This window comes from Geopseudomonas aromaticivorans (assembly GCF_019097855.1).
GTDB classification, from domain to species: domain Bacteria; phylum Pseudomonadota; class Gammaproteobacteria; order Pseudomonadales; family Pseudomonadaceae; genus Geopseudomonas; species Geopseudomonas aromaticivorans.
On record NZ_JAHRGL010000019.1, the window covers coordinates 110,858 to 340,078 of the forward strand.

A 229,221-nucleotide genomic window follows, 5' to 3' on the forward strand; every position below is an offset into this window, starting at 1 on the left:
GGAGCGTTTGCCGGTCGTCTTGTCCCGCGAGGAAACCCAGCGGCTGCTGGCCTGTTTCGACGGGGAGATCGCTCTGGTGGCCGGATTGCTGTATGGCTCCGGCATGCGCCTGATGGAGGCGATGCGTTTGCGGGTCAAGGATGTGGATTTCGGACGCAACGAGATCATCGTCCGTGATGGCAAGGGCATGAAGGATCGGGTCACCTTGTTGCCGGCTCGCCTGGTAGAGCCATTGCGGCAGCACCTCGGTTGGGTCAAGGCGCTGCATCAGCGTGATCTGGCCGAGGGATTCGGCGAGGTCTATCTACCGTTTGCCCTGGCACGCAAGTATCCGAACGCGCCGAAGGAGTGGGGGTGGCAGTATGTGTTTCCTGCGCCGAACCACTCAGTCGATCCACGCTCCGGTGTGAAGCGTCGCCACCACCTGGATGAAAAGCGGGTGCAGCGGGCTTTCCGGGCGGCCGTGCGAGCAACCGGGATCGACAAGCCGGCTACGCCGCATACCCTGCGGCACTGCTTCGCCACTCACCTGCTGGAAAGCGGGCAGGACATCCGCACGGTGCAGGAGCTGCTCGGCCATGCGGATGTGAAGACCACCATGATCTACACCCATGTGCTCAATCGCGGCGGGCTGGCCGTGCTGAGTCCTTTGGACCGGCCTTGAGCCTGCTCACTCGCACTGGCTATGCCCGCAACTCAGGCAGGTGGCGCAGCCTTCCAGGCGGACTACTGCCGGGGTATGGCATTGCTCGCAGCGGCTAGCCCTGGGCTGGAAGCCTTGGAGCGCGGCCCGAAGCACGTTCGCTTACTCTGCCAATCATGAACCGCCGTGTTGCTGTCGGGCCTGCGCTTATTCTTGCCTGACTATATCGACGGAGACTTCCACCGCCGGGAGCGTTCCCCGGTTCTCCAGCCAGTGTGTGGTGTTCCTGTCCTCGGGCCAGCCCACGCCCGGCCCATAGTCGGTGGCGACGCCATTGCGATGGTCGGTGATCGTGCCCTGCAGGATGTAGACGGTGCCTGGCCGGTCCTTGTGGTCGTGAAGCGGCCCGAAGACGCCCCCAGGCGCGATGGTCACCAGGCGCATCCTGAGTTGGCGCCCGGCCATGCCTTCGATCTCCGGGCCAAGGTCGACCGTCGCCAGTAGTTCTACCGTGACACCTTGCGTCTCAGGGGCTACCTGTTCGTTGCTCATGGTGCTCTCCTCGCTGGATTGTCGGGCCCATTGTTGCAGTCAGAGGGCGCGCCTTGGCGCGTTCCGTTTGGGTACCCATGTGCTCGATCGTGGTGGGCTGGCTGCGCTGAGTCCGCGTGACCGACCGTGAACCCGCTCACCCGCACTTGCTATGCCCGCAGTTCAGGCAGGTCGCGCAGCCTTCCAGTTGCACCACCGCCTGGGTGTGGCAGTGGCCGCACAGTTGTGCGCCCGGCGGGAAGCCTTCGCCGGGTTCCAGCGCCGCGGCGCCCTGGCTGGCCTCCCAGGCGGCGCGGCGTTCGTCCAGGTAGCGCTGCTGCGCTTCGTCCGTTTGCCGGCCTTGCAGCATGCCGATGGCGATCAGGTGGCGCTCCAGCACGGCGCCGATCTCGGCGACGATGGACGGCATGTAGACGCCGCCCTTCTTCAGATAGCCGCCGCGCGGGTCGAACACCGCCTTGAGTTCCTCGACCAGGAAGGTGCAGTCGCCGCCCTTGCGCAGCACCGCGGACATGATGCGGGTGAGGGCGACGATCCACTGGAAGTGGTCCATGTTCTTCGAGTTGATGAAGATCTCGAACGGACGCCGCTGCTCGAAGGGCGTGCCGGCGTTGAGCAGGATGTCGTTGATGGTCACGTAGAGTGCGTGCTCGAACAGCGGCGACTTGATCTTGTAGGTGGCGCCGACCAGCACCTCCGGGCGCTGCAGGGTTTCGTCCAGCTGCACCGGCGGCTGCCCGGCCGCCTCGGCGGGGCGCAGGCTTTGGTCGACCACCTTGAAGCTCTTGATGCGCTGGCTGATCTTGACGGTCATGGGCGTTCTCACGATGCGCACGTGGTGCTGGTAGGGTGGGTTAGGCCAGCGGCCGTAACCCACCAACCGGCCGCGAGGCCGGTCTCTGGCGATGCCTGACGGCATCGATGGCGGGTTACTCCGCGTTGCGGCTAACCCTCCCTACACATGATCCGGCATGCGTTTTCAATACTTGCCGTAATAGCCTTCCTTCAGCGCGTCGAACAGGTTGGCGGCGCTGTTCACCTCGCCGTCGTACTCGACCAGTTCGTTGCCACGCAGCTCGACCACGCTGCCGTCGTCCAGCTCGAAGCGGTACAGGGTGTTTTCCAGGTCGGCCTCGCGCACCAGCACGCCCTGGAAGGCCACCGGGTTGAAGCGGAAGGTGGTGCACCCCTTGAGGCCCTGGCGCCAGGCGTAGCGGTAGATGTCCTTGAACGCCTCGAACGGGTAGTCGTTGGGCACGTTGGCGGTCTTGGAGATCGACGAGTCGACCCACTTCTGCGCCGCCGCCTGGATGTCGACGTGCTGGGTCGGGCCGATGTCGTCGGCGCTGACGAACCACTCCGGCAGCCGGTGCGCTGGGTCGTCGCTGTCCGGCTCTGCCTGCGGATCGACCAGCGCGCGGTAGGCCAGCAGCTCGTAGCTGAACACCTCGACCTGCTCCTTGGCCTTGCGTCCGGGGCGGACCAGGTTGCGCACGTAGCGGTGGGCGAAGCTCGGCTCGATGCCGTTGGAGGCGTTGTTGGCCAGGCTCAGGCTGATGGTGCCGGTGGGCGCGATGGAGCTGTGGTGGGTGAAGCGCGCGCCGGTTTCGGCCAGCGCGGCGACCAGCTCTGGGGCGACTTCGGCGAGGCGCTGCAGGTAGCGCGAGTAGCGCGCGTGCAGCACGCGGCCGGGCACCTTGTCGCCGACCTGGTAGCCGTCGACGGCCAGCTCCGGGCGCTGCCTGAGCATTCGTGGCGTCACTTCGAACTCCTCGGCCAGCAGCGGCGCCGGGCCCTTTTCCCTGGCCAGTTCCAGCGCCACCTGCCAGCCGACCAGCGCCAGCTCGCGGGCCACCTCCTCGGTGAAGCGGCAGGCCTCGGCGCTGTCGTAGCGCAGGCGCAGCATGGCCAGCGCCGAGCCGAGGCCGAGAAAGCCCATGCCGTGGCGGCGCTTGGCGAGGATCTCCTGGCGCTGCGCCTGCAGCGGCAGGTTGTTCAGTTCCACCACGTTGTCCAGCAGGCGGGTGAACACGCGCACCACCTGGCGGAAACGTTCCCAGTCGAAGCGCGCCTTGACGCTGAACGGCTCATCGACGAACACGGTCAGGTTGACCGAGCCGAGCAGGCAGGCGCCGTAGGGGGGCAGTGGCTGTTCGCCGCACGGATTGGTCGCCCTGATCTCCTCGCACCACCAGTTGTTGTTCAGCTGGTTGACCCGGTCGATGAGGATGAAGCCCGGCTCGGCGAAGTCGTAGGTGGCGGCCATCAGCATGTCCCACAGGTGGCGGGCGCGCACCTTGCCGTAGACCTTGCAGGCCACCGTGCCGTCGTCGCGCACCGGGTAGCCCTCGTGTAGCGGCCAGTCGCGCCAGAGCACCTGCTGCGGATCGTCGAGATCCAGCTCGGCCGCCTCGCGCGGGTGCACCGGGAAGACCAGCGGCCAGTCGGCGTCGTTCTCCACCGCCTGCATGAAGTCGTCGCCGATCAGCAGGCTCAGGTTGAACTGGCGCAGGCGGCCGTCTTCGCGCTTGGCGCGGATGAACTCGCGCACGTCCGGGTGGGCGACGTCGAAGGTGGCCATCTGCGCGCCGCGCCGCCCTCCCGCCGAGCTGACGGTGAAGCACATGCGGTCGAAGATATCCATGAATGACAGCGGCCCGCTGGTGCGCGCGCCGGCGCCGGAAACCAGCGCGCCGCGCGGGCGCAGGGTGGAGAACTCGTAGCCGATACCGCAGCCGGCCTTGAGGGTCAGCCCGGCCTCGTGGAGCTTGGTGAGGATGTCGTCCATCGAGTCGCCGATGGTCGCGGAAACGGTGCAGTTGATGGTCGAGGTGGCCGGCCGGCGCTGCTGGGCGCCGGCATTGGCGACGATCCGCCCGGCGGGGATGGCGCCGTTGCGCAGCGCCCAGAGGAACTGCGCGTACCAGTGCTCGCGCAACTCGGGCGCCTCCACGTCGGCGAGGGCGCGGGCGACCCGCCGCCAGGTGGCGTCGAGGTCGGCGTCGACCGGAGTGCCGTCGGGCTCGACCAGCCGGTACTTCTGCGCCCAGATGTCCGCGGAGGCGTCCTGCAGCGGAATGCTACCGCCCCCCGGCGGGGCAGGGGTGCCGTGCTTGGCCATGGCCAGGACCTCGCTGCGGCCGAAGGATGCTTTCACCTTAGCTGCAGGTCGGCGGGCACGCGCGGCTGTCGGTCGTGCGCGGTGGGTTGATGTCCGCCGAGTGGTTTCAAGGAGCGCGGCGGCTGGCTCGCGAGGCATTGCGTCGATATCCGGGGGGCGCGGGCGGAGGTGGTTGTGAGGTGGCGATCCGTCGCAACCATTAACCTTGGAGTAACGATCAGCCGCCGGGCTTGATTGAACGCCCCCCGCCCAAACCCTAACGTGACTCCACGACAGCGGAACCTCGTGGAGTAGCCATGACAACAACAATTTCCCCCCCGCCACAGTGGTCGCGCCGGCGCAGCGAGAAGCAGCGCCGCCTCGCCCAGGTGCGCCAGCTGGCCGACGGCGTGGTCCTGCCGACCGACAAGATCGTCGCCGCCCTGGAAGCGCTGATCGCCCCCGGCGATCGCGTGGTGCTGGAAGGCAACAACCAGAAGCAGGCCGACTTCCTCTCCCGCTCGCTGGCCAAGGCCGATCCGGGCCGGCTGCACGACCTGCACATGATCATGCCCAGCGTCAGCCGCAGCGAGCATCTGGACCTGTTCGAGCGCGGCATCGCCCGCAAGCTGGACTTCTCCTTCGCCGGTCCGCAGAGCCTGCGCATCGGCCAGCTGATGGAGGACGGCCTGCTCGAAGTCGGCGCCATCCACACCTACATCGAGCTGTACTCGCGCCTCTTGGTCGACCTGATCCCCAGCGTCGCTCTGGTCGCCGGCTTCGCCGCCGACCGCGCGGGCAACATCTACACCGGGCCGAGCACCGAGGACACCCCGGCGCTGGTCGAGGCGGCGGCGTTCAGCGACGGCATCGTCATCGTCCAGGTCAACGAGATCGTCGACGACGTGCGCGACCTGCCGCGCGTGGACATCCCGGCCAGCTGGGTCGACTTCGTGGTGCAGGCCGACAGGCCGTTCTATATCGAGCCGCTGTTCACCCGCGATCCGCGCCACATCAAGCCGGTGCACGTGCTGATGGCGATGATGGCGATCCGCGGCATCTACGAGAAGCACAACGTCCAGTCGCTCAACCACGGCATCGGCTTCAACACCGCGGCCATCGAGTTGATCCTGCCGACCTACGGCGAGCGCCTCGGCCTCAAGGGCAAGATCTGCCGCAACTGGACGCTCAATCCGCACCCGACGCTGATCCCGGCCATCGAGACCGGCTGGGTGCAGAGCGTGCACTGCTTCGGCACCGAGCTGGGCATGGAGAACTACGTGGCGGCGCGCCCGGACGTGTTCTTCACCGGCCGCGACGGCTCGCTGCGCTCCAACCGCATGATGTGCCAGCTGGCCGGCCAGTACGCGGTCGACCTGTTCATCGGCGCCACCCTGCAGGTGGATGGCGACGGCCATTCCTCCACCGTCACCCGCGGCCGCCTGGCCGGCTTCGGCGGCGCGCCGAACATGGGCCACGACCCGCGCGGCCGTCGCCATGCCACGCCCGCCTGGCTGGATATGACCGAGCCGGTGACCCTGCTCGAGCGCGGCAAGAAGCTCGTCGTGCAGATGGTCGAGACCTACCAGGAGGGCGGCAAACCCACCTTCGTCGAGCAGCTCGACGCGGTGGAGGTGGCGCGCAAGGTCGGCATGCCGCTGGCGCCGGTGATGATCTACGGCGACGACGTCACCCACCTGCTCACCGAGGAAGGCATCGCCTACCTGTACAAGGCCCGTTCGCTGGAGGAGCGCCAGGCGATGATCGCCGCGGTGGCCGGGGTCACCAGCATCGGCCTGCGCCATGACCCGAAGGACACCGAGCGCATGCGTCGCGAAGGGCTGATCGCCCTGCCGGAGGATCTCGGCATCCGCCGCACCGACGCCAGCCGCGAGCTGCTCGCCGCCAAGAGCATCGCCGAGCTGGTCGACTGGTCCGGCGGCCTCTACAACCCGCCCGCCAAGTTCAGGAGCTGGTGATGAGCGCCCGGATTGCGGCACGCCCGCAACTGAGCCTGGCCGAGGCGCTCGCCGATCTCGCCGTCGAGGCGCTGATCGACGAGGTCGAACTGTCGCCCAAGCCGGCGCTGGTCGACCGCCGCGGCAGCGGCGCCCATGACGACCTGAGCCTGGGGCTGATGCACGCCTCGGCCTGGTCGCTGTGGGCCACCTTCCACGACATGGCCGCCGCCGGCGAGAAAGCCGGGCAGGTCGACCTGGCCCTGCGCGAGACCCTCGGCCGCCTCGGCCGCGACGGCGAGGCGCAGATGCTCGAGGTCACCGGCGGGGTCAACACCCACCGCGGGGCGATCTGGGCGCTGGGCCTGCTGGTCACCGCTGCCGCCCAGGAAAGTCGGCCGGCGCCGGCCGGCGTGACCCTGCGCGCCGCCCGCCTGGCGCGGCTGGAGGATAGCCATATCCCACAGCGTGCGCCGAGCAACGGCGAGCGGGTGCGCCAGCGCTACGGCGTCGGCGGCGCGCGCGCCGAGGCGCAGGCCGGCTTTCCCGGTGCGCTGCACCACGGCCTGCCGCAGCTCGCACGCAGCCGCGCCGCCGGCGCCGGCGAGAGCCACGCCCGGCTGGATGCGCTGCTGGCGATCATGGCCCAGCTCGACGACACCTGCGTGCTGCACCGCGCCGGCAGCGCAGGCCTGGCCTGCATGCAGGACGGCGCCCGCGCAGTACTGGAATCTGGCGGCAGCGCCAGCCTGGCCGGTCGCCGCCGGCTCAGGGAGTTGGACGTCTGTCTTTTGAGGTTGAATGCCTCGCCCGGCGGTGCAGCCGATCTGCTCGCCGCGACTTTATTCCTCGACCGCCTGGAGCCGACGCTCCGGGCGCAGATTGGGAGCCTGTGAACATGGAAACCCTGTCCTTTGCCTTTCCCGCCGGCCTGCCGGCAAGCCGGCGCGCCCAGGTGGGCTGCGTCGGTTCCGGCGACCTGGAGGTGCTGCTCGAGCCCGGCCAGGCCGGCAGCCTGAGCATCCAGGTGGTCACCTCGGTGAACGGCAGCGCCGAGCGCTGGCGCCACCTGTTCGAGCGCATGTTCGCCGGTGGCAACCCGCCGGCCCTGAACGTCGATATCCACGATTTCGGCGCCACCCCCGGTGTGGTGCGGCTGCGTCTGGAGCAGGCGCTGGAGGAGGTGAGCGATGTCTGACCTGAATGCACTGCTGCACAGCCGCAGCTTCGTCGAACTCGGCGCCCGCCAGCGCGCCGCCGCGCTGCTCGACCAGGGCAGCCTGCGCGAGCTGCTCGACCCCTTCGCCCGGGTCAAGTCGCCGTGGCTGGAGGCCCAGGGCATCGTCGCCCAGGCCGACGACGGCGTGGTGGTGGCCAAGGGCACCATCGGCGGCCGCCCGCTGGTGATCGCCGCCATCGAGGGCAACTTCCAGGGCGGCAGCCTCGGCGAGGTCGGCGGCGCCAAGCTGGCCGGCGCGCTGGAGCTGGCCGCCGAGGACAACCGCAACGGCATCCCCACTGCCGCCGTGCTACTGCTGGAAACCGGCGGCGTGCGCCTGCAGGAGGCCAACCTGGGCCTGGCCGCCATCGCCGAGGTGCAGGCCGCCATCGTCGAGCTGCGCCAGTACCAGCCGGTGATCGGCGTGGTCGCCGGCCCGGTGGGCTGCTTCGGCGGCATGTCGATCGCCGCCGGCTTGTGCAGCCACCTGCTGGTGACCCGCGAGGCGCGTCTGGGCCTCAACGGCCCGCAGGTGATCGAGCAGGAAGCCGGCCTCGACGAGTACGACTCGCGCGACCGCCCGTTCATCTGGAGCCTCACCGGCGGCGAGCAGCGGGCCGCCTGCGGCCTGGTCGACGCCTATGTCGCCGACGAGGTGAGCGTGATCCGCGAGTGCCTGCTGCACACCCTCGAGCAGCCCGGCGACACCCTGCCGCGCAGCCGCCAGTACGCCCGCTTCCTAGACCTGCTGGAAGGCTACGACGCCGCCCCGCAGGCCGACGCCGCCTCCGTGCGCGCCCTCTACCAAGGAGACCAGGCATGAGCACCGTCCTTTCGCAACGCGGCCTGAACTGGCTGCGCGCCCTGACCGGCGATGCCGCCGAGCAGCCGGGCTACCCGGCCTCGGTCCGCGTGGTCGACGCCACTCTCGGCGGCCAGCCGGCCCGCTACATCGCCGTGGTGCCGGATGCCGAAAACCGCTTCCCGCGCGCCCGCAGCGGCGAGGTCGGCCTGCTCGAAGGCTGGAGCCTCGGCCGCGCGCTGGACGAGGTGATCGAGGCCGACCGCGACGCTGCGGTGAAGCGCGCCGTGGTCGCCGTGGTCGACGTGCCCAGCCAGGCCTACGGCCGCCGCGAGGAAGCCCTCGGCATCCACCAGGCGCTGGCCGGTGCAGTGGACGGCTACGCCCGCGCCCGCCTGGCCGGCCATCCGGTGATCGCCCTGCTGGTCGGTAAGGCGATGTCCGGCGCCTTCCTCGCCCACGGCTACCAGGCCAACCGCATCGTCGCCCTGCGCGATCCGGGGGTGATGGTCCACGCCATGGGCAAGGAGTCCGCCGCGCGGGTCACCCTGCGCACGGTCGACGAACTGGAAGCCTTCGCCGCCAAGGTGCCGCCGATGGCCTACGACCTCGACAGCTACGCCAGTCTCGGCCTGCTCTGGGAAACCCTGAGCGTGGCGGCCATCGAGACGCCGCAGGGCGACGACCTGGCGCGAGTGCAGGCCTGCCTGGAACAGGCGCAGGCCGACATCCGCAGCAAGGGCACGGATCTGCGCGGCCGCCTCGGCGCCGCCAACCGCGCCGCCTCGCAACGCGTGCGCGAGCTGCTGCGCGCGCAGTGGTAACCGGGAGGACACGCCCATGCCAGCCATCGACTTCCAGCCGCACGTCCACGACCTGCTCTGGGGCATGAGCGCCGGAGAGCTCGACGCCGGCGCGCCGGACTGGGCGCGCGAGGTGCTCGCCGCCGGCCAGCCGGTGGTGGTGCGCCGCGGTCCGGCGCCGCAGGGCCAGGTCGCGGTGGGCGTGCGCGGTCGCGGTCGTGAGCAGCGCTACGCCAGCTGGATGCCGCGGGCGGCGCTCAGCCGCCGGGTGGCACCGGAGCAGCTGACCGAAGCCGGGGCAGGGCAGGACGCCTGGCCGGCCCTGCGCGCGCTGGCCTGGCTGGCGCCGCAGCTGGACGCCCTGGGACTCACCTGGGGCGTCACCGGCGGCGCCGGCTACCAGCTGGCCACCGGCCAGACGGTGCTGCACGGCAACAGCGACCTCGACCTGCTGCTGCGCGCGCCGCAGCCGCTGGAGCGCGGGGCTGCCGCCGAGCTGCTGGCGCTGCTCGACCGCGGCCTGTGCCGGGTCGACCTGCAACTGGAGACCCCGGCGGGCGCCATCGCCCTGCGCGAGTGGGCGGGGCCGGCGCCGCAGGTGCTGCTCAAGACCCACGCCGGCCCGCGCCTGGTGCGCGACCCGTGGCAGGAGGTGGCGGCATGAGCAGTCTGTTCGCCTTCCCCGGCCAGGGCGCCCAGCAGCCAGGCATGCTCCACCAGTTGCCGGATGCCGCCGAGGTGGCCGCCTGTCTGCAGGAGGCCAGTGCGGTACTGGACGAGGACGTGCTGGCGCTGGATAGTGAGAAAGCCTTGCGTTCCACCCGCGCCGTGCAGCTGTCCCTGCTGCTCGCCGGGGTGTCCTGCGCCCGCCTGCTGATGGCGCGCGGCGCGCGGCCGGACTACGTGGCCGGGCTGTCCATCGGTGCCTGGGCCGCGGCGGTGACCGCCGGGGCGCTGCAGTTCAGTGACGCGGTGCGCCTGGTCGCCCTGCGCGGCGAACTGATGGAGCGCGCCTGGCCCGAGGGCTACGGCATGACAGCCATCCTCGGCCTCGAGCGGGCGGTGGTGGAGGGCCTGCTGGCCGAGGTCAACGGCCTGGATACGCCGGTGTACCTGGCCAACGTCAATGCCGCCAACCAGCTGGTGATCGCCGGCAGCGAGGCGGCCATGGCGGCGGTCGGTGAGCGCGCCCGTGCCCTCGGCGCCGGTGCGGTCAAGCGCCTGGCGGTCAGCGTGCCCTCGCACTGCGCGCTGCTGGAAGCGCCCGCCGCGCAACTGGCCGAGGCCTTCGCGGCGGTGGAACTGCGCCGCCCGGCGCTGCGTTATCTCAGCAGCAGCTCGGCGCGCCTGGTCATGGAGCCGGCCGCCCTGCGCGACGACCTGGCCTTCAACATGTGCCGCCTGGTCGACTGGCAGGGCACCCTGCGCAATGCCTGGGAACGCGGCGTGCGCCTGCATATCGAACTGCCTCCGGGCACGGTCCTCAGCGGACTGGCGCGGCGGGTCATGAGACAGGGAACCGTGGCTGCCTTCCAGGGCGCCCGTCTCGACACCCTGGTCGCGCTGCTGCGCGAGGAGGGCTGCGCCGACCGCTGACAGCCCCTTCGCGAAGTACAAGAACAACAACTTCGATCCATACAGGACAATAACAATGATCATCTACGGTGTAGCCCTGCTGTCCATCTGCACGCTGGTCGGCCTGTTCGTCGGCGACCTGCTCGGCGTCCTCCTCGGTGTGCCCTCCAACGTCGGCGGTGTCGGTATCGCCATGATCCTGCTGATCTTCGGCGGCAGCTATCTCAGCAAGCGCGGCCTGCTGGCCGGCAAGACCGAGCAGGGCATCGAGTTCTGGAGCGCCATCTACATTCCCATCGTGGTCGCCATGGCTGCCCAGCAGAACGTGCTCGGCGCGCTGTCCAGCGGTCCGGTGGCGATCCTCGCCGGCCTGGCGGCGGTCACCCTCAGTTTCGCCCTGGTGCCGGTGCTCGACCGCCTCGGCCGCAAGGATGAGGTGGCTGCCGAGCCTGGCGCCAAGCCTGCCGCTCCTGTCGCAACCCCTGCCACCTCCAGCGCCCAACGGTGATTGCCATGATCCTCGAATCCCTGACCAAGGTACTCAACGGCTACGGCATGATCAGCGGCTTCGCCGTGATCGGCGCGACCATGTGGCTGTCCTACTGGATGTCCGCCAAGCTGACCAAGGGCCGCCTGCACGGCTCGGCCATCGCCATCCTCATCGGCCTGGTGCTGTCCTACGTCGGCGGCCTGTACACCGGCGGGCAGAAGGGCCTGGTCGACATCCCGCTGCTGTCCGGCATCGGCATCCTCGGCGGCGCCATGCTGCGCGACTTCGCCATCATCGCCACCGGCTTCGGCGTCAATCCCGCGGAGCTTAAGCGCGCCGGGGCCAGCGGGGTTCTGGCGCTGTTCGTCGGCATCTTCGCCTCCTTCGTCGCCGGCGCCGGGGTGGCCCTGGCCTTCGGCTACACCGATGCGGTCAGCCTGACCACCATTGGCACCGGCGCGGTGACCTACATCGTCGGCCCGGTGACCGGCGCGGCCATCGGCGCCAGCTCCGAGGTGATGGCGCTGTCGATCGCCGCCGGCCTGATCAAGGCCATCGTGGTGATGGTCGCCACTCCCTTCGTGGCGCCCTACATCGGCCTCAACAACCCGCGCGCCGCGGTGATCTTCGGCGGCCTGATGGGCACCTCCAGCGGCGTGGCCGGCGGCCTGGCGGCCACCGACCCGAAGCTGGTGCCCTACGGCTGCCTGACCGCGGCCTTCTACACCGCCCTCGGCTGCCTGCTCGGCCCGTCGCTGATCTACTTCGTGATGCGCGGCCTGATCGGCTGAGCCGGCAAGGCTAGCGCTAGCGGCCCGCCCTGTGCGGGCCGTTGGCGTTGGGGGGAGACAGGGAATCTGCTTGCCTGGGAGCATCCGAACGGGTGGAGCCATCAAGCGCATTGAGCCATGAACCAGTGGCGGAAGCGGCTCAGGGCATCTTCATCGGCCCGGTCTTCGCGATAGGCCAAGTAGTGGCGCGACTCCTCCAGCACCATCTCCTGTGCTACCGGCCTGCCTCACCAGGCGCCAGAAATGATCCTGAAAAACCAGCGAGCCAGCCAGGGATGTCTTGAGGCCAGAAACCAGTAGCGGTTCCTGAGCAGTCGAATGAGTCTGGAGCGAGTCGCCAGCATCCGGTAGTCGAAGTCGGTGAAGAACAGCACCCGTTTCGCCCGCCTGGCCAGTCGTCGCTCAACGTGCTGATCGCCTTCCAGCAAGCCTTGGCCCAGGGTGACTCCGTCCCAGATGGCGAGATTCAGTCCCTGGCCGCCGACCGGGGACTGGACATGGGCTGCGTCGCCAATGACCCACACCCTGCCGCAGCGGGGGGTGGGCACCCGTCGCAACGAGACCCTGAAGCCCCGCTCGTAGTGCAGCGTTGCATCGGGGAATCGCGCTTTCATCGTGGCGGCAACTCCAGTGCCGTTGAGAATGCCCTGAATGACGCCGGGCGAGGGTTGGGAGAGGAACAGTCCCAACCCGTCCGAGCGGAGAAACAGCTGAGCCTGGACGTCGTCCAGCCATTGCTGGGTCGATATTTCCGCAACGGACCAGTCCTCGGGGTAATCCTTGCCGACAAAGGGCATGCCGACGCAGGCGCGAACGCTGCTGTGGTTGCCATCGGCGCCTACCAGCCAGTCCACTTCGACCGCCTCCGGCTCGCCGCTGGCATGGGTGAGGGTGACTACTGCGCTCTCCTCGGCCTGCGCCACGGCGGCAAACGCGACCCCGTATTCGACCCGTACGCCGTATGCCGTCAGGGCCTGCTCCATGGCGAGCTCCAGGCTTGCCTGAGGATAGAGGTGGGCCGGGGGTTGTCCGCGAACCAGGGGAACCGGGACATTCGCCACCAGGCGCTCGTCATCGTGGAAGACGAAGAGGCGCATCGGCAGCGCGGCGTCGATGAGTCTTTGCGTGATTCCGAACCGGGCCAGCTGATGCCAGACCTCCTGGGCGACACCGGTGGCCTTCTGGATGTGAGACCGCGATGGCCGCTTTTCGATGATGCGGACGGCAATGCCGCGGTGAGCGCATGCCAGGGCAAGGGCAAGTCCGCTTGCCCCGCTACCGACCACCAGTATTCTTGGCTCCAGCCTGGATAGTGATTCCTTCACCGGTCTTGCTCCCTTCGCCTCCTGGCGTCTTGAGTCCTGATGCCCGGTCGGTGGGCATCGTTCGGGGCAGGGCGGCTAAGGTTGCCTGACCTGCCCATTGCCTTCGCCGAGTTCCTCGGCACGGCGGGCATACATCCTGCACTCGGCCAGCAGCGCCAGCAGGTTGGGGTCGCGTTCCTTGGCCTTGAGGAAGACCAGGCCGATCTCCTGCTGCATGCGGTAGCGCGCCTGCAGCGGGATCAGCCGCACGCGGTTCTCGTACACCGCGGCGATGCGTCCGGGCAGCAGGGCGTAGCCGACCCCGGAGCTGACCATGCTGAGCAGGGTGAAGATGTCGTTGACCTGCATCGCCACCTTGGGCGCGAAGCCGGCCTGCCGGAACACGCGCTGGGCGTCCTGGTGGGTGGCGAAGCCCTGGGACAGGGTGATGAAGGTGGCCTCGCGCAGCTCGGCCAGGTCCACCTCCGCCTGGCCGGCGAACGGCGAGTCGGTGGGTACGGCGAGGAAGATGTCGTCGCGAAACAGCGGCAGCGACTCGCAGTCCGGATCGCTCACGCTGTCGTTGAGCGACACCAGGATGGCGTCCACTTCGAGGTTCTTCAGCTTGTACAGCAGGTCGACGTTGGAGCCGAGGATCAGGTCGATGTTCAGCTCGCTGCGCCGCAGCTTGAGGCCCATGATCAGCTGCGGCACGGTCTTCACCGTCAGCGAGTAGAGCGCGCCGAGCTTGAAGCGCTCGGCGGAGAAACCGGCCGCCTCGCGGGTCAGGCGCACGGTGTCGAGCATGTCGGCGATCAGCTTCTGCGCGCAGTCCTCCAGCACGTGGGCGCTTTCCAGCGGGGTGAGCTTGCGCCCCTCGCGCTTGAACAGCGGACAGCGCAGGGCGTTCTCCAGCGAATGGATGGCGCGGTGCACGCTGACCGTGCTGGTGTCCAGCTCGGCGGCGGCGCGCGAGAGGTTGCCGCTGCGCATGAAGGCCAGGAAGATTTCCAGCTTCTTGAAGGTCAGTTCTTCGTCGATCTGCATGATGGCGTTCGGTGGCGACGGTGCCCCGATTGTGCCGCAAAGCCGGTGGGCGTGCCCTCACTCTTGGCACTGTTGTGCGCAGGCCGGACAGACCGGCTCGGCACAGTCCGCAATTGCGCGCCGCCGCCGCCCCTTGCATTCCGCACACGCTCTACCTAGAGTTCAGCCGGCATTCGAGACGCCTCCGTGGCTGTCTGGCACGGAGGCTCCAGCAGGTTATGGAGTGGCCATGATCGAAATAGAAAAACTCACCAAACGCTTTGCGCAGCACACCGTGGTGGACGACCTGTCCTTCCGCGTTCAACCCGGCGAGGTGCTGGGTTTTCTCGGCCCCAACGGCGCCGGCAAGTCGACCACCATGAAGATGCTCACCGGCTTCCTCGCGCCGACCTCGGGCACCGCGCGCCTGTTCGGCTTCGATATCCAGAAGGACACCCTCAAGGCCCAGCGGCTGATCGGCTATCTGCCGGAAGGTGCGCCCTGCTATGGCGACATGCATGTGCGCGGCTTCCTCGAGTTCATCGCCGAGGTGCGCGGCTTCCGTGGCGCCGAGAAGCGCTCGCGGGTGGCCAGGGCAGTCGAGCAGGTGGAGCTGCAGGCGGTGCTCGAGCAGTCGATCGAGACGCTGTCCAAGGGCTTCAAGCGTCGGGTCGGCCTGGCCCAGGCGATCCTCCACGATCCGCGCGCGCTGATCCTCGACGAGCCCACCGACGGCCTCGACCCGAACCAGAAGCACCAGGTGCGCCAGCTGATCCAGAACCTGGCCACCGACAAGATCATCATCATTTCCACGCATATCCTCGAGGAAGTCACCGCGGTGTGTTCGCGCGCGGTGGTGATCGCCGCCGGCAGGCTGGTGGCCGACGGCACGCCGTTGGAGCTGGAAAGCCGCTCGCGCTACCACCAAGCGGTGACCCTGGTCGGCGATGCGCCGCTGGACGAGGCGGCGCTGGCGGCGTTGCCCGGCGTGGCCGGGGTGGAGCGCAATGCCCGCGAGCACAGCCTGACCGTGCTAGCGCAGCCGGGGCAGGTGATCTTCCCGCACGTCAGTGCGCTGGTGGCGGCACGCGGTTGGAGTATCAAGGAAATGGACGTGGAGCGCGGCCGCCTCGACGAGGTGTTCCGCACCCTGACTCGAGGAGAGGCGGCATGAAGCAGTTGCCGGTAGTCTTCAAGCGCGAGCTGACGAGCTATTTCGCCACGCCGCTGGCGTACGTGTTCATCGTGATCTTCCTGGCGCTGTCCGGGGTGTTCACCTTTTATCTGGGCAGTTTCTTCGAGCGCGGCCAGGCCGATCTCGACTCGTTCTTCAACTTCCACCCCTGGCTGTACCTGTTCCTGGTGCCGGCGCTGGCCATGCGCCTGTGGGCCGAGGAGCGCAAGAGCGGCACCATCGAGCTGCTGATGACCCTGCCGATCACCCGCGCCGATGCGGTCGGCGGCAAGTTCCTCGCCGCCTGGGCGTTCGCCGGCATCGCCTTGCTGCTGACCTTCCCGATGGTGCTGACGGTCAACTACCTGGGCGAGCCGGACAACGGCGCGATCCTGACCGGCTACATCGGCAGCTGGCTGCTGGCCGGCGGCTACCTGGCCATCGGCTCGTGCCTGTCAGCGCTGGCCAAGAACCAGGTGATCGCCTTCATCCTCACCGTCTGCGTGTGCTTCCTGTTCGTCGCCAGCGGTTTTCCGCTGGTGCTGGATGCCTTCAGCGGCTGGGCGCCGCAGGCGCTGGTGGATGCGGTGGCTTCGTTGAGCTTCCTGACCCGCTTCGATGCGATCAGCAAGGGCGTGCTCGACCTGCGCGACCTGCTGTATTTCGCCAGCCTGATCCTGGCCTGGCTGACGGCCACCGCGGTGGTGCTCGACCTGAAGAAAGCCGACTGAGGACGCCCGATGAAACGCATCATTTATTCCGGCACCGGGCTGCTGTTGATCGCCCTGGTGTTCCTGGCCTTCAACATGGTCGCCGGCCTGGGCCTGCCTAACGCGCGTCTGGACCTGACCGAGCAGAAGCTCTACACCATCAGCGAAGGGACCGAGCGCATCCTTGGCCAGCTCGACGAGCCGATCAACCTGTACTTCTTCTACTCCGACAATGTCAGCCAGGACCTGGTGCCGCTGCGCAACTATGCCAAGCGCGTCGAGGAGATGCTGCACGCCTACGAGCGCGCGGCCGGCGGCAAGATCAAGCTGCATGTGGTCGACCCCGAGCCGTTCTCCGAAGACGAGGACCGCGCCGCCGAGTTCGGCCTGCAGGGGGTTCCGCTGCAGCAGGGCGGCGACAAGCTGTACTTCGGCCTGGCCGGCAGCAACGCGCTGGACAATGTGCAGAGCATCCCGTTCTTCCCGCTGGACCAGGAGGAATTCCTCGAATACGAGATCAGCCGCCTGATCCAGAGCCTGGCCAAGCCGGAGCGGCCGGTGGTCGGCGTGCTGTCCGGGCTGCAGATGGAGGGCGGTTTCAACCCGCTGACCGGCCAGGCCGGTACGCCCTGGATGGTGATGGAGGAGATCCGCCAGCAGTTCAGTATCAAGAGCCTGCGCAACGGCATCGACCGGATTCCCGATGAGGTGTCGGTCCTGTTGCTGGTGCATCCGAAGGATCTGCCGGTACCGACGCTGTACGCCATCGACCAGTTCGTCCTGCGCGGCGGCAAGCTGCTGGCGTTCGTCGATCCGTTCAGCGAAAGCGACAGCAGCGCCATGATGGGCAATGGCCAGGGCAACGCCTCGGACCTCGAGCCGCTGTTCAAGGCCTGGGGCTTGCGCCTGCGGGCGGGGCAGGTGATCGCCGATGGCACCTACGCAATGGCCGTCGGCGTGGGCGCGGGCGAAGAGCAGCGCCCGGTGCGCCATCCGGCCTGGCTCGGCCTGCCGAAGGCGGCGCTGGACCAGAGCGACGTGACCACCGCGGCGCTGGAGAACATCACCGTGGCCAGCGCCGGCATCCTCGAGCCGGTGGAGGGGGCGAAGACCCGCTTCACCCCGCTACTGCAGAGCTCCGAGTACGCCATGCCGTTCGACGCCCAGCGCCTGGCTGGGCTGCGTGATCCGCAGGAGCTGATGCGCGAGCTGGAGCCGACCGGCGAGCGCTATGCCGTGGCGGCGCGGGTCAGCGGGGCGGCAGCGTCGGCCTATCCCGAGGGCATCGAGGGGCAGAAGGACGGCCTGAAGAGCGCCGAGAGCATCAACGTCATCGTGGTCGCCGACACCGACCTGCTCGCCGACCGCATGTGGGTGCAGGTGCAGGAGTTCTTCGGCCAGCGCGTGCCGCAGCCGTTCGCCGACAACGCCGGCTTCGCCATCAACGCGCTGGACAACCTGGCCGGCAGCGATGCGCTGATCAGCGTGCGATCGCGCGGGCGCTTCAGCCGGCCGTTCGTGGTGGTGGAGCGGATGCAGCGCGAGGCCGAGGCGCGCTTCCGAGAGCAGGAGGAGGTGCTCAAGCAGCAGTTGGCGCAGACCGAGCAGCGCCTGGCCGAGCTGCAGCAGAGCGATAGTCCCGAGCAGGTGCTCCAGCTGACGCCCGAGCAGCAGGCCACCCTGCAGCAGTTCATGCAGGACAAGCTGAAGATCCGCAAGGAGCTGCGCGAAGTGCGTTACCAGCTGAATGCCGACATCGAGGGGCTGGGGCGGGTGCTGAAGTTCGTCAATATTGCCCTGGTGCCGCTGCTGTTGACCCTGGGCGTCATCGTGCTGTGGCTGTTCCGCCGCCGTCGGGCCTGAGGAGGTCGTCATGCGTCGTTCCGCATTGCTGGTTCTGCTGCTGATCGCGCTGGGGCTGGGTGGCCTGTTCGCCTGGCTGCAACGCTCTGCCGAGGTGCCGCAGCAGGCCGCTCGGCAACTGTTGCTGCCGGCGCTGGCCGGGCATCTGGAGCAGGTGCGCGCGCTGGAGATTCGTCATGGCGATCTGCCGGAGATCCGCATCGAGCGCACCGCTGGCGGCTGGATAGTCCCGGCCAAGGCCGGCTATCCGGCGGCGGCCGGTGAGGTCAACCGCCTGCTGCGCGCGCTGGCCGAGGCGCACAAGGTCGAGGCCAAGACGCGCAACCCGGACAACCATGCCCGCCTGGACCTGGCGGAGCGCGGCGAAGGCGCGGCGACGCGCCTGACCCTGGAAGGCGTGGGCACTGCGCCCGTGGTGGTGCTGATCGGCCAGGCTGCGCGCCAGGGCGGGCAGCTGGTGCGCCTGGGCGGAGACGATCAGGTCTGGTCGATCGACCAGTCGCTGCAGCTGGTGGACAACGAGCTGGCCTGGCTGGATCGGCGCATCAGTGCGATTCCCTTCGCCAGCGTGCGCGAGCTGGAAGTACGGCATGCCGACGGCGAGCAGCTGAACGTCTGGCGCGCAACCCCGGAGCAGGCCAACCTGGCGCTGCGCCAGTTACCCCAGGGCCGCACTCTGGCCTACGAGCCGGTAGCCAATGGCATGGCGGCGCTGTTCTCGGCGCTGGACTTCGCCGACGCCGCACCGCTGGCGCAGGTCGGCTTCAAGGACCGGCCGGAGCTGGCGTTCAGCCTGCAGACCTTCGATGGCGGCGAACTGCACGGCGCCTTCCACCAGCAGGGCGGCCAGCACTGGCTGGTGCTGGGCGACAGCAAGGGGCTGGACGGTCGCCTGATCGCCGGCAAGGACTGGGCCTACCGTGTGGAAGAGCAGCAGTACCGCACCCTGGCCAAGCGGGTGAAGGATCTGCTCGGCCCGCAGGGCTGACGGCTGGCGCTGGCCGGGACTAGCTGCCCGGCCTTTGCTCTAGGTCACCTCGAGGGGGCTTTTCAGGGTAGGCGCTTTGTTTATACTCGGGTCAGCGGTCGTCAAGAACGCGATTCGAAATACCCACTCCAGACGCCTCGCGGCGGCGGAGGCCGGATATAACAAGAAGAACGTTTTACAACGTACCGTCCCGAGCTGCTCCCGCAGGGAGCAATGAAACTGTGCAAGTCTGGAGAGATGTGGAATGGCTGGACGTGAAACTGGAACCGTCAAGTGGTTCAACGATGCCAAGGGCTATGGCTTCATTCAGCGCGAAAGCGGTCCGGATGTGTTCGTGCACTTCCGTGCGATCCGTGGCGAAGGCCACCGCTCGCTGATCGAGGGGCAGCGCGTCGAATTCGAAGTGGCCCATGGGCAAAAAGGCCTGCAGGCGGAAGACGTTTCCAAGCTCTGAGTGCTGATATCTGCAAAGCAAAAACCCGTCCTTGCGACGGGTTTTTCGTTTCGGATCGTCAACCGATAGGCGCGGAGCTTGTGCGCAGGGCCTGATTGGCTCCCCTGCCTCGCCAGCGCGTGGCGACCTCTGCGGACTGCGCTGCTCGGTATCTAGAGGTCCCGCGCGTTTCAGCCGTGTCGTGCAAGCACTTCGTCCGTCGCCATCATCTCCCCGGAGTCGACCATCTTCATCAATCCCCGCACCTTGCTCCAGCAGAACGACTGCAGCTCGCTGCCCTGCTGACAGTAGCCGTGGAAGCTGAGGCCGTTCAGTCCGACCACGCTGACCCGCCTGTGGCTTGGTAAGCCATTCGAGTTGTCGTAGCTGAACTCGGCGACGAAGATCACCTGACTCGTCTGGTCGGGGCGCTTCTGCTCCGCGGGTTGCAGGGCAGCCTTTCTGCCGTTCTCGTCACGGCCCTGCTCGGCCATCAGGTCCTTCAGGGTCTTCTCCTGCCCCGCCGGCGCGCCTCCCGTATTCCCCCTCCCGAGCTTGTCTTGCCACCAGCTCTTGGCAACTCCTGCCAGCGAAAGCATCCGATTCATTGGATTCGCGCCTCCATGGGTGAGTTTTGAGCATAGCAGGCAGTCCCCTGGCCTTCCTCGCGACCTGCCTGGGTTTTGGTGGCCATTCAGGTCGGTGCCAGTCGCTGAGGGTACGGGGGATGTCGAGGGCGATCACCTTGACGAGGGGCTTTGGCGGGGTGCGAGCTGGCGGCGGCGCTCAGCCGGGCTGGTCGAGCCAGTTGATCGCGCGCAGCGCCGGCAGATCCGGCTGGGCCGACTCGACCAGCAGGCACAGGGCCTGGCCGTGCTCGCTCCAGTGCTGACAGGCGTCGCTCATCAGTTCGAGAAAGACTTCCAGATCGCTCTCGACCACCGTGCAATCCGCCGGGATCGGCAGGTGGACGAGCAGCAACTGCTCGGCCGGCCAGCTCAGCTCGCTCAGGCAGTCCCAGGCGGCATCCCAGTTCTGGCCGTAATAGTCGGGGAACCCGAGGGTGCTGCCGAGGGCGGCCAGCAGGCTTTTCCGGTCGATGCGGGGCAGCGGCGCCAGGGTTGTCCAGCGTTGCGCCGGACCCTCGCCGGCAATACCCCAGCCCGGTGCTATCCGATACAGGCCGCAGCGGCTCTTGTCCGCGAGCAGGCGTTCGACGAGTTCGGCGGGAATCACGGCTGCTTCTCCAGGACACGGAACGAGCGGTAGTGGTCTTCGGTGTAATAGAAGATGACCGGCGGATTGCCACCGGTGACGATGCGCCGCGGGCCGCGATGGGACAGGCCAGGCGTGCGCACCGTGTATTCGCGGTAGTAGCCCCGCGGCTCGGCTGGCAGCTGGCGTTCGCGGTTCTGGAACACGATGCCGTCCTGGCTGTGCGGGAAGGGGCCGCCCTGCTTGATCAGGGCCAGGGTCTTGTCGATCTCGCGCTGGATCGGCGCCTCGGCCTGGACCTGAACCGCCCCGGAGCCGCCCCGGTTGGACGGTGACGGCAGGAGGCTGTGCAGCGGCCCCTGGGTCAGCAGCCAGCCGACGAACACCACCACCAGCAGGGCGGCGGCCTTGAACAGGGCCATGGGGGTGTGGCGCGGCTGGTTGCTGCGGACCTGCGGGCCACGGGCACGCCGCGCGGCTTGCGCCTGCGGGGCTACGCCCTCGAGCATCACCCAGGCTGCCTTGAGCCGGCCGCTCTTGTCGCGGGTGCTGTCGAACTCTACCGCATCGCCGTTCTGCGGCCGGCGCGCGGCGTTGCGCACGGCGGAGATGTGGAAGAACACTTCGCCCGAGTGGTCTTCGGGCTGGATGAAGCCAAAACCCCGGTCATCGTTCCAGGAAACGACCTTGCCGCGCATTGCTTGCCTCTTGCCAAGTGGAGTGAGGTGCAGGGGCGAACCCTGCGCCAGCGCTGACGCGCAGGCGTTGATGCTGGAATGAGCGTGCGCCGAGCTCAGTCGGTGTGCCAGGTGATCTCGCTGACGCCCTCGGCGGTGACCTTCAGCCAGCGATCGGCATCTTCCTCGCCCTGTTCCTCGCTCCAGCTGCCGGGCGCGCAGCGCACCTGCACGCCGAGCGCGGCACAGGCCGCCTTGGCGCAGGCCAGGTCGTCTTCCCAGGGCGTGCGGTCGCTCTCCAGCAGCAGGCTGCTCCACCGACCCACGGCCTTGGGCAGCCAGGTGACCGGGATGTCGTCGGCCCGGCACTGGCTGGTCTGGCCGCGGGTCTGCCACGGGCTGCACGGGCCGATGGCCTGCTCCAGCCAGGCGGTAATCGCCGGCAGTTCGGCGTCCTTGAGGTAGATCTCGATGTCCGGTTGGCGCATGTCGGGGCTTCCTGATGGGGCGATGGGCGGGCAGGCGTGGCAGTTTACTGGCGTTCGATCCAGTCGTAGCGCACCGAGACGGTGACCTCGAACGGTTCGGCAAGGATGCGCTCGCGGCGCTCGGCGTTGACCCGCCAGCCGTGCGGGGTCATGGCCAGCAGGTCGGCGCGGGCCTCGTAGCTGTCCAGCACCAAGCGGAACTCCAGGGTCTGGGTGTCGGCCAGTTTCAGCTCGTCCGGCAGATCGGCCAGGTGCTTGTCGTCGACGTAGTCGCGCACCTCGTCGTAGAGTTTCTGGCGCAGTTCGAGCAGGTGCATGCGGGCCGGGCCGAGGCGCAGGATGCCGCCGCCGGGGCGCAGCAGGCGGGCGGCCTCGTTCCAGTCGATCGGGCTGAAGATGCTGGCCAGCAGGCCGCAGGAGGCGCTGGCCAGCGGCACGCGGGCCATGCTGGCGACCATCCAGGTCAGCTGCGGCGCACGCTTGCAGGCGCGCTTGACCGCCTCGCGGGAGATGTCCAGGGCGTAGCCGTCGGCCTGCGGCAGGGCGTCGGCCAGCTGCGCGGTGTAGTAGCCCTCGCCGCAGCCGATGTCGATCCAGCGCGCGGGGGCGCGCGCGGCGGCCAGCTCGGCCAGGCGGGCGGCCAGCGGTGCGTAGTTCCCGCCATCGAGAAAGCGCCGGCGCGCCTCGACCATGGCGGCATTGTCGCCCGGGTCGAGGCTCTTCTTGTGCTGCACCGGCAGCAGGTTCAGGTAGCCCTGGCGGGCGCGGTCGAAACGATGGCCGTGGCTGCACTGCACGCCGTTGTCGAGGGTGTGCAGCGCGCCGCTGCAGATCGGGCAGATAAGCATGGGTCAGTTCGCCAGCAGACGAACCAGCGTCTGGTAATAGATTTCCGTGAGCAGATCGAGGTCGCTGGCCAGCACGCGCTCGTTGACCTGGTGGATGGTGGCGTTGACCGGGCCGAGTTCGACCACTTGGGTGCCCAGGGTGGCGATGAAGCGTCCGTCGGAGGTGCCGCCGCTGGTGGAGGCGACCGTCTCGCGGCCGGTGACGTTGCGGATGCTGGCGGATACGGCATCCAGCAGGGCGCCCGGCTCGGTGAGGAACGGCAGGCCGGACAGCGACCAGTCGACCTGCCACTTGAGGCCGTGGCGGTCGAGAATCGCGGCAACGCGTTGCTGCAGGCCTTCCACGGTGGATTCGGTGGAGAAGCGGAAGTTGAACAGCGCGACCAGCTCGCCGGGAATCACGTTGGTGGTGCCGGTGCCCGAGTGGATGTTGGAGATCTGGAAGGTGGTCGGCGGGAAGAAGGCGTTGCCCGCGTCCCACTGCTCGGCGGCCAGCTCGGCCAGGGCCGGGGCGACCAGGTGGATCGGGTTCTGCGCCAGGTGCGGATAGGCGACGTGGCCCTGCACGCCGTGGATGCGCAGGCGGCCGTTGAGCGAACCGCGGCGCCCGTTCTTGACCATGTCGCCGACCAGCGAGGTGCTCGACGGCTCACCGACGATGCACCAGTCCAGGCGCTCGTTGCGGGCAGCCAGACGCTCGACCACCGCCTGGGTGCCATGCAGGGCCGGGCCTTCCTCGTCGCTGGTGATCAGGAAGGCGATGGCGCCCTGGTGCTGCGGATGGTCGGCGACGAAGCGTTCCACGGCGACGATCATTGCCGCCAGACTGCCCTTCATGTCCGCCGCGCCGCGGCCGCAGAGCATGCCATCGGTATCGATGAAGGCCTCGAAGGGCGGATGCTGCCAGGCTTCCAGCGGCCCGGTCGGCACCACGTCGGTATGCCCGGCGAAGCACAGCACCGGCCCTTCGCCGCCGCGGCGGGCCCAGAAGTTTTCCACGTCCTCGATCTGCATCGGCTCGACGGCGAAGCCGGCCGCGGCCAGGCGCTGCATCATCAGGCTCTGACAGCCCTCGTCCAGCGGGGTGACGGAGGCGCGGCGGATCAGCTCGCAGGCCAGTTCGAGGGTGGGGGAGGGGGGGGTCATGCAGGCTCCGGAACGACGACAGATCAAAGTTGTCTATCTTAAAGCAAAATCGCAGCGGGTCAGAGCGAAGCGGTAGCCTCATGTCTTTGCGTGCGAGCGTGATGCCGCCGATGAGCGGGCGTATTGGCCGACCGGTTGCGCAGCGTTGTGAGCGTTGGTTCAAACTTCATTTTTGAAAGATGGGTAGTCTTGCACTTCTCAACCTTATTATTTCCAGCCCTGTGGAGGCATTCATGGCAAAGAAGCAAGTTAACAACAAGTCGAGCCAGTTGTTGGATTGGCTGGCTGCAAATGGTGGGTACAATCCGGTCGAGCTTGCCGAGGATGGCGTACCACTGGTTGGCACCAGTGAAGACGATCTCCTCACCGGAGGGGCTGGCGATGACGATATCGATGGTGGCGAAGGTGACTTCGATACCGTCGACTACGGCAATGCCAAGAAAGTGAAGGTGGACCTGGCTGCAGGCACTGCCACTGGCGAAGGCAACGATACGCTGGTCAATGTCGAGAACGTGATCGGTTCCGCGAAGGGCAGTGACTTCATCTCGGGTGACGACCTGGGCAACATGCTCGATGGCTGGGGTGGCAACGACAAGCTGTCGGGCGGTGCTGGCGACGACACTCTGTTCGGCGGTGACGGCAACGACCACCTGCGTGGTGGCGATGACTACGACGATCTTGACGGTGGCGCCGGCAACGATCAGCTGTTCGGCGATGCTGGCGATGACCTGCTGTACGGTGGCGCCGGCAATGACCAGCTGCGTGGCGGTGAGGGCAACGATGTCCTCTACGGCGATGCCGGCAACGACACGCTGCGTGGTGAGGCGGGTGACGACACCTTCTATGCCGGTGCTGGCAATGACAGCATGTTCGGCGGAGCCGGCAACGACACCTACTATGTCGAAGATGCCAAGGACAAGGTCAAGGAAAATGCTGACGAAGGCACCGATGAGATCGTGGCCAGCTACTCCTATAGCCTGGAGAAGGTAAAGAATGTCGAGAACCTGACCCTTTCCGAAGACGCCAAGCCGCTGAACATCAACGCAACCGGCAACTCCCTGGACAACGTGCTGACTGGCAACAGCGGCGACAACGTGCTGAAGGGCCTGGCTGGCAACGACATCCTGGTCGGCCGCGAAGGCGACGATACCCTGATCGGTGGTGATGGCGACGACATCTTCGTCTTCGACAACCTCGATGGCGTCGATATTGTCCAGGACTTCACCGGTGGTAGCGACCTGCTGCAGCTGGACGCTCTGGTGTTCACCTCCCTGGCCGCAGGCGTCCAGGATGCGAATCTGGTGATGGGCACCGAGGCCGTTGACGGCGACGACTTCCTGGTCTTCGACGCGGACACTGGCGCTCTGTACTACGACGCAGACGCTAGTGGTGTCGAGGCTGCGGTGCAGATTGCCACCGTGGGCGTTTCCAGTCTGGTTGCTGCGGACTTCGTGGTCGTCTGATCCTGCAGGACGCGGGTTGAAAAAAAGGGGGCTGCCATATGGCAGCCCCCTTTTTCGTTGTGCGTCCAGCCTGCGCGCAGGCTTGGAAATCAATGTTCACTCATGGGCTAAGCGATGCTAGTGCCTTAACTCTCAGTAAAGGCTGGGCCCCTCTCCCGGGCAATGGGAGGAGGGGCGAAGCTCAGGCTCAGGCCGGCACCTCCGCGGGATCCTCCTCCGGCTTGGGCAGCGAGGAGAGCAGCGCCATGACCAGGGCGGCCAGGTAGGGCAGCGACTGCACCAGCAGCACGATGACCCAGAAGGTCACGTCCAGACCGGCGTTCTTCTGGGTCAGGGAGATGCCGACAGCGGCGCCCCACAGCAGCAGCATGACGAAGACTTCCTCGCGCGCCTCTGCAATGGCCTTGAGCAGCCCGTGGTTGCTGCGCATCTTCGGCGTGCGGAAGAACGGGATGCTGCTGGTGACGAAGCCGTACAGCACCGCCTTGGCGATGGTGTGCGACAGCGCCAGGCCGGCTACCGCGGCGGAGATGGCGTCGCGCATGTTCACGCCGACCGCGCGGCGGTAGAGGAACAGGATCTTGCCCAGCTTGAACACGAACAGGGCCAGCGGCGGGATGGCGAAGATCATCAGCGGCGGGTCGACCCGGTGCGGCACGATGATCATCGCCGCCGACCAGAGCAGGGCGCCGATGGTGAAGAAGATGTTCATGCCATCGGCAATCCACGGCAGCCAGCCGGCGATGAAGTGGTAGCGCTGACCGCGGGACAGCTCGCTGCCCTTGCCCATGAACAGGCTGGCCAGGTGGCGCTTCATGATCTGGATGGCGCCATAGGCCCAGCGGAAGCGCTGCTTCTTGAAGTCGATGAAGGTGTCGGGCATCAGGCCCTTGCCGTAGCTCTGCTCGGAGTAGGCGGCGGACAGCCCCTTCTCGAACACGCGCAGGCCCAGCTCGGCGTCCTCGGTGATGCACCAGTCGGCCCAACCCAGTTCGTCGAGTACCGAGCGGCGGGTCATGGTCATGGTGCCGTGCTGGATGATCGCGTCACGGTCGTTGCGGGTCACCATGCCGATGTGGAAGAAGCCCTTGTATTCGGCGTAGCACAGCTTCTTGAACAGCGATTCGTTCTGGTCGCGGTAGTCCTGCGGCGACTGCACCACGGCGATGTTCGGGTCGGCGAAGTGCGGCACCATGTGCTTGAGCCAGTTGCGCTCGACGCAGTAGTCGGAGTCGATCACCGCGACCACTTCGGCGTCGGCGGCGGTGTGCTGCAGCACGTAGTTCAGTGCGCCGCCCTTGAAGCCGGCCAGCGGTGCGACGTGGAAGAACTTGAAGCGCGGGCCGAGGGTGGCGCAATGGGCCTCCACCGGCTCCCAGACCGCCGGGTCCTTGGTGTTGTTGTCGATCACCAGGACCTCGAAGTCCGGGTAGTCGAGATTGGCCAGGGCGTTGAGGGTCTGCTTGACCATCTCCGGCGGCTCGTTGTAGCAGGGCACGTGGATCGACACCTTGGGCCGGTAGGCGTCGTCGCCGGTCACCGCCGGGAAGGGACGCACGCGCTGGTGCTTCCACACGGTTTCGGCCAGCTCGTGGGCCTCGGTCAGCAGGACGATCATCACCCCGACGGCGCCGAGCGCCAACAATAGGCCGACCAGGGTGCTGAACCAGTTGCTGTATTGCTGGCTGTAGTCGTAGGCGATCCATACCAGCATGGTGGCAGCGAGGAACGAGACGATGGTGAGGAAGGTGCGGCCGCGCTGGCGCAGGGCGCTACCGTCGATCAGCAGCAGGGCCAGGGCGAGCAGGGCGAGCACGCCGGAGGCCACGGCCAGCAGGCGCCACTGCGGGATTTCCACCACGGCTCCGGTGAGGGGGAACTTGGGCTGGCGGTCGGCGTTGTAGACGCCCCAGTAGGCACCAACCGAGCCTTCTTCACTGGCCTTCCACGGCTGGTCGAAGGCCTCGATGACGAAGTAGTTGTAGCCCTTGGCGTTCAGCTTGTTGACCAGGGTGCGCAGGTAGATCGCCTGGTCGGCCTGGTTGGCATCGGCGCCACCACGGGTACGGCCGTTGCTCGGCCAGCCGACTTCCCCCAGCAGCAGCGGTTTTTTCGGGAACAGCTTCTTCATGTCGCGGGCGCGGTCGAGCACGAACTGGATCGAGTCTTCGCGCGGTACGAACTCCCAGTAGGGCAGTACGTGGGCGGCGATCAGGTCGACGTGCTTGGCCATTTCCGGATATTTCTCCCAGATGTGCCACTGCTCGGCGGTGGTCACCGGCACCTTGACCGCCGAACGCACGCGATCCAGATAGCCGATCATCTGTTCGATGGTGACTTCTTCACGGAACAGGGCTTCGTTGCCGACGATGACCCGGACGACGCTGCGCTCGCGTTTGGCGATCTCGATACCGCGTTCGATCTGCCTTTCGTTGGCGGCAAGGTCGTTGCTCAGCCAGATGCCCAGGGTCACGCGCAGGCCGGCTTCCTCGGCCAGGCGCGGGATGTCGGCGAGGGTACCCTCCACCGAGTAGGTACGGATGTTGTCGGTCTGGGTCGCGACCAGGTTGAGGTCGGCGCGGATCTCGTCTTCGCTCGGATAGGTATTGGCCTGCGGGCTTTGGTGGAGACGGAACGGCGAGAACGAGAAGCCGGAGATCTGGTCGGGCCAGTCCGGGGCTTTCAGCGGCTGGTTGTACCAGGCCCACAGGCCGGTGAACAGTGAAGCCACGGCCACGACCATGACCAGGTGGAGACCAAGTTTGCGTGCAGACATTGTATGTATGGGTTCCAGCAGAAGGAACGGGAGAAAGCCGACGGACGCCGGTTGGCGCGCATCCTACTCTGCGGCCAGAGGCCTTGTACAGAGGGCGCGCAAGCGCCTCCGGACGCCAGTTTGACCTGTTGCCGGGCGATCTGTTCCAAGCCGGCACTTGGGTGTGACAAACAGCTCAATTTATAATGTAGCCGACTTGTTTACGGGGGGGTGGCATGCACATCGATGAGCAGCGTTTCGGCGGTATTGCCCGCCTGTATGGCCGTCTCGGCCTCGAGCGTCTGGCCGCTGCGCATGTGGCAGTGGTCGGCATCGGCGGCGTCGGCTCTTGGGCGGCCGAGGCGCTGGCGCGCAGCGGGGTGGGCGAGATCTCGCTGTTCGATCTCGACGATGTCTGCGTGACCAACACCAACCGGCAGATCCATGCCCATGTCGGCAATATCGGCCGCGCCAAGGTCGAGGCCATGGCCGAGCGCATTCGGGCGATCAATCCGCAGTGCATCGTGCATGCGGTGGCCGACTATGTCACCCGCGAGAGCATGGCCGATTACATTACCGAGCAGCTCGATGGGGTGATCGACTGCATCGACAGCGTGGCGGCCAAGGCGGCGCTGATCAGCTGGTGCAAGCGGCGCAAGATCCAGATCGTCACCACCGGCGCTGCCGGTGGGCAGCTCGATCCGACCCAGGTGCAAGTCGCCGACCTGAACAAGACCGTCAACGACCCCCTGGTGGCCAAGGTGCGTTCGCTGCTGCGCCGCGACTACAACTTCTCGCGCACCCCCGGGCGCACCTACAGCGTGACCTGCGTATATTCCCGCGAGCAGCTGCGCTATCCCCAGCCGGACGGCAGCGTGTGCCAGGCCAAAGGCTTTGCCGGCGAGGGCGTGCGCCTGGACTGCGCTGGTGGCTTCGGCGCGGTGACGATGGTCACCGCGACCTTCGGCATGGTCGCGGCGGCGCGGCTGGTGGACAAGCTGGTGGCCGGCGCGCGGCGACCGGCGGAGCGCAAGGCGTCCCAGTAGGGTGCGCCATGCGCACCTTTGGCCTTGGCGGTGAAGGTCGGTGCGCGCGGCGCACCCTACGCCAGTTCTCGGATGCGCTGCAGCACTGCATTCAGCCCGTTGCTGCGCGAGGGCGACAGCTGGCGGGACAGGCCAAGCTGGGCGAACCACTCGGCGAGATCCACTTCGCTCAGCTCCGCTGCCGTCAGGCCGTTGACCCGCAGCAGCAGCAGGGCCAGCAGGCCGCGCAGCAGGCGGGCATCGCTGCTGGCGCGTAGGTTCAGGCGCCCGGCGTCCGAGTCGGCCACCAGCCAGACCCGGCTTTCGCAACCGTGCACGCGGTTGTCCTCGCATTGCTCCGCCTCGCTGAGCGGCGCCAGGCGCTCGCCCCACTGCATGAGCAGGCGCGCGCGCTGCTCCCAGCCGGAGCAGTGGCTGAAGTCGGCCAGTGCCGCGCTGGCAGCGACAGGCAGGCTCATCGCAGCAGCTCCAGGGCGTGATTGAGCGCGGCGAAGAAGCGCTCCAGGTCGTCGCCTTCGCTGTACAGGCCGAGCGACACGCGCAGTGCGCCAGGCAGACCGAGGCTGTGCAGCAGCGGCATGGCGCAGTGCTGGCCGGCGCGCACGGCGATGCCCTGCTCGCTGAGCAGATGGGACAGGTCGGCGTTGTGCACGCCGTCGACCACGAAGCTGGCCAGCGCGGTGTGCGGCTCGCCGAGCAAGTGCAGGCCATCGAACTGGCGCAAGCCGCTGAGCAGGCGCTGGTGCAGCGCGGCTTCGTGGGCGGCGACCGTGTACGCGTTCTGCTCGCCCAGGTAGTCGAGGGCGGCGCCGAGGCCGATGGCGGCGGCGATGGCCGGGGTGCCGGCCTCGAACCCCAGCGGCGCCGGACGAAAGCGTGCGCTGTGGTAGTCGGCGCGCTGCACCATCTCGCCGCCGAACTGCCAGTGGCGCAGTTGCGCCAAGCTGCGGCTGCGGCCGTAGAGCACACCGATGCCGTCCGGAGCGTAGAGCTTGTGCCCGGAAAATACGTAGAAGTCGCAGTCCAGCATCTGCAGGTCATGCCGGCCATGGACCGCGCCCTGGGCGCCGTCGACCACGGTGAATGCCCCCTGGACGCGAGCCAGGGTCAACAGGCGATCCAGCGGCTGCCAGCGGCCCAGCACGTTGGACAGCTGGCTGACCGCCAGCAGGCGCGTGCGCGGGCCGATCAGCGCAGCCGCCTGCTCCAGGTCGATGTCGCCGGCGGCATCCAGTGGCAGCACCACCAGCTTGAGCCCGCGGCGCTGCGCCAGTTGCTGCCAGGGCAGCAGGTTGGCGTGGTGCTCGAGGGCACTGATGACGATCTCGTCGCCGGCGGCCAGCAGGTGCTCGAGGCCGTAGGCCAGCAGATTCAGCCCCTCGGTGCTGCCGCGGGTGAAAACGATCTCCGCAGGGCTGTCCGCATTCAACCACTGCGCCACTTTCTCGCGGGCGCCCTCGAAGGCCAGGGTGGCCCGCTCGCCGGGAGCGTGCTGGGCACGATGCACATTGGCGGCGCCGCCGACGTAGTGGTCGAGCAGGGCGTCCAGTACCTTCTGCGGTTTCTGCGCGGTGGCGGCGCTGTCGAGATAGGTCTGGCCGCTGGCGGTGAAGGCGGCGAAGGCCGGGAAGTCGGCGCGCCAGGGGGAGGGCAGGGACATGGCGGCTCCTGTATGGGGCGGTCCCGGTAGGGTGCGCCATGCGCACCGCAACGGCGGAGGCTGGCTGGTGCGCATGGCGCACCCTACGTCGAGCGGATCGGTCACGGGAGTGAACTGGCCTCAGGCTGTTCCCGTCACCGACGCGAGCAGGGTGGAACACCGCGGTGCGTGTTCTCCACGAGCGGCCATCCACCCTGCACGGGCTTTAGCTTAGTTGTGTGCGTGCAGCACTTCGTTCAGCTCGACCGCGGTCTTGTTGGTCTTGCACTCGACTGCACCGGTTTGTGAGTTGCGGCGCAGCAGCAGGTCGTTCTGCCCGGCGATGTCGCGGGCCTTGACCACTTCGACCAGCGAGCCCTGGTCGTCGAGCACGGCGACCTTGGTGCCGGCGGTGATGTACAGGCCGGACTCGACGGTGCAGCGGTCGCCCAGCGGGATGCCGATGCCGGCATTGGCGCCGATCAGGCAGCCTTCGCCGACCGAGATGACGATGTTGCCGCCACCGGACAGGGTGCCCATGGTCGAGCAGCCGCCGCCCAGGTCCGAGCCCTTGCCGACGAACACGCCGGCGGAGACGCGGCCTTCGATCATGCCCGGGCCGGCGGTGCCGGCGTTGAAGTTGATGAAGCCTTCGTGCATCACGGTGGTGCCTTCGCCGACGTAGGCGCCCAGGCGCACGCGGGCGGTGTCGGCGATGCGCACGCCGTTCGGCACCACGTAGTCGGTCATCTTCGGGAACTTGTCGACCGAGAACACTTCCAGCAGCTCGCCCTTCAGGCGGGCTTCCAGCTGACGCTCGGCCAGTTCGGCCAGGTCGATGGCACCTTCATTGGTCCACGCCACGTTGGGCAGCAGGGCGAAGATGCCGGCCAGGCTGGTACCGTGCGGCTTGACCAGGCGATGCGACAGCAGGTGCAGTTTGAGGTAGGCCTCCGGCGTGCTGGTCGGCGCGCTGTCTTCGGCCAGCAGCACGGCGACCAGTGGCTTGCGGCTCTCGGCCAGGCGGGTGAGCAGGGCGGCCTGGGCGGCGTCGACCTGCTTGAGGGCGCCGGCCAGATCATGGGCCTGGTTGTTGCTCAGGGCGAGGGTCTGGTTGCCGCCGGTGTAGCCGAGGGCGTTGGCGGTGGTGGCCACCAGTTCGGCCGGCGGGTTGAGCAGCGGCAGGGCGTAGAAGACTTCCAGCCAGGTGCCCTGACGGTTCTGGGTGCCGACGCCGAAGGCGATGCTGTAGAGGTGCTGCGACATGGGGATTGATCCTTTCACTATTCAGTATTCGATCGGCGGGCTCAGGCGAGCGCCGCCGCATAGAGTTCGGGCTTGAAGCCGAGCAGGGTCCGCTCGCCGAGGTCGAGGACCGGGCGCTTGATCATCGACGGCTGCGCGAGCATCAGCTCGATGGCACGGGCCTGGTCGAGATCGGCTTTCTGTTCGTCGGCAAGCTTGCGGAAGGTGGTGCCGGCGCGGTTGAGGACCTTGTCCCAGCCATGCTCGTTGCACCATCTTTCCAGGCTGGCGCGGTCGATGCCGGCGGCCTTGTAGTCGTGAAAACGGTAGCTCAGCTGCCGTTCGTCGAGCCAGCTGCGCGCCTTCTTCATGGTATCGCAGGCCTTGATGCCGTACAGCTGCAGGTCTTTGATTTCACTGGGCATTTCGTGTTTCCGAGAATCGTGGCGGGGCGTCGGCGAGGTCAGCCGAAGGCCAGGTACAGACGGTAGAACAGCGACGACAGCATGACCAGCACGCCGATGGCCAGCACGGCCACGCCGGCATCGCTCGCGCGCTTGGTATAGCCGACGCCGAGCATCAGCATGCCGAGGCTGATCAGCGCGGTCATCACGTTGAGCGGATTGTCCATCATCCTTGTTGGGTCTCCAGATAGCTACGGATGCGCTTGGCGGCTTCGACGCACTCGGCCAGCGGCGCAACCAGGGCCAGACGTACGCGGCCGGCGCCGGGGTTGAGGCCGTCGACTTCGCGCGACAGGTAGGAGCCGGGCACCACGGTGACGTGTTCGCGCTCGAACAGTTCGCGGGTGAAGGTGGTGTCGTCGCCCGGAGTTTTCGCCCACAGGTAGAAGCCGCCGTCCGGGCGTTCGACCTCGAGCACGCCACCGAGCGCTTCCAGCACGGCGGCGAACTTCTCGCGGTACAGAGTGCGGTTGGCGCGTACATGCTCCTCGTCGTTCCACGCGGCGATACTGGCCAGCTGGGTCTGCACCGGCATGGCGCAGCCGTGGTAGGTGCGATAGAGCAGGAACGGCTTGAGGATTTCGGCGTCGCCGGCGACGAAGCCGGAGCGCAGGCCGGGCAGGTTGGAGCGCTTGGACAGGCTGTGAAACACCACGCAGCGCTTGAAGTCGCTGCGGCCGAGTTCGGCGCAGGCGCTCAGCAGGCCCGGCGGTGGGGTCTGTTCGTCGAAATACAGCTCGCTGTAGCACTCGTCGGCAGCGATGACGAAGTCATGCTCGTCGGCCAGGGCGATCAGCTTCTTCAGGGTATCCAGCGGCACCAGCGCGCCGGTGGGGTTGCCCGGCGAGCAGATGAACAGGATCTGGCAGCGCTGCCAGATCTCCGCCGGCACGGCGTCGAAGTCGGGGTTGAAGCCGTTCTCAGCCAGGCACGGCAGGTAGTGCGGCTGGGCGCCAGCGAGCAGGGTGGCGCCTTCGTAGATCTGATAGAAGGGATTGGGGCTGACTACCAGAGCGTCGGGGTTGCGGTCGACCATCGCCTGGGTGAAAGCGAACAGTGCCTCGCGGGTGCCGTTGACCGGCAGTACGTGCTGCGCCGGATCCAGCCAGCCGTCCGGCACGCCGAAGCGGCGCTCGCACCAGCCGGTGATGGCTTGGCGCAGCGCCGGCAGGCCGGCGGTGGTCGGGTACACGGCGAGCTGGTCGAGATTGCTGGCCAGCGCCTCGGCGACGAAATCCGGCGAGCGATGCTTGGGCTCGCCGATGGACAGGGCGATCGGCTTCTTGTCAGCCGGCGGCTGGGCGCCGGCCAGCAGCGCGCGCAGCTTTTCGAACGGATAGGGCTGCAGGAGGTCGAGGGCACGGTTCATCAAGAGTTCCTGTTCAGAAGCTGATGCGTGACAGCGGGACGGCGCTGTCCTGGATATCGGAAAGCTGGCGGACCAGGGACTCCTGCAGGCGGGCGCAGAGTTCCGGGTCGGACAGCGGCTGGTTGTGGGCGTCGGTGACGAAGAATACGTCTTCCACGCGCTCGCCGAGGGTGGCGATCTTGGCGTTCTGCACCGACAGGTCGAAGTCGAGGAAGATCTGTCCGACGCGGGCCAGCAGGCCGGGGCGGTCGGGGGCGATCACCTCGATGACGCTGAGCGGGCGCTGGGCGTCGGTATGGATGGTCACCTGCGGGGCGAAGCCGAAGCTCTTCAGCTGGCGCGGCACGCGGCGCTTGATGATGGTGCTGTAGTCGTGCGGGTTCCTCAGGGCGTCGACCAGGCCCTGGCGGATCTCGGCGATGCGCTCGGGGTCGTCGCCGATCGAGCCGCCATCGGCGTCCAGCACCACGTAGGTGTCGAGGGTGAACTGGCTGGTCGAGGTGAGGATGCGCGCGTCCTGAATGTTCAGGTTGAGCTGGTCCATGGCCGCCACGGTCACCGCGAAGAAGTCGTGCTGGTCCGGGGCGTAGATGAAGATCTGCGTGCCGCCCTCGAATTCACGCTGGGTGGTTTCCTTGATCAGTACCAGCGGTGCGCCGTCGTGGGGATGGCGCAGGATGGCTTCGGCATGCCAGGCGATGTCTTCGGCGCTGTGGCGCAGGAAGTAGTGGTCGCCCAGTTGTGCCCACAGCTGTTCGACGGCATCGGCGTCGATGTCTTCGCGTGCATGCAGCAGCTTGAGCGCCGCGTGCTGGTTCTCGCGGATGCGTTCCTCGCGGTCGATCGGGTTCTCCAGGCCGCGGCGCAGGGCGCGCTTGGTCTCGGCGTACAGCTGGCGCATCAGAGAGGCGCGCCAGGAGTTCCACAGCGTCGGGTTGGTGGCGTTGATGTCGGCCACGGTCAGCACGTAGAGGTAGTCGAGGTGGGTCTGGTCGCCGACCGTGCTGGCGAAGTCGTGGATCACCTGCGGGTCGGACAGGTCCTTGCGCTGCGCGGTGGTGGACATGACCAGGTGGTTCTTCACCAGCCAGGCGATCAGCCGGCTGTCCCACGGCGGCAGGTGGTGGCGCTCGCAGAAGGCCAGGGCATCCTTGGCGCCCAGCTCGGAGTGGTCGCCGCCACGGCCCTTGGCGATGTCGTGGAACAGCCCGGCGAAGTACACCAGCTCGGGCTTGGGCAGTTGGGCCATCAGCTCGCTGGCCAGCGGGTATTTTTCCGCCATCTCCGGACGGTCGAGCTTGCGCAGATTCTTGATCAGGTTGAGGGTGTGGGCGTCGACCGTATAGATGTGGAACAGGTCGTGCTGCATCTGGCCGATGATGTGGCCGAACTCCGGCAGGTAGCGGCCGAGGATGCCGTAGCGGTTCATCCGCCGCAGGTTGCGGTGGATGCCCTCATAGGACTTGAACAGCTCGACGAACAGGCTGGTGTTGCGGATGTCGTGGCGGAACTTGTCGTCGATCAGCTGGCGATGGTCGCGCAGCAGGCGGATGGTGCCGGAGCGCACGCCGCGGATCTCCGGGTGCTGGGCCATCAGCACGAAAATCTCCAGGATCGCGCTGGGCGTGCGCTTGAAGACGCCCGGGTCGCTGGCCTCGATGAAGCCGTCGCGGACCTGGAAGCGGGCATTCAGCGGGCGCAGTTCGCCGCAGCCCGGTTGCTCGAGCAGCTGCTCCTCGAGGGTCTGGTTGACCAGGTCGCTCAGCTCCGCGGCCGCCATCACCACCCGGTAGTACTTCTGCATGAAGCTCTCGACCGCCAGCTTGGCGTTGCTGGCGGTGAAACCGAGCAGGCCGGCCAGGCGCCGCTGGTGGTCGAACAGCAGGCGGTCTTCGGCGCGCCCGGCGACCATGTGCAGGGCGTAGCGCACTTTCCACAGGAACTCCTGGCTGGCGCTCAGCAGGCCGAATTCGCTCGGGGTCAGCAGGCCGCGGGTGACCAGGGTTTCCAGGGTCAGGGTGCCGTAATAGCGGCCGATGACCCAGAGAATGTTCTGCAGGTCGCGCAGGCCGCCGGGCGAGCCCTTGACGTTGGGTTCGAGGTTGTATTCGGTGTCGTTGTACTTGGCATGGCGGGCGTGCTGCTCGGCACGCTTGGCGAGGAAGAACTCGCGCGCCGGCCACATGTACTGGGTGCCGGTGGCGGCGAGCATGCGCCGGCGCAGGTCGTCCGCGCCGACCAGGGTGCGGCTTTCCATCAGGTTGGTGATCACCGTCAGGTCGGCGCGCGCCTGCTCGGCGCAGTCCTCTACCGAGCGCACGCTCTGGCCGATCTCCAGACCGATGTCCCACAGCAGGGTCAGGAAGCCCTCGATCGGTTCGCGCAGGCTGTCGTGCTGCGCGCCGTCGAGCAGGATCAGGATGTCGATGTCCGAGTGCGGATGCAGTTCGCCGCGCCCATAGCCGCCGACCGCGACCAGGGCGATGTCGTTGGCATCGCCCCAGTCGAAGCGGGCCCAGGCTTCGCGCAGGATCTGGTCGACGAACCAGGCGCGACCGGTGATCAGGCGACGGATGTCGCAGGTGGCGGAGAAGCGTCCGTCGAGTATCTCGCCGGCCTGGCGGATCGCCTTCTTGAAGGCGGCGATCGGGCTGCTCTTCAGCGCGAGCTCGGCCTGGAACTGGCCGCGGTCGAACAGCTCATGGTCCACATCCGGATGCGACATCGGGCGATCTCCATTCAGGGGCTGGGGGCGGCGCTGCTCAGGGCAGGCAGCGGGCGATGCTGTCGTCGTTGCGCAGGGTGAGGATTTCGCAGCCGTTTTCGGTCACCAACAGGGTGTGTTCATACTGGGCCGAGAGCTTGCGGTCCTTGGTGATCGCCGTCCAGCCGTCGCCGAGCAGGCGGGTCTCGTGGCGACCCTGGTTGATCATCGGCTCGATGGTGAAGGTCATCCCGGCCTTGAGTTCGAGGCCGGTGCCGGCGCGGCCATAGTGCAGCACCTGTGGCTCTTCGTGGAACACGTTGCCGATGCCGTGGCCGCAATACTCGCGAACCACCGAGTAACCGTTCGACTCGGCGTGCTTCTGGATGATCTCGCCGATGTCGCCGAGGTGGGCGCCGGGGCGCACCAGCGAGATGCCCTTGTACAGGCATTCCTGGGTGATCTGGCACAGCCGCTGGGCCCACTCGGGCGCGTTGCCGATCAGGAACATCTTGCTGGTGTCGCCGAAGTAGCCGTCCTTGATCACCGTGATGTCGATGTTGAGGATGTCGCCATCCTTGAGCGGCTTGTCGTTGGGGATGCCGTGGCAGACCACGTGGTTGATCGAGGTGCAGATCGACTTGGGGAAGCCGTGGTAGTTCAGCGGCGCGGGAATGGCCTGCTGCACGTCGACGATGTAGTCGTGGCAGAGGCGGTTCAGTTCCTCGGTGGTGACGCCCGCGCGGACGTGCGGCTCGATCATCTCCAGCACTTCGGCGGCCAGGCGGCCGGCCACACGCATTTTCTCGATTTCCTCGGGGGTCTTGATGGTGACGGTCATCAGCTCTCTCTGGCGCGGTGCGCCTGCCTACGGTAAACAGGAAAGGATGTCATTCTAACAGACCCGGCATTCGCTGCGGACGGCCGCGGCGGCGCGCAGGCGGGTTTCGCCGAGCGTGCATGTATGGTATAAAGCGCGGCGCTTTTCGGGGTGGTCCCGGAAAGGCAACGAAACCACACACGCATCGACACAATCTATCCTGGGTGCCCGCAAGGGTTGGATATTGGGATGCGTGGAGGCTCAACCCGACTTATCGAGGAATAGAAATGTCCCAAGTCAACATGCGCGATATGCTCAAGGCCGGCTGCCACTTCGGCCACCAGACCCGTTACTGGAACCCGAAGATGGGCAAGTTCATCTTCGGCGCGCGCAACAAGATTCACATCATCAACCTCGAAAAAACCCTGCCGATGTTCAACGAAGCCCTGGCTTTCGTTGAGAAGCTGGCTGCTGGCAAGAACAAGATCCTGTTCGTCGGCACCAAGCGCTCCGCCAGCAAGATCGTCCGTGAAGAAGCTGCCCGCGCCGGCATGCCGTTCGTCGATCACCGCTGGCTCGGCGGCATGCTGACCAACTTCAAGACCATCCGTGCCTCGATCAAGCGTCTGCGCGATCTGGAAGTGCAGTCCCAGGACGGCACCTTCGAGAAGCTGACCAAGAAAGAAGCGCTGATGCGTACCCGTGATCTGGAAAAGCTTGAGCGCAGCCTGGGTGGTATCAAGGACATGGGCGGCCTGCCGGATGCCCTGTTCGTGGTCGACGTTGATCACGAGCGCATTGCCATCACCGAAGCCAACAAGCTGGGCATCCCGGTCATCGGCATCGTCGATACCAACAGCAGCCCGGAAGGTGTGGACTACATCATCCCGGGTAACGACGACGCCATCCGCGCCGTTCAGCTGTACCTGGGCTCCATGGCTGACGCCGTGCTGAGCGGCAAGTCCAAGTCCGGTGCCGAGTTCGCCGAAGCTGCTTCGTCCGAAGCTGCCGAAGGCTAAGCGCCAGGCGCGCCAAGCGTTATCCGGTGCGCAAAAAAGGGGGCTAGGCCCCCTTTTTGCCACCTCCGAATTGCCGCCCGGCCTGCCGGGCGAACTGGTTTAGAGCAACTCTAGAGGACTCCGAACATGGCAGAGATTACTGCAGCCCTGGTTAAAGAACTGCGCGAGCGCACTGGCCAAGGCATGATGGATTGCAAGAAGGCCCTGACTGCCGCCGGTGGCGACATCGAGAAGGCCATCGACGACATGCGTGCCGCTGGCGCCATCAAGGCTGCCAAGAAGGCTGGCAACATCGCTGCCGAAGGCTCCATCGCCGTCAAAGTGGCTGACGACAACAAGTCGGCCGTGATCCTCGAAGTCAACTCGCAGACCGACTTCCTGGCTCTGCAGGACGACTTCAAGAACTTCGTTGCTGCCAGCATCGAGAAAGCCTTTGCCGACCAGCTGGCCGACGTGGCTCCGCTGATCGCTGCTCAGGAGCCGGCTCGCGAAGCCCTGGTCTCCAAGTGCGGCGAGAACGTCAACATCCGTCGCCTGACTCGTGTCGAAGGCGACGTGGTGGGTTCCTACCTGCACGGCCACCGCATCGGTGTCGTGGTCACCCTCAAGGGTGGCAATGCCGAGCTGGCCAAGGAAATCGCAATGCACGTGGCAGCCAGCAACCCGCAGTTCGTCAGCGCTGCCGAGGTTTCCGCCGAAGCCGTTGCCAAGGAAAAGGAAATCTTCCTGGCCCTGAACGCCGACAAGATCGCCGGCAAGCCGGAAAACATCGTCGAGAACATGGTCAAGGGTCGCATCGCCAAGTTCCTCGCCGAAGCCAGCCTGGTCGAGCAGCCGTTCGTCAAGAACCCCGATGTCAAGGTCGGCGAACTGGCCAAGCAGGCCGGCGCTGAAGTCGTCTCCTTCGTGCGTTACGAAGTGGGCGAGGGCATCGAGAAGGCTGAAGTCGACTTCGCTGCCGAAGTGGCTGCCCAGGTGGCTGCCAGCCAGCAGTAAGACGGTCTGACGCTGTCCGAGAAAAGGCTGCCCGCTTCCGCGCGCAGCCTTTTCTTTGAGGGCCGGCAGCGCCGCTCTGTCGAGCCTGCTACAAGCAAGAAATGGATGCTGTTTTTCGTGCCATGAGGGCACAGATTTCGTTCGGCGTGGTCAAATCCGCGCCGGCATGCGGAAGGCGCCGGCTTTTCGCAACCTTTCACTGCCGCAGGAGATTCGTATGGCCCAGCTGAGTGGACGCCAACCCCGCTACAAACGTATTTTGCTCAAGCTCAGCGGTGAAGCGCTGATGGGCAGCGAGGAGTTCGGTATCGATCCCAAGGTGCTCGACCGCATGGCGCTGGAGATCGGTCAGCTGGTGGGGATCGGCGTCCAGGTCGGGCTGGTCATCGGCGGCGGCAACCTGTTCCGTGGTGCGGCGCTGAGTGCGGCCGGCATGGACCGGGTCACCGGCGATCACATGGGCATGCTGGCCACGGTGATGAACTCGCTGGCCATGCGCGACGCTCTGGAGCGCTCGAACATCCCGGCGCTGGTGATGTCGGCGATCTCCATGGTCGGGGTCACCGACCACTACGACCGGCGCAAGGCCGTGCGCCACCTGGCTAGCGGGGAAGTGGTGATCTTCTCTGCCGGCACTGGCAATCCGTTCTTCACCACCGACTCGGCGGCCTGCCTGCGTGGCATCGAAGTCAATGCCGACCTGGTGCTGAAGGCGACCAAGGTCGATGGGGTGTACACTGCCGATCCGTTCAAGGATCCCAATGCCGAGAAGTTCGAGCACCTCACCTATGACGAGGTGCTCGACCGCAAGCTGGGCGTGATGGATCTGACTGCCATCTGCCTGTGCCGCGATCACAAGATGCCGCTGCGGGTGTTCAACATGAACAAGCCCGGAGCCTTGCTTAATATTGTTGTCGGGGGCGCCGAAGGCACCCTGGTCGAGGAGGGTTGAGAATGATCAACGAGATCAAGAAGGACGCGCAGGAGCGCATGAAGAAGTCGCTGGAGTCGCTGGATCATGCCTTTGCCAAGATCCGCACCGGTCGCGCCCACCCGAGCATTCTGGACAGCGTCATGGTGTCCTACTACGGCTCGGATACCCCGCTGCGTCAGGTGGCCAACGTGATCGCCGAGGATTCGCGCACGCTGGCGCTCACCGTGTTCGACAAAAGCATGATCCAGGCGGTCGAGAAGGCGATCATGACCTCCGATCTGGGCCTCAATCCGGCGACTGCCGGCACCACCATCCGCGTACCGATGCCGGCTCTGACCGAGGAAACCCGCAAGGGTTTCACCAAGCAGGCGCGTGCCGAGTCGGAGAACGCTCGTGTGGCGATCCGCAACATCCGCCGCGATGCCCTTGCTCAGCTCAAGGATCTGGTCAAGGAGAAGGAAATCAGCGAGGACGACGAGCGTCGCGCCGCCGACGAGGTGCAGAAGCTGACCGACAAGGCTGTGGCTGATGTCGAAAAGGCGCTCGAAGCCAAGGAAGCCGACCTGATGGCCGTCTGACGGCCGGATGACAGTCATGGACAAGACGAAACAAGCCGTGCAGGCCGCCATCCCCCGGCACGTTGCCATCATCATGGATGGCAACAATCGCTGGGCGAAGAAGCGCTTTCTGCCTGGCGTGGCCGGGCACAAGGCGGGCGTCGACGCCGTGCGTGCGGTGATCGAGGTGTGCGCCGAGGCGGGCGTCGAGGTATTGACCCTGTTCGCCTTCTCCAGTGAAAACTGGCAGCGACCGGCCGATGAGGTGGGTGCGCTGATGGAGTTGTTCCTCATGGCCCTGCGCCGCGAGGCCAAGAAGCTGGTGAGCAACGGTATCCGCCTGCGGGTGCTGGGTGATCGCACGCGCTTCCATCCGGAGTTGCAGGCCGCGATCGCCGAGGCCGAGGCGCAGGCCGCGGGCGGCACGGGGATGCTGCTGCAGGTGGCGGCCAACTACGGAGGTCAGTGGGATATCGCCCAGGCCGCCCAGCGTCTGGCCCGCGAAGTGGCGGCTGGTCATCTGGCCGCCGACGAAATCACCCCGGACCTGCTGCAGCGTTGCCTGGCCACTGGCGAGCAGCCGCCTGTCGATCTGTGTATCCGTACCGGCGGCGAGCAGCGCATCAGCAACTTCCTGCTCTGGCAGGTGGCCTACGCCGAGCTGTATTTCTCCGACGCGCTCTGGCCGGACTTCAAGCATGCAGCCATGCGTGCCGCACTGGACGATTTTGCCCGCCGGCAGCGCCGCTTCGGCAAGACCAGCGAGCAGGTGGCGGCGGAACAACGGAAACCTACATGCTGAAACAGCGCATCATCACTGCCCTGATAATGCTGCCCATCGCTCTGGGTGGCTTTTTTTTCCTTAAGGGTGGCTGGTTTGCCCTGTTCATTGCCGCGGTCGTCTGTGTCGGTGCGTGGGAATGGGCGCGCCTGGCCGGGTTCGAGGTGCAGTCGCAGCGGCTGACCTATGCTGCCGGCGTCGCGCTGCTGCTGCTCGGACTGTACCTGATGCCGCAGTTGGCGGGGCCGCTGCTGACAGCGGCTGTGCTCTGGTGGCTGGCGGCGATCGGCCTGGTGCTGGGTTATCCCGGCAGCAGTCGCGCCTGGCAGGCGCTGCCGGTGCGGCTGCTGATCGGCCTGCTGATCCTGCTGCCGGCCTGGCAGGGCCTGCTGCTGCTCAAGCAGTGGCCGCAGGGCAACAGCCTGATCCTGGCGGTGATGGTGCTGGTCTGGAGCGCAGACATCGGCGCCTACTTCAGCGGCAAACGCTTCGGTCGGCGCAAGCTGGCGGTGCAGGTCAGTCCCGGCAAGAGCTGGGAGGGTCTCTACGGTGGCCTGGCCAGCAGCCTGCTGATCACCCTGCTGGTTGGCCTGTATCGTGGCTGGGACTCCGCGGAGCTGCTGATCGCGCTGGTCGGCGCGGCGCTGGTGGTGCTGATCTCGGTGGTCGGCGATCTGACCGAAAGCATGTTCAAACGCCAGGCCGGGATCAAGGACAGCAGCAATCTGCTGCCGGGTCATGGAGGTGTGCTGGATCGCATCGACAGCCTGACGGCGGCGGTGCCGATGTTTGCCGTGCTGCTCTGGCTGCATGGCTGGGGTAGCCTGTGAAACAACAGATAACCGTACTGGGTGCGACCGGCTCCATCGGTCTGTCCACCCTCGATGTCATTGCCCGGCATCCGCACGACTACGCGGTATTTGCCTTGACGGGCTACGGCCGGTTGGTCGAACTGGAGCGCCTGTGCCTGCTGCATCGGCCGCGTTATGCCGTGGTGCCGAGTGCCGACGCCGCGCGGCAACTGCAGGGCAGTCTGCTGGCGGCCGGCCTGCACGTCGAAGTGCTGGTCGGCGAGCAGGGCCTGTGCGAGGTAGCGGCGCATCCCGAGGTGGATGCGGTGATGGCGGCCATCGTCGGTGCTGCCGGCCTCAAGCCGACCCTGGCGGCGGTGCAGGCCGGCAAGCGCGTGCTGCTGGCCAACAAGGAAGCCCTGGTGATGTCCGGGGCACTGTTCATGCAGGCCGTGCAGACCCATGGGGCGCAGTTGCTGCCGATCGACAGCGAGCACAACGCCATCTTCCAGTGCATGCCAGGCGACTATGCGCGTGGCCTGGGACAGGTCGGCGTGCGCCGCATCCTGCTCACCGCCTCTGGCGGGCCGTTCCGCAGCTGGCCGCTGGAGCGCCTGTGCGAGGCCACGCCGCAGCAGGCCTGTGCCCACCCCAACTGGGCGATGGGGCGCAAGATCTCGGTCGACTCGGCGAGCATGATGAACAAGGGGCTGGAGCTCATCGAGGCCTGCTGGCTGTTCGATGCGCGTCCGGCCCAGGTCGAGGTGGTCATCCATCCGCAGAGCGTGATTCACTCGCTGGTCGACTACGTCGATGGTTCGGTGCTGGCCCAGCTCGGCAATCCGGACATGCGCACGCCGATCGCCCATGCCCTGGCCTGGCCGCGGCGCATCGACTCGGGAGTCGCGCCGCTGGATCTGTTCGCCATTGCTCGCCTGGATTTCGAAGCGCCGGACGAGCGGCGCTTCCCCTGCCTGAAGCTGGCACGGCAGGCCGCCGAAACCGGCGGTACGGCGCCGGCGTTGCTCAATGCCGCCAACGAGATTGCGGTAGCGGCTTTTCTTGACGAGCACATCCGCTTCCACGAGATTGCACACATGATCGACGTGGTGTTGAACCGCATTCCTGCTGTCGAAGTCCGCGAGCTGGAGCAGGTGCTGGCTGCCGACGTGCAGGCGCGCGCGGTTGCTCGCGAATGGCTGGCACAATGCGGACGTTGAGTCCGGAGGTGTTCCGATGAGTGCGCTGTACATGATTGTGGGCACCCTGGTTGCATTGGGCGTGTTGGTCACCATCCACGAATTCGGCCACTTCTGGGTAGCGCGGCGCTGCGGCGTCAAGGTCCTGCGCTTCTCCGTGGGGTTCGGCACGCCACTGCTGCGCTGGCACGACCGCCAGGGCACCGAATACGTCATCGCGGCGGTGCCGCTGGGCGGCTACGTGAAGATGCTCGACGAGCGCGAGGGCGATGTACCGCCGGCCTTGCTCGAGCAGGCGTTCAACCGCAAGAGCGTGCAGCAGCGCTTCGCCATCGTGGCTGCCGGTCCGGTGGCCAACTTCCTCCTGGCCCTGCTGTTCTTCTGGATTCTGGCCATGCTCGGCAGTCAGCAGGTGCGCCCGGTGATCGGCAGCATCGAGCCTGACAGTGTGGCCGGGCAGGCTGGCGTGGTGGCCGGTGCGGAGGTGCTGGCGGTGGACGGCGAGCCGACGCGCGGCTGGAGCGAGGTCAATCTGCAGCTGATTCGACGGCTCGGCGAAACCGGTACCCTGCGCCTGCGCCTGCAGGAGCCGGGTTCGACGGTGGAAAGCGAGCGCAGCCTGGTGCTCGCCGGCTGGCTGAAGAATGTCGAGGATCCCGATCCGCTGGCCTCGCTGGGGATCCGTCCGTGGCGGCCGCAGATTGCGCCGGTGCTGGCTCAGCTCGATCCCGAGGGGCCGGCGAAGGCGGCTGGCTTGCAGGTGGGTGATCGACTGCTGAGTGTGGAAGGGCGCCTGCTGGACGAGTGGCAGCAAGTGGTCGACGCCGTGCGCGAGCAGCCTGGCCAGCGCGTCGAGTTCATGGTCGAGCGTGACGGCCGCCGTTTCGAGGTGAGCCTCACCCTGGCTGCGCGTGGCGAAGGCAAGCAGCGCAGCGGCTATCTTGGTGCCGGGGTCGAGGGCGGCGAATGGCCGGCGGACATGCTGCGCGAGGTCAGTTACGGTCCGCTGGAGGCCGTGGGGGAAAGCATCAAGCGTACCTGGACGATGAGCCGGATGACCCTCGACTCGATCGGCAAGATGCTGTTCGGCGAGCTCTCGGTAAAAAACTTGAGCGGCCCGATAACGATTGCTAAAGTGGCCGGCGCTTCGGCCCAGTCTGGGGTAGGGGATTTCCTGAATTTCCTTGCCTACCTGAGCATTAGCCTGGGAGTGCTCAACCTGTTGCCGATCCCGGTCCTCGATGGCGGGCATCTGCTGTTCTATCTGGTCGAGTGGGCCCGTGGCCGGCCACTCTCCGAGCGGGTACAGGCGATTGGCATGCAGATAGGCGTCAGTCTGGTAGTCGGTCTGATGCTCCTCGCGCTGTTTAATGACATCAGCCGACTGTAACCTGCCATGCATTGCGGAGCTGCCGCCTGTTGCGGCAGTTCCTTTTTAGTCAGTCTGAAAAGTATAGAAAGGACTTCATGAAACGCTTGCTGCTACCGGCGGTAATTGCCGCGCTGATGACCGCCGAGGTTCACGCCGAGTCCTTTACCATCACCGATATTCGCGTCAACGGCCTGCAGCGTGTGTCTGCCGGCAGCGTGTTCGGTGCCTTGCCGCTCAATGTGGGTGACGCGGTCGACGACCGCCGTCTGGTGGATGCGACCCGCTCCCTGTTCAAGACCGGTTTCTTCCAGGATATTCGCCTCGGCCGCGACGGCAACGTGCTGGTGGTCGATCTGGTCGAGCGTCCGTCGATCTCCACCATCGAGATCGAGGGCAACAAGGCCATCGCCACCGACGATCTGCTCAAGGGCCTGAAGCAGTCCGGCCTGGCCGAGGGCGAGATCTTCCAGCAGGCCACCCTCGAAGGCGTGCGCAACGAGCTGCAACGCCAGTACGTGGCCCAGGGCCGCTATTCGGCCAGCATCGAGACCAAGATGGTCAGCCAGCCGCGCAACCGCGTGGCGCTGAAGATCGAAATCAACGAAGGCTCGGTCGCGGCGATCCAGCACATCAACATCGTCGGCAACAAGGTGTTTTCCAGCGAAGAGCTCGCCGGTCTGTTCGAGCTGCGCACCACCAACTGGCTGTCGTTCATCCGCAGCGATGACAAGTATTCCCGCGAGAAACTGTCCGGCGACCTCGAGCGCCTGCGTTCGTATTACCTCGATCGCGGCTACATCAATATGGACATCTCCTCGACCCAGGTGTCCATCACGCCGGACAAGAAGCACGTCTACGTCACCGTCAACATCAACGAGGGCGAGAAGTACCGCATCCGCGAGGTGAAGCTGGCCGGTGACCTGCGCGTGCCCGAGGAAGAGGTGCGCCAGCTGCTGCTGGTCAAGGAAGGGCAGATCTTCTCGCGCAAGGTGATGACCAGCACTTCCGAGCTGATCACCCGGCGCCTGGGCAACGAGGGCTACACCTTTGCCAACGTCAACGGTATTCCCCAGGCGCATGATGAGGACCATACCGTCAGCCTGACCTTCGCCGTCGATCCGGGCAAGCGCGCCTACGTCAACCGCATCAACTTCCGCGGCAACACCAAGACCGAGGACGAGGTGCTGCGTCGCGAGATGCGCCAGATGGAGGGCGGCTGGGCCTCGACCTACCTGATCGACCAGTCCAAGACCCGACTCGAACGCCTCGGCTACTTCAAGGAAGTCAACGTCGAAACCCCGCAGGTGCCCGGCACCGACGACCAGGTCGACGTCAACTACAGCGTCGAGGAGCAGCCGTCTGGCTCCGTCACCGCCAGCGTCGGCTTCGCGCAGAGCGCCGGCCTGATCCTCGGCGGCTCGATCAGCCAGAGCAACTTCCTCGGCACCGGCAACAAGGTCAACCTTGGCCTGACCCGCAGCGAGTACCAGACCCGCTACAACTTCGCCTTCACCGATCCCTACTGGACCGAAGACGGCGTCAGCCTCGGCTACAACATGTTCTACCGCACCACCGACTACGACGAATACGACGTCGACTTCACCAGCTATTCGGTGGACAGTCTGGGCGCGGGGATCAACCTCGGCTACCCGGTCAGTGAAACCTCGCGCCTGAACTATGGCCTGTCGGTGCAGCAGGACGACATCAGTCCAGGTACCTACGCGGTCGACGAGATCCGTGACTTCGTCGACCAGGAAGGCGACAGCTACACCAACTTCAAGGGCTCGGTCGGCTGGTCGGAGTCGACCCTCAACCGCGGCATGTTCGCTACCCGCGGTCATTCGCAGAGCCTGAGCGGCGAGATCACCCTGCCGGGCAGCGACCTGTCCTTCTACCGCATGGAATACAACGGCCAGGTGTTCACGCCGTTGTGGAGCAAGGACTACGCCATGCGCTTCCACACTCGCCTCGGCTATGCCGACAGCTACGGCTCCACCAGCGAGCTACCGTTCTACGAGCACTACTACGCTGGTGGCTTCGGCTCGGTACGCGGCTTCGAGGACAACAGCCTCGGCCCGCGCAGCACACCGGCAGCGGCGGACCCGGATCCGCAGAACGACGCCTTCGGTGGTAACGTGTTGGTGCAGGGCGGCGCGGAGCTGCTGTTCCCCATGCCGTTCGTCAAGGATCAGCGCTCGCTGCGCACGGTGCTGTTCTGGGACGTGGGTAACGTGTTCGACACCAATTGCAGCAGTGCCCAGGAGGCGCGCGGCGAGTCCGGGTGCGACCTGAGCCTGAGTGACATGGCCAGCTCGGTGGGTGTCGGCCTGACCTGGCTGACTGCCATGGGCCCGTTGAGTTTTAGCCTCGGCATGCCGGTCAAGAAGCCCGACGAAGCCGATACCCAGGTGTTCCAGTTCTCCTTGGGACAGACTTTCTAAGCCCCTCGGGGCACTAACCAACCGATTTCTAGCAGGAGTTCATCGTGCGCAAGTTGACCCAAGCTGTCCTGTTCGCCGCTGCTCTGGTGAGCATGCCGGCCTTTGCTGAAATGAATATCGCGGTTCTCAATTACCAGATGGCCCTGCTCGAATCCGATGCCGCCAAGAAGTACGCAGTGGATGCCGAGAAGAAGTTTGGCCCGCAGCTCACCCGCCTGAAGACCCTGGAAAGCGATGCCAAGCGCATTCAGGACCGTCTGATGAAGGAAGGTGACAAGCTGCCGCAGAGCGAGCGCGAGCGCCTGGAGCTGGAATTCAAGCAGAAGGCCCGTGACTTCCAGTTCCAGTCCAAGGAGCTGAACGAATCCAAGGCCGTTGCCGATCGCGACATGCTCAAGCAACTCAAGCCGAAGCTGGACAAGGCAGTCGAGGAAGTGCTCAAGGGCGGCGGTTATGACCTGGTGCTGGAGCGCGGGGCTGTGGTCGACGTCAAGCCGCAGTACGACATCACCAAGAAGGTGATCGAGCGCATGAACCAGCAGCGCTGATCATGACTGCTCCCGTTTTCACTCTGGGCGAGCTGGCTCAGCGTGTCGGTGCTGAACTGCGGGGTCCGGCGGACCTGGCCATCCGTGGCCTGGCCGCTCTGCAGGATGCCGGTCCGCAGCAGCTGACCTTTCTCGCTAACGCGCAGTACCGCAAGCACCTGGCCAACTGCCAGGCCGGGGCGGTGCTACTGAACGCGGCCGATGCCGAAGGTTATGCCGGTGCTGCGCTGGTTTTGGCCAACCCCTATCTGGCCTTTGCCCAGTTGTCGCATCTGTTCGACCGCAAACCGGTTGCCGCGCCGGGCATTCACCCGAGTGCCGTAGTCGCCGAGGATGCCTGCATCGATCCGAGCGCTTCGATCGGTCCCGGTGTGGTGGTCGAGTCTGGCGCGCGCATCGGAGCGCGGGTGAGTCTCGGTGCCTACTGCGTGGTCGGCGCGCGCAGCGTGATCGGTGACGACGGCTGGCTGGCGCCGCGCGTGACCCTCTATCACGACGTACGCATTGGCCAGCGCGTGGTCATCCAGTCCGGGGCCGTGCTGGGTGGCGAAGGTTTCGGTTTTGCCAACGACAAGGGCGTGTGGATCAAGATTGCCCAGATCGGCGGCGTGACCATCGGCGACGATGTCGAGATCGGCGCGAATACCACCATCGACCGCGGCGCACTCGCCGATACGCTGATCGGCAACGGCGTCAAGCTGGATAACCAGATCATGATCGCGCACAACGTGCAGATCGGCGACCACACCGCCATGGCCGGCTGCTGCGGCATTTCCGGCAGCACCAAGATCGGCAGTCACTGCATGATCGCCGGCGGTGTCGGCATGGTTGGCCATATCGAAGTGTGCGACAACGTATTCGTCACCGGCATGACCATGGTCACCCGCTCGATCACCGAGCCGGGCGCCTATTCCTCGGGCACAGCCATGCAGCCGGCCGGTGAGTGGAAGAAGAGCGCAGCGCGCCTTCGTCATCTGGACGACATGGCCAAGCGCCTGCAGCAGCTGGAAAAACGTCTGGCTGCGGTGACCTCCAGCGGTGATGCGGCATCAGATGACTGATGCGTGCTTCCCCCGCGTTCCCTATTTTGATCAAGGCCCCCACGACATGATGGATATCAACGAGATTCGCGAACTCCTGCCGCACCGCTACCCGTTCCTGCTGGTGGATCGGGTGGTGGAGATGAATCTCGAGGAAAAGCGCATCCGCGCCTACAAGAACGTGACCATCAACGAACCGTTCTTCAACGGCCACTTTCCTGGCCACCCGATCATGCCGGGCGTGCTGATCATCGAGGCCATGGCCCAGGCGGCAGGCATTCTCGGGTTCAGCATGATGGGGGCCAAGGCGGCCGCCGATACCCTGTACCTGTTCGTCGGTTCGGACAACCTGCGCTTCCGCTCGCCGGTGACCCCGGGTGACCAACTGACCCTCGAGGCCCGCGTCCTCAGCGCCAAGCGCGGCCTGTGGAAGTTCGAGTGCCAGGCCAGCATCGACGGCAAGGCAGTCTGCTCGGGTGAAATCATCTGCGCGGAACAGAAAAAATGAGTTTGATCGACCCTCGCGCCATCATCGATCCGAGTGCCAAGCTGGCCGACACTGTCGAAGTCGGCCCCTGGTCGATCATCGGGCCGAACGTGGAAATTGGCGAGGGTACCGTGATCGGCCCGCACGTGATCGTGAAGGGCCCCACGGTGATCGGCCGGCACAACCGCATCTACCAGTTTTCCTCGGTAGGCGAGGACACCCCCGATCTGAAGTACAAGGGCGAGCCGACCCGGCTGGTGATTGGCGATCACAATGTGATCCGCGAGGGCGTCACCATCCATCGCGGTACCGTGCAGGATCGCTACGAGACCACCATCGGCAACCACAACCTGCTGATGGCCTATGTGCACATCGGCCATGACAGCGTGATTGGCGACCACTGCATCCTGGTCAACAACACCGCGCTGGCCGGGCATGTGCACGTTGGCGACTGGGCGATCCTCTCCGGTTTCACCCTGGTCCACCAGTTCTGCCATATCGGCGCGCACAGCTTCTCCGGCATGGGCACGGCGATCGGCAAGGATGTGCCGGCCTTCGTCACCGTGTTCGGCAGCCCGGCCGAGGCGCGCAGCATGAACTTCGAGGGCATGCGTCGGCGCGGCTTCAGCGACGAGGTCATGCACGCTCTGCGTCGCGCCTACAAGGTCGTGTACCGCAAGGGCATGACCGTGGAGGAAGCGCTGGCCGAGCTGGCCGCCGATGTCGCGCAGTACCCGGAAGTCGCGCTGTTCTGCGACTCGGTGCGCAGCTCGACTCGCGGCATCACCCGCTGATCCGATGACGCGGCCATTGAAGATCGCCCTGGTCGCTGGCGAGGCGTCCGGCGACATCCTCGGCTCTGGTCTGATGCGGGCCATCAAGGCTCGCCATCCCGAGGTGCAGTTCATCGGCGTCGGAGGGCCGCGCATGCAGGCCGAGGGGCTGGCCTCGTATTTTCCCATGGAGCGCCTGGCGGTCATGGGGCTGGTCGAGGTGCTCGGCCGCCTGCCCGAGCTGCTCAAGCGCCGCCGTCGCCTGATCCGTACCCTGATCGACGAACGCCCGGACGTGTTCATCGGCATCGACGCCCCCGACTTCACCCTCGGCGTCGAACTCAAGCTGCGCCAGGCCGGCATCCGCACCGTGCACTACGTCAGTCCCTCGGTCTGGGCCTGGCGGCAGAAGCGCGTGCTGAAGATTCGCCAGGCCTGCGACCTGATGCTGACCCTGTTCCCCTTCGAGGCGCAGTTCTACGAGGCGCAGCAGGTACCGGTGTGCTTCGTCGGCCATCCGCTGGCCGATACCATCGCCCTCGCTGCTGATCGCGTCGCCGCGCGCAGCTCGCTCGGCCTGCCGGAGCAGGGCGGCGTGGTGGCGCTGCTGCCCGGCAGTCGCGGTGGCGAGGTCGAGCGCCTGGGCAGCCTGTTCCTCGACACGGCGGCACGACTGTGTGCGTTGCGCCCCGGTCTGCGTTTCGTCCTGCCCTGCGCCAATGCCGAGCGGCGTGCCCAGGTCGAGGCCATGCTGGCCGGCCGCGAGCTGCCTGTGATGCTGCTCGATGGCCGCTCCCACGAGGCGCTGGCGGCCTGCGATGCGGTACTGATCGCCTCCGGCACGGCGACCCTCGAGGCGCTGCTGTTCAAGCGGCCGATGGTGGTTGCCTATCGCGTGGCGCCGCTGACCTACCGCATCCTCAAGCGCCTGGTGAAGAGCCCCTACATCTCGCTGCCCAACCTGCTGGCCGGGCGTCTGCTGGTGCCCGAATTGATCCAGGATGCGGCGACCCCTGAGGCCTTGGCCGCCACGCTGTTGCCGCTGCTGGACGACGGTCTGGTGCAGACCGCAGGCTTCGATGCCATCCATCGCGCCCTGCGGCGTGGTGCCTCCGAGCGTGCCGCCGAGGCCGTGCTGCAGCTGGTGGAGCGCGTCTGATGCAGCTCGGTCTGGATTTTGCCCTGGTCGAAGAGCTGGTCGCCGGCGTCGACGAAGTCGGTCGCGGTCCGCTGTGCGGGCCGGTGGTGACCGCAGCGGTGATTCTCGACCCGTTGCGGCCGATCCTCGGCCTCAACGATTCGAAGAAGCTCAGCGAGGCGCGCCGCGAGAAGTTGTTCGATGAAATCCGCGAAAAGGCGCTGGCCTGGTGCATCGGCCGTGCCGAGGTCGAGGAGATCGATCGCCTCAATATCCTCCAGGCGACCTTTCTGGCCATGCAGCGCGCCGTCGAAGGACTGCACATCCAGCCGCGCCTGGCGCTGATCGACGGCAATCGCTGCCCGAAGCTGGCGGTGCCCTGCGCGCCGGTGATCCAGGGCGACGGCAAGGTGCCGGCGATCGCCGCCGCCTCGATCCTCGCCAAGGTCAGCCGCGACCGCGAGATGGCCGAACTGGACCTGATCTATCCCGGCTACCGCATGGCCGGGCACAAGGGCTATCCCACCGCAGTGCACCTCGAGGCCCTGCGCCGCCTGGGGCCGACCCCCATTCATCGACGCTCCTTCGCCCCGGTGCGAGCTTTGCTGGAAGACGGCTGAGCGTGCGGTAGCCAACTGCTTGAGTAGCGAACTGAGCTTGCCAGAGTCGGAGATGGTCGCTACAAATCGCTGTATGCTGGCCCAATAAAATGGGGGCGGGTATGTCTATCGAGCAGGTCAAGACTGTTCTGGCGTTGCATCCGGAGATTCGCCTGGCCTATGTATTCGGCTCCGTTGCGACGGGGAAAGCTCGTCCTGACAGTGACGTGGATGTGGCCGTCAAGGCCGCTTCCCGCCTCGATGCTGAGCTGAAGATGCAGTTGATCGAAGAGCTTGCGGAGAGCACGGGACGTCCTGTCGATCTCATCGATCTCTACGCGGTTGGTGAGCCATTGCTCGGACAGATCCTCAAGTATGGGGTGCGTGTGGTCGGTGAAGACAGTGCGCATGCTGAGCTGATCAGTCGCCATATATTCTCCAGCGAGGACTTCATGCCCTATGTGGCGAGGATGCTCGCGGAGCGGAGGAAGAAATGGATCGGTTGATCGTCGAGCGTAAGCTCGACTCCCTGCAGCGTTGTCTGGCTCGGGTTCGCAGCAAGTGCCCGGCGGATGTGGCGAGTCTTGAGGCCGATCTGGATCTGCAGGATGTGCTGGTGCTCAACCTCAGCCGTGCGGTGCAGGTTTGTGTGGATGTGGCTGCACACCTGCTCAGCGATTTGAATCAGCCGCCGCCGGACACCATGGGGCAGGCTTTTCAGCTCCTGGCCGATTCGGGCTGTCTGGAGTCCGCCTTGGCCGTGCGCCTCAAGAAGGCGGTTGGCTTCCGTAACCTGGCCGTACACAACTACGATGCGATCGACTGGGATATCGTGCATGCCATCGCCAGCCGCCATCTTGAGGATTTTGAGGGGTTTGCCCGGGCGGCGTTGCGCATCCTGGCGATGCTCGAGGTCAAGTCCGCTCCGCCCGCTTGAGCTGATCGGCAATGCAGCCCGCGACAAGGCCCGGTACAATTCCGGGCCTTGTCGTTTCTGCCTCACGGATTGCCATGACTGCCTCCTTCGTCCATCTGCGCGTGCACACCGAATATTCCCTGGTCGATGGCCTGGTGCGGGTCAAACCGCTGGTCAAGGCGGCCGCGGCGGCGGGCATGCCGGCGGTGGCGGTCACCGACATGAGCAACATGTGCTCGCTGGTCAAGTTCTACAAGGCGGCCATGGGCGGCGGGATCAAGCCGATCTGCGGCGCGGACATCTGGCTGGCCAGCCGCGAGGAGGATGGTCCGCTCAGTCGCCTGACTCTGTTGGCGATGGACGGCAAGGGCTATCGCAACCTCACCGAGCTGATCTCGCGTGGCTGGACCGAAGGCCAGCACAACGACCTGGTGATCATCCAGCGCGACTGGGTCAAGGAAGCGGCCGAGGGCTTGATCGCCCTGTCGGGCGCCCGCGAGGGCGAGATCGGTCTGGCCCTGCTCAACGGCCATCCCGAGGAGGCCGAGGCATTGCTCGGCGAGTGGTCGGCGGTGTTTCCCGAGCGCTTCTACCTCGAGGTGCAGCGCACCAGCCGCGCCGGCGACGAGGAGTACCTGCACGCGGCCGTCGAGCTGGCCACGCGCTGTGCCGCACCGCTGGTGGCGACCAATGACGTGCGCTTCCTCAAGCAGGACGATTTCGAGGCCCACGAGACCCGCGTGTGCATCGGCGAGGGGCGCACCCTCGACGATCCGCGCCGGCCGCGCACCTACTCGGACCAGCAGTACCTGAAGACCCCGGCCGAGATGGCCGAGCTGTTCAGCGACCTGCCCGAGGCGCTGGCAAACAGCGTCGAGATCGCCCGGCGCTGCAACATTGAGGTGCGCCTGGGCACCCACTTCTTGCCCAACTTCCCGGTGCCCGAGGGCATGACCATCGACGACTACCTGCGCCAGGTGTCGTTCGAGGGCCTCGAGGAGCGCCTGGAAGTCCTGCTGCCCAAGGACACCCCGGACTACGCGGCGAAGAAGCAGGTCTACATCGACCGTCTCGAGTTCGAGCTGGGCACCATCATCCAGATGGGCTTCCCCGGCTACTTCCTGATCGTGATGGACTTCATCAAATGGGCGAAGAACAACGGCGTGCCGGTCGGTCCCGGCCGGGGCTCGGGTGCCGGCTCGCTGGTGGCCTACGTGCTGAAGATCACCGACCTCGACCCGCTGGCCTACGACCTGCTGTTCGAGCGCTTCCTCAACCCCGAACGGGTGTCCATGCCCGACTTCGACGTCGACTTCTGCATGGACGGTCGCGACCGGGTGATCGACTACGTGGCCGAGGCCTATGGGCGCAATGCGGTCAGCCAGATCATCACCTTTGGCACCATGGCGGCCAAGGCGGTGGTGCGCGACGTGGCGCGGGTGCAGGGCAAGTCCTACGGTCTGGCCGACCGCCTGTCGAAGATGATCCCCTTCGAAGTCGGCATGACCCTGGAAAAAGCCTACGAGATGGAGGAGCCGCTGCGCGACTTCCTGGCCGTCGACGAGGATGCCAGGGAAATCTGGGACATGGCCCTCAAGCTCGAGGGCATCACCCGCGGCACCGGCAAGCACGCCGGCGGGGTGGTCATCGCGCCGACCAAGCTCACCGACTTTGCGCCGATCGCCTGCGACGACGAGGGTGGCGGCCTGGTGACCCAGTTCGACAAGGACGACGTCGAGGCGGCCGGCCTGGTCAAGTTCGACTTCCTCGGCCTGCGTACCCTGACCATCATCAAGTGGGCGCTGGAGACGATCAACCGCGAACAGGCCAAGAAAGGCCTGGAGCCGCTGAACATCGACTTCATCCCGCTGGACGACAAGCCGACCTACCAGCTGCTGCAGAAGGCCGAGACCACCGCGGTTTTCCAGCTCGAATCGCGCGGCATGAAGGAGCTGATCAAGAAGCTCAAGCCGGACTGCCTGGAAGACCTCATCGCCCTGGTGGCGCTGTTCCGTCCCGGCCCGCTGCAGTCGGGCATGGTCGACGACTTCATCAACCGCAAGCACGGCCGTGCGGAGATTTCCTATCCGCACTCCGACTACCAGTACGAGGGCCTCAAGCCGGTACTGGCGCCGACCTACGGCATCATCCTGTACCAGGAACAGGTGATGCAGATCGCCCAGGTGATGGCTGGCTACACCCTCGGCGGCGCCGACATGCTGCGCCGGGCCATGGGCAAGAAGAAGCCCGAGGAAATGGCCAAGCAGCGCGGCGGCTTCATCGAGGGCTGTGCCAGCAACGGCATCGATGGCGATCTGGCGGGCAACATCTTCGACCTGGTGGAGAAGTTCGCCGGCTACGGCTTCAACAAGTCGCACTCGGCCGCCTACGGCCTGGTTTCCTACCAGACCGCCTGGCTGAAGGCCCACTATCCGTCGCCGTTCATGGCCGCGGTGCTGTCGGCGGACATGCACAACACCGACAAGGTGGTGATCCTCATCGAGGAGTGCCGCAGCATGAAGCTGCGCATCGACGCCCCCGACGTCAACACCTCCGAGTTCAAGTTCACCGTCAACGACGACGGGCGCATCGTCTATGGCCTGGGCGCGGTCAAGGGCGTCGGCGAGGGGCCGGTGGAGGCCATCGTCGAGGCGCGCGCCGCAGGACCGTTCAAGGACCTGTTCGACTTCTGCGCGCGCGTCGACCTCAAACGCATCAACAAGCGCACCCTGGAGGCGCTGATCCGCTGCGGCGCGCTGGATCGCCTCGGTCCGTACTACCACGATGAGCCCAAGGCCTACCAGGCCACCCTGGACCTCAATCGCGCCGTGCTGATGGCGGCGATGGAGGAGGCGGTGCGGGCGGCGGAGCAGGCGGTGCGCAGTGCCGACAGCGGGCACATGGACCTGTTCGGCGGCGTGTTCGCCGAGGCCGAGGCGGACGTCTACGCCAACTACCTCAAGGTCCGCGAGCTGACCCTCAAGGAGCGCCTGCGCGGCGAGAAGGAAACCCTCGGTCTATACCTCACCGGCCATCCCATCGACGAGTACGAGGGCGAGGTGCGCCGCTTTGCCCGCCAGCGCATCATCGACCTGCGTCCGGCGCGCGAGACCCAGACGGTGGCCGGCCTGATCGTCAATCTGCGGGTGATGAAGAACAAGCGCGGCGACAAGATGGGCTTCGTCACCCTCGACGACCGCTCCGGACGCATCGAGGCCTCGCTGTTCGCTGAGGCCTTCGCCGCCGCCCAGGCGCTGCTGCAGACCGACGCGCTGGTGGTGGTGGAGGGCGAAGTGAGCATGGACGACTTCTCCGGTGGCCTGCGCCTGCGCGCCAAGCGGGTGATGAGCCTGGAAGAGGCGCGCACCGGCTTGGCCGAGAGCCTGCGCATGAAGGTCGACGGCGAGCAGCTCAAGGGCGAGCGCCTGCGCTGGCTGGCCGAGTTGTGCGGCCAGCACCGCGGCGCCTGCCCGATCACCCTCGACTACAGCGGCAGCCAGGCGCGCGCCCTGCTGCAGTTCGGCGACCAATGGCGAATCGACCCGAACGACAGCCTGATTCAGACTTTGCGTGACCAGTTCGGGCGCGACAACGTCTTCCTGCAATACCGTTAAGGGCGGGTCTCGCAACCCGCCTGGCTCGACCCGCGACGCCCGATCCCGTAAAGTCGCGTGTTTGCTTTCCGAGCCGACCCGCAACCAGCTCTCCACGGATGCCTGCATGAACCCGAATTATCTGGATTTCGAACAGCCGATCGCCGACCTGCAAGCCAAGATCGAAGGCCTGCGCATGGTGGGTAACGACAACTCGTTGAACATCAGCGAGGAGATTGCCCGCCTGCAGGACAAGACGCAGTCGCTGACCCAGAGCATTTTCAGCAATCTGACCAGCTGGCAGATCGCGCGCCTGGCCCGTCATCCGCGTCGTCCCTACACCCTCGACTACATCGAGCACATCTTCGACGAGTTCGACGAACTGCACGGCGACCGCCACTTTGCCGACGATGCCGCCATCGTCGGTGGCGTCGCGCGTCTGGACGGCAAGCCGGTGATGATCATCGGTCACCAGAAGGGCCGCGAGGTGCGCGAGAAGGTGCGCCGCAACTTCGGCATGCCGCGTCCGGAAGGCTACCGCAAGGCCTGCCGCCTGATGGAAATGGCCGAGCGCTTCAAGCTGCCGATCCTGACCTTCATCGACACCCCCGGCGCCTACCCGGGCATCGACGCCGAAGAGCGTGGCCAGAGCGAGGCCATCGCCTGGAACCTGCGCGTGATGGCGCGCCTGAAGACGCCGATCATCGCCACCGTGATCGGTGAGGGCGGCTCCGGCGGCGCGCTGGCCATCGGCGTGTGCGACCAGCTGAACATGCTGCAGTACTCCACCTACGCGGTGATCTCGCCGGAAGGCTGCGCCTCGATTCTCTGGCGCACCGCCGACAAGGCTCCGGAAGCGGCCGAGGCCATGGGCGTCACTGCCGAGCGCCTGAAGAACCTGGGTATCGTCGACCAGATCATCGCCGAGCCGCTGGGTGGCGCCCACAGCGATCCGGCTGCCATGGCCGCGACCCTGCGCCAGTCGCTGAACCAGCAGCTGGAAGTGCTCGGCAAGTACGACACCAAGGAATTGCTGGCTCGTCGCTACAACCGCCTGATGAGCTACGGCGCGGCCTGATTGGCCGCAGCCGAGGTTTCCGCGCTGCGGCGTGGAGCCTCGGCAGCCTGCGGCGGTGGCAAGCTCGCGTAGCGACTTGCCACTGCCAGGCCCGCTCGATAGGTGGCGAAGGCCGGCGCCGCTTGCCACCCACGCCCGCTTTTGTTGGAGCTTCGCCTCCATGTCCCTCGAATCGCGCCTGCTGCACCTCCTCGAACCCTGGCTCAACGCCCCGGCATGGCGAATTGCCTTCTCCGGCGGGGTGGATTCCACCGTCCTCCTGCACCTGCTCGCGCGCCTGCGCGAACGGCAGGCCTTGCCGCCGATTTCCGCCATCCATGTCCATCACGGCCTGCAGGCTGTCGCCGATGCCTGGGTGACGCATTGCCGCGCCCAGTGTGCGGCACTGGGCATCCCGCTGGAGGTACGGCATGTCCGGGTGGCCGGCGGGGCCAGCGTCGAGCGCGCGGCGCGTGAGGCGCGCTATGCCGTGTTTGCCGAGTTGCTGGGGGAAGGCGAGCTGCTGCTGCTGGCCCAGCATCGCGACGATCAGGCGGAAACCCTGCTGCTGCGCCTGCTGCGCGGTGCCGGGGTGCGCGGGTTGGCCGCGATGCCGACCAGTCGACCGCTGGCGGCTGGCGTTCTGCTGCGTCCTTTGCTGGGGATCAGCCGTGCCGAGCTGGAAGCCTGGGCGCATGCGCAGCAGCTGCAGTGGGTCGAGGATCCGAGCAATACGGACATCACCCTGGCGCGCAACTTCCTGCGTCGGGAAATCCTGCCGCGGTTGAGCAACCACTGGCCGGCGGCGAGCGCGGTGCTGGCTCGCGATGCCGAGCAGCTGGCCGAGGCGGACGGGCTGCTCGGCGAGCTGGCTGCGCTGGACCTGCAGGCGGCCGACACGCCGGCGCAACCGGACTGGCTGGGCTTGCCGTCCCTGGAGCTGGCATCGCTACAGGTGCTGTCCGCGGCGCGTCAGCGCAATGCCCTGCGGCACTGGCTGCGGCCTCTGACCTTGCTGCCCGAACGCGAGCACTGGGCCGGCTGGGTCGATCTGCGTGATGCCGGCGCTGCGGCAACGCCGCGCTGGCGTCTGGCGGGCGGCGAGCTGCAGCGGCATGGCGGGCGGCTGTGGTGGTTGAGCGGCGACTGGCTGCATGCGCCTGAAGGGCGCGCTATCGACTGGCTCGATCCGGCGCAGCCGCTCGAACTGCCGGGGAATGGCCGGGTCTGGCTGGACGGGCAGCCGCCGGCCATGCCGCTGCAGGTCCGCTATCGCCAGGGCGGCGAAATGCTCGAGCTGCTCGGGCGCGGTCACCGCGACCTCAAGCGGCTGCTGCAGGAAAGCGGCCTGCCGCCCTTCGTGCGCGGGCGCTTGCCGCTGCTGTACGCGGGCAGCCAATTGATAGCCCTGGCCAATCTGCCACAGCTGAAGCTGGCGGCGCGTGCCGGGTTGCAGCTGCACTGGCAGCCACCGACCGGCGGTCCGGGTTTGAGCTGAAAAGGCCTTTCGCGTAAACTATCCTCCCGTCTTCAAGAGGCTTTCGGCCTCCCTTCGCATTCCCCCGGCGGCTAACCGCCTAAACGCAGACTTCTAGGGTTTTTCATGACGCGCTACATCTTCGTCACGGGTGGTGTTGTTTCTTCTTTGGGGAAAGGCATCGCCTCGGCATCCTTGGCGGCCATCCTGGAGGCGCGGGGCCTGAAGGTCACCATGCTGAAACTCGACCCCTACATCAACGTCGATCCGGGGACCATGAGTCCCTTCCAGCATGGTGAAGTATTCGTCACCCATGACGGCGCGGAAACCGACCTCGACCTGGGCCACTACGAGCGCTTCATCCGCACGCGCATGACCCAGGACAACAACTTCACCACCGGTCGCGTCTACGAGAACGTGCTGCGCAAGGAGCGCCGCGGCGACTACCTGGGCGCCACCGTGCAGGTCATCCCGCACATCACCGACGAGATCAAGCGCCGCATCATCAAGGGCGCCGGCAATGCCGACGTCGCCCTGGTGGAAGTTGGCGGGACCGTCGGCGACATCGAATCGCAGCCGTTCCTCGAGGCGATCCGCCAGCTGCGCGTGGAAATCGGCGCCAAGCGCGCCATGCTGATGCACCTGACCCTGGTGCCCTACATCGCCACCGCCGGCGAGACCAAGACCAAGCCGACCCAGCACTCGGTCAAGGAACTGCGCTCCATCGGCCTGCAGCCGGACGTGCTGGTATGCCGTTCGGAAGTGGCCATCGACGTGTCCTCGCGCCGCAAGATCGCCCTGTTCACCAACGTCGAAGAGCGTGCGGTGATCAGCCTGCCGGACGCCGACACCATCTACAAGATTCCGGGCATCCTGCATGCCCAGGGCCTCGACGACATCGTCGTCGAGCGCTTCGGCCTGGAGTGCGAGCAGGCTGACCTGTCCGAGTGGGACCGCGTGGTCGATGCCAAGCTCAACCCCGAGCACGAAGTCACCATCGCCATGGTCGGCAAGTACATGGAGCTGCTGGATGCCTACAAGTCGCTGATCGAAGCGATGAGCCATGCCGGCATCCAGAGCCGCACCAAGGTCAACCTGCGCTACATCGACTCGGAAGACATCGAGAACCAGGGCACCGGCCTGCTCGAAGGCGTCGACGCCATCCTGGTGCCGGGCGGCTTCGGTCTGCGCGGCGTGGAAGGCAAGATCACCGCCGTGCAGTACGCCCGCGAGAACAAGATCCCCTACCTCGGCATCTGCCTCGGCATGCAGGTGGCGGTGATCGAGTTCGCGCGCAACGTGCTGGGCTGGACGGATGCCAACTCCACCGAATTCGACCACACCAGCACCCATCCGGTGGTTGGCCTGATCACCGAGTGGCAGGACGCCACCGGCGCCGTCGAGCAGCGCAGCGAAGGCTCCGACCTGGGCGGCACCATGCGCCTCGGCGCCCAGGAGTGCCAGCTCGAGCGTGACTCCACCGTGCACGCCTGCTACGGCCAGGACGTGATCGTCGAGCGCCATCGTCATCGCTACGAGGTCAACAACAACCTGCTGCCGCAACTGCAGGAAGCCGGCCTGCGCATCAGCGGTCGCTCCGGCGACGGCGCGCTGGTGGAAGTGGTCGAAGCGCCGAACCATCCGTGGTTCGTCGCCTGCCAGTTCCACCCGGAATTCACTTCCACCCCGCGCGACGGTCATCCGCTGTTCAGCGGCTTCGTCAATGCTGCTCTCAAGCAGCATGCAGCGAAGAAGGCCTGATCATGGCGCAGAAGATCATCCAAGTAGGCAACATCCAGATCGGCAACGAGCTGCCGTTCGTGCTGTTCGGCGGCATGAACGTGCTGGAGTCGCGCGACCTGGCGCTGAAGGTGTGTGAGGAGTACGTGCGGGTCACCGACAAGCTCGGCATCCCCTACGTGTTCAAGGCCAGTTTCGACAAGGCCAACCGCTCCTCGATCACCTCCTACCGTGGTCCCGGCCTGGAAGAGGGCATGCGCATCTTCGAGGAAGTGAAGAAGACCTTCGGCGTGCCGGTCATCACCGACGTGCACGAGCCCTACCAGGCGGCGCCGGTGGCGGAAGTCTGCGACATCATCCAGTTGCCGGCCTTCCTCTCGCGGCAGACCGATCTGGTGGTGGCCATGGCCAAGACCGGCGCGGTGATCAACATCAAGAAGGCCCAGTTCCTCGCCCCGCAGGAGATGAAACACATCCTGCGCAAGTGCGAAGAGGCGGGCAACGACCAGCTGATCCTCTGCGAGCGTGGTTCCTCCTTCGGGTACAACAACCTGGTGGTGGACATGCTCGGCTTCGGCATCATGAAGTCGTTCGAGTACCCGGTGTTCTTCGACGTGACCCACGCCCTGCAGATGCCGGGCGGTCGCGCCGACTCCGCCGGCGGCCGCCGCGCGCAGGTCACCGACCTGGCCAAGGCCGGCATGAGCCAGGGACTGGCCGGGCTGTTCCTCGAGGCCCATCCGGATCCGGACAACGCCAAGTGCGACGGTCCCTGCGCCCTGCGCCTGGACAAGCTGGAGCCGTTCCTCGCCCAGCTCAAGGCGCTGGACGACCTGGTCAAGAGTTTCCCGCCGGTCGAGACTGCCTGAGGCAGCTGCGTTCCGGTAAAGTGGCGGGCGCCCGACGGGGGCCCGATCCGTTTCTCCCAGTGGCCGCAGAGAGGGGCAGTGAAGCCCCATCTTCGGTCATTTGTTCGTCAAAACCTTTGGAGTGCTACCAGCAATGGCAAAAATCGTCGACATCAAAGGCCGTGAGGTCCTGGACTCCCGCGGTAACCCGACCGTTGAAGCCGATGTGATCCTCGACAACGGCATCATCGGCAGCGCCTGTGCGCCGTCCGGTGCCTCCACCGGTTCGCGCGAAGCGCTGGAACTGCGTGATGGCGACAAGAGCCGTTACCTGGGCAAGGGCGTGCTGAAGGCCGTGGCCAACATCAACGGCCCGATCCGCGACCTGCTGCTGGGCAAGGATCCGGCCGAGCAGAAGGCGCTGGACCAGGCGATGATCGAGCTGGACGGCACCGAGAACAAGGCCACGCTGGGCGCCAACGCCATCCTCGCCGTGTCCCTGGCTGCCGCCAAGGCCGCTGCCCAGGCCAAGGGCGTGCCGCTGTACGCGCACATCGCCGACCTGAACGGCACCCCGGGCGTCTACTCCATGCCGGTGCCGATGATGAACATCATCAACGGCGGCGAACATGCCGACAACAACGTCGACATCCAGGAGTTCATGGTCCAGCCGGTCGGCGCCAAGACCTTCGCCGACGCCCTGCGCATGGGCGCCGAGATCTTCCATCACCTGAAGGCTGTGCTCAAGGCCCGTGGCCTGAGCACCTCCGTGGGTGACGAAGGCGGCTTCGCGCCGAACCTGGCCTCCAACGAAGACGCCCTGGCGGCCATCGCCGAAGCCGTGGCCAACGCCGGCTACAAGCTGGGCGACGATGTCACCCTGGCTCTGGACTGCGCTTCCTCCGAGTTCTTCGAGGGTGGCAAATACGACCTGGCTGGCGAAGGCAAGGTGTTCGACGCCGCCGGCTTCGCCGACTACCTGGCCGGCCTGAGCCAGCGCTACCCGATCATCTCCATCGAAGACGGCATGGACGAGTCCGACTGGGCCGGCTGGAAGGTGCTGACCGACAAGATCGGCGAGAAGGTGCAGCTGGTCGGCGACGACCTGTTCGTCACCAACACCAAGATCCTCAAGGAAGGCATCGACAAGGGCATCGGCAACTCGATCCTGATCAAGTTCAACCAGATCGGCTCGCTGACCGAGACCCTGGAAGCCATCCAGATGGCCAAGGCCGCCGGCTACACCGCGGTGATCTCGCACCGCTCCGGCGAAACTGAAGACAGCACCATCGCCGATCTGGCCGTGGGTACCGCTGCCGGCCAGATCAAGACCGGCTCGCTGTGCCGCTCCGACCGCGTGTCCAAGTACAACCAGCTGCTGCGCATCGAAGAGCAACTGGGTGCCAAGGCACCGTACAAGGGCCGTGCCGAGTTCCGCGGCTAAGCTGTCTGTAGTCCGCTCGGAGCTGAAGTCCTCTCCCGCGCTGGCGGGAGGGGCGGGGGAGAGGGGCGCCGGTCGCCCCTTTCCTGCACTCCGCGCCGACACACCCGTTCCCGCGTCATCGAGGGCTGATTCGGATGCAAAAAGCCCACTGGCTGTTCGTCGTGCTCCTGCTGGTCCTCGGCGGCCTGCAGTATCGCCTGTGGTATGGCGACGGCAGCATCACCCAGAACCGCCTGCTGCTGGCGCAGATCGCCAGGCAGAAGGGCGAGAACGAGCAACTGCTCGAGCGCAACCGCATCCTCGAAGCCGAGGTCGCGGAACTCAAGCGCGGCATGGAAACCGTCGAAGAGCGTGCACGGCATGAGCTGGGCATGGTCAAGGAAGGCGAAACCCTGTATCTGCTGAGCCAATGAGCCTGACCCCCCTCCCCGAATTCTGGGCAGTCATCCCGGCTGCCGGCGTGGGTGCGCGCATGCGTGCCGACCGCCCGAAACAGTATCTGCGCCTTGGCGAGCGTACGGTGCTGGAACACACCCTCAACTGCTTCCTCGGCCATCCGACCCTCAAGGGTCTGGTGGTCTGCCTGTCGGAAGACGATCCATATTGGCCCGGCCTCGCCTGTGCCGGCGATCCGCGCATCGCGCGTGCCGCCGGCGGCTGCGAGCGCGCCGACTCGGTACTCAATGGCCTGCTGCACCTGCTCAGCCTGGGCGCCCACGTCGACGACTGGGTGCTGGTGCACGACGCCGCCCGCCCCAACCTGTGCCGCGACGACCTCAACCTGCTGCTCGGCGAGCTGGCCGAAGACGCAGTGGGCGGCTTGCTGGCCGTGCCGGCGCGCGACACCCTCAAACGGGCCGGCAAGGATGGCCGCGTGCGCGAAACCATCGACCGCAGCGTGATCTGGCAGGCCTACACCCCGCAGATGTTCCGCCTCGGCCAGTTGCACCGCAGCCTGGCCGACGCCCTGGTGTCGCGCGCCACCATCACTGACGAAGCCTCCGCCCTCGAGTGGGCCGGCCACGCTCCGCGGCTGATCGAAGGTCGTGCCGACAACATCAAGATCACCCGCCCGGAAGATCTGGAGTGGTTGCGCGAGCGCTGGGCCAGTCGCGAATAGGCTGGCCGCCTCGCCCGGATGCAAGCGCTGCCCCGCGCGGGGAGACGCGATCCATCAGCGGAAGAACATGCCCAGCATGCGGGTGACGAAGCTGCCTTCGATGTTGCGCTTCACGTAGTTGACGTAGTGCTTGTCGTCGCGCTTGATGTGGTTGGTCAGCCACAGACCCATGTCGCCGCGCACCTCGCGGGCCAGCTTGATCGGGTCTTCGCCGCCGGAGAAGCGATCCAGGTACGAGTGGGCGCGCTCCTTGAAGCGCTCGTGCACCTGATGGTGAGCTTCCAGCATCGGGTAGCCGGCCTTTTCCATCAGGCTTTCCTCGAAGGTGTTGTGGGAAATCGCGTAGTCGATCAGCGACTTGATGACGTACTCGATTTGCCGGATCGACTTGATGGCGATCGCCTGATCGATCTCCTTCAGATAGTCGAAGATGCGCTTGTGCTGGTCATCGATGATGTCGATGCCGGTTTCAAAGTCTGCTGTCCAGCTGATAGCGAGCGCCATTTTTCGTCCCCTTTGGTCGCATGATGGCGAGGGTGTCACCCTCGCTTCTGTTCCGTACTGGTAGCAAGTCTAATGCCACATTGTTTCTGTGGTCTTACCGTGCCAGTACGCGGGGATGACGGTCGCAGGGCGTCGAGTTTGCGGCTCAGGAGGAGGGATGGACGGCGTTTTTTCGGTGCAGCGTGCACCACAGGCCGGCAGGTGGGACTTGCGGACCGGCGCAAACGCCGCCCGCACTCAGCGCAGGCTGACAGTGACCTTCGCCAGCGGCATGGCCAGCAGGTAGCCCACTGCCATGCCGACGACATCGGCGACCAGATCCTGATACTCACTGAAGCGGTAGCCGGTCAGCAGTTGCAGGTTCTCGATCAATACGCCGTAGGCGAACAGGCCGATCAAGAGCCTGAAGCGCTGATCGGGATAGGCCATGCGGCCCAGGAAGGTGAGCACGCTGAAGGCCAGCACATGGTTGCCCTTGTCCCAGCCCGTATCAATGAGCGTGGGGGAGTCCTTGACCAGCGCCAGGGTCATGACGCTGACGAGGCAGATGATGAAGGCCAGTGCCCAGACGGGGCGGGGAATGCGATTGAGCATTGGATCCCACTCGGTTAGTGGTGGCGGGGCGATTCCCCACATATACTGCCGGGCTTTTGAAACGACGGCCGTCCCACCATGAGAGCGGGGGCCGCGCACGGATGAATACGCATCATGTTCCAGACCTCCACACGGTTCGATCGCTTCCTGACTGCCGCGGTCCTCATCCTGCTGGTGTTGCTGCCGTTGCCGCTGGGCAGCAACCGCGACTGGTCGATGGGGCTGTTGGTGGCGCTGACCGGTCTGCTGGCCTTCTTGTTTAGTGTAGCGCTGTTCCTCAACGCCCTGCCGGCGAGCAAGGCCCTCAAGCCGGCCCTGCCGATGCTCGGCCTGTTGCTGGCTGCGCAAGCCTGGGTGGCGGTGCAGTGGCTCGGCGGGCTGACGGTCGACGTCGGTGCCACCGTCCAGTACCTGCTGCTCGGCATTGCCTACAGCCTGCTGTTCCTGATGGTCGTCAGCCTGTTCCGCACCCGCAAGCGCCTGACCTGGCTGCTGGGTGCTCTGGTGGTTAGCGGTACGTTCCAGGCCTTCTATGGCGCCTTCATGACGTTGTCCGGAGTCGAATGGCTGCTGGCCACCGCGAAGACCAGCTACACCGGCGATGCCACCGGCACCTTCGTCAACCGCAACCACCTGGCCGGCTATCTGGAAATTACCCTGGCCTGCGGCATCGGCCTGCTCATGGCGCTGCGTGATGGGCGGCCGTTCCGCTGGGTCAACCTCTTGGAAATGCTGATGGGCGCCAAGGCGCGCCTGCGTCTGGCACTGGTGGTCATGGTTATCGCCCTGGTGATGACCCATTCGCGCGGCGGCAATGCCGCCTTCTTCACGGCGCTGATGGTCATCGGCGGCATCTTCGTGCTGCGCGACAAGGACAACCGCCTGCGCAACAGCCTGATCCTGGCCAGCATCCTGCTCATCGACGTGCTGGTGATCAGCCAGTACTTCGGCCTGGAGCGGCTCAAGGACCGCATGCTCAACACCCGCTTGAACGACGTGGTGGTGTCCGGCGAAGTGGTGCAGCAGGCCAACGAGATACGCGACGACGTATTCCGTTACGCCATCCCGCTGGCGCAGGACAAGCCGCTGATCGGGCAGGGCGCCGGCAGCTTCGAGTCAGTGTTCCCGAAATACCCGGGCGAGGACATCCGTCTGCACTTCGACCATGCCCACAACGACTACCTGCAGTTCGCCATCGAGTACGGCCTGCTCGGCTGCCTGCCGCTGCTGGCCTTTGTGCTGCTGGCGCTGTGGCAGGCATTGCAGGCGCTGTGGCGGCGCGAATCGCTGTATCGCAGCGGCGTCGGTTTCGGCGCCGCCATGGGCATCATCGCCATCGCCATCCACTCGCTGACCGATTTCAACCTGCAGATACCGGCCAACGCTGCGACCCTGGTGGTGCTCTGCGCCATCGCGGTGCTGGCCAATCAGCACAGCAATCCACGGCGCAAGGCCAGCCTCGGCGAGTGAGTTCGGGAAGGATAGTGGGGAGGGGATAGGCAGCCGGACGGCTGCCTACTGGGAGGGAAGAAGATGTCGGCGTAATGCCTGCAGGCACTGCCAGCCCAGCCAGGCCAGTAGCACCCCGAGCAGGTTGGCGACGATATCCATTTCGCTGAACTGGCGGGCCGGCTGCACGTACTTCTGCAGCCACTCGAGGAACGGCGCCTGGGCCAGCAGCGTCCCCCACAGCAGCCAGCCCGGAATCCGCGGGAAGGCCAGTCGGCTAGTCAGGGCGAGGGCACCAAAGGCCAGCAGGTGCAGAGCTTTGTCCGACTGCTCGAACAGCTGCGGCGGCGATTCGGGACGGAACAGGCCGTAGAGAAACACCGCGCAGCAGGCGCCGAACAGCAACAGCCTCAAGCCGGGTCACCACCGATCTGCGCCAGCAACTCCGCGGTTTTGGCCTGCATCAACGCCGCATCACCGCGGCTTTCCACGTTCAGGCGGATCACCGGCTCGGTGTTCGACGCGCGCAGGTTGAAGCGCCAGTCAGCGAAGGCCACGCTCAGGCCGTCGGTGTAGTCCACCGCCAAGGCATCGCCGACATAGATCGACTCGAGGCGCTGGATCACCTCGCCGGCGGCGGCCACCTTGCGGTTGATCTCGCCGGAGGAGGGGAAGGCGGCAATCCGCTCGCCGACTAGCGCCGACAGCGACTGGTTGCGCACGCAGATCAGCTCGGCCACCAGCAGCCAGGGAATCATGCCGCTGTCGCAGTAGGCAAAGTCGCGGAAGTAGTGGTGCGCGCTCATCTCGCCGCCGTAGATGGCATTCTCTTCACGCATGCGCTGCTTGATGAAGGCATGCCCGGCCTTGCACTGCACCGGCTCGCCGCCGTTGCGCTCGACGATGTCCAGGGTGTTCCAGGTCAGGCGCGGGTCGTGGATGATGCGCGCACCGGCTTCCTTGTGCAGGAAGGCCTCGGCCAGCAGGCCGACGATATAGTAGCCCTCGATGAAGTTGCCCTGCTCGTCGAACAGGAAGCAGCGGTCGAAGTCGCCGTCCCAGGCAATGCCCATGTCGGCACCGTGAGCCAGCACCGCCTCGCGGGTAGCCGCGCGGTTGTCTTCCAGCATCGGATTGGGAATGCCGTTGGGGAAGCTGCCGTCCGGCTGGTGGTTGATCTTGATGAACTCGAAGGGCACGCCGCGGGTCTTGAGCGCGGCCTCGATGGCATCCAGCGCCGGACCGGCGGCGCCGTTGCCCGCGTTGACCACCAGCTTCAGTGGCTTGAGCTTGCTGCAGTCGATGTAGGACAGCAGATGCTCGACGAACGCCTCGCGGCAATCCACTTGGCGCAGTTCGCCCGGCACCACCGCCGGTGCAGCGAACTCGGCCTGCTCGGCGAGCAGGCGGATCTGTTCCAGGCCGGTATCGCGACTGATCGGCTGCGAGCCCTCGCGCACCAGCTTGAAGCCGTTGTAGTCGATCGGGTTGTGCGAGGCGGTGACCTCGATGCCGCCGTCGGCACCCAGGTGCCAGGTGGCGAAATACACTTCCTCGGTGCCGGTCATGCCCAGATCCAGCACATTCACGCCAGCTTCGCAGAGGCCGCGGCTCAGCGCCTTCTTGAGGGCCGGCGAGGTTTCGCGGATATCGCCGCCGAGCACCACAGTCGCGGGCTTGAGCCACTCGGCATAGGCGCGGGCGATGCGGTAGGCGATGTCTTCGTTGAGCTCGCGGCCGAGCTGGCCACGGATGTCATAGGCTTTGAAGCAGGTCAGAGTCGTCATGAGAGGTACTTCGGCGGCGTCCTGCCGCATGGGTTGATGATGGGGATCGGGTTGCCGGAGCTGTCGATCACGGCGATGCGGGCCGCAGGCCCGCCAAGACCATCACGCCAGTTCGCGCAGCACCAGCCCCAACTCCTCGCGCCAGTCTGCCTGGGCGATGTCGTGGACTTGATGCAGTTTGCGGCAGTCCAGCACCGACCACGCCGGGCGGGTGGCCGGAGTCGGGTAGTCAGCCGTGGCGATGGCGCGCACCACGGGCACGCGCTCCAGCAGCCCCAGTTCATGCGCCTGACGGAAAATCTCCAGGGCGAACTCGTGCCAGGTGCAGGCCGGCGTGCCAGCGTAGTGATACACCCCCCACTGCAGCGCGCCGCGGTCACGGTAGTGCATCGCCAAGGTCCACAGTGCGCGGGCGATGCTGGCCGCCGAGGTCGGGCAGCCGTGTTGATCGGCCACCACGCCCAGCTCCTCGCGCTCGCGGCCCAGGCGCAGCATGGTCTTGACGAAGTTGTTGCCGTGCGCGCCGAACACCCAGCTGGTGCGCAGGATGATGTGGCGGCTGCAGTCGGCCGCCAGCATCACCTCGCCGCCCAGCTTGCTGGCGCCGTATACCCCGGAGGGGCCGACAGGGTCGGTTTCCCGGTACGGCTCGCGGGCAGCGCCGGCAAACACGTAGTCCGTGGAGATATGCAGTACGGGAATGCCCAGCTGCTCGGCGGCAATCGCCAGGTGGGCCACGCCGTCGCGGTTCACCGCCCAGGCGCGCTCCGCATCGCTTTCGGCCTTGTCCACCGCGGTATAGGCCGCGGCGTTGATGATCAGCTGCGGCTGGAACTCCGCGACGACTTTCGCCACCTGGGCGGCATTGGCGATATCCAGCGCGGTCGAGTCGAGCCCATGGGCCAGGAACCCCTCCGGTGCCAAGCGCAGCAGCTCGTGACCGACCTGGCCGCGAGCACCGGTGATCAGTACGCGCATGCTCACGCCTCCCTGCCCAGCAACTGGCGCAGCGTCGGATTCAGCTGATCCTTGGCCGACAGCTGCGGCGCCTCTACCGGCCAGGGAATGTTCACGTCCGGGTCGTTCCACAGCAGCCCGCCCTCGTCCGCGGGGAAGTACAGGTCGGTGCACTTGTACTGGAAGTCCGCCACCTCGCTGAGCACGCAGAAACCATGGGCATAACCCGGCGGAATCCACAGCTGGCGATGATTGTCGTCGCTCAGCTCGACGCCGACGAACTGGCCGCAGGTCGGCGACTGCGGGTTGATGTCCACCGCCACGTCATACACCGCGCCGCGGCTGACGCTGACCAGCTTGCCCTGCGGCCGAGTACGCTGGAAATGCAGCCCGCGCAGTACGCCGCGTGGCGAGCGCGAGTGGTTGTCTTGCACGAAGGGCAGGGTGATGCCGGCCTCGCGGTAGCGCTCGGCCTGAAAGGTCTCGATGAAGAAACCGCGCTGATCGCCGAACACCTTGGGTTCGATGATCAATACCCCCGGCAGCGCCGTCTCGATGACCTTCACTGGGCTGCCTCCTGAGCGAGCAGGCGCTGCAGGTACTGACCGTAGCCGGTCTTGCTCAGCGCTTCAGCCTGGCGCGCCAGTTGCTCGGCCGACAGCCAGCCCTGGTGGTAGGCGATTTCTTCCAGACAGGCGACCTTGAGTCCCTGGCGCGCCTCGATGGTATGCACGAAGTGGCTGGCTTCCATCAGCGAGTCGTGGGTGCCGGTGTCCAGCCAGGCGAAGCCGCGGCCGAGCAGGCTCACGTGCAGTTCGCCGCGCTGCAGGTAGGCATTGTTCACGTCGGTGATTTCCAGCTCGCCACGGGGAGACGGCTTCACCTGCTTGGCGATCTCCACCACCGAGTTGTCGTAGAAATACAGGCCGGTGACCGCGTAGTGGGACTTCGGCGCCTTGGGCTTTTCCTCAATGGAAATCGCCTTGCCGGCGGCGTCGAACTCCACCACGCCGAAACGCTCGGGGTCAGTGACGTGGTAGCCGAACACGGTGGCGCCGTGTTCGCGGCTGGCCGCCTCGCGCAGCATGGCGCTGAAACCGTAACCGTAGAAGATGTTATCGCCGAGGATCAGGCACACGCTGCTGTCGCCGATGAACTCCTCTCCGATCAGGAATGCCTGGGCCAGGCCGTCCGGCGACGGCTGCTCGGCATAGCTCAGCTGGATGCCGAAGTCGGAGCCGTCACCCAGCAGCTTGCGGAAATTGGGCAGGTCTTCCGGCGTTGAAATGATCAGCACCTCGCGAATACCGGCCAGCATCAGCACCGACAGCGGGTAATAGATCATCGGCTTGTCGTAGATCGGCAGCAGCTGCTTGGACACGCCGCGGGTGATCGGATGCAAACGGGTGCCGGAGCCACCGGCGAGAATGATGCCTTTCACGTCAAAAACTTCCTTAAAAACAGAGATTAACCAAATAGCTGCAATTGAGGCTCGACGCGTTCCTACAGGAGCGCCCGACCTCGGGGCGATGCGCCGGGGCTGTGATGCCCCAACGCAAACCCGCGTATTAGGACTCGCCCAGCCGCCCGAGGCGATAATCGCCACTTAAAACTCGCTGCCACCACTCGCGGTTGTCCAGGTACCACTGCACAGTCTTGCGGATGCCCGATTCAAAGGTCTCTTGCGGTACCCAGCCTAGCTCGCGCGCGATCTTCGACGCATCGATGGCATAGCGCAGGTCATGGCCGGGACGATCTTTGACGAAGGTGATCAGGTCGCGATAGCGCTCGACACCGGCCGGCTTGTGCGGCGCCAGCTCCTCAAGCAGGTCGCAGAGGGTTTCTACCACTTCCAGATTACGCTTCTCGTTGTGGCCGCCGATGTTGTAAGTCTCGCCGACCTGGCCACGGGTGACCACTTCGACCAGTGCTCGGGCGTGATCCTCCACATACAGCCAGTCGCGGATCTGCGCGCCGTCGCCGTACACCGGCAGCGGCTTGCCGGCCAGGGCGTTGAGGATCATGTGCGGGATCAGCTTCTCGGGGAAGTGATAGGGACCGTAGTTGTTCGAGCAGTTGGTGACCAGCACCGGCAGGCCGTAGGTACGCTGCCAGGCCCGGACCAGATGGTCGGAGCTGGCCTTGGACGCAGAGTAGGGCGAACTGGGAGCGTAGGGCGTGGTTTCGGTGAACAGATCCTCGGTGCCTTCCAGGTCGCCGTACACCTCGTCGGTGGAGATATGGTGGAAGCGGAAGGCCTCTTTTGCCTCGGTCGCCAGGCCGTTCCAGTAGCGGCGTGCCGCTTCCAGCAGCGTGTAGGTGCCGACGATGTTGGTCTGAATGAAGTCAGCCGGGCCGTCGATGGAGCGGTCGACGTGGGACTCGGCAGCCAGATGCATAACTGCGGTAGGCCGAAACTCGGCGAAAGCTGCATTAAGCGCCTCACCATCACAGATATCAACCTGATAGAAACGGTAGCGTGGCGAGTCGGCGACCGAACCCAGCGATTCCAAGTTGCCAGCGTATGTCAGTTTATCGAGGTTGGCGACCTCGTGTGTGGTTTGTTGAATCAGGTGGCGAATAACGGCAGAGCCAATAAATCCGGCGCCGCCGGTGACCAAAATACACATCAGTTTTTCTCCGCGAAGGGGCTATTCCAATAACCCTTGTACATGCCCAATTTTTTCTTCAGTCCGATAGACAGCTGCTGTTCCTTCTGGCCGAGCTTGTAGGCGAGCAGTTTGCAGGCGTTTCGCACAATAGCTGAGGGCCAGAGGTAAAGACGGGAAACACCCAAGAATTTCAGTTCGGACTTCACATAGCGCAGCCCTTCCCCGCCGGCTCCACCAAAGTTTTGGCGAATCCATGCCTCACGAGCATGGAAAACACCCTGATCGAAGTAGCGACAGAATTCTTCCGCTAGTGTGTAGTTATGCGAGTGGCGGCAACAGGCACCGCCGGCGTAAGCAACCTTCCAATTGTTCAACAACATCCTCGCGGCAACGAACATGTCTTCGGAAAGAATCACATGATCAGGAAACCCACCGACTTCGAGTAGAGCTTTACCCCGGTAGGCGGAAAACGAATTTGACATAAAAGGAGTCTTGATACCTAACGCGGGGGCATCAGCCAGTGATTTAACCTTAGAACGCTCCGGATAGTTAAAAAATCGCGCGTGCTGGGCTAACGGCGTGGCGTCGTGATGCGGCAACTGTCGGCCACACACAGCCCCCACTCGCTCATTCGAAAAGGGCTCCACCAAACGCTCGATGGCCCTTGAATCTTCTAGGTAGGCATCCTGAGTTAGAAATACATAAACGTCATAATTTGGGTTCTGGCTGACCATGAGTTGACGGGTGCCGCCATGATTAAACTGGCTGCTTGGGATAGTCACCACATTACGGACACGAGCACTCACCAACTCTTGGGTACCATCCTTTGAACTGGAGTCAACCACAAAAAGATCGAACGATGCGGTCTGGTGCTCGAGCGAATCTAGTAAGCGAACGAGATCGTTGCGGCCGTTATAGGTGGGCACAATGCAGGCTATTCGCAACTTAAGGGGCTCTAATGAAACAGACATGTAGCCTCGCTGTTATTGCCACTCGACAGGATGGCTCTGGCGCCAATCCACAAAGGTTTTCCCATAAAATAAGTATAATGGCAATCGTATATGAAATATAGGTCGGTAAGTATTTTCGACTGCATCAGGTTGTGGATGCGCACCGGGCTGAATGGGCGCTTGATACCCGTCAGGCGCTCAACCAGGTCGACGGTGTAGGCAGCTTCCCCATGTAATAAATGGCAATATAGAGCTGCCTTGATGAGGCGTGAAACGTTGCGCTATCACCAGGGCTGAATACCACTCTGGGGCGCGCGGTTGAGTGGTTGGTTTTTTAAATAACGTTGTAGAATGCCCGGCGGAGCGTAATTTTTGACTTTAGATATATTGCCTTATTGATGGTGTATTGACTGTTTATTGCCCTAGCCTGCAGCCATGCAGCTTTGTAAGATTTAACAATTTTGCTTGGTGTGAATATTTTTTTCAGTAAAAATGTTATTGTAATTTTTTTTGAGCCAACAGCATTTTCCGAGTGTTGCCGGTATTTTATAAGGCTTAAGGGGATTAAGGATATTATCCCGCCTGCCTGCAGGGTCTTGCATCCTATCCACCAATCATGCATAACGGCCTCATCTGGAATGGGTAGCGATAGGTTTAAAGCGAGTCTATTAATTATCGAGGTACACCCTGTTATGTTGTTTGTCGTTAGCATCTCATCTAAAGTCTGAATGGATTTAGGGAGTCTTTGATATTCAAACATTGAGTTTGAAATTGTGTTGAGATTTTGATCGACTACCTCAAGGTCAGTATGTACGATAATTGCTTTTCCAGGGTGTCTATCCTCAAGGGCACAAATTTCGTCATGGCTTATTTGGATCTTGTTAGGAAGCCATACATCATCTTGATCACAAAACATTATGTAGGGGGAAGAGGATATTTTCATGAGGTGCGCGAAGTTTTTCTTGGCGCCGCCTAGCAACACACCGTCATCAATAAATAATATTTTATCCGGGTGTCTTGCTTGGTAACTTTTGATGATTTGAACGGTGTTGTCAGATGACCCGTCGTCGTGAATAATTAGTCGCCACTCCTTGTGTGTTTGATTTAGTATTGAGTTTATTTGCGCGTTAATATATTTTTCACCATTGTGCGTGGCGAGTAGTATGTCTATCATGATGTGGTTTCTTAAAGAATATAGGTTGTATTGAGTTGGTAGTTTTTGGCTCGGGAGTGCTGCAGTCGACGTTTTATAGGTGCTAAATAAAGGTTGCGGCAAAAAATCACTGTGTGCTTCGGGTTTTTCGGCAGGTAATTCCTCTTTGCGTTGCTTCAATAGCTAAATATTTTAGATGAGTGTATTGAAAATACCTGCTGTTGTGCAAGGGTGTATTTACGGACCAAACTATTGGCTGGGCGATAAAAGCAAAGGATAGCAGCTTTTTAATGAGAACATAAAGTACATAATTGTTAGTGTTGTTAGTACTTTGCTTTTATAGTAGTGGCGACTTAATAGCAGTATGAATATTACGCTGAGCATTTCCCATGCGCGCTGCGCAATAACGGGTATTGATATGAAGCTATAAAAGCATAGTGTACCTATTAATGCCATTTTGTATTCTGCGGTGGCGCAGGCTGTTGTAGTATTTTTGTTTATTGCTATATATGAAAGGGTTGCTAGTTGTATGGCGGGAAGCGCAGAGAATAGGTTTATATAGGAGTGTTCTCCTTCGGCTAAAAGTTCACGATAAACAAGGATTCTATTGATTGGCAGGAAAGGAAGTGAATAGGTGGATATTAATGCAACCGGCAGGCATATAAGAATTAATATATAAGGTAGGTTTTTTTTGTTGATTTGTATTTTATTGGCGGATAGGAAGGCGATTAAGGGAATTGCTATGGACATGTGTATGGAGATGGAAATTGCAAATAATATGGTTCTCGGCAGGGGGTGTTTAACAGCAAATATGGCGGTAAGGAATATTGACAGGGCCAAGGCTGCCCGGATTTGAATGTAAATGTGCAGCCATGCATACAGTGAAAAATACAACATTAAGAAGATTAAAAAATTATTTGTCCGCTGCTGTGTTGAAGTAAAGGTTAGTATTCCGGTGATTGTTGCAATTAGCATCCATATTTGGGGGGCTGATAGTCCGACGATATTTAAGGACTTTAGGATTAAATAAAAACCAAAGTCTGGCTGTGTTAGTATTTCTTCATAGCTAAGTATAATCGACTTAGTTAAGTACCCGTAATATACTTCGCTATCAAGCCAGTTCCAAGTGTCTTTTGTGCCGAGTATTGCTCCGGTGATAAGAGCGAGGAGTAGAATGTATAATGTTCTTGCCGATATCTTTGACATTGCTGTGGTCACAGTGTTATGGATATTATATGGAGGCCTTTCGGAGCTGAATTAGGCGGGCATGCCAGTGTGTAGGTAGGAGTAGTCTTATAACCGGCCTTTCTTTGCAGGCAGGACAGCCTGCTAGCCCTGATGAAATCTGCTGACGAGCCCCTCATCTGAAAGTCGAGCTGAGAGCAAATCTAATAGCTCGCAATCCTTACCAAATTTATCTCATCACAGGTCTGAGCTATTCCGCCTTCACTTGCTTACCGCCTGCGCTCCTTTTGAAGCCTATTGCCAACTACTTTTTCAAAGCCCACAGGGCATGCTGTAAGGATTTCGGCTCCATATCGCTTGCGCATCAGCCGTATCGGCGTTGTTTTGCTGCACGAACGTACGTTCAGAGCGAGAGGCCAGAAAACGCACTTCATGTCCAGCTGCTCAAGCTTAACTACCCAAGAATGAGCACCACCACATGCCTTTAACGCTACCAGGCTGGGTTGCCGTTCAGCGACGTGCGGCAAAACATTGTCACCGCGTAGCATATTGCACTCGATTTTATCGGCGTACGGATCAATGGTATGGTTTTGGAAACTTGTTGGTGATGTCCATGCCAATCCATGCCGATCACGTTAAGCTTCATGGTGGATCCTCCTGCTCAAATTTTACTTTCAACATACATGCTTCACTCTGGCACCCTAGATGCCGGGGAGGCGACACATACCATTTGTGAAAAATTTCTCTGAAAGACACAAGCCAGTAGCCATGCGGCGTTGATAGCTGCGATTTCGTATAAACGAGTCTTTTTCAGAGTTTCCATGGTTTAAAAATCGCGCAATAAATATTGCCACGTATAAAGATTTCGAATATCAGAAATCATATTTTTCTTGAGCATTACGTTTTTTGAAAAGTCTCTGTGGGTAATTAATTCCCTCCACGAGTCAAAGCTTTCAAAAAAAACATAGCTATCAGAAAAGTGAGACATTAGCTCTTGAAGCGGGGTTGATATGAAAGGTATTCCAGCTGTAATGTAAAAAGAGGCTTTTGTTGGATAGCACAGATTATAATACAATCTCGAATCATCATAGGGGATTAAACCGCAATCGCACCCGGCGGTAACAACATGTGCTTCATTCTCGGACAACTGCCCTTTGTAAACAATGTTATCACCTAAGTTCGGAAGGTGTGAAATCCACTCCCCCCCCTCCCCCATGAGAATCAAGTCATGGGGGAGTTCGCTAAAAATGGAAATTAGGTTTTCTATTTGTCGTCCATGATTCAATGTTCCAGTGTAAACAAGCTTTAATCTTTTCCTGGATGGAGAGTCCGGGAGATCTTTAAGCAAAGGCCCGCCATTTAAGATGAATTTGCAGCAGGGTTCATTTGTTTTATATTTTTGTATCACATACTGCATCATCTTTCTAGATGCAAATATGAAGTTAAGGTTTTTTATTCTAAAGACGGAATTATCCAAAATCCATAACTTATTGCTAGGAAGCTCAAGGTCTATAGATTGTTCGTAGGGTAGATCATTAACCTCAATGGTGATTTTATTTGTCTTTGCGGCGCTGGACAAAACAATCTGTAATAATTTCAGAAAAATGAAATTGGTTACTAGCTTTGAGCCAAAAAAATACAATAATAACGAGTAGTGAAAAAATATCGTTTCTCCTTTGCAGGAGTTAATCCTAATAAGAAAGCCTAGGCCATGTGCAAGCCTGAGAAGCTTGTTGTTGCTTTTATATCTATAAATTGAGCAGTTTCTCTCTAGTAAAGCTTTTGCAAACTGAGCGTTTCTCGCTCCCCCGCCTTCAGAAATTTTATCAGGGAATCTAATAAAAGCTTTGTCCCACATTTTAAGTTATGCCTTTAATGAAAATTCAGTGCTTGTCTAAACTAAGAGGAAGTTGCGGTGGTGATTTTTGCAGTAATAATCAATTGCCACTGAGGTTTCGTTTTAGAAAGTTTAGCGAATTTTCTTTTCGCTCTTTGATGACTTTGTTAACTTGGAGCCAATCAATGTCAGGGGTAAGGATTTCTCTGTTTATCTGGCTGCCGAGTCCGATAAGTCGATCTTCAAGATTGAATATCTTCAATAATGAATTGAAGCGCGCCAATCCTCGATCATCATTACCAATGGCCAAGAATGGCTTGTTAAAGATGATTGAAAAAACACAACCATGAAAAGAGTCGGTTAAAACAAAATCCGCATCGTAAAAAGATTCAATCCAGTCTTCCACGTTCGGGAAAGTATAGTCATTTAGTAGCTCGCCACCTGATTGATCAGGGTTGCATTTTGTCTTACTTGAAAATGGTGTGATATTTAGAATTTGAGCTGCGGTAGTTATTGCTTGCCTTTTGTGGCTATTGTTATCAAGAATATAAGTTAGAAGTCCACCTGCCGGCTTCTTGTTTTTATTTATATTGAGCCGATCCAGGTAGTCATCTGCATTCAGCAAAAGTGTCGGGTCAAGTACAGGTTCCGCGGACACCTTGAGATATTGCTCACACAAATTGACAGCTGAAAGCTCCCTTACGGAAATTGCATCAAATTTTTTTGCTAGATCACGACATTTTAAAGTTTGAGTTTTGCTGTATTCCCAAGTGTCTACACCAAATGATGTGGCATAGGTGATTCGCTTTATCTGAAGGTCTTGTAAAAAATCCAGGTAAAAGTTGAATATATTTGGTGAATATATAGGTCTCCAGGTCTGATCGCTACCAACGACTACCGCATCGTAAGTGTTTTCTGAGAAGTGTTTTTGCAAGTCCTCAGTGGATTTTATAGGCTCGGAAATTTTTATTCGCTGCCTCACAAATGAAATCATGTTTTTGAACGTTTGATCTTGCTGGCTTTTTTTGAATATAAAGGCTTTTTTCTTATCTATCAGTAGTAATATAAGGTACTTTGTAAGGTTTATGGCTTTACGGATTATTGGTTGAGCTTTATATTGACGATCAATGGTGGTTACGGTGTGTCCTAGATCTTTGAGTGCTTGTTGTAGTGCAAATGCTTGTATTATCCCGCCATAGTTGCTTTTTAATGGCTGTGTCAGAATGGCTATTTTCACTTGGCTAACCTATTTAATCTACTGATCAGGCTTTTTCTTTAGTGTATAAGCCTTGTGGCATGACGCAAAGTTTTTAATGTTGCTCGCATTGAGTGGCGAAAATTCATTCGCTATCGGATCTTTTTCCAGAGAGTCAAGCTCTTTTGGCGATTAATTTGCGTAGTATTTGTACGAGTAGAAAGTCAGGGGTAAGTCGTTGCTCGCCGTATCGTTTGGCGGGGTTGCGGGTGTTGTTGTTTTTGTTTTCCTTTATGCGTAAATGTAGACCATTATGCCTGTGATTAAAGCTTCCTTGCTGTGAAGCGAGCATCGCTTCGCGCGCTAGTATATCAATGTGCGAATCACCGGCAGTCATTTCGCTTTGTATAAGCTGGTCTGCAATCTTTCTCCGGGTGATGACTACGCTGTACCTCGTCCGTTTTGATTGAAGAGTTTCAGTCAGGTATCACCTAATTAGATATCGAAAAATTCAGTTATCACGTTATCAAAAATTCACAAGCGCTCGCCATTGAATATAGCTATTACCCACATATCATCAGCTATTCGCATTTTTATGAATGGTCTAGGCTGGTTTATAAATCAGTGAGATATGACGAATTCGCGAGTGGGTTTACGTGGTGATGCTGCAACGTTGAAGTTTTTTTTCAAATTGCCTATAGCTAGCATCATTATTAGGCGTTCGTTTTTTGGTATTTGCGCTGCATTCTTGGCTCTATTTTCTTGGAAATATGAATAGCTGGTATTCAATGCGCAGCTTCCTAATCCTGCTGAATGCAGTGCTAGAATTAGATTCATGGAAAACAAGCCACCATCTATAAAGATTTGATTGCTTTCATTTTGTGTGAATGCCCTCGTGTTACCTGTAATTATCAATAGTTTGTCTATTGTTTCGGTGAAGCCGGCGTTTCCGTTTTGATGCTGGAGGATTTTCTTAATTGTATTTTTGTCTGAGTAATAATGAGCGAGCCAGCTCTGCCTGTTACACACAGATGGCGCATAAATTGCTGCTTCGATTGCGCTAAATACTAGATCATCGCTTACGGGTTCAGGGGAGAAATCCCGAACGCTATACCGACAGCAAACGAAATTTCTAAAGGCTGCGAGATTTAAATTTTCCATCTCTGCCTTTGCTACTTGTCTAATGCCACCAACAACAGCATTGTTAAAGTTGGCGCTGAAATCACGCAGTCGGCGCTCAAACTCTTGAGGTAGTATTGCGTTATTTTTTTCGTGGAAGATTAGATATTCGGCCAACGTCTTTTTGATTGAATCTAGGATTGCGTCATGTCCATAATTCTGTGCGTATATTTCGGATTTTTCCATTAGGTTAAGTATTTTTGGCTGACCAAAACAAAAATTAGGTTTTGGGAGGGCTAGCCCTTTTTCTACGATGTGATGATGTTTGAAAAGATAGAATCTTAAGCGCTCTTTGTCTTTGTTTGGATTTCGTTCGCTGAATGAATAATGCAGATGATGAAAGAAGTCGCATATTTTAGATGCGGCCTCTCCTAGATGCATTCTTGAAATGGTGGATCGTATAGGTCTATTTAAGGGGGTTTTCATAAGTGCCTTGTGCGTAAAATATTTTTTTAAATGTTGTGTGGGAGGAATTTTGGATTTCCTCAAAATAATGCATTCAACTTCGTTTTTTTTTGGCGTATGGGTTGTGCAAGCGCCGTGCAAGATTCACCAATTGACTTCGTTCTTCTGCGTTTATTCCGATAAGGTAGATGCAGCCCGCTGTGGATATAAATGTGCAGGCAATCATAAATATGTCGCTGTCGTCACCCTGAGGCATGTATTTAATGAGCAGTGCCATTGCCATCGATGCAAGGCCCACGCCGACGACACGCAACAGTACGAGTGAGGTAAACCGTCCGATGGATAGACTTATCAGCGGTTTGAGAATAGCGAGCCTCGCGAAAAGGCTTGCGATAGAGAGAGCGATGCTCACCATGAATGCAATGCTCGGAGCAAATCCTGCATAAAGTAACAAGTAGGACAATGGCAGGTTAAATAGCAGTATTCCACCCACTACAGTTTGATACAACTTTATTTTGCCTGTCGCTTGGGCGGCGGTTATGAGTGGAGCTGAAATGCTGTCGATCAATATGCCGACGAGGGCGAGTTGGACAAACGTCCCGGTATGTTCAGGTACGACGGTTAACCACAGGTTTAAAATGGTGTCCACTTCAATGGCTACCGGCAAGGCGAGAAACAACAATAGGAAAAAATTGTACTTGGCGCCGTAGTACACCAGTTTATGCATGTAGTCCAAATCGCCGGAGGCATAGGATTTGATGATTTGCGGGTTCGCGGCAACCTGCAAATTTTGCACAAAGCTGTTCAGTGCGCCGCTAACTTGAAATGTGATTGCCCTTGCTGCGTTGACTGCTGGGCCGAAAAATATATTTAGGATGACGTTGACGCCTTGGTTGCCAAGAACCGAGGCGGCATTGCCCCACATATTCCAGCCGGTATAAGAGAGCATTGTTTTAAACAGTATGCTTTCCCAGTAAAGACGGAACTTTGAATCCGGGAATGTTTTGCTGCAGTACAGTTTGTATATGGCGGTTATCAGCACGACTACTGCGAGCGTTAGCGCGGCATAGGTGATCAGGTGATCAGTTTTGACCCAAGCCAAAATGAACACGATGAGCAATTTAAGTGACACGTCGATAATGCTGACCCAGGCAAATACGCTCATTCGCTCATGGGCGATTATGATCGCATTGTAGGGGACGCTAATGATAGTCACAAGGAATGAGAAAAGGGACAGATGATAGACCCACTGTGCCGCTGCTATGCGTTCTGTGGGGATTGTCAGTTGGGTGGTGACAAACCAGAGTCCTGCGGTTTCGCCTACCACTAAAATGCCTGCAGCGATCAGAAGGTGAATATTCATACTCATGATGAATATGTTGGAAATACCGGCTGTGCCGGGTTTGCCGATTTCAAATGACAGAAAGCGTTGTGTTGCAGAGGACATTGCACCATGTAGAAAGCCGAGCACGGTGATAAAGCCACCTACCAGATGGTAGATGCCGAAATCTTCCACACCCAGCGTAGCAAGTACCACTCGGGAGGTGTACAGCGTGACCGCCATTGTTAGTAGCATGCGGAAGTACAGTAATCCGGCGTTCTTCAGCATTCGCTTGTAGTTGTTAGCTTCCATCTGTCCGCTCAGAAGATTGCCGGCTTCGAGAGGCCGGGATGATCGATTCGATCTTGAGGCTTGAACGCACTGCGTGTCAGCTCTTTTAGGTACTTGAGTCGCTTTTGAGTGTGTTCAGTTCGTTGCTTAGCCGTAGGGCGGCCAAGCTCCACGCCTACGGCGCTGCGGTACTTATCAACACATTACTTAGCGGTGAAATCTGTGAATAGGGCTGGTTAACCATCCTATCTACAATCTCTATTTTTTCTGCTACCAACTTCGATTTAACACGGACCTCGATATGTAATCGAAGCAAGGGCTCGGTATTGAAGGCGCGTAGGCTTATTCGCCAGTCAGTAAATGCCGGGCTGATGCCGGCTGTCCGCGAAACTCAGACTACCCTTGGGCTCAGTAGATGTCCTTGGATAGCAAGCTAAGCGGCGTCTTGATCAGGATCTTGATATCCAGCCAGACCGACCAGTTGTTGATATAGGCCAGATCCAGCTCGACGCGCTTCTGCATCTTGTCCAGGGTTTCGGTTTCGCCGCGGCAGCCGCTGATCTGCGCCAGGCCAGTGATGCCGGGCTTGATGCGGTGGCGGGCCATGTAGGCGTCGATCTTGCCGGTGTAGTAGTCGTTGTGCGCCACCGCGTGCGGACGCGGGCCGACCAGGGACATGCGGCCCTGCAACACATTGATGAACTGCGGCAGTTCGTCGATGGAGGTGCGGCGGATGAAGCGGCCGATGGGGGTGATACGCGGGTCTTCGCGGGTGGCCTGCTTGACTTGGTGGTCGGCGTGCATGCGCATCGAGCGGAACTTGTAGACCTTGATCACCTGGCCATTCCAGCCGTGGCGTTGCTGCTTGAACAGGATCGGGCCGGGGGACGAGCGCTTGATCAGGATGGCGATCATTAGCATCAGCGGGCTGAAGGCGACGATGGCCAGCAGGGCGAGGACGCGATCGAGGGCGGCCTTGGTCAACGCCGCGGTGGGGTGGGAGGTGAGTGGGCTTTCGTTGAGGTGGATGGCCGGCAGGCCGCCGATGTCGCTGACCGAGTGGTTGAGCAGCATCATGCTGGCCAGGTCGGGAATCCACACCACGTCGACGCTGGCGTCGAGCAGGTCGATGTACAGACCTTCGATCTGTTCGGCCTCGGCCAGTGGCAGGGCGATGTACAGGCGGCGGATGTCGTACTCGTCGATCAGCGCGCGCAGGTGTTCGAGGCCGCCGAGGATGGGGTAGAGGCTGTTGCTCGGCAGCTCGGCGGTATCCGAGGCGACCAGGCCGACCACCGGTTCGTGCTGCTGTCGCACCAGTTTGTCGGCGAGCTCAAGTGCGAGGTCGCCGGTGCCGATAATCAGCGAGGTGCGCTTGCTCTGCAGCTGACGGTGGTAGCGACGCGAGACGTGCTGCAGCGGCAGATAGGTGGCGGCCTGCAGGGCGAAGCCGAGTCCCGCCCAGGTCAGGGTGACTTCGCGTGAGAACATCTCGCTGGTCTTGGTGACGAAGGCGAACACGGTCAGCCCGGCCAGCAGCAGCAGCCAGCCGCCGAGCAGGCGGGTGAGGCCGGTGAGGTAGCTGTGCTGCTTGTGGTAAACGCCAAGCAGGGCGTAGGCGGGCACCGAGGCGAGCAGGGCAAATACGGCGAGGACTCGGTATTGAGTGCCCAGCTCGCCGGTCTTGAGGGTGGCCAGGGCGCACAGCAGCAGGGTGACCAGACTGGATGCCACCAGCCATTGGCCCCAGAAGGTAAGGCCGCGGCCGCCGGGGAGAGTGTTGTCGGGGGTACGGGTCACGTGATGTGCCTTGCCCTGCAAGAGGGCGCTGGTGCCTCGAGATTGAGCGCCGCCGTCCAGAGGACGAGGGCGAGCGGTGTTCGTGCTGTACTGCAGGGAGGCGTGCGCGGCGGTGACTCTGCGCTGAGCAAGCCGGGACTTGGCCTGGGGGGCGGTGGAGGTCTTGGGCATCATCCTGAGCCTGTGTTGAGTCTGTGGAAACTGGTCGGTGCGTATGTCGCTGGCGTCAGCGGCAGATCTTGCGGGTGTCTTTCAGGGCGGCGTCGAGGCTCTCGCAGAGTTCGAAGTCCATCCCGGTGGATTCGGCGATGGCAAGCAAGTTCTGTGCCTCTCGTTGGCTGTAGGCCACAGTACGGCGTGCCGCCTCGAGGGTGTCCTGTTCCTGTTGGGCGTCCAACACTGGCCAGGTGATCAGGCCGATTTCCGCCAGGCTGCGGTTGACATCGATGCGATTGGGGCCGAAGGCCTGGGCCTGCTTGAGGGCATGGGCGAACTCGTCGTCCAGTTCGCGCAGGTAGAGCTTGGTGTAGGCCAGGGCTACCCAGTTGTTGGGCCAGGTGGGGCGTGCCGCGCTGGCGGCGCGGAAGGCCTCGAGGGCGGCGCGGCGTGACGGTTCCGCTTCGGCAGCGCCGTAGGGTTGGCGGAACTGCTGCCACTGCAGCACGCGGCCGAGACGCTCGAGGTATTCGCCGTTGCTGCCGGGGTAGAGGTCGACGGCGCGCTGGGCAGCCGCGTGGGCCACCTGCCAGGCCTGCGGGCTGGGCTCGTTGCCTTTGGACTTCCAGTCGTCGAGGAACGCCTGAGCCTGGTAGCTGGCGATGCCGGCGAGCAGCAGGCAGCCACTGCCATACAGCAGGGGTAGGCTGAGGGTCAGGGCCAGGAGGGTGGCGAGGCGCTGCGTGAACGTCTTCACGTTTTGCGAATCGCTGCGCGTGCGCGAGCGACGCCGGCTGGGGAGGGCAGTAGTAGTCGTCATGGGGTATTCAGGCAAAGTGGCTTTGGGCGATCAGCCAGGGGGTGTCCTTGACCAGGCGTACGGCCTGGGTGTCGCCGACGATGCGGGCGGCGTGTTCCATGCCTTCGGTCAGTGCGGGAGGGCGGTGCTGCGCGTTGTGGGCGTCGCTGGCGAGGATGGTGACCAGGCCCTGTTCGAGCAGACTGTGGGCAAGGTCCTGGGCAACCTCACCGAAGTGGCCGGCCACCGAGGAGGCGGTGACCTGCAGCAGGCAGCCCTGTTCGAGGAAGGGCTTGAGCTTGCTGGGGGTGCGCATGATGCCTTTGTTGCGTTCGGGGTGGGCGATCATGGGCACGATGTTGCGTTGCAGCAGCCAGCGGGTCAGGCGCTCGGCGCCGAAGGGGATCTCGCTATGCGGGAACTCCAGCAGCAGGACCTGTTTGTCCTGCCAGCGGCCGAGGAAGGGCAGGTTGCCTTCGGCCTGGCTGGCCATCAGCTCCATGCCGAAGCGGACTTCGGCGGCCCAGCTTACCCGCAGGTCGATACCGGCCTGGTCGAGGCCGCGTACGAGTTGCTGGTGGGCGGACTGGATGCTGGCCGGGGTGTTGTCGTAGCGGCCGGGGTGGATGTGCGGGGTGCAGACCAGATGGGTGATGCCGTCCTGCACGGCGATGCGGGCCAGTTGCAGGGCAGTTTCCAGGTCGGGTGCGCCGTCGTCGATGCCGGGGAGCAGGTGGTTGTGCAGGTCGATCATGGGTCTGGTTCGGTATCACAGTATGGCCGCGGAGCGGCCCGCGCTGATCGTTCCCACGCGGGAGCGTGGGAACGATCAGCGCGGGGGCGTAGGGGCGATCGGAGGTTTGTAGTGGAGCGGGTCGCAAATGAATTTGCTCCTACATGGGGAGCACATTCGTTTGTGAGCCGGGTTGTTCCCTCTTCCCTGTCCCCTCTCCCGCGGCGGGAGAGGGGACAGGGAGGGGATAGGAGGCTGCGCTTATCTGGCTTTACGCTTTTTGGGCGTCGTTGCTGTAGCCGTAGTAGTCGTAGTAGCCGCCGTAGCTGTAGCCCTGCTTCTGTGCCTTCTTGATGTCGACCTGGTTGAGGATGACACCGGTGACCGGGGCGTTGTTCTGCAGCAGTTGGCCGACGCCTTTTTGCGCCAGCGGGATCGGCGTGGCTTCGGACTTGATCACGTAGAGCAGCGCATTGGCGTGAGTGGCCAGAACGGTGGCGTCGCTGACCGCATGGGTCGGCGGGGAGTCGATGACGACGCGGTCGTACTGGCTGCGCAGAAGCTCGATGACCTTCTCGAAGCGTGCCGAGGACAGCAGTTCCAGCGGGTTGGGCGGTACGGCGCCGGCGCTGAGCATGTCGATGCCTTCGACGTGCTTGATGCAGTCTTCCAGCTTGGCGGTGCCGGCGATCAGGTTGGCCAGGCCCGGGGTGCCGACCGCGAAGTCGAAGTTCTTCGCCAGGGTCGGGCGACGCATGTCGGCGTCGATCAGCAGCACCTTTTCCATCTGGCCGAGGGCGATGGCCAGGTTCGCGGACACCGTACTCTTGCCCTCGCCGGGGACCGAGGAGGTGATCACCAGGATCTTGTGCGGCTCGTCCATGCCGGACAGCACCACGCCGGTGCGGATGGTACGCATCGACTCGCTGAAGCTCCTGTCGCCGTTGCTGCTGAACATGTGGGCGACTTCACCGCGCTGCTTGTCCTTGATCAGCGGCAGGATGCCCAGGACCGGCAGGTTGAGCTTGCTTTCGATCTGCTCGGTGCTCTTGAAGGTGTTGTTCAGTGCTTCGATCAGCAGGGTCAGGCCGGCGCCGACGAACAGGGCGAGCAGGCCGGCGATGGCGACGATCAGGCTCTTCTTCGGTTTGACCGGCGCGCTTGGCACGACGGCCTGGTCGACCACGCGGGCGTTGGCGCTTTCCAGGTCGGAGGTGGCGGCGGTTTCCTTCAGGCGAGTCATGAAGGTGTCGTACAGGGCGCGGTTGGCATCCACCTCGCGCTGCAGTTCACGCAGCTTGAACTCCTTGCGGGAAATATCCTGGATCTGCGACTTGTTGGCGTTGAACGAGGCTTGCAGCGAGCTTTCGTTGGCGACGGCGAGCTGATAGTTGCGCTCGATACCGGCGACGATCTGTTCGACCTGGCCGCGCAGGCTGCCGGAGGCGGCGCTGAGGTCGGAGCGCGCGGCTTCCATGGCTGGGTGACGGGCGCCGTAGCGCTTGGACAGTTCGTCGACCTTGGCGCGGGCCTTGGCTTCGTCGGCCTTGAACTGCTGGATCAGCGGGTGGCCGAGGACGGCGGGGATGGTGGCGAGCTTTTCCCAGCCGCCGTCACGCATTGCCTGCACCTGGCGGTACTGGCTTTCCGCTTCGGCGCGCTGGCGACGAGCGTCGATCATGCGGTTGCCGGTCTGCGACAGTTCGGCTGCGCTGATGGTGGACACGCCGTCGACGTCGACCAGGTTTTCCTTCTCGCGGAAGGCCTGCAGGCGGTCTTCTGCCTTCTTCAGTGTGTTGCGCAGCTCACCGAGGCGGCTGTTCATCCAGTTGGTGGCGGTCAGCGACATGTCCATGGTCGCTTCCATCTGGCTTTCGATGAAACCGTTGGCTAGGGCGTTGGCGGCCTTGGCGGCCATGCGGGCGTCGGCCATCTCGACCTCGACGCGGACCAGCTGGCTCTTGCCTTGCGGAACGATGCTGACTTGCTCCATGAAGGCTTTGGTGACATCGTCGAGAATCTGCGCTTCGGTCGGGTCGACGCCTTCTTCGAGGTCTTCCGGCAGGGTGGCGGGCACGACCTGGTTGACGTTGAAGTTGGCGAGCAGGCCCTTGATGTCGATCAGCGGTTCGGGTTGCTGGCGCGGGTCGAACTCGGGGTGAGTGGTCAGGTTGAGCTGCTTGACCACGCGCTCGGCGAGGGCGCGCGACTTGAGCAGTTCGAACTGGGTCTGCAGGTATTCGTTGCCGGTACCTTCGAGGCCGTAGACCTGTTCGATCGAGACCACCTTGGCGGCCTGCTGTTCGATCAGCAGGGTGGCGCCGGCGCGGTAGATGGGGGTAAGGCTGAGGACCGCGAGGATCGCGACCAGTACCACCACCACGAACAGCGAGAGGATGCTCCACTTGCGGCGCCAGAGAGTCTGCCACAGTTGCAGTAGGTCGATCTCGTCGTCGTCGTCATCCTGGCGCTGGGCGATCAGGTTGCGCTCGTTAATCTGGGCGTTGCTTTCCATTATTTAAAAGAAACCCTGGTCAATGGTAATGGTGTCGCCGGGCATCACGACGGTGTCGAGCGTGGCTTTTTCGGGAGTGCGGCTGGCGTCCTGGTCACGGATGATGGTGATGCGACCTTCGGAGGCACGCTCAGTCAGACCGCCGGCCAGGGCAGCGGCGCGGCGCAAGGTCAGGCCGGGCTGGAACGGGTAGCCGCCGGGCTTTTGCACTTCGCCGCTGATGAAGAATTCGCGGTAGGTGAGCACGCTGACCGAGACGCGCGGGTCGACCAGGTAGTCGCCCTTCAGGCTTTCGGTGAGCAGTTGCTCGATTTCGGCGGCGGTCTTGCCCTTGGCGCGGACGTCGCCGATGAAGGGATAGGAGAAGATGCCGGCATCGTTGAGGCGGATTTCCTCGATGCTGAGATCCTTTTCACCGAAGACGTTGATGCGGATGACGTCGCCCGAGGCCAGTTTGTAGGTAGAGGCGTTTTCTGCCTGGGCGGAAGCGTTACCCAGCAAGAAGCAAAGCATCAAGCTGAAAAAATAGCGGAATAGCATATATCTTAAGTTCTCGGTGGATTTTCAAGTGTCTGAAGGAGAGTAAGCCGATTTTTCAGTGCTGCAGGATCGCCAGAGCCCTTGCAGCCCGTGGGCTTGAGCTGCCCAGGGCTGCGGAAAGGTCGAAATACTTCTCTTCGAATACTTATTGGCAGTGGCGTGTGTCGCGAGAGCCTCACGCGTTGCTCGGTAGATTCCGACTCACAGGCTGGCGTTGATGGTCAGCGCATAAATGTTGCGTTCATAGCTCTCGCTATTCACGTCCGAATCGTTTTCGCTGTACTTGTAGCCCAGGCCAATATCCAGCCAGCGGCGCATCTCATAGGTCAGGCCGAGGCCGATATTGTTGAGTTTGTCTTCGCGATTGCTGTCCAGATACTCAAGATCCATGCGCGTGTAGCTCAGGTCCGAGTAAAGGTGCTCTATCCAGTAGTGCTTCCAGCCCAGGGTGGTGGTTTGCAGCTTTACGGCGCTGTCGTCGTTGGTGTTCCGAACGGTTGTGTCGGTACCGTCGCCAATGGTGCCTACGCTGTTGCTGCCTTCGTCAAATGCCCGGCGCGTGGTCAATCTGAAGGTGGAATAGGTGCGTGGCTTCCAGGTGGCGCCGACCTCCCACATGCCGGTAGAGGCAGTGTCGATGCCGGAGTTGTCGTAATCCTTCTGGCCACGGCCGACCTTGATGCTGCCGGAGGTCTTGGCGGTCGCGTCCCACGTTACGCCAGTCAGCAGGTCGATATTGGTGCTGCTGCTGTTGGTATCGCTGATGTAGTCATAGTCGGTATGACGAGCTTCGAGCAGCAGCCGGGTGTCCGGTGCTACACGATAGTAAAAGGTGCTGCGCAGGGCGGTGGTGTCACGCTCCTCGTCATCGTTCAGATGATTGCTGTTGCTATAGCGCAGTTCGTCATAGTTGGCGCCGAGGTCGATTTGCGCGCGAGCGGTGCGGGCGCCGTAAGTGTAAACGCCGCCGATGGTTTTACTGTTGTATTGGTCGTTTTCCTGGTTTTGGTTCAGCGTGGCTGTTTCTTCGATATCGCGATAGCCAGCGTTCAGCTTGAGGCGATTTCGTGCGTTGAACTCAAGGTTGGATTCGGCGGTAAAGATATGATCGGTATTGTTGTCTTTCTGGCTTGAGTGAAAGGTGTCGCTGGATGCCGTGTAGTTAATTAGGTAACCACTTTTGTTGCCTTTGCCGGCGAGCGTGAAGCTCGGCGCTAGGGTGGTTATCCAGGAGGATTGCTCGTTGTTGTCGTCGGCGTGGAAGTTGTCGTCGTAAACTTCTTTGAGTTGCAGCGTTGGAATGAAAAGGGTGCTTTCGGTTAGCTTGATATATTGCGGCTCTATGGCCCAAGAAGTGATGCTGGCAGCCATGGCCAAGGTGGTTGCCGTTGCTGTCAAGGCATTCTTGGTAAGTTTTTTGCTCATCAGCTTGGTCCTCTTTTTTTGCCGCGAGGTACTTGCTTGGGAAGAGGTAACTGCCACAGCGAATGCTGTGGCAGTTGTTTTATCAGCTCGGGCTTGCAATGACGTTCGAGACGTTCTGCTTCGCTGCTTCCACAGCAGCAAGTGCTGCGTCAAGCAGTGCTTGTTGCTGTTGAGCTACTTGGGCTGCTTTTGCTTGAGCCTCGGCGACCTTTTGCTGGGCCTCCAGAACTTTTGCTTTAGCGGCTTCTACTGCGGCGAGGTTTTCTGCGGTCGCTTCCTTAGCTGCCAGCTTTTCAGCCTTGATGACTGCTTTTTCGGCCAGCTTGGTTGCTTTTTGTTCAGCCTTCAGTTCTTTCGTGGCCGCAACGGTTGCTGCTTTGGCTTGCTTCTTGACGACTGCAGCTGCTTTTTTCTCGGCTGCGAGTGCCAGTTTAGCAGCCTTGACGGCAGCCGCCTTGAGCGCCTTCTCCTCCTTCGGAGTCAGGGCTTGCTGGGTGGTTTCCACAGCGCTGGTGGTGGTGACGGTGGATTCCGCAGCAACGACCTGGCCGGCAGTCAGGGCGACCGCGAGGGAGAGCATGGTCAAGGTTTTTTTCATTGGGTATATCCTCATGTGGTACATCATTGTGACTTGTCGCAGAGTGCTGGAGATATCCGAACACCTCGCAAGCAGTGCGACGTGGGTGCATGCAAATCCGGAAGATCGCATACGCTCTCTAGTTACAGGGGTATGGTGACCGCCAGGATGGCTGGCTATCGTTCGGCTGGGGAGCCGGCGCTCTGACGGTACGATACCGCTCAAAATCTCGACTTGCGCTCTGGGTGCGGCGCGTAATTTCTATCGTCGCATCCGAGCTCATTGGTTTGCTGTGTGAATTGCCACATTCCGAGCATTGTGCCGGTAACGCTCATGCAAAGCACGGGCCAGTTGCGTTTTGGCGCCATCCTCGCCATGCACCAGGCGAATTTCGCTTGGCCAGTGGCGCATGCGGGTGACGAAGTTGATCAGTCCCTGTTGGTCGGCGTGCGCCGAATAGCCGCCGAGGGTCTCGATACCGGCGCGGATGTCGATGCGCTCGCCGTCCAGATCGACATAGCCGCCCTTGGGACCGTATTGCTGGATGATCTGGCCGGGTGTGCCTTTGGCCTGGTAGCCCACGAACAGCACGTTGTGGCGCCGGTCGCCGAGCATGGCCTTGAGGTAGTCGACGATGCGCCCCCCGCTGCACATACCGCTGGCCGCGATGACGATGGCCGGGCGTGCGCTGTCGGCCAGGTGGCGAACCATGCTCAGGTGGTCGCTGTGGCTGTCGACGGTGAGCAGGTTGCTGAACTTCAGCGGATTGCGGCCCTGGTTGACGCGCTTGAGTGCTTCCTTGTCCCAGAAGGGCTGCAGTTGCTGGTAGACCTCGGTGAAGCGGCTGGCCAGCGGGGAGTCGAGAATGATCGGCAGGTCGGGCCAGGGGGTTGTGTCGGCGGATTTGAGCTTCATCCGGTGGATGATGTCTTCCAGTTCGTACAGCAGTTCCTGGGTGCGGCCGATGCTGAAGGCGGGGATCAGTACCGTGCCGTTGTCGGCCAGAGCCTTTTCGATCACGCCCTGCAGGCGCTTGCGCCGGGTTGCGCGCGGTTCGTGAGTGCGGTCGCCGTAGGTGCTTTCCAGGATCAGGGTGTCGGCTGACCACGGGGACTTGGGGGCCGGCAGCAGCGGAGTGTGTGTCGATCCCAGGTCGCCGGAGAAGACGATGCGTTTTTTCTCGCCGCTCGCGCGGTAGTGCAGGTCGCACTCGACGTAGGCCGAGCCGAGGATGTGGCCGGCACGCTGCAGGCGGATGCGCGCGTGCAGTTGCGGGTTGTCGACTATGTTGAACCAGGTCTTGTAGGGCAATGCGATGGTGCGGGTTTCGATGAGCTTGAGGTAACGCTCGAGCAGCTTGGTATCGCGACTGATGCCGAGGCGGAAGGCGTCTTCCAGGACCAGCGGCAGCAGCTTGGCGGAGGGCTCGCTGCACAGGATCGGGCCTTTGAAGCCGGCAGCCAGCAGCTGCGGCAGGCGACCGATGTGATCGACATGCACATGGGTGGCGATCAGGGCCCTGATGTTGGCGGTTTCGAAGTCGATCTGTAGCTGGTTGGCGTTGTTGAGACCGTCGGCCGAGGTTTCCGCGCCCTGGAACAACCCACAGTCGATCAGCAGGCTATGCTGGTCATCCATCAGCAGCTGGTGGCAGGAGCCGGTGACACCGTGGGCGGCTCCGTGATGCAGGATTTGCGGGTAGGGCATGTGTTAGTCCATTAACAGTATGCGGTGAGGTTGGCGGGTTTCAGGCACGCTACCGCCCCAGGATTTTCCGTCAAGTCCTGAGAACGCGTTTCTAAATGCACGCCACTGACCGGTGTATGGATGCCATGCACCGGTCAGTGGCTGCTTGAATAGTAGGGAGAGGCGACGCGTGGGCGTTTTCCAGTCCCTGGAGTTGTTATTGCAGCTGGTCGAGATAAAGCGTTTATTGTGACGCTTGCCCCCGCCTTTTGTCTGTAAGCATTTTGCTACTCTTCGGCCTTGCGAATACTTGACAGCGGAGCCCGGACTTTCTGCTCGCGATGAAGGATGTTCATCAACAGTACTACGCGTTCGTTACCGTCCATGGACAGGAAAATGGCATCCAGTTCGGCGAAGGGGCCCTGGTTGATCCGCACCCTGTCGCCGGACTCGAGAAGCTGCTCGGGGAGGACGGCGCTGCAGCGCTGCTGCAAGCGTTCGATCAGGTCAGGGCTGACGGCGAGTGGCTGATTGCCGAAACCGACCACGCGGCTGACGCCACGGGTGGAGCGCAACGGCCCCCAGTTGTCGAGCTGGCTGAGCTGGATGAACAGATAGCCGGGGAACAGCGATTCCTCGACCATTTGTCGCAGGCCGCGCAACAGGCGTTCGCGGGTGTGCTGCGGGCGATAGCAGGTGTAGCCCTGGCGGAGCAGGTTTTCTTCGGCACGCTCGTCTTGCCGTGGCTTGCACTGGATCAGGTACCAAGCGCTCTTTTGACTGCACTGCGGCTGTTCGGGTGTGAGGCTGCTGCTCATGCGGTCTTTCGTCCTTGCCTTGCTAGCTGTACGCGCCATTCTGACAGACGTCGACACTACAAGTTCTGCACGAATTCTGCGACTTTTCCACGCCGGACCCCGTTGAAATCGTGGCGGCCAGACTGGGCCTGTGACGATGTGGGCGCCTTTTTTTGCCATCACTCCTGTGGTTTGGCAACGCTGAAAGCGCTGAATAATCAGTCATTTTCGTTCATTTTCTCTCTTTCCCGTCAACTTGCTCGTGAATGGGCAGGGTGTCGTTCGTTCGCGCGCCTGCTGGTTCTGTGTCGGTATTATGGCGTTTTTTGTGTTTGTTGCTTTTGATGGTGCCATATTGACGTAACGACGGCGAAGTTCCGCTGAGTGGGCTACCTTGCAATGAAGGCTCCACGGCTCAATGGGCAAAGGTGGTCTTTCATGAGTGGGCATCAAACCTCTGTGCGTCATCGTCTGTTGAAACTGCCCCCTGGCAACAAGCGCTTGCTGCAACTCCTGGCTGACGTACCGCTGATCTGGCTGGCGTTGTGGCTGGCCTTCTATGCGCGTCTGGATGATGCGAGTCAGATTCAGCCCTTTGCCAGCCATGCCTGGCTGTTCATCGCTGCCCCGGTCGTGGCTTTGCCGCTGTTCATTCGCCTGGGCATGTACCGGGCGGTGATGCGCCGCTTCGGTAACGATGCGCTGTTGACGATCGCCAAGGCGGTGACGTTTTCTGCGCTGCTGCTGACCGTGGTCATCTTGCTGTATGGCGAGACCACGGCGCTGCTTCCGCGCTCGGTGATCGTCAACTATTGGTTGCTGAGCCTGTTGCTGATCGGTGGTTTGCGCCTCGCCATGCGCCAATACTTCACCGGTGACTGGTACAACCTGAGCGATCACTCCTTCAAGCTCCAGCCTGGCCCGCCCAAGGTGGCGATCTACGGGGCCGGTTTGGCCGGCAACCAGTTGGCACATGCGCTGGGCATGGGACGCGCGCGGCGCCCGGTGGCCTTCATCGACGATGACCTGCAGCTGGCGCACAGGGTGATTGCTGGCTTGCCGGTATACCCGCCAAGCCAGCTCGATCGCATGTTGAAGGAAACCGGCGCCGAGGAGATCCTGCTGGCGATTCCGTCAGCGTCGCGCGCACGCCGTCGCGAGATTCTGGAAATACTCGAGGCCTATCCGCTGGCGGTGCGCACGATGCCGGATATCGCGGATCTGGCCAGCGGCCGGGTCAAGGTCGAGGATCTGAAGACCGTGGACATCGCTGATTTGCTCGGTCGTGACCCGGTGGCCCCCAAACCCGAGCTGCTGGAGCGTTGCATTCGTGGGCAAGTGGTGATGGTGACCGGCGCCGGAGGCTCCATCGGCTCCGAGCTGTGCCGGCAGATCCTGGATGGTGCACCCTCTGCACTGATCCTCTTCGATCACTCGGAGTTCAGCCTCTACACCATCCAGATCGAGCTGGAGCAGCGTATCCGCGACAAGAGGCTGCCCGTGCAACTGGTGCCGACCCTCGGCTCGGTCCGCTATCCGGTGCGGATGCTTGAGATCATGCAAAGCTGGAAAGTGGATACGGTGTATCACGCCGCGGCCTACAAGCATGTGCCGATGGTCGAACACAACGTCTCCGAAGGCGTGCTCAACAATACGCTGGGCACTCTGTATACCGCGCAGTCGGCCTTGCGTGCCGGGGTGCGTAACTTCGTGCTGATTTCTACCGACAAGGCGGTCCGTCCCACCAACGTGATGGGCAGTACCAAGCGTATGGCCGAACTGGTGCTGCAGGCTCTGGCCGGCGAGGGTTCGGTGCTGTTGTACGGCGAACCAGACCTGCCACCGCAGCCTAACCGCACCCGTTTCATCATGGTGCGCTTTGGCAACGTGCTGGGCTCGTCCGGCTCGGTGATTCCATTGTTTCGCGAGCAGATCAAGTGCGGTGGGCCAATCACCGTGACCCATCCGGAAATGACCCGCTACTTCATGACCATTCCGGAAGCGGCGCAACTGGTGATCCAGGCGGGGTCGATGGGGGACAGTGGGGACGTGTTTGTGCTGGACATGGGCGAACCGGTGAAGATTGCCCAGATGGCAGAGAGGATGGTGCATCTCTCGGGTTTGACGGTGCGTTCTGAGGCGAACCCGGACGGCGACATCGACATCGAGTTCTGCGGCCTGCGCCCCGGGGAGAAGTTATACGAGGAGTTGCTGATCGGCGACAACGTGTTGCCGACCGAACACCCGATGATCATGCGCGCCAACGAAGCCCACATGCCGTGGGAGGAACTGCAGGCGCTGATGGTCGAGATGGTCCAGTCGATCAAGCTGGACGATTACCAGCACGTACGCGATCTGCTGTGCCGGATTGTCAGCGGCTATACCCCGGATGCCGACGTCGACTGGTTGCATTCTCAGTGCGAGCCGGCACCGGCTGAAAAAACTGGCCGGGAGGTGATGATTGCCGGCGGTAATCGCCAGTAGCCGAGGGTAAACCTTTGTGTATTTCCCGCCGGCTCATCGACGGGATGTGGGCGGTCATTTTCAATGAAAAAGAAGTTTCTGCATTTCCTTCATTTGTGCATGGCCCTCATGGGGCTGTATGCGCTGGAGTTGCCGGCCGCTTCTCTCGACCTGGACCTGCCAATGAACGAAGTGCAGGCCAGGAGCATGCTTTCTCGCTTTGGCTACGGCCCAACACCACGCTCACTTTCGATGACCATCGGGCAGACACCTCGCCAATACCTGACTCGGGCAGTCGGGGAGGTTTCGACGTTGCCTGATCCCGTGGATGCACTGGCGGACAGGGTCGCCGGTGAACCGCTCGAATCCATCTGGGCACGTTACGGTCCCGGAGGCAGCGCGGTACCCCGCATGGGGAACACCGCAGACCGTATGGCGATGCAGCAGACTGTCGTCAATTATGGCCTCGCGCAGATCGAGGCCCGCTTGCTGACCATGGCGAATAGCGACAATCCTGGGCATGAGGCACTGCTGTCATTCTGGCTCAATCATTTTTCGGTGTTTGTCAGCAAGGGGCGCAACAGGCTACTGGTGGGTGACTACATCGACAGTCTGGCGCAGGCGATGCGGGAAGATTCCTTCGAGGCGCTGCTGCGCGCCAGTTTCTTCCACCCGGCGATGCAGATCTACCTCGACAACGAGCAGTCGCTGGCCCCCGAGTCGCGGCTCGGTCGCCATGCGATCAGCCGCGGCAGGCGGGTGGGCATCAACGAGAATCTGGCCCGCGAACTGTTGGAGCTGCACACCCTGGGCGTCGAGGGGGGCTACGACCAGCAGGACGTGCAGGAGCTGGCGCGGATCATCACCGGGGCCGACGTGCCGCGTGCCGACGAGAGCGAGGCGCAACTGGCCCGCTCCGGGGTGGTGCGCCGGGGCTTCTTCGAGTTCGATCCCCGCCGGCATGATTTCGGCGCCAAGCACTTTCTCGGCGCGGAGTTTCCGCCCGGCGAGGGCCTGGCCGAGATCGAGCGCGCCCTGCATCTGATGGCCCGCCATCCGGCGACCGCGCGGCATATCAGCCGCAAGCTGGCCCAGCGTTTTCTCGCCGACGAGCCGGACCCCGAGGTACTGGCGAGCATGGCCGCTGCCTTCGTGAAAACTGACGGAAGCATTTCGGCGACCCTGTTTGCCCTGTTCGAGTCGCCGGCCTTCCAGGCGTCCCTGCAGGCGCCAAACAAGTTCAAGGAGCCGCTCGACTATCTGCTGTCGGTGGCTCGGGTCGTTTGCGAGGATCAGCCCATTACCAATTCCCGCGCGTTGTTCGCGGCGGCCAGCGAGATGGGTCAATTGCCGATGCGGCGGACCACTCCCGATGGCTACGGGATGCTGGAAACCGATTGGCTGTCTCCGGTGACCATGACGGAGCGCATCCGCTTTGCCAGGGACGTTGCCCGGGGACGGGTGCCGTTCACAAGCCCCGAGAAGCCTGCCGGCTCGGGCCGGCAGCAGACCGAGGGGCAGGCCGAATGCCAGGCCGATCCGGAGCGGATCCAGAAGATGCTCGGCAGCACGCGTGACGCGACTCGGCGCTCGCTGCGGGGGCTTTCAACGGTCGAGAAGAGCGCCTTGCTGCTGTCCTCTCCCGAATTCATGAGGCGCTGACATGGCCATTGATCGACGTCTGTTCATCAAGGCTGTGCTGGCCATGGGGGGCTTGTCACTGGGCGGCTCCTGGGCCTGGGAAACTCGAGCCGAGGATAGCGGTCGCCTGATCGTCATTTTCCTGCGGGGCGGTCTCGACGGGCTGTTCGCCTTTTCCCCGGTCGCCGACTCCCAGCTCGCCTCGCTGAGGCCGACACTGGCCCGGACCGTGATTGAGCGGGGGATTCCCCTGGGCAGCAGTGGTTTCGCTGCCCATCCAGCCTGCGCTCCCCTGGCGGAGCTGTTCCAGACCGGCGAGCTGGCCTTCGCCCCCTGTGCGGGTAGCATCGATACCAGCCGCAGTCATTTTCTGGCGCAGGATATCTTCGAGCTGGGTACCGGCCGCACTCGCGGCGCCTCCGGATTCATGTCCAGGGCCGCCAGCGAGCTGGGTGGAGCCCAAGACAGCATCAGCTTCACCAGCGCAGTACCCCTGGCATTCCGTGGGACGGTGATGCCGGAAGTGGCCCAGTTCGGCACCAGCCGCTTCAACCTGCCCTCCGGTCGCTTTCTCGAGGCCATTCGCCAGACGCATGCCGGCGAGCCGAGCGGCGCGGCCCTGGAGCAGGCGATCGCCACCGAGGCAGCCATCGCCGCGGCGCTGGCCGAGGGGGCCATGGAGCGCGGCGCAGATCAAGGCGCCGCAGCCACATCCGGCTTTGCACGGGTGGCGCGCAACATGGCCAAGGTGTTGCGCCGCAATCCTCGCTTTAGCCTGGCATTCGTCGATATCGGGGGAATCGATACCCATGCCAATCAGGAGACCATCCTCGAACGTGCTCTTTCCAGTCTGAGCGAGGGGATCGTTGCCCTGCGCAGCGAGCTGGGCAGTGCCGAGTGGCAGAGGACGCAGGTGCTGGTGTGCAGCGAGTTCGGGCGTACCGTGCGGGAGAACGGCACGGGGGGCACCGATCATGGCCACGGGGGCCTGATGCTGCTGGCTGGCGGTGCGGTCCGCGGTGGCCGCATGCTGGGCGGGTTCGACGGCCTGAACGACACCCGCCTCAATGAGGGGCGCGACCTGCCGGTGAGTCTCGATTGGCGGGATGTGCTGGGTGGCGCCCTGCAGGCCAGCTTCGCTCTGGACGAGGCGGCCCTCGACCGGGTGTTCCCCGGTCGCCCGGGGCGGCGTCTGGAAAGCTGAATGCCTTAGCCGGCCTTCAGCGCCGGAAGACTTCCGGCATGATCTGGCTCAGGCGCTCCCCCAGGCGCCCGCTCAGGGCCAGCACATAGCGCGGGTTGAGGTGGTGACCGTCGCGGTACATCAGGAAATCGTGGGTGACGGTCAGGCACTGCTCGGCCGTGCACAGGAACTCGCTCATGTCGATCAGATGCAGGTTGTCGAGTTCACTCAGGTGCTCAAGGGCCGGATCCCAATCGGCCAGCGACTGCCCGCGCGGTTTGCTGCAGGCCAGTAGGTTGTCGCGGTGGCGCGCCACGCAGGTGGCCGGATCGAAGCCGAGCGAGGGGTTGTCGCGGATGCCGATCACCGGGATGCCCAGCTGCTCCAGGCGCTGCCACTGCTCGAGGTAAGCCTGCGGCACGTATTCGCGGGTCTTCGGGTGGGTGGTGGTGGTCGAGTTGGTGATCACTACCTGCGGGCGCAGCTCGGCCAGGGTGTCGATCAACTGGCGGTTCCACTCGAAGCAGGACGGGTGGCTGCCCTCGGTGGCACCGAACGGGCATTCCTTCTTGGTGATGTTGAGCACCTTCAGGCCATGGGCCTTGCCAATGCGGTCGAGCGCCGGCAGCCACTGGGTGGCGTGCGATCCACCGACCAGCGCCACTGTGGTGGTGGCCGAGGTATCGCCGTAGCTGCAGTAGACCACCTCGGCGCGGGTGATCTGTTGATGGCAGTTGCCCTGGTAGGAGGCCGGCAGGATGATCTTGGCGGTGATCAGGTGTGCCTGCGAGAGCTGGCCGGCGCTGATCTGCACCTCGGCGGGCGCGAAGTCTGCGGAGCCGGCCAGCGCGGCGTTGCTGCCCCGCTCATCGGCCACCACGTTGCGAATGTAGTACTTCCAGGTCGCGGCGCTGGCCAGCACCGGGCTGAGCAGCAGCAGGCCGATGGCATAGGGTACCCACACCCGTCGGGCGGCATATTTGTGGTTGCGGATCGGCTCCTCGACGAACCGGTGGGTCGCCATTGCCAGGGCTATCGCCAGGGCGATGATCAGCAGGCCCTGCAGCGGATCGAGGTGACTGGTGCCCAGGTATTCCAGGGCGAACGCCAGCAGTGGCCAGTGCCACAGATAGACGCCGAAGGAAATCCTGCCGAGCCCTGCCAGGTGCCGATTGGCCAGCCAGCGGCTGGCAACCGATGGTTGCGTGCCGCTGCCGGTGACGATCAGCATCACGGCGGCGGTGACCGGGATCAGCGCGATGTAACCGGGGAACTGGCTGCCCTGCGGAGCCAGCAGGCCGAACAGCAGCAGCGTGGCCAGACCGAGCAGACCGAACAGGTTGCGCAGTCCCCGCCCCAGATGGATGCGTGGAAGCAGCAGGGCGAGCAGCGCCCCGGTGAAAAACTCCCAGACCCGTGCCGCAGGGTTGAAGTAGCTGGACACCGGTTCGCGAGCGGTTTCGACGATTGAGTAGAGCAGGGACGCCAGGGCCACCAGGCCGACGCCCACCAGCAGCGGCTTGCGCGAGGGGGCGCCCATCTTGCGGCCCAACCACAGGGCCAGCATCAGCACCGGTGGCAGCAGGAGATAGAACTGCACCTGAGTGGATAGTGCCCAGAACTGCTGGACCGGGCTGGGCGGCAGCTCGCGGGCCAGGTAGTCGACCGACCTGCGCATCAGCTCGAGATTTTCCAGGTTGAGCGCGCTGAACAGGGTTTCCTGGATCAGTTGGCTCCACAGCGGCTCGGGGACGATGAAGTAGCCGGCGATCAGGGTGAACAGCAGCACCGTGCAGGCGCTGGGGACGATGCGTTTGATCAGGTTGCCCCAGAAGACCAGCGGCCTGATCCGGTCGTGCTGTTGGATCTGGCGGATCAGCACACCGGTCATCAGGAAGCCGGAGATCACGAAGAACACATCCACGCCACCGGACACCTTGCTCATCCAGATGTGGTACACGGCGATCATGATCGCGCTGATGGCCCGGATGCCCTGGATATCGTCGCGATAGGCGTTCTGCGTGGACGCGCCGGCCAGCACGGCACTGTCCTCGGTCCATTTCATCGTTGCGCTGGGTCTGCTCTTGAACATGGCTAACCTCTGGGATGACTTCTGCACGAGCGGCAGGGGGGCGCCAGTCCTTTCTCTCGGCGCGCGATGCCGTCAGTAGGCGGCTTCGTCCATGACTGCGGCGAGCACCGCGCAGGTCTTGTCGATTTCCGCATCGGTCAGCGTCGGGTGGACGAGGAGCATCAGGCTGGTTTCGCCCAGTTCGCGGGCCACTGGCAGGCGTTCGGCCGGGCGCAAGCTGGTGTTGTCGAATGCTTTTTCCAGGTAGACCTCTGAGCAGGAGCCGTAGAAGCAGGGCACGCCGCGCGCGTTGATCTCGCTGAGGATACGATCGCGGTCCCAGCCGGCTGCCAGCTGTTGGGGCTCGGCGAACAGATAGCACTTGTAGGCGGCGTGGACGATGTTGGCGGGAATGCTGGGGGTGCGCAGGCCGCGCAGCTGGCGGGCGCAGTCCCAGATGCGCTCGGCGTTGGCCAGGCGTCGGGCATGCCAGGCGTTGAGGCGGCGCAGCTGGATCCGGCCGATCACCGCCTGCACTTCCATCATCCGCCAGTTGGTGCCGAAGCGCTCGTGCAGCCAGCGGAAGCCGGGGGTGGAATGCGGCTGGTGCACCGCCTCCCAGCTCTTGCCGTGGTCCTTGAGAGACCACATGGTCGACCACAGCTCATGGCTGTTGGTAGTGACCATGCCGCCCTCGCCGCCGGTGCTGATGATCTTGTCCTGGCAGAACGACCAAGCGCCGACATGGCCAATCGTACCGACCGAGCGGCCCTTGTACTGGGCGCCGTGGGCTTGGGCGCAATCCTCGATCACCTTGAGGTCGCGCTCGGCGGCCAGTGCCATGATCGGGTCCATGTCGCACGGCCAGCCGGCCAGGTGCACGCAGACCACCGCGCGCGTGCGCGGCGTCAGGACGGCGCGGATGGTCTCGGCAGTGATGTTCTGCGACTCGCGGTCCACCTCGGCGAACACCGGCACCGCACCGGCGTTGACGATGCTGGACACCGAGGCGAGGAAGGTGCGCGGGGTCACCACCACTTCATCGCCCGCGCCGATGCCGAGCGCCTTGAGCGCCACGTCGAGGGCCACGGTGCCGTTCTCCAGGGCGATGGCGTATTCGACGCCGGCCCATTCGGCAAACTCCTTCTCGAACTGGTGGCATTCCTCGCCGGTCCAGTAGTTGACCTTGTTGGACAGAATGACATCGCGTACCGCATTTGCCTCTTCTTCCGTGAAGCATGGCCAAGGTGAAAAACTGGTATTCAACATGATGACCTGCTCCGCAATATTGTATTGAACGGTGTGCCGGATTCGTGTTCGTGGTTTGTGTCGGATAAAGATGCTGAAACCCTGAAGGTGCTCCTCTCGGTTGGTTGCTTTGCCTATGGATGAGAGTGCTTGCGAAGCGAAAACTTGCTTCTTCGGGCAAGGCGAGGGTAGGGCTGCTAAGGGGCGAATGGCTATTTCGCCCCGCTCCTCACCCAGTTGCCGAGGTATTCGAACAGCGTCGGATGCGACCACAGCATGGAGGGCATGACTCCGGGCTTGACCTGAATCTGGTGGTGTCGAATATCGTCGAGGGCGGCCTCGATCAGGGGGATGGCCCTGGCCATCTGGTGGATGGGGTAGGTGTTGAAGTTGTCGCGGCTTTCCGGGTGAATGATGTCCTGGTAGAGCACGCCGCCGGTATCTATGCCCGGGTCGATCAGGTGCACGGTAACCCCGCAGTTTTCCCGGTCGCCCCGGGCCAGTGCCCAGTAGCCACCGTGCACGCCGCGATAGCGGGGGGTGATACCCATGTGGGTGTTGATCACCGGACAGGCGATGGCGGACAGGATGCTGGCAGCAATGATTCGGGTGCCGTTGACGAGCACTACGTCGGGCCTGGCCGCCGCCAGCAGGTCGATGGTTTCAGGGTTGTTGATGCTGTCGACCCGGCTGGGGACCTCTGCGGGAAACGGGGCATCGCTGATGTCGTAGTCCGTCATCAGTTGGCGGATGCGTTCGGCGGAGGCCCGGCTGTGCAGCCGGTTGTAGACCATGAACAGCAGTTGCCCGGCGACCCTGGCCGCGCCCAGCTTTCTGACCCTGCCGCGCAGCAGTGCGAGTGCCGGGGGGCTGTTCTCGAGAATGACGCACGCGATCTGCACACCGGGGAGTGTTGCCAGGCTGTTGTAGAGGATGCGCGAGGAGCGTCCGTTGCCGCACAGCATGGCGACCCGGATCTGGGGGCTTTCCATCAGCTGTTCCCAAGCCGGCAGATCTCGCCCATGTTCAGCGAGCGCATGCCGTAGCGTCTGTTCAGGTCGCGGTAGTGTTCGGCGATCCTGGTCAGGAAATGGATGTTCTGGAAGGTGTTGGTGCCGAAATTGTGGGGGTGCCACCAGAGATGGAACAGCTTGCCGTGGATGGCGGCGTCGCTCATGGCAGCCTTGATGCGGCGCAGGCGCAGCCACTCGAAGCGTGCCAGCGATTTCGAATAGGGACGCAGGAAGCGGCTGGCCGGGAAGTTGAACGGCTGCTCCCGCAGGCACTCGGCGATTCGATAGGTATTGTGCCCGGATAGGTTCAGGTAGGCATCGAGCAGGCGCAGGGCGCGTTGCAGACGGGTTTCCTGGGCGTCCGCGCGGGCCTGGTAGATCCAGCTGCGTTCGTTGCCGCGAAAGCAGCGGATGCCAAGCTGGCTCAGGGTGGCCAGATAATCCCGGCTCCACTGGTTGCGCGGGAAAACAATGCTGTCCATGCGCAGCCCCCTGGCCCGGGCCGTGGCGACGGCGGCGCTGATGTCCGCGGCGAACTGCTCTAGGGTCTGGCCCTGCTCCAGGCAGTAATAGTGGGAGAAGGTGTGGGTACCGATCTCCTGCCCGGCACAGGCTTCGATCATGTCCAGCAGGTCGGGAGCGAAATGGTAGGTTGCTTCCAGGCAGTCGCTCGACTGGATGTAGGGATAGGGTGAGAGCACGGTCTGCGCGTAGCTGGGCAGGAGACGGGGCAGGTTCTGCATCAGGCTTTCCCGGCTGTCGAAGAACAGGAAGCCCACCGTTGCCCAGGTCGCGTGTACGTCGTGATCGCGGAACACCTGCAGCATCGCGGGCACGGCCTGCCTGACGCCGAGCAGGTTGTGCCGATATTGCTCGATGCTCCGCTTGTCCCTGACGCCCCAGTACAGCTCGAAGTCGAGCGATACGGTGAAGATTCCATGTGGCATGGCAGTCTCCCAGTCTTGCAGATGCCGCTGTCAATCGCCTGTAGGTCTGGCCAGGCGGGCTCAGTGGAGTGGCGCCCGGTATCTGGGGAAGTAGCTGGTTTCCACGGCGACGCTGTCGGAGAGCCGCTGGTATTCGTCGGGGTTGATCACCTTGCGGATCAGGCGAAAGTCGCTGGTCTTGCTGGAAAAACCGGCCTTGAAGCGGAACAGGGAGTCTTCTTGGCTGCCATGGCCGCCACCGAGGCAGAAATGCTTGTAACCCATGCGGCAGGCATCCTTTCGCACCGTATCGAACATCAGCTTGGTCGGCGCCAGATGGGCGAAGCCCGGAGCCGTGCCGCCGAGGTGGTATTGCACGAACTGTCCGCAGAACACGAAGATGCCGCTGCAGATCACCCTGTCCCCGAGGGTGCAGGAATAGATGCGGGTATCGAAGGACCTGGCCGCCAGCAGCCCCTGGTAGTAGCTCTTCGGGAAGAAGTAATAGGGCGCGGCTTCGACCGCGTGCATGGTCGCCTCGTAGTTGGCCACGAAGTCGGCCAGGCTGTGCGCCGAACTGCTCGACTGGCAGATCACTCCGAGCTGTTCCAGCCTGCCGATGTCTCGCCTGTGGTTGGTACGGTACTCGTTGCGCTGCTCCTGCTCGGAGCGGTCGAGGGGGATGATGACGACACGGCCGCAGGGGGAGTAGGCGTCCTCGCCGAGGATCTCTGGGGTAAGGAGGGGGTGGCAGCGGGAGAACAGGCTGACATAGCCCCGTTGGAACAGGTGCGAGAGCAGGGCATCCCAGAGGCCAGGCACCTCATCGCGATTGAGCAGCCCATAGGCCAGCGGCGAGGGGTAGCCGTAGACCGAGCCCAGGTCGCGCAGCGACGAACCCGCGATAGGGCGCGACAGCAGGGGGAAGAGCACGCCGCCCTGTTGTGCGCGCACCTCGAACAGCAGCGGCTCGCCTTCGCCGTTCTGACGCGAGATCTGGTGGAAATCCCAGGTGTGATAGAAGTCGTGGCGGGATGCCTTTAACAGCGCTTCCTCCCAGTCGTTCTTGCTGGTGAGCTCGTTGATCTTCATGGCGTGCTGGTTCCAGGCTGAGAGGTCGGAGCGTTCGCGTCCTGCAGGCCTTGTGCGTCATTTGGAGCCGGTGAACTTCGGCATGGTCGCTTCGCCCTGGGCGCTGATGCCCTCGCGCGCCAAGACCTTGTGCAGGGTCAGGCCGAGGATCTTCAGGTCCAGCCAGAAGCTCTGGTGGTCGACGTACCAGACGTCCAGGCGGAATTTCTCGTCCCAGCTCAGGGCATTGCGGCCGCTGACCTGGGCCAGGCCGGTGATGCCGGGACGTACCGCATGACGACGGAACTGCTCGGGGCTGTACAGCGGCAGGTACTCCATGAGCAGCGGACGTGGACCGACCAAGCTCATGTCACCCTTCAGCACGTTCCACAGCTCCGGCAGTTCGTCCAGGCTGCTGGCGCGCAGCAAGCGGCCGAAGGGTGTCAGGCGTTCGCCGTCCGGTAGCGGCTCACCATGGGCGTCCACGGCATCGCGCATGGTGCGGAACTTGATTATCTCGAAGGGAATGCCGTTGCGCCCCGGGCGCCGCTGGCGGAACAGTACCGGCGAACCCAGGCGGCGGCGCACCTGCCAGCCGATCAGCACCAGCAGGGGCGCGAGCAGCAGCAGCCCGCAGGCGGCGGCGACAATGTCGAGCAGGCGCTTGCTCATCTGAGGCCCATCTCCTGCATCAGCATCGTATTCACGCGGCGCACGTCGTATTTCTCCTCGGCGATCAGTCGCGAGCGCTGGCCCATGCTCACGGCCAGGCCCGGATCTTCGACGAAGCGCAGCATCGCCGCAGTCAACTCATCCACGGCCTTCACCGGCACCAGGAAACCGTTGTCTCCGTCGACCACCGTCTCGCGGCAGCCGGGGGCGTCGGTGGTGATGACCGCGCGTCCCATGGCCATGGCCTCCAGCACCGTGCGCGGAGTGCCTTCGCGGTACGAGGGAAGGACGTAGACGTTGCAGTCGGCGATGGAGGGGCGCACATCGTCGAGCTTGCCCAGGTAGCGGATGACGCCCTCGGCCTGCCAGGCGTCGAGCTCCGCCTGTGCGATGGCGCTCGGGTTCTCGTCGATCCAGCCAACCAGGCTGAACAGGGCCTCGGGATGCCGGGCGCGCACCTGACGTGCCGCGGCAACGTACTCACGCACGCCCTTGTCGGCCAGCAGCCTGGCAATCATGAGAAAACGCGGGGATGGCGGCAGGGGGGCAGGGGTGTACTCGTCGACATCCACGCCGGAGCCGTTGACCACGAACGACGGGACCGCTGGGGAGAGAATCTGTTGAGTGCGGAACAGGGCCTGATCGTCCGGGTTCTGGAAGAACACCTTGTGCGCATGATTCAGCGCCAACCCGTACAGCCACTGCACCAGCGAGCGCAGCAGTGCCCGTTCATCAGTACCGTTGTCCTGTCCCTGGAAGCTGTAACCCAGCCCGGTTATCAGCGCAAAACGATTGGGAACGCTGGCCAGCCAGGCGGCCAGCGAGCCGTAGATCACGGGCTTGATGGTGTAGCCCAGCACACAATCCGGGTGGATTCGCCGCATCAACCTGTGCAGGTGGATGAGGGTGACCAGGTCGGTGAGCGGGTTGGTGCCGGTGCGCTGCATCGGGATGCTGTGAATCTGCAGGCCCCGGGCCTCCAACTTCTGGACGATCGGGCTTCCCAGCCTCAGTTCCGGAGCCCCTACATGCACGTTGTGGCCTTGGGCGAGCAAGGCATCCAGTAGCGGGCCGCGGAAGGTGAGCAGCGACTCGGGGTAGCTTGCGAGCAGGAGGAATTTCATGCGCGTTCAGACCGTTTGGGAGCCGAGGCATAGCCAAGCCGGTCCCAATGACTGAATTTCACGTCACCAGGGCATGTCTGGCAGGCTCGAGTGTCATTAAGGGGGAAAAGGTGCGATGAAACTGCCGGGGACGGTGGCGATCTTGTCCGGCTCAGACGGCCAGGGAGTTCTTCAGTATCCTGAACTTCCCGCTGCGCTCCCTGGGGATTTCCGGCACCCGGACGATGGCAATCTTCATGCCCGAGCCTAGGCGTTGACGAAGCGCGTTGGTGAATTTCATCTCCTGAAGCGTATCGAAGCGGTCTGAGCAGACCAACTTGACGGTTACTTCGTCTTGCCTGTCCTGCAAGAGCTGAAAGCACTGAATGCCTTCGACGCCTTTTGTGCAGTTGCTGATGTTTCCGGAGGCGATGCGCGTGCCATCCACGGAGAGAACGAAATCGGTTGCGCGGCCGTCGATGTGTTCGACCACCGGGAAGCACGACCCGCAGGGACAGACGAAATCATCCGGGGCAAGCTTAAGCCTGTCGTTGATGCGGTAACGGATCAGTGGTGTGCCATGGGTCGTGAACGAGGTCACCAGTATTTCGCCCTCGCGGGCGGGGCGCATTCTCTCGTCGACGACCTCGAAGATTCCCGAAAGCGGGTGGATATGCATGGATCCGTGAAGGCACTGGAATATGAAAGGTGCTCCCTCGGATGAGGCGTACTGGTCGACCAGCGGGCAGCCAAAAGCCTTCTCCACGATTTCTTTTTGCACGTCCAATACTGTTTCCGCGGTGGAGAAATAGGCTTTCAGATGGCCCTTGAGCTCGAGATTGCGCTCCAGTGCCATTCGGCACAGGTCGTAGACGCAGGTGGTGATGCCGACGATGTATTCCGGATCGAACTCCGTGAGAGCTCGCCAGTAGGCATCGAAGTTGTTTTCGCAGATGTGGAAGGTGGAGAAGAAGCGGATCCTGTTGATATGGTCGTCACGGAAGAAGGTGCCGCGAGTCAGGTCCCGTGTCTGGATCAGATTCTTTCCGCTGAACCATGCCACCTTTTTTCCAAGCGTATATCCGTAGGTTGCCCGAAAGGTGTCGATGAGGGCAAAGCGCTCCTGCATGTCGGCGTGGGTGTATAGCACCTTCATCGAAGACCCAGTGGTTCCGCCGGTCAGGTTGACGATGGCTTGGTTTTCCTTGATGGTCGCTATCTTGTCGAGATTTTCAACGATATTCCGTTTTTCCAGTATCGGGAAATCCTCCAGCTCCAGCCCCTTGCAGGGAGCGTACCATGAGGAGTTTTCCGTGGCGTACTTCAGGAAGGCCGCAAGCTTTCTCTGCTGTTCTGCATGAATCTCGCCCGCACTGAGCCTTGAGCAGTTTGCATAGTATTCGCGCATGCTCGCGTATATGCCGGTGTGGCGCTTGTGATACAGGTTGGTGTTGTAGAGGCTGATGGCGATATTCTGGATCGACATCGGAAGGAGTTGCTGGATAAATTCTTGCGCTGTCATGATTCACCTATGAGATCAGTGACTCTTTCCAGAAGTTGTGCCTTATCTCGTCAAGGTTTTTTCTTTCGTAGGTTGCTGCGGTTGCATAGGCGTTGCGTCCTGCCTTCAGGTACTCGTCCGGATGGAGTTCGAGCATTCTTTCCATGATGGCGCTCAGTCCGGTGTGCTCCAGATTCGCGAAGATGAATGACTGGGGAAGAAGCTCTGGAATCCCGCCCCTGTCACTGCCGGCTGCTGGCAGGCCCCGCGACATGGCTTCGATCAGCGAGCGGGGCAATCCTTCCGAGCGGCTTGGCTGGAGGTAGAAGGTTTGCTGATCGAGCCATTCGAGAACCTCGGCCGACGAGTTTCTGGTGCCATCGAAGTGAACCTTTTCCGCCACGCCCAGGCTGCCTGCCAGATCCTCGAGGTGGGCGTGATCGCCTGATCCGAGTATGTGCAGCTCACAGTCATGGCCCTTGCCGATCAGCAGGCTCAGGGCTCTTATGGCAATGTCGACGCCCTTGTAGTCGGTCACCATCGAGCCGATCAGGCCGAAGCTCTTCCTCAGCTTGTCGAGATTGTTTCGCCGGACTTCCTGAACGTCCGGCCAGGGGGCAAGGGTTATGTTCACGTTCGATGCCGAAGCGGACAGGCCGGCGCAAGGGTAGAGTGCCTGGAGTGCTCTTCGGGTGACGTATATGCAGGCTTGCGATCGGGCTATGGCCCGCCTGACTCTTAGGGATAGCAGTGGCGCATACAGTCTTGCGTAGAGCTTTTTGTGATGGGCCAGGGCGGTCAGTGGGTCGCCAACCAGCTCGGTGGAAAACCTCTTGCCAAGCCTTGTGGCGATGCTGATGGCCAGCAGGCCAATTTCGCTCGGTAGTCTGACGATCAGATGGTCCGCCAGGCCTATTTCGTGCTCGAGTATTTCCCGAGCCTGGGGCCTGTTGGTCAGGACGTGGGTCGGCGAGGAGATGCTGGGCACCCTGACGAAGGCAACCCGGTCACGTGAGGAAAGCACACCGGCAGCCGACTCGACGTCATGCATGCGCGCGGTGACGATGAGTTCCTCGGCAAAGTCGAGGTAGCGGCCCCAGTTCTCGGCCGGGAAACCGCCCTGGGAGTAGACCTTGCCGTCGGCGGTCCTGGCGAATCCACCGTCATAGGCAAAGACAACGCGCGATAGCTTTTTCATGGCTGGCTCATGCTTGTTATGGGCTTCGGTCGCATGGAAATCAGGAAGATCATCAGGAAGGCCATGAAACCGTTCTTCATGATGAAAAAGACCAGGTTGTCGGAGTCGGAAAGGATCAGCACCAGGCAGCCGTTGGCGATGAAGGGGATCAGCAGGGTTCGCGGATCCTCGGCCTGCAGCCGGAGGCAGAAGTTGTTGATCTTGCCGATCAGTACTCCGGCGCCGATGAACAGCAGGATAGGCAGGGCTGGGCCGAAGTTGAGTAGCCCTTCGCCGTAGAGGCCGAATACGCGGCTGTTGCGTATGCGCCCGTATGACAGTACCGGGTCGATGGTTCTTCCGTAGAAAAGCTCAGCCCCTGCTGTGTTCTTCGAGTCTGGGAACGGGTTGTCCATCCACGGCAGCATCTTGAACAGCGAGTTCAGGTACGTGGCGCCCAGCTTGACGTTGTAGCTGTCCGAGTCGAAGTATTCGTGAAGTGTGTAGGCATGTACCGTTGATCTTGAGAAATCCTCGAGGAGGATGCCGGCGACGGGGTTGCCATCGAATCTGCCCGAGTCCTCGACCGTGTATTCTCCGCTGAAGGCTTCGACGCCGAAGCTCTTGTACACGGCATAGCTGACCATGAAGGACAGCAGAAATGCCAATCCGATCAGATAGTGTCTCAGCTTGAGCTTGAAATATACCAAATGGATGATGCCGGCCGCCCAGAATATGCCCCATATGGTGTTGCTCCTGCTGCCTCTGAACCCGCCAAAGAGGAGCTTGAGCAGGAAGAAAATGATGAGCAGGGCGTATATCAGTCCAATCTTTTCCCTGACCTTTTCCCGGTCGGTGAAAAGGACGAACGAGATGAGCAGCAGGATGGGGAAGGCTTCGGCCAGCATGAATGTCGAGCCGAGTCCCTTGAAAGATTCCTTCTGCTCGGTCCATTGGACAAGGTAGCCGTATATTCCACCGAAACTCATGAATATGTAGGCCTGGATCAGCAGGGTGATTGCCAGGAATGTCAAGGATATGATGGGGAGCGTGCTTCTGTTGACTTCCCAGGCGGGCAGCGGGTCGCTTTTTTCGTTCCAGGTCAGACTGATTCCGGTCAGCAGTGCAATGGTGCAGGCTGTATAGACCCATGATGTGTAAATCAGCCATGGCTCCCATTCGATGTTCTTCGGGACGTAGAGAATGTATTTTCCCCACACGATGCTTGCCAGTGGCGAGATGGCCAGGCTCCAGATCATGATCAGTGCAACCAAGGGGGCAGGATGGAAGATCGATCCACCTTGGGCAAGGTTCTTGAAGATGATGAAGTAGAGAATCGTGCTGCTGATGGCGATCTGCGGAAAGAAATTGATGGCCTGTAGCCCGCCAATCAGCAGACTGGCTGTTGTTGTCAGCAGTCCGGCAATGATTGCCTGGTGGGAGTAGTGGATTTTCAATTTTCGCACGCCTGTGCTGGTTTTGTTCAGGGCATTTCTAGGCCGGCGAGTCCAGGGACGTGGCCAGTTTCCGGTGCCGTTGGGTGGCGTACAGTGCATTGAAGCCGAACAGGGTCAAGGACGATATCAGGTAGGCTGCAGCTGCACCGGTTTGCGCGAATCGCATGATCAGCAGCGGACTTGCTATAACCGCAACCACGGTCGAGAAAAGGGCTGCCACGAGTATCTTGTTGAACTGTCTGTTGGCCACCAGGACTGCATTCGACAGGGTGGACAGGAAGTGCAGTCCACCGGCAACGCCGATCATCGCCAGGATGTGATAGGGATAGTCGATTTTCGTCTTGTATATGATTTCTATCGCCGGGTTGGCCAGCAGCATCATGAACGCCAGATAGCCACTCGAGTAGATAATGAAAAACAGCCAGGCCCTCCTGGGAATCCCATGCTGCGTGATTCTGGGGATGATCGCCTGGCAGATCGAGTTGATCGGCAGGGTCGCGAAGGCGATGAAGTAGGTCAGCATCACGAATTCCGCGAGTGCCTGCTCGTCCAGGATATGGTTTATCGAGATTCTGGGAATACTTGAATTCAGGCTGACGATGAACGAGCCAAGCGCGAGTGGTGTACCGGTCTTGATGATGTTCAGGAGGCCTGTATCGCGGGGGGCTTCCTTTTCTTCTTGGCGGCGGTCGTAAATGAAGTAGACGATCAGCGTTGCTGCCGGGTAGACAAGGAGCATCTCCTTTACCCTGATGCCCAGGGCGAAGAGCGCCAGGAACAGCGCGGCGAACAGTGTCAGCTTGGCGATCTTGGAGACGCCGTACCTATACAATCCACCAGACCGCACCCAGGTTCCGTAGCTCAGCTCCGACAGGTTGTCCGACAGTTTGATCAGGAAGACGAGGGTGGCTATCGTTGCGTCGCCATCCGTTACCGCGAGGATGGCCAAGTAGTAGAGGGTCAGTACCAGCAGGCCAGTCTGCTGGGCGCGCCGGTATGTGCTGAGGCCGTGCTCCCGGTTGTTGTCGGACGCAATCGAGTTCCTGACGCCAAAGGTGGTGAGTATGGCCGCCGGCGTGAACAGCGCCAGATAGTAGGCATACTCGCCAGCGGCCGCGATGGATATCAGGCGCGACAGCACTACCAGCACCGACCACTGCGCCAGGGCATAGGCGACCGATCCGCAGATGTGGAAGAGCGCCTCCCGCTTCAGGCTCATGCCGTATGCCTTTTCAGAGGCTGGGCGGAGCGGAGGAAGTCCACGTACCAGGGCATTGCCCTTTCGATGCCGGCCCGAATGTCGAACTGGGGCGCGTAGGCGAGCAGCTTGCGGGCCTTGCCTATGTCCGCCAGCGAGTGCCTGACGTCGCCAGGGCGGAAATCCCGGTAGACGGGGGGCCTGGAATAGCTGATGCCGCTGTTGCTCAGGCTGTCCTTCAGGGCGGCAAACAGCTGGTTGAGTGTCGTCCTCTCGCCAACGGCGATGTTGTAGACCTGATTGCGGGCGGATTCGTCCGCGGTCGTGGCGGCCAGCAGGTTGGCTTGCACCGTGTTCTCGATGAAGCAGAAGTCGCGACTGCTTTCGCCATCTCCATTGATGAAGACATCCTCGCCATTGATCATTGCCGCGATCCACCTCGGGATCACGGCGGCATAGGCGCCGTTCGGATCCTGGCGTTTTCCGAACACATTGAAATAGCGCAGTCCGATGCTGGCGAAACCGTAGGTCCGAGCGAATACCTCGGCGTACAGCTCGTTGACGTACTTGGTGACGGCGTAGGGCGACAAGGGTTTGCCGATCACATCCTCCACCTTGGGCAGTCCGGGGTGGTCGCCATAGGTGGAGCTGCTGGCGGCGTAGACGAAGCTTTTCACCCGGCAGTCGCGTGCGGCAATCAGCATGTTGAGAAAGCCGTCGATATTGGTGGCATTGGTCGCTACCGGATCATCGATCGAGCGCGGCACCGAGCCGAGAGCCGCCTGGTGCAGCACATGATCAACCCCTGCGCAGGACATCCGGCAGTCGGACGGGTTGCGGATATCTCCTGCGATAAAACGAAAGCGCGCCCATTGCTCGGCTGTTACCTCGCGCTGTACTTCGTCGAGGTTGCGCTGATGGCCGGTCGCGAAGTTGTCGAGACCCACCACATGCTGGTCTAGCCGGAGCAGAGCCTCCAGCAGATTGGAGCCGATAAAGCCGGCTACCCCGGTGATCAGCCAGGTTCGCGGGGCTGTGGTGAGCTTGCGCTGCAGGGTTGGATAGCTGGTCATCTTGGCTGCTCCGTGATGTCCCGACGCATGGCGGTTGTCAAAGACGCAGGTCCGACTCTTCCTGTGTCAGCAGGTACTTGAGGTCGTAGAGCACGTGTTCGGCCTTGCCGTACTTGCGGATGTTGGCGGCACCCAGGCTACGGAACTCGTCATGCGCCACGGCGAGGATGATGGCGTCGTAGGCGGCGATGGCCGGTTCGCCGACCGGGGTTATGCCGTACTCATGGCGCGCTTCCGCGCAGTTCACCCAGGGGTCGTAGACGTCGGCGTTGATGTGGTACTCGGTCAGCTCGCGGAGGATGTCGACTACCTTGGTGTTGCGCAGGTCCGGGCAGTTTTCCTTGAAGGTCAGGCCCAGGACCAGAACGTTGGCGCCCTCGACGCAGATGCGCTGCCTGAGCATCGCCTTGACCAGCTGGGAGACCACGTAGGCGCCCATGCCGTCATTGAGGCGGCGCCCGGCGAGGATGATTTCCGGGTGGTAGCCGATGCTCTGTGCCTTGTGGGTCAGGTAGTAGGGGTCGACGCCGATGCAGTGGCCACCGACCAGGCCGGGGCGGAAGGGCAGGAAATTCCACTTGGTGCCAGCGGCCTTGAGCACCTCTTCGGTGTCGATACCCATCCTGTTGAAGATGATCGCCAGCTCGTTGATCAGGGCGATGTTGAGGTCGCGCTGGGTGTTCTCGATCACCTTGGCGGCCTCGGCGACCTTGATGCTGCTGGCCTTGTGGGTGCCGGCGGCGATGATCTGGCTGTACAGCGCGTCGACCAGTTCGGCGGCTTGTGGGGTGGAGCCGGAGGTGACCTTCTTGATGGTGGTGACGCGGTGCTCCTTGTCCCCGGGGTTGATGCGCTCGGGGCTGTAGCCGGCGAAGAAGTCGACGTTGAACTTGAGCCCGGATACCTGCTCCAGGACCGGCACGCATTCTTCCTCGGTGGCGCCGGGGTAGACGGTCGACTCGTAGATGACGATGTCACCTTTCTTCAGCACTTGGCCGATGGTTTGCGAGGCCTTGATCAGCGGGGTCAGGTCGGGCTGCTTGTGCTCGTTGATCGGCGTCGGCACTGTGACGATGAAGGTGTTACAGGCGGCCAGGTCACTGATGTCTGCGCTGTAGTGCAGCTTGTAGGCTTTACGCAACTCCACGTCGCTGACTTCCAGGGTCGCGTCATGGCCCTCCTGTAGTGCACTGATACGGCCCTGGCTGATATCGAAGCCCACTACCGGGCGATGTTTGCTGAATTCGACGGCCAGCGGCAAGCCGACGTAGCCAAGGCCGATGATGGCGAGTTTGATGTCGTCTGGCGTATGCATGGTGTTCATCCTGATGGGGCCAGTGGTGGGCTTGGCCATCCATGGTCAGGGCTAGGCGGCGTGTCTTCCCGGCGCGCACGGTACTTTGCAGTTGCCCGGTCGGGCTTCAGGCGAAATGCCCGTGGGCGATCTGCCATGGGGTGTCGATGACCAGCCGTTCGGCTTGAAAGGCGCCGACGATGCGTGCGGCGTGCTCCATGCCTTCGCTCAGTACAGGGGGGCGGTGCTGTACGTTGTGCGCGTCGCTGGCGAGGATGGTGACCAAGCCCAGCTCGAGGAGGGCGTTGGCGATCATCTGTGCCGGTTCGCCAAAGCGGCCGGCGACAGCGCCGGCAGTGACCTGCAGCAGGCAGCCCTGTTCGATGAATGGCTTGAGCTTGCGTGGACAGTGCATCACACCCTTGTTGCGCTCGGGGTGGGCGATCATCGGCATGACGTCGTGTTGCAGCAGCCATTCGGTGAGCCGTTCGGCGCCGAAAGGTACTTCGCTGTGCGGCAGCTCAAGTAGCAGGACCCGCTTGCCGTGCCAGGTGCCCAGGAAGGGCAGGGTGCCCTGTTCTATGCCATTCATCAGCTCCGTGCCGTAGCGCACCTCGGCAGCGGCAGCGACCTGCAGCGCAATCCCCTCCTCGCGCAGGCCATCGACCAGCTGCTTGTGGGCTGCGGCGATGCTGGCGACGGTGTTGTCATACCGGCCGGGATGGATATGGGGCGTGCAGACCACATGGGTAATGCCTGCCTGGACGGCCATGCGCGCCAGATGCAGGGCCGTTGCGAGGTCTGGGGCGCCGTCATCGATGCCCGGCAACAGGTGATTGTGCAGGTCGATCATGAGCGAGTCCTGATTGTCCATGGGCACATACACCGGCGAGGCGCAGCCCCCTTGGCGCTTTAGCGAACATCTTCGGTCTCAGACCTTTTCCGGCAAGGCGGCCGCCTGAGGGGGCGGATTCTTGCTGTATCCGTAGTAGTCGTAGTAACCGCCGTAGTGATAGCCGTGCTTCTGAGCCTTCTTGACGTCTACCTGGTTGAGCACCACGCCCGTCACCGGTGAATTGCTCTGCAGCAATTGACCTACTCCCCTCTTGACCAGCGGGATCGGCGTTGCTTCGGACTTGATCACGTAGATTTGCGCATCGGCATGGATGGCCAGCAGTGATGCGTCGCTGACGGCCTGGGTCGGGGGCGAGTCGATGATCACCCGGTCGTAGTGGCTTTTGAGGTGTTCGATGATCTTGGCGAAGCGCTCCGAGGACAGCAGTTCGAGCGGGTTCGGTGGTACCAGGCCGGCGCACAGCATGTCGATGCCTGCCACGGTCTTGATGCAATCCTCGATTCTGGCGGTACCAACAATCAGGTTGGCCAGGCCGGGTGCTCCCACCGGGAACTTGAAGTTCTTCGCCAAGGTCGGGCGGCGCAAGTCCGCGTCAACCAGCAACACCTTTTCCATCTGGCCGAAGGCGAAGGCCAGGTTGGCCGCCACGGTGCTCTTGCCTTCGCCGGGCTGGGAGGAGGTAACCACCAGGGTGCGGTGCCGCTTGTGCAGGTCTGACAGTATCAGGCTGGTGCGTATGGTGCGGATTGACTCGCTGAAAGCCTTGTCCTTGTCGCTGGTGAAAAGCTGGGCGAGCTCGGCGCGCTGCCTGTTCTTTATCAGCGGCAGGATGCCCAGCACCGGCAGGTTGAGCTTGGACTCGACGTCCTGGGTGCTCTTGAAGGTGTTGTTGAGCACCTCCAGCAGCAGGCTGAGGCCGATGCCTGCCATCAGGGCGAGGGCTCCGGCGAATGCGACGATCATGCTCCGCTGGGGTGAGAAGGCCTCGGTCGGCAGTGCAGCCCGGTCGACCACCCGGGCGTTGGCCGAGTCCATGTCGGATGTGGCTGCAGTTTCCTTCAGGCGGGTCATGAAGGTGTCGTGCAGGGCGCGGTTGGCTTCCACCTCGCGCATCAGCTCGCGTACCTGGAATTCCTTGCGGGATATCTTCTGGATCTGCGCCTTGTTGGCATCGACCGAAGCGCGCAGCGAGCTTTCGTTGGCAACCGCCAATTGGTAGTTACGCTCTATGCCGGCGACGATCTGTTCGACCTGGCCGCGCAGGCTGGCGGAGGCGGCGCTGAGATCGGAGCGAGCGGCCTCCATGGCAGGGTGTTGGGCACCATAGCGCTTGGACAGCTCGTCGACCTTGGCGCGGGCCCTGGCTTCGTCGGCCTTGAACTGCTGGATCAGCGGGTGACCGAGAACGGCCGGAATGGTGGCGAGTTTTTCCCAGCCGCCGCTGCGCATGGATTGCACCTGGCGGTACTGACTCTGCACTTCGGCGCGCTGGCGGCGGGCGTCGATCATGCGGTCGCTGGTGGCAGACAGCTCTGCGGCGTTGATGGTCGACACGCCGTCAATGTCCACCAAGTTCTCCTGCTCGCGGAATGCCTGCAGCTTGTCTTCAGCCTCCTTGAGTTTGATGCGCAGCTCCTTCAAGCGGCCATTCATCCACTGGCTGGCGCTCATGGACATCTCCATGGAGGCCTCGATCTGGCTTTCAATGAAGCCGTCGGCCAGGGTGTTGGCCGCCTTGGCGGCAAGGTGTGGGTCAGTCATTTCGACCTGTACCTTGACCAGCTGGCTCTTGCCCATCGGTGCGATGCTGACCCGCTTCATGAAGGCCTTGGTGACCTCGTCGAAGATTTTCGCTTCGGTCGGGTCTGCAATTTCTTCCAGATCTTCCGGGAGGGTTGCGGGAATGGCCTGCTCAATGTTGAAGCTGGCCAGCATGCCCTTGATGTCGATCAGTGGCTCGGGCCGCTGGCGCGGATCGAATTCGGGGTTGGTGGTTAGCTCCAGCTGCTTGACCACGCGCTCAGCAAGGGCACGGGACTTGAGGAGCTCGAACTGGGTCTGGAGATATTCATTGCCGGCACCTTCGACGCCGTAGACCTGCTCGATGGAGACGACGTTGGCCTTTTTCTGCTCGATCAGCAGAGTGCTGGCTGCCCGGTAGGTCGGGGTTATGGCAAAGGAGCCCAGTCCCGCCACCATCATGACGATCAACACCAGGCCGAGGATGCTCCACTTGCGACGCCAGATGGTGCGCCACGCGTGCAGCAGTTCGGGCGCATCATTTTCCAGTCTCCTGGCGATCCAGGTCTGCTCTTGGGTATGAGCTGTCGCGTCCATCTGGAGCCCCCTAGGGTCAATTGCTTAGAAGAAGCCCTGATCAATGTTGATGGTGTCGCCAGGCAGGATCTGCGTATCCAGCGTGGCCTGTTCGGGCCGCCGCTGCGGATCTTGGTCGCGGATGATGGTGATGCGGCTGGTGGATGCCCGTTCGGTGAGCCCACCGGCCAACGCAATGGCACGGCGCAGGGTCAGCCCGGGCTGGAAGGCATAGCCTCCTGGGGTCTTCACTTCGCCGCTGATGAAGAACTCGCGGTACTTGAGGATGCTGACCGACACCCGCGGGTCGACCAGGTAGTTACCCTTGAGGCGCTCGGTAAGGGTGCGCTCGATCTCGGCAGCCGTCTTGCCGCCCGCGCGCACGTCGCCGAGGAAGGGGTACGAGAAGGTGCCCGCGTCGTTGAGGCGGATCTCGTCGAAGCTGAGGTCGGGCTCGCCGAAGACGCTGATGCGGATGATGTCGCCGGAAGCCAGCTTGTAGGTGGAGTCGCCTTCGGCCATCACGCTGCCTACGCCGGGCAGGAGCAGGCTGAGGCTCAGGGCCAGGATGAAACGACGGAGAGTCATGGCGCGGTCTCCCTAATCCTAATGAAGCCGGGTCATCAACGGGGCTGCAGGCCGCGTCTGCAGCGGTGCCACAGATGACTGTTCGAGTCACCGACCGTTGGTGCTGCCTTTCCGGACGGTTATCTGGTCGTGTGGTGCGCGTCGCAGGTGCATCTGCCGGTGACGGCCTCACGTGTAGGGCGGGCGTCAGAGCAGCCCCGTTGCCCGGTTATGCGCTGGTACAGGTGTGGTCAGCTGCGGCTGGCTTTGCCATGGCTCCCGTTGCCGGGGTTGCTGCCAGGCCCGCCGCCATTGGGTATGGCCGGTGTGGCAGGGGTTGCCGGTTTGGCTGGAGTGCCTGCCGTGCCCGGGACCGCCGGAGTGGCCGGCGTAGCCGGTGTGGCTTTGCTCGTTTGGGGCTTGGCCTTCTCGTCGGCTGCGACGAGGATGCTGCCCGTCGTCGTCAGTCCGTGCGGTGCTGCGGGGGCCGCAAGCGCCTGGGTGGTGATCAGGGCCACTGCCAGGGCCAGAGTGGTCAGAGTCTTGCGCATTGTCGAAGCTCCTCGCGTGTAAACCAGACGGTCTTCTGAAGGCTAGATCATCAACTCTCATGCACCGCTGACGTGCCGGTAACTCGCGACAAGTGGTACAGGCAGGTGTGCTGTTGGCGGGCCCTGAGGGATGCCGGTAACGGCTGAAGTCCTGTTCCGGAGAGGGGCGCTATGCCTTGTGCATCTGGTCGGTTGCCTGGTTTTTGTTGTTTGACAGAGTCATTCAGGCACGCTACCGCCCCAAGATTTTCCGTTGTTTCTTGAATACGAGAGTTCTTGTGAGTTAACGGCTTTCCCATCTGGGAATAGCGGATGGTGTGCCTATGGTCGTCAGTGTAGTGCGGCTTTTTGAGTCGTAAAGTCGACGGAATGGCGTCACCTGTTCGTGTGATTGTTGTGGTTTGGTCTTTTTTTGACGCGCCATGGGCTATCCTGCTTGGGAAGCATGGATATGTAAGGGGGAGGGGGATGGCTGCATCGTAAAATGGGTAATGAAGTCTGTCAGGACTTCCGGTCAGGCATGAAGGCTATGCTCTGAGCGGCGGGATAGTTGCGTCTGGCTACCTGTTCTTGCTTTGAAAACAGGGACTTGGCTGCTTTCTCGCGGGGATGGTTTGGAATTCGATGCACGCGGAGTCTGTGTGCGTGATTTTTCCATAAGCGATTTTTCGAAGTTCGTAATCCGGCTGATGTCTGGTTGTGTTTTTTGAAGTGTGACTTTCTGGGTATTCTGTCGTTATGGGGGTTGGTTGTTTACTTATTGGAGTTGGGGTCTATTGGTATCGGCGATTTGTTGTGGGTGGGTTCGATGTATTAATTGGTTTTTCTTGATTCGTCATGGTTGACTTTGTTTTGGTGGGGCAGTTTTTCGCGATTCCGGTAGAATTGGGGGATGCTCAACCTGTTGATTGGCTTGAGAAAAACGAACTCTCAGCGCATGGCATGAATATATTCAGCCTCTGTGTGCTGGCATCGCGCATGTCGATACGCTCCCGCCAATCTTCAGAAATGGAATTTTGTAGGTCTTGGCATATAGCATTAACTCATCCGTCAATGCCTGTCTGCCGCTCGGAGCTTGCGTCGATAAACTGCGCCGGGTTGACGGCTCTGCCCTGAATGGCGGAGGTTCCCAACTCAGCGAGATCAGGACAAGGGTACTCGCAGAGGCAGGCTGGTCCCCTCGTTGAGAAATGCTCGGCCGGGCTCCTGGCCGTATATGCGTACAGCAGGAACACCAGTCCAAGATCGCCTCACCCAATGAGAGGCGAGAGCAGGGGCGCACGGCGGGCGCTGCGCTATCCTTCCCCGCCGCCGAAGTACGGGGTATCTCGCGCAAAATCCGGATTACTGCCCTGCTTGGGGCGCAGGTAACGTAGATTGCTGATCTGCATCACCGCCTCGCGCAGGGCCTCGATCTTCAGCGGCTTGGTCAGGTAGCGGGCGACGTCAAGGTCGCTGACCAAGGCAAAGTCTTCCGGCAGCGCGCCGGCGCTGATGACGATCACCGGCAGGTCGCGGGTACGGGTGTTCCTGCGCAGCGAGCGCAGCAGGCTGTCACCCTGCAGCCCCGGTAGGTCGATGTCCAGCAGCAGCAGTTCGGGCGGGTTTTCGGTGATCCAGTGCAGGGCTTCCAGTCCATTGTCGAGAATGTCGACGTCGGCGAGATCCGATAGCGCTTTCTGGACCAGCAGTTGGCTCGAGCGGTTGTCCTCGACATACAGCGTGCGCAGCAGGTTGCCGGTGCTGCTGGCCGGCGCATGCCGGCGTGAGCTCTTCTGCAATTCTGGGCTGAACGGCAGTTCTACCCAGAAGGTGCTGCCGATGCCGGGCTCGCTGTTGAAGTCGAGCCGTCCGTTCATCATCTCCGCCAGTTCTCGGCTGAGCACCAGGCCGATGCCCGTGCCCTTGATGTTGCTGTTCTCATGGCCGAGGCGCTGGAACGGTTTGAATAGCTGGACCTGTTTTTCCTCGCTGATGCCGTAGCCGGTGTCTTCGACGATCAGGCGCAGGCTTTCGGCGGTGATCTTGTAGCTGAGCGACAGGTGTCCGTGGGGCCGGTTGTACTTGATGGCGTTGCTCAGTAAGTTGAGCAGGATCTGCCGCAGTCTGCGGGGTTCGGCCTGCACCAGCAGGGCTCCTTCCGGCAGGTGGCTTTCCAGGTGCAGGTTGTGCTCGCTGGCCTGGGGGCGGATCAGCTCAATGCACTCGCTCATGATCCGCCGGGCATCCACGGTTTCCAGGCGCAGCTCGGTGTTCTCCGCTTCGATGCGGGCGAGGTCGAGGATGTCGTCCACCAGCAGGCACAGGTGGTCGCTGGCGGAGAGGATCTCGTCGGTGTACTGCTTGAAATTGCTTTCGTTCGGGTTATCAGGCAGTTCGAGCTGGATCATCTGGGCAAAGCCCTGCACGGCGTTGAGCGGGGTGCGCAGCTCGTGACTCATGCTGGAGAGGAAGCGGGTCTTGGCGACGTTGGCGGCCTGCGCCTGCTGGCTGGCAAGGACCAGGGCTTCTTCGGTGGCCTTGAGCGCATCGATGTCGACATGGGTGCCGGCAATCCGCAGGATGCGCCCGCTGCTGGTGTCCTGCGCCACGATCCGGGCGCGACTGAGCAGCCAGTGATGGATGCTGCAGGCATCGCTGAAGCGGTATTCGATCGTGAAGTCGGTGTCGGGGTGTTGCTCCGCATGTTCGTGGCAGGCGACCACGGCGTCGAGGTCGTCGGGATGGATTCGGGTGTAGAAGTCGTCCAGCCCCAAGTCGCTGCTCTTGAGGCCGAAACGCTCGATGAAGCGCCCCTGGATACGGATGCGCCGCTGCTCCAGATCGATTTCCCAGATGCTTTCGGTGGTCGAGTCGAGCACCAGTTCCAGCTGATTCTGCGCCTGCTGGCGGATCGCCTCGCTGTCGGCCAGTTGGGCGCCCATGGCGCTGGTGGTTCTGGCCATTTGTTCGAGTTCGGTGATGTGGGAGCTGGCGCGTGGTGGGAACCAGTTGCCCTGACCGATCTGCTGCATCATTTCGCCGATTTTCTGGATGGGTTGCTGCAGGCGGTCGCTGAGCTGCCGCGAGCGAGCCCACATGACGGCGAAGAACAGCAGGTAGAACAGGACCATGCCGGCGATCAGCAGGTAGCCGATCTGCTGGTAGCGGCTGGCGAGGGCGTTGGTCTGGCTGAAGACCGCGGCTTCGTCGACCACCGTGATCAGCTTCCAGCCGGTCTCCGGGATGGTGGCCCACGCGGCCAGTTGCGCCTTGCCGGCCAGGTTGATCGCCTCGATACCCGATGGGCTCTGGCTGATGGCGTGGGCCAGGGCTTGAGTGTCGGGGCGCTTGCCGAGGTTGAAGTCGCTGGGCTTGAAGATTTCCTTGCGGATGGCTTCGTCGTAGGAGTGTTTGGTCAACTCGCTGAGGGCGAAGTCCTGCTCGCCGGAAGGGGGCAGGGCCATGATGTTGAGGTCGCCGCTGACCAGCATGGCGTAGCCGTTCCACGGCACCTGCAGTCCGACGATTTCCTTGAGGATGTTGTCGACGGTGATATCGAGTCCGACGACCCCTTCGAGAAAGTCGCCGCGATAGACCGGGGCCAGTGCCGACATCATCCAACCCTGGCCGGCCGGGTCGACGTAGATGTCGGTCCAGTTCACCTTGCGCTGCGGATTGTGGGTGGCGTCGGCCAGGTAATAGAAGTTGTAGCTGGGGATGACCATGTCGTGCGGATACTGGTCGGGGGTGTAGAACCACGGGTAGAGGCGGTTGTAGCTGTCCCAGCTGTTGAAGTAGATGGCGCTGACCAGCTTGTTGCTGGCGTGGATGCTCTTCATCAGCGGATCCAGCTGGGCCAGGCGCATGACCTTGTCGATGTCCTGCTTATCCTGCGGTGTGCTGTTGGCGTAGAAGGAAGCCGCGCGACCATCGTCAGTGCGGGTGAACAGCACGCCGTCCTCGGTGCGGGCGTGGCGCTGGCGCTCGATGTTGTCCACCAGATAGGCGTCGCGCAGGAGTACGGCCTGCACCTGCTCGCCATAGGTCCGGGTCAGCTGGGTGATGGTCTTGAGGCGCTCGCTGACGAACTTGGCTTCCTGCTGGGCTGCGCTCTTGAGGTCGGTGAGTGCTGCCTGGCGCAGGTGTTCGATCTGGGTGTCGCGGATCGCGCCGTTGGTCAACAGATAGGCTGCGATCAGTACCGTCTCGACCAGGATCAGCGGGATCAGGGCGCTTTGCACGAAGGCGCGCCACATCCAGTGGCGCAAGGTGATTTTCTTGTCTTGCTGCATGCCAGGGGTCTCGAACGCTCTGCTTTTGGCTCGCGCGGGCAAAATGGCCGTTTTGTCTGGCCGTGATTGTGCGCGGGATAACCGGTGGCGGATAGTGGTGCGGAATCATAATGCAAGAGCCTGTTTTTGTGATGAAATTCACACGCGAATACTGAGAACAATGCGTGCCCCGTCTTTTTTTCCGACCTAATCAGGATGTCCGCTGCGTGGACAGAATTTTCCGTGCTTGAGGTTGTAACTTTCGCTCGAGCCGCTACAATGGCGCGGCTCACCGAATGGCGGGCTCGTTATGGTGGCCCCATTGGTCCCCCCGCAACGATTAGCCGTTAACCTGGTCAGGCCCGGAAGGGAGCAGCCACAGCGGTGACATCGTGTGCCGGGGTGTGGCTGGTGGGGCCGCCTCCATTTCTGCCCCCGCAAAATCCCCCGCGAGTGCAATTTGCACCGTCCTTCGCTAGCATTGCCCCCCACGCTCAACTGCTCCCAGCGAAACGATTCGATGAGTTATCAGGTTCTTGCCCGTAAGTGGCGTCCGCGCTCGTTCCGCGAAATGGTCGGTCAGGCCCATGTGCTCAAGGCCCTGATCAATGCGCTGGACAACCAGCGGCTACACCATGCCTATCTGTTCACGGGCACCCGTGGCGTAGGCAAGACCACCATCGCGCGCATCCTGGCCAAGTGCCTGAACTGCGAGCAGGGCGTCAGCTCGACGCCGTGCGGCGAGTGCTCGATATGCCGGGAGATCGACGAGGGGCGTTTCGTCGATTTGATCGAAGTGGACGCCGCCAGCCGGACCAAGGTCGAGGACACCCGCGAGCTGCTGGACAATGTGCAGTACGCACCCAGCCGCGGCCGCTACAAGGTCTACCTGATCGACGAAGTGCACATGCTGTCCACGCACTCGTTCAACGCCCTGCTCAAGACCCTCGAAGAGCCGCCGCCCCACGTCAAGTTCCTGCTCGCCACCACCGACCCGCAAAAGCTGCCGGTCACCATCCTTTCGCGCTGCCTGCAGTTCTCGCTGAAGAACATGCCGCCGGAGCGGGTGGTCGAGCACCTGACCCATGTGCTGACCGTCGAGCAGATTCCGTTCGAGGCCGACGCGCTGTGGTTGCTGGGTCGCGCCGCCGATGGTTCGATGCGCGACGCCATGAGCCTGACCGATCAGGCGATTGCCTTCGGCGAAGGCAAGGTGTTGGCGGCCGATGTGCGCTCGATGCTTGGGACTCTCGATCACGGCCAGGTCTACGGCGTGTTGCAGTCGCTGCTGGAGGGGGATGCGCGTGCGCTGCTCGAGGCGGTGCGCCATCTGGCCGAGCAGGGGCCAGACTGGGCCGGCGTCCTGGCCGAGATGCTCAACGTGCTGCACCGCGTGGCAATTGCTCAAGTGCTGCCGGATGCGGTCGACAACGGCCAGGGCGACCGTGAGCGGGTGCTGGCCCTGGCCGCTTCGCTGCCGGCCGAGGATGTGCAGTTTTATTACCAGATGGGGTTGATCGGTCGCCGCGACCTGCCGTTGGCGCCCGATCCGCGTAGCGGTTTCGAAATGGTGCTGCTGCGCATGCTGGCCTTTCGTCCGGCCGGTGTGCCATCGGCGCCGGACACGCCGCTAAAGACCGCGGGGATCAGTCAGGCCGCGACTGATTCCGCGCTGGCTCCGGTGGCCGGGACTGCGGCGCGGGTCGTGCAGGTTCCGGCTTCTGTGCGGCCGGCGGCGGTGGTCGCGGAGCCTGCCGCGCCCGTCGCTCCAGAGCGCCCGGAGGTGACGGTCGTTGCCCCTGTTGCCGCAGCGCCCAGGAATGCGAGCGCGCCGGTCGTGCCGGTGGACGTGCCCTGGGATACCGCTCCGGTGAATCGTGCGCCTGCGGCGCCGGAGGAGCGACGGAATCCTCCTCCCGCGTACGTGGAGCCCCCCGCCGCCCGACAGGACGCGCCAGTCGCGGCAGCCGCCACGCTAAGCGCAGTTCCTGCTGCGCCTACGTTGGCTGAGCCGCCGGAGGCTGACGTGGCGGAGGCGGCTGATGACGATGGCGGCAACGAGGATTACGACGAGGTAGACGTGGATGCCTACGCCTATCTCGAAAGCATGCAGCCGGTGGACGAGCATGATCTGCCGAGCGAGACGATCGTCGAGCCATCGCTGCCGTCAGCCGCGCCCGCCACGGGACTGTCAGCCGAATGGCTGGAGCTGTTTCCCAGGCTCGGCCTGGCGGGCATGACGGCGAGCATCGCGGCAAACTGTACGCTGGTGGCGGTAGACGGCGACCGCTGGCATCTGCATCTGGATCCAGGGCAAAGCGCGCTGTTCAACGCCAGTCAGCAGCGTCGCCTGACCGATGCGCTGAGCAGCTATCATGGACGGCCATTGACCTTGCAGATCGATATCGTCCGCCCCGAGCAGGAGACCCCGGCTCAGGCTGCTGCCCGCCAGCGTGCGGAGCGACAGCGCGAGGCCGAGGCATCGATTCATGCCGATCCATTGGTTCGGCAGATGATGGACCAATTCGCCGCGGTGATCCGCGGCGGCACGATTGAACCCCTGAACGATTGAGGTGATTCCCATGATGAAAGGTGGCATGGCCGGGCTGATGAAGCAGGCCCAGCAGATGCAGGAAAAGATGCAGAAGATGCAGGAAGAGCTGGCCAATGCCGAGGTGACCGGTCAGTCCGGCGCCGGCCTGGTGAGCGTGGTGATGACCGGTCGCCACGACGTCAAGCGCGTCTCCCTGGATGACAGCCTGATGCAGGAAGACAAGGAAATCCTCGAGGATCTGATCGCTGCCGCGGTGAATGATGCCGTGCGCAAGATCGAGCAGAACAACCAGGACAAGATGGCCGGCATGACTGCGGGCATGCAGTTGCCGCCGGGCTTCAAGATGCCGTTCTGATCCTGCCCCATCTCCCGCTCGCGGGAGATGGTTGGGGCGTGGATGCATCCTCTCCCTCGCCCCCTTTCCCATGCTTGGGAGCGGGGGTTGCTCCGTATTTCTGTGAGTCATTCGTCATGAGCTTCAGCCCCCTGATTCGCCAACTGATCGACGCCCTGCGTATCCTGCCCGGCGTGGGACAGAAGACTGCCCAGCGCATGGCGCTGCAGATGCTCGAGCGTGATCGTAGCGGCGCGCTGCGTCTGGCGCAGGCGCTGACGCGGGCGATGGAAGGGGTCGGTTATTGCCGGTGCTGCCGCACGCTCAGCGAGGACGAGCTGTGCCCGCAGTGCAGCGATCCGCGCCGCGACGACGCATTGCTGTGCGTGGTGGAGGGGCCGATGGACGTGTTCGCGGTAGAGCAGACCGGCTATCGCGGTCGCTATTTCGTGCTCAAGGGCCATCTGTCGCCGCTGGACGGTCTGGGGCCGGAAGCCATCGGCATTCCGGAGCTGGAGGCGCGGATCGGGCAGGGCGCCTTTGCCGAGGTGATCCTCGCCACCAATCCGACGGTGGAGGGCGAGGCCACGGCCCATTACATCGCCCAGATGCTGGCGCCGCGTGGCCTGACGGTGTCGCGCATTGCCCATGGCGTGCCGCTGGGCGGCGAGCTGGAGCTGGTGGACGGCGGAACCCTGGCTCACGCCATGGCCGGCCGCCGGCCGATGGGCTGCTAGGTTCGCGTCAGCCCGCTCGGGCCGGTGTAAAAACGCCCGCGTCAGGATACCTGAGGCGGGCGTTGCATTTGCGCGGGCCGTGGGTGTCGCGAGGTCACTCCTCGAGGCGACCGCCAGCCAGGGCGCACAGTTCGACGGCGTCGAGAATCTGCACTTCCTTGCCTTCGGCGCTGAGCAGGCCATTCTGCTGGAAGCGGGTGAATACCCGCGATACGGTTTCCACGGCAAGGCCGAGGTAGTTGCCGATCTCGCTGCGCGACATGGCCAGGCGGAACTGGTTGGCCGAGTAGCCGCGGGCACGGAAGCGCGCGGAGAGGTTGACCAGGAAGGTGGCGATGCGCTCGTCGGCGGTTTTCTTCGACAGCAGCAGCATCATCTGCTGATCGTCGCGGATTTCGCGGCTCATCAGCCGCATCAGCTGACGCCGCAGCTGTGGCAGCTGGATGGCCAGCTCATCGAGCTTCTCGAATGGGATCTCGCACAGCGAAGTGGTTTCCAGTGCCTGGGCCGAGACCGGATAGGCCTCGGCATCCATCCCGGACATGCCGACCAGTTCGCTGGGCAGGTGGAAGCCGGTGATCTGCTCCTCGCCGCCATCGGTGACGCTGAAAGTCTTCAGTGCGCCGGAGCGCACGGCGAACACTGAACCGAAGCTGTCGCCCTGGCGGAACAGGAATTCGCCTTTCTTCAGTGGCCGGCCACGCTTGACGATGTCGTCCAGCGCATTGATGTCTTCCATGTTCAGGGACAGCGGCAGGCACAGCGGGGCGAGGCTGCACTCCTTGCAGTGCGCTTGCGGCAGGTTGCGCGCCTTGATGGTGTCTTGGCCGGCGGTCATGGCGAATCCTTACGTACACAGCTGGTATGCGCGCAAGGTTACCCCAAGCGTGCTACCGGCTGCCAGCGTGCCACGGCACCAATCATGCGGTCAGATGACTCGGGAGAAGCGCTGCGTGCTCTGCAGCGGCAGATAGTGGTCGAACAGCATGCATACCGAACGGACCAACAGACGCCCGGCGGGAGTGATGGCGATGCCCTGGTCGTCCAGGCGGATCAGGCCGTCGGCCGCACAGGACTGTAAGCGTGGCCACACCTCGTGGAAGTAGCCGCGGAAATCGATGTTGAACGGCCCTTCGATGTCGGAGAAGTCGAGCTTGAAGTGGCAGATCAACTGCTGGATCACGGCGCGGCGGATGCGGTCATCCTGATTGCAGTGCAGACCGCGGCGGGTGGCCAGCTCGTTGTTGTCCAGGCTGTTCTGGTAGGCGGTCAGGTCGCTGGAGTTCTGGCTGTAGAGGTCGCCGATCTGGCTGATCGAGGACACGCCCAGGCCGATCAGATCGCAGTGGCCGTGGGTCGTGTAGCCCTGGAAGTTGCGCTGCAGCGTGCCTTCTTCCTGGGCGACGGCCAGTTCGTCGTCGGGCAGGGCGAAGTGGTCCATGCCGATATAGCGGTAGCCCGCGGCGGACAGCTGCTCGATGGTGCGCTGGAGCATTTCCAGCTTGACGCCCGGGTTGGGCAGGTCTTCGGCGTTGATCCGCCGCTGCGGCGGAAAACGCTCGGGCAGGTGGGCGTAGTTGAACACCGAGAGGCGGTCGGGCTGCAGGGCGATGACTTCGTCGACCGTGCGGGCGAAGGAGTCGGCGTTCTGCAGCGGCAGGCCATAGATCAGGTCGATGTTGATCGAGCGGAACTGCAGGGTGCGCGCGGCCTCGACGATGGAGCGGGTTTCCTCGAGGCTTTGCAGGCGGTTGACCGCGCGCTGCACGGCGGGATCGAAATCCTGCACGCCGAGGCTGACGCGGTTGAAACCGATCTCGCGCAGCAGGCCCATGGTCGCCCAGTCAGCTTCGCGCGGGTCGATCTCGATGCTGTAGTCGCCGGTATCGTCGTCCAGCAGGTGGAAGTACTGGCGCAGCCCGGTCATCAGCTGGCGCAGTTCATCGTGGCTGAGGAAGGTTGGAGTGCCGCCGCCGAAGTGCAGCTGCTCGACCACCTGGCCGGGATCGAGGTGACGGCTGACCAGCTCCGCTTCCCGCAGCAGGCGCTGCAGGTAGGGGGCGCTGCGGCCGCGGTCCTTGGTGATGACCTTGTTGCAGCCGCAGTAGTAGCAGATGTGCGCGCAGAACGGCAGGTGCACGTAGAGCGACAGCGCGCGCTTGGCTTGGGCACTGCTGCGCAGGGCGTGTTGGAGGTCGAACGGCCCGACCCCGTCGTGGAATTGCACGGCGGTGGGATAGGAGGTGTAACGCGGCCCGGCCAGATCGTAGCGACGGATCAGGTCGGTATCCCAGCGGATGGCGTCGAGCATGCGGGTATCCCGGATTATCAGACTGGTGTTTCAGTTTTTTGAGTCTAAAGCCAGGGCGCCGGGGGGGTGTTGACTTGCATCAACCGCTTCAGTTGGTCGCAGGCGTGCTGAGGTGGCCGCTGCCGTGGCCCATCAGCCAGCCCTGATGCGGGCCGGGCAGCGTCCAGATGCCGAACAGGATCACCAGCAGGCCGCCGGCAATACGCACGCCACGACGGCGCAGCAGGGCGGTCAGGCGTTCGGCGGCGAGGCCGGTTGCCAGCAGTACCGGCAGGGTGCCGAGGCCGAAGGCCAGCATCAGCAGGGCGCTGTCCAGGGCGCTGCCCTGGCTGGCGGCCCACAGCAGGGTGCTGTACACCAAGCCGCAGGGCAGCCAGCCCCACAGGCTGCCGAGCAGCAGGGCGCGACGGGCGTTGCGTACCGGCAGCAGGCTGCGGGCCAGCGGTTCGATGCGGCGCCAGAGGAGGCGGCCGAGGCCTTCGATGCGGGTCAGGCCGCTCCACCAGCCGGCCAGATACAAGCCCATGGTGATCAGCAGCAGGCCGGCGACGCTGCGCAGCACGGTGGCGGCCGGCCCGCTGGCCAGGGCCCAGCCGGCGGCGCCGAGGAGCAGGCCGGCCAGGGTATAGGAAGCGATGCGGCCGAGGTTGTAGGCGAGCAGCAGTTGCAGGCGCCGCTGGCGCTGTTCGGCGGGAATGGCCAGGGTCAGGGCGCCCATCAGGCCGCCGCACATGCCGATGCAGTGGCCGCCACCGAGCAGGCCGAGGATCAGCGCCGACACCAGCAGGGGGAGCAGATCAGCCACGCGGCGGTTCCTGGTCGGGACCGTCGCCATCCTTGGTCGCGGCGTCGATACCGGCTTTGTGTTTGGGGTCTTCGTCGTCGAACAGGATGCTGTGCGCCGGGCCGTCGAGGTCGTCGTACTGGCCGCTGTCGACGGCCCAGAAGAACACCCAGATGGCCAGGCCGACCAGCACCACGGCGACCGGGATCAACAGGTAGAGTGCGGACATGTAGGCGTCTCCGGGTCAGGTGGGGCTGGGGGTGGCCGGCAGGTGTGCGCTGGCGGCCGCGACTGGGTGGCGGCTGCCGGATACCCGACTCAGGCGCAGGGCGTTGACTACCACCACCAGGGAGCTCAGCGACATGCCGATGGCGGCCCAGCCTGGGGTGATCCAGCCGAGGGCGGCGAACGGCAGCACCAGGCCATTGTACAGGCAGGCCCAGACCAGGTTCTCGATGATGTTGCGGCGGGTGCGCCGCGCCACGGCGAAGGCCTGGACCAGGCTGTCGAGGTGGTTGGACAGCAACACGGCGTCGGCGCTGGTCTTGGCCAGGTCGGTGGCGCTGCCCATGGCCACGCTGATATCGGCGCCGGCCAGCACCGGCACGTCGTTGACGCCGTCACCGAGCATCAGCACGCGGTGGCCAGCCTCATGTAACTGGCGCAGTACGGCGAGTTTGTCGTCCGGGGTGAGTCCGCCGCGGGCGTCGGCGATGCCCAGCTCGGCGGCGACGCTGGCGACCATCGGCGAGCTGTCGCCGGAGAGCAGCAGCACCTGCCAGCCGCGCGCGTGGGCGGCCTCGATCAGCTGCGGGGCGTCTTCGCGCAGGCGATCGTCCAGACGGAACCAGGCCAGCGGGCCCCGCTCATCGCCGAGCAGCAGCCACTGGCCGGCTTCCCGAGGCATGGCGGGGGCCGGTTGCCCGGCGAGCTGGCTGACGAACGTTGGCTCGCCGATGCGCAGCACGCGGCCGTCGACTTCGCCCTGCAGGCCCTTGCCGGGCTCGCTGCAGACGTTGTCGGCGAGCAGGGGCGTGCGTCCGAAGGCGCGGGCAATCGGATGTTCCGAGTGGCTTTCCAGGGCGGCGGCGAGGCTCAGGCAGGCGTTGCTGTCCCGATCGCCCAGCGCCCGTACTTCGCGCAGGGTCAGGCGTCCCTCGGTGAGCGTGCCGGTCTTGTCGACGATCAGGGTATCGATCTGGTTCAGCCCCTCCAGCACGTGGCCGCGGGTGACCAGCAAACCGAGCTTGTGCAGGCTCCCGGTGGCGGTGGTCAGGGCGGTCGGCGTAGCCAGCGACAGTGCGCAAGGGCAGGTGGCGACCAGCAGGGCGAGGACGATCCAGAAGGCCCTTTCGCTGTCGATCTGCCACCAGATCGCGCCGACCACGGCGGCGACCAGCAGGACCACGACCAGGAACCACTGCGCTACCCGGTCGGCTAGTTCGGCCAGGCGCGGCTTGTCGACCTGGGCGCGCTCGAGCAGGCGGACGATGGCGGAGAGGCGGGTATCGTCACCCAGTGCCTCGACCTGCAGGGTCAGCGGTCCCTCGATGTTCAGCGTGCCGCCGGTGACGCGCTGGCCGGCGGTGCGCGGTTGCGGCAGGTATTCGCCGGTCAGCAGCGATTCGTCGATGCTCGATTGGCCGCTGAGGATCAGTGCATCGGCGGGAATGACCGCGCCGGGAGGGACCTGCACGCGGTCGCCGACCTGCAGCTCGCTGAGCAGGATGCGCTGGCTGCGTTCCTGGGCGTCCAGGCGCAGGCAGGAGGCCGGCAGCAGGTTGACCAGCTGGGCGGTGACCTGGGCCGTCCGCTCGCGGGCGCGGCGCTCCAGGTAGCGACCGGCGAGCAGGAACAGGGCGAACATGCCAACGGCGTCGAAGTACAGCTCACCCTGCCCGCTGATGGTCGACCACAGGCCAGCGACATAGGCGCCGCCGATGGCCAGCGATACCGAAACGTCCATGGTCAGATGGCGGGTGCGCAGGTCGCGCAGGGCGCCGCGGAAGAACTGGCCGCAGCAGTAGAAGACGATGGGGGTGGTTAGGAACAGGCTGGTCCAGCGCAGGATGGCGTCGAAGTCGGCGCTGAGGTCGATGTTGAACTCGGGCCAGGTGGCCATGGCGGCCATCATCACCTGCATCCACAGCAGGCCGGCCACGCCGAGCTGGCGCAGTGCCTTGCGGTTTTCCCGCTGCATCTGTTCGGCCGCCGCGTCTGCGTGGTAGGGATGGGCGGCATAGCCGATCCGGCGCAGCTCGGCCAGCAACTGGCTGAGCGGCAGGCGGGCGTCATCCCAGGCCACCTGCAGGCGATGGTTGGACAGGTTGAGGCTGGCCTCGTTGACGCCGGGCAGTTTCTTCAGATGGTGTTCGATCAGCCAGGCGCAGGCCGCACAGCTGATGCCCTCGATCAGCAGGCAGGTCTGGGCCTGCTGCCCTTGGTGTTCCACCAGGCCTTGCTGAACGTCCGGGCGATCGTACAGGGCCAGCTCGTCGGCGAGGGCCTTGGGCAGTGCTTCGGGGTTGGCTGCGGTTTCGCTGCGGTGGCGATAGTAGCTATCCAGCCCACCGGCGACGATGGCCTCGGCCACCGCCTGGCAGCCTGGACAGCACATGGCACGGTCTTCGCCGAGGACACGGGTCTGATAGGGGCTGCCGGCAGGTACCGGCAGCCCGCAGTGAAAGCAGGGCAGGGGAGCGGCCATGTCGGGAACCGTCAGGGCGCGAGTTCGATGGCGTGGCCGCCTTCCAGGGTGAACTCATCGAACAGGCGCCAGTCCTTGCCGCCCTCCTGGCCAATCAGCTCGACGAAGCGGCGACCGCTGACGGCATCCTGCATCTGGCCTTTATACAGCCCGGCTTCACCGGCGACCGGTTGCAGGATGATGCGGCGATCACGCTCCGCCTGCGTCGGCGAGAGCAGGTTGAGCACCAGCTGGGGCGGCTGGCTGATGCCGGCCAGGCGCAGCTCTGCGACGCCGGCGGTGTCGTCGAGGGTGAGGGTGGCGTGCATGCCCAGGCGCGCGGCCAACTGCTCACGCTTGAGCGACTGGTTGATGCCCTTGCCGACGTCGTAATAGTCGTCGGAAATCAGGGTGTCGGGCTTGATCGTGGAGATGTAGGCCAGCCCCAACCCGAGCACCACCGAGAAGGCCAGGATGCCAATGATGAACCAGGCCCAGAACTGCTTGTACCAGCGGGTGGTGATCTCGGGGTGTGGCATGCTCACTCTCTATCTCAGCGGACGCTTGGGCCGATGAAGCGGCTTTCGGCGTCGAAGGTTTTGCCAGGAATGTCGGCGGCCTGAATTGTAAAGAGAATCTCGTTGGCGCTGGAAGGCAGTTTTTCCGGGTCGATGTAAAGCTCGATCGGCACGGAGAGTATTTCGCCAGCCAGTGCCTTGACCTCGCGCTTGCCTTCGAGCATCAGGCCGTCGAGGCCGGAGACGTCGATGGTGTAGACGTGGTTGCGCTGATCCTTGTTCATGATCTTCAGCGTGTAGACGTTCTCGATCAGGCCGCCCTGGCTTTCGCGATAGAGCACGCGGTCCTTGATGACATCGAGTTCGGCCAGCGGACGCATGTACAGCGCGGTAGCGAAGGCGCCCATCATGATGATCAGGGCGGCGGCATAGCCGATCAGGCGCGGCCGCACGAGGTGGGTCTTCTGGCCAGAGAGGTTGTGTTCGGTTGTATAGCCGACCAGTCCCCGCGGGTAGCCCATCTTGTCCATGATGCTGTCGCAGGCGTCGACGCAGGCGGCGCAGCCGATGCAGGCGATCTGCAGGCCGTTGCGGATGTCGATGCCGGTCGGGCAGACGTTCACGCACATCTTGCAGTCGATGCAGTCACCGAGGCCCATGGCCTTGTAGTCGGCTTCCTTCTTGCGCGGACCGCGCAGCTCGCCACGCTTCTCGTTGTAGGAAACGATCAGGGTGTCCTTGTCGAACATCACGCTCTGGAAGCGCGAGTAGGGGCACATGTGGATGCACACCTGCTCGCGCAGCCAGCCGGCGTTGCCGTAGGTGGCCAAGGTGAAGAAGCCGACCCAGAACAGCGCCCAACCTTCGATATTGAGGGTGAAGAGGTCGACGGTCAGCTGGCGAATCGGGGTGAAGTAGCCGACGAAGGTCAGTGCCGTGAGCAGGGCCACGCCCAGCCAGATCGCGTGCTTGGCGCTTTTGCGCAGGAATTTCTCGGCACTCATCGGCTGCTTGTCGAGCTTCATGCGCTGGTTGCGGTCACCCTCGGTGACCTTTTCCGCCCACATGAACACCCAGGTCCATACGCTCTGCGGGCAGGTATAGCCACACCAGACACGACCGGCGAATACGGTGATGAAGAACAGGCCGAAGGCACAGATGATCAGCAGCCAGGACAGCAGCATGAAGTCCTGTGGCCAGAAGGTGGTGCCGAAGATGTAGAACTTGCGCTCCGGCAGGTTCCACCAGACGGCTTGGCGGTCGCCCCAGTTGAGCCAGGCGGTTCCGAAGAACATCAGGAACAGGAAGGCACCGCTGACCATGCGGATGTTGCGGAACAGGCCGGTGAAGGCCTTGGTGTAGATCATCTCGCGCTTGGCGTAGAGATCGACGCTTTCGCCTTTCTTGGCGGGGGAGGGGGGGGTTACATCCTGGACGGGGATCTTCTCGCTCATCGGTCTCTACCACAGCTTGGGAATGGGCGCCCCTGTCGGTACATGGCCGGCTGGGATCATTTCACCTTCCTGATAATGTTACGCCTAATGCCGTTCATCTGCATGCGACGCTAGGTCGCGTAAGCGCCATGGCGGCCTGGCCGTCTTTGTGCTGTGTAGAGATTGGTGCCGGGCTAGAAAGCAAAACGCCGCTTTCCGGCAAGCGGAAAGCGGCGTTTTGGACTTCAGCAGAGAGCGTTACTGCTGCGGAGCCTTCTGCGACAGGCTGTACACGTAGGCAGCCAGCAGGTGCACCTTGTCGTTGCCGAGCATGTCCTTCTGCGCAGGCATCTTGCCGTTACGGCCAAAGCGCAGGGTCTGCTGAACCTGGGCAAAGCTGGAGCCGTACAGCCAGGTGCCGTCGGTGAGGTTCGGGGCGCCCATGGCCTGGGTACCCTTGCCTTCAGCGCCGTGGCAGACCGCGCAGTTGGTGGCGAAGGTCTTCTGACCGGCCGCGATGTCCACGCCTTCGGGGTTCTTCAGGCCGGACAGGCTGCGCACATAGCCGGCGACGTTCTTGATGCCTTCTTCGCCGAGGATGTCCTTCCAAGCCGGCATGGCGGCCTGACGGCCGCCCATGATGGTGGTCTTGATGGTGTCGGCTTCGCCGCCATACAGCCAGTCATGGTCGGTCAGGTTCGGGAAGCCGTAGGCACCCTTGGCGTCGGATCCGTGGCACACGGAGCAGTTGGAGGCGAACAGGCGTGCACCCATTTTCAGGGCCTGTTCGTCCTTGGCTACCTCGGCCACCGGCATGGCGGCGAACTTGGCATACAGCGGACCGTATTGCTCGTCAGCGCGGGCCATCTCCTTCTTCCACTGGTTGACGCCGGTCCAGCCTTCCGCATAACCCGGCAGGACGCCTTTCCAGTTGCCCAGGCCCGGGTAGAGGATCAGGTAGCCGACGGCAAAGATCAGGGTGCCGATGAACAGCATGAACCACCAGCGCGGCAGCGGATTGTCATACTCCTCGATGCCGTCGAAGGTGTGACCCATGGTCTGGTCGGTGGTGTCAGGGCGCTGTCCCTTGCGGGTCGCGAAGATCAGCCAAGTCAGCGCCACTATGGTGCCGAGGCTGAGTATGGTGATGTACCAATTCCAGAAACTGGTCATTCGTGCTTACTCCCAGAAGCTTTTTCTTCACGCTTTTCGGATTTGGGCTCGTCAGCGAAGGGCAGGTTGGCCGCCTCGTCAAAGCCTTTCTTGCGTCTGCCGCTGAAGGCCCAGACCAGCAGGCCTACGAATGCGACCAGTACCAGGGCGGTGCCCAGGCCACGCAGAGTCCCGATATCCATAGCGAGTTACCGTTTGTTCTTGAGGCTGGTGCCGAGGACCTGCAGGTACGCGACCAGCGCGTCCATTTCGGTCTTGCCCTTGACTGCGTCACGGGCCCCGGCCATGTCTTCCTGGGTGTAAGGCACGCCCACGGATTTCAGTGCCTTCATCTTGGTCGCGGTGTCCTTGCCCTCGAGCTTGTTCTCCACGAGCCACGGGTAGGCCGGCATCTTCGATTCAGGCACTACGTTGCGCGGGTTGTACAGGTGGGCGCGATGCCAGTCGTCCGAGTAGCGGCCGCCGACGCGAGCCAGGTCAGGACCGGTACGCTTGGAGCCCCACAGGAACGGGTGGTCGTAGACGCTTTCGCCGGCGACCGAGTAGTGGCCATAGCGCTCGGTTTCGGCGCGGAACGGACGCACCATCTGCGAGTGGCAGCCGACACAGCCTTCACGGATGTAGATGTCGCGGCCTTCCAGCTGCAGTGCGGTGTAGGGCTTGAGACCCTCGACCGGCTGGGTGGTTTCCTTCTGGAAGAACAGCGGAACGATCTGGGTCAGGCCGCCGATGCTGACGGCGATGACCATCAGCAGCGTCATCAGGCCGATGTTCTTCTCGATGATTTCGTGCTTGTTCATCAGTGAGCTCCTTCAACCACGAACTTCTCAGCGGCTTCGATTTCCGCCTGCTTGGCAACACGCACGGTGCGCCAGGTGTTGTAGGCCATCAGCAGCATGCCGATGAGGAAGAAAGCGCCGCCGATAGCGCGGACGATGAAGCCCGGATGGCTGGCTTCGAGAGCTTCAACGAAGGAGTAGGTCAGGGTGCCGTCTTCGTTGACTGCACGCCACATCAGGCCCTGGGCGATACCGTTGACCCACATGGAGGCGATGTACAGCACGGTGCCGATGGTGGCCAGCCAGAAGTGGGCGTTGATCAGGCCGATGCTGTGCATCTGCTCGCGAGCGAACACTTTCGGGATCAGGTGGTACAGCGAGCCGATGGACACCATGGCTACCCAGCCGAGGGCGCCGGCATGTACGTGGCCGATGGTCCAGTCGGTGTAGTGGGACAGGGCGTTGACGGTCTTGATGGCCATCATCGGGCCTTCGAAGGTGGACATGCCGTAGAAGGCCAGGGACACCACCAGGAAGCGCAGGATCGGGTCGTGGCGCAGTTTGTGCCAGGCTCCGGAGAGGGTCATCATGCCGTTGATCATGCCGCCCCAGGACGGAGCGAGGAGAATCAGCGACATCACCATGCCGAGGGACTGGGCCCAGTCAGGCAGGGCGGTGTAGTGCAGGTGGTGCGGACCGGCCCAGATGTACAGGGTGATCAGCGCCCAGAAGTGCACGATGGACAGACGGTAGGAATACACCGGACGGCCAGCCTGCTTGGGCACGAAGTAGTACATCATGCCGAGGAAGCCGGTGGTCAGGAAGAAGCCCACGGCGTTGTGGCCGTACCACCACTGGATCATGGCGTCGGTGGCACCCGAATACATGGAGTACGACTTGGTCAGGGTGACCGGGACTTCCATGTTGTTGACCAGGTGCAGCATCGCCGTCACCAGGATGAAGGCGCCGAAGAACCAGTTGCCGACATAGATATGCTTGGTCTGGCGCTTCATCACGGTACCGAAGAACACCACCGCGTAGCTGACCCAGACGATGGTCAGCAGGATGTCGATCGGCCACTCCAGCTCGGCGTACTCCTTGGAGGAGGTGAAGCCCAGCGGCAGAGTGATGGCGGCCAGCACGATCACTGCCTGCCAGCCCCAGAACACGAAGCTCGCCAGCGGACCGCCGAACAGGCGGGCCTGGCAGGTGCGTTGTACTACATAGAAGGAGGTGGCCATCAGTGCACAGCCACCGAAGGCGAAGATCACCGCGTTGGTGTGCAGGGGGCGCAGACGGCCGAAGCTGGTCCACGGCAGACCCAGATTCAACTCCGGCCATACCAGCTGAGATGCGATAAGCACACCCAAGCTCATTCCTACGACCCCCCAGATCACCGTCATTATGGCGAACTGGCGGACCACCTTATAGTTATACGCAGTCGGACTGATTGCTGTACTCATTTCAAGGGGTTCCACGGTTATGGACTTTCGGGACAAAAAACGGCCGCAAGTATGGAGAAAGCAGGTAACCATTGCAACGCAACCTCTTGGCTGACAAGGGGTTGCGGGTACACGGCGTGCTGCCGATCCAGGCGTGCTGACCTGATCGTTATGACGCGCAACGGAGTCTCGAAAGACGCCGCAAGGGTGATGTCGCGTTGTTTTTGTAACGGCGTGCGACTAGGTAGGAGAGCTTAGTCCTCGGGGCGTGGACTGTGAAGAAAGCTTTGGGATGGGTGCGACACTTGGTCGCGTGCGGAAGGGGTTTCGGCGGGGAGGGGTTAGGGCGCGCCGCCTTGCACGGCGCGCCCGTCCGACTTACTTGGCGGGTTGTTGCGACAGGCTGTACACGTAGGCAGCCAGCAGGTGGACCTTGTCGTTGCCGAGCATGTCCTTCTGCGCCGGCATCATGCCGTTACGACCAAAGCGCAGGGTCTGCTGAACCTGAGCGAAGCTGGAGCCGTACAGCCAGGTGCCGTCGGTGAGGTTCGGGGCGCCCATGGCCTGGGTACCCTTGCCTTCGGCGCCGTGGCAGACCGCACAGTTGGTGGCGAAAGTCTTCTGGCCAGCCGCGATGTCCACGCCTTCGGGGTTCTTCAGGCCGGACAGGCTGCGCACATAGCCAGCGACGTTCTTGATGCCTTCCTCGCCGAGGATGTCCTTCCAGGCCGGCATCGCGGCCTGACGGCCGCCCATGATGGTGGTCTTGATGGTGTCGGCTTGGCCGCCATACAGCCAATCATGGTCGGTCAGGTTCGGAAAACCAAAGGCGCCCTTGGCGTCGGAGCCATGGCATACGGAGCAGTTGGAGGCGAACAGACGAGAGCCCATCTTCAGGGCCTGTTCGTCCTTGGCTACCTCGGCCACCGGCATGGCGGCGAACTTGGCATACAGCGGGCCGTACTGCTCGTTGGCGCGATCCATTTCGCGTTGCCACTGGCTGACCTGGGTCCAGCCGCCCTCGTAGCCCGGCAGGACGCCTTTCCAGGTGCCCAGGCCCGGGTAGAGGACCAGATACAGCGCACCGAAGATCAGGGTGCCGAGGAACAGCATGAACCACCAACGCGGCAGCGGGTTGTCGTACTCCTCGATGCCGTCGAAGGTGTGCCCCATGGTCTGGTCCGTGGTGTCCGGACGCTGGCCCTTGCGGGTTGCGAAAATCAGCCACGTCAACGCCAGCAGGGTGCCGACGGTGAGGATGGTGATGTAGATACTCCAAAAGCCTGTCATGGATTATTACTCCTGGCTAAGGCCGCGCTTCAGCGCTTGCTCTTGAGGCTGGTACCGAGGACCTGCAGGTACGCGACCAGTGCGTCCATTTCGGTCTTGCCCTTGACTGCGTCACGGGCCCCGGCCATGTCTTCCTGGGTGTAGGGCACGCCCACGGCATGCAGCGCTTTCATCTTGGTCGCGGTGTCCTGGCCGTCGAGCTTGTTCTCCACCAGCCACGGGTAGGCCGGCATCTTCGACTCGGGCACTACGTTGCGTGGGTTGTACAGGTGGGCGCGGTGCCAGTCGTCCGAGTAGCGGCCGCCGACGCGAGCCAAGTCCGGACCGGTACGCTTGGAGCCCCACAGGAACGGATGGTCGTAGACGCTTTCGCCGGCGACCGAGTAGTGACCATAGCGCTCGGTCTCGGCGCGGAACGGACGCACCATCTGCGAGTGGCAGCTGACGCAGCCTTCCTTGATGTAGATGTCACGGCCTTCCAGTTGCAGCGCGGTATAGGGCTTGAGGCCCTCGACCGGCTGGGTGGTTTCCTTCTGGAAGAACAGCGGGACGATCTGGGTCAGGCCGCCGATGCTGACAGCGAAGACCATCAGCAGCGCCATCAGGCCGATGTTCTTCTCGATGATTTCGTGCTTGTTCATCAGTGAGCTCCTTCAACCACGAACTGCGCCGCGGCTTCGATTTCCGCCGGCTTGGCAGCACGCACGGTGCGCCAGGTGTTGTAGGCCATCAGCAGCATGCCGGTGAGGAAGAAGGCGCCGCCGATCATGCGTACCAGGAAGCCCGGATGGCTGGCTTCGAGGGCTTCAACGAAGGAGTAGGTCAGGGTACCGTCTTCGTTTACTGCACGCCACATCAGGCCCTGGGCGATGCCGTTGACCCACATGGAGGCGATGTACAGCACGGTGCCGATGGTGGCCAGCCAGAAGTGGGTGTTGATCAGGCCGATGCTGTGCATCTGCTCGCGGCCGAACACTTTCGGGATCAGGTGGTACAGCGAACCGATGGACACCATGGCAACCCAGCCGAGGGCGCCGGCGTGTACGTGGCCGATGGTCCAGTCGGTGTAGTGGGACAGGGCGTTGACGGTCTTGATGGCCATCATCGGGCCTTCGAAGGTGGACATGCCGTAGAAGGCCAGGGACACCACCAGGAAGCGCAGGATCGGGTCGTGGCGCAGTTTGTGCCAGGCTCCGGAGAGGGTCATCATGCCGTTGATCATGCCGCCCCAGGACGGAGCGAGGAGAACCAGCGACATCACCATGCCGAGGGACTGGGCCCAGTCAGGCAGGGCAGTGTAGTGCAGGTGGTGCGGACCGGCCCAGATGTACAGGGTGATCAGCGCCCAGAAGTGCACGATGGACAGGCGGTAGGAATAGACCGGACGGCCAGCCTGCTTGGGCACGAAGTAGTACATCATGCCGAGGAAGCCGGTGGTCAGGAAGAAGCCCACGGCGTTGTGACCGTACCACCACTGGATCATGGCGTCGGTGGCGCCCGCGTACAGCGAGTACGACTTGGTCAGGCTGACTGGGATCTCCATGTTGTTGACCAGGTGCAGCATCGCTGTCACCAAGATGAAGGCGCCGAAGAACCAGTTGCCGACATAGATGTGCTTGGCCTTGCGCTGCATGATGGTGCCGAAGAACACCACGGCATAGGCGACCCAGACAATGGTGATAAGAATGTCGACCGGCCACTCCAGCTCGGCGTACTCCTTGGAGGAGGTGAAGCCGAGCGGCAGGGTGACGGCGGCGAGCAGGATCACCAGTTGCCAGCCCCAGAACACGAAGCTGGCCAGCGGTCCGCCGAACAGGCGGGTCTGGCAGGTGCGCTGAACCGAGTAGAAGGAGGTGGCGAACAGGGCGCAACCACCGAAGGCGAAGATCACCGCGTTGGTATGCAGGGGGCGTAGACGGCCGAAACTGGTCCAGGGCAGGTCGAAGTTCAACTGCGGCCAGACCAGTTGGGCGGCGATGAATACGCCAATCCCCATCCCGACGATTCCCCAGATCACCGTCATTATGGCGAACTGGCGAACCACCTTATAGTTATAAGCAGTCCTGAGGTTTGCTGTGCTCATTTTCGAGGTTCCACGACTAATGGGCTTGATCGGAAAAAGATCAGCGTCAGCATGGATAAACTGCTTTGGACAGATGTTGATACAAATCAAAGCCATAGGCCACATGGGGTCTTTAGTGTGAGTTTTGCCGAACTTTTATGGTCCGGGCCGGTCGTCGGCGTGCGCGGACGATTGATTCTTGCCCACGGCGCCGGTGCGCCGATGGACAGTCCGTTCATGACCGAAATGGCCGAACGCCTGGGCGAAAACGGTGTGCGGGTGGTGCGCTTCGAGTTCCCCTACATGGCTGATCGGCGCCGCGATGGCGGCAGGCGCCCGCCCAATCCGCAGGCGCGCCTGCTGGAGTGCTGGCGGCAGGTGTGGGATGCGGTGAATGCCTGCGAGCCGGGCCCCTGGGCCATCGGTGGCAAGTCGATGGGGGGGCGCATGGCCAGCCTGCTGGCCGACGAGCTGGCACCGACCGCGCTGGTCTGCCTCGGCTACCCGTTCCATGCCGCCGGCAAGCCGGAGAAGCCGCGGGTCGCGCATCTGGCGACGCTCGCGACCCCCACCCTGATCGTGCAGGGCGAGCGCGACGCGCTGGGTAACCGCGAGCGGGTGGCCGGCTACCTGCTGTCGCCGGCCATCCGATTGCTCTGGCTATCCTCTGCCGATCACGACCTCAAGCCGCTCAAGGCCTCCGGCTTCAGCCACGCCCAGCATCTGCAGGAGGCCGCGCGGGCGGTGGCGGACTTCCTCGGCGGGGGCCGCTAACTGCTCAGTAGCTGGCGCAGCACATGGTGCAGGATGCCGCCCGCCCTGAAGTAGTCGAGTTCGATGGCCGTGTCGATGCGACACAGCACCTCGATGCGCTCCTCGGTACCGTCGCTGCGCAGGATCTCCGCGATCAGCTTCTGGCGCGGCTTGAGCCCGCCGCTCAGGCCGCGGATGCTCAGCCGCTCGCTGCCGTTCAGCGCCAGGCTCTGGCGATTCTGTCCGGGCACGAACTGCAGCGGCAGCACGCCCATGCCGACCAGATTGGAGCGGTGAATGCGCTCGAAGCTTTCGGCGATCACCGCCTTGACCCCCAGCAGGCTGGTGCCCTTGGCCGCCCAGTCACGTGACGACCCGGTGCCGTACTCCTTGCCGGCGATCACCACCAGCGGCACGCCCTCGGCCTGGTAGCGCATGGCGGCAGCGTAGATCGGCAGTTTGTCTCCGGACGGCTGGTGCAGGGTGTTGCCGCCTTCCTCGCCGCCGAGCATCTCGTTCCTGATGCGGATGTTGGCGAAGGTGCCGCGCATCATCACCTCGTGGTTGCCGCGGCGGGCGCCGTAGGAGTTGAAATCCTCCGGGGCCACCCCGAGGCTCTGCAGGTACAGGCCGGCCGGCGAGCTGGGCTTGATGCTGCCGGCCGGCGAGATGTGGTCGGTGGTGATGGAGTCGCCGAACAGGGCGAGTATCCGTGCCCCGGCGATATCGGTCAGCGCGGCCGGCGGCTGGTCGATGTGCTGGAAGAACGGTGGGTTCTTCACGTAGGTGGAGGCCGGGTCCCACGGATAGGTGGCACCGCCGCCCACCGCAATCGACTGCCAGGCTGCGTCGCCGCTGAACACGTCAGCGTAGCGGCGGAGAAACATGGCGCCGTCCACGGCCCCCACCGCGGCAGCCACTTCGGCATCGCTCGGCCAGATGTCCTGCAAATACACCGGTTGGCCATCGCTGCCGCTGCCCAGTGGCTCGCGGGTCAGGTCGATGCGCGTGGTCCCGGCCAGGGCGAAGGCCACCACCAGTGGCGGCGAGGCCAGCCAGTTGGCCTTGACCTGCGGATGCACGCGGCCCTCGAAGTTGCGGTTGCCGGACAGCACCGAGCTGACGATCAGGTCGTTGGCATTCACGCAGTCGGCGATGGCCGGCGGCAGCGGCCCGGAGTTGCCGATGCAGGTGGTGCAGCCATAGCCGACCAGGTTGAAGCCGAGCTGATCGAGGTAGGCGGTCAGATCGGCCTTGGCCAGGTAGTCGGTGACCACCTTGGAGCCCGGCGCCAGCGACGACTTGACCCACGGTTTGCGGCTCAGGCCGCGCTCCACCGCCTTCTTGGCCAGCAGGCCGGCAGCCATCAGCACGCTGGGGTTGGAGGTGTTGGTGCAGGAAGTGATGGCGGCGATCACCACGTCGCCGTGGTGCAGGCCGTAGTGGGCGTTGGCGACCAGAAAGTCGGTATCCCGCTCGGCCTGGCGTCCGGACAGGTCCAGCAGCAGGTCGAACTGCGCGCGGATATCCTCCAGGGCGACGCGGTCCTGCGGGCGCTTCGGCCCGGCCAGCGAGGGCTGCACGCTGGCCAGGTCCAGGGTCAGGCTGTCGCTGAAGGTCGGCTCGTCGCCCGCCTCGCGCCACAGGCCCTGGGCCTTGCAATAGGCCTCGACCAGGGCAATGCGTTGCGGCTCGCGGCCGGACAGGCGCAGGTAGTCGAGGGTGACCGCGTCGACCGGGAAGAAGCCGCAGGTGGCGCCGTATTCCGGGGCCATGTTGGCGATGGTGGCGCGGTCGGCCAGCGGCAGGTGGTCGAGCCCGGGGCCGTAGAACTCGACGAACTTGCCCACCACGCCGCGCTTGCGCAGCAGCTCGGTGACGGTCAGCACCAGGTCGGTGGCGGTCACTCCTTCGCGCAGCTTGCCGGCCAGGCGCACGCCGACCACCTCGGGAATCAGCATCGACAGCGGCTGGCCCAGCATCACCGCCTCGGCCTCGATGCCGCCGACGCCCCAGCCGAGCACGCCCAGACCGTTGATCATGGTGGTGTGCGAGTCGGTGCCGACCAGGGTGTCAGGGTAGGCCAGGGTGACGCCGGCGTCGTCACGGCTCCACACCACCTGGGCGAGGTATTCCAGATTGACCTGGTGGCAGATGCCGGTGCCCGGCGGCACCACGCGGAAGTTGGCGAAGGCCTGCTGGCCCCAGCGCAGGAAGGCGTAGCGCTCGTGGTTGCGCTGCATCTCGATGGCCACGTTGTCGGCGAAGGCGCTGGCATCGGCGAAGCGGTCGACCATCACCGAGTGGTCGATCACCAGGTCCACCGGCGACAGCGGGTTGATCTTCTGCGGATCGCCACCAGCGCGGGCCATGGCGTCGCGCATGGCGGCCAGGTCGACCACGCCGGGTACGCCGGTGAAGTCCTGCATCAGCACCCGTGCCGGACGGAACTGGATTTCCTGCTCCGAGCTGCGCTTGTGCAGCCATTGCACTACCGCCCGGCAGTCGGCGGCGGTCACGCTGCGGCCATCCTCGCAGCGCAGCAGGTTCTCCAGCAGCACCCTGAGCGAGATGGGCAGTTGGCGGAGGTCGCCGAGGCTGCGGGCGGCCTCGGGCAGGCTGAAGTAGTGGTAGGTGTGGCCGTCGACTTCGAGGCTGCGGCGGCAGCTGAAACTGTCCGGGTGGGTCATGGTGGCGTCTTCCGGCTGGAGCGGGCTTGATTCTTAAGCCTAGTCCGTCCGCCGCCGCTCGGTTGGCCGCGCCGCCGCTTTGCGCGACAATGGCGGCCTGTCACGCGGAGTTCCCCATGTCCCAGCAACCCGACGCCATTCTCGACGCCAGCGGTCTCAACTGCCCCGAACCGGTGATGATGCTGCACAACAAGGTGCGCGACCTGCCGGCCGGCGGCCTGCTCAAGGTGATCGCCACCGACCCCTCGACCCGCCGCGACATTCCCAAGTTCTGCCTGTTCCTCGGCCACGAGCTGCTCGAGCAGCAGGAAGAGGCGGGCACCTACCTGTACTGGATCCGCAAGAAGGCGGAGTGAGTCTGCAAAGCAGAAGAGGCGCCACTGGCACCTCTTCTGCTTGAGCGACAGCAATCAGCTATCTCAGCACTTTCCTTTCGGATGGGTGCAGCCGCTGCCGCCACCACCCGAGCTACCCCCGCCATTTCCACTACTGACACTGCCACTGACGGTCCTTTTGCCGGCTTTCAGGTTCAGGGTGGCGTTGACCGAGGTGCTGCCATTGCTGTCAGTCACCGTCTGGGTCACCGTGTAGACCCCGGATGCCGGGTAGGTGTGAGCGGGGCTGGTGCCCGTGCCGTCGGGCGAGTTGTCACCCCATACCCATCGATAGCTCAGGGTGCCTGCGCCGCTGCCCGAGGCGCTGAACGTGCAGGTCAGGCCGAGGCAGCTGTAGCTGAATGCGGCAACCGGGGGCGTGCCGCTACCTCCGCCCGTCGATGCGACGTCGTTGCGCAACGCGGCCGCGAGATCGAGCCGACCGTTGGCTGTCCAGTTCAGCAAGTTCTGCCCTTTTGCTCCGATCTTGGCGGCGTTCTGTTCCAGGCGCTCGCGCACGGCCAGGCTGCACGGCATGCCGGCGTAGTTGCAGTCGGCGGCGGCCTTTGGCGCGCTGCTTGCCAGGCGAGTGTAGAGGTCGTCCCACACCAGCGCCGCGGCACCGGCGACCAAGGGGGCGGACATTGAGGTGCCGCTCCACCAGTCCACGCAGCTGTCGCTGTCTGAGGTGAGGCCGCAGTTGGCGCTGGGGAGGATGCCGATGATGTCCTGCCCCGGCGCGGCCAGGGATACCCAGTGGTCAGTCGAGCGGCTGTAGGTCGAGAAACTGGCGCGATCATCGTCATGATTGGAGGCTGCGACAGACAACACGGTAGATTTTCCGGTGCTGTCGGTGCAAGCCGCAGGATAGGTGCGGCTGGTGTTGCCATTGTTGCCGGCGGCGGCGATCAGCAGCACGCCCTGGTTGCGGGCGAACTCGATGGCGTCGCACTCGGCACTCGAGGCATCGGTCTGGGTGATCTCGCCGGTAGCGGGGTCGATCAGGTCGCTGGCGTAGCTCATGGTGATAACCTGGTACTGGCTGCGTACCAGGCTGCCATTGGCAAACTGATCGGAGGCGGCCAGCAGGATCGCTTCGCTTGAGCCCGAGACCGGACAGAGGCCTACCTCATAGATGTAAATACCGTCGGTCACCCATTCCAGGTAGCACACCTTGAAGATGCCGGCCCCGGTGTTCCAGCCGACGCCAGCGATGCCTTCACTATTACCCGTGTTGGCGACCGCCTCGCCGGCAACGAAGGTACCATGGCCGTAGTTGTCACAGGCTGGCTCGTCGGTCGGGCAGGTGTCGAGGCCGGATCCCGGGTTGGGGCCGACCACATTGACCCGCTCCAGACACTTGCCACTCAGGTCGGGAATATTGCAGTCAGCGCCGCTGTCCAGCACGGCGATCTTCGGCTTGTCGTAGGAAGTCGGGTCGCCGGTTTTGCCCGTGGTCTGATCCCAGCTTTCGGGCGCATTGATATCGGCATTCGGCGTGCCACTGGTGACCTCGAGCGATGCGCCAAAGATCGTCTGGTTGACGTACAGGTGGTTCTGCCCGGTGTTGTGCAGGTACCACTGCTCGGTGAAGTAGTTGGCGCCGCCAGCCAGCGTCGGTCCCGGCTCCTCGCTTGGCATCACTAGTAGCCGGTAATAGTCCGGCTCTGCGTACAGCACGTTGGGGTTGTGCTGGTAGGCCGCGATGGTTGCTTCGACCATGCCGGTTGGCACCTGCATCACCTGCACGTCGATCTCGGGCAGGGTGCGCAGGGGGACCGCATGGACATTGCGATGCTCGGCATTCATCTCGACGGCGGTGGTACCCGGCTTGAACTTGACCAAGACACGGTCTGGGGCGTAACGGGGGATGTTGAGCTTGCTGAGATCTGGCGGTGTTGCGGCGAGGAGGTTGTTGGCTCCCAGCAGCGTGAGCGCCAGGACGGTCGCTATTATCTGTAAGGGGTTCACGAGACGCCTCCCGTTCGTTGAGCAGGGGCCGGTTACAACTGCCTCGAGAGCTGTAAAGCACCCGATTAACCAGCGAGAACTTAGGTATAGGCGAGGGCGATGAGGCGCGCGTAATGCTCTTGTCGCGCAGACCCGCTCACCTGACAGCCGGCAGTGACCGGCGAGTCAGGCGCAGCGGCAAGTGTGTTCCGGGCTCACGCTTCGCGGCTGGCGCGGATGCTGCGCCGCGCGCTGCGTTGCAGGCGCACGCCGAGCAGTAGCGCAGCGCAGGTCAGGCCCACCACCAGCCCCTGCCACAGTCCGGCCGGGCCGCTGGCCGGGCCGAACCAGTCGCCGAGGCCCAGGCCGTAGCCGATCGGCAGGCCGATTCCCCAGTAGGCCAGCAGGGTGATCAGCATGGTCGCGCGGGTGTCGTGGTAGCCACGCAGGGCGCCGGCGGCCGTGACCTGGATGGCGTCGGAAAACTGGAACAGCGCCGAGTACATCAGCAGCGCGCTGGCCACGGCGAGCACCTCGGCGTCCGGGGTGTACAGGCGGGCGATGTCCGCGCGCAGCAGCAACATGAGGCTCGCGGACAGGCAGGCATAGACCAGCGCCGTGGCCATTGCCACCCCCGCAGAGAAGCGCGCATCGCGCGGCGCCCCGCGTCCCAGCGCCTGGCCGACCCGTACCGTGGTGGCCATGGCCAGCGAGTAGGGGATCATGAACACCATCGAGGAAAAGTTCAGCGCCACCTGATGTCCGGCCACCACGCTGGCGCCCAGGCTGCCAATCAGCAGGGCGATCAGCGAGAAGATGCTGGCCTCGGCGAAGATGGCGATGCCGATCGGCAGGCCGAGCGTCAGCAGCGCGCGGATTTCCAGCCACTGCGGCCGTTCCAGGCGCTCGAACAACCGGCTGGAGCGGTAGACCGGTGCCCAGTGCACCCACCACAGCATGGCGCCGAGCATGAACCACAGCACCAGCGCGGTGGCCCAGCCGCAACCGACGCCGCCCATGGCCGGCAGGCCGAGCTTGCCGTAGATGAACATGTAGTTGAGCGGGATGTTCAGCAGCAGGCCGAGCAGACCGATCACCATGGTTGGCCGGGTGCTGCCCAGGCCGTCGCTGAAGCCACGCAGGACCTGATACAACGCCAGCGCCGGAAAGCCGAGCGCCACGGCCTGCAGGTAGCCCATGGTCGTCGCGCGCAGCGAGGCCTCCACCTGCATCAGCACCAGTACCGGCTCGGCAGCGAACAGCAGCGCGGCGGCGATCAGGCCGATGGCCAGCGCCAGCCACAGCGCCTGGCGCACCAGCGGACCGATCAGCACGTAGGTCCCGGCCCCCACCTTGCGCGACACCTTGGCGGTGGTCGCCAGCAGGATGCCGCCCATCAGCAGCAGCATCGGTACCCAGATCGAGTTGCCCAGCGCCACGGCGGCCAGGTCCCGCGGGCCGACCCGCCCGGCCATCACGGTATCGACGAAGCCCATGGCTGTGTTGGCGAGCTGTGCGACCATGATCGGGCCGGCGAGGGCGAGCAGGGTCCTGACTTCGGTGAGGCTACGACGAAAGCGGGAGGGGGCGGGAGAAGCGGGCAGGGCGGACATCGACAGACCTCGACAAACAGCTGGCCAGTCTACGCCGCGCACCGAAATGGGGCCAGCACAGGGCCGCGCCGATGGTGCCGATGGGGTAAAGTGACGGCAACTTCCCGACCTTCCGACGGACACTCCCATGCGCCTGCTGGCCGACGAAAACATCCCGCTGCTCGATCCTTTCTTTGCTGCGTTCGGCGAGATCCGCCGCCTGCCCGGCCGCGCCATCGACCGCGCCGCGGTGGCCAATGCCGACGCGCTGCTGGTGCGCTCGGTGACCCGCGTCGACCGGGCGCTGCTGGACGGCAGCCCGGTGCAGTTCGTCGGCACCTGCACCATCGGTACCGATCACTTGGACCTGCCGTATTTCGCCGAAGCCGGTATCGCCTGGTCCAGCGCGCCGGGCTGTAACGCCCGTGGGGTGGTGGAGTACGTGCTCGGCGCGCTGTTCGCCCTGGCCGAGCGGCGCGGCGCCGAGTTGGCCACGCGCACCTACGGCGTGGTCGGTGCCGGTCAGGTCGGTAGCCGCCTGGTGGAAGTGCTGCGTGGTCTGGGCTGGACGGTGCTGGTCTGCGATCCGCCGCGCCAGGCGCGCGAGGGCGGCGACTTCGTCACCCTCGAGGAAATCCTCCAGCACTGCGACGTGATCAGCCTGCACACCCCGCTGACCCGCGACGGCGCCGACGCCACCTGGCATCTGCTGGATGCCGAGCGGCTGGCGCAGCTCAAGCCCGGCTGCTGGCTGATCAATGCCAGCCGCGGCGCAGTGGTCGACAACCCGGCGCTCAAGGCGCACCTCTCGGGCGGCGCCGATCTCGAGGTGGTGCTGGATGTGTGGGAAGGCGAGCCGGAGGTGGATGTCGAACTGGCGGCCTTGTGCCGTCTGGCCACCCCGCACATCGCCGGTTACAGCCTGGACGGCAAGCTGCGCGGCACCGAGCAGATCTACCAGGCGTTCTGCGCCTGGCGCGGTGAGCCAGCGCAAGTCGAGCTGGCGCAGCTGTTGCCGCCGGCCTGGCTGGGCGAGCTGGTTCTGCATGAACAGGCCGATCCGGCCTGGGCGCTGGCGATGGTCTGCCGTGCGGTCTACGACCCGCGGCTGGATGACGCTGCCTTTCGCCGCAGTCTGCTCGGCGATGCCGAACAGCGCCGTCTCGGCTTCGATGCTCTGCGCAAGCACTATCCGATGCGCCGCGAGTTGCCCGATCTGACGGTGCGGGTGGGCGGGACGGCGCAACAACTGCGTCGTCAGTTGGCGGCTCTGGGGGTGCGGCTGGCCTGATCAGCCGAACAGACGGCGGAGCGGCTTGGTGCTCTGCTCCAGCTGGCGGCAGGCCTGCAGTATCATCTGTTCGGTGATCGGAATTTCCCGCCCCTGGGCATCGATGATGGCGCCCAGCTGCAGGTGGCGCAGTTTCTGGGCAGTGTGCTGGCGGCTGTGCGTAGTGTGCAGGGGATTGTGCATGACGTGCTCTCCTTGACGGTCAATGAGGGCAGTCTAGAAGCGACAGATTAAGCGCCGGTGACAATTCTTCGGGGCCGCAAAGACAAATGCCCGCAACCGGTGCGGGCATTTGGCAGGTGGAGTGTCCGGCGGGCGGAGGCCAGCCGGCGCAGCGCGCTCAGCGGTATTCGCAGAGGTAGGCGGTATCCTGGGCAACCTGCAGCTGGAACTTGCTGTCGGCCGGAACGTCGAACTTGCTGCCAGCGGCGAACGTTTCCCAGGCGTCGCTGCCCGGCAGCTTGACGGTCAGGGCACCGGCGATCACGTGCATGACCTCGGCCTTGGCGGTACCGAATTCGTATTCGCCGGGCGCCATCACGCCGACGGTGGCCGGGCCTTCGGCCATCTCGAAACCGATGGATTTGACGGTGCCGTTGAAGTACTCGTTGACCTTGAACATGCGGGCCTCTGCATAAAGGAGAAAAAGGGCGCGCCAGTATGCCCAACGCCGGTGGGCGCGTCACCCGTACCGGCATCGATATCGCCGGAGAAGGTCTGTCGTCGGCGACGGCCCCGGCGCAGAGCGCTAGAATCGTCCATTCGATTCGATCAGGAACAGGCCCATGGCTATCCGCGCGTTGCTCACCGCCGTGCTGCTGTTGCTCGGTGGTGTGCTGCAGGCTCAGCCTGTTTCCTACAGTCGTGACATCCAGCCGATCCTCACGCAGAAATGTGTGGCCTGCCATGCCTGCTACGATGCGCCCTGTCAGCTCAATCTGGGCAGCGCTACCGGCATCCAGCGCGGCGCCTCGCCGCTGCCGGTGTACAGCGCCAGGCGCGCCGAGGCGCAGGCAACCAGCCGGCTGTTCGTCGATGCGCAGAGCGAGCAGGGCTGGCGTAGCCGGGGTTTCCACTCCGTGCTGGGGGGCGGCGATGCGGCCCTGGTGGCGCGCATGCTGGAACTGGGGCGCAGTCATGCGCCGCTGCCAGGCAGCAAGCTGCCGGAGGATCTGGACATCGGCATCCGCCGCGAGAACCAGTGCCCGCGGCCCGATCAGTTCGACGACTTCGCGCGCAAGAATCCCCGCGCCGGCATGCCGTTCGCCGTCACCGGGCTGACCGATGGCGAGTACGCCACCTTGCGCAGCTGGCTGGTCCAGGGCGCGCCGCTGGATGGCCAGCCACCGGTGGCCACTGCTGCGGAGGTCGTGCAGGTTGCCGACTGGGAGGCGCTGTTCAACCGCCCCGGTGCCCGCGAGCAGCTGGTGGCGCGCTGGCTGTACGAGCACCTGTTCCTCGCCCATCTGTACTTCGACCGGGGCAGCAGCGGGCACTTCTTCGAGCTGGTGCGTTCGCGCACGCCTCCCGGCGAGCCGGTGGACGTGATTGCCACGCGTCGCCCCAACGACGATCCGGGCACACGCTTCTTCTACCGGCTGCGGCCGATCCAGGGCGTGATCGTGCACAAGACGCACATCACCTATGCCTTGAGCCCGCGCAAGCTGGAGCGCATCGAGACGCTGTTCTTCGCCGAGGATTGGCAGGTGGAGGCGGTGCCCGGCTATGGCCCGCAGCGCCGCGCCAACCCGTTCGCAACCTTCGCCGCCATTCCGGCGCAGGCGCGCTACCAGTTCATGCTGGACGACGCCGAGTACTTCGTGCGCACCTTCATCCGCGGCCCGGTGTGCCGCGGCCAGATCGCCACCGAAGTGATCCACGACCACTTCTGGACGCTGTTCCAGGCCCCGGCCCACGACCTCTACCTGACCGATGCGGCCTACCGCGAGCGGGTCACGCCGCTGCTGGCGCTGCCCGGCGTGCAGGACAGTCTGGCCCAGCTGCCGCTGCTCTGGCGCGAGTCCAAGGCCAATCGCAATGCCTACGAGGCGGCGCGCCGCGAGGCCTACTCGCATACGCCCTACCCGAGCTGGTCGCATATCTGGGCTGGCAACGACAATGCGCTGCTGAGCATCTTCCGCCAACTGGACAGCGCCTCGGTGCGCAAGGGCCTGATCGGCGCGGTGCCGCAGACCTTGTGGTGGCTGGATTTCCCGCTGCTCGAACGCACCTACTACCAGCTGGTGGTCAACTTCGACGTGTTTGGCAACGTCTCGCACCAGGCACAGACCCGGCTGTATTTCGACCTGATCCGCAATGGCGCCGAGCAGAACTTCCTGCGCCTGATGCCGCCGGAGCAGCGCCAGGCGATCCTTGGCGACTGGTACCAGGATGGCGGCAAACTGAAGCTGTGGCTGGACTACGAGGGCATCGACGCTGGCACGCCCAGCGGCCTGCGCCTGCCTGCGGACGATCCCAAGGCGGCGTTTGCCGAGCGTCTGCTGGAGCGTTACGGCAGCCTCAACGCGCGCCCCGACCCGCTCAACCGTTGCCGCGACGCGCGCTGTTTCCGTCCGCAGGCAAGCCCGGCAGTGCAGCGCATCGACCAACGCCTCAGCGCCCTGGCGGCGCGCCCGCTGAGCCAGCTGCCGGCCATCGAATACCTGCCGGAAGCGACCCTGCTGCGCGTCGAACTGGATGGCGGCGGCCGCGAGGTCTACAGCTTGCTGCGCAACCGCGCGCACAGCAACGTGGCCTTCCTGCTCGGCGAGTCGCTGCGCTACCAGCCGGAGAAGGACACCCTGACGCTCTATCCGGAAGTGCTGAGCAGCTACCCCAACTTCCTGTTCAGCCTGCGCGAGGGCGAGGTGAACGCTTTCGTCGCTGCGCTGCAGCAGGCCCGCAGCGCGGCCGACTTCGAGATGATCGTGCGGCGCTGGGGTGTGCGCCGCACCCATCCGCAGTTCTGGGCGCTGTTCCATGACCTCGGCGAGCACATTCGCGAGCACGAGCCGGTGGAGGCGGGGGTGCTGGACATGAATCGCTATCAGAATCTGTGAGCCCGGGTTGCCGGCTTATTCCGACCAAAACACTGGGACTTCATCCCCGCCCGCGCATCGCGTACACTGCGTCCATACTTGCGAGGAGTCGCCATGAGCAACATCACCATCACCGAATCGGCCCAGGAATACCTGGCTGACCTGCTGCAGAAGCAGAACACTCCGGGTATCGGCATTCGCGTGTTCATTACCCAGCCGGGTACCCAGTACGCCGAAACCTGCATCGCCTACTGCAAGCCGAGCGAGCAGAAGGCCGAAGACACCCCTCTGGCGCTGAAGGACTTCACCGCCTGGCTGGATGCGGTCAGTGTGCCGTTCCTCGAGGATGCCGTGGTCGACTATGCCACTGACCGCATGGGCGGCCAGCTGACCATCAAGGCGCCGAACGCCAAGGTGCCGATGGTCAACGAAGACAGCCCGCTGCCCGAGCGCATCAACTACTACCTGCAGACCGAGGTCAACCCCGGTCTGGCCAGCCACGGCGGCATGGTTTCGCTGGTCGACATCGACGACGAAGGCGTCGCCATCCTGCGTTTCGGCGGCGGTTGCCAGGGCTGCGGCATGGTCGACATGACCCTCAAGGACGGTGTCGAGAAGACCCTGATGGAGCGCATCCCCGAACTCAAGGGCGTGCGCGACGTTACCGATCACAGCAACAAGGAAAACGCGTTCTACTGAGTTGCACGATCCGGTGTTTCTGCAAGGGCGGGCAGCCGCCCTTGTCGCATTCCGTAATTGTAATTATCAGGAATGCATCTAAGTCTCCCTCATGCTGTTTGCTAGTTTCATCCATGCAACGCCAATGCCCCTGGAGGGCGCATTAGCGAATAACCAGGATGGAATATGCACAAGTCAATGTTGCGTCGACTGCTTGTCGTCGACCTTTTCGACGAATTCAATCCCATTGTTTCCGAAGTACAGAACGCCGGCTGGGCAGTCGAACTCTGCTCCCTGGATCAGGCGTTCACCCGTCAGGCCGATGTCGGCCTGATACGGCTCGGCCCTTGTCTGGACACGATTGGCGAACTGTTGCGGCGCACGCCGGCGCAGTGGATCGCGGCACTTCCGCCTGGCACATCGCTGAACGGTCACGTCGGCCTGTTCGTCGCCGAGTGGTGCTTCGATTTCCACTCCTTGCCATTCGACTGGCCGCGGCTGCTGGCCACCTTGGGACATGCTCTGGGTATGGCTTCGCTGCGCCGGGCCGTGCAGGTCGATGGTGGTGGCGAGCTGCTCGGTAATGCGCCGTGCATGCGCGAGCTGCGCAAGCTGCTTGGCAAGCTCGGACCGACCGACTCGCCGGTGCTGATCCGCGGCGAGAGCGGGACCGGCAAGGAACTGGTGGCTCGCGCCCTGCACCGTTTGTCACGTCGCGCCGAGCAGGCCTTCGTGGCGCTCAACTGCGGAGCGATTCCCGAGCAGTTGATCCAGTCCGAACTGTTCGGCCACGAGAAGGGCGCCTTCACCGGCGCCCATCAGCGCAAGATCGGCCGGATCGAGTCGGCCCATGATGGCACCCTGTTTCTCGACGAAATTGGTGACCTGCCGTTGGATCTGCAGGCCAACCTGCTGCGTTTCCTGCAGGAGGGGCAGATCGAGCGGGTCGGCGGCAACCAGCTGATCGAGGTCAATGTGCGGGTCCTGGCGGCCACCCACATCGATCTCGAGCAGGCGGTGGAGCGCGGGCGTTTTCGTGAGGATCTCTATTACCGGCTGAATGTCCTGCAGGTGCACACCAGCCCCTTGCGTGAGCGGCTGGAAGACGTGCCGGCCCTCGCCCGCTATTTTGCCCGGCTGTACGCCGACGAAGTCGGCCGCCGCCCGCGCTCGTTCAGCGAGGAGGCGCTGCGGGCGATGAGCGAATATGCCTGGCCGGGCAACGTGCGCGAGCTGGCCAACCGCGTGCGCCGCGGCCTGGTATTGGCCGAGGGACGGCAGATCGCGGCGTCGGATTTGGGGTTTCGTGAGGTTTGCGGATCGGCGAGCCAGGAGGATTACAGCCTTGAGCGTTACAAGATGCAGGCCGAGAAACAGGCACTGAGCGATGTGCTGCGCCAGTACTCGGCGAACCACAGTCACGCGGCCCGGGCGCTGGGGGTGTCGCGGCCGACCTTCTACCGCCTGCTGAACAAGCACCGGATTCGTTGAGCGCGAGATAGAAAAGGCCCTTGCCGGACTCCTTCCGGCAAGGGCCTTTTCTATGCTGAGCCTGTCGCGGTGGATTCAGAAGTAGTAGGGGAATTTCAGGCTGAAACTGAAGTCCGGCGAGTCCGGCGTCAGGCCAATCGACAGGTTGGGCACCATGGTCAGTTTGTCGCTGAGGGCATAGGTCATGCCGATGTTGAAGTAGGCGGCATTGGCGTCGCTACTGGAAACCGTCTGCCAGCCGCCGCCATCCGGCCTGATCTTGCTCCTCTGGCTGATCAGCTGCGAGTAGGAGAACGACAGGCTCATGCGCTCGTTGAGGGCGAAAGCCGTGCCCAGGCCATACTGGAACCAGTTGCCCATCTTGACCTTGCCACCGACCTTCTGGTTCTGGACGGGGCTGATATCGTCGAAGGACTCCTCGAGGTTGTAGGTATAGGACAGGTTGCCGAACAGCACGGCCGGGTCCACCGTCTTGACCACCGAGATGCCTGGAGTGACCGACCACACGCCGTTGCCGGTGGGCAGATCTTGCGGAACCGACAGGTTGTCGTTGTCGGGCGACTGCACCAGTTTGATGCCGTAGGGGTCTTCGCCGGTTGGCGCCTTCACCCGCAGGCTGAACACCGCATCTGGCAGGCTTTCGCTCTCGTCGAGAAACTTGTAGGCCACCCCGAAGCTGACATCGCCGAGTCTGGGATCGCCGGTGACGCTTTCCGACGAAACCTGGGTGGTCGAACCGCCAGCGCCCGCCGACTCGTAGGTGGACTCCCGATAGACCAGTGGCACGTTGAGATCGAACTGCCAGCGATTGCCCAGGTTGTAGCGGCCGGTCATGTCCAGGGTGAAATTGTCGGAGTTGATTTGGTCGACGTTAATGTTGCCGAGAAAGATCGCATCCAGCAAAAGCAGGCCGTTGAGGCCTAGCTGGCGGGTATCGTAGTGGCTGTAGGTCAGGCCGGTTTCCAGGCTGAGCGTGCCTTCGCCGAAGAAGCCGCTGGCTTTGTCATAGATGTTCTCGACACTGCGCGCCGGGGTGTTGTCTTCGCGCAGGCTCTCACCGTAGCCGGAAGCAGGTTGGCTGCTGGAGGAGGGGGAGCGGGCCAGCCGCTGTGGCTGGGGAACGCCAGGTTTTGTCTCTACCTCGCGTACCCGCTGTTCCAGCACCATGAGAGCTTTCTGCTGCGCGTCGTAGCGCTGGCGCAATTCGAGCAGTGCCTGCTGCAGTTCTCTTACCTCGGCATCCGAGGCGGCATACAGGAGTGTCGAAGGCAGTAGCGCAGCAATGCACACTGCCACGCGAAGCGAATATGACGGAGTCATGGGAAGTCCCTATCGCGATTATTTATCAGTGTATCCAGCGTAGATCAGTAACCCGCAGGGCGTAGTGCACGCAGTTGATCCAGGTTGACCCCTATCGAGCCTGCCGGGATTGGTGTTTCGCGCAGTACCACATCCAGCTCGGTCAGGTTCCTGACCGTATTGCTCGATCCGCCGATATTGGCGTGCTGTTGCAATCCGCCAGCCCCCAGTTGTTGCAGGCTGGTGCCTTGGCCAAGCGCGTTGATGGCGATCCTGAAGCCGCCATCGCTTGTGCTGATCTGTACACTGCCGGCCTGAGTGCTCTCGATGTGGTTGGCGAATGGCTCGCCGGCATTGCTCGCATTCGGGGCTGAACCGCCGCGTTTGACGTTGACGACGAAATTGTTCGCTGCGCTATTGAAATCGCCGGCCGAGCGTACGCTTTGCGTCACGCCGTTGACGGAGCTCAGGCCCTCGCCTCCATAGATTTGTCCGCTGCCCGCAGTAGGGGCGCTCTGGTCGCCGTTCTGGGTGATGGTCGAAACATTGAACTGCGGCTGGAACATCCCTTCGCTCGCCTGCATGTGCACCGCGCCTGCGAGCACCTGGCCGCTGGCGTTCTCCCACGCGCTGCTCATGGTGACGCCAAAGTGGACGATTTGCCCCGGCATGATGAAGCGTCCGCGCAATTGGGAAAGTTCCCGGTCGCTCAGCTCGACCGGTTGCAGTGGATTGCTGGCCTGAGCGCAAATGCTGGCGGCAATGCAGCTGGCAGCCAGTAATACATGAATCTTCATGGCGACCTCCGGAGACTTTCTGTCCGTGATGTCAGAATGATTTGTCTGTTATCAAAAGAAATCGCTCTGGATGAATCCATGTTCCATCAGTTCGGCATCCTTGACGGGCTGGAATGCATTCAGGTGATCTTTGGCAGAGAGTGGGTCGGGCGGATTCAACAGGGCATTGGCCTTGTCGTACTCCCGGCCAATTACCGCGAAGACGATGCCATTCCAGCCTTTGAGGAAATCTTCAAGCTTGTAGCGTTTATGTCCGAAAATCGGATCGCCAATATAGGCCCAGCCATTTTCGGTTCTTTGCAGTACCACGAAGTGTTTGTAGCCTCGGACTTCCTGCAACACGATAGCGGGAACCTTGAGTTGCTCGAGGCCGGCAGCGGGGACCCGATAGCCGCGGGCGCGCATGCCGAGGTTTTCGACATAGCGCTTCATGTCGAGCATGGAAAAACCCTGGGTACGAACCAGTTCATGGTCGGCACCGGCCAGCATGCCGTTGATCACGAAGGTTTCGTCCACATCGAATCGGTAGGCCTCGCGCAGGATGGTGGCCAGTGCGGCGGCACCACAGCTGAAGTCGGTTTTCTGCTCTACCAGATTGCGGAAGCGCCGCTCGCGGATGCTTTCGACGTGCTTGAAGGCGATCACACCGCCGGGGAGTACGGCCAATGGGACTTGGGCGGCTTGCAGCGCAGCGCTCAGACAACACAGGACAGACAGGATGGCCAGACGCATGGGGGCACACTCCCTATGACTTTAAGGGACGCCCTGCGGGTGCAGGGCTCCCTTCGCGCGTGGTTACTTAGTTGCCGTTGTTGCAGGAATTGCAGCCGACGGCGACAGCCAGGGTGTTCAACTGCTGGTTGCTGCTGCCCGAGGCGATGTTGACGCCGATGTTGCCGCTCGAGCCGTTGAGCGAGTCGCTGAGGGTGGCGCTGTTGATGACCGGGTTGGCGAAGGTGTAGCTCTTCGTGAAGGTAACGGTGGCAGCCAGGGTGCTGTTGCCGGCCTCCTCGATGGAGCTGTTGGCGCTATGGCTTTCGTTCTTCTCCGCACTGGCCGAGGCGCTGGCCTCGCGGGTTACGCTGTACTCGGCCGCGAAGCTCTTGTCCACGCTGCGAGAATCGTCCGCTGTGTAGGAAGAGCTTGCGTCCACGCTCTTGGCGAGGTCGAAGTGCGCTGCGGATTCCTCGCTCGCATTTTCGGCCGCGTTGGCATTGGCCGTGATGTCAAGCGCCCCATCGGCATGGGCATGAATCCTTTCGGGCGAAACAACCAGATGGCCGTCAAGGCTGGCGCTGGCAGTGGCGTCCAGATGGGCCGTCTTGTCCCACTCGCTGGAGGAGCTGCTCGACTTGTTCGCGTCCACGACGACATCCAGGCTGGCGTTGTAGGTGCGGTCGGAGCTTACGGACGAGTCATGGCTGGCCGTGAGCGAGGCCGAAGCGGTCGCCGACTTGGCACTCTGCGCCTGCCACGAAAAATCCCAGGAATCGCTCGAATCACTCGATTCGTTCTTCGAGTAGTTGTTGCTCCAGTCCTTGCTGACATCGAGGGTCTTGACGACGGTCACGCTGCCGGCCTTGTTGTCCACGCCGCCGCTCAGGCTTTGATTGCCGGTGGCAGTGGCTGTCGCATCCCAGCCCCTGGCCGTGGCGATCGCCAGGGCGTTCTGTTGCTGGTTGAGGTTGCCGCTGGCAGCGTTCACGCCGATGTTGCCGGAGGCGTTGTTGCCGGAGCCGACCATGTTCGCCGCGTTGCCGCCACCGAGGTTGTGTGTCCAGCCGTCGTTGTCCTGGTCGATGTCGGAGGTGGCTTCGGCGCTGCCAAAGACGAACTGCTCGTCGGCGGTGGCAATCGCGACATTGTTGGCTTGCTGGTTCATGTCGCCGGCGGCAACGTTGGCGCCGATGTTGCCGCTGCTGCTCAGCGAGTTCTCGATGTTGACGGTGTTTTCGGTGCCCTCATTGGTGACCTGGGCTTCACCGATATATTGATCGCGGCCTGCGTAGGCAGTGGCGTCGCCAGCGTTGCGGTCCAGCAGGGGATCGTGATCGTGGTCGCGATCATTCGATTGGTTTGCCTGGGCCGCGATTGCCATTGCGGCAGCCATGGCGAATACCAGTGGTTTCAGAGCCATTGACACTTTCATGGTGGTTCTCCTTGCGGTTTTTTATGCAACACGTGTTGGTCTTGCGTTGGATAACGAGTCAATCCATGACCCTGATGCTGACGGTGTTGGCCATCCGGTTTCCCACCCCAGCGCTCTGGTTCAGCTGAACTACACCACTGCTGCCGGCGAAGGCCTGTCTGTCGATAGCGACGGCACGCTCTCCCGGACTTGTCTCAGCCGTTCCTGAGTTCTGTGAGAGCACCACGTTCTGTTGCGCAAGGACGCTGTCGTCCACGCTCTGCGTTCCAGAACCGATGCTCACGCGAAAAGAGTTGATCTGTTGAGTGCCGGCTCCTGCCGACTGATTGACGCCCAGTACCCCGGAGCCATTGCTGAAAGCGCTACCGGTGATGTTGGCCTGGGCATTCAGGGAGGGGTCGATGCCGTCCAGTTCCTGATACTGGCGAAAGTCGGTGGTGGCGTTGGCATTGGCGCCAAGCGAAAGTGCTCGACCGTTGATCTGTTGCTGCTGGCTGCCGGCGGCCTGATTGACCGACAGCACGCCCTGATAGGTTCTGCCGCTGTTGTCGATTGTCGAGTGGTTGTCGACCTGAGCCTGATCGGCAAGGCTGACGGCAGGCAGGGTCATGGCGATAAGTAGGGTGAGGCGCAGCATGTCAGCGATCTCCGGTGAGGATTTTCAGCGGTGCCAGCCCCTGCTGAAGGCTCCGATTGATCTGGTTGGAGACGTTGCTGCCCGCTCCGCCGCCTTGGCCTGCGCGCATGCCAGGCAGGCCCTGCGAAGAGACTTGGGATGAATGGCTCAAGCCGGGCAGCTGTCCGTTGGGGAGCATCTGGTGTTGCAGGCTGGATCCGCTGGTAATCCCGGCAAAGTCGGCATCAGTCAATTCGTACGAATTGGTCGCCCTGATGACTGTGCTGGAGGGGTTGGCATTGACGGTGCGCGGATCGGGGTCGGGGATCAGGGCGGGGCGGGTGGCAACCCGAGGCTGCACGTCGCGGGTGATGACGATGATGCCGTCGGCGGAGTAGGTGGGAATGGCCGCTCCCAGGCCTGAGAGCACCAGCATGGACAGCAGTGCCGAACGAGAAATCCTTGAAGCGTTTCGATCCATGGCAGCGGTTCCTGCGCGATTCAGACCCTTTTGCGTGAGAGGTCAAACGCATGTGACGTGCCAGTTTCTTGAACTTCAATGAAATCAGTGGGTTAGAGTTTTCTTCGCGCTACCGGCAACAATCGGTGTCAAGGCGATGAGACGGTGGCAATGTGGCAGCGCGGGAGCGGGGCGGGACAATCCGCGGTATGCATGGCGCTCGAGGGTGTCGCAGGATTGATACACTCCGCCCGGAAAAGACTGCAAAGTCCGGCGTCCGCGGTATTTGCGGTGACGATCTGTATCATGCTTGCAACAACCCCGTAGTTGTTGCATCACTACAAGTTGCCACTCGCACAGGACAAGGAGAGAACATGCACCCGTTTACCGCCACCCGCCCGCCGCAACTGGCCTGGCTGCTCGGCATGGCCGGGCTGATCCCGTTTGTCAGTGGCGCACTGGGGATCTGGATCACGCCAGTCGGCTGGCGCCCGCTGGTACTGGCTGCGTTGCTCGACTACGCCGCGGTGATCCTGGCATTCATGGGGGCGATTCACTGGGGACTGGCGATGCGCGCCGAACAGGACGACCTGCGTGCCCAGCTGCAGTTGGGGCTGTCGGTGATTCCGCCGTTGCTGGGCTGGGCGGCGGTATCCTTCGGGTTGCCGGCGGCGCTGGCGATTCCGGTATTCGTGCTGGCTTTCGTCGGCTTGTACCTGGCGGACCTGCGTGCTGTTCGCCTGGGGCTGGCACCGGTCTGGTACCGCCCCCTGCGCATGCCGCTGACCGTGGTGGTGGTCGCCTGCCTGCTGATTGCCTGGGCCGGAGTGCTGGCGGGCTGACTCAGCAGCTCAGCTGGTCGGCCTGGCGGTAGAGCATCAGCAGCTTGCGGGTCACGGTCTGCTGCAGGTCGTTGCGCTCGAAGGCGGACAGATGCGGCAGCTGGGTCAGCTGCAGGCGGTGCAGATGGAGGTAGGGCATGCGCTGGTCGAACTCGCGCAGGTCGCCCTTCATCAGCACCGGCAGGAACACGTCGCCATTCTGTTTCAGCTTGCTGATGATCTGTGCCAGAGCGCTCTTGAACGGGCGTGCCTGCAGCATCTCGCCCTGCGCGCCCAGACGGGCCAGCAGCAGTCCATTGTGCCCCTGGAACTGCCCCGGCAGTACGCACAGGCCGGTCTTGCGTACCGAATAGGGCGAAATGTGGTTCAGGGTGTCGTGGAAGGCGTAGGGGTTGGGCAGCACGACCATCTTGCGGCCCAGCTCGGCGGGGAAGTGCAGGCCGTAGTTGGTATACAGCTGGCTCACCGACTCGGAGTAGACGCACAGACGGTTCTCGAACAGGCGAATGAAGCGCTGTGCCAGCTCGCGCTGCTCCAGGCGATCCAGGTCCCAGATCAGGTCCAGGTTCGGTTTCTTGTCCAGGTTCACTTCCTGGAAGTTCATCGTGCTCATCGCGACGGCGCCATGCATGCAGGTGGGGTCGTTGCCGCTGGCGGCGAACAGCCAGGGGGTAATCGTCAGCCCCTCCATGGGCAGGCGACAACAGGTGGTGGCAGAGTATGCGCAAAGACTGTGACAACCCACCAGTTGTCTTGCGCAGATTTGCGATCAAAGTCGGCCATCTGCCACTACGGGCGTAAGCCGAATGATCCGGACTGACCCCGATCAACGCGCAATAGGTCAAGACCTGCTGCCGGCCGGCCAGCTCTGGTAGGATGCCGCCCGCTGGTTCGTCCGCCGCCCTGCGCGCCGGTCGACACTTATCAATCATGAGCAAGGACGCGCGCCAGGCGCGTGACGGGGAGTTTTTGCATGGAATTCTGGACCGCCATCCAGGCGCTGATCCTGGGTATCGTCGAGGGGCTGACCGAGTTCCTGCCGATCTCCAGCACGGGTCACCAGATCATCGTCGCCGACCTGATCGGCTTCGGAGGCGACCGCGCCAAGGCGTTCAACATCATCATCCAGCTCGGCGCCATCCTCGCGGTGGTGTGGGAGTTTCGTCAGCGCATCATCGGGGTGGTTTGCGGCCTGCCGCGCGAGCGTCAGGCACAGCGCTTCACCGTCAACCTGCTGATCGCCTTCCTCCCGGCGGTGATCCTCGGCCTGGCCTTTGCCGACCTGATCGAGCACTGGCTGTTCAATCCGATCACCGTGGCCAGCGCGCTGGTGATCGGTGGCGTGGTCATGCTCTGGGCCGAGAAGCGCCAACACGCCGTCGAAGTGCAGGCCGTGGACGACATGAGCTGGAAGCATGCGCTCAAGATCGGCTGCGCGCAGTGCCTGGCCATGATCCCTGGCACCTCGCGCTCGGCCTCGACCATCATCGGCGGCCTGATCTTCGGCCTGTCGCGCAAGGCGGCGACCGAGTTCTCCTTCTTCCTCGCCATGCCGACCATGGTCGGCGCCGCGGTCTACTCCGGCTACAAGCACCGCGCATTGTTCGAGAACGGCGCCGATCTGCCGGTGTTCGTCCTGGGCTTCGTCACCTCGTTCGTCTTCGCCATGCTCGCCGTGCGTGCGCTGCTGAAATTCATCGCCAGCCACAGCTACGCGGTGTTCGCCTGGTACCGGATCGGCTTCGGCCTGCTGATCCTCGCCACCTGGCAGCTGGGTTTGATCGACTGGAGCACGGCGCAGGGCTGAGGGCGAAACGGCTATGGAACGGCGCGGTGTGTTGAAAAGCTGGAATGACCAGAAGGGCTTCGGTTTCATCCAGCCGGAACAGGGCGGTGAGCCGCTGTTCGTGCATATCTCGGCGATGCGCGGTGAGCGCCGTCCCGTCCCGGGCGAGACGGTGCTGTTCATTGCCGAGCGCGATCAGCAGGGGCGGGCACGGGCCAGTCACATGCGCTTCGATGAGCTGAGTCTCGACCGCCCAGCGATCCGTCGCAAGCCTCGGCAGGCCGAGCAGCCCGCTGCAGCACAGACGACCCGCAAGCGGGCTTCTTCTGCCGGCGTGCAGAATGCATTGCTCAAGCTGCTGGTGTTTGCCGCGCTGTGCGCATTGCCGCTAGGCGGCGCGTTGCAGATGCTGCAGGGAGGCTTCGTCTGGCTGCTGTGCGGTTACGCGCTGTTCAGCCTGGTCAGCTTCCTGCAGTACTGGGCGGACAAGAACAATGCGGAGAAGGGGCGCTGGCGCACGCCGGAAAACACCCTGCATGCGGTCGAGTTGCTCGGTGGCTGGCCGGGAGCGCTGCTGGCGCAGCAGGTGTTCCGGCACAAGACCCGCAAGGTTTCGTATCAGGCGGTGTTCTGGGGGATTGTCGGGCTGCACCAGGCGGTCTGGATCGACTGGCTGCTGCTGGGTGGGAAGTTCAGCCGGCAAGTGGTGCCGCAGTTGGCTGCGCTGTTCTAGGAGCCGGCGGGGCCGGCTCCCGGAGCAGGCAGCCGGCCCATCGGGCCGGCTGGATACCTCAGGCCGCGACGCCCTGGCTGCGCAGGTAGTCGTCGTAGGTGCCGCTGAAGTCGGTCACGCCGTCTTCCGACAGCTCGATGATGCGGGTGGCCAGGGAGCTGACGAACTCGCGGTCGTGGCTGACGAAGATCAGCGTGCCCGGGTAGTTCTCCAGCGCCAGGTTGAGCGCCTCGATCGACTCCATGTCGAGGTGGTTGGTCGGTTCGTCCATCACCAGCACGTTGGGCTTGTTGAGGATCAGCTTGCCGAACAGCATGCGGCCCTGTTCGCCACCGGAGATGACCTTGACCGACTTGAGGATCTCGTCGTTGCTGAACAGCATGCGGCCGAGGGTGCCGCGCACCAGCTGCTCGCCGCCCTGGGTCCATTGGCCCATCCAGTCGAACAGGGTCATGTCAGCCTCGAAGTCGGAGGCGTGATCCTGGGCGTAGTAGCCGACCTCGGCGCTTTCGGTCCACTTCACCGAGCCGCTGTCCGGGGTCAGGTCGCCGACCAGGGTGCGCAGCAGGGTGGTCTTGCCGATGCCGTTGGGGCCGATGATGGCTACGCGCTCGCCGGCTTCGACGCTGAAGCTGAAGTTCTTGAACAGCGGCTTGCAATCGAAACCCTTGGACATGTGCTCGACGGTCACCGCCTGGCGGTGCAGCTTCTTGGTCTGCTCGAAGCGGATGAACGGGCTGACGCGGCTGGACGGCTTGACCTCGGCCAGCTGGATCTTGTCGATCTGCTTGGCGCGCGAGGTGGCCTGCTTGGCCTTGGAGGCGTTGGCCGAGAAGCGGCTGACGAAGGTCTGCAGCTCGGCGATCTGTGCCTTCTTCTTGGCGTTGTCGGCCAGCAGCTGCTCGCGCGACTGGGTCGCGGCGGTCATGTACTCGTCGTAGTTGCCCGGGAACAGGCGCAGCTCGCCGTAGTCCAGGTCGGCCATGTGGGTGCACACGCTGTTGAGGAAGTGGCGGTCGTGGGAAATGATGATCATGGTGCTGTTACGCGCCGTGAGGATGTTTTCCAGCCAGCGGATGGTGTTGATGTCCAGGTGGTTGGTCGGCTCGTCGAGCAGCAACACGTCCGGATTGGAGAACAGCGCCTGGGCCAGCAGCACGCGCAGCTTCCAGCCCGGCGCCACTTCGCTCATCGGGCCGAAGTGCTGGGCCAGCGGAATGCCCAGGCCGAGCAGCAGCTCGCCGGCGCGGGATTCGGCCGTGTAGCCGTCCATCTCGGCGAACTCGGTTTCCAGTTCGGCCACGGCCATGCCGTCTTCCTCGCTCATTTCCGGCAGCGAGTAGATGCGATCACGCTCGGCCTTGACCCGCCACAGCTCCTCGTGGCCCATGATCACGGTGTCGATCACGTTGAATTCTTCGTAGGCGAACTGGTCCTGGCGCAGCTTGCCCAGGCGGGTATTGGCATCGAGCATCACCTGGCCGCTGGAGGGTTCCAGATCGCCGCCGAGGATCTTCATGAACGTCGACTTGCCGCAACCGTTAGCGCCGATCAGGCCGTAGCGGTTGCCGTTGCCGAACTTGACGGAAACGTTCTCGAACAGCGGCTTGGCGCCGAACTGCATGGTGATGTTAGCGGTGGAAATCACGAATCTGACCTGCAAGGAGAGGGCGCGGGAGCGCAAAAAACGTACATTGTAGCGTTTTGCGTCAGTCGCGGCAGCCTAAAGGATCGACGGCTTCTCAATCCGGATAACCGTGATGGGCGTCACGCATTGCTTGATGCAGAATGATGGCCTTTTAGAACAACCTGTTACGGCGTTTATCTCGATGAACATCACGGAAATGCTGCGCATCCTGGCCAGCCAGGATGGGTCGGACTTGTATCTCTCGACCGGCGCGCCGCCCTGCGCCAAGTTCAATGGTGCGCTGCGCGCGCTGAGCAAGGAGCCGCTGGGGCCGGGCGACGTGGCGAAGATCGCCGCCGAGGTGATGGATGCCGAGCAGAAGGTCGACTTCGAGCGCGAGCTGGAGATGAACCTGGCGATCTCGCTGCCCAACATCGGTCGTTTCCGGATCAACATCTTCAAGCAGCGCAACGAGGTGTCCATCGTCGCGCGCAACATCAAGCTGGATATCCCGCGCTTCGAGGATCTCAAGCTGCCGCCGGTGTTGCTCGACGTGATCCTGGAAAAGCGCGGCCTGGTGCTGTTCGTCGGCGGTACCGGCTCGGGCAAGTCGACCTCGCTGGCGGCGCTGATCGACCACCGCAACCGCAACCACAGCGGGCACATCATCACCATCGAGGATCCGGTCGAGTACGTGCACAAGCACAAGAAGTCGATCATCAACCAGCGCGAGGTGGGCGTGGATACCCGCAGCTTCCAGGCGGCGCTGAAGAACACCCTGCGCCAGGCGCCGGATGTGATCCTGATCGGCGAGATCCGCGACCGCGAGACCATGGAGCACGCCCTGGCCTTCTCCGAGACCGGCCACCTGGCGATCTCCACCTTGCATGCCAACAACGCCAACCAGGCGCTGGACCGCATCATCAACTTCTTTCCCGAGGAGCGGCGCCCGCAGCTGCTCAACGACCTCGGCAACAACCTCAAGGCCTTCGTCTCCCAGCGCCTGGTCAAGACTGTCGACGGCAAGCGACGCGCTGCGGTGGAGATCCTGATGGGCACCGCGACCATCCGCGACCTGATCAAGCGGGGCGATTTCAACCTGATCAAGGAAGTCATGGAGAAGTCGCGGCCGCTGGGCATGCAGACCTTCGACCAGGCGTTGATCGATCTGGTCAACGAGGGTGCGATCAGCGAAGAGGAAGCGGTGAAGAACGCCGACTCGGCGAACAACGTGCGCCTCAAGCTCAAGCTGCACCGCGACGGCGAGGGCGGTGGTCAGGCCAAGCCTGACGATACCTCGACCTGGAGCCTGGCGCCGACCATGGAAGAGGAAGAAGAGCCGACGGCTTGATTCTCCCCGGCGCCGCCGCCTGAACGGCAGCGGCGCCTGCGGGTGCAAAAATGCCGGAGTCCACCCAGGTGGCTCCGGCATTTGCGTTTCAGCTACGCAGGTAGACCAGCACCAGATGCCAGCCGAACTGGGTCTTCAGCGGGCCGTGGACCTGATGCAGCGGCTTGCGGAACACCACGTTCTCGAACGGCTTGACCATCTGCCCCGGGCGGATCTCGCCCAGATCGCCGCCGCGCTTGCGCGAGGGGCAGAACGAGTGGCGCCGGGCCAGGGTCGCGAAGTCCTCGCCCTTCTCCAGGCGCAACTTGAGCTGCTCGGCTTCGGCGGCGGTCTTGACCAGGATGTGGCGGGCCATGGCGATGGGCATCGGCGGGGTCCTCGGGGGAGTGGCAGCGGGCGCGCAGTGTAACCGAAGACCGGCAGTTTGCCTTGTGCCACCGGGCGCTGGATCCGTGCTGCGCTAGTCCCTGCGCGGGCGGGTCTTGTACAGGGAAAACAGCACGCCGCCGGTCAGCAGGGCAAGGGTGACGGCCAGCGAGAGCGGTGCCGGGATCTTGCCGAACAGGCCGGCCAGGAAGATCTTCGCGCCGATGAACACCAGCACCAGCGCCAGGGCGTACTTCAGATAGGCGAAGCGGTGGATCATCGCCGCCAGGGCGAAGTACAGGGCGCGCAGGCCGAGCACGGCAAAGATGTTCGAGGTGTAGACGATGAAGGGATCCTGGGTGATGGCGAAGATCGCCGGGATGCTGTCCACGGCGAACAGCAGGTCAGCCAGTTCGATCAGCACCAGGACGAGCAGCAGCGGGGTGGCGTGGCGCCGCGGACGACCGGCCGCATCCGGCAGCCGGACGAAGAAGTGGTGCTCGTGCAGTTGCTCGGTCACCCGCAGGCGCCGGCGCAGCAGGAGCACCAGCGGGTTTCTGGCCAGCAGGTCGGGGCTGTCGTCGAGGGGACTGAGCAGCATTTTCACCCCGGTTGCCAGCAGAAACACGCCGAAGGCGTGGAGCACCCACTCGAAATGGTGGAGCAGCGCCGCGCCCAGGCCGATCATCAGCGCCCGCAGCACGATCACGCCGAGAATGCCCCAGAACAGCACATCGTGCTGGTAGCGGCGGGGAATGCCGAAGAAGGCGAAAATCATTGCCATGATGAACACATTGTCCATCGACAGTGATTTTTCGATCAGGAAGCCGGTGTAGTACTCCAGCGCGCTGGTGGCGCCCATCTGGTACCACACCCAGGCGCCGAAGCAGAGGCCGACACTGATATAGCCGGCGGACAGCCACAGGCTGGCGCCGATGCCGATTTCCCGATGGCCGCGGTGCAGGACGCCGAGGTCGAAGGTCAGCAGGGCGAAGACGAGCGCAAAGAAAGTCAGCCACAGCCAGGTGGCGGTGCCGAGAACGTCGGCGAAGAGAACAGCCTGCAGTGTGTGCATGACACCCTCCGGACTCCGACATGGCGGCTGTCAACCGTCAGAGGGGCCCGGGGTCATTTAGGAATCTAGGCGGTGCGTGGCAATGCGGCAAGCAGGCGTTGGTTACAGGATTTGCCGGCCAGGCGCGGGTGGCGGCGTGACCAGATCGAGCTGCGTCGCTCTCGGGGCCTGCGGTGCGGCATGCGCCGCCCGCGGCCGGCTCCTGCGCCGGATCAGTAGACCCAGACTTCCACGCGGCGGTTCTTCCTGCGGCCTTCTTCGCTATCGTTGGCGGCCACCGGCAGGGCGTCGCCGAGGCCGCTGACTTCACGCACCAGCACGCCGCTCTTCACCAGTTCGCGCTGCACGGCCACGGCCCGCAGCTTGGACAGCAGCAAGGCGCGCTCGGGGTTGTCGTTCTTCGGATCGCCGAAACCGACCAGCACCACCTGGCTCATCATCTTGTTGTTGTCCTTCAGGTAACGCAGTACCCGACGGACGTCGCGCAGGGCCTTGTTGTCGAGTTCGGCGCTGCCTTCGTCGAAGCGGAAGTTGACGGCCAGACGCTGGGCATCGGTCGCCAGCGTGCGGTAGCCGGTCGGCATTTCGCCGTTGAGCTGCACCTTCATCGCCTTCACGGTCTGCGAGATGAAGCCGTTCTTGGCGACGATTTCCTGGCCGCGCGGGCTGTGCGCGAAGCTTACCAGTTGCTTGGCCCAGGGATTGGTTTCGTTCGGTGTCACGTAGAAGAACAGGCGACGCGACAGCGGATAATCCTCGGTGGCCACCAGTTCGGCGCTCGGCGGCATCGGTTGCGAGTCGCCGGCACTGATCGCCAGCGCCTTGGCCTGGCGGATGTAGGGCAGGCCGATGAAGCCGATGCCCTGCGGGTCGCCGCTGACCGAGTCGGACAGCTGGGTGCTCGACTCGAAGCGCTTGGCGCCAGCGGCCAGGCTCTTGCCCTGGCTGGCCAGCACCAGCTCCTTGAAGGTATCCCAGGTGCCGGAGTTGTCGTCGCGGGCGTACAGGTTGATGGCGCCGCCACGGCCGCCCAGTTCCTCCCAGGTCTTCACCTCGCCGGCAAAGACCTGGGCCAGCTGCGGCACCGACAATGCCTTGAGCGGGTTGGACGGGTGCAGGATCACCGCCAGGCCGTCGATGGCGATGACCTGCTCGCCCTCCGGACTCTGCAGATCACCGAACTTGATGAGGCTGGCGGCTTCGCTGTCCTTGATCGGGCGCGAGGAGGCGGCCAGATCGGCGCTGCCGTTGCCGAGGGCGACAAAGCCGGTGCCCGAGCCGTGAGCGGCCACCTGGATGTTGACCATGCGGCCCTTGTCGTCACGCGCGGTGACCCGCTGCTCGTTCTCGCTGCCGGGCACGATGCGCACATCGGTAAAGCCTTCCTTCTCCAGCAGGCCGCCGACCAGCGCCGGGCCCAGCTTGGCGCCGATGGTGTTGGAGCCCTGGATGCTCAGTGCCGGCTGGCCATCGGTTGGCAGGGGCAGGGCGGCAAAGCTGGCGGTGGGGATGGCGACGGCCAGCAACCCACCGAGCAACAGGTGGGCACGGAGGGAACGCTGAGAGGGAAGGCGCAGCATGGCGGCAGGGAACCTTGTTGGTCAGGTTTGATGATGCCGCGCAGAATAAGTCAGTAAAATGACAGCCTGGTGACAGCCGGCGTGTCAGGGCCGTGGCAGAGCGTCGCAAGGGCGGATCAGTCGAGCTGCAGCCACACCGGCGCGTGATCCGACGGCTTGTCCATGCCGCGCAGCTCGTAGTCGATGCCGGCGGCTTGCAGGCGCGGCGTCAGGCCGGTCGAGGTCATGATCAGATCGATGCGCAGGCCGCGCTTGGGCTGGTCCTCGAAGCCGCGGCTGCGGTAGTCGAACCAGCTGAAGCGGTCGTTCACCTCTGGGTGCAGCACCCGGAAGCTGTCCACCAGACCCCAACCGTGCAGGCGGGCCATCCACTCGCGCTCCTCCGGCAGGAAGCTGCACTTGCCGCTGCGCAGCCAGCGCTTGGCGTTTTCCGCGCCGATGCCGATGTCGCTGTCCTGCGGCGAGATATTGAAGTCGCCCATCACCACCACGCCTTGTGCGGGGCTGAACCGCTCCTCGAGCAGGCGCTGCAGGTCGGCGTAGAACTGCGTCTTGGCCGGAAACTTGCTCGCATGGTTGCGGCTCTCGCCCTGCGGGAAGTAGCCGTTGAACACGTGCAGCGGCTGGCCCTGGGCATCGGTGAAGGTGGCGCCGATGAAGCGCCGCTGCGATTCCTCGCCGTCCCACGGGAAGCCCTTGATCAGGTTCTGCGGCGCCTGGCGCGAGAGCAGGGCGACGCCGTAGTGGCCCTTCTGGCCGTGATACTCGACGTGATAGCCGAGCGCCTCGACCGCGGCGCGGGGAAACTGTTCGTCCGCCACCTTGGTTTCCTGCAGACCGATGACATCCGGCTGGTGCCGCTCGATCAGCTCAGCCAGCTGATGAGGACGTGCGCGCAAGCCATTGATATTGAAGGAAACGAGTTTCATGGACAGTTTTCCGTGGGGGACAGTTCGAGCGCGATCCTAGCCGATCGTCCGCGCCCAGGCCACCGTGCGGCCGTGGCCAGTACCTGCTCGAAATGCATGGATTTGCCGGTTCGGCTGCATGCTAGGCTTTTCGGCACGCTGCTGTCGGGAGGTCTTCTCCGCTGACGGGGCGCACAATAGCTCTTTCGAAGCTCTAGGTTTCGTACTTAACCCATTGAAAATAAAGGATTCAAGCAATGAGCCAAGTGACCCTGAAGGGCAACCCGGTGCACGTGGATGGCCAGCTGCCGCAGGCCGGTGCCCTGGCCCCGGCCTTCCGCCTGGTAGCCGCCGACCTGTCCGACAAGTCCCTCGCCGACTTCGCCGGCCAGCGCAAGGTGCTTAACATCTTCCCCAGCATCGATACGCCGACCTGCGCTACCTCGGTGCGCAAGTTCAACGCCGAGGCCAGCCAGCTGAGCAACACCGTGGTGTTGTGCATCTCGGCCGACCTGCCGTTCGCGCAGAAGCGCTTCTGCGCCGCGGAAGGCCTGGACAAGGTGGTCAACCTGTCGACCCTGCGCGGTCGCGAGTTCCTCAAGGATTACGGCGTGGCTATCGCCGAAGGCCCGCTGCTCGGCCTGGCCGCCCGCGCCGTGGTGGTGCTGGATGAGAACGACAAGGTGCTGCACAGCCAGCTGGTTTCCGAGATCGGCAACGAGCCGGACTACGCGGCGGCGCTGGCGGCACTCTGAGTCGCCAGGCTCCTGAAGCCCGCCCTGGCGGGCTTGCGTGGTGGCAGGCTTGGCCGTAGAGGTCAGGCTACCACGCAACAAAAAGCCCGCTTTCGCGGGCTTTTTGTTGGGAGCGATAGGCTCGGCGTGGTGATGATCAGCGACCCATGCCATTGCTGATGGCACCGCCGGCCGCGCCGCCGAGGCCCGCGCCGACCGCACCGCCGGTGCTGCCGCCGAGGGTGTTGCCGAGCAGCGAGCCGCCCGCAGCGCCCAGGCCGCTGCCCACGGCGACCTTGGTCTTGTTGCCGCTCTTGGCGGTCATCGCGCCACCGGCAGCGGCGCCCAGGCCGGCACCGACCGCAGCACCGGTCTTGCCACCGAGCGACTGACCGAGGACGTTGCCCAGGGCGCCACCGAGACCGCCGCCGACCGCCGCGCGAGTGCCGCCATCGGCCATGGCGCCTTGGGCGCACAGCAGGCTCAGGGTCAGGACGGAAAGTGCTTTACGCATGTTGGGAACCTCGAGGAAGAAAACAGGGGGGAGTATTGTCCCGGCTCGCGCGGCGTTGGACAAACGCCATGCGCTCCGGTTGGAAACGGGTTCACGCGTCGAGAGTCCCCGGGGCCGGCAAACCGTGCATCTGACGGTGACGAAGCCGGGCGGGTAGCGCTGTCGACGCAGCGGAAGGTGAGACAACGGCAAAGGCGCGAGGTTCGCCGCAGCAGGAACCTCGCGCGCTACGGCGCACTCAGCCGCGCAGCCCGGCGACGATCTCGAATGAGCGCAGGCGGTCGGCAGGCTCGTAGAAGTCGCCGGTGAAGATCAGCTCATCGGCGCCGGTCTGCTGGAGGATCATCTCCAGGCGGGCGCGGACCTTTTCCGGGCCGCCGATCACTGCCAGGCCGAGGAAGTTGCCGACCGCCTCCTGCTCGCGGGGCAGCCAGCGGCCGGCCATCGACGACACTGGCGGGTGCAGCACCCGGCTCTCGCCGCGCAGCAGCGCCAGCACCCGCTGATAGGCGGTGGTGGCGAGGAAGGCGGCCTCTTCGTCGCTGGGGGCGGCGACCAGCGGCACCCCGATCATCACGTAGGGCTTGTCGAGCACCGCCGAAGGCTGGAAGTTGTCGCGGTACAGGCGGATCGCCTCGTGCAGGTAGTGCGGCGCGAAGTGCGAGGCGAAGGCGTAGGGCAAGCCCTTCTGTGCCGCCAGCTGGGCGCTGTACAGGCTGGAGCCGAGCAGCCAGAGCGGCACCTGGGTGCCGACGCCGGGCATGGCGATCACCCGCTGGCCGGGCTGTGCCGGGCCGAGCAGGTATTCCAGCTCCTCGACGTCCTGCGGGAAATCATCGTCGCTGCCCGAGCGCGCGCGGCGCAGCGCGCGGGCGGTGTACTGGTCGGCACCCGGCGCCCGTCCCAGCCCCAGGTCGATGCGTCCCGGGTAGAGGGTGGCGAGGGTGCCGAACTGTTCGGCGATCACCAGCGGTGCATGATTGGGCAGCATGACGCCACCGGCGCCAACGCGGATGCGCGAGGTGCCCCCGGCCAGGTAGCCGACCAGCACGGCGGTGGCGGAGCTGGCGATGCCGTCCATGTTGTGGTGCTCGGCCACCCAGAAGCGGGTGAAGTCCAGCGACTCCACATGGCGGGCCAGGGCTAGGGAATTGTGCAGGGCCTGGGCCGGTCCGCCATCGTCGCGGATGGGGCAGAGGTCGAGCACGGAAAATTTGACGTCGGCCAGTCGGGGCATTGCGTTCTCCAAGATTCGTTGCACTCGTTAGGGTGTCACGAACGGCCGCGCGAGTCTGCCGCTGACAGGTGGCTGGCATGATTCACTGGGCGATCAGCGAACGTGTCAGGCAGGGCTCAGGTAAAGTGCAGGTAAAGAGGCTTTGCTCTCCAACTGAGAAGCCTTATCGTTCAGGCTCCCAAGGAAAGTGACCTGCACCATGTCCGAAATCATTGCTCCCAACCGTTCTTCCCGTAACCGCTGGCTGGCCGGCGCGATTGTCGTTGTGCTGATCGCCGGGCTGGCCTGGTGGCAGTGGCCGGCGGGTGGCCAGCAGCCGGCAGCCGGCGCGGCGCGCGGCCCCGGAGGTCCGGGCGGCTTTCGCGGCATGGGTGGCGGACCGGTGCCGGTGCGGGTGGCCGAGGTGGTGCGCGGCGACTTCGCCGTCGAACTCAAGGCCCTTGGCACGGTGACCGCCTACAACACGGTAAACGTGCTGCCGCGGGTGGACGGCCAGCTGGTCAAGGTGCTGTTCGAGGAGGGCCAGCAGGTCAAGGCCGGGCAGCTACTGGTGCAGATCGACCCGCGGCCCTATCGGGTGGCGCTGCAGCAGGCCGAGGGCAATCTTCAGGAGCGGCGCGCCGAGCTGCAGAATGCCGAGCTGGACCTGCAGCGCTACCAGGGCCTGTACGCCGAGGACTCCATCGCCAAGCAGACGCTGGACACCCAGCGCGCCCAGGTCGAGCAGCTGCGCGGCGGCCTGAACAGCCTGGAAGCGGCGGCGGCCAGCGCGCGCCTGAACCTCGATTTCACCGCGGTGCGCGCGCCCATCGCCGGCCGCCTCGGCCTGCGCCAGGTGGACGTCGGCAACCTGGTCACCAGCGGCGATGCCACCCCGCTGGTGACCATCACCCAGACCACACCGATCAGCGTCAGCTTCACCCTGCCCGAGGCCGAGCTGCCGGCGGTGCTGCAGCCGTTCCGCGCCGGCGCGCCGCTGGTGGTCGAGGCCTGGGATCGCGGCGAGCGCCAGCGGCTGGCCGAGGGCGAGCTGGCCAGCCTGGACAACCAGATCGACACCACCACCGGCACCGTGCGCCTCAAGGCGCGCTTCGCCAACGGCGACGAGCAGTTGTTCCCCAACCAGTTCGTCAACGTGCGCCTGCGTGTCGGCACCCGCCAGCAGGCCACGCTGATTCCCTCGGCGGCCCTGCAGTTCGGCGCGAAAGGCACCTTCGTCTACGTGGTCGGCGCCGACAACAAGGTGCAACTGCGAGCGGTGCAGGCTGGGCCGAGCAACGGCGAGACCACCCTGATCGAGTCGGGCCTGGCTCTCGGCGAGCGCCTGGTGCTGGAAGGCACCGACCGTCTGCGCGACGGCGGCCAGGTCGAGGTGATCGACGGCCAGGGCGCCCCTGCGCAACCACCGGCCGCGGCGCCGAACAAGGCGGCTGACCAGCCCACGGCCAAGCCGCAAGCGGCGAAGAGCGGCGCATGAACCTCTCGCGCCCGTTCATCCTCCGCCCGGTCGCCACCACCCTGATCATGCTGGCGATCTTCCTCTGCGGGGTGATCGCCTACCGCCTGCTGCCGGTGTCGGCGCTGCCCGAAGTGGACTACCCGACCATCCGCGTGATGACCCTGTATCCCGGCGCCAGCCCGGAGGTGATGACCAGCGCGGTGACCGCGCCGCTGGAGCGCCAGTTCGGCCAGATGCCGGGGCTCAAGCAGATGTCGTCGAGCAGCTCCGGCGGCGCTTCGGTGATCACCCTGCGCTTCACCCTCGAGGTGGACCTCGACGTTGCCGAGCAGGAGGTGCAGGCGGCGATCAACGCGGCGACCAACCTGCTGCCCAACGACCTGCCGGCACCGCCGGTGTACAACAAGGTGAATCCGGCCGACACCCCGGTGATGACCCTGGCGATCACCTCGCCGAGCATGCCGCTGCCGCAGATCAACGATCTGGTCGACACCCGCATGGCGCAGAAGCTGGCGCAGATCAGCGGCGTCGGCCTGGTCAGCCTGGCCGGCGGCCAGCGCCCGGCGGTGCGCATCCAGGCCAACCCCGAGGCGCTGGCCGCCTACGGGCTGAACCTGTCCGACGTGCGCACGCTGATCACCGCGTCCAACGTCAACCAGCCCAAGGGCAACTTCGACGGCCCGACGCGGGTGTCGCAGCTCGACGCCAACGACCAGCTGAAATCCGCCGACGAGTATCGCGACCTGGTGCTCAGCTACCAGAACGGCGCTGCGCTGCGCCTGAAGGACGTGGCGAGCATCCAGGACGGCACCGAGAACGAGCGCCTGGCCGCCTGGGCCAACCAGAATGCGGCGGTGCTGGTGAACATCCAGCGTCAGCCCGGCGCCAACGTCATCGAGGTGGTCGAGCGCATCCAGGCGCTGCTGCCGCAGATCAGCGCCAGCCTGCCGGCCAGCCTGCAGGTGATCCAGCTCACCGACCGCACCCAGACCATCCGCGCCGCGGTGCACGACGTGCAGTTCGAGCTGGTGCTGGCGGTGGCGCTGGTGGTGCTGGTGACCTTCCTGTTCCTGCGCAAGCTGTCGGCCACGGTGATTCCCTCCATCGCCGTGCCGCTGTCGCTGATCGGCACCTTCGGCGTCATGTACGTCGCCGGCTTCTCGATCAACAACCTGACCCTGATGGCGCTGACCGTGGCCGCCGGCTTTGTGGTCGACGACGCCATCGTCATGCTGGAGAACATCGCCCGCCACCTGGAGGAGGGCGAGACGCCGCTGCAGGCGGCGCTCAAGGGCGCCCGGCAGATCGGCTTCACCCTGATCTCGCTGACCTTCTCGCTGATCGCCGTGCTGATCCCGCTGCTGTTCATGGCCGACGTGGTGGGCCGGCTGTTCCGCGAGTTCGCCATCACCCTGGCGGTGGCCATCCTCATCTCGCTGCTGGTGTCGCTGACCCTGACGCCGATGATGTGTGCGCTGTTCCTCAAGCACCAACCCGAGGAGCGACAGAGCCGCTTCTACCGCGCCAGCGGCGCCTGGATCGACGCCCTGATCGCCCGCTACGACGTCGGCCTGCAGTGGGTGCTGCGCCACCAGCCGCTGACCCTGCTGGTCGCGGTAGCGACCCTCGGCCTCACCGTGCTGCTGTACCTGGCGGTGCCCAAGGGCTTCTTCCCGGTGCAGGACACCGGAGTGATCCAGGGCATTTCCGAGGCGCCGCAGAGCGTGTCCTTCCGTGCCATGGGCGAGCGCCAGCAGCGCCTGGCCGAGGTGATCCTCAAGGACCCGGCGGTGGCGAGCCTGTCCTCCTATATCGGCGTGGACGGCGACAACGCCACCCTCAACAGCGGCCGCCTGCTGATCAACCTCAAGCCGCACGCCGAGCGCGACGCCACCGCCAGCCAGGTGATCGAGCGCCTGCGTCCGCAACTGGCGCGGGTGCCGGGCATCGAGCTGTTCCTGCAGCCGGTACAGGACCTGACCATCGAGGACCGGGTCAGCCGCACCCAGTTCCAGTTCAGCCTGGAGTCGCCGGATGCCGCCCTGCTGGAGGAGTGGACGCCCAGGCTGGTCGAGGCGCTCGGCCGCCAGGCGCAGCTCACCGACGTCACCAGCGATCTGCAGAGCCGCGGCCTGCAGGTCTACCTGCAGATCGACCGCGACGCCGCCGCCCGCCTGGGCGTGACGGTGGCGGCCATCGATGACGCGCTGTACGACGCCTTCGGCCAGCGGCAGATCTCGACCATCTACACCCAGGCCAGCCAGTACCGCGTGGTGCTGGAGACCGAGGCCGCCGACCGTCTCGGCCCGCAGGCGCTGCGCCAGCTGTACGTGGCCAGTTCCACCGCCGCCGGCGAGAGCGGCCAGGTGCCGCTGTCCTCGCTGGCGCGCATCGAGGAGCGCCCGGCGGCGCTGCTGGTCAACCACATCGGCCAGTTCCCGGCGGCGACCCTGTCGTTCAACCTGGCGCCGGGCGTCTCGCTGGGCGCGGCGGTGGCGGCCATCGAGCAGGTGCAGCAGGAGATCGGCCTGCCGGAGGCCATCGTCAGCCAGTTCCAGGGTGCCGCTGAGGCGTTCCGCGCCTCGCTGTCGAGCACCCTGCTGCTGATCCTGGCCGCCATCGTCACCATGTACATCGTGCTCGGCGTGCTCTACGAGAGCTACATCCACCCGATCACCATCCTCTCCACCCTGCCGTCCGCCGCGGTCGGCGCCCTGCTGGCGCTGCTGCTGTCGGGCAACGACCTCGGCCTGATCGCCATCATCGGCATCATCCTGCTGATCGGCATCGTCAAGAAGAACGCGATCATGATGATCGACTTCGCTTTGGAGGCCGAACGCCAGCAGGGCATGGACCCGCAGGCGGCGATCCACCGCGCGGCGCTGCTGCGCTTTAGGCCGATCCTGATGACCACCCTGGCGGCGCTGTTCGGCGCCGTGCCGCTGATGCTGGCCTCGGGCTCCGGCGCCGAGCTGCGCCAGCCGCTGGGTCTGGTGCTGGTCGGCGGTCTGCTGCTCAGCCAGCTGCTGACCCTGTTCACCACGCCGGTGATCTACCTGGCCTTCGACCGCCTCAGCCGGCGCTTCATGGGTCGGAGTGCGGCGGGGGTGACGGTATGACGGGGTGGGCTCTGGTGCGCATGGCGCACCCTGCGGGCGTGCACTGTCGTAGGGTGCGCCATGCGCACCATGGCGGCGGCTGCGGCAATCACGGTGCGCATGGCGCATCCTGCGGGGGGCTGGCATGAACCTCTCCGCGCCCTTCATCCGGCGCCCGGTCGCCACCCTGCTGCTGAGCCTGGCGATCCTGCTGGTCGGCGCCCTCGGCTTCGGTCTGATGCCGGTGGCGCCGCTGCCGAAGATGGACTTCCCGGCGATCACCGTGCAGGCCAGCCTGCCCGGCGCCAGCCCGCAGGTGATGGCGGCCACCGTGGCCACGCCGCTGGAGCGCGCGCTGGGCGGCATCGCCGGGATCAGCGAGATGACCAGCCGCAGCAGCCAGGGCAGCACGCGGATCATCATCCTGTTCGACATCGATCGCGACATCGACGCCGCCGCCCGCGAGGTGCAGGCAGCGATCAACGAGGCGCGCACCCTGCTGCCCAGCGGCATGCGCAGCATGCCCACCTACCGCAAGGTCAACCCGTCGCAGGCGCCGATCATGGTGCTGTCGCTGACCTCGAAGGTGCTCGACAAGGGCCAGCTGTACGACGTCGCCTCGACCATCGTGGCGCAGAAGCTGTCGCAGGTCGCCGGGGTCGGCGAGGTGCAGGTCGGCGGCAGCTCGCTGCCGGCGGTGCGCGTGGAGCTGGAGCCGCGCCTGCTCGACCAGTACGGCATCTCCCTCGACGAGGTGCGCCAGGCAATCGCCGCGGCCAACGTCAAACGGCCCAAGGGTGCGGTCGCCGATGAGCAGCGCCACTGGCAGGTGCAGGCCAGCGACCAGCTGGAGCGTGCCGAGGACTATCGGCCGCTGGTGATCCGCTACCAGAACGACGCCCCGGTACGCCTGGGCGACGTGGCCAAGGTGCGCGACGGCGTCGAGGATCGCTACAACAGCGGCTTCTACAACGACAACGAAGCGGTACTGCTGATCGTCAACCGCCAGGCCGGCGCCAACATCATCGAGACCATCGCCGACATCCGCGCCCGCCTGCCGGCGCTGCGCGCGGCGATCCCGGGCAGCGTCGATCTGCAGGTGGCGATGGATCGCTCGCCGGTGATCCGCGCCACCCTGCACGAGGCCGAGCGCACCCTGCTGATCGCCGTGGCGCTGGTGATCCTGGTGGTGCTGGCCTTCCTCGGCCACTGGCGCGCCGCGCTGATCCCGGCGCTGGCGGTGCCGGTGTCGCTGGTCGGCAGCTTCGCCGCCATGTACCTGCTCGGCTTCTCGCTGAACAACCTCTCCTTGATGGCCCTGATCATCGCCACCGGGCTGGTGGTGGACGACGCCATCGTGGTGCTGGAGAACATCGCCCGGCATATCGAGAACGGCGAGAAGCCGCTGGCGGCGGCGCTCAAGGGCTCGCGCGAGGTGGGCTTCACCCTGCTGTCGATGAACGCCTCGCTGGTGGTGGTGTTCCTCTCCATCCTGTTCATGGGCGGCATCGTCGAGCGGCTGTTCCGCGAGTTCGCCATCACCCTGGCGGTGGCCATCGTCATCTCGCTGCTGGTGTCGCTGACCCTGACGCCGATGCTCTGCGCCCGCTGGCTGAAGGCCAGGAGCGCCGAGCGCGCGCCCAGCCGCCTGCAGCGCGGCGCCCTGCGCGTGCAGGAGCGGGTGCTGGCCGGCTACGGCAGCAGCCTGGACTGGGCACTGGCCCACGGCAAGCTGATGCTGGTCGGCCTGCTGGCGACCATCGCCCTCAACGTCTACCTGTACGTGGCGGTGCCCAAGACCTTCCTGCCCCAGCAGGACACCGGCCAGCTGATCGGCATGATCCGTGGCGACGACGGCCTGTCGTTCCAGGTCATGCAGCCGAAGATGGAGAGCTACCGCCGCGCCCTGCTGGCCGATCCGGCGGTGGACAGCGTGGCCGGCTTCATCGGCGGCGCCGGCGGCATCAACAACGCCTTCGTCATCGTCCGCCTCAAGCCGATCGCCGAGCGCGAGCTGTCCGCCCAGCAGGTGATCGACCGCATCCGCAAGAACCTGCCCAAGTTGCCCGGTGGGCAGATGTTCCTGATGGCCGACCAGGACCTGCAGTTCGGCGGCCGCCAGGGACGCAGCTCGGAGAACGAATACGTGCTGCTGGCCAGCGACCTCGACGACCTGCGCATCTGGCTGCCCAAGGTGCGTGAGGCCCTGGCCGCGCTGCCGCAGCTCACCGACCTCGACAGCAACGAGGGCCGCGGCGCCCAGCAGATCCGCCTGGTGGTCGACCGCGCCACCGCCAAGCGCCTGGGGCTGGACATGGACATGGTCACCGCCGTGCTCAACAACGCCTTCAGCCAGCGGCAGATCTCCACCATCTACGACAGCCTCAACCAGTACAAGGTGGTGATGGAGATCGATCCGCAGTACGCCCAGTACCCCGAGGCGCTGGACCAGATCCACCTGATCGGCAACGACGGCCAGCGCGTGCCGCTGTCGGCCTTCGCGCGCTGGGAGCGCAGCCTGGAGGAGGACCGGGTGCAGCACCAGGGCCAGTTCGCCGCCGAGAACATCGGCTACTCCATCGCCCCCGGCTACAGCGCGGAGCAGGCCAACCAGGCGATCCGCGACGCGGTGGCGCGGGTCGGCCTGCCGACCGCGGTGCAGGGCCAGCTCGGCGGCACCGGCGGCGCGCTGATGGCGGCGCAGAAGGCCCAGCCGCTGATGATCCTCGGCGCGCTGCTGGTGGTGTACATCGTCCTCGGTATCCTCTACGAGAGCTACATCCACCCGCTGACCATCCTCTCCACCTTGCCCTCGGCCGGCGTAGGCGCGCTGCTGGCGATCCAGCTCACCGGCGGGCAGTTCAGCCTGATCTCGCTGCTCGGCCTGTTCCTGCTGATCGGCGTGGTGAAGAAGAACGCCATCCTGATGATCGACCTGGCCCTGCAACTGGAGCGCCAGGAGCAGCTCAGCCCGCAGGCGTCGATCCGCCGCGCCTGCCTGCTGCGCTTCCGGCCGATCATCATGACCACCCTGGCGGCGATCCTCGGTGCGCTGCCGCTGCTGCTGGGCAGCGCGGAAGGCGCGGAAATGCGCCAGCCGCTGGGCCTGACCATCGTCGGCGGGCTGATCCTCAGCCAGCTGCTCACCCTCTACACCACCCCGGTGGTCTACCTGTTCCTCGACCGCCTGCGCCACCGCGTCAACCGCTGGCGCGGTCGGCGCAGCGATGCCGCCCTGGAAGCTCCGTTATGACAGTCCCCGTCCCCAAATTTGCCCCTACGTTGCTGCTGGCGCTCGCCCTGGCTGGCTGCGCCGTCGGCCCCGACTACCAGCGCCCCGAGCTCAACACGCCGGCGGCGTTCAAGCAGGCGCAGGGCTGGAAGGCTGCGGCGCCGGCCGATGCCCTGGCGCGTGGCGCCTGGTGGGAGCTGTACGGCGACGCCACGCTGAACGACCTGCAGCAGCGTCTCGAGCAGTCCAACCAGAGCCTTGCCCAGTCGCTGGCCCAGTACCGCGAGGCGCAGGCGCTGGTGCGCGGCACCCGTGCGTCGTTCTTCCCGAGCGTGACCGCCAATGCCGGCAAGACCCGCTCCGGGCAAGGGGCCGGGCAAAGCACCGTGCGCCTGGCTGACGGTTCGACGGTGACCAGCGGCGCCAGCGGCGGCGGGATTTCCAAGAGCTACGAGCTGACCTTCGGCGTCGCCTGGGAACTCGACCTGTGGGGCAAACTGCGCCGCCAGCTGGAGGCGGACAACGCCAGCTTGCAGGCCAGCGCCGCCGACCTGGCCGCGGTGCGCCTGAGCCTGCAGTCCGAGCTGGCGCAGAACTACCTGCAGCTGCGTGTGCTCGACGAGCAGCAGCGCCTGCTCGATGCCACCGTGCAGGCCTACGCGCGCTCGCTCAAGCTTACCGACAACCAGTACCAGGCCGGCATTGTCACCAAGGCCGACGTCACCCAGGCGCGCACCCAGCTCAAAAGCACCGAGGCCCAGGCCATCGACCTCAGGTACCAGCGCGCCCAGCTCGAGCACGCCATCGCCGTGCTGATCGGCGTGCCGCCGGCCGAGTTCGCGCTGGCGGCGGCGGACGGCCTGCCGGTGCTGCCGCCGGTGCCGGTCAGCGTGCCCTCCCTGCTGCTCGAGCGCCGCCCGGACGTGGCCAGCGCGGAGCGCGCGGTGATGAGCGCCAACGCCGAGATCGGCGTGGCCAAGGCCGCCTGGTTCCCCAGCCTCAGCCTGAGCGCGGCCGGCGGCTATCGCAGCAGCATGCTCGACCAGTGGATCAGCACGCCCAACCGCTTCTGGTCGATCGGTCCGCAGTTCGCCATGACCCTGTTCGACGCCGGGCTGATCAGCTCGCAGGTCGAGCAGGCCGAGGCCCGCTACGACCAGACCGTGGCCGGCTACCGGCAGACCGTGCTGGACAGCTTCCGCGAGGTGGAGGACTACCTGGTGCAACTGCGCGTGCTGGAGGAGGAGAGCGGCGTGCAGCAGGAGGCGCTGGAAGCCGCCCGCGAGTCGCTGCGCCTGGTGGAGAACCAGTACAAGGCCGGCACCATCGACTACAACAGCGTGGTCAGCGTGCAAACCGCCGCGCTGGCCAACGAGCGCAGCCAGTTGACCCTGCTCGGCAGTCGGCTGACCGCCAGCGTGCAGCTGATCGCCGCGCTGGGCGGCGGCTGGGCGGGTGTCGGGGCGGAGCAGGACGCGGGCCGAGACTGACGTTGCCACCACTGGATTCCCGCCTGCGGGGAATGCCGGGGCTCGGCAGTCGCCTGTTTTCTGGGCTAGCTTTTCTGTGACGGAAAAGGCGCAGGGCGGCGCACCGGGCCGCTTGGCGGCCCGCATAGCCATCGGCTGCACGGGCTGACCATGAAAGAAAAAGAACTTCGCCTTGCCCTGGTGTTCTTCGGCGGGGTGTCGCTGGCAGTCTACCAGCACGGCATCAACCGGGAGATCCTCAACCTGGTGCGCGCCTCGAAGATCTACCACGGCGGCCGTTCCGGCGAGGATGCCGCCGTTGGCGGCAGTTTCCATGATCACTATCCCGACGAGCCGGAACGCTCCACCGGCGACCTCTACCACGAATTCCTCGCGGCGCTCGGCAAGGACATCGCCCTGCGCGTGGTCGTCGATGTCATCGCCGGCTCCTCGGCGGGCGGGATCAACGGCATCACCCTGTCCGCCGCCCTGGCCCATGACCGCTCGCTGATGCCGATCACCCGCATGTGGCTGGAGCAGGCCGACATGCTCAGCCTGCTGGCGCCCGAGGCCAAGGCGCGGATGTGGAGCAAGTGGTATTTTTGGCCGCTGCTGCGCCCGTTGCTTTCGCGTCTCGGCCGCGAGGGCCTGCTGCCGGGGCAGGCCGATGCCGAGATGGCTCAGCGCATCTCGGTGTTCCTGCGCTCGCGCTGGTTCAAGCCGCCGCTCGATGGTCGGCGCCTGAGCGCGCTCATCCTCGACGGCCTGACTGCGATGAGCCGCGCCGTGATGCCCGGAGCGGAGTCGCTGCTGCCCAAGGGCGAGCGCTTCGACCTGGTGGTGACGGTGACCGACTTTCGCGGCCTGGAGCGACCGATCTTCATCCACGATCCGCCGGTGGCCTACGAGCGCGAGCACCGCCGCCTGCTGCGTTTCGGTCTCGAACACCGCAAGACCGGCCATCTCATCAGTGATTTCGATGCCGACAGCTTTCCTTCGCTGGCCTTCGCCGGACGGGCCTCGGCGTCCTATCCGGGCGCCTTCCCGCCCGCCCAGTTGCGCGAGCTCGACGATCTGCTTGCCGAGCGCCACATGCCCTGGCCGGCGCGTTCGCGCTTCGTGGTGCGCAACTTCCGCGACTACTACGAGCGCAACGAGGCCGCCGAAGAGGCGGTGCTGGTCGACGGCAGCGTGCTCGACAACAAGCCGATCATGGCCTGCGTCGAGGCGATCCACACCCACGGCGCCCTGCGCGAGGTGGATCGCCGTCTGGTGTACATCGACCCCCATCCGAAGGGCACCCGGCGGTTGCCCGCAGTCGGGGTGCCAGGGTTCTTCGCGACCCTGCGCGGCGCCCTCAGCGACCTGCCGCGCCAGGACCCGGTGTACAACGAACTGGCGGTGATCAGCCGCTACAACGTGCAGGCACGGCGCTTGAAGGCGTCCATCCTGCATGCCCGGCCGCAGATCGTCCGCTTCATCGAGAAGGAAACCGCCGGCAAGCTCAAGGGCGGCTTCACGGCGGACGATCTGCGCCACTGGCGGTTGCTGTCGATCACCCTGCTGTCCGGCACCGCCATCGTCTACGACGCCTGGATGCGCGCGCTGATCTTCGAGGCCCTGGATTTCGTGGTGCGGATCGTCGCCACCGCCTGTCAGTACACCGCCGATTCGCCGCAGGCGCGCCGGGTGCAGGAGGTGATCGAGGCCTGGGCCCGCCGCCAGGGGATCATCGCCGAGAGCTACGTCATGCCGGAACAGCTCTACCAAAACGTGGACCTGCCGCAGTTCGCGCGGATGATCCTCGACTTCGGCCTGGTCTACAAAAAGCGCCGGCTGAATTTCGTCCTGCACGAAATCAACGAGCTGTATCCCGAGCTGCCTGACGCGTGCGGTGTCGACTCCGAAGATCTCGACCTGCTGAAGATCAAGCTGCACAAGTGCGTCAACGAGCTGTCGGTCTACGACGACGACCTGGACTTCCTCAGCCGCCATGCGCTGGGCGCCTGCCGGGAGCTGTTCATGGACGAGGAGGAGGGGGGGGGCCTCAGCGCCGAGCAGCTGAGCGACGACCCCGACGCGGCGGCGGAGATTTCCCGGCTGGTCGAGCGCCTGGCCCAGGAGTGCGACCTGGCGCGCACGGTGGACAACGTGGACGCGGTGCTGGCCTCGCCGCTGGTACAGAACCTGCCGGAAGAGGGACGCCTGGCCATCCTCACCGGCTATCTGGGCTACTTCTTCTGGGACATCATCCTGCGCCCGACCGCCACCGCGTTGTCGCTGGAGGCGGGGCCCATCGAGGAAATCCTGGTGGACCGCATCAGCCCCGAGGACGCCCGTAGCATCGTCCTCGACGAGGGCAAGCCGGTGCTGCTCGGCAGCTCGTTCGCCGGTTTCGGCGGCTTCCTCGGCCGTGCGGTGCGCGAGAACGACTACCTGTGGGGCCGCCTGCACGCGGTGGACCGCCTGTTCGATATTCTGCTCAGCACGGTGCCGGCCAACCTGCGCGAGGGCCTGGCGGTCGAGGCGCTGAAGAAGCGCGCCTTCGAGCGGGTGCTGGAGGAGGAGGGGCAGCGGCTGGCGCTGGTGCCGGAGCTGATCGCGCGGCTCGGCGAGGCCGTCGGGCGCCTGTAGACGTGGCAGGAGTGCGCGGTCTGTGCGCTCGGGGCGCGGTCCGGAAATCGCTGGCGAGCATGCTAGGATCGGGCGCATGAAAAGCCATTTCCTCATCGCCACTGCCGCCGCGCTGTTGGCCCTGCTGGTCGGCCTGCCCGCAGGCGCGGCCGAGCTGGACGTGCTGCTCAGCCCGCCGCACAAGGCCCTGCGCGCGAACGTCGAGGCGCATATCGGCCCGCTCAACGGTCGCGATAGCAGCGCCCTGCAACGCTTCGCCCCTGCTGCCGAGCGCGAGGCGGGCAAGGCGCTGCAGGCGCTCGGCTACTACCGGCCGCAGATCCGCAGCGAGGTGGTGGAAGAGGGCGGCAAGAGCATCCTGCGCCTGCGTATCGAGCAGGGTGAGCCGGTGCGGCTGCGCACGGTGGCGATCCGCGTGGAGGGCGAGGCCGCGCAGCTCGACAGCTTCCGCGTGCCGCGCAGCGCCAAGCTGGCGCCGGGGGCGGTGCTCGACCATGGCGCCTACGAGGACGCCAAGCGGCTGATCCGCAACCAGGCGCTGCGCTACGGTTTCTTCGACGGCGCGTTCGCCGAGCAGAGCCTGCACATCGACCCCGCGACGGGGGTGGCCGATATCCGCCTGATCTACCGCAGCGGTCCGCGCTATCGGCTGGGCGCGGTCACTTTCGTCGGCGAGACGCCGTTCGACGACGACCTGCTGCAACGCCTGGTGCCGTTCAAGGCCGGCGAGGGCTACGACGCCGACCGGGTCGGGGCGCTGAACCAGGCGCTGGTGTCGACCCGCTACTTCGAGGATGTGCGGGTGGAGGCCACGCCGGAACACGCCGTGGATCGGGTGGTCCCGGCACAGGTCCAGCTGCAGGCGCGCAAGCCACGCACCCTGGCCGCCGGCCTGGGCTTCTCCACCGACGTCGGCCCGCGCCTGCGCGGCACCTGGACCCGCCACTGGCGCGGCGCCGAGGGCCATCGTCTGGGGGCCGACATCGAGCTCTCCAGTCCGCGGCAGAACCTCAGCAGCTGGTACGAGATTCCGCTCGACCCGCCGCTCACCGAAAGCCTGCGCTTCACCACCGGCTACCAGAAGGAGGATCTGCTGGACACCCAGAGCGAGCGCCTGACCGTCGGCGGCCAGTGGCAGCACCTGCCGGAGAATGCCTGGCAGCGCATCGTGTCGTTGCGCCTGGAGCAGGAGCGCTACGACGTCGGTGAGGACGAGGGGCGCAGTAGCCTGTTGCTGCCGGGCCTCGGTTTCAGCCGCACGGTCAGTGACAGCAAGGTCGATCCCGGTCGCGGCTGGCGCCTGCAGGCGGACCTGACGGGAGGCCACCGTAGCCTGTTCTCCGATGCCGACCTGCTGCACCTCAACCTGCAGGCCAAGGGCCTGACCACCTTCGCCGGTGGGCACCGCCTGCTTGGCCGGATGCAGTTCGGCGGCATCGCCACCAACGCCTTCGAGTCCATCCCGCCGTCGCTGCGCTTTTTTGCCGGTGGCGACCAGAGCGTGCGCGGTTACGACTATCAGACCCTGTCGCCGCGCGACAGCGAGGGCGATCGGGTCGGCGGCCGCTACCTGATGGTGGGCAGCCTGGAGTACCAGTACCCGCTGCGCGAGCGCTGGCGTCTGGCCACCTTCGTCGACCACGGCAACGCCTTCGACGACTTCACCGATCCGTTGAAGACCGGTGTCGGCATCGGCGTGCGCTGGGTGTCGTCGGTCGGCCCGTTGCGTCTCGATCTGGCCCATGCGCTGGACGACGACGAGGGCTCGGCCTTTCGCATCCACTTCTCCATGGGACCGGAACTGTGAGGCGGTGCTGGCGCGGCCTCGGCGTGGCCGGCCTGCTCCTGCTGCTGGTTCTGGCGGCCGTACTCGGCCTGCCAGCGACCGAAACCGGCAGCCGCTGGCTGCTCGGCCGGGTGCCGGGCCTGGCGGTCGAAGACTTCCGCGGTCGGCTGCTCGGCAACTGGAGCGCGAGTGCGCTGCGCTGGCAGTCGGGCGAGACGCGCATGGCGCTGGAGTCGCTCAGGGTGACCAACCGTCTGGCCTGCCTGCCCGAGGGGCTGATGTGCCTGGACGAGCTCGTGGCCGCCCGTCTGCAGCTCGACCTGCCGCCATCGCCCGAGCAGGCGGCCAGCGAACCGCTGCGCCTGCCGGACATCCGCCTGCCTCTGGGGCTCGATATCGGTCGCCTGCAGCTGGACAGCCTGGTGATCAATGGTGTCGAGCAGCTGCGCGACCTGGTGTTGGCCGCCCGTCTGGGTCGTCAGGGGCTGCAACTGACCGCCGTGGACCTGCAGCGCCCGGCCCTGCGCCTGACCATCAGCGAGCTGAGCCTGCAACCCCACGGCGACTGGCCGCTGCGTGCCCGCGCCCGCCTGCAGTTGCCGGCGGTGGACGCCAGGCCCTGGCAGCTCGACCTGGCGCTGGACGGCCGCCTGCTGCAGCGTCTGGAGCTGGTCGCCCATAGCGAGGGCTACCTGAACGGCGAGCTGCGGGGCTGGCTGCAGCCGCTGGGCGAAGGGTTGCCGCTGGAGTTGCAGCTGACGGCCAGCGATTTCCGCGCCTGGTCCAGTCTGCCGCCGAGCCTGCGCCTCACCTCGCTCGTCCTGAACGCCAGCGGCACCCTGAGCGAGGGCTACGCGGTGCAGGGGCAGGCGACCCTGGCCGGCGCCGAGCAGCCCGTGGCGCTGGCGCTGCGCGGCAGCGTGGCGGCCGGCGGGGCGCACGTGGCGCAGCTGCAGTTGCAGGACGCTGGCGGGGAAACCCTGCAGCTCGCCGGCAGCCTCGACTGGCGCGAGGCCTTCGCCGCCGACCTGAACCTCAAGGGCGGCGCCTTCGCCTGGCAGCAGTTGTATCCGCAGCCCGGCGTGGAGCTGGAGCTGCAGCAGCTGCGGGCCGCGCTGAACTATGCCGACAGCCGCTACCGGGGCGATTTCGACCTTCGCCTGCTGAGTCCGGCCGGACCGCTGCGTCTGGTCAGCCCGCTGCAGGGCGACAGTGGCCAGCTGCAGCTCCCCGGGCTGCGCCTGGAGGCCGGCAAGGGCCGGGCGGAGGGCGAGCTGGCGCTGGGTTTTGCCGAGGCCTTCAGCTGGCAGACCCGCCTGCAGCTGGCCGAGCTCGATCCGGCCTACTGGCTCAAGGAGTTGCCCGGACGCATCGGCGGGGCGCTGGCCAGCAACGGCGAGCTGCGCGCCGGCCAGCTGCAGATGCAGGCCGACTGGGCGCTCGACGGCCAGCTGCGTCGGCAGCCACTGTCCCTCAAGGGGCAGCTGCAGGGCGATGGCGCGCGCTGGCAGGTGCCGCAGCTGGCCCTGCGCCTGGGCGACAACCGCGTCGACGGCCAGGGCGAGTGGAGCGACCGGATCGCCGGCCAGCTGGCGTTGGCCCTGCCACGGCTGGACCAGCTGTGGCCCGGTCTGCACGGTCAGGTAGAGGGGCAAGTCAAGCTTGCCGGCACGCCTGCCGCGCCGCAGGGCGGCCTGAGCCTGCAGGGCGCCGGCCTGCGCTACCAGGAGCAGCGCCTGCGCGAGCTGGCGCTGGCGGCCAGCCTCGATGCCCGCCAGCTGGCGAGCGTGCAGCTGGACGCCCGCGGCCTGCACAGCGGCGAGCGCGATTTCGGCCAGCTCGCGGTCAAGGGCAGCGGCACGCCGCAACGGCACAGCGTTGAGCTGAGCCTTGAGGGCGAACCGCTGCGTCTGGCGCTGCTGCTGGCCGGCGGCCTGGACAGCCAGCGCGACTGGCGTGGCAGCCTGAATCGCGGCGCGGTCGGCGTCGCCGGGCTGGACTGGCAGCTGCAGCAGGCGGCTAGCCTCGAACGCACAGCGGCCGGCCGCCTGACCCTTGGCGCGCACTGCTGGCAGTCGGCGCAGGCCAGCCTGTGCGCCGATGCCCAGCGTCTGCTGCCCGATCCGCAGCTGCGGGCGCGCCTGCGCGGTTTCGACCTGGCGCGGCTGGCCGGCGCACTGCCGGAGGATTTCGCCATGGTAGGCCAGCTCGGCGGCGATCTGCGTCTCGACCTGCCGGCCAGTGGGCCGAGCGGCGAACTGCGCCTGGATGCCGGCAGCGGCCTGCTGCGGCTGCGCCAGCGGGCCGACGGCCAGGAGCAGTGGCTGGACGTCCCCTACCGGCAGCTCAGTCTGATCAGCCAGCTGCGGCCCCAGCGAGTCGACAGCCAGCTGCGTCTGGCCGGGCCTAGCCTGGGCACCCTGGAGCTGGACACGGTCATCGACCCGCGCCCGGCCAGCCGGCCGCTGTCCGGCAGTTTCCGCCTCGACGGCCTGGATCTCGCCCTGGCGCGCCCCTTCGTCAGCCAGGTCGAGCGTCTCGAGGGGCGCATCGACGGCAGCGGCCAGTTGTCCGGCAGCCTGCTGGCGCCGGTGGTCAACGGCCGCGTGCAGTTGCGCGATGGCCATGTCAGCGGCGGCGAGCTGCCGCTGACCTTCGAGGCGTTGCAACTGGCCATGACCATCGCCGGCCAGCAGGCACAGGTCGATGGCCGCTGGCGCAGCGGCGCGCAGGGGCAGGGCACGCTGACCGGCAGCCTGGACTGGGCGGCGGCGCCGCAGATGGACCTGCAGATTCGCGGCAGCCGCCTGCCGGCGGTGGTCGAGCCGTATGCCAACGTCGAGGTCGAGGTCGAGCCGGACCTGCAGCTTGGCCTGCGCGACCGCCAGTTCAGCCTCGGTGGGCAGCTCGCCATTCCGCGCGGGCAGATCAAGGTGCGCGAGTTGCCGGCCCAGGCGGTCACCGTCTCGGAGGATGCGCAGATCGTCGGCGAGCAGCCGGCCGCGGCGCGCATGCCGGGGCTGAAGATGGACCTGCGTCTGCTGCTCGGCGAGGACCGCCTGCGCTTCTCCGGCTTCGGCCTGAGCGCCGACCTCAAGGGCAAGCTGCGCATCAAGGACAACCTCGACAGCCGCGGCACCCTGAAGCTGGAAAACGGCCGCTACCGTGCCTACGGCCAGCGCCTGACCCTGCGTCGCGCCCAGCTGATCTTCGCCGGGCCGATCGACCAGCCGCTGCTGGATATCGAGGCGATCCGCACCGTGGACGAGGTGACGGCCGGCCTGCGCCTGACCGGGCGCGCCGACGCCCCGGTCAGCGAGGTATTCTCCGAGCCCGCGATGAGCCAGGAGCAGGCGCTGTCCTACCTGGTGCTGGGGCGCGCGCCGGGCAGCAGCGGTGACAGCAACGTGGTCGGCCAGGCCGCGCTGGCCCTGGGCCTGGCCGGCGGCGCGCCGGTAGCCGGGGCTATCGTCGAGCGCCTCGGGATCAGGGATTTCCAGCTGGAAAGTGAGGGTTCCGGTACCAGCAGCAGTGTGTTCGCCAGTGGCTACCTCTCGGAGAGGCTCAGCCTGCGCTACGGCGTCGGCGTGTTCGAGCAGGGCAACATCTTTGCCCTGCGCTACGAACTGGGCAAGAAGCTCTATCTGGAAGCGGCCAGCGGCCTGGCCAGTTCGCTGGATATCTTCTACAAGCGCGACTATTGAGGGCTGGCAGCGGATCCGCAGGCTTGCCCCCTGGCGTGGGGCGATCCGTGCCGGTCGGGCACTCTCAGTGCCCGGCCATCGCCAAGGCTGCCTGGCGCTGCAGATAGCCCTCCAGCTCGGCGAACGGCATCGGCCGGGCGTAGAGGAAGCCCTGGAAGGCGTCGCACTGGTTGCGTTCGAGGAAGGCGGCCTGCTCCGGGGTCTCCACGCCTTCGGCGACCACCTTGAGGTCGAGGTGGTGGGCCATGGAGATGATGCCCTGGGTGATGGCGGCATCGCGCGGGTCGCTGATCAGCTCCTGGACGAAGGAGCGGTCGATCTTGACCTTGTCGATCGGCAGATCCTTCAGGTAGCTGAGGCTGGAGTAGCCGGTGCCGAAGTCGTCCAATGCCAGGCCGACGCCGATTTTCTTCAGTTCGTGCAGCAGGTAGATCGCCCGCTCGGCGTTCTTCAGCAGCACGCTTTCGGTGATTTCCAGCTCCAGCAGGTTCGCCGGCAGGCCGCTGCTGTCCAGCGCGCGGCGCACGGTCTCGATGAAGTTGCTGCGCAAGAAGTGCACCGCCGAGATGTTCACCGAGATGGCGCCGCGGGCCAGGCCGCGGTCGAGCAACTGGCGGTTGTGCCGGCAGGCGGTGTCCAGCACCCACTGGCTGATGGGGATGATCTGCCCGGTGTCCTCGGCGACCGGGATGAAGCGCAGCGGCGAGATCATGCCGCGCTCGGCATGCGGCCAGCGCAGCAGGGCCTCGCTGCCGATCACCAGGCCGCTGCGCGTATCGATCTGCGGCTGGTAGTGCAGCTCGAAGCTCATGCCGGCGATGGCTTTCTGCAGCTCGTTGCGCAGGGTCATGCGCTCGCTGACTTCCTGGTTGAGGTGCTCGGTGTACCACTGGTAGTTGTTGCGGCCGTGCTGCTTGGCCTGGTACATCGCCAGGTCGGCCTGCTGGATCAGCTTCATCGGCTGCTCGATCTCGCCGTCGCTGAGGGTGATGCCGATGCTGGCGGTGACGTGCAGTTCCAGTTCGTTGAGGTGGTAGGGACGCGAGATGCTGCGGATCAGGCGCTCGGCCACCAGTAGCACGTCCTCGCCGTGGGCCAGGTCCGGCAGCAGGACGACGAACTCGTCGCCGCCGAGGCGGGCGAGGGTGTCGCCGGGGCGGATCTGCGCGCCCATGCGTTGCGCCACCTCCACCAGCACCTTGTCGCCGACCGCGTGGCCGAAGGTGTCGTTGATCGGCTTGAAGCCGTCGAGGTCGATCAGCATCACCGCCAGCTCCCGCGAGTAGCGCCGGGCGATCTGGCAGCCCTGCAGCAGGCGGTCCTCCAGCAGCGAGCGGTTGGGCAGGCCGGTCAGCACGTCGTGGCTGGCGTTGTAGGCCAGCTCCGACTCGAAGCGCTTGCGCTCGGAAATGTCGTTCTGCACGCCGACGTAGTGGGTGACCACGCCGCGCTCGTCCGGCACCGGGGCGATGTACAGGTCGTTCCAGAAGGCGCTGCCATCCTTGCGGAAGTTGCGCAGCACCACGTGTACCTCGCGCTGCTCGGCCAGGCTGCGGCGGATCTCCTCGAGAGCCGGCTGGTAGGGCTGGTTGCCCTGGAGGAAGCGGCAGTTGCGCCCCAGGATCTCCTCCTCGCGGTAGCCGGTGATGCGCTCGAAGGCCGGGTTGGCATAGATGATCGGCTGGTCGGGGGCCTGCGCGTCGACGATCACCACGCCGTTGTAGCTGGCTTCCAGGCAGCGCTGCAGCAGGGCGGCACGGCTATCGCTGCGGCCCAGGCGTTCGCGCGCGCTGGCGCGCTCCAGCGCATAGCGGATGCTGCGCCCGAGCAGGCGCCCGTCGAACTGGCCCTTGACCAGATAGTCGGAGGCGCCCAGTTCGAGGGCGCGGGCGTCGAGTTCGCTGTCGTCCTGGCCGGTGAGCAGGATCAGCGGCTGGTGCATGCTGCGGGCGCTGGCATGGCGCACCAGCTCCAGGCCGGAGTCGCTGCCGAGGCGGTTATCGATCAGATACAGGTCGTGCACGCCACTGTCGATGGCGCACCGGCCGCGCTCGAAGCTGTCCACCCAGTCCAGCACGTAATGCAGGTTGCCTGCCTCGCGCAGCAGATCGCGGATGATCAGGAAATCGTCCTCGTCATCCTCGATCAGCAAAAGGCGCAAGGGGGGGGCGGGCAGCGTCATGGGGCGTCGGCTCCGGCGGCGGTTCGACGGGGTTCAGGGGTCCTTCGCGCAGGCCGCGATCGCTGGGCGGCCTGCTGCTGGAGAAGTTTACCCTGTCGGCATTGGTGGCGTCGGGAAGGTGACGCGAAAGGTGGCGCCTTGTCCCGGCCGGCTGCTGGCCGACAATCGGCCTCCGTGGCGTTCGGCGATCCTGCTGACAATCGCCAGACCGATGCCGGTGCCTGGGTATGCCTGGCGGCTGTGCAGGCGCTGGAACGGGTGGAAAATGCGCTCGAGGTATTGTTCATCGAAGCCCACGCCCTGGTCGCTCACGCACAGGCTCCACTCGCCCGTGGGTTGATATTCAGCATAGATGCGAACCTGTGGCAACTCGCCCGGCTTGTGGAACTTGATCGCGTTGCTCAGCAGGTTCTGCAGCAGCTGGCGCATTTGCGACGGATCGCCTGCGATGGCAGGCAGCGGCGCGCGCTCGATCCGCGCGCCGCTGCCCTCGATCACATGCTCGAGATCCTGCATGACCTCGTCGAGCAACCGCTCCAGCTCGAGGCGCACGAACGACTGGGCGCGGGTGGCGACGCGCGAGTAGGCCAGCAGGTCGTGGATCAGTGCCTGCATGCGCTCGGCCGCCGAAATCATGCGCTGGAGATAGTCGCGGCCCTGCTCGTCCAGCCCGGCGGGACGGGTCTGCAGGCGCGCGGCGAAGGACTGGATCTTGCGCAGCGGCTCCTGCAGGTCGTGGGAGGCGACGAAGGCGAACGCCTGCAGTTCGCGGTTGCTGCGCTCCAGTTCGGCCAGGGCGCTCTGCAGGGTCCGCTCGGCGGTCTTGCGCTGGCGGATGTCCTTGGCGATGCAGAACACTCCGACGATTGCGTGGTCGATCACGATCGGCAGCTGGGTGACGTCCAGTTCCAGCAGCTCGCCGGCCCGGTTGCGGCACTGCAGCTCGAAGGAGTGGGTTTCGCCACGCGCCACCTTGAGCAGCAGCGGCTGGATGCGCTGCGCCTCGGTCGGCTCCAGATACTGGGTGAAGTGGGCGCCGCGCAGCTCGTCCTCGCGGTAGCCGAGCAGCTGGCTGGCGACCGGATTGACCCGCTCGAAGCGGCCGCGCAGGTCGAAGGCGAACACCGGGTCTGGGTTGCAGGCGAACAGCGAGCGGAAGCGTTGCTCGCTCTCCAGCAGGCGCTGGCGGGTGGTCTTCTGCTCGATGGCGATGGCAGCCAGATGGCTGGCGGTGGTGACCAGATCCTCCAGGACGCTATCCACCACCATCGGTTGCTGCTGGTAGATGGCGAAGGTGCCGAGCAGTCCGCCGCTGGCGGCGAACAGCGGGGTCGACCAGCAGGCATGCAGGTTGCTGCTGGCGGCCAGTTCGTGGAAGCCCTGCCACAGCGGGTCGTGGGCAATGTCGTTGACCAGCACCGGTTGGCGGCGGAAGGCGGCGGTGCCGCAGGAGCCCGTCCCTTCGCGGATCGGCAGGCCGTCGACGGCCTGGTTGTAGTGTTCGTCCAGGCTGGGTGCGGCTCCCAACGTCAGGCGCTGGCCGCTGCTGTCCACCAGCAGGATCGAGCAGCGCAGGCGCGGATCACTCTGTTCGATCAGCCGGCAGATTGCCTCGAGGATCTGCGGCAGCGGTTGCAGAGTGGAGATCATGTCCAGCACGCGGCTCTGGGCCTCGTCGAAGCGTTGCCGCTCGCGCAGGTGCAGCGCCTGTTGCTGGGCACCCCAGGCCAGGCGTTGGGTGAACATCAGGAAAAAGCTCAGGGCGAGGCCGCAGAACAGCACCAGGAGGGCCAGCAAGCGACTGCCGGCCTGGCCGCGGCCCGGCTTGAGGTAGGTGCCGATCGTCCACTCCGGGGTTTGCGCCAGGCGGGTCAGGCCGCTGCCAACCGGGATCAGGACGTGTCCCGGGGCGGCACCGGCCGAGTCGTAGATCAGTTGGCTACCTTCGTGCACGCGGATGATGAATTCGCCGCTGTTGCCGCCGAGCAGGTTGCCCATGGTGTCGCCGACATCCAGGCTGGCCACCAGCAGTTGGCCTGACTGGCCGGGCAGGTGCAAGGGGACGGCGATCAGTGCCATCGGGCCATTGCCGAGCAGATTCAGCGAGGCGCTCATGTGCGCCTGGCGACCGGTGCGCACCTGCTGCAGCCAGTCACGCTGCTCCGGGTCGGCCAGGAAACTCTCCAGCCAGCGCTGGGCCTTGGGGGCGCGGACCTGGTTGCGCTGGGGCAGCAGGCGCTCGTCCAGTACGGCGATCAGTCCCAGGTTGGGAAAATCGCGCAGGTAGCTGCCGGCTTCCTGCTGCCACAGGGCGTCGGAGGGCATGCTGCCGATGGCCTGCCAGCGTTCGGCCATGCGCTGGATCAGCGCCAGCCGGGCACTCAGCATCTCCCGGCTGGCGCTTTGCAGGCGCGCGAGCAGCAGTTGGCTCTGCGCGGCGAGTGCATCGCTGCTCTGCTGGCTGAGCAGCGACCAGCTGGCGGTCGACAGCAACACGCCACAGACGCCAGCCAGCAGGGTGCGCCGATCGAGGCGCAGGTTGTGCGGACCCTTGCGCAGCGCCAACAGGCTGAGCAGGGCTGCGCCCAGCAGGGTGATGCCCAGGCTGAGGGCGAGCGGCGGGCTGCCTGGCGACAGTAGCAGGTAGTGAGGGCTGGACCCGTGGTCCAGCAGGACATCGAGCAGGCTTACGCCGCCCACGGCCAGCAGGGCCAAGGCCAGGGTGTACAGGAAGGCCTGGTAGATCAGCGGGCGGTGGTCTGTCGACACGGGAGGTGCCCTGCCTTGCGCTGCGGGTGACATCCGATCATGTGCACGTCCTTGCATGGTGACAACCGTCGCATGCCGTGGGTCGATGGCTGTGTCCCTCACTGAGCCCCGGCCGTCCGTTCCGGGCGCAGCGGCGGGAAGTCTTCGGGGGTGATGGTTTCCCGCTCCAGCAGCAGGCGGGCGCCCTCGTCCAGTTCGGCGCGGCGCTGCTGGAGGACTTCGCCGGCGCGGCGGTAGGCCTTGTCGATCAGCTGGCGCACGGCTAGGTCGATCTCGCGGGCGGTCTGCTCGGAGTAGTCCTTCTCGCGCATGGCAATCAGGTTGTCGCCGAGGAAGCTGTTGCTCTGCCGCTCCAGCACCGCTTGGCCGAGGTCGGCGCTCATGCCGAAACGGGTGACGATCTGCCGGGCGATGTCGGTGACCTTGGCCAGGTCGTCGGCCGCGCCGGTGGAGATCTCGCCGAACAGCAGCTGCTCGGCCGCGCGGCCGGCGAGCAGCACCACCATGCGGTTCTTCAGCTCGCCGAGGGTGATCAGGAAGCGGTCGTCGGTCGGCCGTTGCAGGGTGTAGCCGAGGGCGCCGATCGAGCGTGGGATGATCGATACCTTGTGCACCGGGTCCATGCCCGGCAGGCTGCTGGCGGCCAGTGCGTGGCCCATCTCGTGATAGGCCACCACCTCGCGTTCGTGGGGCAGCAGCAGGCGGCCGCGGCGCTCGGCGCCGGCGACGATGCGCTCTACCGCGCGGGTGAAGTCGTCCATGCTGACCTGCTCGGCACCGCGTCGGGTGGCGGTGATGGCGGCCTCGTTGATCAGGTTGGCCAGGTCGGCGCCGGTGAAGCCGGGGGTGATGCCGGCGACCTGGACCAGGTCGACCTCGGCGGCCGCCTGGATGCGCTTGATGTGCACCTTGAGGATGGCCACGCGACCCTTGCGGTCCGGGCGGTCGACGACGATCTGGCGGTCGAAGCGGCCGGCGCGCAGCAGCGCCGGGTCGAGGATTTCCGGGCGGTTGGTGGCGGCCAGCAGCACCACGCCTTCGCGCGGGTCGAAGCCGTCCAGCTCGGCCAGCAGCTGGTTGAGGGTCTGCTCCTTCTCGTCGTTGCCGCCGAAGGCGCCGACGCCGCGCATCTTGCCCAGGGCATCCAGTTCATCGATGAAGATGATGCAGGGTGCCGCCTTGCGCGCCTGCTCGAACAGGTCGCGCACCCGCGCCGCGCCGACGCCGACGAACATCTCGACGAACTCCGAGCCGGAGATGGAGAAGAACGGCACGCCGGCCTCGCCGGCCACCGCCTTGGCCACCAGGGTCTTGCCGGTGCCCGGCGGGCCGACCAGCAGGATGCCCTTGGGAATCCGTGCGCCGAGGCGGCTGTACTTGGGCTGGTCCTTGAGAAAGGAGACGATCTCCTCCAGTTCGGCCTTGGCCTCGTCGATCCCCGCGACGTCGTCGAAGGTCACCCCGGTGTCGCGCTCCACGTAGACCTTGGCCTTGGACTTGCCGACGCTGACCAGCCCGCCGAGGCCGCCCTGCTTGTCGGTCAGGCGGCGGAACAGGAAGCTCCAGAAGGCGAAGATCAGCACCAGCGGCAGCAGCCAGGACAGCAGGTTGGCGACCAGGGTGTTCTCGCGCACCGCGGTGAACTTGGCCCCGGAGGCGGCCAGCTCCTCGGCCAGCGCGGGATCGACGCGGTTGGTGACGAAGCTGCTGCGGTTGTTGATCGGCTCCAGCAGCTTGCCGCTGATCTGCTGGTTATTGATGCTGAGTTCGCTCAGCTTGCCGTCCTTGAGCAGCTTGAGGAATTCGCTGTAGGCGATCGGTTCGACGGCCTGACGTTCGCTCCACCAGCCCTGGAACATCAGCAGCAGGCTGAACGCCAGCAGGAAATACCACGCGTTCCATTGAAACTTCTTGTCCATGCCGCACCCCGCTGCGCCCTTGTTCGCTCAGTGCAGGATAGTCGCTGCCGGCCAATCCGGTCCTGCACGGGGCAAGAGGGGGGCCGGCCGGGTGAGGCGTGAGGGCGCGGACCTTGCACCCCGGCTCTTCATGGCGTTGCAGGGCGAACCCCGTGGGTCGAGCTGCGCTTCGGTGTGCGCTGATCTTCCGCCAGAAACGCCAAGGCCCGAAGCTTTGCTCCGGGCCTTGGCGTTTGCGCTGCCGGGATCAGGCCAGCGTGCTTTCCAGGCGGGTGCCGTTGACCAGGTTGTCGGCCAGCGGGCAGCGCCGCTCGATTTCCGCCAGTACCGCCTGCTTCTCCTCGCGACTCAGGTCGGCGTCGATGTCCACCTTCACCCGCAGCGCCTGGAAGCCCGGGCGCACGTCGTCGCGGCGGCCGAGCAGGCCGTCCGGGTCGTAGTCGCCCTCGATCTCGAACTGCATGCCGCGCAGCTCGAACTTGCGCTGGTGGGCGAGGAAGCGGCCGATGGTGCCGAAGCAGCCGGCCAGGGCGGCGAGGATGAGCTCCAGCGGCGTCGGTCCGAGGTCTTGGCCGGCGGCGTGCTTCGGCTGATCCATGCGGATGACATGGTTGCCGGCCTCCACGCTGATGGCGAAGGCGTGATCGAGGCTGCCGCTGACGCGGATGGTCTTCAGCGTCATGTCACTGGTCCTTGCCGCAGGTCTTGATGCCGAGCAGGGTGTAGGCCGGGCACCAGCTCAGCAGGCCGGTAGCCAGCGGGACCAGGCCGATCAGCCCCCACCAGCCGATCACGCCGGTGGCGCCGAGTGCCAACAGGACCAGGCCGGCGACGATGCGCAGGATCTTGTCCGTCTTGCCAACGTTGCATTGCATCTGCATCTCTCCTTTGCGGGGTGGGGCGGCTGCCCATGCGCTCAGCGTAGCCACATATCGGCGACCGCTGTCCTCTATATACCCCATGGAGTATGTGAGCGCCAGCGGGGGACTGTCGCAGGGTGACTATGCGCAGCCGCGTGGGAGGCAGAAACGACAACGGCACCCGAAGGTGCCGTTGCAGTGCAGCGAGAGCGACTTACTTGCCGGTCCAGCGCTTGAGGACCAGCGTGGCGTTGGTGCCGCCGAAGCCGAAGCTGTTGCTCATCACCGTGTTCAGGGTGACGTTCTCGCGAGTCTGGGTGACGATCGGCAGATCGGCCACTTCCGGGTCCAGCTCGTCGATGTTGGCCGAGCCGGCGATGAAGTTGCCTTCCATCATCAGCAGGCTGTAGATCGCTTCCTGCACGCCGGCGGCGCCCAGCGAGTGGCCGGACAGGCTCTTGGTCGAGCTGATGGCCGGGGCCTTGTCGCCGAACACGGTGCGCACGGCACGGGCTTCCGCGACGTCGCCGACCGGGGTCGAGGTGCCGTGGGTGTTCAGGTAGTCGATCGGGGTGTCGACGGTGGCCATTGCCTGCTGCATGCAGCGGATTGCGCCTTCGCCGCTCGGCGCGACCATGTCGTAGCCGTCGGAAGTGGCGCCGTAGCCGACGATCTCGGCATAAATCTTGGCGCCGCGCTTGAGCGCGTGCTCCAGTTCCTCGACCACCACCATGCCGCCGCCGCCGGCGATGACGAAGCCGTCACGCTTGGCGTCGTAGGCGCGCGAGGCCTTTTCCGGAGTGGCGTTGTACTGGGTGGACAGGGCGCCCATGGCGTCGAACAGGAAGCTCTGGCTCCAGTGCTCCTCTTCACCGCCGCCGGCGAAGACCATGTCCTGCTTGCCCATCTGGATCTGCTCCATGGCGTTGCCGATGCAGTGGGCACTGGTGGCGCAAGCGGAGGAGATGGTGTAGTTCACGCCCTTGATCTTGAACGGGGTGGCCAGGCAGGCGGACACGGTGCTGCCCATGGTGCGCGGCACGCGGTACGGGCCGACGCGCTTGACACCCTTTTCGCGCAGGATGTCCAGGGCTTCCATCTGGTTGAGAGTGGACGCACCACCGGAGCCGGCGATCAGGCCGACGCGCGGGTTGGAGATCTCTTCCTCGGTCAGGCCGGCATCCTTGATCGCCTGTTCCATGGACAGGTAGGCGAAGGCGGCGGCGTCACCCATGAAGCGGTAGACCTTGCGGTCGATCAGCGCTTCGAGGTCGAGGTCGACGGAGCCGGAGACCTGGCTGCGCAGCCCCATGTCGGCATAGGACTGGTTGAAGCGGATGCCCGGGCGGCTGGCGCGCAGGTTGGCGGAAACAGTCTCTTTGTCATTGCCCAGGCAGGACACGATGCCCATCCCGGTGATCACGACGCGACGCATGCGGGTAACCCTTAAAAGCTATCAGTGGAAGTGAACAGACCGACGCGCAGGCCTTCGGCACTGTAGATCTCGCGGCCATCTACGCTCACGGTGCCGTCGGCAATGGCCAGGATCAGCGAGCGGGTGATGGTGCGCTTGATGTGGATGTTGTAGGTGACTTTCTTGGCGGTCGGCAAGACCTGACCGAAGAATTTTACTTCGCCCGAGCCCAGGGCACGGCCGCGGCCGGGGTTGCCCTGCCAGCCGAGGTAGAAGCCGACCAGCTGCCACATGGCGTCCAGGCCCAGGCAGCCCGGCATTACCGGGTCGCCTTCGAAGTGGCAGCCGAAGAACCACAGGTCCGGGTTGATGTCGAGCTCGGCCACAATTTCGCCTTTGCCGTACTTGCCGCCGGTTTCGCTGATGTGGACGATGCGGTCCATCATCAGCATATTGGGGGCGGGCAGTTGCGCGTTACCCGGGCCGAACAGTTCACCGCGGCTGCAGCTGAGCAGTTCTTCCTGAGTGAAGGCGTTTTGTTTGGTCATGCGAGCTCCTCGACGGTCCCTGTACCACAGGGGGCAGATCTTTCCGGTCACGCCCTCCCTGATGGAAGCGTGCCTGTGACCTAGTCATAGACTATGGCCTGTTGATGAAAGTCACAGCGCGGCAATGGTCATTCTGCGACGAATGGCGCCGTCCATGACTGTGCGAATGTGCAAGCGTGCCGTATTTCACGCAGATTCGCCACCCGTCGATGGTCTCGAGGCTATCCAGCGCTGCAGGGCGAGGCTCAGGTCGGAGCGTTTGAACGGCTTGGCCAGGTAGTCGTTCATCCCGGCCGCGAGGCAGGTTTCGCGGTCGCCCGGCAAGGCATTGGCGGTCAGGGCAATGATCGGTGCGTCACGGTTCGGCCCCTCGGTGGCGCGGATCTGCCGGGTGGTGTCATAGCCGTCCAGACCGGGCAGGCGACAGTCCATGAGGATCGCCGCGTAGGCCTGCTCGTGGACGGCCTGCAGGGCCTGCAGGCCGTCGCTGACCAGCTGGACCTCAAAGCCGAGGCTGCGCAGCATGGCCTCGATCACCGTCTGGTTGACCGGGTTGTCCTCGACCAGCAGCACGGTCTCCCCGGCGCCCTGGTCCTGGGTGCCGGCCAGGATCGCCTGTTCCTCGACCTGCACCTGGCGCCAGGGCAGGGGGATTTCCAGGGTGAAGGTCGAGCCCTGGCCTACGGCGCTTTCGGCCCGCAGGCTGCCGCCCATGTGCTCGGCCAGGGTGCGGGCGATGGACAGGCCGAGGCCGGTGCCGCCGTAGCGCCGCGAGGTCGAGGTGTCGGCCTGCTCGAACGCGTCGAACATGTGCCGCAGGCGGCTGGCCGGAATGCCGATGCCGGTGTCGTGCACCGCGCAGGTCAGCCAGAGGGTCTGGTTGCCGAGCGCCTGCCAGTGGGTGGTCACGGTGATGCTGCCTTCCTCGGTGAACTTCAGCGCATTGCCGAGCAAGTTGACCAGGATCTGGCGCAGGCGGGTGGGGTCGCCGCGCACCTCGATGTTCTCCAGGCCCGGCTGGCTGTCCATCAGCAACTGCAGGCCGCGCTGCTGGGCGCTGGGGCGAAATACCTGCACCGAGCTGACGATCAGGTCGAGCAGTCGGAACGGGATATTCTCCAGCGCCAGCGAGCCACGCTCGATGCGCGAGAAGTCGAGGATGTCGTTGATCACCTTGAGCAGGTGCTCGGTGGATTCGGTGGCCAGCGTGGTGTATTCGACCTGCTCGCTGGTCTGCTCGGTGGTTTCCAGCAGTTGCAGCATGCCCAGCACACCGTTCATCGGCGTGCGCAGCTCGTGGCTCATCATCGCCAGGAACTCCGACTTGGCGCGGTTGGCCCGCTCGGCCTCCTCGCGGGCGGCAATCAGTTCGGTGATGCTGCGTTGCTGTTCGCTCTGCGCCTGTTCCAGTGCGCTGGCCATGCGATTGATATGGCGCGCCAGCTCGCCTAGCTCGCCGCGGTCATCGGTTGGTAGCACGGTGTGGTACTTGCCGCCCTGGATCGCCTGTACGGCGCTGTCCATGGCGCGGATCGGCTCGGCCAGGCTGCGTGCCAGGCGATAGGCCATCAGCAGGGTCAGGGCCAGGGCCAGCAGGGCCAGACCGCCGGCACGCAGCAGGATCTCTTGCTGGCGCTCGCTGAAGGCCTCGTCGGTCATGCCGACCAGCACCCTGCCCAGGACGTCCTGGCCGGTATCGGCCTGCGGCTGGGGGGACGTGAGCAGGAAGGAGTCGTCGAGGGCGATCGCCTGGCGCAGGATCGGCGCCTCGAACACCTTGATCCGCGCATCGTGCATCTCGTGAGCCTGCTCGACATAGGCGAGCACTTCACCCTCGAGGTCGCGCACCTCGATGAAGCGCACGTGCGGGGTGTCCAGGCTGGCGCGCAGCAGGCTGTCGAGGATCGGCAGGTTGCCGGAGATCACGCCGTACTCGGTAGCCGGCGCCAGCTGGTTGGCGATCTGCTGGCCGGTCTGGGTCAGCTCCTGACGCAGGTCCTGCAGACGGGTGGAGGTGAAGTAACCGGTCAGCAGCAGGGTCAGCAGCAGCGCCGGGCCAAGGCTGATGGCCAGGGTGCGGGTGCGGATGTCGCTCTGTCCCCAGCGCATCATCATTTGCTGCTCTCCCAGTGCTGCAGGCGCCCGGCCTGGTCGACGTCGTCGCTCAGCTCGATGCCCAACGAGCGGGCGACCTGCGGGTTGCTGAGAACCTTGAAATAGCGCGGATAGGCTGCGCGTGGCCATTGCGCCGGCGGCTGCGACAGCAACTCGTCGAGACTGTTCAGCCAGTCACGCTGGTCGCTGTAGCTGCTGCTCAGGCTGCCGGCGGGAACGAAGGCCGCGCTCGGGCCGATCAGCACCTGCTTGCGGCCGTAGCTGGCGAGCAGCACGCTCTTGATCGTCAGTGGGTTGAACAGGGCCGGGTCATCCACGCCGAGCAGCACGTCGCTTTCGTCGAGCATGCGGTTCAGTGGGCGGCTGTCGCCGGTGTCCGGCCAGAACCAGGCATGGACTGCCAGTCCCTGCGCGGCCGCCTGCTGGCGTACTTCGTTGACCAGGAAGCGGCTGTTGTCGCCATACAGCAGACCGATCCTGCCTGCCTGCGGCAGCAGCTGGCGGATCAGGCGCAACTGGCGCTCCGGTGACGGATCGCTCCACAGCAGGGTCAGATTCGCGGGCCGGCTGTCCTTCAGGCGCTGCTGGGCCTGCACCCGGCTGATCTGCATGACCAGGGTGGGCGGTCCGCCCGGATCGTTCAGGCGCCAGTCCAGTGCGTCGGCCCCCAGGAGAACCAGGCGGCTGTCGGCGGGCAGGGCCGAGGGCGTGGTCAGGTCGCTGGCAGGCACGAAGCGCACCCGGTCTTCCGGGCGGCGCGCAGCCAGGTCGGCGACGAACTGCCGCAAGGCCGGGCTGTCTTTGCTGGCGGCGAGCAGGATCTCGCTGGCCATGACGGGCGGCGGCCAGACGAGCAGGGCCAGTAGGCAGGCCAGCGCGGCGAAGGGATACAGAATACTCATCCTTGAGTTCGGCATGGGGTCAGAGTTCGAGCTCGGCGGAGAACCAGAACACCTGGCGCTCGTCGTAATTGTTGTCCTCCCAGCCGAGTGGCTCATCGTCCAGACGCTGTTGCAGCAGTCCGGCCAGTTCCACCCGGTGGTTGCCGAACTGCAGGCGTTTGGCCACCCGCAGGTCGGTGCGCTCGAAGCGGTATTCGTTAAGACTATCAGCTCCATAGTAGAACAGGCTGCTTGACCAACCGCGACCCCAGTCGTGCAGCCAGGCGAGCGAGCCGCTATGGCGCGGTGTCAGGCGCTGGTCGATACGGTGGCTGGCGTCGAATTCGATATAGGCATGGCCGAGGCGCAGGCGATCATCGGGGGTCACCTGCCAGTCCAGTTCGCTCTCGACGCCCTTGAGGCGCAGGCGGTTGTCGTTACTCGGGGTGAAATTGTAAACCTGGAGCGGCTCGCTGATCAGGTCGCTGATCTCGTCGTAGAACAGTTTGACGTCGAGATTGAGGCCGAGTTCGGCGAAGCTGCCGTGGTAGCCCAGTTCCCGCGAGCGCATGCGCTCCTGCTCGAGATCGCCGGGGCCGCGCGCGCTGGCGAAGTAGAGCGCCTCGCTCTGGCCGAGGGCGCTCGGACGCAGGTCGCGCACGCGGTATTGCCAGTCGGCATGGTTCTCGAACATGTCCGGCGAGCGCACCGCTTCGGAATACACCGCGCGCAGACCGTGGGCGGGGGTGAGCAGGTAGTTGAGGGCGATGCGCGGCGACAGCGAGCTGCCGACCGAGTTGTCGTCCTCGAACATGGCGCCACCCTGCAGCAGCCAGTGCGGGTCGATATGCCACTCGAACTGGCTGAACAGGCTCCAGGTGTCCTTGCTGCGCGCGCCGTTGAGGTAGACCTGCGAGTCGGCCTGGTCGTGGCGGTAGCTCAGGCCACTGACCAGGCGCAGGCTGTCGGACAGGCTGAGGGTGTCCTGTATTTCCAGGTCGAAGCGGTTCTCGCGCACATCTTCGTTGATCAGGCCGCAGCTGTGCGCCAGGACCCCGGTAGATGGGTCGAAGCTGGCGGCGGCCTGCTGCAGGAACTGGCTGGCCAACGCCACCTGCGCGGACGTGCCGGCGGGCGGCACGAAGCGCCCGCTGGCCAGATTCGCGCTGAGGGCTTTGACGTAGCTCGGCGAGGAATCCCACAGCGCGCGCAGCTGCGGGCTGAACGCTACGGCACCCTCGCAGGCACGCCACTGGCGCAGGCGCTCCCACTGCTGCACGTTGCCCTGCACGTACAGGCTGTGTTCGGCGTTGAGGTCGAGACTCCAGCGCAGACTGCTGGCGAAGTCGCGGGCGCGCACGTCCGCGTCGCCGTCCTGTTCCCACGGCTGGGCGGCGATCGGCAGGACCGGCTGGTAGTGGTTGTCGACCTGATTGCTGCCTTCCTTGAGCGCCAGCTGCCAGTCGAGCGACTGGCGCTCGTCCAGCTCCTGGCTCAGGCGCAGGTTGAGCCGGCTGAGCCGCTGGCTGTCGCGAAAGGCGCTGCCGTCCGCCTTGTGGTCGAAACCGTCGTCCTCCAGACCGGACAGTGACAGGCGCAGGTCGCCGCCATTCCAGCCGAAGCCGTGGCTGGCGTACCAGTCGTCGATGCCGCGCTGGCCGCGGGTGACCTTCAGGCGGCTGCCGTGGCTGTCGCGCGGGGCGCGGGTCAGGATGTTGACTACCGCCATCAGCGCGTTGGCGCCGTAGCTGACCGTATTGGGGCCGCGGAACACCTCGATGCGCTCGATATCCTCGATGGCCAGCGGGATGTCGTTCCAGTCGACCTGGGCGAAGCCCGAGCGATAGACCGAACGGCCGTCCACCAGCACCTGCAGGCGGCGGGCCTGGTTGGCGCTGCTGCCGTGATAGTTGACGGTGGTGGCGTTGCCGTTCTGCGGCACCACCAGCATGCCCGGCACCAGCCGCAGCAGCTCCGGCAGCTCGCGGGCACCGCTGGCGCGGATCAGCTCCCGGTCGATCACGCTGACGCTGCCCGGCACCGCCGCCGGTGCCTGCTGCAGGCGCGTGGCGGTGAGGATTTCGGGCAGGTCGGGAGTGTTGGCGAAGAGGTCTGCGGCAAATACCTTGCCGGCCACCAGCGCGCCGGCCAGCAGCGCCAGTGCGGTGCGTATGCAGCCAACCATGGCAGCATCCCCTAGTCTGAGCAAATAAGCGGGCGCGCATGGTACCCGAGGTGAAGCAATTTGCCAGCGAGGGCAATCACAGTGTGCTGGTAGGCCGGCGGGGGCCCCGTATAATGCAGCGATTGCCGCGTGGCGGCTGGATACGGATTCATCATGACTGAGCAGCAACCCATTGCCGTGCTGGGCGGCGGCAGCTTCGGCACCGCGCTGGCCAACCTGCTGGCGGAAAACGGCCAGCGCGTGCGCCTGTGGATGCGCGACGCGGCGCAGGCCGAGGCGATCCGGGTGAAGCGCGAGAACCCGCGCTATCTCAAGGGCATCAAGGTGCATGAAGGCGTCGAGCCGGTCACCGATCTGGCGGCGACCCTGCAGGCCTGCGACCTGGTGTTCGTCGTGCTGCCGTCCTCGGCCCTGCGCGCGGCGCTGCAGCCCGTGGCCGATTTGCTGGCGGGCAAGCTGCTGGTGAGTACCACCAAGGGCATCGAGGCGAACACCTTCAAGCTGATGAGTCAGATCCTCGAGGAAATCGCCCCGCAGGCGCGCATCGGGGTGATTTCCGGGCCGAACCTGGCGCGCGAGATCGCCGAGCATGCGCTGACCGCCACGGTGGTCGCCAGCGAGGACGAGGAACTGTGCCGGCGCGTGCAACAGGTGCTGCACGGGCGCACCTTCCGCGTCTACGCCAGTCGCGACCGCTTCGGCGTCGAGCTGGGCGGGGCGCTGAAGAACGTCTACGCGATCATGTCCGGCATGGCTGTCGCGCTGGGCATGGGCGAGAACACCAAGAGCATGCTGATCACCCGCGCGCTGGCCGAGATGACCCGCTTTGCCGTCCGCATGGGCGCCAACCCGATGACCTTTCTCGGCTTGGCCGGGGTCGGCGACCTGATCGTCACCTGTTCGTCACCGAAGAGCCGCAACTATCAGGTCGGCTACGCTCTGGGGCAGGGGCTGAGCCTGGAGGATGCGGTGACGCGGCTGGGCGAGGTGGCCGAGGGGGTCAACACCATCCGCGTGCTCAAGGCCCGCGCCGACCAGCTGGGGGTGTACATGCCGCTGGTTGCCGGCCTGCATGCCATACTTTTTGAGGGCCGCACCCTCGAACAGGTGATCGGCCTGCTGATGTCCGGCGAGCCGAAGACCGACGTCGATTTCATTTCCGCCAGCGGTTTCTAGATTGCATACGCAAGGGAGCGAGTTGCATGTCCTACTGCAAACAGAACAATTGTGAAGGCCTGATCCTGCGGATCGTATGGATGGCGCTGTTCGTGCTGGTCTGGCAGGTTGCCGAGCTGGTGCTGCTGGCGGTGGTGGTGGTGCAGTTGGTCTACCGATTGTTCAAGGGGCGGCCGAATGTGGACGTGATGAACTTCGGCGACAGCCTCAGCCAGTACCTGGCGCAGATCGGTCGCTTCGGCAGCTTCCACAGTGACGAGAAGCCCTGGCCGTTCACCGACTGGCCGACCCCGCGCGAGCCGCAGGGTGAGGGCGCCGAGGCGGTGCGTGCCGCTGGCGAGGCTGCAGCCGCAGCGAGCAGCAGCCCCGTTGCGCAGGCCGCCAGCGCCGAGCCGGCTCCAGCTGCCGAAACTGCGGCGGCGCAGGCGCAAGACGAGCCAGCAGCGCAGCCCGAGAGCGCCGCCAGCGGCGAGTCCGAACCGGTCGCCGAGAGCGAAGTGAAGCCGGAGGCCACTCCCGATGCCCCGGCGGAACCCAAGGCATGAGGTTGTGGCTGCTGCGTCACGGCCAGGCCGGCCCCTACGTGCGAAGCGGTGATCACCTGCGCGAGCTGACCGAGCACGGCCGGCGCGAGGTGCTGCATGCCGCCGGCCATCTGCTCGGCGAGCCGCTGGATGCGATCCTGGTCAGTCCCTACGTGCGTGCCCAGCAGACCGCCGAACTGGTGCACGAGGCGCTGGGCCGCCTACCGGCGCTGTACACCGTCGACGGCATTACCCCGGACGACGATCCGCGCCAGGTCCTGCAACTGCTGGCCGAGCGCCGCGAGCACAACCTGCTGCTGGTCAGCCACCAGCCGCTGCTGGGCGCCCTGGCCGGGCTGCTGGTGCACGGCCATCTGCAGCAGCCGCTGCCCCTCAATACCGCCAGCCTGGCGCTGCTCGAGGGCGAGATGCCGCTGGCCGGGGTGATGGACCTGCGGGCGCTGCATCACCCGCCGGTGGCGCATTGAGGCGATGAACGTCCACTTCGAGGAGATCCGCCTCAACCTGCCGCATATCGAGCTGGCGGCCCATCTCTACGGCCCCGAGGACGGCCAGCCGGTGCTGGCCCTGCACGGCTGGCTGGACAACGCCATGAGCTTCGCCCGTCTGGCGCCCAAGCTCGACGGCTTGCGCATCGTGGCCCTCGACCTGGCCGGTCACGGCCTGTCGGGCTACCGCCCCGCGGGCGCCAGCTACCAGCTGTGGGACTACGCGCTGGATGCACTGCTGGTCGCCGAGCAGCTCGGCTGGCAGCGCTTCTCGCTGCTTGGCCATTCGCTGGGGGCGATCGTTTCGATGCTGCTGGCTGCGGCCTTGCCCGAACGGGTCGCGCGCCTGGCGCTGATCGACGGACTGTTGCCGCTGACCCACGAGCCCGAGCTGGCGCCGCCCAAGCTCGGGGAGGCGCTCAATGCCCAGCTGGCACAGGCCGGCAAGCGCAGGCCGGTGTATGCCAGCGTCGAGCGGGCGGTGGAGGCGCGCCTGCGTGGCGGCTATCCGCTCAGCCGCGAGGCGGCCGAACTGCTCGCCAGTCGTGGTCTGGCACCGCAGGCCGGCAGCTATACCTGGCGCACCGATCCGCGCCTGACCCTGCCGTCGCCGCTGCGCCTGACCCCCGCCCAGGCCGAGGCTTTCGCCCGCGCGCTGCGCTGCCCGGTCAGCCTGGTGCTGGCCGAGGAGGGGCTTCCCGTGCAGCGCGCCGAGTGGCTGGCGCTGATCGAGAGCCTGCCGATCGCGCTGCACCGCCTGCCCGGTGGTCATCACCTGCACCTCGACGACGAGGCTGGCGCCAGCGCAGTAGCAGACTGTTTCAAAGCCTTGTTCGCTGCGCCTTGACTTGCGCCGGGCAACTGTCGACGCTGGCAGGCATCGCACGGGAGAATCGCATGATCGAGCTGTATACCGCCGGGACCGCCCAGGGCCGCAGGATTGCCGTTGCCCTCGAACCCGGACTGCGGGCCGTGCCGGCGAAGTCGATCCGATGAAGGCATGGAGACCCGCCCTGGCCGTCGCCGCGCTGCTGGCCAGTATGGCGGCGGGCGCGGATGTGCCAGGCAGCAGCGACCTGGAGTTTCTGCCGCGCTTCGCCCGCGCCGAGATCGTCGACTACCGCCAGGAGGACAGCGTCGAGCGCATCTACCCGCAGAGTGCCTTGCGGCGCATCAGCGGCCGCCTGCGGGTGGATGGCGAGATCGACGTGGTCGGCCGCCTGAGCGCGCTGACCTACGAGCTGCCGGCCGGGCACAGCAGCGGCGACGCCTTCGCCCAGGCGCGCACCGCGCTGCTGGCACAGGGCGCGCAGCCGCTGCACTGGTGCGAGGGGCGCGAATGCGGCGCCAGCAGCCTGTGGGCCAACAACGTGTTCGGCAATGCGCGCCTGTACGGCCCCGACGAGCAACAGGCCTACCTGCTGCTGCAGTTGGCCGCGCCGCGGCAGGACAGCCTGCTGGCGCTCTATGCGATCACCCGTGGCACGCGGCGTGCCTATCTGCATGTCGAACAGCTGCAAGCCAATGTGCCGCTGGGCGAGCATCTGCCCAACGCGGAAACCCTGCTGCGCCAGCTGAAGACCGCCGGCGTGCTGGAACTGGCGCAGCTGCCGAACGAGCCGGCCGATCCCTGGCTGGCCCTGCTGGCCCGGGTCCTGCGTCTGGATACCGGCGTGCGCCTGCTGCTCAGTGGCCGCAGCGCGCCGGCCTGGCGAGATGCCCTGATCGCCGGCGGTACCCGCGCCGTGCGGCTGGAAAGCGCGGTGAACGAGGCGCCGGGATTGCGTGTGGAGTGGTTGCGTTGAGCCGCTGCGTCGTCGCGGCGCGAGTGGTTTTTTCGCCGGCGGTGACCGGCAGCCTGTTGCAAGGGATGGCCCGATGATCGAGCACGACCGTCTGCTGGTGCAGATTCTGATGCTGGCCCTGCTCGGTGCCTGCCTGTGGGTGCTGACGCCGTTCTGGTCGGCGCTGTTCTGGGCCGCGGTGCTGGCCTTCGCCAGCTGGCCGCTGATGCTCGGCCTGACCCGCCTGCTGGGCGGGCGCACCGCGGCTGCCGCCTTGGTGCTCACGCTGGCCTGGATGCTGCTGGTGGCGGGGCCGCTGGTCTGGCTCGGCTTCAACCTGGCCGATCATGTCCGCTCGGTGGTGACCCTGCTCAAGGACCTGCAGGTCGAAGGCCTGCCGCCGCCGCCGACCTGGCTGGCCGGCGTGCCGCTGTTCGGCGCCCGGCTGGTGGAGCTGTGGAATTCCATCGACCAGCAGGGCACGGCCTTGTTCGTCACGCTCAAGCCGTATCTGGGCGAGGTGGGCAACTGGCTGCTGGCGCGCAGCGCCCAGCTGGGCAAGGGGGTGCTGGAGCTGGTGCTGAGCCTGGTGTTGCTGTTCTTCTTCTACCGCGACGGTCCGCGGATGGCGGAGTACACCCGCAGCCTGCTGGAGCGTCTGATGGGCGAGCGCGCCGATCACTACCTGGCGCTGGTGGCCGGCACCGTGCAGCGGGTGGTCAACGGGGTGATCGGCACCGCCGCGGCGCAGGCACTGCTGGCCTATATCGGCTTTCTCATCGCCGGCGTGCCGGGCGCTTTGATCCTCGGGCTGCTGACCTTTGCCTTCAGTTTCATCATGATTCCGCCGCTGGTCTGGGGGCCGGCTACCGCCTGGCTGTTCTGGCAGGGCGACTATGGCATGGGTCTGTTCCTCGGTATCTGGGGGCTGGTGGTCGTCAGCGGCGTGGACAACGTGCTCAAGCCCTACCTGATCAGCCGGGGTGGCACCCTGCCGCTGGTGGTGGTGCTGCTTGGTGTGCTCGGCGGCATGCTGGCCTTCGGCTTCATGGGCCTGTTCCTCGGCCCGACCCTGCTGGCGGTGGCCTACAGCCTGATCGGCGACTGGATCGCCGGTTCGCAGCACACGCGGCGTCCGTCGCCGCCCGACGCGTCGGCCTGAGCCGCGCCGGGGGCCGGCGTCCCCTCCTACTCAACTGGAAGAGTCGATATGTACAAGACAAGGATCGCCCTGGCCGTGCTGGTCGCGGCCGGCGTGGTTGGCACGCTCGCCCCCTGGTATACCGGCATGCAACTGGAGGAGGTACTGCAAACCTCCATCCGCCAGGGCAACGAACAGCTGCAGGATTCCGTGCCCGGCGCCGGCGTCAGCATGGAGCTGGTGGCTGTGGAACGTGGCTTTTTCACCAGTACCGCCCACTACCGGCTCACCCTGGACGACACCTCGAGCGGCGAGGCGCCGACCGTGCTGCGGTTCAGCGACCACATCGAGCATGGTCCCCTGCCGCTGTCGCGGCTGCAGTCCCTGGAGCTGAAGCCGGTGATGGCGACCAGCCGCTTCGAGCTGGAGCGCAGCGAGGATGTCATCCCCTGGTTCGTCGGCGCCGGTGGCAGCTCGCCGCTGACCGGCAGCCTGGTGCTGAACTACGACAACAGCGTCACCGGTCGGGTGACCCTACTTCCCCTGCAATTGGCCGGGGAGGGCAACAGCGTGCGTTTCTCCGGAATGGACCTCGAGGTGGCCGCCGGGGCGCAGTCCGAGTACCTCCGGCTGGCCGGCGGCATGGACAGCCTGAGTCTGGACCTGAACCGCGACGGCGAGCCGCTGCAGCTCCAGCTCAAGGGCCTGAGCCTGCGCAGCGATTATCGTCTCGGCCAGTCCGGGCTGTACACCGGCGACAGTCGTCTGGCCCTGCAGCAGGTGCAGCTGCTGCAGGCGGGCAAGCCGCCGGTCGAGGTGCGCGACTTCGTGCAGGCCGACCGGCTCGAGGAGCTGGGCGGGCAGATGAAGGGCGCCGTCGGCTACGACATCGGCATGCTCAGTTACGGCGGCCAGCCGCTGGGTTCGCTCAACCTGAGCCTGAGTCTGGCCAATCTGGATGTGCTGGCGCTGAAGAACCTCGGCGACTGGTACACGGGCCTCCTGCGCCGCCTGCAGACCCAGCCGGACGGCGATACCGGCCTGTCGGCGGAGGAGCAGGACGGCCTGCAAGCGGGCCTTGGTGCGCTGCTGGCGGGCCAGCCGAAACTGGCGCTGGACAACCTGTCGCTGAAGACCGCCAACGGTGAGAGCCGCTTCAGCCTGATGGTCGACCTGGCCCGGCCGGTGTCCTATGAGCTGCCGCCGGCGGAGCTGGCCCGGCAACTGGTCGGCAAGCTGGATGTGCACCTGGTGCTGGCCAAGCCGATGATCCGCGATGTGGTGATGTACCAGGCCGCTCTGGATCCGGCCGGCGACCCGGCAGCGGCGGCCCTGGAAGCCACCCAGTTGGCGGAGATGGCCGACGAGATGGCTTCCTCCCTGCAGTTTGCCCGCGTGGAGGGCGACAACATCGTCGCCAGCCTGAGTTATGCCGACGGCCAGATCGAATTCAATGGTCAAACCCTGCCGGCCGAGCAGTTTGCCGGCCTGCTGTTGTCCGTGGCGCCGGCCGAGGCCATGGGCCTGATGATGGACGGGGAGGAGGGCGCCGCCGCCGGTGATAGGCAAGCGCAGCCGGGCGCAGACCGCGGGGCGATGGCCACAGACAGCGCGGTCGAACCGCGCTGAGCAGGGCGCAGGGCGCCGCCAGCCTCCCGCGGCGTCGCTTCAGCTGGGGTGGTGCTGCTCGTACTTGTCCAGCGAGTCGCTGGCGATCTGCCGGCCGAGGGCGATCAGCTCCGGGGCCTTGTAGAACTCGAAGAAGCGACACACCCGTTTCGGTACGTTGACCAGGATGTCCGGCGGGTAGCCGGCGATCTTGTACTGCGCCAGCGAGTTCTGCATCACGTCGAAGCTCTGGTTGATCATCTCCAGCACGCTGTCCGGCGCCTCGTTTTCCACCACATGGGTATGGCTGGCCTTGAATGAGGCGACGCCGTGGGGCGAGCCGGCCGGCGCGAACTCCGCCGCGGTGGCCAGCAGGGCGGGGAACTCGCTGTCGCCGCGACGGCGAAAGGCCAGGCGCGCGCCCAGCGCGCCGATGGACCCCATCATCTGGTCGAGGCGGTTGCGCATGGCCGGTGGTCGCTCGATCACCGGCAGTTCGTACTGCACCTGGTTGCTGGCGTTGACGTTGACCGCGACGATCAGGTCGCAGCGGCTGGAGACCACCGGCACGATCGGGATCGGGTTGAGCAGGCCGCCGTCGACCAGCACCCGCGAGCCCTGCACCACCGGGGTGAACAGGCTGGGAATCGCTGCCGAGGCCCGCATGGCCTGGTGCAGGCAACCCTCCTGGAACCACACCTCCTGCTGGTTGGTCAGGTCGGTGGCCACGGCGGTGTAGGGGATCGGCAGGTCTTCGATGTTGATCTCGCCGAGGAAGGCGCGGATGCGCCCGAAGATGCGGTCGCCGCGAATCGCCCCCAGCGAAAAGCTGACGTCGAGCAGGCGCAGCACGTCCAGATAGTCGAGGGTTTCCACCCAGCGCCGGTAGACCGGCAGCTTGCCGGCGGCGTAGATGCCGCCGATCACCGCGCCCATCGAACTGCCGGCGATGCAGGAGATCTGGTAGCCGCGGGCTTCCAGTTCCTCGATCACCCCGATATGCGCATAGCCGCGAGCGCCGCCCGAGCCGAGCACCAGCGCGACACGTTTGCCCATGATGTCTTCCCCCCTTTGAACCTATGGCCGGACCAACCGGTGCAAGCCCTGCCGGCCGGGCGTGACGGTCATGCACCGTCGTATCCTTCACGCCCTTTGTTTCAGTATGGCCCTTGCGCACCCCATCCGGGGTGCTGTGGGTCTTGTCCCGTGGCGTTTGCTAGAATCGCCGCCATCGAATACCCGGAGTGCCCCATGAGCGAACCGATCCGCCTCACCCAGTACAGTCACGGCGCCGGCTGCGGCTGCAAGATTTCCCCCAAGGTGCTGGAGGTGATCCTCGCCGGCAGTGGCGCGCAGAACCTCGATCCCAAACTGTGGGTCGGCAACGCCTCGCGCGACGACGCGGCAGTCTATGCCATCGACGAGGAGCGCGGGGTGGTCTCCACCACCGACTTCTTCATGCCGATCGTCGACGATCCCTTCGACTTCGGTCGCATCGCCGCGACCAACGCCATCAGCGACATCTATGCCATGGGCGGCGACCCGCTGATGGCCATCGCCATCCTCGGCTGGCCGGTCAACGTGCTGGCGCCGGAAGTGGCCCGCGAGGTGATCCGCGGCGGTCGCTCGGTCTGCGACGAGGCGGGCATCCCCCTGGCCGGCGGTCACTCCATCGACGCCCCCGAGCCGATCTTCGGCCTGGCGGTCACCGGCATCGTCGACAAGCGATTCATGAAGCGCAACGACACCGCCACCGAAGGCTGCCGGCTGTACCTGTCCAAGCCGCTGGGCATCGGTATCCTCACCACCGCCGAGAAGAAGGGCAAGCTGCGTGCCGAGGATGTCGGCCTGGCCCGTGACTGGATGTGCACCCTGAACAAGCCCGGCGCCCGCTTCGGCAAGCTGGAGCAGGTCAAGGCGATGACCGACGTCACCGGCTTCGGCCTGCTCGGCCACCTGGTGGAGATGGCCGACGGCAGCGGCCTGACCGCGCGCATCGACTATGCGGCGGTGCCGCGCATCGCCGGCGTCGACCACTACCTCGAACAGGGCTGCGTGCCCGGCGGCACGCTGCGCAACTTCGATAGCTACGGCGACCGGATCGCCCCGCTGCCGGAAGCGCAGAAGCTGCTGCTCTGCGACCCGCAAACCAGCGGCGGCCTGCTGGTCGCGGTCACGCCTGCCGGCGAGGCGGAGTTCCTCGCCCTGGCCGCCGAACTCGGTCTCGAGCTGGCGCCGATCGGCGTGCTGGTGGCCCGACAGAACCACGCGGTAGAGGTGCTCTGATGCGTGCCAACAGTGCCCACTACCGCGAAATCTTCCTCAACGACCTGCCGCTGATGGACGTGCGCGCCCCGGTGGAATACACCAAAGGCGCCTTCCCGCACACGGTCAACCTGCCGCTGATGAACGACATCGAGCGGCAGAAGGTCGGCACCTGCTACAAGCAGCACGGCCAGGACGCCGCCATCGAGTTGGGGCACCAACTGGTGCGAGGCCAGGTCAAGGCCGAGCGCATCGAGGCCTGGGCGGCCTTCGCACGCGCCAATCCCGACGGCTACCTGTACTGCTTCCGCGGCGGCCTGCGCTCGCAGATCACCCAGCAGTGGCTCAAGGACGAGGCCGGCATCGAGTATCCGCGGGTGATCGGCGGCTACAAGGCGCTGCGCAACTTCCTCATCGACACCACCGAGGCGGCGGTGGCCGAGTGCGACTTCGTGATCGTCGGCGGCCTCACCGGCACCGGCAAGACCGAGGTGCTGGCGCAGCTGGACAACGCCGTCGACCTCGAGCGCCACGCCAACCATCGCGGCTCCAGCTTCGGCAAGCATGCCACGCCGCAGCCGGGGCAGATCGACTTCGAGAACCTGTTGGCCATCGACCTGCTGAAGAAGCGCGCCGCCGGCATGCAGCAGTTCGTCGTCGAGGACGAGAGCCGCTTGATCGGCATCTGCTCGCTGCCGCTGCCCTTGCACCATGGCATGCAGCAGTACCCGCTGGTCTGGCTGGAAGACAGCGTCGAAGGACGTGTCGAGCGCATCCTCGGCGACTACGTGATCGACCTGTCCGCCGAATTCATTGCCCTGCACGGCGAGGAGCAGGGTTTTGTCGCCTTTGCCGAGCGCCTGCAGCAGAGCTTGAAGAACATCGTCAAGCGCCTGGGTGGCGAGCGCTACCAGCGTCTGGCGGCGATCATGGATGAGGCGCTGGCCGAGCAGCAGCGCAGCGGCGCGGTCGACCTGCACCGCGGCTGGATCGAAGGCCTGCTCGGCGAGTACTACGACCCGATGTACGCCTACCAGCGCGAAAGCAAGGCGGCGCGCATCGAGTTCAGCGGCGACCAGCAGGCAGTGGTGGAGTATCTGCGCCAGCGGGCAGTCAATCGTCAGTGAGAGCTGGCGGCCCGGGATTGCCCGGGCCGTGCACTTTGCTGCGCCGGCGGCCTGTCGCCGGCGCTTTTGCCGCCTAGACTTGCAGGGATTCCTGTGGAAGGAGACCGACGATGAAGACTTGGATCGTGCTGCCCGTGCTGGTGCTTGGCCTGGCGCTGGGCGGTTGCGCCGGCAAAGTGCAAAACCGCGATGGCTGCGCCTATTCCCTGAACGCTGCCTGGAAGGAGCTGGACTTGGCCAAGGCCGAAGGCTTCGCCGGAACCGTCAGCTACTCCAAGGCCCTCTCGCTGATCACCGCGGCCAAGACCCAGCAGCAGTTCGAGGCCTACGAAGGCTGCATCCAGAAGGCCGAACGGGCCCGCTACTACATCCGCGAGTCGCGCGCCGGGCGCTGAGCGCCGGGCGGCTTCAGCACTTGGTGGTCGGGCTGCAGGCGTCGGCGTCGGCGCCGGCCGCCGCCAGGTCAGCCTTCAACTGCTCGTAGCTGCCGGCATCGACGACCTGGGTGTAGCCCAGCTGGAGCAGCGTCTGGCGGGCGATGTTCGAGCGGCGGCCGCTGCGGCAGTAGAGCACGATGGGCGTGTTCTTGTCGGGGGCGAGGGCGCTGATCTCCGCGCCGATGCGGTAGTGGGGGATCAGTCGGGCGCCTTGCAGGTGGCCGGCGGCGAACTCCTCGCTGGTACGCACGTCGATCAGCACATGCGAGCCGTTCTGGATCGCGGCCAGGGTTTGCGGCGGGGTATCCGCCCGGCAGGCGGACAACGGCAGGATCAGGCTAAGGGCGAGCAGCAGACGGCGCATCATCGAAAACACTCCTTCAGACATCTCCCCATACCCTAACAGAGCTGCTGCCTGCCGACGCTGCGCGCGCCTGCCGTCAGTCGGCGGCGACCTTGCGTCCGGCCATGTGGCGCAGGTAGGCGAGCAAGTGGTCGAGCTGATCCTCGCTCAGCGCGGTTGCGGCAAAGCCCGGCATGCGCGCCTGTGGCCAGTGGCGCAGGGACTGCGGGTCGCGGATGTAGCGGCGCAGCAGGTCGGCGCGCAGGTATTCGGTGGGGTTGTAGGGCAGGTTGAGATCCGGCCCGAAGGCCGCGTCGCCCTGCTTGTTCAGGCGGTGACAGGCCAGGCAGTTTTTCTGGAACTGGGCGAAGCCGAGATTGATCGGGTCGTCAACCGCCAGCGCTGGGTCCGGGCGCAGCGCGGGGAAGCGCTCGGCCACCGGCGCCAGTATGCGCAGGCGCACCATGCGGAACGGCCATTGCTCGGCGCCGATCTGCTCTGCTTCGGGATGGGTCCATACCAGATAGAAGGGGCCGGCGCTCTTCCCGGCCTTGCCCAGCGCCGGCCACGGCTTGGCCGGGTCTTCCACCGCCAGCCAGGCGCGGGCGCCCTTGGCGTCGAGCAGGGCGGCGGCCGGCAGCTCGGCGGCAAAGCCGTCGTCGGCCACCGCCTGCAGATGATCCTCCGCTTTCACCCCCTCGAGCAGCTCGGCCAGCGGCACGGCGCGGTAGTGCATCGCGCGCTTGTAGGCCACGTCGGCGGGAATCTCCAGCTCGCGGCTGGCCGGGTGGGCGAGCAGCTCGGCGCTGCTGTAGCGGTGGCTGCCGTCGGCCAGCTCCACCAGCAGTTCGGCGGCATTGGCCATGGCGGGGAGCAGGGCGAGCAGAAGCAGCAGGGCGCGCATGGGCAGGTCTTCCGGAGCGAGGAGGCGTGCGAAACCTTAGCAAACTTGGCAGGGCGCGTCCCGGCCGCGTAGGATCGCCATCTTTGCCGCAAGGAAGGCTCATGCTTGCCGAGTTGTTCGCCGTGATGGCGCCGGTGCTGATCGTCGCCGGGATCGGATACGCCTGGGTCCGTTCCGGGCAGGCTTACCCCACCGATTTCGTCGCCCGCCTGGTACTGAACATCGGCACGCCCTGTCTGGTGCTCTCCAGCCTCAGCCGCACCGAGGTCGATGCCCAGGCTTTCGGCCAGATGGCGCTGGCCTGCGTGGTGGTGTCGGTGCTGATGGGGCTGATCGGTGTGGTCCTGAGCCGGACCCTGGCCATGGACTGGAAGGTGCTGGTGCCGGCCTACCTGTTCCCCAATACCGGCAACATGGGCCTGCCGATCAGCCTGTACGCCTTCGGCGAGCACGGCCTGGCGCTGGCGGTGGCGTTCTTCCTGATGCTCTCGGTGGGCCACTTCACCCTGGGGATGATCCTCTCCGGTGCCGAGCCCTCGTGGCGCAAGCTGCTGGTCAACCCGATCATCCTGAGCCTGGGCGCGGCCCTCGTGGTGATGCTGTTCGATCTCGAGCTGCCGCGCTGGCTGGCCAATACGGTCAACCTGCTGAGTGGGACGGCCATTCCAATGATGCTGATCACCCTGGGCGTGTCGCTGGCGAGCATTCGCGTGCAGCACCTTGGCCGGGGCATGCTGCTCGGTGCGTTGCGCATTCTGTGCGGTGGCGGGGTAGGCTGGCTGATTGGCCACCTGCTGGATCTGCCGCCGCTGGCGCAGGCGGTATTGGTGCTGCAGTCGGCGATGCCGGTGGCAGTGTTCAACTACCTGTTCGCTGTGCGCGCCAACCGCTCGCCGGAAGAGGTGGCGAGTCTGGTCATGTGTTCGACACTGCTATCGTTCGTCGTGTTGCCGCTATTGCTGGTCTGGTTGCTGCCGACCGTGCGTTGACGTCGGGCTGGACGCGGGTCAGCTGATCATGCGGCTCAGATTGGGTAGAACCAGCAAAAGGGTAACGACCAGCACGGCCAAGGCAGCCTGCCGCCATTTTGGATTGAATTTGACCATTGTTGAGCGCCTTTTATTGTTGTTGGCTGGGTTGAGACAGGGAATTGTCCCCCTGAAACAAGCCGCTGGCGTTGATCAACGACAATGCCATGCGGCTTGCCGTTGCCTGTAACAGCATACTCTAGAGGTCAAAGTCGTAAAGGTTTAGAAGTTTTTGCTGCCAAAAAGTTTCCTGATTTGCTTATGTACCTCATGGATTGCCGGTTTTCTTCTGCAGAAGCCCTGTTGCAGAGCCTTTGCAGGCGTCGCTATCAAGCCACTCCCCTGGCCTGAGTTTGAGGCGACCGTTCGTCCGGTTCTGTGGTCTCGTGGCGTACCGAGCTTGCGTTGTCGGCTTCGGCTTATCCTTCAGCGTGTGCCCGCCGCTGCTCGCAGGCGTGGCCGCGCCTGTTCCGTCATGACCGGCAACAGTTCCGCCATCCGCGCCGCCGCCACTTCGCCGATCACCAGGATCGCCGGGCTTTTCAGCCCGAAGGTGGCGGCGTCCTGCTGCATTCCGCCGAGGCTGCTGCGGCATTCACGTTGCTGGGGCAGCGAGGCGTTCTCGATCATCGCCGCCGGCATGTCGGCGCGCATGCCGCCGGCCAGCAGGCCGTCGCGGATGTCGGCCAGCTTGGCCACGCCCATGTACACCACCAGGGTGGTGCCGCTCTGCGCCAGCGCCGGCCAGTTGAGGCTGCTGTCGTCCTGGGTGTGGGCGGTGACCAAGGTCACGCCGCGGGCCACGCCACGCAGGGTCAGCGGGATGCCGCACTGGGTGGCGCCGGCCAGCCCGGAGGTGATGCCGTTGACGATCTCGGTGGCAATGCCGCGCTCGGCCAGCCAGTCGGCTTCCTCGCTGCCGCGGCCGAAGATGCACGGATCGCCGCCCTTCAGGCGCGCCACGCACTTGCCCTGGCGGGCGTAGCGCAGCATCAGACGGTGGATGAACTCCTGCGGTGTGGAGCGGCAGCCGCCGCGCTTGCCGACGCCGATGACCCGTGCCTGCGGGCAGTGTTCGAGCACCACCGGGTTGACCAGGTCGTCGATCATCACCACCTCGGCCTCGCCCAGGGCGCGCACGGCCTTGAGGGTCAGCAGTTCCGGGTCGCCGGGGCCGGCGCCGATCAGCCAGACTTTTGCGCTCATGTTCACCACCTCTCTCGTGTCGCTTGCCGGCGTTGCCACGCCGGCGGGGCATTCATCGAATCTGTGTAGGGTGGGTTAGCCGCTTGCGGCGTAACCCACCAACGATGCCGTGAGGCATCGCGCTTGCCGGCCTCGCGGCCGGTTGGTGGGTTACGACCTGCGGTCTAACCCACCCTACGGTTCGTCAACGGTTCAGGCCGGGGTCTTCGCTAGCAGCCGCTTGATTTCCGGCACGCAGGAGCCGCAGCTGGTGCCGCACCTGAGCTCCTGCTTGAGGCCGTCGAGGTCGAGGCCGCGCTCGATGCCGGCGCGGATCGCCGCATCGCTGACGTTCATGCAGCTGCACACCGTCTTGCTCTTGCAGCCTCCGGCGTTGCCCGGCGGCGTGCTGAGCGGGGCGAGCAGCCAGCGGCGCAGCTCGGCGTCGGCGCTGCCCTCGCTCCACAGCGCCTTCAGCCAGTCGCGGGCGGCTGTTTCGCCGGCCAGGCGGATCGCGACGATGCGCCCGTCCTCGATGCGCACGCGCTTGCCGACGGTGCGGCGCGGGTCGTCGTAGGCCAGTACCGGACCCTGGTCGAGGCCGAGCAGGCGGTCGATCTTCGCCAGCAGTTCGGTCTCGGGGGCCACGGCGCTGGCGGCCTTGATCAGCAGCGCCGGGCGCTCGCGGCCGGTGAGGGTCAGGCTGGCGTAGGCGAACGATTCGAACAGCGGGCGCAGGGCCTCGAAGCGCTCCTGCACCTCGCCCTCGACCAGGGCGAACAGCTGCCAGGGCAGCTCGACCTTGTCCACCTCGACGCCGGCGTGCTTGAGCTCCGGCTGCTTGGACAGCGGATCGAAGGCCGGCAGGGTCAGCACGTTGGTGCCCAGGCCCTTGAGAAAGCGGTCGCCCCAGTGCATCGGCAGGAAGGCCTGGCCGGGACGGATGTTGTCGTCGGCCTGTACCGGCAGGATCAGGCTGCCGCGGCGGCTGCGCAGCTTGACCAGATCGCCGCTGGCCAGACGCCGGCGCTGCAATTCGTCCGGGTGCAGGCTGAGCGTGGCCTCCTCGACGTGGCCGAACAGCTGCGCGGCGGTGCCGGTGCGGCTCATGCCGTGCCACTGGTCGCGCAGGCGGCCGGTGTTGAGGGTCAGCGAATAGCGCGCCTCGCGCTGCTCCTGGGCGGCGCGGTACGGATCGGCGACGAACTGCGCGCGACCGCTGGCGGTGGGGAACACCCCATCGCCGTAAAGGCGCGCTGTGCCGCGGGTGGCGCCGGCGGGGAACGGCCACTGCTGCGGGCCGAGGTCGTCGAGCAGCGCATGGCTGATCCCGGACAGGTCCAGGTCGCGGCCGGCGGTGAGCTGCTTGTACTCCTCGAACAGCGCGGCAGGGTCGGCGAAGTCGAACAGGCTGGGCAGGCCGGGGCGCAGGAGAGGGTCCAGGCGGCGGGCGAAGTCGCAGACGATCGCCCAATCCGGCCGCGCCTCTGCGGGCGCTCGCACGGCGCGGCGCACATGGCTGATGCGCCGCTCGGAGTTGGTCACCGAGCCTTCCTTCTCGCCCCAGCTGGCGGCGGGCAGCAGCAGGTCGGCGAAGCGGCAGGTCTCGGTGGTGAAGAAGGCCTCCTGCACCACCACGAACGGGCAGGCGGCCAAGGCGTCATGGATCCTGGTCTGGTCGGGCATCGACTGCGCCGGGTTGGTGCAGGCGATCCACAGCGCCTTGATCTTGCCGACCCTTACGGCCTCGAACAGTTCGATGGCGGACAGGCCGGGCTGCTCGGGCAGGCGGTCGACGCCCCAGTAGCCGGCGACCTCGGCGCGATGCGCGGCATTGCCGGCCTCGCGGTGACCGGGCAGCAGGTTGGCCAGGCTGCCGGTCTCGCGCCCGCCCATGGCGTTGGGCTGGCCGGTGAGCGAGAAGGGACCGGCGCCGACCCGGCCGATCTGTCCGGTGGCCAGGTGCAGGTTGATCAGCGCGCTGTTCTTGGCGCTGCCGGCGCTGGACTGGTTGAGACCCATGCACCACAGGGACAGGAAGGAGGGCGCCTTGCCGATCAGCTCGGTGCACAGCTGCAGGTTGTCGACGGAGATGCCGCAGATCTCCGCCACCGCCGCTGGGGTGTAGTCGCGCACCAGCTTCTTCAGGGCGTCGAAGCCCTCGGTGTGGGCGTCGATGAAGGCGCGGTCGATCCAGCCTTCCCACAGCAGGATGTGCAGGATGCCGTGGAACAGCGCCACGTCGGTGCCGGGCAGGATCGCCAGGTGCAGGTCGGCCAGCTCGCAGGTGTCGGTGCGCCGCGGGTCGACCACGATCACCTTCATGTCCGGACGGTGCGCCTTGGCCGCCTCCAGGCGGCGGAACAGCACCGGGTGGGCGTAGGCCATGTTGCTGCCGGCGATCAGCAGGCAATGGCTCTGCTCGATGTCCTCGTAGGAGCAGGGCGGGGCGTCGGCGCCGAGGCTGCGCTTGTAGCCGACCACCGCCGAGGACATGCACAGCCGCGAGTTGCTGTCGATGTTGTTGGTGCCGATCAGCGCGCGCGCCAGCTTGTTGAAGGCGTAGTAGTCCTCGGTCAGCAGCTGGCCGGAGATGTAGAAGGCCACGCTGTCCGGGCCGTGCTCGCGGATGGTCTCGGCGAACACGTTGGCGGCGTGATCCAGGGCGCCGTCCCAGTCGGTGCGCGCGCGGGCCAGGCCCTTGCCCAGGCGCAGCTCGGGGTACAGCGCGCGGGCGGCCAGATCGCCGGTCAGGTGCAGGGTCGAACCCTTGCTGCACAGGCGGCCGTAGTTGGCCGGGTGCTGCGGATCGCCCTGCACGCCGGTGATGTGTTCGCCATCGTGCTCGATCAGCACGCCGCAGCCGACGCCGCAGTAGCAGCAGGTGGAGGCGGTGGTCTGGGTGGGCCGAGTCATGGCAGTCGCTCCGTGTGATGCAGGTCGCGGGAGCCGGCAGGTGGCTCCCGCAGGGTCAGGCGCATTCGCCGATGGTCGTCAGGGCCAGTAGCACCCGGCCGTTCTCGACCTTGACCGGGTACTTGTGCGTGCAGCCGACGTCCGGCTCCAGCGCTTCGCCGCTTTCCAGGTCGATCTGCCAGTTGTGCAGCGGGCAGGCCACGCGCTTGCCGTAGATCAGTCCTTGGGACAGCGGGCCGCCCTTGTGCGGGCAGCGGTCGTCGAGGGCGAACACTTCATCGGCGGAGGTCCGGAACAGGGCGATGTCGCCCTTGGGGCCGGCGACGACGCGGGCGCCGAGCACGTTGATCTCTTCCAGGGCACAGATATCCAGCCAGTTCATCGGGTGGTCTCCTCAAGGACGACAGGGATGCGCTCGAACTCCTTCCTCAGCACCGTGGTGGCGACCTGCTGCTGCCACGGGTCCTGCTCGAAGGACAGCGCGAACAGCAGCCGCGCATGCAGCGCCTGGCGCTTGCCGGCGTCTTCGAGAACCGCTTTCTTGATGTGCTCCAGGCCGACGCGGTGCAGGTAGTGCACGGTGCGCTCCAGGTAGAACGCCTCTTCGCGGTACAGCTGGAGAAAGGCCAGGCTGTACTCCATGACTTCCTCGGCTGTCTTCAGCTTGACGAAGAACTCGCCGGCCTCGGTCTTGATCCCGCCGTTGCCACCGATGTACAGCTCCCAGCCCGAATCCACGCCGATGATGCCGAGATCCTTGATCCCCGACTCGGCGCAGTTGCGCGGGCAGCCGGAGACCGCCAGCTTGACCTTGTGCGGCGACCACATGCCGAACAGCGCGTGCTCCAGGTCGATGCCCATCTGTGTCGAGTTCTGCGTGCCGAAGCGGCAGAACTCGCTGCCGACGCAGGTCTTCACGGTGCGGATGGACTTCGCGTAGGCGTGGCCGCAGGGCATGTCCAGGTCCTGCCAGACGCCCGGCAGGTCTTCCTTCTTGATGCCCAGCAGGTCGATGCGCTGGCCGCCGGTGACCTTGACCATCGGCACGTTGTACTTGTCGGCCACGTCGGCGATGCGCCGCAGCTCGGCGGCGTTGGTCACCCCGCCCCACATGCGCGGCACCACCGAGTAGGTGCCGTCCTTCTGGATGTTGGCGTGGGCGCGCTCGTTGATCAGCCGCGACTGCGCATCGTCCCTGGCCTCGCCCGGCCAGGTGGAGATCAGGTAGTAGTTCAGCGCCGGGCGGCAGGTGGCGCAGCCGTTGGGGGTGCGCCATTCCATGAAGGCCATGGCCTCGGCCATCGCGAGCAGGTGGTGCTCGCGGATCGCCTTGCGCACCTGGCCGTGATTGAGGTCGCTGCAGCCGCAGATGGCCTTCTCGCTCTTGGGCTTGACGTCCGCCGCACCGCCCACGGTGCTGATCAGGATCTGCTCGACCAGCCCGGTGCAGGAGCCGCAGGAGCTGGCGGCCTTGGTGTGCTTCTTCACCTCGTCGACGCTGAACAGGCCGTTCTCCTGGATGGCCTTGACGATGGCGCCCTTGCACACGCCGTTGCAGCCGCACACCTCCATGTCGTCGGGCATGTTCGCGGTGCTGTGCTGGCCCTGGTGACCGACGTCGCCAATGGTGTTTTCTCCGAACATCAGGTGGTCGCGGATCTCGCTGATATTGGCGCGCTCGCGAACCTGGCGGAAATACCAGCCGCCGTCGGCGGTGTCGCCGTACAGGCAGGCGCCGACCAGCACGTCGTCCTTGATCACCAGCTTCTTGTACACGCCGCCGATCGGGTCGGAGAGGGTGATGGTCTCGGTGCCGTCTTCGCCCATGAAGTCGCCGGCGGAGAACAGGTCGATGCCGGTCACCTTGAGCTTGGTCGAGGTCACCGAGCCCTGGTACATGCCGATACCGAACTGGGCCAGGTGGTTGGCGCACACCTTGGCCTGCTCGAACAGCGGGGCGACCAGGCCGTAGGCGATGCCGCGGTGGCTGGCGCACTCGCCGACCGCGTAGATGCGCGGATCGAAGGTCTGCAGGGTGTCGCTGACCAGGATGCCGCGGTTGCAGGCCAGGCCCGCGCGTTCGGCCAGCTCGGTGTTGGGACGGATGCCGGCGGCCATCACCACCAGGTCGGCGGGGACCACGTCGCCATCCTTGAACTGGGCGGCACACACCCGGCCGTCGCCGTTGTCGAGCAGGGCGGCGGTGTGAGTGTTGAGGCGGAACTGGATGCCGCGCGCCTCCAGGGCGGTCTGCAGCAACTGGCCGGCGGTCCTGTCCAGCTGACGATCGAGCAGCCAGGAGCCGATGTGCACCACGGTGACATCCATGCCGCGCAGCTTGAGGCCGTTGGCCGCCTCCAGGCCGAGCAGGCCGCCGCCGATCACCAGCGCGTGGCGGTGGGTCTTGGCAGTCGCCATCATCATCTCGGTGTCGGCGATGTCGCGATAGCCGATCACCCCGGCGAGATCGTTGCCGGGGACCGGCAGGATGAACGGATTGGAGCCGGTGGCGATGAGCAGGCGGTCGTAGGCGACCTCGCTGCCGTCGGCGGCGATCACCTTGCGGTTGCGCCGGTCGATGTCGACCACCTTGCAGCCGATGCGCAGGTCGATGCCGTTGTCCTGGTACCAGTCGAGGTCGTTGAGCACGATCTCCGCGAAGGTCTGTTCGCCGGCCAGCACCGGGGAGAGCAGGATACGGTTGTAGTTGGGATGCGGCTCCGCCCCGAACACGGTGATGTCGTACATGTCCGGCGCGAGCTTGAGCAGCTCCTCCAGGGTCCGCACCCCAGCCATGCCATTGCCGACCATCACCAGCTTGAGCTTGCTCATGGTTTCTCTCCCGTCGTGCCAACCGTCCTGCGAAAAACAAAAAAGGCGTCCTGCCGTTGCCAGCAGGACGCCTTTGTCCGATCCCCGAATCGCTCGGGAAGCACCTCCCTCGCCGTTGAGGGTTGTGCCTATGTGAATTGTCGAAAGAGTTAGTGCAGGTGTTGTGCCAACTTCGGGGAAGTGGCGTGCAATCGGGACTACAGAGAATCCCGCGGGCGCTCAGCCGGCTTTTCGGCACCGCCATGAGGCGGATTGCTTCGTTATGGTGCGCGTGCGGCGGTCACCACTGCGGGAGAGTCGTAAGCGCGGCCGCTGCAGTAAACCTTGAGCGGCGCCGCCGTCGGTGCCTCACGCGCGGCGGTCGATGCCGGCTTCGCGCCCAACGACATGCAGGTCTGCCAGACCGGCAAGATCGTCGCGGCGGAGCTATACATCGCGGTAGGGATCTCCGGTGCCATCCAGCACCTGGCGGGCATGAAGTATTCCAGGCTGATCGTGGCGATCAACAGGGACGAGGAGGCGCCGATCTTCCAGGTGGCCGACTATGGTCTGGTGGGCGACCTGTTCGAAGTGGTGCCGGAGTTCGGCCAGCAGCTCTGTGTCGGGCCCGTGAGGTACAAGCGAAGGAGGCAAGATGTTCAACCGAATTGGCGTGATCGGCAGTGGCACGATGGGGCGCGGCATTGCCCAGCTGTTTGCCACGGCGGGCGTGGAGGTGCTGCTGCATGACAGCCGCCGCGAAGCCATCGACCAGGCGCTGGCCTACAACCGCGACATGCTCGAGCGGGCGGCGGCCAAAGGCAAGCTGAGTCCGGACGTGCTGGATGCGGCGCTGGCGAAGATGCTCCCGGCGCACAGCCTGCAGGAGCTGGCCGGCTGCGACCTGCTGATCGAGGCCATCGTGGAAAACCTCGAGGCCAAGCAGGCGCTGTTGCGCGAGCTGGAAGGGCTGGTCGCCGTCGACGCGGTGCTGGCGACCAACACCTCGTCGCTGTCGGTGACCCGTATCGCCAGCGGCTGCCAGCATCCCGAGCGGGTCGCCGGCTTCCACTTCTTCAATCCCGTGCCGCTGATGAAGATCGTCGAGGTGGTGCGCGGCGAGCGCACCGACCCGGCGGTGATTCAGCGTCTGGCGGCCCTGGCCGAACAGGCCGGGCACTTCCCGGCGACCACCCCGGACACCCCCGGCTTCCTGGTCAACCACGCCGGCCGCGCCTACGGCACCGAGGCGCTGCGCATCCTCGCCGAGGGCGTGGCCACGCCGGCGCAGATCGACCGCATCCTGCGCGACAGCCTGGGCTTTCGCATGGGGCCGTTCGAGCTGCTCGACCTGATCGGCCTGGACGTTGCCCACGCAGTGATGGAGTCGGTGTACCAGCAGTTCTACCAGGACCCGCGCTACACCCCGTCCTACCTGGTGCCGCCGCGTATCGCCGCCGGCCTGCTCGGGCGCAAGAGCGGACAGGGCTTCTATCGCTATGTCGACGGCCAGATCCAGCTCGAAGCGGAACCGGTGCCTGCGCCGGTAGCCATCGAGCGGCCGCTCTGGCTGGACAGCCGCGATGCCAAGGTGCGCGAGCAGGTGGCCAAGGTGCTGGCCGCGGCCGGCGCCGTGCTGGAAGAGGGCGCCCGGCCTTCGGCGCAGGCCATCTGCCTGGTGACGCCGTTGGGCGAGGACACCAGCAGCCTGCTCGCCCGCCAGCAGCTGCCCGCTGCGCGCAGCCTGGCGCTGGAAACCCTCGCGGGCTTCGCCAAGCGCCGCGTGCTGATGCGCCAGCCCGGCCTCGACCCGCAGCTGCTGGCCCAGGCCCGTCAGGCGCTGGGCGCCGATGGCGTGCCGGTGGAAGTGATCAACGATTCGCCCGGCTTCGTCGCCCAGCGCGTGCTGGCCAGCATCGTCAATCTGGGCTGCGAGATCGCCCAGCGGCGCATCGCCTCTCCGGCGGTACTCGACCGTGCCGTGCAGCTGGCGCTGGGCTATCCGCATGGCCCGCTGGGCTTTGGCGAGCACTTTGGCGCGGCCCGTGTCGAGCAGATCCTCCACGAACTGCATGAGCAGTATCAGGAGCCGCGCTACCGGGTCAGTCCGTGGCTGCGTCGCCGCGTGCAGCTCGGCCTGACGCTCACTGCCCCCGAAGATCAGGAGCCATCGGCATGACTGCATATATCTACGACGGCCTGCGTTCGCCTTTTGGCCGCTATGCCGGCGCCCTGGCCGCGGTGCGTCCGGACGACCTGCTGGCCAGCGTGGTGCGCGCCCTAGTGGCGCGCAATCCGTTCGCCGGCGAGGCCTACGAGGACATCGTCGCCGGCTGCACCAACCAGGCCGGCGAGGACGCGCGCAACGTGGCGCGGCATGTGGGCCTGTTGTCCGGCCTGCCGTTGTCGGTGGGTGGTCTCACCGTTAATCGCCTGTGTGGCTCGGGACTGGCTGCGGTGCTGGATGCCGCGCGAGCCGTGCGTGCCGGCGAAGGCGAGCTGTTCGTCGCCGGCGGGGTGGAAAGCATGAGCCGCGCGCCCTTCGTGCTGGCCAAGAGTGAAAGCCCGTATGCCCGCGAGTTGCGCGCCTTCGACAGCACCATCGGTGCGCGCTTCCCCAATCCGCGGGTAGAGGCGCAGTTCGGCGCCGACTCCATGCCGGAAACCGCCGACAACGTCGCCCATGCGCTGGAGATCAGCCGCGAGGCGGCCGACCAGTATGCCGCGCGCAGTCAGCAGCTGTACGCCGCAGCCGCCGCGGCCGGCTTCTATAGCGGCGAGATCCTGCCCATTGAGGTGGCGCAGGGCCGCAAGCAGCCGCCGAAAGTGGTGGCGAGCGACGAGCATCCGCGTCCGGAAAGCACCTTCGAGGCGTTGTCGCGGCTGAACCCGCTGTTCGAAGGCGGCGTGGTCACCGCCGGCAATGCCTCCGGGGTGAACGATGGTGCCGCCGCGCTGATGATCGGCTCGAAGGCCATCGGCGAGCGGTTCGAGTGCAAGCCGCGGGCGCGCATCCTGGTCGGCGCCATCGCCGGGGTGGAGCCGCGCCTGATGGGCCTCGGCCCGGTGCCGGCGATCCGCAAGGTGCTTCAGCGCAGCGGCCTGACCCTGGCCGATATGGATGTGATCGAGATCAACGAGGCCTTCGCCGCCCAGGTGCTCGGCTGCACCCACGAGCTGGGCCTGGCCTGGGATGACCCGCGCCTCAACCCCAATGGCGGCGCGATCGCCCTCGGCCACCCGCTGGGTGCCTCCGGCGCACGCCTGGCGCTGACCGCGCTGCGCCAGCTGGAACGCACGGGCGGGCGCCATGCGCTGGTCAGCCTGTGCATCGGCCTGGGGCAGGGGATAGCCTGCGTCATCGAGCGCCTGGACTGAGAGCCTGTCCAGGATTTGCTGTCACTCGCGAGAGTGTGGCCCGCCACCTGCGGGCGCCACTGCGGGGGCGAGCAGTGGTTTACCCATGCCCCGGGGCTGGCCGGCGAGGCCCGAAGTGCGGCACAGTCGCCGACGACAAGAACAATCAGGAGCGTTCCCCATGCATGCTGTCGAGTGGCTCGACCTGCCCCACGCCTGTCTCGAATTCCTGCAGATTCCGGCCCGAACGGCGGGACTGCCGACCCTGGTGCTGCTGCACGAGGCCCTAGGCGGCGTGGCCCACTGGAAGGACTTTCCCCGCCAACTGGCCGAGCACAGCGGCTGCGCGGTGCTGGCCTACAGCCGCCAGGGCCACGGCCGCTCCAGCCCGGCGCGAGAGCCGCGGCCGCTCGACTACCTGAGCACCGGCTGCCCGGATGAGCTGGGCGCGCTGCTCGAAGCCCTCGACCTCGAGAACGTGGTGCTGGTCGGCCACAGCGACGGCGCCTCGATTGCCCTGGCCTACGCCGCGCGCAACGATCCGCGGGTGCGCGGCGTGGTCGCCATGGCGCCCCATGTCATCGTGGAAGAGGCCACCCTGGCGGGCATCCGCGCGGCCGACGCGCATTTTCGCAACAGCGATCTGCTCGAGCGCCTGCGCGCCTACCACGGCGCCAACCTCGAGGGCGTCTTCCATGGCTGGGTCGATACCTGGCAGCGTCCCGAGTTCGCCGCCTGGAACCTCGACCGCGAGCTGGCGCAGATCCGTGTACCGCTGCTGGCCTTCCAGGGCGAGGGCGATCAGTACGCCACCGCCGAACAGCTGGCGCGCATCGCCCGTACCGTCGCCGGCCCCTGCCGGACCGAACTGCTCGACGACTGCCGGCACATCCCGCACCGCGAGGCGGGAGAAGCGACCCTGCGCTTGATCGGGGAGTTTCTGCTGCACAGCGGGTTCGTCCCGCGCGATTCACATGCCGCAGCGCATGCCTGCGGCTGCTGATAGCGGCGCTCGCCGGCTGCCCTCGGTGCCTGGTCTAGCTATCAAGGCCTGAGCAGCAACACCAGCAACGCCAGATTGACCAGCAGCGAGAGCAGCGCCAGGCCGCGCCAGAACTTCAGCGGCTCGCGCTCCAGCAGCGGACGGGCCGGCAGGTCCTGGGCGCGGCGCTCGCCCTGGTCGAGGGCCAGCAGCCATTCCTCGCTGGTCTCGAAACGCTGCGCCGGGTTGTTGGCCAGTGCCTTCTGTAGACTCTCGTCGAGCCACGCCGGCAGGTCCGGACGATAGCGACTGGCTGGCGTCGGCGCGCGGTTCGGCGGCTGCTGGAAGGCCTCGACCTCGCCGTAGGGGAAGTGGCCGGTCAGCAGGCGATAGAGGGTGACCCCGGCGGCGAACAGGTCCTGGCGCTCGTCCGGCGGCTGGCCGGCGAAGGCCTCCGGGGCGATGTAGCTGGGGGTGCCCGGCAGGCTGTGGGCCTCGTCCTCGGACAGGCCGGGGCAGTAGGCCAGGCCGAAGTCGAGCAGGCGCAGCTCGCCGTCGCTGCCGATCAACAGGT

The 229,221-nt window shown here is 64.7% G+C and carries 193 protein-coding genes, 1 other RNA gene and 2 pseudogenes (2 of these 196 only partly in view); 83 read left to right on the forward strand and 113 right to left on the reverse strand.

Going from position 1 to position 229,221, the window contains the following annotated elements; translation table 11 throughout:
- Positions 1-664 carry the 3' portion of an integron integrase gene (locus KRX52_RS08685; protein WP_217681341.1) on the forward strand. Its footprint begins 302 nt before the window's first position, so only the last 664 of its 966 coding nucleotides appear in the window; the start codon falls outside the window, past its left edge; its stop codon occupies positions 662-664.
- Between the two features lie 186 nt (positions 665-850).
- Here the strand turns inward: KRX52_RS08685 and KRX52_RS08690 are convergent, their stop codons facing one another.
- The 3 genes from KRX52_RS08690 to KRX52_RS08700 form a co-directional block, all read right to left on the reverse strand.
- On the reverse strand, positions 851-1,195 hold the full coding sequence (locus KRX52_RS08690) for a cupin domain-containing protein (protein ID WP_217681342.1): 345 nt from the start codon (positions 1,193-1,195) through the stop codon (positions 851-853).
- A 136-nt stretch (positions 1,196-1,331) separates the two neighbouring features.
- Positions 1,332-2,009, reverse strand: coding sequence for a TSCPD domain-containing protein (locus KRX52_RS08695; RefSeq protein ID WP_217681343.1), 678 nt, complete (start codon positions 2,007-2,009; stop codon positions 1,332-1,334).
- Between the two features lie 165 nt (positions 2,010-2,174).
- Positions 2,175-4,316: an adenosylcobalamin-dependent ribonucleoside-diphosphate reductase gene (locus KRX52_RS08700; protein ID WP_217681537.1), complete on the reverse strand. Its 2,142-nt coding sequence runs from the start codon at positions 4,314-4,316 to the stop codon at positions 2,175-2,177.
- 296 nt (positions 4,317-4,612) lie between these two features.
- Here KRX52_RS08700 and mdcA point away from each other — a divergent pair, with 296 nt between their 5' ends.
- From mdcA to madM, 9 genes are read left to right on the forward strand one after another with little or no spacing between them, the layout of a single operon-like run.
- A complete protein-coding gene (gene mdcA / locus KRX52_RS08705; RefSeq protein WP_217681344.1) occupies positions 4,613-6,274 on the forward strand; it encodes a malonate decarboxylase subunit alpha in 1,662 nt (553 codons plus the stop codon).
- Positions 6,274-7,149, forward strand: a complete 876-nt coding sequence (locus KRX52_RS08710) for a triphosphoribosyl-dephospho-CoA synthase (protein ID WP_217681345.1) — start codon at positions 6,274-6,276, stop codon at positions 7,147-7,149. The genes mdcA and KRX52_RS08710 overlap by 1 nt, the downstream gene beginning before the upstream one ends.
- A 2-nt stretch (positions 7,150-7,151) precedes the next feature.
- Positions 7,152-7,451, forward strand: coding sequence for a malonate decarboxylase subunit delta (locus KRX52_RS08715; protein WP_217681346.1), 300 nt, complete (start codon positions 7,152-7,154; stop codon positions 7,449-7,451).
- Positions 7,444-8,295 (forward strand): biotin-independent malonate decarboxylase subunit beta, encoded by an 852-nt coding sequence (locus KRX52_RS08720; protein ID WP_217681347.1) that lies wholly within the window; start codon positions 7,444-7,446, stop codon positions 8,293-8,295. The genes KRX52_RS08715 and KRX52_RS08720 overlap by 8 nt, the downstream gene beginning before the upstream one ends.
- The gene (mdcE, locus tag KRX52_RS08725) at positions 8,292-9,098 is read left to right on the forward strand and encodes a biotin-independent malonate decarboxylase subunit gamma (protein WP_217681348.1); all 807 of its coding nucleotides are present in this window, start codon (positions 8,292-8,294) and stop codon (positions 9,096-9,098) included. Before KRX52_RS08720 ends, mdcE begins: the two co-directional genes overlap by 4 nt.
- Before the next feature lie 16 nt (positions 9,099-9,114).
- A complete protein-coding gene (locus KRX52_RS08730) occupies positions 9,115-9,741 on the forward strand; it encodes a malonate decarboxylase holo-ACP synthase (RefSeq protein WP_217681349.1) in 627 nt (208 codons plus the stop codon).
- Positions 9,738-10,673 carry a malonate decarboxylase subunit epsilon gene (gene mdcH, locus KRX52_RS08735; RefSeq protein WP_217681350.1) on the forward strand — a complete coding sequence of 312 codons (936 nt, stop codon included), beginning with the start codon at positions 9,738-9,740 and terminating at the stop codon, positions 10,671-10,673. Before KRX52_RS08730 ends, mdcH begins: the two co-directional genes overlap by 4 nt.
- Positions 10,674-10,728: 55 nt before the next feature.
- Complete coding sequence (gene madL / locus KRX52_RS08740; protein ID WP_217681351.1) at positions 10,729-11,160, forward strand: malonate transporter subunit MadL; 432 nt, start codon at positions 10,729-10,731, stop codon at positions 11,158-11,160.
- Between the two features lie 8 nt (positions 11,161-11,168).
- Complete coding sequence (madM, locus tag KRX52_RS08745) at positions 11,169-11,933, forward strand: malonate transporter subunit MadM (protein ID WP_217681538.1); 765 nt, start codon at positions 11,169-11,171, stop codon at positions 11,931-11,933.
- 227 nt (positions 11,934-12,160) lie between these two features.
- Here the strand turns inward: madM and KRX52_RS08750 are convergent, their stop codons facing one another.
- Positions 12,161-13,258: an FAD-dependent oxidoreductase gene (locus KRX52_RS08750; protein WP_217681352.1), complete on the reverse strand. Its 1,098-nt coding sequence runs from the start codon at positions 13,256-13,258 to the stop codon at positions 12,161-12,163.
- 75 nt (positions 13,259-13,333) lie between these two features.
- The gene (locus KRX52_RS08755) at positions 13,334-14,284 is read right to left on the reverse strand and encodes a LysR family transcriptional regulator (protein WP_217681353.1); all 951 of its coding nucleotides are present in this window, start codon (positions 14,282-14,284) and stop codon (positions 13,334-13,336) included.
- 229 nt (positions 14,285-14,513) lie between these two features.
- Between KRX52_RS08755 and KRX52_RS08760 the strand changes: the two genes are divergently transcribed.
- The 5 genes from KRX52_RS08760 (at position 14,514) to KRX52_RS08780 (ending at position 19,452) form a co-directional block, all read left to right on the forward strand.
- Positions 14,514-15,437 carry an ATP-binding cassette domain-containing protein gene (locus KRX52_RS08760; RefSeq protein WP_217681354.1) on the forward strand — a complete coding sequence of 308 codons (924 nt, stop codon included), beginning with the start codon at positions 14,514-14,516 and terminating at the stop codon, positions 15,435-15,437.
- Positions 15,434-16,168 (forward strand): ABC transporter permease, encoded by a 735-nt coding sequence (locus tag KRX52_RS08765; RefSeq protein WP_217681355.1) that lies wholly within the window; start codon positions 15,434-15,436, stop codon positions 16,166-16,168. Before KRX52_RS08760 ends, KRX52_RS08765 begins: the two co-directional genes overlap by 4 nt.
- 9 nt (positions 16,169-16,177) lie before the next feature.
- A complete protein-coding gene (locus tag KRX52_RS08770; RefSeq protein WP_217681356.1) occupies positions 16,178-18,010 on the forward strand; it encodes a Gldg family protein in 1,833 nt (610 codons plus the stop codon).
- Positions 18,011-18,020: 10 nt separating this feature from the next.
- Complete coding sequence (locus KRX52_RS08775; protein WP_217681357.1) at positions 18,021-18,998, forward strand: DUF4340 domain-containing protein; 978 nt, start codon at positions 18,021-18,023, stop codon at positions 18,996-18,998.
- A 244-nt stretch (positions 18,999-19,242) separates the two neighbouring features.
- Positions 19,243-19,452 (forward strand): cold-shock protein, encoded by a 210-nt coding sequence (locus KRX52_RS08780; RefSeq protein ID WP_217681358.1) that lies wholly within the window; start codon positions 19,243-19,245, stop codon positions 19,450-19,452.
- Positions 19,453-19,622: 170 nt separating this feature from the next.
- Here KRX52_RS08780 and KRX52_RS08785 read toward each other — a convergent pair whose 3' ends face one another.
- The 6 genes from KRX52_RS08785 to dapE all read right to left on the reverse strand — a co-directional run bounded on the left by KRX52_RS08785 (position 19,623) and on the right by dapE (position 23,805).
- Complete coding sequence (locus tag KRX52_RS08785; protein WP_217681359.1) at positions 19,623-20,039, reverse strand: hypothetical protein; 417 nt, start codon at positions 20,037-20,039, stop codon at positions 19,623-19,625.
- A 178-nt stretch (positions 20,040-20,217) separates the two neighbouring features.
- The gene (locus tag KRX52_RS08790; RefSeq protein ID WP_217681360.1) at positions 20,218-20,667 is read right to left on the reverse strand and encodes a barstar family protein; all 450 of its coding nucleotides are present in this window, start codon (positions 20,665-20,667) and stop codon (positions 20,218-20,220) included.
- Positions 20,664-21,344, reverse strand: a complete 681-nt coding sequence (locus KRX52_RS08795; protein WP_217681361.1) for a ribonuclease domain-containing protein — start codon at positions 21,342-21,344, stop codon at positions 20,664-20,666. Before KRX52_RS08795 ends, KRX52_RS08790 begins: the two co-directional genes overlap by 4 nt.
- A gap of 95 nt (positions 21,345-21,439) precedes the next feature.
- Positions 21,440-21,811 (reverse strand): hypothetical protein, encoded by a 372-nt coding sequence (locus tag KRX52_RS08800; protein WP_217681362.1) that lies wholly within the window; start codon positions 21,809-21,811, stop codon positions 21,440-21,442.
- Positions 21,812-21,855: 44 nt separating this feature from the next.
- Positions 21,856-22,659: a putative RNA methyltransferase gene (locus tag KRX52_RS08805; protein ID WP_217681363.1), complete on the reverse strand. Its 804-nt coding sequence runs from the start codon at positions 22,657-22,659 to the stop codon at positions 21,856-21,858.
- Positions 22,660-22,662: 3 nt separating this feature from the next.
- The gene (dapE, locus tag KRX52_RS08810) at positions 22,663-23,805 is read right to left on the reverse strand and encodes a succinyl-diaminopimelate desuccinylase (protein WP_217681364.1); all 1,143 of its coding nucleotides are present in this window, start codon (positions 23,803-23,805) and stop codon (positions 22,663-22,665) included.
- Between the two features lie 233 nt (positions 23,806-24,038).
- Here dapE and KRX52_RS20955 point away from each other — a divergent pair, with 233 nt between their 5' ends.
- On the forward strand, positions 24,039-25,268 hold the full coding sequence (locus KRX52_RS20955) for a calcium-binding protein (protein ID WP_217681365.1): 1,230 nt from the start codon (positions 24,039-24,041) through the stop codon (positions 25,266-25,268).
- A gap of 187 nt (positions 25,269-25,455) precedes the next feature.
- Here KRX52_RS20955 and KRX52_RS08820 read toward each other — a convergent pair whose 3' ends face one another.
- Positions 25,456-28,044, reverse strand: coding sequence for a glycosyltransferase (locus KRX52_RS08820; protein WP_217681366.1), 2,589 nt, complete (start codon positions 28,042-28,044; stop codon positions 25,456-25,458).
- Positions 28,045-28,259: 215 nt separating this feature from the next.
- Here KRX52_RS08820 and tcdA point away from each other — a divergent pair, with 215 nt between their 5' ends.
- A complete protein-coding gene (gene tcdA, locus KRX52_RS08825; RefSeq protein WP_217681367.1) occupies positions 28,260-29,069 on the forward strand; it encodes a tRNA cyclic N6-threonylcarbamoyladenosine(37) synthase TcdA in 810 nt (269 codons plus the stop codon).
- A 56-nt stretch (positions 29,070-29,125) separates the two neighbouring features.
- Here tcdA and KRX52_RS08830 read toward each other — a convergent pair whose 3' ends face one another.
- The 8 genes from KRX52_RS08830 to map form a co-directional block, all read right to left on the reverse strand.
- Entirely contained in the window at positions 29,126-29,527 is a 402-nt protein-coding gene (locus tag KRX52_RS08830; protein WP_217681368.1) for a SufE family protein, read from the reverse strand.
- The gene (locus tag KRX52_RS08835) at positions 29,524-30,729 is read right to left on the reverse strand and encodes an aminotransferase class V-fold PLP-dependent enzyme (RefSeq protein WP_217681369.1); all 1,206 of its coding nucleotides are present in this window, start codon (positions 30,727-30,729) and stop codon (positions 29,524-29,526) included. Before KRX52_RS08835 ends, KRX52_RS08830 begins: the two co-directional genes overlap by 4 nt.
- A 210-nt stretch (positions 30,730-30,939) precedes the next feature.
- On the reverse strand, positions 30,940-31,974 hold the full coding sequence (gene dapD, locus KRX52_RS08840; RefSeq protein ID WP_217681370.1) for a 2,3,4,5-tetrahydropyridine-2,6-dicarboxylate N-succinyltransferase: 1,035 nt from the start codon (positions 31,972-31,974) through the stop codon (positions 30,940-30,942).
- Between the two features lie 41 nt (positions 31,975-32,015).
- Positions 32,016-32,378 carry an ArsC family reductase gene (locus tag KRX52_RS08845; RefSeq protein WP_217681371.1) on the reverse strand — a complete coding sequence of 121 codons (363 nt, stop codon included), beginning with the start codon at positions 32,376-32,378 and terminating at the stop codon, positions 32,016-32,018.
- A gap of 38 nt (positions 32,379-32,416) precedes the next feature.
- Complete coding sequence (locus KRX52_RS08850) at positions 32,417-32,587, reverse strand: hypothetical protein (protein ID WP_217681541.1); 171 nt, start codon at positions 32,585-32,587, stop codon at positions 32,417-32,419.
- Complete coding sequence (gene dapC, locus KRX52_RS08855; protein ID WP_217681372.1) at positions 32,584-33,786, reverse strand: succinyldiaminopimelate transaminase; 1,203 nt, start codon at positions 33,784-33,786, stop codon at positions 32,584-32,586. The genes KRX52_RS08850 and dapC overlap by 4 nt, the downstream gene beginning before the upstream one ends.
- Positions 33,787-33,799: 13 nt before the next feature.
- Positions 33,800-36,511, reverse strand: a complete 2,712-nt coding sequence (locus tag KRX52_RS08860) for a [protein-PII] uridylyltransferase (protein WP_217681373.1) — start codon at positions 36,509-36,511, stop codon at positions 33,800-33,802.
- A gap of 37 nt (positions 36,512-36,548) precedes the next feature.
- Complete coding sequence (gene map, locus KRX52_RS08865) at positions 36,549-37,331, reverse strand: type I methionyl aminopeptidase (RefSeq protein WP_217681374.1); 783 nt, start codon at positions 37,329-37,331, stop codon at positions 36,549-36,551.
- Between the two features lie 266 nt (positions 37,332-37,597).
- Here map and rpsB point away from each other — a divergent pair, with 266 nt between their 5' ends.
- The 25 genes from rpsB to ispD all read left to right on the forward strand — a co-directional run bounded on the left by rpsB (position 37,598) and on the right by ispD (position 64,180).
- Entirely contained in the window at positions 37,598-38,329 is a 732-nt protein-coding gene (gene rpsB / locus KRX52_RS08870; RefSeq protein WP_217681375.1) for a 30S ribosomal protein S2, read from the forward strand.
- 126 nt (positions 38,330-38,455) lie between these two features.
- Complete coding sequence (tsf, locus tag KRX52_RS08875; protein WP_217681376.1) at positions 38,456-39,325, forward strand: translation elongation factor Ts; 870 nt, start codon at positions 38,456-38,458, stop codon at positions 39,323-39,325.
- A gap of 217 nt (positions 39,326-39,542) precedes the next feature.
- Positions 39,543-40,277: a UMP kinase gene (gene pyrH, locus KRX52_RS08880; protein ID WP_217681377.1), complete on the forward strand. Its 735-nt coding sequence runs from the start codon at positions 39,543-39,545 to the stop codon at positions 40,275-40,277.
- A 2-nt stretch (positions 40,278-40,279) separates the two neighbouring features.
- Positions 40,280-40,837, forward strand: coding sequence for a ribosome recycling factor (gene frr / locus KRX52_RS08885; RefSeq protein WP_217681378.1), 558 nt, complete (start codon positions 40,280-40,282; stop codon positions 40,835-40,837).
- A gap of 16 nt (positions 40,838-40,853) precedes the next feature.
- The gene (uppS, locus tag KRX52_RS08890; RefSeq protein WP_217681379.1) at positions 40,854-41,618 is read left to right on the forward strand and encodes a polyprenyl diphosphate synthase; all 765 of its coding nucleotides are present in this window, start codon (positions 40,854-40,856) and stop codon (positions 41,616-41,618) included.
- Complete coding sequence (locus KRX52_RS08895; protein ID WP_217681380.1) at positions 41,612-42,427, forward strand: phosphatidate cytidylyltransferase; 816 nt, start codon at positions 41,612-41,614, stop codon at positions 42,425-42,427. Before uppS ends, KRX52_RS08895 begins: the two co-directional genes overlap by 7 nt.
- A complete protein-coding gene (gene ispC / locus KRX52_RS08900; protein WP_217681381.1) occupies positions 42,424-43,608 on the forward strand; it encodes a 1-deoxy-D-xylulose-5-phosphate reductoisomerase in 1,185 nt (394 codons plus the stop codon). Before KRX52_RS08895 ends, ispC begins: the two co-directional genes overlap by 4 nt.
- Before the next feature lie 16 nt (positions 43,609-43,624).
- The gene (gene rseP, locus KRX52_RS08905) at positions 43,625-44,977 is read left to right on the forward strand and encodes a sigma E protease regulator RseP (RefSeq protein WP_217681382.1); all 1,353 of its coding nucleotides are present in this window, start codon (positions 43,625-43,627) and stop codon (positions 44,975-44,977) included.
- A 77-nt stretch (positions 44,978-45,054) separates the two neighbouring features.
- On the forward strand, positions 45,055-47,400 hold the full coding sequence (gene bamA / locus KRX52_RS08910) for an outer membrane protein assembly factor BamA (protein WP_217681383.1): 2,346 nt from the start codon (positions 45,055-45,057) through the stop codon (positions 47,398-47,400).
- Between the two features lie 44 nt (positions 47,401-47,444).
- Positions 47,445-47,948 (forward strand): OmpH/Skp family outer membrane protein, encoded by a 504-nt coding sequence (locus KRX52_RS08915; protein WP_217681384.1) that lies wholly within the window; start codon positions 47,445-47,447, stop codon positions 47,946-47,948.
- Between the two features lie 2 nt (positions 47,949-47,950).
- Entirely contained in the window at positions 47,951-49,009 is a 1,059-nt protein-coding gene (lpxD, locus tag KRX52_RS08920) for a UDP-3-O-(3-hydroxymyristoyl)glucosamine N-acyltransferase (protein WP_254797469.1), read from the forward strand.
- Positions 49,010-49,055: 46 nt separating this feature from the next.
- Positions 49,056-49,496, forward strand: a complete 441-nt coding sequence (gene fabZ, locus KRX52_RS08925; RefSeq protein ID WP_217681385.1) for a 3-hydroxyacyl-ACP dehydratase FabZ — start codon at positions 49,056-49,058, stop codon at positions 49,494-49,496.
- Positions 49,493-50,269: an acyl-ACP--UDP-N-acetylglucosamine O-acyltransferase gene (gene lpxA, locus KRX52_RS08930; protein ID WP_217681386.1), complete on the forward strand. Its 777-nt coding sequence runs from the start codon at positions 49,493-49,495 to the stop codon at positions 50,267-50,269. Before fabZ ends, lpxA begins: the two co-directional genes overlap by 4 nt.
- A 4-nt stretch (positions 50,270-50,273) precedes the next feature.
- Positions 50,274-51,407 carry a lipid-A-disaccharide synthase gene (lpxB, locus tag KRX52_RS08935; protein WP_217681387.1) on the forward strand — a complete coding sequence of 378 codons (1,134 nt, stop codon included), beginning with the start codon at positions 50,274-50,276 and terminating at the stop codon, positions 51,405-51,407.
- On the forward strand, positions 51,407-52,006 hold the full coding sequence (gene rnhB / locus KRX52_RS08940; protein WP_217681388.1) for a ribonuclease HII: 600 nt from the start codon (positions 51,407-51,409) through the stop codon (positions 52,004-52,006). Before lpxB ends, rnhB begins: the two co-directional genes overlap by 1 nt.
- A 101-nt stretch (positions 52,007-52,107) precedes the next feature.
- The gene (mntA, locus tag KRX52_RS08945) at positions 52,108-52,491 is read left to right on the forward strand and encodes a type VII toxin-antitoxin system MntA family adenylyltransferase antitoxin (protein ID WP_217681389.1); all 384 of its coding nucleotides are present in this window, start codon (positions 52,108-52,110) and stop codon (positions 52,489-52,491) included.
- Positions 52,479-52,922 carry a type VII toxin-antitoxin system HepT family RNase toxin gene (gene hepT, locus KRX52_RS08950; RefSeq protein ID WP_217681390.1) on the forward strand — a complete coding sequence of 148 codons (444 nt, stop codon included), beginning with the start codon at positions 52,479-52,481 and terminating at the stop codon, positions 52,920-52,922. Before mntA ends, hepT begins: the two co-directional genes overlap by 13 nt.
- Positions 52,923-52,996: 74 nt before the next feature.
- Entirely contained in the window at positions 52,997-56,515 is a 3,519-nt protein-coding gene (dnaE, locus tag KRX52_RS08955; RefSeq protein WP_217681391.1) for a DNA polymerase III subunit alpha, read from the forward strand.
- Between the two features lie 106 nt (positions 56,516-56,621).
- Positions 56,622-57,572 carry an acetyl-CoA carboxylase carboxyl transferase subunit alpha gene (gene accA, locus KRX52_RS08960; protein ID WP_217681392.1) on the forward strand — a complete coding sequence of 317 codons (951 nt, stop codon included), beginning with the start codon at positions 56,622-56,624 and terminating at the stop codon, positions 57,570-57,572.
- Positions 57,573-57,732: 160 nt separating this feature from the next.
- Positions 57,733-59,049: a tRNA lysidine(34) synthetase TilS gene (gene tilS / locus KRX52_RS08965; protein WP_217681393.1), complete on the forward strand. Its 1,317-nt coding sequence runs from the start codon at positions 57,733-57,735 to the stop codon at positions 59,047-59,049.
- A gap of 105 nt (positions 59,050-59,154) precedes the next feature.
- Positions 59,155-60,789, forward strand: coding sequence for a CTP synthase (gene pyrG / locus KRX52_RS08970; protein WP_217681394.1), 1,635 nt, complete (start codon positions 59,155-59,157; stop codon positions 60,787-60,789).
- 2 nt (positions 60,790-60,791) lie between these two features.
- The gene (gene kdsA, locus KRX52_RS08975; RefSeq protein ID WP_217681395.1) at positions 60,792-61,637 is read left to right on the forward strand and encodes a 3-deoxy-8-phosphooctulonate synthase; all 846 of its coding nucleotides are present in this window, start codon (positions 60,792-60,794) and stop codon (positions 61,635-61,637) included.
- 133 nt (positions 61,638-61,770) lie between these two features.
- Positions 61,771-63,060, forward strand: a complete 1,290-nt coding sequence (gene eno, locus KRX52_RS08980) for a phosphopyruvate hydratase (RefSeq protein ID WP_217681396.1) — start codon at positions 61,771-61,773, stop codon at positions 63,058-63,060.
- A 134-nt stretch (positions 63,061-63,194) separates the two neighbouring features.
- Complete coding sequence (locus KRX52_RS08985; protein WP_217681397.1) at positions 63,195-63,473, forward strand: septum formation initiator family protein; 279 nt, start codon at positions 63,195-63,197, stop codon at positions 63,471-63,473.
- Positions 63,470-64,180, forward strand: coding sequence for a 2-C-methyl-D-erythritol 4-phosphate cytidylyltransferase (ispD, locus tag KRX52_RS08990; RefSeq protein ID WP_217681398.1), 711 nt, complete (start codon positions 63,470-63,472; stop codon positions 64,178-64,180). The genes KRX52_RS08985 and ispD overlap by 4 nt, the downstream gene beginning before the upstream one ends.
- Positions 64,181-64,234: 54 nt before the next feature.
- Here the strand turns inward: ispD and KRX52_RS08995 are convergent, their stop codons facing one another.
- A complete protein-coding gene (locus tag KRX52_RS08995; protein WP_217681399.1) occupies positions 64,235-64,684 on the reverse strand; it encodes a bacteriohemerythrin in 450 nt (149 codons plus the stop codon).
- Between the two features lie 237 nt (positions 64,685-64,921).
- Positions 64,922-65,278, reverse strand: a complete 357-nt coding sequence (locus tag KRX52_RS09000; protein ID WP_217681400.1) for a VanZ family protein — start codon at positions 65,276-65,278, stop codon at positions 64,922-64,924.
- 114 nt (positions 65,279-65,392) lie between these two features.
- Between KRX52_RS09000 and KRX52_RS09005 the strand changes: the two genes are divergently transcribed.
- The gene (locus tag KRX52_RS09005; protein ID WP_217681401.1) at positions 65,393-66,748 is read left to right on the forward strand and encodes an O-antigen ligase family protein; all 1,356 of its coding nucleotides are present in this window, start codon (positions 65,393-65,395) and stop codon (positions 66,746-66,748) included.
- Positions 66,749-66,793: 45 nt separating this feature from the next.
- On the opposite strand, the gene KRX52_RS09010 is transcribed toward KRX52_RS09005, so the two are convergent.
- The 22 genes from KRX52_RS09010 to rfaH form a co-directional block, all read right to left on the reverse strand.
- On the reverse strand, positions 66,794-67,141 hold the full coding sequence (locus KRX52_RS09010; protein ID WP_217681402.1) for a VanZ family protein: 348 nt from the start codon (positions 67,139-67,141) through the stop codon (positions 66,794-66,796).
- A complete protein-coding gene (locus tag KRX52_RS09015) occupies positions 67,138-68,514 on the reverse strand; it encodes a phosphohexomutase domain-containing protein (protein WP_217681403.1) in 1,377 nt (458 codons plus the stop codon). Before KRX52_RS09015 ends, KRX52_RS09010 begins: the two co-directional genes overlap by 4 nt.
- Positions 68,515-68,616: 102 nt before the next feature.
- Complete coding sequence (gene rfbD / locus KRX52_RS09020) at positions 68,617-69,492, reverse strand: dTDP-4-dehydrorhamnose reductase (protein ID WP_217681404.1); 876 nt, start codon at positions 69,490-69,492, stop codon at positions 68,617-68,619.
- Between the two features lie 2 nt (positions 69,493-69,494).
- Complete coding sequence (gene rfbC, locus KRX52_RS09025) at positions 69,495-70,037, reverse strand: dTDP-4-dehydrorhamnose 3,5-epimerase (RefSeq protein WP_217681405.1); 543 nt, start codon at positions 70,035-70,037, stop codon at positions 69,495-69,497.
- A complete protein-coding gene (gene rfbA, locus KRX52_RS09030; RefSeq protein WP_217681406.1) occupies positions 70,034-70,912 on the reverse strand; it encodes a glucose-1-phosphate thymidylyltransferase RfbA in 879 nt (292 codons plus the stop codon). The genes rfbC and rfbA overlap by 4 nt, the downstream gene beginning before the upstream one ends.
- 127 nt (positions 70,913-71,039) lie before the next feature.
- A complete protein-coding gene (rfbB, locus tag KRX52_RS09035) occupies positions 71,040-72,101 on the reverse strand; it encodes a dTDP-glucose 4,6-dehydratase (protein WP_217681407.1) in 1,062 nt (353 codons plus the stop codon).
- Positions 72,101-73,054: a glycosyltransferase family 2 protein gene (locus KRX52_RS09040; RefSeq protein ID WP_217681408.1), complete on the reverse strand. Its 954-nt coding sequence runs from the start codon at positions 73,052-73,054 to the stop codon at positions 72,101-72,103. Before KRX52_RS09040 ends, rfbB begins: the two co-directional genes overlap by 1 nt.
- 313 nt (positions 73,055-73,367) lie before the next feature.
- Positions 73,368-74,207 (reverse strand): glycosyltransferase family 2 protein, encoded by an 840-nt coding sequence (locus KRX52_RS09045; RefSeq protein WP_217681409.1) that lies wholly within the window; start codon positions 74,205-74,207, stop codon positions 73,368-73,370.
- A 228-nt stretch (positions 74,208-74,435) separates the two neighbouring features.
- A complete protein-coding gene (locus KRX52_RS09050) occupies positions 74,436-75,392 on the reverse strand; it encodes an EpsG family protein (protein ID WP_217681410.1) in 957 nt (318 codons plus the stop codon).
- A gap of 805 nt (positions 75,393-76,197) precedes the next feature.
- Positions 76,198-77,229 (reverse strand): glycosyltransferase family protein, encoded by a 1,032-nt coding sequence (locus tag KRX52_RS09055; protein ID WP_217681411.1) that lies wholly within the window; start codon positions 77,227-77,229, stop codon positions 76,198-76,200.
- Positions 77,230-77,308: 79 nt separating this feature from the next.
- Positions 77,309-78,445 (reverse strand): polysaccharide pyruvyl transferase family protein, encoded by a 1,137-nt coding sequence (locus KRX52_RS09060; RefSeq protein WP_217681412.1) that lies wholly within the window; start codon positions 78,443-78,445, stop codon positions 77,309-77,311.
- A gap of 579 nt (positions 78,446-79,024) precedes the next feature.
- Complete coding sequence (locus tag KRX52_RS09065; RefSeq protein WP_217681413.1) at positions 79,025-80,008, reverse strand: nitroreductase family protein; 984 nt, start codon at positions 80,006-80,008, stop codon at positions 79,025-79,027.
- Positions 80,009-80,081: 73 nt separating this feature from the next.
- Positions 80,082-81,620: an MATE family efflux transporter gene (locus tag KRX52_RS09070; protein ID WP_217681414.1), complete on the reverse strand. Its 1,539-nt coding sequence runs from the start codon at positions 81,618-81,620 to the stop codon at positions 80,082-80,084.
- 387 nt (positions 81,621-82,007) lie between these two features.
- A complete protein-coding gene (locus KRX52_RS09075; RefSeq protein ID WP_367890527.1) occupies positions 82,008-83,399 on the reverse strand; it encodes an undecaprenyl-phosphate glucose phosphotransferase in 1,392 nt (463 codons plus the stop codon).
- A gap of 226 nt (positions 83,400-83,625) precedes the next feature.
- Complete coding sequence (locus tag KRX52_RS09080) at positions 83,626-84,312, reverse strand: hypothetical protein (protein ID WP_217681416.1); 687 nt, start codon at positions 84,310-84,312, stop codon at positions 83,626-83,628.
- A gap of 70 nt (positions 84,313-84,382) precedes the next feature.
- Positions 84,383-85,108: a tyrosine-protein phosphatase gene (locus KRX52_RS09085; protein ID WP_217681417.1), complete on the reverse strand. Its 726-nt coding sequence runs from the start codon at positions 85,106-85,108 to the stop codon at positions 84,383-84,385.
- Positions 85,109-85,358: 250 nt separating this feature from the next.
- Positions 85,359-87,602: a GumC family protein gene (locus KRX52_RS09090; protein WP_217681418.1), complete on the reverse strand. Its 2,244-nt coding sequence runs from the start codon at positions 87,600-87,602 to the stop codon at positions 85,359-85,361.
- Positions 87,603-87,605: 3 nt separating this feature from the next.
- Positions 87,606-88,142 carry a polysaccharide biosynthesis/export family protein gene (locus KRX52_RS09095; RefSeq protein WP_217681419.1) on the reverse strand — a complete coding sequence of 179 codons (537 nt, stop codon included), beginning with the start codon at positions 88,140-88,142 and terminating at the stop codon, positions 87,606-87,608.
- 201 nt (positions 88,143-88,343) lie between these two features.
- Positions 88,344-89,567, reverse strand: a complete 1,224-nt coding sequence (locus KRX52_RS09100; protein WP_217681420.1) for an outer membrane beta-barrel protein — start codon at positions 89,565-89,567, stop codon at positions 88,344-88,346.
- A gap of 82 nt (positions 89,568-89,649) precedes the next feature.
- Positions 89,650-90,165: a hypothetical protein gene (locus KRX52_RS09105; RefSeq protein WP_217681421.1), complete on the reverse strand. Its 516-nt coding sequence runs from the start codon at positions 90,163-90,165 to the stop codon at positions 89,650-89,652.
- Positions 90,166-90,423: 258 nt separating this feature from the next.
- The gene (locus tag KRX52_RS09110) at positions 90,424-91,851 is read right to left on the reverse strand and encodes an MBL fold metallo-hydrolase RNA specificity domain-containing protein (protein ID WP_217681422.1); all 1,428 of its coding nucleotides are present in this window, start codon (positions 91,849-91,851) and stop codon (positions 90,424-90,426) included.
- Positions 91,852-92,117: 266 nt separating this feature from the next.
- A complete protein-coding gene (rfaH, locus tag KRX52_RS09115) occupies positions 92,118-92,648 on the reverse strand; it encodes a transcription/translation regulatory transformer protein RfaH (RefSeq protein WP_217681423.1) in 531 nt (176 codons plus the stop codon).
- A 417-nt stretch (positions 92,649-93,065) separates the two neighbouring features.
- Between rfaH and KRX52_RS09120 the strand changes: the two genes are divergently transcribed.
- The 3 genes from KRX52_RS09120 to KRX52_RS09130 all read left to right on the forward strand — a co-directional run bounded on the left by KRX52_RS09120 (position 93,066) and on the right by KRX52_RS09130 (position 97,935).
- A complete protein-coding gene (locus tag KRX52_RS09120; RefSeq protein ID WP_217681424.1) occupies positions 93,066-95,111 on the forward strand; it encodes a polysaccharide biosynthesis protein in 2,046 nt (681 codons plus the stop codon).
- A gap of 63 nt (positions 95,112-95,174) precedes the next feature.
- A complete protein-coding gene (locus KRX52_RS09125; RefSeq protein ID WP_217681425.1) occupies positions 95,175-96,752 on the forward strand; it encodes a DUF1800 domain-containing protein in 1,578 nt (525 codons plus the stop codon).
- A 1-nt stretch (position 96,753) separates the two neighbouring features.
- Positions 96,754-97,935 (forward strand): DUF1501 domain-containing protein, encoded by a 1,182-nt coding sequence (locus KRX52_RS09130; protein WP_217681426.1) that lies wholly within the window; start codon positions 96,754-96,756, stop codon positions 97,933-97,935.
- Positions 97,936-97,951: 16 nt separating this feature from the next.
- On the opposite strand, the gene KRX52_RS09135 is transcribed toward KRX52_RS09130, so the two are convergent.
- From KRX52_RS09135 to KRX52_RS09220, 18 genes are all read right to left on the reverse strand, one after another.
- Positions 97,952-100,006: an acyltransferase family protein gene (locus KRX52_RS09135; RefSeq protein ID WP_217681427.1), complete on the reverse strand. Its 2,055-nt coding sequence runs from the start codon at positions 100,004-100,006 to the stop codon at positions 97,952-97,954.
- Between the two features lie 72 nt (positions 100,007-100,078).
- Positions 100,079-101,254, reverse strand: coding sequence for a DegT/DnrJ/EryC1/StrS family aminotransferase (locus KRX52_RS09140; RefSeq protein WP_217681428.1), 1,176 nt, complete (start codon positions 101,252-101,254; stop codon positions 100,079-100,081).
- Between the two features lie 191 nt (positions 101,255-101,445).
- Positions 101,446-102,225 carry a formyl transferase gene (locus KRX52_RS09145; protein ID WP_217681429.1) on the reverse strand — a complete coding sequence of 260 codons (780 nt, stop codon included), beginning with the start codon at positions 102,223-102,225 and terminating at the stop codon, positions 101,446-101,448.
- Positions 102,225-103,193: a polysaccharide deacetylase family protein gene (locus KRX52_RS09150; RefSeq protein ID WP_217681430.1), complete on the reverse strand. Its 969-nt coding sequence runs from the start codon at positions 103,191-103,193 to the stop codon at positions 102,225-102,227. The genes KRX52_RS09145 and KRX52_RS09150 overlap by 1 nt, the downstream gene beginning before the upstream one ends.
- A gap of 60 nt (positions 103,194-103,253) precedes the next feature.
- A complete protein-coding gene (locus KRX52_RS09155) occupies positions 103,254-104,264 on the reverse strand; it encodes a GNAT family N-acetyltransferase (RefSeq protein ID WP_217681431.1) in 1,011 nt (336 codons plus the stop codon).
- Positions 104,265-104,321: 57 nt separating this feature from the next.
- Entirely contained in the window at positions 104,322-104,915 is a 594-nt protein-coding gene (locus tag KRX52_RS09160) for a sugar transferase (RefSeq protein ID WP_217681432.1), read from the reverse strand.
- Entirely contained in the window at positions 104,912-106,039 is a 1,128-nt protein-coding gene (locus tag KRX52_RS09165) for a glycosyltransferase family 4 protein (protein ID WP_217681433.1), read from the reverse strand. Before KRX52_RS09165 ends, KRX52_RS09160 begins: the two co-directional genes overlap by 4 nt.
- A 151-nt stretch (positions 106,040-106,190) precedes the next feature.
- Entirely contained in the window at positions 106,191-107,540 is a 1,350-nt protein-coding gene (locus KRX52_RS09170; RefSeq protein WP_217681434.1) for a phenylacetate--CoA ligase family protein, read from the reverse strand.
- A gap of 7 nt (positions 107,541-107,547) precedes the next feature.
- A complete protein-coding gene (locus KRX52_RS09175) occupies positions 107,548-108,717 on the reverse strand; it encodes a glycosyltransferase (RefSeq protein ID WP_217681435.1) in 1,170 nt (389 codons plus the stop codon).
- Positions 108,714-110,153, reverse strand: a complete 1,440-nt coding sequence (locus KRX52_RS09180) for a hypothetical protein (RefSeq protein WP_217681436.1) — start codon at positions 110,151-110,153, stop codon at positions 108,714-108,716. Before KRX52_RS09180 ends, KRX52_RS09175 begins: the two co-directional genes overlap by 4 nt.
- A gap of 37 nt (positions 110,154-110,190) precedes the next feature.
- Positions 110,191-111,372 carry a lipopolysaccharide biosynthesis protein gene (locus tag KRX52_RS09185; RefSeq protein ID WP_217681437.1) on the reverse strand — a complete coding sequence of 394 codons (1,182 nt, stop codon included), beginning with the start codon at positions 111,370-111,372 and terminating at the stop codon, positions 110,191-110,193.
- Positions 111,369-112,424 (reverse strand): NAD-dependent epimerase/dehydratase family protein, encoded by a 1,056-nt coding sequence (locus tag KRX52_RS09190; RefSeq protein ID WP_217681438.1) that lies wholly within the window; start codon positions 112,422-112,424, stop codon positions 111,369-111,371. Before KRX52_RS09190 ends, KRX52_RS09185 begins: the two co-directional genes overlap by 4 nt.
- Positions 112,425-112,461: 37 nt before the next feature.
- On the reverse strand, positions 112,462-113,739 hold the full coding sequence (gene tviB / locus KRX52_RS09195; protein WP_217681439.1) for a Vi polysaccharide biosynthesis UDP-N-acetylglucosamine C-6 dehydrogenase TviB: 1,278 nt from the start codon (positions 113,737-113,739) through the stop codon (positions 112,462-112,464).
- A gap of 106 nt (positions 113,740-113,845) precedes the next feature.
- Entirely contained in the window at positions 113,846-114,571 is a 726-nt protein-coding gene (locus KRX52_RS09200; protein WP_217681440.1) for a tyrosine-protein phosphatase, read from the reverse strand.
- 78 nt (positions 114,572-114,649) lie between these two features.
- A complete protein-coding gene (locus KRX52_RS09205) occupies positions 114,650-116,911 on the reverse strand; it encodes a GumC family protein (protein WP_217681441.1) in 2,262 nt (753 codons plus the stop codon).
- A gap of 24 nt (positions 116,912-116,935) precedes the next feature.
- Positions 116,936-117,478, reverse strand: coding sequence for a polysaccharide biosynthesis/export family protein (locus tag KRX52_RS09210; protein ID WP_217681442.1), 543 nt, complete (start codon positions 117,476-117,478; stop codon positions 116,936-116,938).
- Between the two features lie 230 nt (positions 117,479-117,708).
- The gene (locus tag KRX52_RS09215; RefSeq protein WP_217681443.1) at positions 117,709-118,008 is read right to left on the reverse strand and encodes a hypothetical protein; all 300 of its coding nucleotides are present in this window, start codon (positions 118,006-118,008) and stop codon (positions 117,709-117,711) included.
- Positions 118,009-119,303: 1,295 nt separating this feature from the next.
- Complete coding sequence (locus KRX52_RS09220) at positions 119,304-122,282, reverse strand: ATP-binding protein (RefSeq protein ID WP_217681444.1); 2,979 nt, start codon at positions 122,280-122,282, stop codon at positions 119,304-119,306.
- A gap of 299 nt (positions 122,283-122,581) precedes the next feature.
- On the opposite strand from KRX52_RS09220, the gene ffs reads away from it, so the two are divergent.
- The 4 genes from ffs to recR all read left to right on the forward strand — a co-directional run bounded on the left by ffs (position 122,582) and on the right by recR (position 125,886).
- Positions 122,582-122,678, forward strand: an RNA gene (gene ffs / locus KRX52_RS09225) — signal recognition particle sRNA small type.
- Between the two features lie 103 nt (positions 122,679-122,781).
- Positions 122,782-124,833, forward strand: coding sequence for a DNA polymerase III subunit gamma/tau (gene dnaX, locus KRX52_RS09230; RefSeq protein ID WP_217681445.1), 2,052 nt, complete (start codon positions 122,782-122,784; stop codon positions 124,831-124,833).
- 10 nt (positions 124,834-124,843) lie between these two features.
- Positions 124,844-125,170, forward strand: a complete 327-nt coding sequence (locus KRX52_RS09235; RefSeq protein WP_090310254.1) for a YbaB/EbfC family nucleoid-associated protein — start codon at positions 124,844-124,846, stop codon at positions 125,168-125,170.
- Between the two features lie 116 nt (positions 125,171-125,286).
- Positions 125,287-125,886 carry a recombination mediator RecR gene (gene recR / locus KRX52_RS09240; protein ID WP_217681446.1) on the forward strand — a complete coding sequence of 200 codons (600 nt, stop codon included), beginning with the start codon at positions 125,287-125,289 and terminating at the stop codon, positions 125,884-125,886.
- A 94-nt stretch (positions 125,887-125,980) separates the two neighbouring features.
- Here recR and fnr read toward each other — a convergent pair whose 3' ends face one another.
- From fnr to ccoN (KRX52_RS09310), 14 genes are all read right to left on the reverse strand, one after another.
- Positions 125,981-126,724, reverse strand: a complete 744-nt coding sequence (gene fnr, locus KRX52_RS09245) for a fumarate/nitrate reduction transcriptional regulator Fnr (RefSeq protein ID WP_217681447.1) — start codon at positions 126,722-126,724, stop codon at positions 125,981-125,983.
- 90 nt (positions 126,725-126,814) lie between these two features.
- Positions 126,815-128,197 (reverse strand): oxygen-independent coproporphyrinogen III oxidase, encoded by a 1,383-nt coding sequence (gene hemN / locus KRX52_RS09250; protein ID WP_217681448.1) that lies wholly within the window; start codon positions 128,195-128,197, stop codon positions 126,815-126,817.
- An 88-nt stretch (positions 128,198-128,285) separates the two neighbouring features.
- The gene (locus KRX52_RS09255) at positions 128,286-129,002 is read right to left on the reverse strand and encodes a sulfite exporter TauE/SafE family protein (RefSeq protein WP_217681449.1); all 717 of its coding nucleotides are present in this window, start codon (positions 129,000-129,002) and stop codon (positions 128,286-128,288) included.
- Positions 128,995-129,210 carry a cbb3-type cytochrome oxidase assembly protein CcoS gene (gene ccoS / locus KRX52_RS09260; protein ID WP_217681450.1) on the reverse strand — a complete coding sequence of 72 codons (216 nt, stop codon included), beginning with the start codon at positions 129,208-129,210 and terminating at the stop codon, positions 128,995-128,997. Before ccoS ends, KRX52_RS09255 begins: the two co-directional genes overlap by 8 nt.
- Before the next feature lie 15 nt (positions 129,211-129,225).
- Positions 129,226-131,688, reverse strand: coding sequence for a heavy metal translocating P-type ATPase (locus KRX52_RS09265; protein WP_217681451.1), 2,463 nt, complete (start codon positions 131,686-131,688; stop codon positions 129,226-129,228).
- Between the two features lie 11 nt (positions 131,689-131,699).
- Positions 131,700-132,206, reverse strand: a complete 507-nt coding sequence (locus tag KRX52_RS09270; protein WP_217681452.1) for a FixH family protein — start codon at positions 132,204-132,206, stop codon at positions 131,700-131,702.
- 14 nt (positions 132,207-132,220) lie between these two features.
- Positions 132,221-133,639: a cytochrome c oxidase accessory protein CcoG gene (gene ccoG / locus KRX52_RS09275; RefSeq protein WP_217681453.1), complete on the reverse strand. Its 1,419-nt coding sequence runs from the start codon at positions 133,637-133,639 to the stop codon at positions 132,221-132,223.
- Between the two features lie 237 nt (positions 133,640-133,876).
- Positions 133,877-134,791, reverse strand: a complete 915-nt coding sequence (gene ccoP, locus KRX52_RS09280; protein WP_217681454.1) for a cytochrome-c oxidase, cbb3-type subunit III — start codon at positions 134,789-134,791, stop codon at positions 133,877-133,879.
- Complete coding sequence (locus tag KRX52_RS09285) at positions 134,788-134,973, reverse strand: cbb3-type cytochrome oxidase subunit 3 (protein WP_217681455.1); 186 nt, start codon at positions 134,971-134,973, stop codon at positions 134,788-134,790. The genes ccoP (KRX52_RS09280) and KRX52_RS09285 overlap by 4 nt, the downstream gene beginning before the upstream one ends.
- Before the next feature lie 6 nt (positions 134,974-134,979).
- Positions 134,980-135,591 (reverse strand): cytochrome-c oxidase, cbb3-type subunit II, encoded by a 612-nt coding sequence (gene ccoO / locus KRX52_RS09290; protein WP_217681456.1) that lies wholly within the window; start codon positions 135,589-135,591, stop codon positions 134,980-134,982.
- Positions 135,591-137,033, reverse strand: a complete 1,443-nt coding sequence (gene ccoN, locus KRX52_RS09295; RefSeq protein ID WP_217681457.1) for a cytochrome-c oxidase, cbb3-type subunit I — start codon at positions 137,031-137,033, stop codon at positions 135,591-135,593. Before ccoN (KRX52_RS09295) ends, ccoO (KRX52_RS09290) begins: the two co-directional genes overlap by 1 nt.
- Before the next feature lie 357 nt (positions 137,034-137,390).
- Entirely contained in the window at positions 137,391-138,302 is a 912-nt protein-coding gene (ccoP, locus tag KRX52_RS09300; RefSeq protein ID WP_217681458.1) for a cytochrome-c oxidase, cbb3-type subunit III, read from the reverse strand.
- 29 nt (positions 138,303-138,331) lie between these two features.
- Complete coding sequence (gene ccoO / locus KRX52_RS09305) at positions 138,332-138,943, reverse strand: cytochrome-c oxidase, cbb3-type subunit II (protein WP_217681459.1); 612 nt, start codon at positions 138,941-138,943, stop codon at positions 138,332-138,334.
- On the reverse strand, positions 138,943-140,385 hold the full coding sequence (gene ccoN, locus KRX52_RS09310) for a cytochrome-c oxidase, cbb3-type subunit I (protein WP_217681460.1): 1,443 nt from the start codon (positions 140,383-140,385) through the stop codon (positions 138,943-138,945). The genes ccoO (KRX52_RS09305) and ccoN (KRX52_RS09310) overlap by 1 nt, the downstream gene beginning before the upstream one ends.
- Before the next feature lie 51 nt (positions 140,386-140,436).
- Between ccoN (KRX52_RS09310) and KRX52_RS09315 the strand changes: the two genes are divergently transcribed.
- Entirely contained in the window at positions 140,437-141,138 is a 702-nt protein-coding gene (locus KRX52_RS09315; RefSeq protein WP_254797471.1) for an alpha/beta family hydrolase, read from the forward strand.
- Here the strand turns inward: KRX52_RS09315 and acnA are convergent.
- Positions 141,135-143,807: an aconitate hydratase AcnA gene (acnA, locus tag KRX52_RS09320; RefSeq protein WP_217681462.1), complete on the reverse strand. Its 2,673-nt coding sequence runs from the start codon at positions 143,805-143,807 to the stop codon at positions 141,135-141,137. The two genes, KRX52_RS09315 and acnA, sit on opposite strands and share 4 nt — an antisense overlap.
- A gap of 116 nt (positions 143,808-143,923) precedes the next feature.
- Here acnA and tusA point away from each other — a divergent pair, with 116 nt between their 5' ends.
- Entirely contained in the window at positions 143,924-144,163 is a 240-nt protein-coding gene (tusA, locus tag KRX52_RS09325) for a sulfurtransferase TusA (protein ID WP_217681463.1), read from the forward strand.
- Positions 144,164-144,226: 63 nt separating this feature from the next.
- Here tusA and KRX52_RS09330 read toward each other — a convergent pair whose 3' ends face one another.
- Together KRX52_RS09330 and KRX52_RS09335 are read right to left on the reverse strand one after the other, a co-directional pair.
- Positions 144,227-146,152, reverse strand: coding sequence for a S8 family peptidase (locus KRX52_RS09330; protein ID WP_217681464.1), 1,926 nt, complete (start codon positions 146,150-146,152; stop codon positions 144,227-144,229).
- 194 nt (positions 146,153-146,346) lie between these two features.
- Complete coding sequence (locus KRX52_RS09335; RefSeq protein ID WP_217681465.1) at positions 146,347-147,744, reverse strand: MATE family efflux transporter; 1,398 nt, start codon at positions 147,742-147,744, stop codon at positions 146,347-146,349.
- A 127-nt stretch (positions 147,745-147,871) separates the two neighbouring features.
- On the opposite strand from KRX52_RS09335, the gene pdxB reads away from it, so the two are divergent.
- Entirely contained in the window at positions 147,872-149,014 is a 1,143-nt protein-coding gene (gene pdxB / locus KRX52_RS09340) for a 4-phosphoerythronate dehydrogenase PdxB (RefSeq protein WP_217681466.1), read from the forward strand.
- Here the strand turns inward: pdxB and KRX52_RS09345 are convergent, their stop codons facing one another.
- Positions 149,015-149,197 (reverse strand): PA1571 family protein, encoded by a 183-nt coding sequence (locus KRX52_RS09345; RefSeq protein ID WP_217681467.1) that lies wholly within the window; start codon positions 149,195-149,197, stop codon positions 149,015-149,017.
- A gap of 157 nt (positions 149,198-149,354) precedes the next feature.
- A complete protein-coding gene (gene ppnP / locus KRX52_RS09350; RefSeq protein WP_217681468.1) occupies positions 149,355-149,636 on the reverse strand; it encodes a pyrimidine/purine nucleoside phosphorylase in 282 nt (93 codons plus the stop codon).
- A 163-nt stretch (positions 149,637-149,799) separates the two neighbouring features.
- Here ppnP and KRX52_RS09355 point away from each other — a divergent pair, with 163 nt between their 5' ends.
- The 3 genes from KRX52_RS09355 (at position 149,800) to KRX52_RS09365 (ending at position 154,221) form a co-directional block, all read left to right on the forward strand.
- Positions 149,800-152,073, forward strand: coding sequence for a fatty acid cis/trans isomerase (locus KRX52_RS09355; protein WP_217681469.1), 2,274 nt, complete (start codon positions 149,800-149,802; stop codon positions 152,071-152,073).
- A gap of 93 nt (positions 152,074-152,166) precedes the next feature.
- The gene (nfuA, locus tag KRX52_RS09360; protein WP_217681470.1) at positions 152,167-152,751 is read left to right on the forward strand and encodes a Fe-S biogenesis protein NfuA; all 585 of its coding nucleotides are present in this window, start codon (positions 152,167-152,169) and stop codon (positions 152,749-152,751) included.
- Positions 152,752-152,916: 165 nt separating this feature from the next.
- The gene (locus tag KRX52_RS09365; RefSeq protein ID WP_217681471.1) at positions 152,917-154,221 is read left to right on the forward strand and encodes a sigma-54 dependent transcriptional regulator; all 1,305 of its coding nucleotides are present in this window, start codon (positions 152,917-152,919) and stop codon (positions 154,219-154,221) included.
- 75 nt (positions 154,222-154,296) lie between these two features.
- Here KRX52_RS09365 and fapF read toward each other — a convergent pair whose 3' ends face one another.
- The 6 genes from fapF to fapA form a co-directional block, all read right to left on the reverse strand.
- Positions 154,297-155,541 (reverse strand): fibril amyloid transporter FapF, encoded by a 1,245-nt coding sequence (gene fapF, locus KRX52_RS09370; RefSeq protein ID WP_217681472.1) that lies wholly within the window; start codon positions 155,539-155,541, stop codon positions 154,297-154,299.
- A 44-nt stretch (positions 155,542-155,585) separates the two neighbouring features.
- Positions 155,586-156,317: a fibril amyloid subunit FapE gene (gene fapE / locus KRX52_RS09375; protein ID WP_217681473.1), complete on the reverse strand. Its 732-nt coding sequence runs from the start codon at positions 156,315-156,317 to the stop codon at positions 155,586-155,588.
- 51 nt (positions 156,318-156,368) lie between these two features.
- The gene (gene fapD, locus KRX52_RS09380) at positions 156,369-157,049 is read right to left on the reverse strand and encodes a fibril amyloid maturation endopeptidase FapD (protein ID WP_217681474.1); all 681 of its coding nucleotides are present in this window, start codon (positions 157,047-157,049) and stop codon (positions 156,369-156,371) included.
- A gap of 67 nt (positions 157,050-157,116) precedes the next feature.
- On the reverse strand, positions 157,117-158,466 hold the full coding sequence (gene fapC, locus KRX52_RS09385; protein ID WP_217681475.1) for an amyloid-like fimbrin subunit FapC: 1,350 nt from the start codon (positions 158,464-158,466) through the stop codon (positions 157,117-157,119).
- A gap of 58 nt (positions 158,467-158,524) precedes the next feature.
- The gene (gene fapB, locus KRX52_RS09390) at positions 158,525-159,103 is read right to left on the reverse strand and encodes a fibril amyloid subunit FapB (protein WP_217681476.1); all 579 of its coding nucleotides are present in this window, start codon (positions 159,101-159,103) and stop codon (positions 158,525-158,527) included.
- A 1-nt stretch (position 159,104) separates the two neighbouring features.
- The gene (gene fapA, locus KRX52_RS09395; protein ID WP_217681477.1) at positions 159,105-159,563 is read right to left on the reverse strand and encodes a functional amyloid chaperone FapA; all 459 of its coding nucleotides are present in this window, start codon (positions 159,561-159,563) and stop codon (positions 159,105-159,107) included.
- Positions 159,564-159,916: 353 nt separating this feature from the next.
- On the opposite strand from fapA, the gene KRX52_RS09400 reads away from it, so the two are divergent.
- Positions 159,917-160,384, forward strand: a complete 468-nt coding sequence (locus KRX52_RS09400; RefSeq protein WP_217681478.1) for a DUF3429 domain-containing protein — start codon at positions 159,917-159,919, stop codon at positions 160,382-160,384.
- Between the two features lies 1 nt (position 160,385).
- On the opposite strand, the gene KRX52_RS09405 is transcribed toward KRX52_RS09400, so the two are convergent.
- On the reverse strand, positions 160,386-161,075 hold the full coding sequence (locus KRX52_RS09405; RefSeq protein ID WP_217681479.1) for a hypothetical protein: 690 nt from the start codon (positions 161,073-161,075) through the stop codon (positions 160,386-160,388).
- A gap of 282 nt (positions 161,076-161,357) precedes the next feature.
- On the opposite strand from KRX52_RS09405, the gene KRX52_RS09410 reads away from it, so the two are divergent.
- Complete coding sequence (locus KRX52_RS09410; protein ID WP_217681480.1) at positions 161,358-162,191, forward strand: undecaprenyl-diphosphate phosphatase; 834 nt, start codon at positions 161,358-161,360, stop codon at positions 162,189-162,191.
- Positions 162,192-162,204: 13 nt separating this feature from the next.
- Positions 162,205-162,903: a DUF1294 domain-containing protein gene (locus tag KRX52_RS09415; protein WP_217681481.1), complete on the forward strand. Its 699-nt coding sequence runs from the start codon at positions 162,205-162,207 to the stop codon at positions 162,901-162,903.
- A 58-nt stretch (positions 162,904-162,961) separates the two neighbouring features.
- Here the strand turns inward: KRX52_RS09415 and KRX52_RS09420 are convergent, their stop codons facing one another.
- A complete protein-coding gene (locus KRX52_RS09420; RefSeq protein WP_217681482.1) occupies positions 162,962-164,551 on the reverse strand; it encodes an ABC-F family ATPase in 1,590 nt (529 codons plus the stop codon).
- 196 nt (positions 164,552-164,747) lie between these two features.
- Here KRX52_RS09420 and KRX52_RS09425 point away from each other — a divergent pair, with 196 nt between their 5' ends.
- Positions 164,748-165,881, forward strand: coding sequence for a PilT/PilU family type 4a pilus ATPase (locus KRX52_RS09425; RefSeq protein WP_437439696.1), 1,134 nt, complete (start codon positions 164,748-164,750; stop codon positions 165,879-165,881).
- A gap of 88 nt (positions 165,882-165,969) precedes the next feature.
- On the opposite strand, the gene KRX52_RS09430 is transcribed toward KRX52_RS09425, so the two are convergent.
- The 4 genes from KRX52_RS09430 to xthA all read right to left on the reverse strand — a co-directional run bounded on the left by KRX52_RS09430 (position 165,970) and on the right by xthA (position 169,831).
- Positions 165,970-166,248 carry a peptidylprolyl isomerase gene (locus tag KRX52_RS09430; RefSeq protein WP_217681484.1) on the reverse strand — a complete coding sequence of 93 codons (279 nt, stop codon included), beginning with the start codon at positions 166,246-166,248 and terminating at the stop codon, positions 165,970-165,972.
- Between the two features lie 93 nt (positions 166,249-166,341).
- Positions 166,342-167,322 carry a TerC family protein gene (locus tag KRX52_RS09435; RefSeq protein WP_217681486.1) on the reverse strand — a complete coding sequence of 327 codons (981 nt, stop codon included), beginning with the start codon at positions 167,320-167,322 and terminating at the stop codon, positions 166,342-166,344.
- A 212-nt stretch (positions 167,323-167,534) separates the two neighbouring features.
- The gene (locus KRX52_RS09440; protein WP_217681487.1) at positions 167,535-168,902 is read right to left on the reverse strand and encodes a substrate-binding domain-containing protein; all 1,368 of its coding nucleotides are present in this window, start codon (positions 168,900-168,902) and stop codon (positions 167,535-167,537) included.
- Positions 168,903-169,018: 116 nt separating this feature from the next.
- The gene (gene xthA / locus KRX52_RS09445; RefSeq protein ID WP_217681488.1) at positions 169,019-169,831 is read right to left on the reverse strand and encodes an exodeoxyribonuclease III; all 813 of its coding nucleotides are present in this window, start codon (positions 169,829-169,831) and stop codon (positions 169,019-169,021) included.
- 236 nt (positions 169,832-170,067) lie between these two features.
- On the opposite strand from xthA, the gene tpx reads away from it, so the two are divergent.
- Positions 170,068-170,565, forward strand: coding sequence for a thiol peroxidase (gene tpx, locus KRX52_RS09450; protein WP_217681489.1), 498 nt, complete (start codon positions 170,068-170,070; stop codon positions 170,563-170,565).
- A 136-nt stretch (positions 170,566-170,701) separates the two neighbouring features.
- Here tpx and KRX52_RS09455 read toward each other — a convergent pair whose 3' ends face one another.
- A complete protein-coding gene (locus tag KRX52_RS09455) occupies positions 170,702-171,058 on the reverse strand; it encodes a bacteriocin (RefSeq protein ID WP_217681490.1) in 357 nt (118 codons plus the stop codon).
- Between the two features lie 238 nt (positions 171,059-171,296).
- A complete protein-coding gene (locus tag KRX52_RS09460) occupies positions 171,297-172,295 on the reverse strand; it encodes an LLM class flavin-dependent oxidoreductase (RefSeq protein WP_217681491.1) in 999 nt (332 codons plus the stop codon).
- Positions 172,296-172,494: 199 nt separating this feature from the next.
- Between KRX52_RS09460 and KRX52_RS09465 the strand changes: the two genes are divergently transcribed.
- From KRX52_RS09465 to KRX52_RS09495, 7 genes are all read left to right on the forward strand, one after another.
- On the forward strand, positions 172,495-173,772 hold the full coding sequence (locus KRX52_RS09465; RefSeq protein ID WP_217681492.1) for an MdtA/MuxA family multidrug efflux RND transporter periplasmic adaptor subunit: 1,278 nt from the start codon (positions 172,495-172,497) through the stop codon (positions 173,770-173,772).
- The gene (locus tag KRX52_RS09470; RefSeq protein WP_217681493.1) at positions 173,769-176,873 is read left to right on the forward strand and encodes an MdtB/MuxB family multidrug efflux RND transporter permease subunit; all 3,105 of its coding nucleotides are present in this window, start codon (positions 173,769-173,771) and stop codon (positions 176,871-176,873) included. The genes KRX52_RS09465 and KRX52_RS09470 overlap by 4 nt, the downstream gene beginning before the upstream one ends.
- A 124-nt stretch (positions 176,874-176,997) precedes the next feature.
- Positions 176,998-180,105, forward strand: coding sequence for an efflux RND transporter permease subunit (locus tag KRX52_RS09475; RefSeq protein WP_217681494.1), 3,108 nt, complete (start codon positions 176,998-177,000; stop codon positions 180,103-180,105).
- Positions 180,102-181,574: an efflux transporter outer membrane subunit gene (locus KRX52_RS09480; protein ID WP_217681495.1), complete on the forward strand. Its 1,473-nt coding sequence runs from the start codon at positions 180,102-180,104 to the stop codon at positions 181,572-181,574. The genes KRX52_RS09475 and KRX52_RS09480 overlap by 4 nt, the downstream gene beginning before the upstream one ends.
- Before the next feature lie 150 nt (positions 181,575-181,724).
- Positions 181,725-184,187 carry a patatin-like protein gene (locus KRX52_RS09485; RefSeq protein ID WP_217681496.1) on the forward strand — a complete coding sequence of 821 codons (2,463 nt, stop codon included), beginning with the start codon at positions 181,725-181,727 and terminating at the stop codon, positions 184,185-184,187.
- A 76-nt stretch (positions 184,188-184,263) separates the two neighbouring features.
- Complete coding sequence (locus KRX52_RS09490; protein WP_217681497.1) at positions 184,264-185,994, forward strand: autotransporter assembly complex protein TamA; 1,731 nt, start codon at positions 184,264-184,266, stop codon at positions 185,992-185,994.
- Complete coding sequence (locus tag KRX52_RS09495; protein WP_217681498.1) at positions 185,991-189,677, forward strand: translocation/assembly module TamB domain-containing protein; 3,687 nt, start codon at positions 185,991-185,993, stop codon at positions 189,675-189,677. The genes KRX52_RS09490 and KRX52_RS09495 overlap by 4 nt, the downstream gene beginning before the upstream one ends.
- 64 nt (positions 189,678-189,741) lie before the next feature.
- Here KRX52_RS09495 and KRX52_RS09500 read toward each other — a convergent pair whose 3' ends face one another.
- The 10 genes from KRX52_RS09500 to KRX52_RS09545 all read right to left on the reverse strand — a co-directional run bounded on the left by KRX52_RS09500 (position 189,742) and on the right by KRX52_RS09545 (position 204,550).
- The gene (locus KRX52_RS09500; RefSeq protein WP_217681499.1) at positions 189,742-191,859 is read right to left on the reverse strand and encodes a putative bifunctional diguanylate cyclase/phosphodiesterase; all 2,118 of its coding nucleotides are present in this window, start codon (positions 191,857-191,859) and stop codon (positions 189,742-189,744) included.
- 87 nt (positions 191,860-191,946) lie between these two features.
- On the reverse strand, positions 191,947-194,628 hold the full coding sequence (locus tag KRX52_RS21055; protein ID WP_217681500.1) for an ATP-binding protein: 2,682 nt from the start codon (positions 194,626-194,628) through the stop codon (positions 191,947-191,949).
- Between the two features lie 98 nt (positions 194,629-194,726).
- Positions 194,727-196,547, reverse strand: coding sequence for an ATP-dependent zinc metalloprotease FtsH (ftsH, locus tag KRX52_RS09510; protein WP_217681501.1), 1,821 nt, complete (start codon positions 196,545-196,547; stop codon positions 194,727-194,729).
- A gap of 247 nt (positions 196,548-196,794) precedes the next feature.
- Entirely contained in the window at positions 196,795-197,229 is a 435-nt protein-coding gene (locus KRX52_RS09515) for an OsmC family protein (RefSeq protein WP_217681502.1), read from the reverse strand.
- 1 nt (position 197,230) lies between these two features.
- Entirely contained in the window at positions 197,231-197,422 is a 192-nt protein-coding gene (locus KRX52_RS09520; RefSeq protein ID WP_217681503.1) for a YgaP family membrane protein, read from the reverse strand.
- A gap of 199 nt (positions 197,423-197,621) precedes the next feature.
- Positions 197,622-198,842 (reverse strand): beta-ketoacyl-ACP synthase I, encoded by a 1,221-nt coding sequence (fabB, locus tag KRX52_RS09525; RefSeq protein WP_217681504.1) that lies wholly within the window; start codon positions 198,840-198,842, stop codon positions 197,622-197,624.
- Between the two features lie 11 nt (positions 198,843-198,853).
- A complete protein-coding gene (fabA, locus tag KRX52_RS09530; RefSeq protein ID WP_217681505.1) occupies positions 198,854-199,369 on the reverse strand; it encodes a 3-hydroxyacyl-[acyl-carrier-protein] dehydratase FabA in 516 nt (171 codons plus the stop codon).
- Positions 199,370-199,555: 186 nt separating this feature from the next.
- On the reverse strand, positions 199,556-201,481 hold the full coding sequence (locus KRX52_RS09535) for an ATP-binding protein (RefSeq protein ID WP_437439697.1): 1,926 nt from the start codon (positions 201,479-201,481) through the stop codon (positions 199,556-199,558).
- On the reverse strand, positions 201,481-202,386 hold the full coding sequence (locus tag KRX52_RS09540; RefSeq protein WP_217681507.1) for an ABC transporter substrate-binding protein: 906 nt from the start codon (positions 202,384-202,386) through the stop codon (positions 201,481-201,483). Before KRX52_RS09540 ends, KRX52_RS09535 begins: the two co-directional genes overlap by 1 nt.
- Positions 202,387-202,405: 19 nt before the next feature.
- On the reverse strand, positions 202,406-204,550 hold the full coding sequence (locus KRX52_RS09545; protein WP_217681508.1) for a TonB-dependent receptor plug domain-containing protein: 2,145 nt from the start codon (positions 204,548-204,550) through the stop codon (positions 202,406-202,408).
- A 153-nt stretch (positions 204,551-204,703) separates the two neighbouring features.
- Here KRX52_RS09545 and KRX52_RS09550 point away from each other — a divergent pair, with 153 nt between their 5' ends.
- The 7 genes and pseudogenes from KRX52_RS09550 (at position 204,704) to KRX52_RS09580 (ending at position 211,313) form a co-directional block, all read left to right on the forward strand.
- Positions 204,704-205,726: an NAD(P)H-dependent glycerol-3-phosphate dehydrogenase gene (locus KRX52_RS09550; protein WP_217681509.1), complete on the forward strand. Its 1,023-nt coding sequence runs from the start codon at positions 204,704-204,706 to the stop codon at positions 205,724-205,726.
- Positions 205,727-205,752: 26 nt separating this feature from the next.
- Positions 205,753-206,073: pseudogene (locus KRX52_RS20735) on the forward strand (DUF4389 domain-containing protein); the annotation flags it as partial.
- Positions 206,074-206,267: 194 nt separating this feature from the next.
- The gene (gene sixA / locus KRX52_RS09560; RefSeq protein WP_217681511.1) at positions 206,268-206,738 is read left to right on the forward strand and encodes a phosphohistidine phosphatase SixA; all 471 of its coding nucleotides are present in this window, start codon (positions 206,268-206,270) and stop codon (positions 206,736-206,738) included.
- Between the two features lie 4 nt (positions 206,739-206,742).
- Positions 206,743-207,606, forward strand: a complete 864-nt coding sequence (locus KRX52_RS09565; RefSeq protein ID WP_217681512.1) for an alpha/beta fold hydrolase — start codon at positions 206,743-206,745, stop codon at positions 207,604-207,606.
- 145 nt (positions 207,607-207,751) lie between these two features.
- Entirely contained in the window at positions 207,752-208,564 is an 813-nt protein-coding gene (locus tag KRX52_RS09570) for a DUF4892 domain-containing protein (protein ID WP_217681513.1), read from the forward strand.
- Between the two features lie 73 nt (positions 208,565-208,637).
- Complete coding sequence (locus KRX52_RS09575; RefSeq protein WP_217681514.1) at positions 208,638-209,705, forward strand: AI-2E family transporter; 1,068 nt, start codon at positions 208,638-208,640, stop codon at positions 209,703-209,705.
- Between the two features lie 48 nt (positions 209,706-209,753).
- Positions 209,754-211,313 carry a YdgA family protein gene (locus KRX52_RS09580; protein WP_217681515.1) on the forward strand — a complete coding sequence of 520 codons (1,560 nt, stop codon included), beginning with the start codon at positions 209,754-209,756 and terminating at the stop codon, positions 211,311-211,313.
- 39 nt (positions 211,314-211,352) lie between these two features.
- Here the strand turns inward: KRX52_RS09580 and KRX52_RS09585 are convergent, their stop codons facing one another.
- The gene (locus tag KRX52_RS09585) at positions 211,353-212,348 is read right to left on the reverse strand and encodes a patatin-like phospholipase family protein (RefSeq protein ID WP_217681516.1); all 996 of its coding nucleotides are present in this window, start codon (positions 212,346-212,348) and stop codon (positions 211,353-211,355) included.
- A gap of 195 nt (positions 212,349-212,543) precedes the next feature.
- Here KRX52_RS09585 and selD point away from each other — a divergent pair, with 195 nt between their 5' ends.
- The 3 genes from selD (at position 212,544) to KRX52_RS09600 (ending at position 215,079) form a co-directional block, all read left to right on the forward strand.
- On the forward strand, positions 212,544-213,578 hold the full coding sequence (gene selD, locus KRX52_RS09590; RefSeq protein ID WP_217681517.1) for a selenide, water dikinase SelD: 1,035 nt from the start codon (positions 212,544-212,546) through the stop codon (positions 213,576-213,578).
- Positions 213,578-214,684: a tRNA 2-selenouridine(34) synthase MnmH gene (gene mnmH / locus KRX52_RS09595; RefSeq protein WP_217681518.1), complete on the forward strand. Its 1,107-nt coding sequence runs from the start codon at positions 213,578-213,580 to the stop codon at positions 214,682-214,684. Before selD ends, mnmH begins: the two co-directional genes overlap by 1 nt.
- A 110-nt stretch (positions 214,685-214,794) precedes the next feature.
- Entirely contained in the window at positions 214,795-215,079 is a 285-nt protein-coding gene (locus KRX52_RS09600; protein WP_217681519.1) for a hypothetical protein, read from the forward strand.
- A 13-nt stretch (positions 215,080-215,092) separates the two neighbouring features.
- On the opposite strand, the gene KRX52_RS09605 is transcribed toward KRX52_RS09600, so the two are convergent.
- Both KRX52_RS09605 and KRX52_RS09610 read right to left on the reverse strand, forming a co-directional pair.
- Complete coding sequence (locus KRX52_RS09605; RefSeq protein WP_254797472.1) at positions 215,093-215,488, reverse strand: rhodanese-like domain-containing protein; 396 nt, start codon at positions 215,486-215,488, stop codon at positions 215,093-215,095.
- A gap of 73 nt (positions 215,489-215,561) precedes the next feature.
- The gene (locus KRX52_RS09610) at positions 215,562-216,368 is read right to left on the reverse strand and encodes a c-type cytochrome (RefSeq protein WP_217681520.1); all 807 of its coding nucleotides are present in this window, start codon (positions 216,366-216,368) and stop codon (positions 215,562-215,564) included.
- Positions 216,369-216,469: 101 nt separating this feature from the next.
- Between KRX52_RS09610 and KRX52_RS09615 the strand changes: the two genes are divergently transcribed.
- The gene (locus KRX52_RS09615; protein ID WP_217681521.1) at positions 216,470-217,357 is read left to right on the forward strand and encodes an AEC family transporter; all 888 of its coding nucleotides are present in this window, start codon (positions 216,470-216,472) and stop codon (positions 217,355-217,357) included.
- A gap of 465 nt (positions 217,358-217,822) precedes the next feature.
- Here KRX52_RS09615 and cobA read toward each other — a convergent pair whose 3' ends face one another.
- The 4 genes from cobA to nirB form a co-directional block, all read right to left on the reverse strand.
- Positions 217,823-218,602, reverse strand: coding sequence for a uroporphyrinogen-III C-methyltransferase (gene cobA / locus KRX52_RS09620; RefSeq protein WP_217681522.1), 780 nt, complete (start codon positions 218,600-218,602; stop codon positions 217,823-217,825).
- Between the two features lie 192 nt (positions 218,603-218,794).
- On the reverse strand, positions 218,795-221,497 hold the full coding sequence (locus KRX52_RS09625) for a nitrate reductase (protein ID WP_217681523.1): 2,703 nt from the start codon (positions 221,495-221,497) through the stop codon (positions 218,795-218,797).
- A gap of 55 nt (positions 221,498-221,552) precedes the next feature.
- Positions 221,553-221,879, reverse strand: a complete 327-nt coding sequence (nirD, locus tag KRX52_RS09630) for a nitrite reductase small subunit NirD (protein ID WP_217681524.1) — start codon at positions 221,877-221,879, stop codon at positions 221,553-221,555.
- Positions 221,876-224,329 (reverse strand): nitrite reductase large subunit NirB, encoded by a 2,454-nt coding sequence (gene nirB / locus KRX52_RS09635; protein WP_217681525.1) that lies wholly within the window; start codon positions 224,327-224,329, stop codon positions 221,876-221,878. The genes nirD and nirB overlap by 4 nt, the downstream gene beginning before the upstream one ends.
- A 330-nt stretch (positions 224,330-224,659) precedes the next feature.
- Between nirB and KRX52_RS09640 the strand changes: the two are divergent.
- The 4 genes and pseudogenes from KRX52_RS09640 to KRX52_RS09655 form a co-directional block, all read left to right on the forward strand.
- Positions 224,660-224,911, forward strand: a pseudogene (locus KRX52_RS09640) (FAD-binding protein); the annotation flags it as partial.
- A 52-nt stretch (positions 224,912-224,963) separates the two neighbouring features.
- On the forward strand, positions 224,964-226,487 hold the full coding sequence (locus KRX52_RS09645) for a 3-hydroxyacyl-CoA dehydrogenase (RefSeq protein WP_217681526.1): 1,524 nt from the start codon (positions 224,964-224,966) through the stop codon (positions 226,485-226,487).
- On the forward strand, positions 226,484-227,686 hold the full coding sequence (locus KRX52_RS09650) for a 3-oxoadipyl-CoA thiolase (protein ID WP_217681527.1): 1,203 nt from the start codon (positions 226,484-226,486) through the stop codon (positions 227,684-227,686). Before KRX52_RS09645 ends, KRX52_RS09650 begins: the two co-directional genes overlap by 4 nt.
- Positions 227,687-227,846: 160 nt before the next feature.
- On the forward strand, positions 227,847-228,668 hold the full coding sequence (locus KRX52_RS09655) for an alpha/beta fold hydrolase (RefSeq protein WP_217681528.1): 822 nt from the start codon (positions 227,847-227,849) through the stop codon (positions 228,666-228,668).
- 41 nt (positions 228,669-228,709) lie between these two features.
- Here KRX52_RS09655 and KRX52_RS09660 read toward each other — a convergent pair whose 3' ends face one another.
- Positions 228,710-229,221 carry the end of a bifunctional protein-serine/threonine kinase/phosphatase gene (locus tag KRX52_RS09660; RefSeq protein WP_217681529.1) on the reverse strand. The gene runs 1,159 nt beyond the window's last position, so the window shows 512 of its 1,671 coding nt (coding positions 1,160-1,671); its start codon lies off the right edge, out of view; it ends in the stop codon at positions 228,710-228,712.

Excerpts from the sequence above, each read along its gene's own strand:
- KRX52_RS08690 (WP_217681342.1), bottom strand. The coding sequence starts at position 1,195 with ATGAGCAACGAACAGGTAGCCCCTGAGACGCAAGGTGTCACGGTAGAA.
- KRX52_RS08695 (WP_217681343.1), bottom strand. The coding sequence starts at position 2,009 with ATGACCGTCAAGATCAGCCAGCGCATCAAGAGCTTCAAGGTGGTCGAC.
- KRX52_RS08700 (WP_217681537.1), bottom strand. The coding sequence starts at position 4,316 with ATGGCCAAGCACGGCACCCCTGCCCCGCCGGGGGGCGGTAGCATTCCG.
- mdcA (WP_217681344.1), top strand. The coding sequence starts at position 4,613 with ATGACAACAACAATTTCCCCCCCGCCACAGTGGTCGCGCCGGCGCAGC.
- KRX52_RS08710 (WP_217681345.1), top strand. The coding sequence starts at position 6,274 with ATGAGCGCCCGGATTGCGGCACGCCCGCAACTGAGCCTGGCCGAGGCG.
- KRX52_RS08715 (WP_217681346.1), top strand. The coding sequence starts at position 7,152 with ATGGAAACCCTGTCCTTTGCCTTTCCCGCCGGCCTGCCGGCAAGCCGG.
- KRX52_RS08720 (WP_217681347.1), top strand. The coding sequence starts at position 7,444 with ATGTCTGACCTGAATGCACTGCTGCACAGCCGCAGCTTCGTCGAACTC.
- mdcE (WP_217681348.1), top strand. The coding sequence starts at position 8,292 with ATGAGCACCGTCCTTTCGCAACGCGGCCTGAACTGGCTGCGCGCCCTG.
- KRX52_RS08730 (WP_217681349.1), top strand. The coding sequence starts at position 9,115 with ATGCCAGCCATCGACTTCCAGCCGCACGTCCACGACCTGCTCTGGGGC.
- mdcH (WP_217681350.1), top strand. The coding sequence starts at position 9,738 with ATGAGCAGTCTGTTCGCCTTCCCCGGCCAGGGCGCCCAGCAGCCAGGC.
- madL (WP_217681351.1), top strand. The coding sequence starts at position 10,729 with ATGATCATCTACGGTGTAGCCCTGCTGTCCATCTGCACGCTGGTCGGC.
- KRX52_RS08755 (WP_217681353.1), bottom strand. The coding sequence starts at position 14,284 with ATGCAGATCGACGAAGAACTGACCTTCAAGAAGCTGGAAATCTTCCTG.
- KRX52_RS08760 (WP_217681354.1), top strand. The coding sequence starts at position 14,514 with ATGATCGAAATAGAAAAACTCACCAAACGCTTTGCGCAGCACACCGTG.
- KRX52_RS08765 (WP_217681355.1), top strand. The coding sequence starts at position 15,434 with ATGAAGCAGTTGCCGGTAGTCTTCAAGCGCGAGCTGACGAGCTATTTC.
- KRX52_RS08770 (WP_217681356.1), top strand. The coding sequence starts at position 16,178 with ATGAAACGCATCATTTATTCCGGCACCGGGCTGCTGTTGATCGCCCTG.
- KRX52_RS08775 (WP_217681357.1), top strand. The coding sequence starts at position 18,021 with ATGCGTCGTTCCGCATTGCTGGTTCTGCTGCTGATCGCGCTGGGGCTG.
- KRX52_RS08780 (WP_217681358.1), top strand. The coding sequence starts at position 19,243 with ATGGCTGGACGTGAAACTGGAACCGTCAAGTGGTTCAACGATGCCAAG.
- KRX52_RS08785 (WP_217681359.1), bottom strand. The coding sequence starts at position 20,039 with ATGAATCGGATGCTTTCGCTGGCAGGAGTTGCCAAGAGCTGGTGGCAA.
- KRX52_RS08795 (WP_217681361.1), bottom strand. The coding sequence starts at position 21,344 with ATGCGCGGCAAGGTCGTTTCCTGGAACGATGACCGGGGTTTTGGCTTC.
- KRX52_RS08800 (WP_217681362.1), bottom strand. The coding sequence starts at position 21,811 with ATGCGCCAACCGGACATCGAGATCTACCTCAAGGACGCCGAACTGCCG.
- KRX52_RS08805 (WP_217681363.1), bottom strand. The coding sequence starts at position 22,659 with ATGCTTATCTGCCCGATCTGCAGCGGCGCGCTGCACACCCTCGACAAC.
- dapE (WP_217681364.1), bottom strand. The coding sequence starts at position 23,805 with ATGACCCCCCCCTCCCCCACCCTCGAACTGGCCTGCGAGCTGATCCGC.
- KRX52_RS20955 (WP_217681365.1), top strand. The coding sequence starts at position 24,039 with ATGGCAAAGAAGCAAGTTAACAACAAGTCGAGCCAGTTGTTGGATTGG.
- KRX52_RS08820 (WP_217681366.1), bottom strand. The coding sequence starts at position 28,044 with ATGTCTGCACGCAAACTTGGTCTCCACCTGGTCATGGTCGTGGCCGTG.
- tcdA (WP_217681367.1), top strand. The coding sequence starts at position 28,260 with ATGCACATCGATGAGCAGCGTTTCGGCGGTATTGCCCGCCTGTATGGC.
- KRX52_RS08830 (WP_217681368.1), bottom strand. The coding sequence starts at position 29,527 with ATGAGCCTGCCTGTCGCTGCCAGCGCGGCACTGGCCGACTTCAGCCAC.
- KRX52_RS08835 (WP_217681369.1), bottom strand. The coding sequence starts at position 30,729 with ATGTCCCTGCCCTCCCCCTGGCGCGCCGACTTCCCGGCCTTCGCCGCC.
- dapD (WP_217681370.1), bottom strand. The coding sequence starts at position 31,974 with ATGTCGCAGCACCTCTACAGCATCGCCTTCGGCGTCGGCACCCAGAAC.
- KRX52_RS08845 (WP_217681371.1), bottom strand. The coding sequence starts at position 32,378 with ATGCCCAGTGAAATCAAAGACCTGCAGCTGTACGGCATCAAGGCCTGC.
- KRX52_RS08850 (WP_217681541.1), bottom strand. The coding sequence starts at position 32,587 with ATGATGGACAATCCGCTCAACGTGATGACCGCGCTGATCAGCCTCGGC.
- dapC (WP_217681372.1), bottom strand. The coding sequence starts at position 33,786 with ATGAACCGTGCCCTCGACCTCCTGCAGCCCTATCCGTTCGAAAAGCTG.
- KRX52_RS08860 (WP_217681373.1), bottom strand. The coding sequence starts at position 36,511 with ATGTCGCATCCGGATGTGGACCATGAGCTGTTCGACCGCGGCCAGTTC.
- map (WP_217681374.1), bottom strand. The coding sequence starts at position 37,331 with ATGACCGTCACCATCAAGACCCCCGAGGAAATCGAGAAAATGCGTGTG.
- rpsB (WP_217681375.1), top strand. The coding sequence starts at position 37,598 with ATGTCCCAAGTCAACATGCGCGATATGCTCAAGGCCGGCTGCCACTTC.
- tsf (WP_217681376.1), top strand. The coding sequence starts at position 38,456 with ATGGCAGAGATTACTGCAGCCCTGGTTAAAGAACTGCGCGAGCGCACT.
- pyrH (WP_217681377.1), top strand. The coding sequence starts at position 39,543 with ATGGCCCAGCTGAGTGGACGCCAACCCCGCTACAAACGTATTTTGCTC.
- frr (WP_217681378.1), top strand. The coding sequence starts at position 40,280 with ATGATCAACGAGATCAAGAAGGACGCGCAGGAGCGCATGAAGAAGTCG.
- uppS (WP_217681379.1), top strand. The coding sequence starts at position 40,854 with ATGGACAAGACGAAACAAGCCGTGCAGGCCGCCATCCCCCGGCACGTT.
- KRX52_RS08895 (WP_217681380.1), top strand. The coding sequence starts at position 41,612 with ATGCTGAAACAGCGCATCATCACTGCCCTGATAATGCTGCCCATCGCT.
- rseP (WP_217681382.1), top strand. The coding sequence starts at position 43,625 with ATGAGTGCGCTGTACATGATTGTGGGCACCCTGGTTGCATTGGGCGTG.
- bamA (WP_217681383.1), top strand. The coding sequence starts at position 45,055 with ATGAAACGCTTGCTGCTACCGGCGGTAATTGCCGCGCTGATGACCGCC.
- lpxD (WP_254797469.1), top strand. The coding sequence starts at position 47,951 with ATGACTGCTCCCGTTTTCACTCTGGGCGAGCTGGCTCAGCGTGTCGGT.
- fabZ (WP_217681385.1), top strand. The coding sequence starts at position 49,056 with ATGATGGATATCAACGAGATTCGCGAACTCCTGCCGCACCGCTACCCG.
- lpxA (WP_217681386.1), top strand. The coding sequence starts at position 49,493 with ATGAGTTTGATCGACCCTCGCGCCATCATCGATCCGAGTGCCAAGCTG.
- lpxB (WP_217681387.1), top strand. The coding sequence starts at position 50,274 with ATGACGCGGCCATTGAAGATCGCCCTGGTCGCTGGCGAGGCGTCCGGC.
- rnhB (WP_217681388.1), top strand. The coding sequence starts at position 51,407 with ATGCAGCTCGGTCTGGATTTTGCCCTGGTCGAAGAGCTGGTCGCCGGC.
- mntA (WP_217681389.1), top strand. The coding sequence starts at position 52,108 with ATGTCTATCGAGCAGGTCAAGACTGTTCTGGCGTTGCATCCGGAGATT.
- hepT (WP_217681390.1), top strand. The coding sequence starts at position 52,479 with ATGGATCGGTTGATCGTCGAGCGTAAGCTCGACTCCCTGCAGCGTTGT.
- dnaE (WP_217681391.1), top strand. The coding sequence starts at position 52,997 with ATGACTGCCTCCTTCGTCCATCTGCGCGTGCACACCGAATATTCCCTG.
- accA (WP_217681392.1), top strand. The coding sequence starts at position 56,622 with ATGAACCCGAATTATCTGGATTTCGAACAGCCGATCGCCGACCTGCAA.
- tilS (WP_217681393.1), top strand. The coding sequence starts at position 57,733 with ATGTCCCTCGAATCGCGCCTGCTGCACCTCCTCGAACCCTGGCTCAAC.
- pyrG (WP_217681394.1), top strand. The coding sequence starts at position 59,155 with ATGACGCGCTACATCTTCGTCACGGGTGGTGTTGTTTCTTCTTTGGGG.
- kdsA (WP_217681395.1), top strand. The coding sequence starts at position 60,792 with ATGGCGCAGAAGATCATCCAAGTAGGCAACATCCAGATCGGCAACGAG.
- eno (WP_217681396.1), top strand. The coding sequence starts at position 61,771 with ATGGCAAAAATCGTCGACATCAAAGGCCGTGAGGTCCTGGACTCCCGC.
- KRX52_RS08985 (WP_217681397.1), top strand. The coding sequence starts at position 63,195 with ATGCAAAAAGCCCACTGGCTGTTCGTCGTGCTCCTGCTGGTCCTCGGC.
- ispD (WP_217681398.1), top strand. The coding sequence starts at position 63,470 with ATGAGCCTGACCCCCCTCCCCGAATTCTGGGCAGTCATCCCGGCTGCC.
- KRX52_RS08995 (WP_217681399.1), bottom strand. The coding sequence starts at position 64,684 with ATGGCGCTCGCTATCAGCTGGACAGCAGACTTTGAAACCGGCATCGAC.
- KRX52_RS09000 (WP_217681400.1), bottom strand. The coding sequence starts at position 65,278 with ATGCTCAATCGCATTCCCCGCCCCGTCTGGGCACTGGCCTTCATCATC.
- KRX52_RS09005 (WP_217681401.1), top strand. The coding sequence starts at position 65,393 with ATGTTCCAGACCTCCACACGGTTCGATCGCTTCCTGACTGCCGCGGTC.
- KRX52_RS09015 (WP_217681403.1), bottom strand. The coding sequence starts at position 68,514 with ATGACGACTCTGACCTGCTTCAAAGCCTATGACATCCGTGGCCAGCTC.
- rfbD (WP_217681404.1), bottom strand. The coding sequence starts at position 69,492 with ATGCGCGTACTGATCACCGGTGCTCGCGGCCAGGTCGGTCACGAGCTG.
- rfbB (WP_217681407.1), bottom strand. The coding sequence starts at position 72,101 with ATGTGTATTTTGGTCACCGGCGGCGCCGGATTTATTGGCTCTGCCGTT.
- KRX52_RS09040 (WP_217681408.1), bottom strand. The coding sequence starts at position 73,054 with ATGTCTGTTTCATTAGAGCCCCTTAAGTTGCGAATAGCCTGCATTGTG.
- KRX52_RS09045 (WP_217681409.1), bottom strand. The coding sequence starts at position 74,207 with ATGATAGACATACTACTCGCCACGCACAATGGTGAAAAATATATTAAC.
- KRX52_RS09050 (WP_217681410.1), bottom strand. The coding sequence starts at position 75,392 with ATGTCAAAGATATCGGCAAGAACATTATACATTCTACTCCTCGCTCTT.
- KRX52_RS09055 (WP_217681411.1), bottom strand. The coding sequence starts at position 77,229 with ATGTGGGACAAAGCTTTTATTAGATTCCCTGATAAAATTTCTGAAGGC.
- KRX52_RS09065 (WP_217681413.1), bottom strand. The coding sequence starts at position 80,008 with ATGAAAACCCCCTTAAATAGACCTATACGATCCACCATTTCAAGAATG.
- KRX52_RS09070 (WP_217681414.1), bottom strand. The coding sequence starts at position 81,620 with ATGGAAGCTAACAACTACAAGCGAATGCTGAAGAACGCCGGATTACTG.
- KRX52_RS09085 (WP_217681417.1), bottom strand. The coding sequence starts at position 85,108 with ATGATCGACCTGCACAACCACCTGCTCCCCGGCATCGACGACGGCGCA.
- KRX52_RS09090 (WP_217681418.1), bottom strand. The coding sequence starts at position 87,602 with ATGGAAAGCAACGCCCAGATTAACGAGCGCAACCTGATCGCCCAGCGC.
- KRX52_RS09095 (WP_217681419.1), bottom strand. The coding sequence starts at position 88,142 with ATGCTATTCCGCTATTTTTTCAGCTTGATGCTTTGCTTCTTGCTGGGT.
- KRX52_RS09100 (WP_217681420.1), bottom strand. The coding sequence starts at position 89,567 with ATGAGCAAAAAACTTACCAAGAATGCCTTGACAGCAACGGCAACCACC.
- KRX52_RS09105 (WP_217681421.1), bottom strand. The coding sequence starts at position 90,165 with ATGAAAAAAACCTTGACCATGCTCTCCCTCGCGGTCGCCCTGACTGCC.
- KRX52_RS09110 (WP_217681422.1), bottom strand. The coding sequence starts at position 91,851 with ATGCCCTACCCGCAAATCCTGCATCACGGAGCCGCCCACGGTGTCACC.
- rfaH (WP_217681423.1), bottom strand. The coding sequence starts at position 92,648 with ATGAGCAGCAGCCTCACACCCGAACAGCCGCAGTGCAGTCAAAAGAGC.
- KRX52_RS09120 (WP_217681424.1), top strand. The coding sequence starts at position 93,066 with ATGAGTGGGCATCAAACCTCTGTGCGTCATCGTCTGTTGAAACTGCCC.
- KRX52_RS09125 (WP_217681425.1), top strand. The coding sequence starts at position 95,175 with ATGAAAAAGAAGTTTCTGCATTTCCTTCATTTGTGCATGGCCCTCATG.
- KRX52_RS09130 (WP_217681426.1), top strand. The coding sequence starts at position 96,754 with ATGGCCATTGATCGACGTCTGTTCATCAAGGCTGTGCTGGCCATGGGG.
- KRX52_RS09135 (WP_217681427.1), bottom strand. The coding sequence starts at position 100,006 with ATGTTCAAGAGCAGACCCAGCGCAACGATGAAATGGACCGAGGACAGT.
- KRX52_RS09140 (WP_217681428.1), bottom strand. The coding sequence starts at position 101,254 with ATGTTGAATACCAGTTTTTCACCTTGGCCATGCTTCACGGAAGAAGAG.
- KRX52_RS09145 (WP_217681429.1), bottom strand. The coding sequence starts at position 102,225 with ATGGAAAGCCCCCAGATCCGGGTCGCCATGCTGTGCGGCAACGGACGC.
- KRX52_RS09150 (WP_217681430.1), bottom strand. The coding sequence starts at position 103,193 with ATGCCACATGGAATCTTCACCGTATCGCTCGACTTCGAGCTGTACTGG.
- KRX52_RS09155 (WP_217681431.1), bottom strand. The coding sequence starts at position 104,264 with ATGAAGATCAACGAGCTCACCAGCAAGAACGACTGGGAGGAAGCGCTG.
- KRX52_RS09160 (WP_217681432.1), bottom strand. The coding sequence starts at position 104,915 with ATGAGCAAGCGCCTGCTCGACATTGTCGCCGCCGCCTGCGGGCTGCTG.
- KRX52_RS09165 (WP_217681433.1), bottom strand. The coding sequence starts at position 106,039 with ATGAAATTCCTCCTGCTCGCAAGCTACCCCGAGTCGCTGCTCACCTTC.
- KRX52_RS09170 (WP_217681434.1), bottom strand. The coding sequence starts at position 107,540 with ATGACAGCGCAAGAATTTATCCAGCAACTCCTTCCGATGTCGATCCAG.
- KRX52_RS09175 (WP_217681435.1), bottom strand. The coding sequence starts at position 108,717 with ATGAAAAAGCTATCGCGCGTTGTCTTTGCCTATGACGGTGGATTCGCC.
- KRX52_RS09185 (WP_217681437.1), bottom strand. The coding sequence starts at position 111,372 with ATGAGCCTGAAGCGGGAGGCGCTCTTCCACATCTGCGGATCGGTCGCC.
- KRX52_RS09190 (WP_217681438.1), bottom strand. The coding sequence starts at position 112,424 with ATGACCAGCTATCCAACCCTGCAGCGCAAGCTCACCACAGCCCCGCGA.
- tviB (WP_217681439.1), bottom strand. The coding sequence starts at position 113,739 with ATGCATACGCCAGACGACATCAAACTCGCCATCATCGGCCTTGGCTAC.
- KRX52_RS09200 (WP_217681440.1), bottom strand. The coding sequence starts at position 114,571 with ATGATCGACCTGCACAATCACCTGTTGCCGGGCATCGATGACGGCGCC.
- KRX52_RS09205 (WP_217681441.1), bottom strand. The coding sequence starts at position 116,911 with ATGGACGCGACAGCTCATACCCAAGAGCAGACCTGGATCGCCAGGAGA.
- KRX52_RS09210 (WP_217681442.1), bottom strand. The coding sequence starts at position 117,478 with ATGACTCTCCGTCGTTTCATCCTGGCCCTGAGCCTCAGCCTGCTCCTG.
- KRX52_RS09215 (WP_217681443.1), bottom strand. The coding sequence starts at position 118,008 with ATGCGCAAGACTCTGACCACTCTGGCCCTGGCAGTGGCCCTGATCACC.
- KRX52_RS09220 (WP_217681444.1), bottom strand. The coding sequence starts at position 122,282 with ATGCAGCAAGACAAGAAAATCACCTTGCGCCACTGGATGTGGCGCGCC.
- dnaX (WP_217681445.1), top strand. The coding sequence starts at position 122,782 with ATGAGTTATCAGGTTCTTGCCCGTAAGTGGCGTCCGCGCTCGTTCCGC.
- KRX52_RS09235 (WP_090310254.1), top strand. The coding sequence starts at position 124,844 with ATGATGAAAGGTGGCATGGCCGGGCTGATGAAGCAGGCCCAGCAGATG.
- recR (WP_217681446.1), top strand. The coding sequence starts at position 125,287 with ATGAGCTTCAGCCCCCTGATTCGCCAACTGATCGACGCCCTGCGTATC.
- fnr (WP_217681447.1), bottom strand. The coding sequence starts at position 126,724 with ATGACCGCCGGCCAAGACACCATCAAGGCGCGCAACCTGCCGCAAGCG.
- hemN (WP_217681448.1), bottom strand. The coding sequence starts at position 128,197 with ATGCTCGACGCCATCCGCTGGGATACCGACCTGATCCGTCGCTACGAT.
- ccoS (WP_217681450.1), bottom strand. The coding sequence starts at position 129,210 with ATGTCCGCACTCTACCTGTTGATCCCGGTCGCCGTGGTGCTGGTCGGC.
- KRX52_RS09265 (WP_217681451.1), bottom strand. The coding sequence starts at position 131,688 with ATGGCCGCTCCCCTGCCCTGCTTTCACTGCGGGCTGCCGGTACCTGCC.
- KRX52_RS09270 (WP_217681452.1), bottom strand. The coding sequence starts at position 132,206 with ATGCCACACCCCGAGATCACCACCCGCTGGTACAAGCAGTTCTGGGCC.
- ccoG (WP_217681453.1), bottom strand. The coding sequence starts at position 133,639 with ATGAGCGAGAAGATCCCCGTCCAGGATGTAACCCCCCCCTCCCCCGCC.
- ccoP (WP_217681454.1), bottom strand. The coding sequence starts at position 134,791 with ATGACCAGTTTCTGGAATTGGTACATCACCATACTCAGCCTCGGCACC.
- KRX52_RS09285 (WP_217681455.1), bottom strand. The coding sequence starts at position 134,973 with ATGGATATCGGGACTCTGCGTGGCCTGGGCACCGCCCTGGTACTGGTC.
- ccoO (WP_217681456.1), bottom strand. The coding sequence starts at position 135,591 with ATGAACAAGCACGAAATCATCGAGAAGAACATCGGCCTGATGACGCTG.
- ccoN (WP_217681457.1), bottom strand. The coding sequence starts at position 137,033 with ATGAGTACAGCAATCAGTCCGACTGCGTATAACTATAAGGTGGTCCGC.
- ccoP (WP_217681458.1), bottom strand. The coding sequence starts at position 138,302 with ATGACAGGCTTTTGGAGTATCTACATCACCATCCTCACCGTCGGCACC.
- ccoO (WP_217681459.1), bottom strand. The coding sequence starts at position 138,943 with ATGAACAAGCACGAAATCATCGAGAAGAACATCGGCCTGATGGCGCTG.
- ccoN (WP_217681460.1), bottom strand. The coding sequence starts at position 140,385 with ATGAGCACAGCAAACCTCAGGACTGCTTATAACTATAAGGTGGTTCGC.
- KRX52_RS09315 (WP_254797471.1), top strand. The coding sequence starts at position 140,437 with ATGGATAAACTGCTTTGGACAGATGTTGATACAAATCAAAGCCATAGG.
- acnA (WP_217681462.1), bottom strand. The coding sequence starts at position 143,807 with ATGACCCACCCGGACAGTTTCAGCTGCCGCCGCAGCCTCGAAGTCGAC.
- tusA (WP_217681463.1), top strand. The coding sequence starts at position 143,924 with ATGTCCCAGCAACCCGACGCCATTCTCGACGCCAGCGGTCTCAACTGC.
- KRX52_RS09335 (WP_217681465.1), bottom strand. The coding sequence starts at position 147,744 with ATGTCCGCCCTGCCCGCTTCTCCCGCCCCCTCCCGCTTTCGTCGTAGC.
- pdxB (WP_217681466.1), top strand. The coding sequence starts at position 147,872 with ATGCGCCTGCTGGCCGACGAAAACATCCCGCTGCTCGATCCTTTCTTT.
- KRX52_RS09345 (WP_217681467.1), bottom strand. The coding sequence starts at position 149,197 with ATGCACAATCCCCTGCACACTACGCACAGCCGCCAGCACACTGCCCAG.
- ppnP (WP_217681468.1), bottom strand. The coding sequence starts at position 149,636 with ATGTTCAAGGTCAACGAGTACTTCAACGGCACCGTCAAATCCATCGGT.
- KRX52_RS09355 (WP_217681469.1), top strand. The coding sequence starts at position 149,800 with ATGGCTATCCGCGCGTTGCTCACCGCCGTGCTGCTGTTGCTCGGTGGT.
- nfuA (WP_217681470.1), top strand. The coding sequence starts at position 152,167 with ATGAGCAACATCACCATCACCGAATCGGCCCAGGAATACCTGGCTGAC.
- KRX52_RS09365 (WP_217681471.1), top strand. The coding sequence starts at position 152,917 with ATGCACAAGTCAATGTTGCGTCGACTGCTTGTCGTCGACCTTTTCGAC.
- fapF (WP_217681472.1), bottom strand. The coding sequence starts at position 155,541 with ATGACTCCGTCATATTCGCTTCGCGTGGCAGTGTGCATTGCTGCGCTA.
- fapE (WP_217681473.1), bottom strand. The coding sequence starts at position 156,317 with ATGAAGATTCATGTATTACTGGCTGCCAGCTGCATTGCCGCCAGCATT.
- fapD (WP_217681474.1), bottom strand. The coding sequence starts at position 157,049 with ATGCGTCTGGCCATCCTGTCTGTCCTGTGTTGTCTGAGCGCTGCGCTG.
- fapC (WP_217681475.1), bottom strand. The coding sequence starts at position 158,466 with ATGAAAGTGTCAATGGCTCTGAAACCACTGGTATTCGCCATGGCTGCC.
- fapB (WP_217681476.1), bottom strand. The coding sequence starts at position 159,103 with ATGCTGCGCCTCACCCTACTTATCGCCATGACCCTGCCTGCCGTCAGC.
- fapA (WP_217681477.1), bottom strand. The coding sequence starts at position 159,563 with ATGGATCGAAACGCTTCAAGGATTTCTCGTTCGGCACTGCTGTCCATG.
- KRX52_RS09400 (WP_217681478.1), top strand. The coding sequence starts at position 159,917 with ATGCACCCGTTTACCGCCACCCGCCCGCCGCAACTGGCCTGGCTGCTC.
- KRX52_RS09405 (WP_217681479.1), bottom strand. The coding sequence starts at position 161,075 with ATGGAGGGGCTGACGATTACCCCCTGGCTGTTCGCCGCCAGCGGCAAC.
- KRX52_RS09410 (WP_217681480.1), top strand. The coding sequence starts at position 161,358 with ATGGAATTCTGGACCGCCATCCAGGCGCTGATCCTGGGTATCGTCGAG.
- KRX52_RS09415 (WP_217681481.1), top strand. The coding sequence starts at position 162,205 with ATGGAACGGCGCGGTGTGTTGAAAAGCTGGAATGACCAGAAGGGCTTC.
- KRX52_RS09425 (WP_437439696.1), top strand. The coding sequence starts at position 164,748 with ATGCTGCGCATCCTGGCCAGCCAGGATGGGTCGGACTTGTATCTCTCG.
- KRX52_RS09430 (WP_217681484.1), bottom strand. The coding sequence starts at position 166,248 with ATGCCCATCGCCATGGCCCGCCACATCCTGGTCAAGACCGCCGCCGAA.
- KRX52_RS09435 (WP_217681486.1), bottom strand. The coding sequence starts at position 167,322 with ATGCACACACTGCAGGCTGTTCTCTTCGCCGACGTTCTCGGCACCGCC.
- KRX52_RS09440 (WP_217681487.1), bottom strand. The coding sequence starts at position 168,902 with ATGCTGCGCCTTCCCTCTCAGCGTTCCCTCCGTGCCCACCTGTTGCTC.
- xthA (WP_217681488.1), bottom strand. The coding sequence starts at position 169,831 with ATGAAACTCGTTTCCTTCAATATCAATGGCTTGCGCGCACGTCCTCAT.
- tpx (WP_217681489.1), top strand. The coding sequence starts at position 170,068 with ATGAGCCAAGTGACCCTGAAGGGCAACCCGGTGCACGTGGATGGCCAG.
- KRX52_RS09455 (WP_217681490.1), bottom strand. The coding sequence starts at position 171,058 with ATGCGTAAAGCACTTTCCGTCCTGACCCTGAGCCTGCTGTGCGCCCAA.
- KRX52_RS09460 (WP_217681491.1), bottom strand. The coding sequence starts at position 172,295 with ATGCCCCGACTGGCCGACGTCAAATTTTCCGTGCTCGACCTCTGCCCC.
- KRX52_RS09465 (WP_217681492.1), top strand. The coding sequence starts at position 172,495 with ATGTCCGAAATCATTGCTCCCAACCGTTCTTCCCGTAACCGCTGGCTG.
- KRX52_RS09470 (WP_217681493.1), top strand. The coding sequence starts at position 173,769 with ATGAACCTCTCGCGCCCGTTCATCCTCCGCCCGGTCGCCACCACCCTG.
- KRX52_RS09475 (WP_217681494.1), top strand. The coding sequence starts at position 176,998 with ATGAACCTCTCCGCGCCCTTCATCCGGCGCCCGGTCGCCACCCTGCTG.
- KRX52_RS09480 (WP_217681495.1), top strand. The coding sequence starts at position 180,102 with ATGACAGTCCCCGTCCCCAAATTTGCCCCTACGTTGCTGCTGGCGCTC.
- KRX52_RS09485 (WP_217681496.1), top strand. The coding sequence starts at position 181,725 with ATGAAAGAAAAAGAACTTCGCCTTGCCCTGGTGTTCTTCGGCGGGGTG.
- KRX52_RS09490 (WP_217681497.1), top strand. The coding sequence starts at position 184,264 with ATGAAAAGCCATTTCCTCATCGCCACTGCCGCCGCGCTGTTGGCCCTG.
- KRX52_RS09500 (WP_217681499.1), bottom strand. The coding sequence starts at position 191,859 with ATGACGCTGCCCGCCCCCCCCTTGCGCCTTTTGCTGATCGAGGATGAC.
- ftsH (WP_217681501.1), bottom strand. The coding sequence starts at position 196,547 with ATGGACAAGAAGTTTCAATGGAACGCGTGGTATTTCCTGCTGGCGTTC.
- KRX52_RS09515 (WP_217681502.1), bottom strand. The coding sequence starts at position 197,229 with ATGACGCTGAAGACCATCCGCGTCAGCGGCAGCCTCGATCACGCCTTC.
- KRX52_RS09520 (WP_217681503.1), bottom strand. The coding sequence starts at position 197,422 with ATGCAATGCAACGTTGGCAAGACGGACAAGATCCTGCGCATCGTCGCC.
- fabB (WP_217681504.1), bottom strand. The coding sequence starts at position 198,842 with ATGCGTCGCGTCGTGATCACCGGGATGGGCATCGTGTCCTGCCTGGGC.
- fabA (WP_217681505.1), bottom strand. The coding sequence starts at position 199,369 with ATGACCAAACAAAACGCCTTCACTCAGGAAGAACTGCTCAGCTGCAGC.
- KRX52_RS09535 (WP_437439697.1), bottom strand. The coding sequence starts at position 201,481 with ATGATGCGCTGGGGACAGAGCGACATCCGCACCCGCACCCTGGCCATC.
- KRX52_RS09540 (WP_217681507.1), bottom strand. The coding sequence starts at position 202,386 with ATGAGTATTCTGTATCCCTTCGCCGCGCTGGCCTGCCTACTGGCCCTG.
- KRX52_RS09545 (WP_217681508.1), bottom strand. The coding sequence starts at position 204,550 with ATGGTTGGCTGCATACGCACCGCACTGGCGCTGCTGGCCGGCGCGCTG.
- KRX52_RS09550 (WP_217681509.1), top strand. The coding sequence starts at position 204,704 with ATGACTGAGCAGCAACCCATTGCCGTGCTGGGCGGCGGCAGCTTCGGC.
- sixA (WP_217681511.1), top strand. The coding sequence starts at position 206,268 with ATGAGGTTGTGGCTGCTGCGTCACGGCCAGGCCGGCCCCTACGTGCGA.
- KRX52_RS09565 (WP_217681512.1), top strand. The coding sequence starts at position 206,743 with ATGAACGTCCACTTCGAGGAGATCCGCCTCAACCTGCCGCATATCGAG.
- KRX52_RS09570 (WP_217681513.1), top strand. The coding sequence starts at position 207,752 with ATGAAGGCATGGAGACCCGCCCTGGCCGTCGCCGCGCTGCTGGCCAGT.
- KRX52_RS09575 (WP_217681514.1), top strand. The coding sequence starts at position 208,638 with ATGATCGAGCACGACCGTCTGCTGGTGCAGATTCTGATGCTGGCCCTG.
- KRX52_RS09580 (WP_217681515.1), top strand. The coding sequence starts at position 209,754 with ATGTACAAGACAAGGATCGCCCTGGCCGTGCTGGTCGCGGCCGGCGTG.
- KRX52_RS09585 (WP_217681516.1), bottom strand. The coding sequence starts at position 212,348 with ATGGGCAAACGTGTCGCGCTGGTGCTCGGCTCGGGCGGCGCTCGCGGC.
- selD (WP_217681517.1), top strand. The coding sequence starts at position 212,544 with ATGAGCGAACCGATCCGCCTCACCCAGTACAGTCACGGCGCCGGCTGC.
- mnmH (WP_217681518.1), top strand. The coding sequence starts at position 213,578 with ATGCGTGCCAACAGTGCCCACTACCGCGAAATCTTCCTCAACGACCTG.
- KRX52_RS09600 (WP_217681519.1), top strand. The coding sequence starts at position 214,795 with ATGAAGACTTGGATCGTGCTGCCCGTGCTGGTGCTTGGCCTGGCGCTG.
- KRX52_RS09605 (WP_254797472.1), bottom strand. The coding sequence starts at position 215,488 with ATGATGCGCCGTCTGCTGCTCGCCCTTAGCCTGATCCTGCCGTTGTCC.
- KRX52_RS09610 (WP_217681520.1), bottom strand. The coding sequence starts at position 216,368 with ATGCGCGCCCTGCTGCTTCTGCTCGCCCTGCTCCCCGCCATGGCCAAT.
- KRX52_RS09615 (WP_217681521.1), top strand. The coding sequence starts at position 216,470 with ATGCTTGCCGAGTTGTTCGCCGTGATGGCGCCGGTGCTGATCGTCGCC.
- cobA (WP_217681522.1), bottom strand. The coding sequence starts at position 218,602 with ATGAGCGCAAAAGTCTGGCTGATCGGCGCCGGCCCCGGCGACCCGGAA.
- KRX52_RS09625 (WP_217681523.1), bottom strand. The coding sequence starts at position 221,497 with ATGACTCGGCCCACCCAGACCACCGCCTCCACCTGCTGCTACTGCGGC.
- nirD (WP_217681524.1), bottom strand. The coding sequence starts at position 221,879 with ATGAACTGGCTGGATATCTGTGCCCTGGAAGAGATCAACGTGCTCGGC.
- nirB (WP_217681525.1), bottom strand. The coding sequence starts at position 224,329 with ATGAGCAAGCTCAAGCTGGTGATGGTCGGCAATGGCATGGCTGGGGTG.
- KRX52_RS09645 (WP_217681526.1), top strand. The coding sequence starts at position 224,964 with ATGTTCAACCGAATTGGCGTGATCGGCAGTGGCACGATGGGGCGCGGC.
- KRX52_RS09650 (WP_217681527.1), top strand. The coding sequence starts at position 226,484 with ATGACTGCATATATCTACGACGGCCTGCGTTCGCCTTTTGGCCGCTAT.
- KRX52_RS09655 (WP_217681528.1), top strand. The coding sequence starts at position 227,847 with ATGCATGCTGTCGAGTGGCTCGACCTGCCCCACGCCTGTCTCGAATTC.